This window comes from Flavobacteriales bacterium (assembly GCA_020635395.1).
In the GTDB taxonomy this organism is placed as follows: domain Bacteria; phylum Bacteroidota; class Bacteroidia; order NS11-12g; family UBA9320; genus UBA987.
Window position 1 is genome coordinate 57,672 of record JACJZV010000002.1, and the last position, 230,686, is coordinate 288,357.

173 protein-coding genes and 2 tRNA genes (1 of these 175 running past the window's edge) are annotated in these 230,686 nt (G+C 38.5%); 70 read left to right on the forward strand and 105 right to left on the reverse strand.

The genetic code is table 11. The features are described from left to right. Positions 1–4 precede the first annotated feature (4 nt). The gene (gene panB / locus H6607_06555) at positions 5–817 is read left to right on the forward strand and encodes a 3-methyl-2-oxobutanoate hydroxymethyltransferase (GenBank protein MCB9262017.1); all 813 of its coding nucleotides are present in this window, start codon (positions 5–7) and stop codon (positions 815–817) included. 971 nt (positions 818–1,788) lie between these two features. Here panB and H6607_06560 read toward each other — a convergent pair. The 6 genes from H6607_06560 to H6607_06585 form a co-directional block, all read right to left on the reverse strand. Further along, positions 1,789–1,950, reverse strand: coding sequence for a hypothetical protein (locus H6607_06560; protein MCB9262018.1), 162 nt, complete (start codon positions 1,948–1,950; stop codon positions 1,789–1,791). Further along, positions 1,929–3,380, reverse strand: coding sequence for a Fic family protein (locus H6607_06565; protein ID MCB9262019.1), 1,452 nt, complete (start codon positions 3,378–3,380; stop codon positions 1,929–1,931). Before H6607_06565 ends, H6607_06560 begins: the two co-directional genes overlap by 22 nt. A gap of 135 nt (positions 3,381–3,515) precedes the next feature. Continuing rightward, the gene (locus tag H6607_06570) at positions 3,516–7,133 is read right to left on the reverse strand and encodes a hypothetical protein (GenBank protein MCB9262020.1); all 3,618 of its coding nucleotides are present in this window, start codon (positions 7,131–7,133) and stop codon (positions 3,516–3,518) included. A 1-nt stretch (position 7,134) separates the two neighbouring features. Next, positions 7,135–8,103 carry an ADP-glyceromanno-heptose 6-epimerase gene (rfaD, locus tag H6607_06575; GenBank protein ID MCB9262021.1) on the reverse strand — a complete coding sequence of 323 codons (969 nt, stop codon included), beginning with the start codon at positions 8,101–8,103 and terminating at the stop codon, positions 7,135–7,137. Beyond that, positions 8,104–8,532 (reverse strand): aspartyl protease family protein, encoded by a 429-nt coding sequence (locus tag H6607_06580; GenBank protein MCB9262022.1) that lies wholly within the window; start codon positions 8,530–8,532, stop codon positions 8,104–8,106. Further along, complete coding sequence (locus H6607_06585; GenBank protein ID MCB9262023.1) at positions 8,532–10,052, reverse strand: 2,3-bisphosphoglycerate-independent phosphoglycerate mutase; 1,521 nt, start codon at positions 10,050–10,052, stop codon at positions 8,532–8,534. The genes H6607_06580 and H6607_06585 overlap by 1 nt, the downstream gene beginning before the upstream one ends. A gap of 242 nt (positions 10,053–10,294) precedes the next feature. On the opposite strand from H6607_06585, the gene H6607_06590 reads away from it, so the two are divergent. Beyond that, on the forward strand, positions 10,295–11,806 hold the full coding sequence (locus H6607_06590) for a WG repeat-containing protein (protein MCB9262024.1): 1,512 nt from the start codon (positions 10,295–10,297) through the stop codon (positions 11,804–11,806). Between the two features lie 35 nt (positions 11,807–11,841). Here H6607_06590 and H6607_06595 read toward each other — a convergent pair whose 3' ends face one another. The 3 genes from H6607_06595 to rbfA are packed head-to-tail and all read right to left on the reverse strand — an operon-like array spanning position 11,842 to position 13,998. After that, complete coding sequence (locus H6607_06595; protein ID MCB9262025.1) at positions 11,842–12,417, reverse strand: aminoacyl-tRNA hydrolase; 576 nt, start codon at positions 12,415–12,417, stop codon at positions 11,842–11,844. A gap of 11 nt (positions 12,418–12,428) precedes the next feature. Beyond that, complete coding sequence (locus H6607_06600) at positions 12,429–13,637, reverse strand: FtsX-like permease family protein (protein ID MCB9262026.1); 1,209 nt, start codon at positions 13,635–13,637, stop codon at positions 12,429–12,431. A 7-nt stretch (positions 13,638–13,644) separates the two neighbouring features. Next, positions 13,645–13,998 (reverse strand): 30S ribosome-binding factor RbfA, encoded by a 354-nt coding sequence (gene rbfA / locus H6607_06605; GenBank protein ID MCB9262027.1) that lies wholly within the window; start codon positions 13,996–13,998, stop codon positions 13,645–13,647. A gap of 190 nt (positions 13,999–14,188) precedes the next feature. Here rbfA and H6607_06610 point away from each other — a divergent pair, with 190 nt between their 5' ends. Together H6607_06610 and H6607_06615 are read left to right on the forward strand one after the other, a co-directional pair. Continuing rightward, the gene (locus tag H6607_06610) at positions 14,189–18,934 is read left to right on the forward strand and encodes a gliding motility-associated C-terminal domain-containing protein (protein MCB9262028.1); all 4,746 of its coding nucleotides are present in this window, start codon (positions 14,189–14,191) and stop codon (positions 18,932–18,934) included. A 117-nt stretch (positions 18,935–19,051) separates the two neighbouring features. Then, positions 19,052–23,758, forward strand: coding sequence for a gliding motility-associated C-terminal domain-containing protein (locus H6607_06615; GenBank protein ID MCB9262029.1), 4,707 nt, complete (start codon positions 19,052–19,054; stop codon positions 23,756–23,758). A gap of 79 nt (positions 23,759–23,837) precedes the next feature. Here H6607_06615 and H6607_06620 read toward each other — a convergent pair whose 3' ends face one another. The 6 genes from H6607_06620 to H6607_06645 form a co-directional block, all read right to left on the reverse strand. After that, complete coding sequence (locus H6607_06620; protein MCB9262030.1) at positions 23,838–24,545, reverse strand: UMP kinase; 708 nt, start codon at positions 24,543–24,545, stop codon at positions 23,838–23,840. 76 nt (positions 24,546–24,621) lie between these two features. Continuing rightward, complete coding sequence (locus H6607_06625) at positions 24,622–25,452, reverse strand: elongation factor Ts (GenBank protein ID MCB9262031.1); 831 nt, start codon at positions 25,450–25,452, stop codon at positions 24,622–24,624. A gap of 33 nt (positions 25,453–25,485) precedes the next feature. After that, positions 25,486–26,223, reverse strand: coding sequence for a 30S ribosomal protein S2 (rpsB, locus tag H6607_06630; GenBank protein ID MCB9262032.1), 738 nt, complete (start codon positions 26,221–26,223; stop codon positions 25,486–25,488). Between the two features lie 9 nt (positions 26,224–26,232). Beyond that, positions 26,233–26,619, reverse strand: a complete 387-nt coding sequence (gene rpsI / locus H6607_06635; GenBank protein MCB9262033.1) for a 30S ribosomal protein S9 — start codon at positions 26,617–26,619, stop codon at positions 26,233–26,235. A 3-nt stretch (positions 26,620–26,622) separates the two neighbouring features. Beyond that, on the reverse strand, positions 26,623–27,066 hold the full coding sequence (rplM, locus tag H6607_06640; protein MCB9262034.1) for a 50S ribosomal protein L13: 444 nt from the start codon (positions 27,064–27,066) through the stop codon (positions 26,623–26,625). A gap of 176 nt (positions 27,067–27,242) precedes the next feature. After that, positions 27,243–27,674: a M23 family metallopeptidase gene (locus tag H6607_06645; protein MCB9262035.1), complete on the reverse strand. Its 432-nt coding sequence runs from the start codon at positions 27,672–27,674 to the stop codon at positions 27,243–27,245. Positions 27,675–27,893: 219 nt separating this feature from the next. Between H6607_06645 and H6607_06650 the strand changes: the two genes are divergently transcribed. From H6607_06650 to H6607_06680, 7 genes are all read left to right on the forward strand, one after another. Further along, positions 27,894–29,960: a BatA domain-containing protein gene (locus H6607_06650; GenBank protein ID MCB9262036.1), complete on the forward strand. Its 2,067-nt coding sequence runs from the start codon at positions 27,894–27,896 to the stop codon at positions 29,958–29,960. Further along, positions 29,953–31,230 (forward strand): dihydroorotase, encoded by a 1,278-nt coding sequence (pyrC, locus tag H6607_06655; protein ID MCB9262037.1) that lies wholly within the window; start codon positions 29,953–29,955, stop codon positions 31,228–31,230. Before H6607_06650 ends, pyrC begins: the two co-directional genes overlap by 8 nt. Before the next feature lie 20 nt (positions 31,231–31,250). Next, positions 31,251–32,207, forward strand: a complete 957-nt coding sequence (locus H6607_06660; protein ID MCB9262038.1) for a glycosyltransferase family 2 protein — start codon at positions 31,251–31,253, stop codon at positions 32,205–32,207. Positions 32,208–32,269: 62 nt separating this feature from the next. Further along, positions 32,270–33,502 (forward strand): sodium:proton antiporter, encoded by a 1,233-nt coding sequence (locus tag H6607_06665; GenBank protein MCB9262039.1) that lies wholly within the window; start codon positions 32,270–32,272, stop codon positions 33,500–33,502. 127 nt (positions 33,503–33,629) lie between these two features. Next, positions 33,630–34,190, forward strand: a complete 561-nt coding sequence (locus H6607_06670) for a LemA family protein (GenBank protein MCB9262040.1) — start codon at positions 33,630–33,632, stop codon at positions 34,188–34,190. A gap of 25 nt (positions 34,191–34,215) precedes the next feature. Then, positions 34,216–34,650, forward strand: coding sequence for a TPM domain-containing protein (locus H6607_06675; protein ID MCB9262041.1), 435 nt, complete (start codon positions 34,216–34,218; stop codon positions 34,648–34,650). Further along, a complete protein-coding gene (locus H6607_06680) occupies positions 34,640–35,383 on the forward strand; it encodes a TPM domain-containing protein (GenBank protein ID MCB9262042.1) in 744 nt (247 codons plus the stop codon). Before H6607_06675 ends, H6607_06680 begins: the two co-directional genes overlap by 11 nt. Before the next feature lie 114 nt (positions 35,384–35,497). On the opposite strand, the gene phaC is transcribed toward H6607_06680, so the two are convergent. Continuing rightward, the gene (phaC, locus tag H6607_06685) at positions 35,498–36,550 is read right to left on the reverse strand and encodes a class III poly(R)-hydroxyalkanoic acid synthase subunit PhaC (protein MCB9262043.1); all 1,053 of its coding nucleotides are present in this window, start codon (positions 36,548–36,550) and stop codon (positions 35,498–35,500) included. Positions 36,551–36,633: 83 nt separating this feature from the next. Next, positions 36,634–38,151 carry a hypothetical protein gene (locus H6607_06690; GenBank protein ID MCB9262044.1) on the reverse strand — a complete coding sequence of 506 codons (1,518 nt, stop codon included), beginning with the start codon at positions 38,149–38,151 and terminating at the stop codon, positions 36,634–36,636. Between the two features lie 137 nt (positions 38,152–38,288). Between H6607_06690 and H6607_06695 the strand changes: the two genes are divergently transcribed. Then, a complete protein-coding gene (locus H6607_06695) occupies positions 38,289–38,699 on the forward strand; it encodes a MaoC family dehydratase (GenBank protein ID MCB9262045.1) in 411 nt (136 codons plus the stop codon). Between the two features lie 953 nt (positions 38,700–39,652). Here the strand turns inward: H6607_06695 and H6607_06700 are convergent. Beyond that, the gene (locus tag H6607_06700; GenBank protein ID MCB9262046.1) at positions 39,653–40,642 is read right to left on the reverse strand and encodes a hypothetical protein; all 990 of its coding nucleotides are present in this window, start codon (positions 40,640–40,642) and stop codon (positions 39,653–39,655) included. Between the two features lie 226 nt (positions 40,643–40,868). On the opposite strand from H6607_06700, the gene H6607_06705 reads away from it, so the two are divergent. The 5 genes from H6607_06705 to H6607_06725 all read left to right on the forward strand — a co-directional run bounded on the left by H6607_06705 (position 40,869) and on the right by H6607_06725 (position 44,280). Then, the gene (locus H6607_06705; GenBank protein MCB9262047.1) at positions 40,869–41,918 is read left to right on the forward strand and encodes a hypothetical protein; all 1,050 of its coding nucleotides are present in this window, start codon (positions 40,869–40,871) and stop codon (positions 41,916–41,918) included. Between the two features lie 81 nt (positions 41,919–41,999). Further along, positions 42,000–42,869, forward strand: a complete 870-nt coding sequence (locus tag H6607_06710; GenBank protein ID MCB9262048.1) for an FtsX-like permease family protein — start codon at positions 42,000–42,002, stop codon at positions 42,867–42,869. A 10-nt stretch (positions 42,870–42,879) separates the two neighbouring features. Then, complete coding sequence (locus tag H6607_06715; protein ID MCB9262049.1) at positions 42,880–43,191, forward strand: DUF3098 domain-containing protein; 312 nt, start codon at positions 42,880–42,882, stop codon at positions 43,189–43,191. Further along, positions 43,178–43,975: an undecaprenyl-diphosphate phosphatase gene (locus tag H6607_06720; protein ID MCB9262050.1), complete on the forward strand. Its 798-nt coding sequence runs from the start codon at positions 43,178–43,180 to the stop codon at positions 43,973–43,975. The genes H6607_06715 and H6607_06720 overlap by 14 nt, the downstream gene beginning before the upstream one ends. A gap of 71 nt (positions 43,976–44,046) precedes the next feature. Then, positions 44,047–44,280, forward strand: coding sequence for a hypothetical protein (locus H6607_06725; GenBank protein MCB9262051.1), 234 nt, complete (start codon positions 44,047–44,049; stop codon positions 44,278–44,280). 162 nt (positions 44,281–44,442) lie between these two features. On the opposite strand, the gene H6607_06730 is transcribed toward H6607_06725, so the two are convergent. From H6607_06730 to H6607_06740, 3 genes are read right to left on the reverse strand one after another with little or no spacing between them, the layout of a single operon-like run. Continuing rightward, a complete protein-coding gene (locus H6607_06730; GenBank protein ID MCB9262052.1) occupies positions 44,443–45,453 on the reverse strand; it encodes a DUF3078 domain-containing protein in 1,011 nt (336 codons plus the stop codon). Positions 45,454–45,503: 50 nt separating this feature from the next. Then, positions 45,504–46,001 (reverse strand): acetyl-CoA carboxylase biotin carboxyl carrier protein subunit, encoded by a 498-nt coding sequence (locus H6607_06735; GenBank protein MCB9262053.1) that lies wholly within the window; start codon positions 45,999–46,001, stop codon positions 45,504–45,506. A 14-nt stretch (positions 46,002–46,015) separates the two neighbouring features. Further along, positions 46,016–46,429: a 6-carboxytetrahydropterin synthase gene (locus tag H6607_06740; protein ID MCB9262054.1), complete on the reverse strand. Its 414-nt coding sequence runs from the start codon at positions 46,427–46,429 to the stop codon at positions 46,016–46,018. A 214-nt stretch (positions 46,430–46,643) separates the two neighbouring features. Here H6607_06740 and H6607_06745 point away from each other — a divergent pair, with 214 nt between their 5' ends. Beyond that, positions 46,644–48,773, forward strand: coding sequence for a M3 family metallopeptidase (locus H6607_06745; GenBank protein MCB9262055.1), 2,130 nt, complete (start codon positions 46,644–46,646; stop codon positions 48,771–48,773). An 80-nt stretch (positions 48,774–48,853) separates the two neighbouring features. Next, positions 48,854–49,177: a nucleotide pyrophosphohydrolase gene (locus H6607_06750; GenBank protein ID MCB9262056.1), complete on the forward strand. Its 324-nt coding sequence runs from the start codon at positions 48,854–48,856 to the stop codon at positions 49,175–49,177. A 26-nt stretch (positions 49,178–49,203) separates the two neighbouring features. On the opposite strand, the gene H6607_06755 is transcribed toward H6607_06750, so the two are convergent. Next, positions 49,204–50,493 (reverse strand): citrate synthase, encoded by a 1,290-nt coding sequence (locus H6607_06755; protein ID MCB9262057.1) that lies wholly within the window; start codon positions 50,491–50,493, stop codon positions 49,204–49,206. Positions 50,494–50,796: 303 nt separating this feature from the next. On the opposite strand from H6607_06755, the gene H6607_06760 reads away from it, so the two are divergent. Together H6607_06760 and H6607_06765 are read left to right on the forward strand one after the other, a co-directional pair. Then, a complete protein-coding gene (locus tag H6607_06760) occupies positions 50,797–51,462 on the forward strand; it encodes a hypothetical protein (GenBank protein MCB9262058.1) in 666 nt (221 codons plus the stop codon). 63 nt (positions 51,463–51,525) lie between these two features. Next, entirely contained in the window at positions 51,526–52,236 is a 711-nt protein-coding gene (locus tag H6607_06765) for a hypothetical protein (GenBank protein MCB9262059.1), read from the forward strand. A 6-nt stretch (positions 52,237–52,242) separates the two neighbouring features. Here H6607_06765 and H6607_06770 read toward each other — a convergent pair whose 3' ends face one another. Genes H6607_06770 through H6607_06780 form a run of 3 tightly spaced genes read right to left on the reverse strand, consistent with a single transcriptional unit; the run spans position 52,243 to position 54,572 of the window. Next, positions 52,243–52,506, reverse strand: a complete 264-nt coding sequence (locus tag H6607_06770; protein ID MCB9262060.1) for a hypothetical protein — start codon at positions 52,504–52,506, stop codon at positions 52,243–52,245. Between the two features lie 3 nt (positions 52,507–52,509). Next, positions 52,510–53,610 (reverse strand): glycosyltransferase, encoded by a 1,101-nt coding sequence (locus H6607_06775; GenBank protein ID MCB9262061.1) that lies wholly within the window; start codon positions 53,608–53,610, stop codon positions 52,510–52,512. Beyond that, positions 53,607–54,572 (reverse strand): flippase-like domain-containing protein, encoded by a 966-nt coding sequence (locus tag H6607_06780; protein ID MCB9262062.1) that lies wholly within the window; start codon positions 54,570–54,572, stop codon positions 53,607–53,609. The genes H6607_06775 and H6607_06780 overlap by 4 nt, the downstream gene beginning before the upstream one ends. Before the next feature lie 20 nt (positions 54,573–54,592). Here H6607_06780 and ruvC point away from each other — a divergent pair, with 20 nt between their 5' ends. Next, entirely contained in the window at positions 54,593–55,171 is a 579-nt protein-coding gene (gene ruvC, locus H6607_06785; protein MCB9262063.1) for a crossover junction endodeoxyribonuclease RuvC, read from the forward strand. A gap of 170 nt (positions 55,172–55,341) precedes the next feature. Then, a complete protein-coding gene (locus H6607_06790; protein ID MCB9262064.1) occupies positions 55,342–59,874 on the forward strand; it encodes a T9SS type A sorting domain-containing protein in 4,533 nt (1,510 codons plus the stop codon). A 91-nt stretch (positions 59,875–59,965) separates the two neighbouring features. Here H6607_06790 and H6607_06795 read toward each other — a convergent pair whose 3' ends face one another. The 11 genes from H6607_06795 to H6607_06845 form a co-directional block, all read right to left on the reverse strand. After that, on the reverse strand, positions 59,966–60,364 hold the full coding sequence (locus H6607_06795) for an HIT family protein (GenBank protein ID MCB9262065.1): 399 nt from the start codon (positions 60,362–60,364) through the stop codon (positions 59,966–59,968). Next, positions 60,364–60,837 carry a transcription elongation factor GreA gene (greA, locus tag H6607_06800; GenBank protein ID MCB9262066.1) on the reverse strand — a complete coding sequence of 158 codons (474 nt, stop codon included), beginning with the start codon at positions 60,835–60,837 and terminating at the stop codon, positions 60,364–60,366. Before greA ends, H6607_06795 begins: the two co-directional genes overlap by 1 nt. A gap of 107 nt (positions 60,838–60,944) precedes the next feature. Continuing rightward, positions 60,945–62,027: a PorV/PorQ family protein gene (locus H6607_06805; protein ID MCB9262067.1), complete on the reverse strand. Its 1,083-nt coding sequence runs from the start codon at positions 62,025–62,027 to the stop codon at positions 60,945–60,947. A gap of 26 nt (positions 62,028–62,053) precedes the next feature. Next, positions 62,054–65,962: a T9SS type A sorting domain-containing protein gene (locus tag H6607_06810; protein ID MCB9262068.1), complete on the reverse strand. Its 3,909-nt coding sequence runs from the start codon at positions 65,960–65,962 to the stop codon at positions 62,054–62,056. Between the two features lie 31 nt (positions 65,963–65,993). Next, on the reverse strand, positions 65,994–69,740 hold the full coding sequence (locus H6607_06815; GenBank protein ID MCB9262069.1) for a carboxypeptidase-like regulatory domain-containing protein: 3,747 nt from the start codon (positions 69,738–69,740) through the stop codon (positions 65,994–65,996). An 81-nt stretch (positions 69,741–69,821) separates the two neighbouring features. Continuing rightward, the gene (locus tag H6607_06820) at positions 69,822–70,814 is read right to left on the reverse strand and encodes a phosphoglycerate dehydrogenase (GenBank protein MCB9262070.1); all 993 of its coding nucleotides are present in this window, start codon (positions 70,812–70,814) and stop codon (positions 69,822–69,824) included. 155 nt (positions 70,815–70,969) lie between these two features. Beyond that, positions 70,970–74,656 (reverse strand): carboxypeptidase regulatory-like domain-containing protein, encoded by a 3,687-nt coding sequence (locus H6607_06825; GenBank protein MCB9262071.1) that lies wholly within the window; start codon positions 74,654–74,656, stop codon positions 70,970–70,972. A 115-nt stretch (positions 74,657–74,771) separates the two neighbouring features. After that, on the reverse strand, positions 74,772–75,545 hold the full coding sequence (gene murI, locus H6607_06830) for a glutamate racemase (GenBank protein MCB9262072.1): 774 nt from the start codon (positions 75,543–75,545) through the stop codon (positions 74,772–74,774). A 4-nt stretch (positions 75,546–75,549) separates the two neighbouring features. Next, positions 75,550–76,062 carry an OmpH family outer membrane protein gene (locus tag H6607_06835; GenBank protein MCB9262073.1) on the reverse strand — a complete coding sequence of 171 codons (513 nt, stop codon included), beginning with the start codon at positions 76,060–76,062 and terminating at the stop codon, positions 75,550–75,552. 41 nt (positions 76,063–76,103) lie between these two features. Beyond that, complete coding sequence (locus H6607_06840; GenBank protein MCB9262074.1) at positions 76,104–76,673, reverse strand: OmpH family outer membrane protein; 570 nt, start codon at positions 76,671–76,673, stop codon at positions 76,104–76,106. Positions 76,674–76,839: 166 nt separating this feature from the next. After that, positions 76,840–77,295: a hypothetical protein gene (locus H6607_06845; protein MCB9262075.1), complete on the reverse strand. Its 456-nt coding sequence runs from the start codon at positions 77,293–77,295 to the stop codon at positions 76,840–76,842. A 61-nt stretch (positions 77,296–77,356) separates the two neighbouring features. Here H6607_06845 and H6607_06850 point away from each other — a divergent pair, with 61 nt between their 5' ends. Beyond that, the gene (locus H6607_06850; GenBank protein MCB9262076.1) at positions 77,357–78,343 is read left to right on the forward strand and encodes an acyl transferase; all 987 of its coding nucleotides are present in this window, start codon (positions 77,357–77,359) and stop codon (positions 78,341–78,343) included. Between the two features lie 5 nt (positions 78,344–78,348). Next, entirely contained in the window at positions 78,349–79,170 is an 822-nt protein-coding gene (locus H6607_06855) for a hypothetical protein (protein MCB9262077.1), read from the forward strand. Between the two features lie 119 nt (positions 79,171–79,289). Here H6607_06855 and H6607_06860 read toward each other — a convergent pair whose 3' ends face one another. From H6607_06860 to lptB, 3 genes are all read right to left on the reverse strand, one after another. Continuing rightward, complete coding sequence (locus H6607_06860; GenBank protein MCB9262078.1) at positions 79,290–80,705, reverse strand: hypothetical protein; 1,416 nt, start codon at positions 80,703–80,705, stop codon at positions 79,290–79,292. A gap of 67 nt (positions 80,706–80,772) precedes the next feature. Then, positions 80,773–81,315, reverse strand: a complete 543-nt coding sequence (locus H6607_06865; GenBank protein ID MCB9262079.1) for a redoxin domain-containing protein — start codon at positions 81,313–81,315, stop codon at positions 80,773–80,775. A gap of 3 nt (positions 81,316–81,318) precedes the next feature. Continuing rightward, positions 81,319–82,038, reverse strand: coding sequence for an LPS export ABC transporter ATP-binding protein (gene lptB, locus H6607_06870; GenBank protein ID MCB9262080.1), 720 nt, complete (start codon positions 82,036–82,038; stop codon positions 81,319–81,321). Positions 82,039–82,186: 148 nt separating this feature from the next. Here lptB and H6607_06875 point away from each other — a divergent pair, with 148 nt between their 5' ends. Further along, entirely contained in the window at positions 82,187–82,927 is a 741-nt protein-coding gene (locus tag H6607_06875) for a PorT family protein (GenBank protein MCB9262081.1), read from the forward strand. Between the two features lie 55 nt (positions 82,928–82,982). Here H6607_06875 and H6607_06880 read toward each other — a convergent pair whose 3' ends face one another. After that, the gene (locus tag H6607_06880; protein ID MCB9262082.1) at positions 82,983–83,471 is read right to left on the reverse strand and encodes a RecX family transcriptional regulator; all 489 of its coding nucleotides are present in this window, start codon (positions 83,469–83,471) and stop codon (positions 82,983–82,985) included. A 168-nt stretch (positions 83,472–83,639) separates the two neighbouring features. Between H6607_06880 and H6607_06885 the strand changes: the two genes are divergently transcribed. Further along, positions 83,640–86,108: a bifunctional UDP-N-acetylmuramoyl-tripeptide:D-alanyl-D-alanine ligase/alanine racemase gene (locus tag H6607_06885; GenBank protein ID MCB9262083.1), complete on the forward strand. Its 2,469-nt coding sequence runs from the start codon at positions 83,640–83,642 to the stop codon at positions 86,106–86,108. A gap of 3 nt (positions 86,109–86,111) precedes the next feature. Here the strand turns inward: H6607_06885 and recJ are convergent, their stop codons facing one another. Continuing rightward, positions 86,112–87,821: a single-stranded-DNA-specific exonuclease RecJ gene (gene recJ, locus H6607_06890; protein MCB9262084.1), complete on the reverse strand. Its 1,710-nt coding sequence runs from the start codon at positions 87,819–87,821 to the stop codon at positions 86,112–86,114. Positions 87,822–87,838: 17 nt separating this feature from the next. Further along, a complete protein-coding gene (locus H6607_06895; GenBank protein ID MCB9262085.1) occupies positions 87,839–88,759 on the reverse strand; it encodes a sugar kinase in 921 nt (306 codons plus the stop codon). 112 nt (positions 88,760–88,871) lie between these two features. Between H6607_06895 and H6607_06900 the strand changes: the two genes are divergently transcribed. Both H6607_06900 and H6607_06905 read left to right on the forward strand, forming a co-directional pair. Beyond that, positions 88,872–88,945: transfer RNA gene (locus tag H6607_06900), tRNA-Asn, on the forward strand. 479 nt (positions 88,946–89,424) lie between these two features. Then, positions 89,425–89,709, forward strand: a complete 285-nt coding sequence (locus H6607_06905; GenBank protein ID MCB9262086.1) for a T9SS type A sorting domain-containing protein — start codon at positions 89,425–89,427, stop codon at positions 89,707–89,709. A gap of 56 nt (positions 89,710–89,765) precedes the next feature. On the opposite strand, the gene scpA is transcribed toward H6607_06905, so the two are convergent. Then, the gene (scpA, locus tag H6607_06910; GenBank protein ID MCB9262087.1) at positions 89,766–92,756 is read right to left on the reverse strand and encodes a methylmalonyl-CoA mutase; all 2,991 of its coding nucleotides are present in this window, start codon (positions 92,754–92,756) and stop codon (positions 89,766–89,768) included. A gap of 86 nt (positions 92,757–92,842) precedes the next feature. Between scpA and H6607_06915 the strand changes: the two genes are divergently transcribed. The 4 genes from H6607_06915 (at position 92,843) to H6607_06930 (ending at position 95,131) form a co-directional block, all read left to right on the forward strand. Continuing rightward, a complete protein-coding gene (locus H6607_06915; GenBank protein MCB9262088.1) occupies positions 92,843–93,619 on the forward strand; it encodes an enoyl-CoA hydratase/isomerase family protein in 777 nt (258 codons plus the stop codon). Between the two features lie 102 nt (positions 93,620–93,721). Next, positions 93,722–94,168 (forward strand): DUF1573 domain-containing protein, encoded by a 447-nt coding sequence (locus tag H6607_06920; protein MCB9262089.1) that lies wholly within the window; start codon positions 93,722–93,724, stop codon positions 94,166–94,168. Positions 94,169–94,220: 52 nt separating this feature from the next. After that, on the forward strand, positions 94,221–94,682 hold the full coding sequence (locus tag H6607_06925; GenBank protein ID MCB9262090.1) for a DUF1573 domain-containing protein: 462 nt from the start codon (positions 94,221–94,223) through the stop codon (positions 94,680–94,682). A 17-nt stretch (positions 94,683–94,699) separates the two neighbouring features. Next, the gene (locus tag H6607_06930; GenBank protein MCB9262091.1) at positions 94,700–95,131 is read left to right on the forward strand and encodes a DUF1573 domain-containing protein; all 432 of its coding nucleotides are present in this window, start codon (positions 94,700–94,702) and stop codon (positions 95,129–95,131) included. Here H6607_06930 and H6607_06935 read toward each other — a convergent pair. From H6607_06935 to H6607_06965, 7 genes are all read right to left on the reverse strand, one after another. After that, positions 95,126–96,007, reverse strand: a complete 882-nt coding sequence (locus tag H6607_06935; protein MCB9262092.1) for a pyridoxal-phosphate dependent enzyme — start codon at positions 96,005–96,007, stop codon at positions 95,126–95,128. The two genes, H6607_06930 and H6607_06935, sit on opposite strands and share 6 nt — an antisense overlap. A 2-nt stretch (positions 96,008–96,009) precedes the next feature. Then, entirely contained in the window at positions 96,010–96,675 is a 666-nt protein-coding gene (locus H6607_06940; GenBank protein MCB9262093.1) for a nitroreductase family protein, read from the reverse strand. Then, positions 96,675–97,067 carry a cupin domain-containing protein gene (locus H6607_06945; protein ID MCB9262094.1) on the reverse strand — a complete coding sequence of 131 codons (393 nt, stop codon included), beginning with the start codon at positions 97,065–97,067 and terminating at the stop codon, positions 96,675–96,677. The genes H6607_06940 and H6607_06945 overlap by 1 nt, the downstream gene beginning before the upstream one ends. A gap of 11 nt (positions 97,068–97,078) precedes the next feature. Further along, a complete protein-coding gene (locus H6607_06950; GenBank protein MCB9262095.1) occupies positions 97,079–99,475 on the reverse strand; it encodes a carboxypeptidase-like regulatory domain-containing protein in 2,397 nt (798 codons plus the stop codon). Positions 99,476–99,548: 73 nt separating this feature from the next. Further along, positions 99,549–104,093, reverse strand: coding sequence for a T9SS type A sorting domain-containing protein (locus H6607_06955; protein MCB9262096.1), 4,545 nt, complete (start codon positions 104,091–104,093; stop codon positions 99,549–99,551). Positions 104,094–104,108: 15 nt separating this feature from the next. Then, the gene (locus H6607_06960) at positions 104,109–104,777 is read right to left on the reverse strand and encodes a hypothetical protein (protein MCB9262097.1); all 669 of its coding nucleotides are present in this window, start codon (positions 104,775–104,777) and stop codon (positions 104,109–104,111) included. Positions 104,778–104,996: 219 nt separating this feature from the next. Continuing rightward, the gene (locus H6607_06965) at positions 104,997–105,683 is read right to left on the reverse strand and encodes a hypothetical protein (GenBank protein MCB9262098.1); all 687 of its coding nucleotides are present in this window, start codon (positions 105,681–105,683) and stop codon (positions 104,997–104,999) included. Between the two features lie 71 nt (positions 105,684–105,754). Between H6607_06965 and H6607_06970 the strand changes: the two genes are divergently transcribed. Further along, on the forward strand, positions 105,755–106,018 hold the full coding sequence (locus H6607_06970) for a helix-turn-helix transcriptional regulator (protein ID MCB9262099.1): 264 nt from the start codon (positions 105,755–105,757) through the stop codon (positions 106,016–106,018). Between the two features lie 496 nt (positions 106,019–106,514). On the opposite strand, the gene icd is transcribed toward H6607_06970, so the two are convergent. Both icd and H6607_06980 read right to left on the reverse strand, forming a co-directional pair. Further along, entirely contained in the window at positions 106,515–107,732 is a 1,218-nt protein-coding gene (gene icd, locus H6607_06975; GenBank protein ID MCB9262100.1) for an NADP-dependent isocitrate dehydrogenase, read from the reverse strand. A gap of 123 nt (positions 107,733–107,855) precedes the next feature. Next, positions 107,856–108,404 (reverse strand): TlpA family protein disulfide reductase, encoded by a 549-nt coding sequence (locus H6607_06980; protein ID MCB9262101.1) that lies wholly within the window; start codon positions 108,402–108,404, stop codon positions 107,856–107,858. Between the two features lie 157 nt (positions 108,405–108,561). On the opposite strand from H6607_06980, the gene H6607_06985 reads away from it, so the two are divergent. The 4 genes from H6607_06985 (at position 108,562) to H6607_07000 (ending at position 114,482) form a co-directional block, all read left to right on the forward strand. After that, a complete protein-coding gene (locus H6607_06985) occupies positions 108,562–111,231 on the forward strand; it encodes an ATP-grasp domain-containing protein (GenBank protein ID MCB9262102.1) in 2,670 nt (889 codons plus the stop codon). A 16-nt stretch (positions 111,232–111,247) separates the two neighbouring features. After that, complete coding sequence (locus H6607_06990) at positions 111,248–111,835, forward strand: PASTA domain-containing protein (protein ID MCB9262103.1); 588 nt, start codon at positions 111,248–111,250, stop codon at positions 111,833–111,835. Between the two features lie 71 nt (positions 111,836–111,906). Beyond that, on the forward strand, positions 111,907–113,829 hold the full coding sequence (locus H6607_06995; protein ID MCB9262104.1) for a T9SS type A sorting domain-containing protein: 1,923 nt from the start codon (positions 111,907–111,909) through the stop codon (positions 113,827–113,829). Continuing rightward, on the forward strand, positions 113,829–114,482 hold the full coding sequence (locus tag H6607_07000; protein MCB9262105.1) for a hypothetical protein: 654 nt from the start codon (positions 113,829–113,831) through the stop codon (positions 114,480–114,482). Before H6607_06995 ends, H6607_07000 begins: the two co-directional genes overlap by 1 nt. Before the next feature lie 3 nt (positions 114,483–114,485). Here the strand turns inward: H6607_07000 and H6607_07005 are convergent, their stop codons facing one another. From H6607_07005 to H6607_07040, 8 genes are read right to left on the reverse strand one after another with little or no spacing between them, the layout of a single operon-like run. Beyond that, complete coding sequence (locus H6607_07005; protein MCB9262106.1) at positions 114,486–115,820, reverse strand: dihydroorotase; 1,335 nt, start codon at positions 115,818–115,820, stop codon at positions 114,486–114,488. Between the two features lie 56 nt (positions 115,821–115,876). Further along, the gene (locus H6607_07010) at positions 115,877–116,452 is read right to left on the reverse strand and encodes a hypothetical protein (GenBank protein ID MCB9262107.1); all 576 of its coding nucleotides are present in this window, start codon (positions 116,450–116,452) and stop codon (positions 115,877–115,879) included. Between the two features lie 27 nt (positions 116,453–116,479). Further along, positions 116,480–117,808 (reverse strand): ATP-binding protein, encoded by a 1,329-nt coding sequence (locus tag H6607_07015; protein ID MCB9262108.1) that lies wholly within the window; start codon positions 117,806–117,808, stop codon positions 116,480–116,482. Between the two features lie 6 nt (positions 117,809–117,814). After that, a complete protein-coding gene (locus H6607_07020) occupies positions 117,815–119,671 on the reverse strand; it encodes an AAA family ATPase (GenBank protein MCB9262109.1) in 1,857 nt (618 codons plus the stop codon). Beyond that, a complete protein-coding gene (locus tag H6607_07025; protein MCB9262110.1) occupies positions 119,671–123,162 on the reverse strand; it encodes an Eco57I restriction-modification methylase domain-containing protein in 3,492 nt (1,163 codons plus the stop codon). The genes H6607_07020 and H6607_07025 overlap by 1 nt, the downstream gene beginning before the upstream one ends. Continuing rightward, a complete protein-coding gene (locus tag H6607_07030) occupies positions 123,162–124,268 on the reverse strand; it encodes a DUF1016 domain-containing protein (protein MCB9262111.1) in 1,107 nt (368 codons plus the stop codon). The genes H6607_07025 and H6607_07030 overlap by 1 nt, the downstream gene beginning before the upstream one ends. 2 nt (positions 124,269–124,270) lie before the next feature. After that, on the reverse strand, positions 124,271–127,570 hold the full coding sequence (locus H6607_07035) for a DEAD/DEAH box helicase family protein (protein ID MCB9262112.1): 3,300 nt from the start codon (positions 127,568–127,570) through the stop codon (positions 124,271–124,273). After that, positions 127,560–127,868: a helix-turn-helix transcriptional regulator gene (locus H6607_07040; GenBank protein MCB9262113.1), complete on the reverse strand. Its 309-nt coding sequence runs from the start codon at positions 127,866–127,868 to the stop codon at positions 127,560–127,562. Before H6607_07040 ends, H6607_07035 begins: the two co-directional genes overlap by 11 nt. Before the next feature lie 288 nt (positions 127,869–128,156). Here H6607_07040 and polA point away from each other — a divergent pair, with 288 nt between their 5' ends. Next, entirely contained in the window at positions 128,157–130,949 is a 2,793-nt protein-coding gene (gene polA / locus H6607_07045) for a DNA polymerase I (protein ID MCB9262114.1), read from the forward strand. A gap of 200 nt (positions 130,950–131,149) precedes the next feature. Here the strand turns inward: polA and H6607_07050 are convergent, their stop codons facing one another. From H6607_07050 to rpmH, 11 genes are all read right to left on the reverse strand, one after another. Continuing rightward, complete coding sequence (locus H6607_07050) at positions 131,150–131,635, reverse strand: glutathione peroxidase (GenBank protein MCB9262115.1); 486 nt, start codon at positions 131,633–131,635, stop codon at positions 131,150–131,152. A 151-nt stretch (positions 131,636–131,786) separates the two neighbouring features. Next, positions 131,787–133,262: a PorP/SprF family type IX secretion system membrane protein gene (locus H6607_07055; protein ID MCB9262116.1), complete on the reverse strand. Its 1,476-nt coding sequence runs from the start codon at positions 133,260–133,262 to the stop codon at positions 131,787–131,789. Between the two features lie 27 nt (positions 133,263–133,289). Then, entirely contained in the window at positions 133,290–147,785 is a 14,496-nt protein-coding gene (locus tag H6607_07060; GenBank protein ID MCB9262117.1) for a gliding motility-associated C-terminal domain-containing protein, read from the reverse strand. Positions 147,786–148,059: 274 nt separating this feature from the next. After that, a complete protein-coding gene (rsgA, locus tag H6607_07065; protein MCB9262118.1) occupies positions 148,060–148,989 on the reverse strand; it encodes a ribosome small subunit-dependent GTPase A in 930 nt (309 codons plus the stop codon). A 2-nt stretch (positions 148,990–148,991) separates the two neighbouring features. After that, on the reverse strand, positions 148,992–149,945 hold the full coding sequence (gene metF / locus H6607_07070) for a methylenetetrahydrofolate reductase [NAD(P)H] (protein ID MCB9262119.1): 954 nt from the start codon (positions 149,943–149,945) through the stop codon (positions 148,992–148,994). Then, positions 149,945–151,648 (reverse strand): M28 family peptidase, encoded by a 1,704-nt coding sequence (locus H6607_07075; GenBank protein ID MCB9262120.1) that lies wholly within the window; start codon positions 151,646–151,648, stop codon positions 149,945–149,947. Before H6607_07075 ends, metF begins: the two co-directional genes overlap by 1 nt. A 5-nt stretch (positions 151,649–151,653) precedes the next feature. Beyond that, a complete protein-coding gene (locus H6607_07080; protein ID MCB9262121.1) occupies positions 151,654–152,421 on the reverse strand; it encodes a sulfite exporter TauE/SafE family protein in 768 nt (255 codons plus the stop codon). Between the two features lie 54 nt (positions 152,422–152,475). Further along, entirely contained in the window at positions 152,476–154,110 is a 1,635-nt protein-coding gene (locus H6607_07085; GenBank protein ID MCB9262122.1) for a PDZ domain-containing protein, read from the reverse strand. Positions 154,111–154,440: 330 nt separating this feature from the next. Further along, on the reverse strand, positions 154,441–154,683 hold the full coding sequence (yidD, locus tag H6607_07090; protein MCB9262123.1) for a membrane protein insertion efficiency factor YidD: 243 nt from the start codon (positions 154,681–154,683) through the stop codon (positions 154,441–154,443). Beyond that, complete coding sequence (locus H6607_07095; GenBank protein MCB9262124.1) at positions 154,655–155,032, reverse strand: ribonuclease P protein component; 378 nt, start codon at positions 155,030–155,032, stop codon at positions 154,655–154,657. The genes yidD and H6607_07095 overlap by 29 nt, the downstream gene beginning before the upstream one ends. A gap of 10 nt (positions 155,033–155,042) precedes the next feature. Beyond that, positions 155,043–155,201: a 50S ribosomal protein L34 gene (rpmH, locus tag H6607_07100; protein MCB9262125.1), complete on the reverse strand. Its 159-nt coding sequence runs from the start codon at positions 155,199–155,201 to the stop codon at positions 155,043–155,045. Between the two features lie 118 nt (positions 155,202–155,319). On the opposite strand from rpmH, the gene H6607_07105 reads away from it, so the two are divergent. Next, complete coding sequence (locus H6607_07105) at positions 155,320–155,694, forward strand: hypothetical protein (GenBank protein ID MCB9262126.1); 375 nt, start codon at positions 155,320–155,322, stop codon at positions 155,692–155,694. Next, positions 155,687–156,589, forward strand: coding sequence for a mechanosensitive ion channel (locus H6607_07110; protein ID MCB9262127.1), 903 nt, complete (start codon positions 155,687–155,689; stop codon positions 156,587–156,589). The genes H6607_07105 and H6607_07110 overlap by 8 nt, the downstream gene beginning before the upstream one ends. A 6-nt stretch (positions 156,590–156,595) precedes the next feature. On the opposite strand, the gene H6607_07115 is transcribed toward H6607_07110, so the two are convergent. After that, on the reverse strand, positions 156,596–157,198 hold the full coding sequence (locus H6607_07115; protein MCB9262128.1) for an RNA-binding protein: 603 nt from the start codon (positions 157,196–157,198) through the stop codon (positions 156,596–156,598). A 198-nt stretch (positions 157,199–157,396) separates the two neighbouring features. Here H6607_07115 and H6607_07120 point away from each other — a divergent pair, with 198 nt between their 5' ends. After that, a complete protein-coding gene (locus H6607_07120; GenBank protein MCB9262129.1) occupies positions 157,397–158,350 on the forward strand; it encodes a DUF561 domain-containing protein in 954 nt (317 codons plus the stop codon). Then, the gene (locus H6607_07125; protein MCB9262130.1) at positions 158,351–159,586 is read left to right on the forward strand and encodes an insulinase family protein; all 1,236 of its coding nucleotides are present in this window, start codon (positions 158,351–158,353) and stop codon (positions 159,584–159,586) included. Here H6607_07125 and H6607_07130 read toward each other — a convergent pair. The 9 genes from H6607_07130 to H6607_07170 form a co-directional block, all read right to left on the reverse strand. Continuing rightward, entirely contained in the window at positions 159,583–162,045 is a 2,463-nt protein-coding gene (locus H6607_07130) for an outer membrane protein assembly factor BamA (protein ID MCB9262131.1), read from the reverse strand. The genes H6607_07125 and H6607_07130 overlap by 4 nt on opposite strands. A 37-nt stretch (positions 162,046–162,082) precedes the next feature. Next, the gene (locus H6607_07135) at positions 162,083–162,829 is read right to left on the reverse strand and encodes an isoprenyl transferase (protein ID MCB9262132.1); all 747 of its coding nucleotides are present in this window, start codon (positions 162,827–162,829) and stop codon (positions 162,083–162,085) included. A gap of 3 nt (positions 162,830–162,832) precedes the next feature. Further along, entirely contained in the window at positions 162,833–163,636 is an 804-nt protein-coding gene (locus tag H6607_07140) for an outer membrane beta-barrel protein (GenBank protein ID MCB9262133.1), read from the reverse strand. A 107-nt stretch (positions 163,637–163,743) separates the two neighbouring features. Then, complete coding sequence (locus H6607_07145) at positions 163,744–164,658, reverse strand: outer membrane beta-barrel protein (GenBank protein MCB9262134.1); 915 nt, start codon at positions 164,656–164,658, stop codon at positions 163,744–163,746. A 96-nt stretch (positions 164,659–164,754) separates the two neighbouring features. Then, positions 164,755–165,123, reverse strand: coding sequence for a Spx/MgsR family RNA polymerase-binding regulatory protein (locus tag H6607_07150; GenBank protein ID MCB9262135.1), 369 nt, complete (start codon positions 165,121–165,123; stop codon positions 164,755–164,757). Further along, positions 165,124–166,002, reverse strand: a complete 879-nt coding sequence (locus H6607_07155) for an NAD kinase (protein ID MCB9262136.1) — start codon at positions 166,000–166,002, stop codon at positions 165,124–165,126. It abuts the gene before it with no gap. A gap of 1 nt (position 166,003) precedes the next feature. After that, positions 166,004–167,350 (reverse strand): hypothetical protein, encoded by a 1,347-nt coding sequence (locus H6607_07160; protein ID MCB9262137.1) that lies wholly within the window; start codon positions 167,348–167,350, stop codon positions 166,004–166,006. Positions 167,351–167,400: 50 nt separating this feature from the next. Further along, a complete protein-coding gene (locus H6607_07165; protein MCB9262138.1) occupies positions 167,401–168,051 on the reverse strand; it encodes a hypothetical protein in 651 nt (216 codons plus the stop codon). Between the two features lie 46 nt (positions 168,052–168,097). Next, on the reverse strand, positions 168,098–168,667 hold the full coding sequence (locus H6607_07170) for an aminodeoxychorismate/anthranilate synthase component II (GenBank protein MCB9262139.1): 570 nt from the start codon (positions 168,665–168,667) through the stop codon (positions 168,098–168,100). Between the two features lie 87 nt (positions 168,668–168,754). Here H6607_07170 and H6607_07175 point away from each other — a divergent pair, with 87 nt between their 5' ends. The 7 genes from H6607_07175 to lhgO all read left to right on the forward strand — a co-directional run bounded on the left by H6607_07175 (position 168,755) and on the right by lhgO (position 176,534). After that, complete coding sequence (locus H6607_07175) at positions 168,755–169,321, forward strand: NifU family protein (protein MCB9262140.1); 567 nt, start codon at positions 168,755–168,757, stop codon at positions 169,319–169,321. 87 nt (positions 169,322–169,408) lie between these two features. Then, entirely contained in the window at positions 169,409–170,008 is a 600-nt protein-coding gene (locus H6607_07180; protein ID MCB9262141.1) for a T9SS type A sorting domain-containing protein, read from the forward strand. 105 nt (positions 170,009–170,113) lie between these two features. Continuing rightward, complete coding sequence (locus H6607_07185) at positions 170,114–170,713, forward strand: histidine kinase (protein ID MCB9262142.1); 600 nt, start codon at positions 170,114–170,116, stop codon at positions 170,711–170,713. A 3-nt stretch (positions 170,714–170,716) separates the two neighbouring features. Further along, entirely contained in the window at positions 170,717–171,463 is a 747-nt protein-coding gene (locus H6607_07190; protein ID MCB9262143.1) for a response regulator transcription factor, read from the forward strand. Beyond that, complete coding sequence (locus H6607_07195; protein ID MCB9262144.1) at positions 171,464–174,544, forward strand: histidine kinase; 3,081 nt, start codon at positions 171,464–171,466, stop codon at positions 174,542–174,544. It abuts the gene before it with no gap. Further along, positions 174,537–175,265: a response regulator gene (locus H6607_07200; GenBank protein ID MCB9262145.1), complete on the forward strand. Its 729-nt coding sequence runs from the start codon at positions 174,537–174,539 to the stop codon at positions 175,263–175,265. The genes H6607_07195 and H6607_07200 overlap by 8 nt, the downstream gene beginning before the upstream one ends. 75 nt (positions 175,266–175,340) lie before the next feature. Continuing rightward, a complete protein-coding gene (gene lhgO / locus H6607_07205; protein MCB9262146.1) occupies positions 175,341–176,534 on the forward strand; it encodes an L-2-hydroxyglutarate oxidase in 1,194 nt (397 codons plus the stop codon). 42 nt (positions 176,535–176,576) lie between these two features. On the opposite strand, the gene H6607_07210 is transcribed toward lhgO, so the two are convergent. Then, positions 176,577–178,463 carry a choice-of-anchor L domain-containing protein gene (locus H6607_07210; protein MCB9262147.1) on the reverse strand — a complete coding sequence of 629 codons (1,887 nt, stop codon included), beginning with the start codon at positions 178,461–178,463 and terminating at the stop codon, positions 176,577–176,579. Between the two features lie 201 nt (positions 178,464–178,664). On the opposite strand from H6607_07210, the gene H6607_07215 reads away from it, so the two are divergent. The 3 genes from H6607_07215 (at position 178,665) to H6607_07225 (ending at position 180,979) form a co-directional block, all read left to right on the forward strand. After that, positions 178,665–179,333, forward strand: a complete 669-nt coding sequence (locus H6607_07215; GenBank protein MCB9262148.1) for a T9SS type A sorting domain-containing protein — start codon at positions 178,665–178,667, stop codon at positions 179,331–179,333. 120 nt (positions 179,334–179,453) lie between these two features. After that, entirely contained in the window at positions 179,454–179,903 is a 450-nt protein-coding gene (locus H6607_07220; GenBank protein ID MCB9262149.1) for a hypothetical protein, read from the forward strand. A 47-nt stretch (positions 179,904–179,950) separates the two neighbouring features. Beyond that, positions 179,951–180,979: a rhodanese-related sulfurtransferase gene (locus H6607_07225; protein MCB9262150.1), complete on the forward strand. Its 1,029-nt coding sequence runs from the start codon at positions 179,951–179,953 to the stop codon at positions 180,977–180,979. Between the two features lie 57 nt (positions 180,980–181,036). On the opposite strand, the gene H6607_07230 is transcribed toward H6607_07225, so the two are convergent. The 4 genes from H6607_07230 to recQ form a co-directional block, all read right to left on the reverse strand. Then, a complete protein-coding gene (locus tag H6607_07230) occupies positions 181,037–181,633 on the reverse strand; it encodes a 50S ribosomal protein L25/general stress protein Ctc (protein MCB9262151.1) in 597 nt (198 codons plus the stop codon). A 21-nt stretch (positions 181,634–181,654) separates the two neighbouring features. After that, complete coding sequence (locus tag H6607_07235) at positions 181,655–182,629, reverse strand: ribose-phosphate pyrophosphokinase (GenBank protein MCB9262152.1); 975 nt, start codon at positions 182,627–182,629, stop codon at positions 181,655–181,657. 75 nt (positions 182,630–182,704) lie between these two features. Continuing rightward, a tRNA-Gln gene (locus tag H6607_07240) sits at positions 182,705–182,775 on the reverse strand. Between the two features lie 244 nt (positions 182,776–183,019). Continuing rightward, positions 183,020–185,212: a DNA helicase RecQ gene (gene recQ, locus H6607_07245; GenBank protein MCB9262153.1), complete on the reverse strand. Its 2,193-nt coding sequence runs from the start codon at positions 185,210–185,212 to the stop codon at positions 183,020–183,022. Positions 185,213–185,349: 137 nt separating this feature from the next. Here recQ and H6607_07250 point away from each other — a divergent pair, with 137 nt between their 5' ends. The 4 genes from H6607_07250 (at position 185,350) to H6607_07265 (ending at position 190,127) form a co-directional block, all read left to right on the forward strand. Further along, on the forward strand, positions 185,350–186,291 hold the full coding sequence (locus H6607_07250; protein MCB9262154.1) for a KpsF/GutQ family sugar-phosphate isomerase: 942 nt from the start codon (positions 185,350–185,352) through the stop codon (positions 186,289–186,291). Position 186,292: 1 nt separating this feature from the next. Next, complete coding sequence (locus tag H6607_07255; protein ID MCB9262155.1) at positions 186,293–187,369, forward strand: mannose-1-phosphate guanylyltransferase; 1,077 nt, start codon at positions 186,293–186,295, stop codon at positions 187,367–187,369. A gap of 110 nt (positions 187,370–187,479) precedes the next feature. Further along, positions 187,480–188,604, forward strand: a complete 1,125-nt coding sequence (locus H6607_07260; protein ID MCB9262156.1) for a hypothetical protein — start codon at positions 187,480–187,482, stop codon at positions 188,602–188,604. Further along, entirely contained in the window at positions 188,604–190,127 is a 1,524-nt protein-coding gene (locus tag H6607_07265) for an MBOAT family protein (protein ID MCB9262157.1), read from the forward strand. Before H6607_07260 ends, H6607_07265 begins: the two co-directional genes overlap by 1 nt. Here the strand turns inward: H6607_07265 and H6607_07270 are convergent. The 5 genes from H6607_07270 to H6607_07290 form a co-directional block, all read right to left on the reverse strand. Next, positions 190,108–191,139 (reverse strand): hypothetical protein, encoded by a 1,032-nt coding sequence (locus H6607_07270; GenBank protein MCB9262158.1) that lies wholly within the window; start codon positions 191,137–191,139, stop codon positions 190,108–190,110. The genes H6607_07265 and H6607_07270 overlap by 20 nt on opposite strands. After that, positions 191,139–192,458, reverse strand: a complete 1,320-nt coding sequence (locus H6607_07275; protein MCB9262159.1) for an MBOAT family protein — start codon at positions 192,456–192,458, stop codon at positions 191,139–191,141. Before H6607_07275 ends, H6607_07270 begins: the two co-directional genes overlap by 1 nt. 141 nt (positions 192,459–192,599) lie before the next feature. Further along, a complete protein-coding gene (locus tag H6607_07280) occupies positions 192,600–192,830 on the reverse strand; it encodes a hypothetical protein (GenBank protein ID MCB9262160.1) in 231 nt (76 codons plus the stop codon). A 4-nt stretch (positions 192,831–192,834) separates the two neighbouring features. Continuing rightward, positions 192,835–194,244 (reverse strand): DUF5106 domain-containing protein, encoded by a 1,410-nt coding sequence (locus H6607_07285; protein ID MCB9262161.1) that lies wholly within the window; start codon positions 194,242–194,244, stop codon positions 192,835–192,837. Then, entirely contained in the window at positions 194,244–195,665 is a 1,422-nt protein-coding gene (locus H6607_07290; protein MCB9262162.1) for a DUF5106 domain-containing protein, read from the reverse strand. The genes H6607_07285 and H6607_07290 overlap by 1 nt, the downstream gene beginning before the upstream one ends. 48 nt (positions 195,666–195,713) lie before the next feature. Here H6607_07290 and H6607_07295 point away from each other — a divergent pair, with 48 nt between their 5' ends. Next, positions 195,714–196,097 (forward strand): MGMT family protein, encoded by a 384-nt coding sequence (locus H6607_07295; protein ID MCB9262163.1) that lies wholly within the window; start codon positions 195,714–195,716, stop codon positions 196,095–196,097. A gap of 150 nt (positions 196,098–196,247) precedes the next feature. Here the strand turns inward: H6607_07295 and H6607_07300 are convergent, their stop codons facing one another. Both H6607_07300 and H6607_07305 read right to left on the reverse strand, forming a co-directional pair. After that, positions 196,248–196,406: a hypothetical protein gene (locus H6607_07300; GenBank protein ID MCB9262164.1), complete on the reverse strand. Its 159-nt coding sequence runs from the start codon at positions 196,404–196,406 to the stop codon at positions 196,248–196,250. Between the two features lie 198 nt (positions 196,407–196,604). Beyond that, positions 196,605–199,934 carry a vitamin B12-dependent ribonucleotide reductase gene (locus tag H6607_07305; protein ID MCB9262165.1) on the reverse strand — a complete coding sequence of 1,110 codons (3,330 nt, stop codon included), beginning with the start codon at positions 199,932–199,934 and terminating at the stop codon, positions 196,605–196,607. Positions 199,935–200,298: 364 nt separating this feature from the next. Between H6607_07305 and H6607_07310 the strand changes: the two genes are divergently transcribed. After that, positions 200,299–201,021 (forward strand): geranylgeranylglyceryl/heptaprenylglyceryl phosphate synthase, encoded by a 723-nt coding sequence (locus H6607_07310; protein MCB9262166.1) that lies wholly within the window; start codon positions 200,299–200,301, stop codon positions 201,019–201,021. A 26-nt stretch (positions 201,022–201,047) separates the two neighbouring features. Here H6607_07310 and H6607_07315 read toward each other — a convergent pair whose 3' ends face one another. After that, positions 201,048–201,965: a hypothetical protein gene (locus tag H6607_07315; protein ID MCB9262167.1), complete on the reverse strand. Its 918-nt coding sequence runs from the start codon at positions 201,963–201,965 to the stop codon at positions 201,048–201,050. An 88-nt stretch (positions 201,966–202,053) separates the two neighbouring features. Further along, positions 202,054–203,031, reverse strand: a complete 978-nt coding sequence (locus tag H6607_07320) for a pyruvate dehydrogenase complex E1 component subunit beta (GenBank protein ID MCB9262168.1) — start codon at positions 203,029–203,031, stop codon at positions 202,054–202,056. Between the two features lie 118 nt (positions 203,032–203,149). Between H6607_07320 and H6607_07325 the strand changes: the two genes are divergently transcribed. Continuing rightward, positions 203,150–203,641 (forward strand): dihydrofolate reductase, encoded by a 492-nt coding sequence (locus H6607_07325; protein ID MCB9262169.1) that lies wholly within the window; start codon positions 203,150–203,152, stop codon positions 203,639–203,641. A gap of 21 nt (positions 203,642–203,662) precedes the next feature. Here the strand turns inward: H6607_07325 and H6607_07330 are convergent, their stop codons facing one another. Continuing rightward, positions 203,663–204,781 (reverse strand): saccharopine dehydrogenase NADP-binding domain-containing protein, encoded by a 1,119-nt coding sequence (locus H6607_07330; GenBank protein MCB9262170.1) that lies wholly within the window; start codon positions 204,779–204,781, stop codon positions 203,663–203,665. Between the two features lie 112 nt (positions 204,782–204,893). Here H6607_07330 and H6607_07335 point away from each other — a divergent pair, with 112 nt between their 5' ends. Then, positions 204,894–205,985 carry an AI-2E family transporter gene (locus tag H6607_07335; protein MCB9262171.1) on the forward strand — a complete coding sequence of 364 codons (1,092 nt, stop codon included), beginning with the start codon at positions 204,894–204,896 and terminating at the stop codon, positions 205,983–205,985. On the opposite strand, the gene H6607_07340 is transcribed toward H6607_07335, so the two are convergent. After that, a complete protein-coding gene (locus H6607_07340; protein ID MCB9262172.1) occupies positions 205,982–207,463 on the reverse strand; it encodes an aldehyde dehydrogenase family protein in 1,482 nt (493 codons plus the stop codon). The genes H6607_07335 and H6607_07340 overlap by 4 nt on opposite strands. A gap of 357 nt (positions 207,464–207,820) precedes the next feature. Between H6607_07340 and H6607_07345 the strand changes: the two genes are divergently transcribed. From H6607_07345 to H6607_07385, 9 genes are all read left to right on the forward strand, one after another. After that, positions 207,821–209,785 (forward strand): peptidyl-prolyl cis-trans isomerase, encoded by a 1,965-nt coding sequence (locus H6607_07345; protein ID MCB9262173.1) that lies wholly within the window; start codon positions 207,821–207,823, stop codon positions 209,783–209,785. Positions 209,786–209,792: 7 nt separating this feature from the next. Continuing rightward, positions 209,793–210,647 carry a hypothetical protein gene (locus tag H6607_07350; protein ID MCB9262174.1) on the forward strand — a complete coding sequence of 285 codons (855 nt, stop codon included), beginning with the start codon at positions 209,793–209,795 and terminating at the stop codon, positions 210,645–210,647. After that, the gene (locus tag H6607_07355) at positions 210,644–212,002 is read left to right on the forward strand and encodes a peptidylprolyl isomerase (GenBank protein ID MCB9262175.1); all 1,359 of its coding nucleotides are present in this window, start codon (positions 210,644–210,646) and stop codon (positions 212,000–212,002) included. The genes H6607_07350 and H6607_07355 overlap by 4 nt, the downstream gene beginning before the upstream one ends. 4 nt (positions 212,003–212,006) lie before the next feature. Continuing rightward, on the forward strand, positions 212,007–212,975 hold the full coding sequence (locus H6607_07360; GenBank protein ID MCB9262176.1) for a MoxR family ATPase: 969 nt from the start codon (positions 212,007–212,009) through the stop codon (positions 212,973–212,975). Positions 212,976–213,085: 110 nt separating this feature from the next. After that, positions 213,086–213,454, forward strand: coding sequence for a hypothetical protein (locus H6607_07365; protein MCB9262177.1), 369 nt, complete (start codon positions 213,086–213,088; stop codon positions 213,452–213,454). Continuing rightward, positions 213,451–213,933, forward strand: coding sequence for a hypothetical protein (locus H6607_07370; GenBank protein ID MCB9262178.1), 483 nt, complete (start codon positions 213,451–213,453; stop codon positions 213,931–213,933). Before H6607_07365 ends, H6607_07370 begins: the two co-directional genes overlap by 4 nt. A 919-nt stretch (positions 213,934–214,852) precedes the next feature. Next, positions 214,853–215,917 carry a hypothetical protein gene (locus H6607_07375; protein MCB9262179.1) on the forward strand — a complete coding sequence of 355 codons (1,065 nt, stop codon included), beginning with the start codon at positions 214,853–214,855 and terminating at the stop codon, positions 215,915–215,917. An 84-nt stretch (positions 215,918–216,001) separates the two neighbouring features. Then, positions 216,002–216,976 (forward strand): hypothetical protein, encoded by a 975-nt coding sequence (locus tag H6607_07380; GenBank protein MCB9262180.1) that lies wholly within the window; start codon positions 216,002–216,004, stop codon positions 216,974–216,976. A 16-nt stretch (positions 216,977–216,992) separates the two neighbouring features. After that, positions 216,993–217,535, forward strand: coding sequence for a hypothetical protein (locus tag H6607_07385; protein ID MCB9262181.1), 543 nt, complete (start codon positions 216,993–216,995; stop codon positions 217,533–217,535). A 547-nt stretch (positions 217,536–218,082) separates the two neighbouring features. Here the strand turns inward: H6607_07385 and H6607_07390 are convergent. The 8 genes from H6607_07390 to H6607_07425 form a co-directional block, all read right to left on the reverse strand. Beyond that, entirely contained in the window at positions 218,083–219,027 is a 945-nt protein-coding gene (locus H6607_07390) for a hypothetical protein (protein ID MCB9262182.1), read from the reverse strand. A 61-nt stretch (positions 219,028–219,088) separates the two neighbouring features. Next, positions 219,089–220,153: a hypothetical protein gene (locus H6607_07395; GenBank protein MCB9262183.1), complete on the reverse strand. Its 1,065-nt coding sequence runs from the start codon at positions 220,151–220,153 to the stop codon at positions 219,089–219,091. A 9-nt stretch (positions 220,154–220,162) separates the two neighbouring features. Next, positions 220,163–220,561 carry a PH domain-containing protein gene (locus H6607_07400; protein ID MCB9262184.1) on the reverse strand — a complete coding sequence of 133 codons (399 nt, stop codon included), beginning with the start codon at positions 220,559–220,561 and terminating at the stop codon, positions 220,163–220,165. A 51-nt stretch (positions 220,562–220,612) separates the two neighbouring features. Beyond that, the gene (locus H6607_07405; protein ID MCB9262185.1) at positions 220,613–221,824 is read right to left on the reverse strand and encodes an aminopeptidase; all 1,212 of its coding nucleotides are present in this window, start codon (positions 221,822–221,824) and stop codon (positions 220,613–220,615) included. Between the two features lie 95 nt (positions 221,825–221,919). After that, the gene (locus tag H6607_07410) at positions 221,920–226,767 is read right to left on the reverse strand and encodes a gliding motility-associated C-terminal domain-containing protein (GenBank protein ID MCB9262186.1); all 4,848 of its coding nucleotides are present in this window, start codon (positions 226,765–226,767) and stop codon (positions 221,920–221,922) included. A 122-nt stretch (positions 226,768–226,889) separates the two neighbouring features. Then, positions 226,890–227,345, reverse strand: a complete 456-nt coding sequence (locus H6607_07415; GenBank protein ID MCB9262187.1) for a hypothetical protein — start codon at positions 227,343–227,345, stop codon at positions 226,890–226,892. Between the two features lie 64 nt (positions 227,346–227,409). Then, a complete protein-coding gene (locus tag H6607_07420; GenBank protein MCB9262188.1) occupies positions 227,410–228,423 on the reverse strand; it encodes an amidohydrolase in 1,014 nt (337 codons plus the stop codon). A 106-nt stretch (positions 228,424–228,529) separates the two neighbouring features. After that, a protein-coding gene (locus H6607_07425) for a T9SS type A sorting domain-containing protein (GenBank protein ID MCB9262189.1) crosses the window boundary here: on the reverse strand, positions 228,530–230,686 show its 3' portion. The gene runs 312 nt beyond the window's last position; the window shows 2,157 of its 2,469 coding nt (coding positions 313–2,469); the start codon falls outside the window, past its right edge — the gene reads right to left on this strand; its stop codon occupies positions 228,530–228,532.

Sequence of the window (230,686 nt, forward strand, 5' to 3'; positions counted from 1 at the left end):
ATAAATGTCAAAATCGGAATACAAAAAAGTTACTACCCTCGCTTTGCTCGACATGAAAATGCAAGGCGAAAAAATAAGTATGCTGACAGCCTACGACTACTCATTTGCCAAAATTATTGATGATGCAGGCATTGACGTTATTTTGGTAGGCGACTCAGCCAGCAACGTGATGGCTGGCCATATATCTACCTTGCCCATCACTTTGGATCAAATGATATACCATGCTCAATCGGTTATTCGGGCGGTGGACCGAGCGTTGGTAGTTGTCGATTTGCCGTTTGGTTCTTATCAAGGCGATAGCAAAGAGGCTCTAAAAAGTGCCATTAGAATAATGAAAGAGGCAGGTGCCCATGCCATAAAATTAGAGGGTGGAGTGGAAGTTATCGAATCTGTAAAACGGATTTTGTCTGCCGGAATTCCCGTAATGGGTCATTTGGGATTAACCCCTCAAAGCATCTTTAAATTTGGCACATACTCCGTGCGAGCCAAAGAAGAAGCAGAGGCAAAAAAATTAATGGAAGATGCCCTATTGCTGGAAGATGCGGGTTGTTTTGGGATTGTGTTAGAAAAAATTCCGGCCAAGTTGGCAACAGAGGTTACCAAAAATATCAACATTCCAATAATTGGTATTGGTGCAGGTGGCGGAGTTGATGGACAGGTGTTGGTTTTGCATGACTTATTGGGAATAACGCACGAATTTCATCCTCGCTTTTTGAGAAGATATTTAGAACTGTATGACACGGTAAAAGATGCCGTTGGCCACTACATTTCGGATGTTAAAAGCAAAGATTTCCCGAACGAAGAAGAGCAGTATTGACGCTTACCCATTGCGGCTGAGAAAAATCTCTTTCCATTTCAAACCGCTATTTTTTTCAGATTTGAATATCTGACGATTAAATGTCGGACTCCTATTAAGAATGATATTCTCAACGGTTTTGGACTTTGCGTTCGGGTCATCCCGATAGCTATTGGGATCGGAACACAAAGTTACAATATATTATTAAAGTTTAATAGAAGCACAAAACGTCATCCCGATAGCTATCGGGATGACGTAATTTATTGCTTTTATGTTTTGTATTCTCATGTTCTACCCCATGTTAATTGCCGCGTAGAAATTATTTGCCTTGGAGAGCTTATATATACCAATAAGCAACATCGAAATAAAAAGAAGATGCCAAAAAATAAAATATACAACACCCCAAAATTTCGAATGAATTGATTTATAAGTAACAACCTTTCTTAAATTTTGATAGTTTTTCTTTGGGGGTTTGCCATAACCCAATGATATGAATAAAGGAAGCAAAAGAAATAAAACACCCTTCACAATTGGTGCTAAAGAGACATCATGATGGTCGTAATAATTTTTTAAGTCTTGTGGTCTTAAAGCAAGCATAATAAAGAACATAAAGACTATTACACCACACATGGATTTATAATTGGAAAGTACCTCCAACCTCTTCTGTGACCTTTTTTTGTTTAAAAAAGCCCTTAACAAGCTGTAGTGAAGAATAGGTATTAATTTTATATTCTTAAACATATTTATCTATCTTATAGGATATTGTAGTAGGTTGACCCGAGGCACATACTCTGTGTTATCTCTTTGCCTAGTCATAATTCGATCAATTACCTCCTGATCTTCAGCACTAGGTGACTTATACTCAATATCATTTGTTGCCATATAAATATCTCCCGCTATCTCTGCGATTGTCACAACCGTAAGTACTGTCAAACCAACCGGATTACTCACAACTACCAAATAGGTACCAACAACATATCCCGCGGTTTTCATTACCTCCCATGTTCCCTTTTCCACTTTCCTTGGCTGGTGTGAGCTTCCTGCACATGTCCGCCCACGGAGGAAGCTCGCACCAGAGTGGGATTTAACCAATGAAGCCGCCATTTTGCCAAACTGCTGTTGGGTGCAGTTTTTAATTCAAGGCTTCTTTGCATTGTTCTATTTCAATTATTTTCAAATGGTCAGAGTATTTTGTTAATGTTGCTCTGTCTGCAAGTCCAAGTTCATTAGTTATTAATTCTTCTAAACGATACAAAACGCTTTTTCCATACCTATATTTCATTGGGTCGCTGTCGTAAAGTTTATTGATTTCATTAGCCCTTTCTTGTGGGTCATTAATCTTTCCATACTTTCCGTATTCAGAATATGCTATTCTTAGTTTTGATTTTGAAATTTCACTTGTTTCTATTGTAGCTTGCTCAATTAATTCTTTTGCTTTGTCAATTGAAATTTGGTTATACAAACAGTTAATATGTCTCTCGTTTAAAAAATAGCTTTCAATGTCATAGTGCTTCGTAATCAGAACAGTTGTAATTCCGTCAATCTGATAGTTTCTAAGTTGTTTTTCAATTATTTGCTTTAATTGCTGTGGATTGTCATTGTCTCTGTCACGATGTATTAAGATATGCTTCAAATTAGCTGACTTTGATGTAAGCTTTTTAGCAAAGAAGATAGCAGAAGCTAGGTTGTCTTTACCATCGTATGATTCAACTTTTGCTTTTGAAATATCAATGCCGTGAATTTCAAGAAGATTCTCAATCATTTTTGTATTCCCATCTTCTGTTAACACTAAAAATGTTTTATTGAAATCTAGGTCTTCTAATTCCTTTGCTATTGATAAATATTGATTTAATTTTTCAATTATCAGAGACCCAAAAAAATCGATTAGGGGCTCTATGTTACTGCTATCAGCCAAAACAAGACTTTCATAGTATTGCTTTCTTTTCTCGTTAGGGATTGAAATGGGGAAAAGTCCGTGTTTTAATAGGATTAGATTGAGAATAAGTCTTGATATCCTACCATTTCCATCTAAAAATGGGTGTATAGAAACAACTTTATAATGAAAAAGTATGGCGGTTACAACTGGTGAAATTTCTGAATCAATTAATGTTGAGTAATACCAATCAAATGTTTCTTCTAATTGCCCAAGAATGTTTTTGAAATCATAAACAATTTTCTTACCGTCTGGATGAACTATAAAGACATCGACTTTTCTAAATTCACCATCATTCATTAGAATTTCTTGAAGAAGAATTAAATCTAATAATGAAAAGTGTTCATCTACCAAATCAAACAGGAAACTTATCGAGGCATAGCTTTTTCCTAGACTTAAATATTTGTTTTTCTTTTCAGTGTAGTCAGTTGATAGTTTTGGGTCTCTCTGCGTTAAATATGCGAGTTCTAATCCTAGTTGTTCACGAATTTCGGGGTTCAACGAATTTAAGTGAGAGTCACTTCCAAGAATAAAAGACTCTTGAGCTATTTTCAAAAGTGTTGACTTTTCTTGTCCAAGTGCATTGACTTTGTTTCTTAGATTTTCAATATCTTGAACAATACTTTTTTTACTTAGTTCTTTTTCAGTCATTGTCGTCTTTTAAAATTGCAGCCAACGTTAGTATATGCGAACCTCTATTACGCATATTTTCCATATCATAGAAACAAAGTACTTGTCGTTATCGATTCATTTTCCATTTCGTTTACCAAAAATAGGGTAAATTTTTTAATCTTGCTTATCTTCTCCCAACGGCCACTCCAAACAAAAGGTTGTGCCTTTGTCCACCTCGGTTTCAAACCATATTCGGCCATTGGCGGCTTCAATCATTTTACGGGTAATGGCCAAGCCTAAGCCCATACCGCTGTTTTTGGTACTAAAATTAGGTACAAATATTTTGGCTCGGTTTTCGGGCGAAATGCCTTTTCCGTTGTCTTTTATCGAAACCAAAACCTTTCCGCCCTTTAGCTCTAAGTTGATGGATATTAAACCTTTGCGGTCTTCAGGAATGGCTTGCGTGGCATTTTTAATCACATTGTTAAAAGCCCTCCCAATTTGCTCTTTATCGGCAAATACAATGGCTTCGGGCATATCGGTTTTGTATCGGAATTCGATGTTTTCGCTTCGCTCAAAAAGCACAATGGTGTTAAGCAGGGTTTGAGTAAGGTTGCAATTTTCAAAATTGTTTACAGGCATTTGGGCAAACGACGAAAACTCGGTGGCCAATGTAGAAAGGCTGTCTATTTGTTCTATCAACACATTGGTTACCCGCTTAAACGTGTCTTCCAACCGTTCGTTTTTGTCGGCCCAGGCTCGTTGCAAATGCTGTATGTTTAGTTTCATGGGGGTCAACGGGTTTTTTATTTCGTGAGCCACTTGCCGTGCCATCTCTTTCCAAGCTCCTTCTCGCTCGCTTTCGCTTAGTTTTTGGGCACTATCGCCCAGTTGCAACACCATTTTGTTGTATTGTTTTACCAATCGGCCAATTTCATCATTTTGTTTCCACTCAATCAATTCGTTGGTTTCGAGGTCGGTTTTTGACATTTTTTCGCGAATAATTTGCAACGGTTTGCTAATGCGTTGCGACACAAAATAGGCCATGGCCACCGCTAACAACATCAACAGCAGATAAAGGTTTACAAGCGTGAGGGTATAGTTGGATATTTCGCTGCTATACTCTTCGTTTTGAGCATAATACGGCAGATTCAAATAGGCTATTACCTTTCTGCTCGAATTGACCAACGGCAGATAGGCCGACGTGATTACTTGATTTCGAATTCGTTCTTCATGAATGAGTTGGGAGTTTTTTTCTTGTCTCAAAACGCGGTTTGCCTCGGGGTGCATAAGTGGTGCAACCACACCGGAATTGTAGATTTCGTCGATGCTTGAAGCCAATAGCTTTCCGGAGCTGTCAAACAACGAAACATCTACTTTGTAAACATCAGCGGCCTCGTTTACCAAAAATTGCCTTGACTCGGCATTTTCCAATTTTTTTGAGAAACTTACCTCGTTTTGAAGTTTGTTGGCAACCTCCCTAATTTTTATGAGCAGCTCACTTTTCGATTTGTTTTGGTTGTTGAATTTTACAAACTGAACGGTTGCATACACAGAAAATAAAATACCAACAAATACCAAAATAACCATAGAGAGCCTTATTCGGGTACTCAAATAAACTTGTTCCAATCCAAAATATTCGAGCATTTGCTTTCTGCTTTCCGAGATATTTTTTTTCAGTCCGGGTCTAAATCCGGATATTAAATCAATTAAAAACCAACCGCCAAACCACACTATTCCAAACACGGTAAGTGTGGCCAAAAAGAAAGAAAACGAAAAACTAAAGGTGCTGATATACGATTTGAGGTCGTAATTGGGGTGGCTCAAAACCACCACCGAATTTTCTTGTTTGATAACGTTGTGATGAAAGCCGGATTTATCAAAAATAGTTTTTGGACTTGCAAAATTGGAGCTATCAAAATACAACTGATAAGGGTATGAACCATGTTGATTGAGCAATCGGTTGTTTACAAAAAGGGCATACGAATAGTGGTCGAGGCTAAAAACTCTTCTTTCCTTTTTTTGATGCATCAAGTCGGGATATTGATAGAAGCCCTGAAAGAATTTAGGCTCCAATAAAATAAAAATGTTTCCATGATGGCCGGTAATGTCACACAATTCAAATTTGGCCAAATAACCATTAAAAATGCGGTCGCTTCGCACTTGATAAAAATGATGGCTGAGTGTTGGAAACGAGCCTTCATTGTATATTTGATCGAGGTACTCTTGGGTATAGAGGGTGGTAGAATTAATATTATTTCCCACCGAGTCGAAACTCAAAATGTGCATGTTGTACCTATCCAAATATCCGGAGAAATACAGCTTTCTGAGCTTTTTCTCAAACTCCTCTTTGTTGCTGTTAAAATCACTAAAATCAGCCGGCTCTAAAAATCGAAGTGCCAAACTGGTCTCCATTTTTTTGAATAAATACTCGGCTTCTAAATCTTTGTTTGACGTGAGTTTGCTGGCAAAGAGTTGTATGCCTTCAAGCTCTCTTTTTTCAACATTCGTTAAAAGGGTAATGCAGAAAAAAATGCTGAACAATAGGGTGTAAATAAAATATTTGTAGATGGGTAAAAGAGCCTTTTTTAGTGTGCCAAGCCAATAAAAAACAAGCAGCACTATTAAAACAAAAATGGAGGAAACCAAAAGGCTATCAATATCACGTTTGCCATCAATTATTTGAAACGATAAGAATAAGATTAGGGCAGCAAGAATAGACTGAACCAATTTTTTCCGAGCTACGGATTGTTGTGTTTTTTGATTAAAAACCAAAGACAGAAGGCCAAATAAAAGCCAAAACATTGCCGCCACCATCGAAACGACCAAAACCGAAAAAATATCGATAGTTCTTAAATTGGTTATATCAAATGAAATGCTTGAATTTTTGATTAAACTGGCTACCAGAGATTCAATTAAATCCGCTCCGAAAAAAGAAACCAAAAAGGCAAAAACGAGCGATACGAATTTCCATTTGGTGGCAATCTGCCATTTGGGGCGGAGATGAAAGATGGCCAATAGCACAATAAATGCCACCACAATGTGCAACAATAAATCACCTAAAGAAGGCATTAGGTCGGAGCTGGCAAATATGGACGGCGAAAAAAGTGGGATATTGCCTAACCCCAACTCAAAAGCATTTTTTAGTACAAAAATGCGGAGTAGTATCGCCGAAACGACCGTTGCAATAGAACCCCACGCCCATTTTCTGAAAGCCAATAAAGAGGCAATGGTTAACAAACCAAATGCTATTAAAATGAAATATCCCTTTCGGGTTTCGTGTAGTGTGGAATCGTAAAAATGCAAAAATGCCTGCCCTTTCAAAAGTGCAAATTCTGAGGTGTCGGTTTTTATTTCAAACTCCTGATTTTGAAGTGGGGTTATTCTGTTTTGTGCCTCAAATTGCCCCAGTTCGATTCGGGTAAGTTTGCGGGTGCAGAGGGTGTTTTCAGTAACGGGTATTACCAAATCCCAACCGCCGTTGTGCTGATAAAGCGTGGGTTTTGATAGATGAAAAAGGGATGAGTCTGGAAGCCAATCATTTGAAGTCCAGTTGGTTAGCAGTCCATTCTGTTGTTCAAACACTCGCCAGTGCCACGGCAGATCAGATTTCTTTTTAACGATTTCGGGTGCTTCTTTTATTACTTCCAGCAAAAACTCGTTTGTCTTTTCGGTAAGACTTAACTGTTTTTTATGCAATTGGTCATGATCAACCACCGACCGACCTTTTGGCCATAATATCAGCAGTACCGATATAAGAATGCAAAGCGATATGCCAACTTTTCGAGCCAATTTAAAAGTGTTTTTGGGCGGTTAAATAGTGTTTAACATAATCTGAAACGGCCTCTTCGAGCGTAAAAAAACCACCGTCATATCCTGCACTCAGCGTTCTTTTCATTTCCGCTTTGGTGTAGTATTGGTATTTGTCTCGAATATCTTCTGGCGTTGGCACATATTCTATATTTAGTTGCAAACCGAGAGCCACAAAAACAGATTTTGCCAAATCGTTAAACGTGCGAGGTGTGCCAGTGCCAAGGTTGTAAATGCCATTGTTTTGTTGGTGTTTTAGCCAAAATTCAATAACTTTTATAACATCTTTTACATAAATAAAATCGCGGGTTTGGCCACCGTCTTCAAAATCTGGGTTGTGCGATTGGAACAATTTCATTTTTCCGGTTTGTTTTATTTGGTTGAAGGTATGAAAAACTACCGATGCCATGCGGCTTTTGTGATATTCGTTTGGCCCAAAAACGTTAAAAAATTTTAGCCCAACCCAAAACGGCGGGGTTTCTTCTTGCTTTAATGCCCATACGTCAAAATCTTGTTTGCTTTGTCCGTATGGGTTTAGTGGTTTTAGTTGTTCAATTTTGTCGTTGTCATCGTCAAAACCATCAAGGCCATCGCCATAGGTGGCGGCGGATGAGGCATAAATTAAAGGTACTTTTTTTTGTGTACAATAGTTCCAAATCACCTTTGAGTAGTTTAGGTTTAACTCATCAAAAATGCGATGGTCAAACTCCGTTGTATCGGTTCTTGCTCCTAAATGAATAATGGCCATAAAGGTATGATTACCAATAATTTGTAAAAAATCATTTCGATCAATTTTTGTGCAGTTTTCAAGCCCTTCAAGGTTTTTTAGCTTGTCTTCCCGCACAAATTCATCCACCAAAACAAGATTGGTTTGTCCTTTTCTATAAAGTTCTTGAGCAACGCAACTGCCTATAAAACCAGCCGCCCCAGTAATTACAATACAATTGTCCATTTAATGCAAAGTTAATTGTTGCTTTTTATAATCTATTTTGGCATTGCTCATTTGCAAGACATCTCCTCCCAAAATCGCATCAAAAGGTTCAACGCCTACACTTTCATAAAGCGGTTTTACATGGCTCAAATCCATAATGCCGACTATCAACTTTTTGATTGTCCATTTTTTAAGTTTTAATTTCTTGATTTTGGCAAAATCGGCCTGCACGGGTTCGGCACCCACACCGGCAGTTTTATTTTCGTCTATTTCTATGTGTTTTAAATTGGTTAAACCATCGGCAAACTCTTTGCTCATAACGGTTTTGCTGGCTCCCGTGTCAATAAGTACGCGGGCATACATGCCATTTATTTTCGCCTTGCAAAATATGTGGCAACCTTCGTCGCCCATGGCGGCTATTTGCAGCTTTATTTGTTGTTTTTTCTTCATTAAAAAATGCAGTTTCCGGTCATTTCATCAGGTTGTTGTAAACCCATCATTTTTAGCAAAGTGGGTGCCACATCGGCCAAAATGCCCTCTTTGAGCGAAATATTTTTTTCACCTAACACAATGCAAGGCACCAGGTTTAAACTATGAGCTGTGTTGGGTGTGCCGTCATCATTAATGGCAAAATCAGCATTTCCGTGGTCGGCAATTATCATTAGCCTATAGTCGTTTTTTTGTGCAGTTTCTACCAATTCCTTCACACAGCCATCCACGGTTTCGCAGGCTTTTTTTATGGCTTCAAAAACCCCCGTATGTCCAACCATGTCTGGGTTTGCGAAGTTTACGCAGAAAAAATCATGTTGGTTGGTTTCTATGGCTGCTTTCACTTTTTCTTTAAGTTCAATGGCACTCATTTCCGGTTGCAAATCGTAGGTAGCCACTTTGGGGGAATTTACCAAAATGCGTTGTTCTCCTTCAAATTCTAACTCCCGACCACCACTAAAAAAGAACGTAACGTGCGGATATTTTTCGGTTTCGGCTGCTCGAATTTGCTTTAACCCCAAATTGCTCAAATGCTCGCCCAATGTAAGTTTTAAGTCTTGTTTGTCAAATATAACTTCCACATTTTTAAATGTTTTGTCGTATTCGGTCATGGTAAAATAATGCAGATTAAGCGGAGCCATGTTTTGCTCATGAAACGACTGTTGGGTGAGAGCCATCGATATTTCACGACCTCGGTCGGTTCTAAAATTAAAACACAACACGATGTCGCCATCCTTTATGGTGGCTATTGGTTGGTTATTTTCAGTATTGATTATTGGCAACATAAATTCATCCGAAACGCCGTTTTGATAGGATTCGGCAATGGCCGATAACACATCGTTGGTGGGTTTTCCGATGCCATGCACCATAGCGTCGTAGGCCCGTTTTACCCGCTCCCAGCGTTTATCTCTATCCATCGCATAATAGCGACCAATTATACTTGCCAGTTTGGCATTTCCCAATCTTGGGTCGTTTAATACTTCTTTTATAAAACCTTTCCCGCTATGTGGGTCGCAATCTCGTCCATCCAAAAAAGCATGTATAAAGGTTTGATTATCAAGATTGTTGTCTTTTAAAATGCCGCATAGTTCTTTTAAATGTTCATCGCTGCTATGCACTCCGCCGTTGCTGACAAGGCCTATTAAATGAATGTTTTTGTTCTCACTTTTGGCTAAATCAATGAGTTTTTTAAATGCCGAAATGTTTAAAATACTTTTATCGGCAAATGATTTGTTGATGAGTACCAGCATTTGATACACAATTCTACCCGCACCGATGTTGAGGTGCCCTACTTCGCTATTGCCCATTTGTCCGTTAGGCAACCCCACGTTTTGCCCAAATGTTTTGAGTGTTGTGTTGGGTTGAGTTGCCAATAAATTGTCAATAAAAGGGGTGTTGGCGGCAAAAATGGCATCTGAATAATCCTTTCTACCGATGCCCCAACCATCCAAAATCAGCAAAATTGCTTTGTGGTAATTCATGCGGCAAATTTAGTTTTTTAGTTTCCTTGTTGATTTGTTGACTTGTTGATTTGAGCAAAAAGAAGTAGGCATAATCCTATAGGCCAATTTTCCCGTTTCCTTTTTCTAAAAAAAGCAGGAATTGGTTTTAGGGGGGCTTTGTTTAGAAGATTACTATGCGGGTCTTTTGAATGTTTTCAATTTTACCATTTTCAAATTCTACTCTTTTTCGATTAAATCGAATAAATTTGACAAATAAATTTATGAAAAAAATAGTTCTATATCTTACCTTTTTAATTCCTCTTCATATAGTCTTTGCATACGCAGTAGCTCAAACTAACAACATTTATATTCCCTATCGGGTGGGCGACAAATGGGGAGTGAGCGATACAAATGGGGTGTTGATTGTAGAGCCTCAATATGACGAAGTTAGTATGAATCCTTCCAATAGGGCTACCGATTTTGATTTGATGGATTTCAATCGTTTTAATGACAGATTATCGAACCGACAGGATTTGTATTTTATGAATGACTTAGTTTATTGCAGGGTGGGAAAGATGTGGGGGGCCTTATACCAAAATATGGAAATTATAGCACCTACTTTTAAATCGATAACTCTTATAAAACCATTCTTTTTTTGTGCCACAGATACCAATGGTTTTGAACTTTTTAACTTGAATGGCAAAAAAGTATTTGATGAAAAGATAAATTGGTACTATTTTCCAGAACTTGTTCAAGGTTACTCTATATCCAAAAAGGTATATGTTATGAGAACTCTGACAGGTAATTATCATGTTTTTCAATATGATGCCTCGGAAGGTAGGATTGTTACGATGATAGGTGTATGGAATGAAAATCCAACATTTGAACAGGTAAATATTAACAGTTGGTATGTAAGCAACCGTAAAAACGAAAAGGGAGTTTTGTTAACATGGAGTGCCAATAGTTTTGAAGCGAAAGATACTGTTTTTAATCCAATAAAATATTCAATCTCAAAGGGTGATATTCATTCAGCTAAATCGGCCCTTGAAGCGTGGAGAAAGCAAAAGCAAAATCATAGAATTGTTCACCACTATTCAGTTATGAAATCTGAAAAAGATGTACATGGTAGAATTGAAAAGTGGAATGAAATGTTGGATGCCTACGATACCGTAAGGTTGGAGAATTATGTCGAAATTGGATTTCAAAACACTGGAAATGATTTAGATACAGTCGATTCTTATAGTGATTATTTTTTAACTTTCGACAAAAAAGGTAGATGTGGAATTGAAACCCATCACTCCGTAATACCTCCTCAATTTTCAACTATTAAAGGCTATCGTTTTCAAAACAATTATCTTTTTTTGGTTTCGAAAAAAACAAATTCGGAGCAACTAAAATATGGAATACTGGATGAGTTTGGGAAGATAATAGTACCTTTTAAGTACTATGAAATTTTAGAATTGGAGGGATATAGTGGTAATTTTTTTTGGTTCAAAAATGAGAAAAAAGGAACAATCAGAATTTTCAAACCTGCTCCAAAACCTACTTTCGAGATTTATTTTGATGAGCAATACGACTCAATTGACTCAACGTTTTGGGGACATTACTTATACATTGGTAATCAAAAACGACTTTTCTTGTCATATGGTCATGATTTATCTCCTTTGTTTCCGAGTAAATATGAAATTGAACCAGCACACTATCAAAATTTTCCATTGTGGTTCTTGACAGACGAAAACTTTAACCCTATCGGCTACGCCAATTCCAGAGGCATCCTCTATTTCAAAGACTAAAACCTAAGCAACAAAGCCACGAAGCATCTAAGCATCTAAGCATCTAACAACTTGCTATTCACGCTATTCATGGCCATGCCAATGCCTCTAAATACCATTTCTTCGAGGCCTTTCTGCATTTTGTCAAACAATAACGGAAGTTGTTCTTTTTCTTCGGCTGTCCATTCGCCCAACACATAATCAATTTGTTTTCCGGCATCAAAGTTGGCACTGATGCCTACCCGGATTCGGGGATATTGGTCGGTTCCAAGTGTAAATTGTATGTGTTTCAACCCGTTATGGCCGCCATCGCTGCCTTTGCCACGCATTCTTAAAGTGCCAAAAGGCAAGTTCAAATCATCGGTAATGATTAAAATTTGATGCTTTTCGATGTTCAATTTTTTCATCCAAAACTGTAAAGCATTACCGCTCAAATTCATATAAGTGTCGGGTTTTAAAAAATGCAAGTTTCTGCCCCTAAACTTATAATTGGCATATTGTCCAAAGCGTTCGTTTTGGAATGTCATGCTATATTTTTCGGCTAAAGAATCTAAAAACAAAAAGCCAATGTTGTGGCGGGTGTTGGCATATTTGTCGCCAATGTTTCCAAGTCCTACAATCAAATATTTCATGCGATGTTTATTTAATCGTTAATAAATTCTGCGGCTTTTTTTGCCGGATAAAGGGACGCTATTAATCCTAAAAGGAAGATAATTCCGGAAACCACGAGGAGGTCGGCAAAAAGCAATTTTACCGGAAAAAATTCGACAAAACTTCCATCTAACCGAATAATACCGCGGGTATCTTGCAGATACACAAAGCCAATGCCGATGGCCAGTCCCATGATGATGCCGAGTGTGGTTATAAGCAAACCTTCTTTTAAAAAAATATTACGAATCAGCATTTTGTTGGCTCCCATGCTTCCAATTATTTTGATGTCTTTCTTTTTCTCTAAAACCAACATGGTTAAGGCTCCGATGGTATTGAAAGCAGCTATAAAAACCACCAAACTCAATATGGCAAACGTGGCCCATTTTTCTGTTTTAAATACTTTATAGGCTGCTTCGTTTTGCTCCATTCTGTTTTTTACTTCAAAGTTTTTGCCTAAAGTTTCTTCTATTTTAAGTTCTGTTTTTCGGGCGGTTTCGGCGGATATTTTTAACTCTAAAGAGGTAATGTTTTTTTCTAAATCAAATAATTTTCGTGTAAAATTTAATGAGGAAACAACCAAATCATTAGTGCCGCCTTCATTGTTCAGCAAGATAACCCCTGCCGGAATCGCAAATTCGATATTGAGTGATCCTTCGGGGTTTAGGTTGTTAAATTCTACCCCTTTTTTTGGTACAAAAAATTCGGCTGCGGTTTGCATGCCAGACAAATTGATGTTTAGGCTATGAGCTATTTCGCTGCCAAAAACAGCAAAAAAATGACTGTCTTTTTCGGTTTCAAAACTTCCATAAGTCAAAATGGAATCAACAGAAACAACCTCTGTAAAGGCCGAATCAACACCCTTAATGGTGGCAATTTCTTGTGCATCGGCATAGCGAACCACCACATTGTCTTCAATAATTTTTGAAACGGAAATGATGCCCTCAACTGGAGTCAAAAGGTTGACAACACTATCTGGATTGAAGGATTTTGCATATTTTGAAGTAATTTTCAGGTCAGGGTCAAACTGGTCGTTCATGTTTTTGACCAAACCTTCCAATCCATTGAGCAAAGACAAGATAATAATCATTACCGCCGTGCCGATGGTAAAAATCAAAACGGAAATACCTGAAATCAGGTTGATTGCATTGGTATTTTTTTTAGAAAAAAGGTATCGCTTTGCTATGAAATTGGAGAGGTTCATGGCAGCACTATTCGGCAGAATCGTTTTTGAGGTTTTGCAGCAATTGTTCTAATCGTTCTGCCTTGTCAATTGTTTCGTCAATATAAAATTTAAGTTCGGGTGTTTTTCGGGCATGGTCTTTTAGCTGTTGAGCCAAATAATGTCTTATAGTTGGGGCGTTTTCTTCCAAAATTTTTAAATCGGCTTTTTTGTCTTTAGAATTCAGAAAACTTAAATACACTTTAGCCAAACCCAAGTCGGGTGTAACCTCCACATCTAAAACCGTAACCATTACATTTTGCAATAATTGTTTGGAGGCAGCGTCAATAATAGCACCCAAATCTTTTTGCAACTGTTTGCCAAGCTTGTCTTTTCTACTCATTTTTCCATTGCAAAGCTACAAAAGTTAGATTTTAAAAACGACTGAATAATGGTGTTGTCAATCTTTGAAACAAGAATTGATAAATAATGACAGTTTTAGTTGCTTGTAAATTCAGGTTTTAATCTACATTTGATAAATTTCTTGACCTAAGCATCAAAATGTAGTTGTGGTGTGTCTTGTGTTTGATAATATGAATTCTAAAGTGTCATTTCTTTTTAAAAAAATTGGGATATGGATTTTGGTAGCGATACCATTTTTAGTATGCACACGTGCGGATGCCGACCACATCATTGGGTCTGATTTTACATACAAATGCTCATCAACCAACGATAGTATTTTTGAAGTTACCTACAATTTCTACCGAGATTGTAACGGTTGCTATGTGTTGGGGCAATCTCCCAAATGTGGCACGTCAGAAAACTGTGCTTCGAGCCAAACAGCCCCCACCTCACTATCGGTAAAATGTATTTCGGGAGGTTCGTTTTCGGGAACGCTTAACTTGAGCCGAACGGCCATAGTGGATATCACAAAAACGTGCAAAGCAGTAAAGAGCAGGTGTGCTCAACCATGCAACGGGTCTTTTCCGTATGGTATTGAAAAACATGTTTTTGAAGGAACTTTAGATTTAAGACAGGCCATGAAAGGTGGTTGCTGCAACTTCGAAATATCGGCATTGCTTTACGTGCGAAGTGCATTGATAACCACCGGGCAGCAACAACAAACATTTTATACAAGTTGCGAGATAAATACGTGTAAAGCAAAATGCAACACATCGCCATTACTTACCAATGACCCCGTAGCTATTTTGTGCTGCAATCAACCTTATGTTTTCAATAATGGTGCGGTTGATAATGCTGACTACGATTCCATTAGCTACAGTTTTGCTCCCGCCTTTAGAGGTCAAAATCAGCAATGTTCTTATGGAGGTAATTTTACCTACGATAACCCAATTACAGTATATTATCCTTCAGGCTTAAAATTTCCTTACTCAAACCCTAACTCAAACCCACCAATTGGCATTCGGTTAGATCCATTAACGGGTGACTTAATTTTTACCCCAACAAATTGCGGTGAAATAGCCGTGGTGGTTATAGCCATGACAGAATGGAGGAAAGACACAGCCGGTGTATATCAAAAAATTGGTGTCACGCGGCGTGACATGCAATTTATTGTAATGAGTTGCCCGGACAATAATCCACCAACCATTACGAATACCAAATTTTCGTATCATACCTGCGAAGGTGAGCAGATTTGTTTTAACGTAACTACAGACGATAAGGTGAAAGTGCCTCCGCCACCTGCCACGCCGCCCGATCCGGATACTGTGCAGTTGACTTGGAATAGAGGTATTCCGGGTGCTACGTTTACCATAGCAGACCCAAATGCGAGGCTAAAAACGGGTCAATTTTGTTGGACACCACCCATTGGAACCGCCAGCACATTGCCCTATTCCTTTACCGCAACGGTTAGCGATGACGCATGCCCACTGGCCGCCAGTGCCACCAGAGCTTTTCAGGTTTACGTAGATCCGATTGCCGAAGCCGAGCGAGATATTGATACGTTTGATTGTGGAAAATATTCTGTTTCGAGCACTCCCTTTGCAAATTTTTTAACTCCTGCCAAGTATGAATGGCAGCTTTTAGATTCTACAGGTGTTGTTCTGTTTGATAAAGGGAGAGGTTATTTTAAAAGCTCGAACAACTTTTTGAGTAGCAAACAAAATGATACCATTCAATTTAGAAAAGGAGGAAAATACATAATAAAACATACCATTCGCAACAAACCCGATTGTCCGAATTTTTATTACGATACGCTTGTAGTCCCACCACTTTTAGAAGTAGATTTGGCTTTTGGGTCGGACACTTTTGTGTGTGCAGGCACCACTTTACGTATCGAACCAAAGGTTTCAAATGCAAATCCTCCGGTAACTTTTCTTTGGCGTGATGGAGCCACCACAAGCTATAAAAATATTAAGTTAGGTAATAATGTAACCGATACAAGTTTTTATGTTGAAATAAAGGATAATTCCGGTTGTACGGCATGGGACACAACCATAGTTTATTTGCGACCTAACCCAACGGTTTCTTTAGGCGTTGATCGCAGAATTTGCACCTACGACACGATACATCTTGTTCCGCAATTGGGTTTGGCCTACTGGGATGACCCAAGAGATACATCACAAACTACCATTCAGCAGGGAGACACACTCTACAAAACTTGGTTTTTGGATGGGTTAAAAATTAGTACAGATAGCCAATTCGTTGCCAACATTGCCGGTAAATATGTCATTCAAATAACGGACAGCCTCGGTTGTATGGGGCAAGACACGATGATACTGCACGTAAACGACACAGTGAAAGCCGATGCAGGTCAAGATCAGGTATTGTGTTGGAACGATGTCGTCGTAATAGCGGCGGGAGGCTTAGACACGGCGGGCAATGCCAAAAGTGGTTGGTATGTGTGGAATGATATTACGAATCCGGCCAATGTAAAAGAATTTAGCCGGGACGACACCTTAAAATACAACATCAAAACAACGACCGATTACCAGTTGCAGTTGTATGTAATAGAAGATACCACGAGGTGTTATGACGATGATACGGTAAAAATAACGGTCAACCCGCTGCCAACGGTAAAAATGCCAAACGATATGGCCGTGTGCCGCGATGCGGGGGTAATTACGTTAAACATCTTAGAGGATGCCGCCACTAAAGGTGGAGCATGGTCTGTACCTGCAAAACCCGGATTGGTTATTAAATCAGGTACTCAATATCAATTTGATACTTGGAATGCCGGAGCCATAAAAGACACCACCAAACGATACAAGGTGTATTATCGCTACATTCACCCATCAACCGGGTGTGTACGCACGGACTCATTTGAGATAAAAGTATTCCCCTTGCCTGAGGTAAGCATTCGTGACGGATATTTCTGTCAAGACAAAGGTTTTGTAAACTTTAGAGACGATGGCACGATAAAATTGCCGTCAAAACTGAAGTTGGATTTGGGTACACAGCAATGGAATTGTTTGGAGTGCGGAGCGTATGATTGGTCAAAAATGTTGTACAATGCAGAAACCCGCTTTGGTTTTCCGGCCAATTATGAGATAGACATCAGCGAGAACACCATAGACTTGGGAAGCCGTCCGTCGGATTCCATCAAAATAGAATTTGTGTTTAGAAGCATCGATGGATGTTATGGTAGAGACACCGGCAAGATAAAAATAGTAAAAGTACCGAAGATAGACTTTAGTCCATTCCCTGATTTGTGCTGGGATTTGGGCAAGGTTGACTTAAAAGAACTGAGCAAGGTAGTACCCAATGATGGCACATGGTATGCTATCAATGCAACAGGCTTTAAAGATTCGGCGAGCTTCAATCAGGGGTTAAACGGTGGCTTCTTTCAAGGCGATACACTGAACACCTTGCAAACGGCAAAACCGGCCAAAGATGGCAACTTTAAATATAAGCTACGGTACTTCCACAACCTATCGGGTTGTCCCACATTTAGAGATACCAACATAACGATACAAGGATTGCCTGTACCGAAAATAAACACCACACCACTTACAGGCTATGTAAACAATGCACCTTTTGTACAATGCGAGTTGGACGACGACATTGCCTTAACGTCGAACTATCCGGGTAGTGGTGGCAAATGGAGCAGCAAACAATCGGGAGCAGTATCGGGCAGCACCTTTACGGTGGGAAGTGTAACAACACACAACAAACCGTTTTACATCAACTTTGACTATACGAACAGCTTTGGCTGCAAGGGCAAAGACTCGGTGTTGGTAGAGGTGCATGGCAAACAAGAAATCAACCTAAATCCGGACATCGAACTGTGCAGAACAGGAGATGCCATGACGGTTGATATTGCAGCAAGCACCGTAAACGCATCTGATTTTACGTGGTTTTACTATCAACCTAATGGCAAATTTGCGGACGATAAAAATACCACCACCACCTTTACGTTTAGCACCTCGGCAGACTCTACGGAAAAGTTATTGATTATAGCCAACACGGTTGTTCAAAACGGCACAAGTGCAAATGTTTGTCCCACTGTGGAGGAATATCTAAATATCACCATCCACCCAAAACCGAAGGCGGAAATAGTGGCAGATACATTAAACGGCTGTAATCCGGTGGATGTAAACTTTGGGGTGAATATGCTGAACAAAGTAGATGCAACGACAAGCAGCTATGCATGGACTTATGCCGATGGCGGCTTGGACAACATCCAGTCACCCAGCCGTCAGTTTACGGATGATGGAGACAATCAAGTAAGTTTAACCATTACCTCGGAGCATAACTGCGATACTACGTTGACGGTGAACGTGGAAGTTTACCCCATACCGGTGGCCTTGTTTGTGCCCGACCCGAACAACAGCACCACGGCAGCATTGCCCAAGTTCCAGTTCAACAACCAATCGTCGGTAGCCAATGTGTTGAACAGTACAATTACCGAAAACATTTGGGATTTTGGAGACTTATCAAGCATTGATGACACTTCCACCCAAAAAAGTCCCTTGTTTTTCTACCCAGCCGATACAGGTTCGTATGACGTAACCCTAAAGGTTCGCACCCAATATGGCTGTGAAGATCAGATTACGCTTCCGGTAATTATTGGGCCTGATATTTTGGTATTCATACCCAATGCCTTCTCGCCCGATGGTGGTGGGCCAGGTGTCAATGAGTTTTTTAAACCGGTTGTAAATGATGCGATTGATAAATATCATCTGGTTATATTTAATAGATGGGGTGAGGCAATATGGGAGACTACCGACAAAACAGAAGGTTGGGACGGTAAATATGGAAGAAAAAAATACTCAAACAGAGAGCCAGTGAAGGCCGATGTTTACGGATATTATTTGGAGGTAACCAGTTGGAATGGTAACAATTATAAATATACTGGTACAGTGACGTTGTTAAGGTAACAATATCTATCGTTTCTTAAAGCCCGATGAAAAATCATCGGGCTTTTTTGTTTTTTTTATTTTGTCGTGCAGCGAATTGAGGTGCTAAAGAGTTTGTATAGAACAAATGACAACAGTATGAAACAATTTTACCAATTCGCAAAAAACAATTTAAAAAGACTTGGCCTTTGGCTTATCGCTGTCATGATGATAAGTATGGTTTCAAATGCATCTCACATGATGGGTGCTGATATTACCTACAAATGCATTGACACACTAAAGTTTGAAATTTTTGTAAAATACTATCGTCAATGTGCGGGAATATCTCTTTCTAACCCAAGCAGTGAAACAAAGGTAATATGCACCACAACTGGTTCTGCTCAAGGTGTTTCATTGTCATTGGTCGGTATTCGGGATGTTACCCCTGTTTGTGCCAAGGCTGGTAATCCGTGTAAACCAACAAACACAAAGGCGAGCGATGGAATAGAGGAACACTTTTACAAGGCTACCATTGATTTCAATCAAGCCCCTTACAGTAATTTAATAAAAAACGGTTGTTGCATTATCCGATTTGAAACTGGCCAGTCGGCGAGAAATGGTGATATCACAACTGGAGCAGCAGGATACTATTTTTACACCTATGCAACTGTAAATTTGTGCAAAGCCCCATGCAACAGTTCCCCCGCCCTTACTACGGAGCCAGTTGCTTATTTATGTTGCAATCAGCCATTTTTCTACAACAACGGAGCATCAGATACAGCCAACTTTGATTCCATTTCATACTCATTTGGTCATCCTTTAAAGGGGTACAATCAAATAATTTCTTACAGCGGAAATTATTCCAACACTAAACCTTTTGACGTGTATTTGCCTGGAGGGTTACCTTCAACATATTGTAATTGTAATGCAAATCCTCCAATTGGACTTTGTCTTGACCCTCTGACGGGTGACATTTGCTGTACTCCTACCAATTGTAACGATCGAACTGTGGTTGTGTTGGAGATGACGGAATGGAAGAAAAATCCATCAACAGGAAAGATGGAAGTAATTGGGGTCACTCGGCGTGACATGCAATTTATTATTAAACAATGCCCTGATAATAACCCTCCCGTCATAAAGGGAGATTTTAAAAGAGAGATCTGTGAGGGTGAACAAATTTGTTATACCATTACCACAGAAGATGCAGTAAAGAAGCCACCACCACCAGCCACACCGCCCGATCCGGATACGGTAACGATAAGTTGGAACCGAGGTATTCCAGGGGCGAGTTTTACGGTAATCAACCCAACGGCTATCAACCAATCGGGTAGATTTTGTTGGACTCCACCTATTGGCTCGGCCAGTACCATACCTTATACTTATACGGTTACGGCTCGTGACAATGCTTGCCCGTTGAATGCCGTAACGGTAAGGGCGTTTCAAATCATTGTTCATCCCATAGCCGAAGCCGACCGAATAATAACGAAATTGGATTGTGGAAGGTACGCCATTGAAAGCGAACCTTTCCCGAACTTTAGAAATCCTGCCAAATATACCTGGCAGCTAAAGGATACGAATGGTGTGGTGTTGTTTGACCGAAAATATGGATACTTTGAGAGCAGCAAAAACTTTTTGAGCAGTAAACAAAAGGATACGATTTTGTTCAGAAAAGGTGGAACGTATATTTTGCAACATACCATAAACAATCTGCCCGACTGTCCGAATGATTATTATGATACGATAGTTGTTCCGCCATTGTTGGAGGTTGATATAGCATTAGGACCTGACACTTTTGTGTGTGCAGGCACCACCTTGAGGCTTCAACCTCAAACCGCCAACGGATATCCACCGATTACATATAAATGGGGAACGGGCGACACGACCGATTACATTGATGTAGAAGTTCCGAATTGGACGAGCGACACCTCTTTTTACGTACAAATAAAAGATGGCAACAACTGTACAGCATGGGATAGCACCATTGTTTATTTACGCGAAAACCCATTGGTATTTATCGGGCCTGATAGACGAATATGTACGTACGATACCATCCACTTGGTGCCAAATGATAGTTTGGCCTATTGGGATGACCCGAGGGATACCTCAGAGATACGCATCCGACAAGGCGACACACTTTATAAAGAATGGTATCTGGATGGAGTGAAGATAAGCACCGACAGTATGCTGGTGGCCAATGTAAAAGGAGAGTATGTTATTCGGGTGGTAGATAGTTTGGGCTGTTTTTGGCAAGACACCATGATACTGCATGTAAACGACACAGTAAAAGCCGATGCAGGTCAAAATCAGGTATTGTGCTGGAATGATGTCGTCGTAATAGCGGCGGGAGGCTTAGACACGGCGGGCAATGCCAAGAGTGGTTGGTATGTGTGGAATGACATTACAAATCCGGCCAATGTAAAAGAGTTTAGCAGAGACGACACCTTAAAATACAACATCAAAACTACCACTGACTACCAGTTGCAGTTGTATGTAATAGAAGATACCACGAGGTGTTATGATGATGATACGGTAAAAATAACGGTCAACCCACTGCCGACAGTAAAAATGCCAAACGATATGGCCGTGTGCCGCGATGCAGGGGTAATAAACATGATTGGCGACCCAACGGGAGGAGCGTGGTCAGTTCCTTCAAAACCAAGTTTAATGAAAGTTTCCAACGGTGTTTATACGTTTGACCCATGGAACGGAGGAGCCATAAAAGATACCACCAAGCGATATGAGGTGTATTATCGTTATGTACATCCTTCCACCGGATGTGTACGCACCGACTCGTTTGAGATAAAAGTATTCCCATTGCCGGAAGTAAGCATTCGTGACGGATATTTCTGTCAAGACAAAGGTTTTGTAAACTTTAGAGACGATGGCACGATAAAATTACCATCAAAACTGAAGTTGGATTTGGGTACACAACAATGGAATTGTTTGGAGTGCGGAGCGTATGATTGGTCAAAAATGTTGTACAATGCAGAAACCCGCTTTGGTTTCCCGGCCAATTATGAGATAGACATTAGCGAGAACACCATAGACTTGGGAAGCCGTCCGTCGGATTCCATCAAAATAGAATTTGTGTTTAGAAGCATTGATGGATGCTATGGCAGAGACACCGGCAAGATAAAAATAGTAAAAGTACCGAAGATAGACTTTAGTCCATTCCCTGATTTGTGCTGGGATTTGGGCAAGGTTGACTTAAAAGAACTGAGCAAGGTAGTACCCAATGATGGCACATGGTATGCTATCAATGCAACGGGCTTTAAAGATTCGGCGAGCTTCAATCAAGGGTTAAACGGTGGTTTCTTTCAAGGCGATACACTGAACACCCTGCAAACGGCAAAACCGGCCAAAGATGGTAACTTTAAATATAAGCTACGGTACTTCCACAACCTATCGGGTTGTCCCACATTTAGAGATACCAACATAACGATACAAGGATTGCCTGTACCGAAAATAAACACCACACCACTTACAGGCTATGTAAACAATGCACCTTTTGTACAATGCGAGTTGGATGCAGACATTGCCTTAACGTCGAACTATCCAGGTAGTGGTGGCAAATGGAGCAGCAAACAATCGGGAGCAGTATCGGGCAGCACCTTTACGGTGGGAAGTGTAACAACACACAACAAACCGTTTTACATCAACTTTGACTATACGAACAGCTTTGGCTGCAAGGGCAAAGACTCGGTGTTGGTAGAGGTGCATGGCAAACAAGAAATCAACCTAAATCCGGACATCGAACTGTGCAGAACAGGAGATGCCATGATGGTTGATGTAGCAGCAAGTGTGGTAAATGCGTCTGATTTTACATGGTGGGATTACGGAAAGAAAGGCACATTTGCGGATGCAAAAGACACCACTACCACCTTTACGTTTAGTACCTCGGCGGACTCTACGGAGCGAATATTGATAGTGGCAAGTACAGAAGTTATAGTTGGAACAAGCAATAATGTATGTCCGTATAAAGAAGAAACATTCTTTATCACCATCCACCCAAAACCGAAGGCGGAAATAGTGGCAGATACATTAAACGGCTGTAATCCGGTGGATGTAAACTTTGGGGTGAATATGCTGAACAAAGTAGATGCAACGACAAGCAGCTATGCATGGACTTATGCCGATGGCGGCTTGGACAACATCCAGTCACCCAGCCATCAGTTTACGGATGATGGAGACAATCAAGTAAGTTTAACCATTACCTCGGAGCATAACTGCGATACTACGTTGACGGTGAACGTGGAAGTTTACCCCATACCGGTGGCCTTGTTTGTTCCCGACCCCAACAACAGCACCACGGCAGCATTGCCCAAGTTCCAGTTCAACAACCAATCGTCGGTAGCCAATGTGTTGAACAGTACAATTACCGAAAACATTTGGGATTTTGGAGACTTATCAAGCATTGATGACACTTCCACCCAAAAAAGTCCCTTGTTTTTCTACCCAGCCGATACAGGTTCGTATGACGTAACCCTAACGGTTCGCACCCAATATGGCTGCGAAGATCAGATAACACTTCCGGTAATTATTGGGCCTGATATTTTGGTGTATATACCCAATGCCTTCTCGCCCGATGGTGGTGGGCCATTGCGAAACGATGGATTTAGGGCTCATGTAAACGATGGAGCAAAGCTTTATCACTTGATAATATTTAATCGCTGGGGCGAAAAAATATGGGAGACCACCGATAAAACCCTCGATTGGGATGGCACCTACGGCCTGCCACCAAAAGAGGGCGGCAAAGATGGCTTGCACCAACCCGTTCCGATGGGAGTATATAGCTACCAGCTCGACATTGTAAGTTGGAGCGGCGAAAAGTTCCGATACACAGGAACCGTTACGCTGATTAGGTAAGGAGAATTACAAAAATACTAGCCGTTAAAACGAGGAGACCCGCCAATTGGCGGGTCTCCTCGTTTATTTTAATAAGATTTTAGCTTACTAACGTACCCACCATATTGCCCTCAACAATATTGAGTAGGTTGTTCTCTTTGTTCATGTCGAAAACAACGATAGGTAATTTGTTTTCTTGACAAAGCGTAAAAGCCGTCATGTCCATTACCTTTAGTTGGCGTTGAATGACTTCTGTAAAACTAATATTGTCGAACCTAACGGCAGTGGTGTCCTTTTCAGGGTCGGCGGTATAGATGCCATCCACACGGGTACCTTTTAAAAGCACATCGGCTTCAATTTCTACCGAACGCAACGATGCAGCTGTATCTGTGGTGAAATATGGGTTTCCGGTTCCGGCTCCAAAAATTACGACCCGTCCTTTTTCAAGATGCCGAATGGCTCTTCGACGAATAAACGGCTCGGCTACTTGTTCCATTTTAATGGCACTTAACAATCGGGTATAAATACCTATTTTTTCTAATGCACCCTGCAATGCCATGGCGTTAATTACAGTGGCCAGCATGCCCATGTAGTCGGCTTGAGCACGGTCTTCCATACCGCCCTCTACACCCTGAACACCTCGAAAAATATTGCCACCACCAATTACAATAGCCACTTCCACCCCTTTGTCAACCACTTTTTTTATTTCTGCGGCATATTGCCCCAAAACGTTTGGATCGATACCATACTCATGAGAACCCAACAAGGCTTCTCCGCTCAACTTAAGAAGTATTCGTTTATATTTCATTATCAAAGTTTTTCAAAAAAAAGCAAAAAAAAGGGAGAAACTATGTTTCTCCCTATATTAAAATATTTCTAATTTCTTATCCAAGAGCTATTCTTGAAAAGGAAACTACTTTTAAACCGGATTTTACATTGTCGAGCATTTGCTCAACGGAAATGGAATTGTCCTTTACAAAAGATTGTTTGGTAAGCGTATTCTCTTTGTAAAACTTATTCAATTTACCTTCCGCAATTTTATCAAGCATTGCCTCAGGTTTTCCTTCTTCACGAGCTTGTTCACGACCAATTTCTAATTCGCGGGCTTTTACATCGGCAGGAACGTCGCTTTCGTCAACCGAAACAGGGTTCATCGCTGCAATTTGCATAGCCACATCTTTTCCGGCTTCAACAATAGCATTGTCAGCCGATTGGTTCAAACCAACCAAAACGCCGATTCTGTTACCCGCATGAATATAGCTGATAACCGCTGCTGAATTGATTTTTGAATATTTAGTGATGTCAATTTTTTCACCAATTTTACCCATTTCAGAAGTAAGTCTTTCTGCAACACTCATTCCGTCAATGGTCAAATTTTTGATTGAATCAATATCTTCGCAATTGTTGGTCAATGCCATTTCGGCTAATTGTTCTGCTAATGCTACAAAGTCTGCATTTTTAGCCACAAAATCAGTCTCACAGCTCAATCGCAAAACGACACCTGTTTTGTTGTCGGCAGAAGCTTTTGCAATAACTGCACCTTCTGTAGCGTCTCTGTCGGCTCTATTAGCTGAAATTTTTTGTCCTTTTTTTCTAAGCAGGTCAATAGCAGCTTCAAAATCGCCATTGGCTTCTGTAAGGGCTTTTTTGCAATCCATCATGCCGGCCCCGGTCATTTGTCTTAACTCGTTTACTGCTGATGCGGTAATTGTCATAAGATTTTATCTATTAAAATGATTTTGTTAAAATTAATTTGCAGCAACTTCTTCTTGCTGATCTTTTACACTTTCTTTAGCCTCTTTTCTTTCGCTTAATCCTTCAGCAATAGCGTTAGAAAATTCTCTTGTCAAAAGTTCGATAGATGCAGAAGCGTCGTCGTTTCCTGGAATTGGATGATCAGCCAAGTTTGGATTTGAGTTGGTGTCAACAATCGCAAAAATGGGGATATTCAATTTTTGAGCTTCAGCAACGGCAATATGTTCACGCTTAACGTCGATGATAAAAAGAGCCGCAGGCAGTCTGTTTAATTGCTCAATACCACCAAGCAAACGTTGCAATTTTGCCTTTTCCCGATCTTTCATCAAACGCTCTTTTTTGTTTAAGTGCTGATACGTTCCATCGGTTGACATTTTATCTATCGTTTGCATTTTTTTGATAGATTTTCTAACCGTAGCAAAGTTGGTAAGCATACCACCCAACCAACGCTCTGTTACGAAAGGCATGTTTACTCTACCAGCTTCGTTTTGAACGATTTCTTTTGCTTGTTTTTTTGTTGCAACAAACAAAATTTTTCGGCCTGATTTTGCAATACCCTTAACCGCAGATTTTGCATCGTTAAGTTTTGAAAGCGTTTTATTTAGGTCTATAATATGAATTCCGTTTTGCTCCATGAAAATGAAAGGAGCCATTTTTGGATTCCATTTACTTGTAAGGTGTCCGTAATGTACACCGGCATCAAGAAGCGTTTTTGTCGTGATTTCTGACATATACGAGTATTATCGTTTACTGAATTGGAATTTCTTACGTGCTTTTTTCTGACCAGGTTTTTTACGCTCAACCATTCGGTTGTCGCGGGTCATAAAACCTGCTTTACGCAACGCCGATTTGTGTTCGGCATCTATTTCAACTATTGCCTTGGCAATGGCCAATCGAAGAGCCTCTGCTTGTCCGGTTGTGCCTCCGCCACTCAATACAGCTTTTACATCGTAGTTGCCGTTTAGACCGCATAGTTCTAAAGGCTGATGTACTTTAAATTGCTGTGTAGCTGTGGGAAAATAGTCGTTTAATTCTCTTTTGTTTACGGTAATAGAACCATTGCCAGGAGTTAAATAAACTCTGGCAACTGCGTTTTTTCTTCTACCTGATGTGTTGGTAATTTCCATATATTACAACGCTAAATTTTCGGGTTTTTGAGCTTCATGTGGATGTTCGGTTCCGGCATACACAAATAAGTTGTGAAACAATCTGTTGCTCAATTTATTTTTTGGCAACATACCTTTCACTGCTTTTTCAATTACTCTTTCTGGGTGCTTTGCCAACATATCCTTAACGGCCGTTTCTCTTTGACCACCTGGGTAGGTTGTGTGTCGGATATACACTTTATTGTCCATTTTGGCACCAGTAAGGTTGATTTTTTCGGCGTTGATAACAATCACATTATCACCACAATCAACATGAGGAGTGAAATCAGGTTTGTTTTTTCCTCGAATCACTTTGGCTACCTCAGATGCAAATCTTCCCAAGGTTTTTCCTTCTGCATCGGCTACATACCATCTTTTGTTGGCTGTTGCCTTGTTTACCGAAATTGTTTTATACGAAAGAGTATCCACTTATCTGTACTTTTTATTGTTTCCCTTAAAAAAGGGCTGCAAAAGTAGTTTTACTTTTTTAATTTTTCAACCGAATGTCTTAAAAAATGTAATGTTTTTTGGTTTCGGTGCATGAGTTAGTCTTCTTAGCATCAAAACAATTTGATTATTAAGCAAATACTAGCCTTAGATTTGGGTCAATTAAAATAGTCTATCGGGTTAAGGTAGAACATCTTTTTCCATCCTTGAACGCTGTTGTCCTTTCGCCATATATACGGAATTGGTGTACTTATGGTATAATGAAGATGTGGCGATTTTGAGACGGCATTGCCCGAATTGCCCACTGTGCCAATTACCGACTGCTGGTTTACATATCGAAATGACGTTGTTTTTATTTCATTTAAATGAGCATAATAGTGCACCCGCCATTTAGGTCCTAATATCAAAACCATATTGCCGCCCAAGCCTACTTGGCCACAATACACCACAAAGCCTTTTGTGGCCGAATGAACGTTGGTGCCCTTTTTAGCAAAAATATCTACCCCTTTGTGTGTAACGGATTTTCCCCATGGGTAATACCAAAAAGACTGTGAATGATAATCTTTGGCAGTAGCACCTTCAACAGGCATTTTTAATTTTTGTGGAATTAAAAAGCCTAAAAGCAACATGCTACCAACCAGCAGTAACATTCTCTTTAGAAATTTTTTAATACGTTTTTGAGGTTTTGAGACCATTGCTACTAATAAAGATGCAATTAAAAAATTATTGATAATGATTTCAATTTTAAGACTATTTCAATTCTTCTATTTTTGCCAAAATAAAAAATAAGCAAATCCGTATAGTTTAAAATGAATTTTGTTTATCCGAATTTCTTGTGGGCGTTATTGTTGCTGGCCATTCCGGTAATCATTCATTTATTTCATTTCCGACGATACAAAAAAGTGCTTTTCCCGAATGTCCGGTTTTTGCAAAGTGTTCAAAAGGAGACCCAAAACGTCAAGAAACTACGAAATTTATTGGTGCTAATCAGCCGCCTGCTGGCGGTGGCATTCTTAGTTTTTGCGTTTGCTCAGCCGTATATTCCATTAAACAATAAAAAGATTCATTCTACCGATCAATTGGTTGGAATTTACATAGACAACTCGTTTAGTATGGAAAACGAAGGGAGCAACGGCCCCCTTATAGAAGAGGCAAAGGAGAAAGCTCGGCAGGTGGTTAGAGCCTATCAGGCCTCGGATAGATTTTTAATTTCGTCGAACACCAGAATGGCTCAACGACCTGTAAATCAAGATGATGCTATTGCCGCCATTGATGCAATTCAAATAAGTAAAATCAGCAAATCATTGAATGAGGTTGTGGGAAGCATAGAAAATAGTTTGACGAAAAATGGAGTAGCAGACCGCAAAATTTTTGTGTTTAGCGATTTGCAAAAACACCAATCAAGTTTGCCAACCACTTCCAACTTTGATAGCAGCTTGCAAGCCATTATTATTCCGGTAGAATCTAATGCGGCCAACAATGTAAGCATTGATACGGCTTGGTTTGAAAGCCCCGTTTTGCATCTCAACGAACCCATTGTGATGTTTGTAAAAATTAGCAACCATGGCTCTAATTCTGTTAGCAATGCCAGCCTATATCTGGATATAAATAATGAGCGAAAAGCAGTCTCCGGTTTTGATTTGACTGAAAATGGAAGTGCCACCGTTCAGCTGGGATTTAGCCTAAATCTGGGTGGGTGGCAAAATGCCAAACTTTCAATTGAGGATGCACCCATAACCTTTGATGATAATTATTTCTTGAGTTTTAATCTAAAATCAAACATTAACATTTTGGTGGCCAATGGTGCCGAACAAAGTGTTTTTTTGAATAAAGCATTTGGCAGAGATGGATATTATAAGGTGGCAAATGTGCAATCCGGCAATATTGATTTATCAACACTAAAAACCACCGATTTGTTGGTTTTAAATGAAGTACCTCAACTGAGTTCAGGTTTGGTTTCTGCCATTTCTGATTATGTCAGCGATGGCGGAAGTTTGTTGATTGTGCCATCAAAAGCGGCGGCTAATGGCTATTTGCAAAATCTTTCTCAGGCAATGCAACTGCCTACTTATGGCCAAATACAAACGCAAAAAAAGGCAATAGGGAAAATAGATTTGAGCAACCCATTGTTTGAAAAAGTTTTTGAAAAAATGCCCGACAATGTGGATATGCCAAAGGTGCTAAAGTATTATCAAATGGAAACCGCTGGCAAAACGGCATCTATTTTGTTAAAAATGGCCAACGAAAGTGCTTTTCTGACCAGCTCCAAGCATGGCTCGGGAAATGTTTATCAACTGTCAGTTCCGCTAAACGATGATTGGAGCAATTTTCAAAAACATGGCTTTTTCCCTCCTCTTATGCTTAAAATGAGCATGAATCGGTCGGTTGACTATTCGTTGAGCTACACCATTGATAATCACAATTTATTTAAAGCTGTACCGGAAATAAAGAACAGACAGGGCGAAGTAAAATTGGTTGGAGAAAAGGCTGAGTGGGTGCCGGTTTTAAATGGTCAAAGCAGCAGCCAATTTGTTGATGCAGGTTTTGACGATTTGAGTGCCGAAACATTGAAACTTATGGCCGGCGATAGCCTATTTCAGCTGGTTTCGTTCAATTATAGTCGGGAAGAATCAGGAAATGAATTTTACGAAGCTGATGAATTGCAAGAATTATTGCCCGGGGCAAAAATTACAAAGGTTGAGAATGCCGCATCATTTGTGAACCAAACTATTGGCGAAATGCAATTTGGCAAACAATTTTGGAAACTGTGCATTATTCTGGCCTTGATATTTTTGGCAATTGAAATACTTTTGCTGCGGTTTTGGCCAACCGAGTCAAAAACAGCAATATTGGAGAAAAATATAGGCGTTGTCTGATCGTTCAATACTCATAAAAAGGGGTACAGTCATAGACCCTGCAAGCGAGTTTAATCGCAAAGAAGTCGATATTTTAATTAAAAATGGAGTTATCGATGATATATCTACCAAAAATATTTCGGCAAAGGCCATAGAGGTTGTTGATGCCCATGGCTTAATAATCATGCCGGGCATGGCTGATATGCGTTGCCAACTGAAAGAACCCGGATACGAACACCAAGAAACCATTAAAAATGGTTGCGAAGCGGCCACTTTTAGTGGATTTACCGCCTTGGCTGTTCAGCCTACCACATTGCCCCTAACACAAACCAAGGCTCAAATTGAGTTTTTAAAGAAACACGAAAACTATGTTTTACCTGATTTACTGCCCATTGGTTGTGCCTCGCACGATTTAGAGTCGGGCGATATTACCGAAATGTTTGACATGACATCGGCAGGGGCCGTAGGATTTAGTAATGGAGATAAATCCTATAAAAATGGAGGAGTGCTGTTGAGAGCTTTGCTTTATTCCAAACAGTTTGGAGGATTGATAATGAGCCATGCCCTTGACGAAACATTGGTGGCTAATGCACAGGTAAATGAAAGTGCAACCACAGTTCACACCGGGTTGAAACAGCAACCGGATATTGTGGAAAGCACACAATTATTAAAGGAAATTGAGATTGCCGATTATGCTGAGGCTCATATTCATTTTTCGCATATTTCTTCGGCCAAAAGCGTGGAAATAATTAGAAAAGCTAAACGCCAGGGAAAAAAAATTAGTTGCGATGTGAGTATCTGGCATTTGGTTTTTAATGATACTTCGGTGGTTGATTATAACACCAACTATAAAGTATCTCCCCCTTTTAGAACAGAAAAAGACAGAAAGGCTTTGATTAAAGCCGTAAACGACGGCACGATTGATGCCATTGTGAGCGACCATAATCCTCAAAACATTGAAAACAAGCTGGTGGAATTTGATTATGCCAGAAACGGAATTAATGGCTTTCAAACTTTTCTTTCTGTATATTCCCAATATCTTTCAAAAGAAATATCGCTTGAAACATGGGTTAAAAAAACCTCCATCAATCCCAGAAAATTACTCAATCAACCCAAAATAGAAATAAATAAAAAGCAAGTTGCCAACCTTTTTGTGGCCGATTTGCATAAAAAATGGCTTTACGATAAAAAATCAAACCTCTCGGTTTCTACCAATAATCCATTGTTCGGCGGCGAATTGACAGGAAAGTGTATTGCGGTTGTGAATGGGGTTAAATACAATGTGTTTTAAATTTTAACTTCGCAACCTCTATGAACAACATCTCTATAGTTATCCCACTTTTTAACGAAGATGAATCGTTAGCCGAGTTGGCGACGTGGATTGACAAAGTAATGAATGCTCATCACTTTTCGTATGAAGTGTTGTTTATTGACGATGGTAGTACTGACAATTCATGGAAAGTAGTAGAGGAATTGAAGGCACAGAACAGTTGCATTAAGGGCATCCGATTTAGAAGAAATTATGGCAAATCAGCGGCTTTAAACGAAGGTTTTAAATATGCCAATGGGCAAGTTGTCATAACAATGGACGCAGATTTGCAAGACTCTCCCGACGAAATTCCGGAACTCTATAAAATGATAACTGAGCAGAGTTTTGACTTGGTTTCCGGATGGAAAAAGAAGCGATACGACCCCATAAGCAAAACCATCCCGACAAAGTTGTATAATGCAGTTACCAGCCGCATGAGTGGTGTAAAATTGCACGACATGAACTGCGGCCTAAAAGCCTACAACGTGGAGGTGGTTAAAAATATTGAAGTGTATGGTGAAATGCACCGCTACATACCCGTTATTGCAAAATGGGCCGGATTTAACAAAATTGGAGAAAAGGTTGTTCAACATCAAGCCCGAAAATATGGCACAACCAAATTCGGTTTAAGCCGCTTTGTATATGGGCCGCTAGATTTGCTCAGCATTATGTTTGTGGGCAAATTCGGAAAACGCCCCATGCATTTGTTTGGTTCTCTCGGAGCGTTATTTTTTGCCGGAGGCTTTGTGATAGCCCTATATTTATCAGTGGCAAAATGGATTTGGCATGAATATGAAATGACCCAACGACCGCTATTTTATCTTGGCATTTTGGCCATGATTATTGGTGTTCAATTGTTTGTTGCCGGATTTTTAGGCGAATTAATCAGCCGAACTGCCCGAGAAAGAAACCGCTACCAAATAAGAGAGTGGCTTGGCATTGAGGTACAGGAATCGTAGAAAATCTACCCTCAACAATCCATTTTAGTTTGATATAGTTGCTATAAAGCAATATAATCGCAATGTTTATGGAAGTAATAATAGCAATTTGCGTTCTCCTTTTACTGGCTTACTTTTTCGATTTAACGGCGGCTTTTACCAAAATTCCGACAGTTATTTTATTGCTGCTTTTGGGTTGGGTTGTCCGTCAGGCGGTACATTTTTTTGGTTTCGATTTTCCCGATTTAGAGCCACTTCTCCCAGTTTTTGGAACCGTTGGATTGATTTTGATTGTATTGGAAGGCACCATTGATTTAGAACTGAATATTTCAAAAATTGGCATAATCAACAAATCCTTTGTGGGTACCATAGTGCCCATGTTGGCCATGACTTTTCTAATTGGATATGGCTTTGTAGAATTTTCTGGGTGTACATTTCGGCAAGGTATCGTAAATGCCATCCCGTTTGGAGTTATCAGCAGTGCAATTGCCATACCCAGTGTTCGGCATTTGCATCGAAAAAATCGGGAGTTTATTACATACGAAAGCAGCCTTTCTGATGTAATTGGAGTGTTGTTTTTTAACTTTATATCCTTTCATCAAATTATCAATGGAAAAACCTTTGCCGTATTTGGCGGGCAACTGATTATTATGATTATTATATCCATGGCAGCCACGCTGCTCATGTCGTATCTGCTCAACAAAATAGAGCATCATATCAAATTTGTACCCATTATCATTTTAATTATTCTGATTTATGAATTGGCAAAAATCAGCCATCTTCCTGCGTTGATTTTTGTAATGATTTTGGGTCTATTTCTCGGCAATTTAGATCAGTTGAAAAATGTAAAATGGATGAAATTTTTCAACCCCGAGGGGTTGGATAAAGAGGTTCACAAATTGGAGGAACTTACCATTGAGGCCGCATTTTTGATACGTTCGTTATTCTTCCTGTTGTTCGGTTTTTTGATGGAAACAAAAGAAATTTTGAACCCCGAAACATTTGTTTGGGCTCTTTCAATCATTGCAATTATTTATGCTTTCCGCTTTATTCAACTAACAATTACCAATCTGCCCATCGCCCCACTGCTTTTTGTGGCACCTCGCGGATTAATAACCATACTTCTTTTTATATCCGTAAAAGAAAACGACAAAATTATGTTAGTCAGCAGGTCACTTGTCATTCAGGTAATTTTGTTGTCCATTTTGGTAATGATGATAGGATTGATGTGGCACAAACCGCAAAAAGACGATGCCAAAATTTCTGAGCCCCACCAAAATGCCATCGGCCCCACCGAAGAAACAAGTGTGGGATAAATAAATAAGGGTAGTTTATCGTTTACTTATGCTTTTTAATCGGCAAGGAGTAACATTTTAATTCTACATTTGTATCACTAAAAACGAAAACGATATGACAAATACAACAAAAATTTTATTGGCAGTTTTGGCATTTGTACTGCTTCTTGGAGGTTGCGGATATAACGGCATGCTCACGCAAAGCAAAAAAGTAGATGAGAAATGGGCAATGGTAGAATCAGCCTATCAAGCCAGAGCGGACAAGGTAAAAGGATTAGCTGCTATTGTTAAGAATGCTGCTGATTATGAGCGACAAACACTTACTGACGTTATCGAAGCACGTTCAAAAGCAACGAGCGTTAATATTTCAGCCGATAACTTAACCCCTGAGACGCTTGCTCAATTTGAGGCCGCCCAAAGCCAATTTACAGGAGCATTGGGGAAACTGTTGGCAGTAATCGAGCAATATCCCGATTTAAAGGCTGTTCAGTTGTATCGTGATTTTGAATATTCGTATGACGAGCTCGAAAATCAAATCAAATTTGCTAGAAACGAATACTCAACAGCTGCCACAGATTTTAATATTAAAATAAAGCGTATTCCAAATGTGTTTTATGCCAGTATATTAGGTTTTTATGAAAAGCCCTTGTTCAAAAGTAATCCAGGAACTGAAAATGCTCCCAATGTAAATGATGCTTTAAAGCAATAGGGCTTCAATTTTTAGAATCTTTTAAATGTCTTGGAAACCATTTTCAACCGAGGTTGAAAAGAAAATAACGGATGCCATTACTAAGGCAGAGTCTGAATGCTCGGGCGAAATCAGGGTTCATGTGGATGAATACTGCAAAAGCGACCCCGTTTTTAAAGCAAAGAATGTTTTTACTCATTTAAAAATGGAAGAAACCGAGTTGCGAAACGGAGTGTTGATTTATGTGGCTATGTTCGACCGCAAGTTTGCCATAATTGGCGACAAAGGAATACACGAAAAAGTAGGCGATGATTTTTGGGATAAAACCAAAGAAATTATGCTTGCAGAATTTATAAAAGGGGATATTCCTGCCGGTATTATTGACGGAATAAATATAGCAGCCGAGCAACTCAAAAAGTATTTTTCTGCCGATGATACGTTGGGCAACGAACTTTCTAACGATATTAGCTATGGGTCGTAGAATAGGTTTTATTGTTGTCTTAATTTCTTGGGTGTTTTCTGCTTATGCTAAAGAAGTACCTACTCATAACATGGGCGATGCAGCCTTTGTAAATGATTTTGCAGATGTATTATCTCCCGATGAAGAGACTCGACTTGTAAAAAAACTCAAAGAATTTTACGATTCAACGAGCAATGAAGTAGTGTTACTCTTGGAGAAATCGTTAGAAACAGAGCCAGTTTTTGATTACTCAGTGAAAGTGGCTAATGAGTGGGGTATTGGCGACAAAAACAACAAAAATGGTGTACTGATTTTTGTTGCCACGGAAGATCGAAAAGTGTTTATACAGGTTGGCCGAGGGCTTGAAGGTTCTCTAACGGCTGCACGTGCAGGCCGGATTGTAGACTATGTATTGTTGCCAAATTTTAAAAAACGCGGCTATTATGTTGGACTCAACGAGGCTGTGGATGAGGTAATCTCAATTACCGGTGGAGAGTATAAAAACACTAACCAATATAAAGGACTTCCCATTTGGGTCATTGTACTTGTCATCATCATCATAATTATTATTTTCTCCTCTTTTGGAGAAAACAGCGGACGCACCTATCAAGGCCGAAGAGGTGGATGGTATATTGGCCCAGGTCCGGGTGGAAATTGGGGAGGTGGTGGCTCTTCTGGTGGTGGCGGATTTGGAGGCTTCGGTGGTTTTGGAGGAGGTAGTTTTGGCGGCGGCGGAGCAGGTGGAAGCTGGTAAAACAAGGCTATGATTCATTCCCAATCAACTATCAAGTAACTCTACCCCCCAATCCATAAAAAAGCCGAAGCATATCATTGCTTCGGCTTTTTTATTACAATTTTTTGCAGATAACTACGAACGCTCAAGTACCCATTCGGCTACTTTTGGAGCTAATTCTTTTTGAGATTTTGCACCCACAAATACACCAATGTGTCCACCTGGGAATGCGTATTCTTGCTTGTCTTTTGTCCCCAATTTGTCCATTATTCCTAATGAAGATTCGTTTGGAATAATGTTGTCTTCTGTAGCATACACGTTCAAAAATGGAACAGTCATGTTTTTCAAATCGACTTTATATTCACCCAATTCAAATTCATTTTTGATGAGTTTATTGTCTCTAAATAGGTCTTTGATGTATTTTCGGTACATTTCGCCAGACAAATCAGGACAATCGTTTTTCCATTTTTCCATTCGCAAAAAGTTCATCAATTTATCCTCATCGTGCATCATGTCTAACACGCCAAAGTATTTGGCCACATCCATGCTTGGTTTTAGCATACTAAATGCACTGTTCATCACGTCAGCACTAATAGTTCCCATGCTTTCTACCATAGTGTCAACGTCCACATATTTAGTCCATTTATACAACATGTTACAGTTGGTATTGGTAAAATCGTAAGGAGCTACATAAGTGGTGAGCGTTTGCAATTTTTCGGGGAAAATAGCTGCGTAAATCATGCTAAATAACCCACCTTGACAGATGCCCATTTTGTGAATTTTTTCTACATTGTGGGTTTTTCTTACAAAGTCCACCGCATCGTTCATATATCCTAAGATATAATCTTCCATAGATAAGTAGCGGTCGGCTCGGGTGGGATAGCCCCAATCCATAATGTAAATATCCAATCCTTCGTCCAACAATTTTTTCATCAACGAACGATCAGGTTGCAAATCCAACACATCGTGTCGGTTCATTATAGCAAACGAAACCAATACAGGAATGGTTGTTTTAGCTGGAGTGTCTCTTTTGTAATGAAACATTTTTACTTTGTCGCATTCCCAAACCAATTCTTTTGGTGTGGTGGCAACTTCCACATTACCAATGTTTTGCAACGTTTCATATCCTTTTTTCATTTTTTCAGAAACGGTTACAAACTCATCAAATATTGCACTTGTATTTAACATTTTTTGTTTAAAATTTTAAGGTGAAATTATATGAAAAAAGCCTGAAAAAGTTTTCAGGCTTTCACTTTTAATTGTTCTTTAAATTATTTCTTTTTTGCTCTTGAACTTGCACTTGCAGCTGTTTTGGTAGCCGTAGTTTCTTTGTTTGCAGTTGTATTGTCCGATTCACTTTTAGGTGTTTCGTTTTGAGCGGCAAACATTTTCTCCAAGTTTCTATACATCTTTTTCAAGTTGTATATGTTTTGATAAACTTCGTCCATTTCGGTGCGAGTAGCTACTGGAATATTGGCCAAAATGGTTTTTTCCATTTGTTTTTCAATATCCATTTTCAATTTTAACTGCAAGCTGCTCACCTCAGTCATTAATTTGCTGTACTCATCACTTTCAAACATTTTAGAGAAAATCTCATCACCTGTCATCATCCAATCTTGGTAAACTTTGATAATGCTGTCAATAGTTTCTCCATTTTGAATTTTTTGGATAAGATTATCCGCAGTTTTGTCCATTACTTTAACGCCGTGCATGTACATCATATATTGCAATTCGTTGTTTTTCATATTGAATTCAACCATACGATTGTAAATGTCGTTCCATACGTTAAACGCTTGATAGTTGCTGTTGTCGGCCATTAATTTGCCAAAAGGTGCTGCTGCATTTGCAAATGCACTATTCATTTGACTGTAATTTTCCCACATTTTAGCAAATGGATTCATATTGGCCCAAGGAGTGTTGTTGTACTGAGCCTTAAATGCATTGTACTGGTTCATCATTGGGTTGGTCATTTGTTTCATTGAAGCAACAAATTGTTGATTCATTTGATCCATGTATTGTTTAGCACTATCAGGCATAAAGCTAAAAAACTGATCCATAAATGCTTTGTATTTTTCAGGATTCATAAATTGATTAAAAACCTCTTTGTTAAAGGTTTTGTCCTGAATATTTTTCATCATTGGCATCCACATTTCAAAGAAAGAAGACAAGGTGTTGGCCATGTTGTTCATTCCTTTAAATGATTCAGCAGCAGTAGGATCCACAAAGTTTTTTGTCCAATCGCTGTAGCTGTTGTTCATCATATCGAAATATTGCTTGGCCGCATTGCTCCAATAATTCATGCCTTCGTTAAATTTTGATTGCATGTTGTTGGTGTTCCAAAAAGGATTGTTTTGAGCCCAAGTTCCAAATGGATTGTTATTCATCCATGAGCTATATGGGTTGTTTTTCATCATATTTTCCCAATAGCTGTTGGCTTGATTGAAGCTGTTTGTCCAATTTTTGAACCACTCTTGGTTGTTGGCTTCAAAATTGAATGGATTTGACGCATTCTTGGTACTGTTTTCGAATACGTTTTTGGCCATATTCATTTGGTTTTCAAACCATTGCTGGAAATAATTTTGAGTTTCTTTAGAATTTTGTTCCATTTCTTTTGTTGATTTTTCAAATTGAGAACCTACCTCATTCGCTAAATTCTTAACCGCTTCGGCAGAATCGCTATAGATTTTTTGAGTTTGAGCAATTGTTTCTTGCACAATCGGCATTTCTTTAACAATTTTTTTAGTACTTTCGGCCAATTCATTCACGAAACTACTTTGAGCTTCAAGCATTGTTTCAAAGAAATTGTTAGAATTTTTTTTAGTTGTCATTATAAATGATTGTTTTTTCTTTTTAAAATCGCGGCAAAATTACAATTTTGTTTGGTGATAACACTAAAATTGCAAATTAAAAAAGTAAAATTTACATTATGATAAATTTAGGAGATGAATTCGTTCACGAATTTAGTTATACTCAAGAGGACGTAAACACGTTTGCAAAGGTTACTGGAGACACTAATCCGCTGCACATAGATGAAGAAACCGGTAAAAACAGTCCATTTGGTAGAAACATTATTCATGGTTTTTTGGGGGGCAGCGTTTTTACCAAAATTTTTGGTGCTTTATGGAAGGTAGACGGCCATGTGTACATGAAACAAACCATGCAATGGCTAAAACCGATGTTTGTGGATACACCTTATGAGGCAAAAATTACTGTTAAAGAAATTTTCCCTGATAAAAATAGAGTACTCTACGACTGTGCGATATATGACAAAGCAACTGGCACTCAAACCTTTACGGGTGAAGCATTGCTTCAAAACAAGGTGCAGTATGTGTGGTAAAAAGAACCGAGCAATTGCTTGAATCAACACCGTGAAAATGTAGTTAAGCTTTTATCCCCTTTGTGATTTCTAACCGGCAAGGGGTAATTAGGCTTGAAATATTTCTCATATATTTTGGTGTCATTAAGTCTTTTTCATTCCACGGGATACGCTTTTGTAACACCTTCGTGTACTTTATGAAGATAAAGTCAGCTTGATACAGAAGACAAAAATGCTGTCTTCGACGTAATTGTGCCTTTTGAAGAGGCAACCAAAGCCAGCGTGTTGTGCGTTGCCCTTTTTTGCTGATAGAAACAAGTAACTTCAGAAAAGTATGGGTTTAATTTTGAATCAGAAACGAACCATAAATGTCGGGTTAAAGAGAAGTATCAAAAAGATAATTCTGCATGGTTTGCTGAAAGTAAATTTATAATATTTTAATAAAACCTCCGATTCAACTTGGTGTAAAGTGCTGACAACCAATTTATTATATCCTTTTTAACATTGTAATAAATAATTGGGCTTGGATTAAGAAAAAGACCAACTTGTTGGTTAGTTTACCCCGATGAATATGAAGAATTAAAATTAGCAAATAACTAATTCATAAATACTTAGTCGCTTCCAGATATCAAGTGCTGATTCTATGCTAAACTCAACCCTTCAAACGTTTCAATTCCTTAATGGATTTTGCCCGAAGCCGTGTACATAGCCACCGTTGTTACCAATTTTGGCGACCATTTCACCACGAGAATTGCCAAAATGATTTACCCATAACCCTGCAAATACTAAGATTTTTAGAACTTGTCTGATGTGGTCTAAATCCAAAGAAAAAATATGTTTGCTGATATGGAAAAATTCACATTTTATCATTCTTAGGGTACACAGGTGTGTCACTTATATTTGGCTAAAGTTCGGTTTACATTCCTTGCTTTTGAACGGAAGTTGAACCCAAAATGGGTGGTAGATTCAAATTTTTAAATCCCCATCCGCTCCACCGCCTTTTGGCAGCCATCAATTTCGGCATTTATTTTTTTAAAAAAACGGTATCGGTGTGTTTCGCTTACATCGGTTATAAGGGTAGATTTTCTGATTAGGTTTTGCATCCATTTGGAGGTTTCGCTGCAAAAATCGGCATCGGTAGTGCTAAGTGAGTTAAAGGTATTGTGGCTTATAAAAACGGTGGGCACTTCGGGGTGTTCTACCAAAATGCAGTTGTTGCCTATAAGCACTTCGCTGTTGTAGATTGTCAGATTTTGTTTTGAAGAGTCGTTGAGTTTCGAGGCCTTTTCGGCCTTTTGTTGCAGGTCACTCATCATTTGTCGAACCTCGTGCAGCACTACTTCGGCATCGCCAAAACTTTCAAACTGACCTGATTCTACCATATATAAAATTTGCCGTAGGGTAGAGTTTACCGATTCTTCGGTCCAAATTTCAGTGCTTTCAATGTTGTTGTAACTTTCCAGCAAATCTTTGCCCGACTTTAAAGTATCCGGATGGATAAGTTCTTTGCGAAATCGTTGGCCTACTAAACTCGACTCATTGAGTACCGCTTTTTGCCAATAAAAAAGTTTGAAAGTGGCCAATGCCGGATAGTCAAAATGATGAAAAATAGGCACATCTTCTGCAGCATAAATGATCTTGCCGCCAGTTTTGGACGCATAGTCGATAAAGTTTTTTATACCTGAAAGATATTGCTCAAAACCCCCTTTCAAATCATACAATTTATTGAATTTAAAGGTAATAGACTGGTTCAGTTTATTAAAAAACAAACTCAAGTCAAGTTTAAAATGGCTGCAAACCTTCATGGCCTCGTCAATGGTAAATGGGGTTTCGCTTCGCAATCTGCGGTAGGCACTATCTTTTGAAACGGCCAACACTTCGGCCAACTCATCAGCCAATAGCACATTGACAGAAACTGACTTTTTCAAATAGTCAACAAATTTTTCTTGAAATGATTGTTCCATATAATTTGCAAAATATGCAACTCAAAATTAACAAAAAACGGAATCATGCAATTACCGAACTATTTCTACTAAAAAATTCAAGTATCTAACGCGAAATATTCTAAAACTTTTGTGCGGCCAACGCTCATTTGCAATTTTCTACGGTTTGCTTCGGGCCAACTTTGCCTCAACAAAATGTATGATTATGAACACTAAAAAATTATTTTTCGCAACATGTTTGGCCTGTTTGTCTTTTCTATCAATCGCCCAATCAAAATCAGTAGCTATTGTAAATGTCAACTCCAATCTCGAAACGTTTACCGAGAACCAATTGACTGATTTTCTTCAGCTTTTTACAGAGTATAATTTGCCCGAATACACGCCAAAAAACAATGCTATCGTGGCCAGTATCATTGATAAACAGGGCATTATAAAAAGAGCCTGCAACGATGAGGTTTGTATGAGAAAAGTGTGTGCTGCCACCTCAAGCGATTTTGCTCTGTCCGGTTCATTGAATAGGTTGGCGGGCAGCATTTATGGCTCATTGCAATTGGTTTCGGCCAATGAAAATATCCAATCCAAAACGGCACGCATTGAGTTTGTTGACCAACCCTTAAAAGCAGATGTAATGCTAAAATTGCTTGCTCAAAAATTATTTGGATTGCCCATTGATAATGGCATTCTTCAAAGTTTGACCGACCCAAAAGTGATGGCCAACCAATACAACACCGAACAAAAATATCTCGACCTATCCGGGCCACGATTTGGTATGGCATTTTTTGGTGGCGAGGCTGCTTCGGTGTTAAAAGCCAGCCGCAACAATGGCGGTTATGATGCCTCCGCCAATATGTTTATGTTTGGCTATCAGTTTGAAACACAGTATTTGAGCGGCAGCAATATGCAGGGTTTAATCGAGTTTATACCACAAATTACCGGACTCGATCAAAGTCTGTTTTTGCCCAGTTTATCTGTTTTGAACGGTATAAGAGATAGCCGTTCCGGTTTTGAATTTGGCTTTGGCCCTACAGTTTCTTTTACCAAAAAAGCCAACAAATATTTTGACGAGCAATCTCAAACTTGGGTAAGACCAGCTGATGTTGCAAACGTAAACAACCTGCCAACCGAATTAAAATTAGATAGTAGAGGCTCTGTTTATGGGCAAGCCAACTTGGTATTTGCCTTTGGCAAATCTTTCAGAAGTGGCGATATGAACCTGCCATTAAACGTGTTTGCGGTGCCAAACGGCAAAAACACCCGATGGGGCTTTTCGTTGGGGTATAATTTGGCAAAACCTTGACGAAAACGGTCACTTCTTGAAATTTTGAGTCCGCTCATAAAATGTGTGTAAAAAAAGTATGCACCATCTATCTTTGCCACGTTGAAACGAAAAAACAATCTTAGAGAATTTTCGGCAACCCTCAGCATTGTGATGGTGCTGGTGGTGATTGGGCTGTTTGGCCTGCTCATCATTCAAAGTCAAAAACTGCTGAACTATTATCATGAAAACGTTCCGGTTTACATTTATTTTGAAAATTCTATCCCAGAACAAAAATTGATTGAAAAAGCCAAAGAGCTGGAAAAACTTCCGCACGTGGCCTCAACAAAATATTTGAACGGCGATGAAGAAGCAATAAAATTTAAGGAGGTTTTTCAGCAAGATTTTATTGAAGGATTAGGTTTTAACCCCATACCATCCAGCATTGAAGTGAGCTTAAAACCGCAACAACTCGAGGGATCATTCGATGCTGCCATCGAACAATTCAAAAAAATAGAAGGAGTAAACGATGTACAGTTTAATCCAGATTTGATAAATCAGATAAATCAAATCAAAAAAAAGGCAGGTATTTCGTTAATAGCCATTGCACTATTGCTACTGATTGTTTCGCTTATCCTTGTCAATAATGCCATAAAGTTAGAAGTTTATGCCCGACGCTTTACCATTAAAAGCATGCAGCTTATTGGTGCCACACAGTGGTTTATTATACGTCCCTTTGTTTTAAAATCATTAATCATTACCCTGATAAGTGCTGTGTTGGCCATCATCATAATTTGGCCGGCCAATTCTGTTCTGGCCAATTTGCTAAATACCCAAGACCAAATAACCAGCTCACCAATTTATCACACCGATTTTAAAATTTATTCCATTTTATTTGCAGTAATATTGCTGATAGGGCTTTGCATTGTGGTGCCAAGCACCTACTTTGCAACCAAAAAATATTTACGATTAAAAATTGAAGATTTATATTAATTGAACAGATATGTCGAGCAAAAAAAACAAACAAAAAGATGCCGTTTCCAAAACAAATTTGCACCAGTTAAAATTTGCTTTTTCGAAAGAAAACTATAAATGGATGCTGATTGGTTTGGCCATCATTACTCTTGGTTTTGTGTTAATGGCCGGCAATACAGACGATGTATATAATGGCACAAAATTGTTTGACGGCACCATTAGTTTTAGCAGCACCATCAAAATAACCATCGCTCCATTGGTAGTTTTGGCCGGATTTGCCGTTGAGGTATATGCTATTTTCAAAAAATCCGATTTAGACAATACCAATGAGCCTGATTGAGGCCATTATTATTGGCATTGTTCAAGGTCTTACCGAATTTTTGCCCGTCAGCAGCAGCGGCCATATCGAGTTGGCTAAAGCCGTTTTAAATGCCCAAATAGACGACGATTTACTTTTTACCGTTTTTCTTCATGCAGCCACAGCCCTTAGCACCATTGTGGTTTTTAGGCAAGATATTCTCCAAATTTTTAGAGGCATTTTATCTTTTAAATGGGATGAAGAAACCCGTTTCGCATGGTTTGTAGTTCTTTCCATGATTCCTGCCGCTATTGTGGGTCTAAAATGGAAAGATGAAATAGAAACTTTTTTTAATGGAAACATTTTATTTGTTTCAATAATGCTTCTGGTTACGGGCCTGATTCTGTTTATTTCAGACAAAATAAAAATCAACAAAAACGAAGAAATAAGCGGCACAAAAGCCCTGATAATGGGCATTGTGCAAGCCATTGCCATTTTGCCCGGCATTAGCCGCAGCGGCAGTACCATTGTGACAGGTGTTTTTTTGGGAATGAACCGAAGCAAAGCAGCTCGATTTTCCTTTTTAATGGTTTTACCCCTTATTTTGGGCGTGGCCGCCAAAAGTTTGCTCGATTATTTTGAACAGTCTGAAGCCAGCCAACAAACCATTCCGTTGTTTGAACTGTCAATGGGTTTTGTGGCAGCGTTTATTACAGGTTTGTTTGCCATAAAATGGATGATAAAACTGGTAGAAAAAAGTCAATTAACATGGTTTGCACTGTATTGTTTCATAATAGGTATTGTAGGTATCTTCTTTTCATTTTAATACTGTCGTTTGGGCAACAGCTTAAAGCCCAAAATATAGTGGAATGTGACACTTCAACATCTGGCAAAAAGGTGACATGCTTAGAAAAAGACAGCACCGGATATATCTTGGCCATTCGCAAGTACAAAAACAACCAAAAGCACGGCACGTGGCAAGTATTTGAAAAGGAAGGCTGGATAAAAGAACGATACGTATATAAAAACGACCGTTTAAAATGGCAACTTTTCTACCGTGAAGGTAAATTAGTGCGAAGCATCAATAAAAACGGGAAAATCAAGAATTTTAAAGGCTGTGGGTGTACTTAGAGCCAATTTCCTTAAATAGCTCTGCTATTATGGTCAATTTTGCCTTGTTTGGAATAAAATAATTCCAAATTAGTTTTCAATTCGGAAATCATAAACAGGCTCTTAAATAAAGAGTCCCGATTCGCCTGCGGCGAATCGGGACTCTTTAAATCATAATTTCTCTTAAAACTTATAGCTAAACCCTACACCAAACAATTCTTTAAATTGTGTTCTAGGTCCTACTTTTCCGGGTTGCCCTTCAGGGTCAAACTCTATTCGAGTATCGTCGTCATATTTTACATGACCAAATAGTGTCATACCCAAATATTTATTCAACTTCCAGTCAAAGCGGGTTTGCCAGTCAACATCAATATTCCTTCTGTTTGGCCTATTCAAATCTGTAAAGTTGTTAAAAAGCTCTAAGCTGCTTCTTACGCCAATATTTTTTACAATTGCCTTGTTTTGATATATAAAAGAGGTTAATGCCCCAAACTCCCCTCTTCTATTAGCATTGACACTGGTGGTAGGAATGTACAAATGCATGGCTGCAATGCTGTCATCGTTTACAAATGTCCATTTCCCTGCTGCTGGAGAGATATACATTGACAAATATTTATTGGGTTTATAATCTATTCCAACAGAAAATTTTAGATATGCTGGTGCCATAAATCTTGAAAGAACCGGACGGTTTTCGTCGGGATTGGCAAAATCAAAACCTTCGGCAAACTGGCTTTCAAATCGGGCAATACTTGCCCAACTCAATTTGTCGGTTGCTCTACGCCCAACTTTTGTTTGAAAATCAATTTTATCCTCGTTCTTTCTTACGCTTTCTCCTTTATTTCTCAATAATCCATAGGCCAAATCAAGGTTGTTGTCCCATGTCCATTTGCCGTATTTATAGTTGGCAAAAGCGTTTCCTAATGCCGCAACCGAAATAGCATTAACCCCTCCCAAGGACCAGTTCGTAAAAGAACCTTGGTTAAAATTGACCGCCAACAGATTTCCTTTTTCCCATTTTACAATGGGTTTAAGTGCTTCTACCTCTGCGGCTATCTGGTTCACTTTTGCCTGTGCCTCGGCCAATTTTGCCTTAGCGGCTTCCAATTCTTTTTCTTTTTGTTCTAAAGTTGGGTCTTGTGCAAAAACACTCAAACCCAAAACCATCAATAATGCTGTGATAAATTTCTTCTTCATTCTACGTACACTTTGCGGCAAAACTATATTAATTTTTGAAATCGAAACCATTACGAAAATTTCACCAAAACCGCATTTTTATCAACCTTTTGTTGAGTCTTTACCTCAATAGAGGCAACCATGGCATCGCATGGAGAGGCAATGACGTTTTCCATTTTCATGGCTTCCAACACCATCAAAGGTTGGTCTTTCTTAATCTCTTCCCCCACTTCTACCATTATATTCAATACCAAACCAGGCATTGGTGATTTTACTTCCGACACTTTTTGTGTGGTTGATTTATCCATACCCATGCTTTTGAGGAGTAGGTCAAAATTGTCCTCTATAGCCACCACATACCTTTTATGATTGATGGTCATGGCCACGGTTTTATCGTTTCTAATCACCTCAATCTCACTCAACTCGAATGATTTATTATTGAGCAACACATGATAATTTCCGTTTGGAAGTGGTTTTATGTCAAAATCCACCTTACTGTGGTTCATCAAAGTTTGGTCATTTTTATCTATTTCAAATTGTTGACTATTGTTAACGGTAGCTCTATACATTTTTATGATTTCAATTACAATTCTTCACCAAAATATTCAACATAGTTATTGTGTGTTTCCCACAGCTTTATCCTGTGCAGTTTTCCACCAGTTATTTGAGGCTCCAACTGCTCCCAAATGCCAATGGCAATATTCTCAATAGAAGCCAATTTGCCCGCCATCCATGGCACATCCATGTTTATGTTTTTATGGTCGAGCTGTTCGATAACACTGTTTTGAATAATGTCTCTCAGTTTTTTCAAATCCAAAATAAAACCCGTTTCAGGGTCGGGAGTACCTTTTATGGTAACATACAAATCAAAATTATGTCCATGCCAATTTTTATTGGCACATTTTCCATAAACCGCTTCATTTTGTTCTTCACTCCAGTGGGGATTAAACAATTTATGAGCTGCATTAAAATGCTCCTTTCGCGTTATATAAACCAGTTTTTTCGACATTGCGGCAAAGATAGTTGATTCGTGGATTTGTTGATTCTTGGATTTGCACGAAAGGAAACAAGCAACATGTACAGAAGAGTACATACCAAACATCCGTCATTCAGAGCGAAGCGATGAATCTCACTTTTTAGTAATTCGTATAATATTTCTTACGTCCTACATCCGCAAAAAACTTCTACCTTCGAGCAAAATTTTGACAAATATGAAATTCTCACATATCAGTGTTATCGCAACTATTTCAGTATTTCTTTTTTCGTGTAATTCTAAAAAAAACGTCAAGACAATGGAATCAACAGAAAACAATAACCCCTTTTTTCAGAATAGCTCGTTGCAGTATCAGGCACCCGAGTTTGACAAAATTAAAGATGAACATTTTGAGCCGGCATTTAAAAAAGGCTTGGCCGAACAACTGATTGAAATTGAAAACATTGCCAACTCCACAGAGGCAGCTACGTTTAAAAACACCATTTTGGCATTAGAAACCAGTGGCCGAATTTTAAATCGAGCAACCATGGTTTTTTATAATCTCACCAGTGCCAACACCAACGACAGCCTTCAGGCATTAGAGGAAAAATATGCCCCCATTTTTGCAGCCCACCACGATAAAATTTACCTCAATTCAAAACTATTTGAGCGGGTTAAAACCGTATATGAAAATAGAAATAATGCAAACTTAGAATCAGAAGACATCCGACTAACGGAATATTATTATCAGAATTTTGAAATAGCCGGAGCCAATCTTTCGGAGGAAAAAAAGGGCGATTTAAAACGTATCAACGAACAACTTGCCAGTCTTGAAACCGCTTTTAGCAACAAACTTTTAGCTGCCCGCAAAAACGGAGCACTGATAATTGATGATGTAAAGGAACTTGACGGAATGAGTGCCGACGAAATTGCGGCCGCCGCCAAAGATGCCGAAGATGCCGGCCACAAAGGCAAATATTTGTTGGCATTGCAAAACACGACGCAACAACCATTGCTTCAAAATTTAACAAACCGTGCAACCCGTGAAAAATTATATAAAGCCAGTTGGGAAAGAGCCGACAAAGGCAACAACGACGACACGAGAGCCACGATTCAGGAAATTGCCAAACTTCGATTGCAAAAGGCTCAATTGCTCGGCAAAACTAATTTCGCCGAATGGAAACTGCAAGATCAAATGGCCAAAGACCCACAAAATGCACTTAACTTATTGTCGAAATTGGCCGCCCCTGCGGTGAATAAAGCCAAAACGGAAGCATCTGAAATTCAAAAAATGATAGATGCAGAAAAAAGTGGTTTTAAATTAGAACCATGGGATTGGAATTTTTACGCCGAAAAAGTACGGAAAGCAAAATACGACCTTGACGAGTCGGAAATCAAACCTTATTTTGAGGTGCGTACGGTGTTAGAAAAAGGCGTTTTCTATGCTGCCGAGCAGTTGTATGGCATTAGTTTTAAAGTGAGAACCGATTTGCCTGTTTACCATCCGGATGTGGTGGCATACGAGGTTTTTGATAAAGACGGCAGCTCCATTGCCCTGTATTACCTCGATTTTTATACCCGCGATAACAAAAGCGGCGGTGCATGGATGAACAATTTTGTAAACCAATCACATCATTTGGGTCAAAAGCCGGTTATCACAAACGTGTTCAACTACCAAAAACCTGCCAATGGCAAACCTTCGTTAATCAGTTTTGATGATGTAACCACCATGTTTCATGAATTTGGCCATAGCATTCATGGCATTTTTGCCAATCAAAAATACGAAAGTCTTTCCGGTACCAGCGTTCCACGAGATTTTGTAGAGTTCCCCTCTCAAATAAATGAGCATTGGGCTATGAACGAAAAAGTGTTGAACAACTACGCGTTGCACTATAAAACAAAACAACCAATTCCAGCTGAACTTGTTCAAAAAATAAAGAACGCAGGTAATTTTAACGGTGGATATTCAATGACCGAATTAGTGGCCGCCGCCACCCTCGATTTGGCGTGGCACACCGTTGCAAATGCCGACAAACTTGTGGCTGCCAATGATTTTGAAAAAGCAGCTTTAGAAAGCTACGGTCTGTATTTGCCTTATGTGCCACCACGCTACCATTCTTCCTATTTTTTACATATTTGGGCTAATGGATATTCGGCAGGATATTATGCCTACATGTGGTCAGAAATGTTGGATTTCGACTGTTTCCAATGGTTTGAAGACAACGGTGGCCTTACCCGCGAAAACGGCGACAAATTCCGTCAGCACATCCTATCGGTGGGCAATAGCATTGATTTAAACGAATCCTTCAAAGCACTAACTGGTCATGAACCTACCATAAAACCGTTGCTGAAAGCAAAAGGGTTTTAGGCAAAAAGGTAGCGTCGCAATGCATTGCGGCTCTACCTTTTTGCATTGCGACTCTGCACTATTTCCCCTACCTTCGCTCTATGACAATTGCAGAAGCTCAGCGACAGGTAGATGATTGGATAAAAACCATTGGTGTTCGGTATTTTAACGAATTGACCAATACCGCCATTTTGATGGAAGAAGTGGGCGAAGTAGCCCGCATTATGGCTCGTGTCTATGGCGAACAATCATCAAAAGACAGCGATTTGGCAAAAAACTTGCCCGACGAAATGGCTGATGTGCTTTTTGTGCTAATCTGCCTTGCCAACCAAACGGGAATAGATTTAACCGAGGCTCTTACTAAAAATATCGAAAAGAAAACTCAACGAGATTTTAATCGGCACAAAAGCAATCCGAAACTATAATATTAGTAAACGTAGCGAAAACGACCTTATTTTCGGTCGCCCATGTCGGTAAACGAACGCAACGTTGGCCCTGTATAAATTTGCCGTGGACGACCGATTGGGTCTTTGTGGTCACGCATTTCTTTCCATTGGGCAATCCAACCCGGTAGGCGACCAAGAGCAAAAAGTACAGTAAACATTTCCACAGGGAAGCCCATAGCTCTGTAAATTATTCCAGAATAGAAGTCAACATTCGGGAACAATTTTCTTTCAGCAAAGTATGGATCGGCCAAAGCCGTTTCTTCCAGCCTTTTTGCAATGTCTAACACAGGGTCGTGTACGCCCAATTTGTTCAAAATATCATCGCACGATTTTTTGATAATCAATGCACGAGGGTCGTAGTTTTTATAAACTCTATGCCCAAATCCCATCAACCGGAATGGGTCGTTTTTATCTTTTGCTTTATTGATGTATTTTTCGGCATCGCCACCATCTTCTCTAATGGCTTCCAACATTTCTATAACTTGCTGGTTGGCACCACCATGCAATGGCCCCCAAAGAGCGGCCACACCGGCAGAGATACAAGCATACAAGTTTGAGTGCGATGAACCCACCATTCTAACCGTAGAGGCTGAACAGTTTTGCTCGTGGTCGGCATGCAAAATCAACAGTTTATTCATGGCTTCAACAAATACCGGATCAATTTCGTAATCTTCGGTAATGTTCTTAAAAGTCATGTTTAAGAAATTGGAAACATAATCCAAATTGTTTTTGGGATAAATAATGGGATGCCCTTTTGCCTTTTTGTGCAGCATTGCTACAATAGTTGGCATTTTGGCAATCAATCGGCGGATGGTTCTAAACTGATCTTCTTCGCTCAAATTTGGATTGAGTGATTCAGGATAAAATGAAGAAAGTGAGGATATCATGGCTGTAAGCTGCCCCATCGGGTGCGAGCCTGTGGGCCATGCTTTAAAGATGTTCTCCATATCTTCGTTTACCAATGTATGGTGACGAATTTGGTAATCCCAATCCTCATATTCTGCCTTTGTGGGCAGTTCGCCATTAATTAGCAAATAGGCCACTTCTAAAAACGATGCTTTAGAGGCCAATTCTTCGATTGAGTATCCTCGGTGTCTTAAAATTCCCGCTTCTCCATCTAAATAGGTAACATTGCTAACGGTACTTCCCGTGTTTTTAAAACCCACGTCAAGCGTTATAGCTCCGGTTACGTTTCGAAGTTCGGATATATCAATACCAACTTCATTCTCTGAACCAACTATTAATGGGAGCTCTACTTCTTTACCTTGAAACGTAATTCGGGCTGTTTCTGACATCTAATTTTACTTTATCTTTTCGACGGGCGAAATTACTTTTTTTTGAAGATTTTTTTCGACACAAAAGCTGAAATGTTTCCAACATCCAAAAATGGCAAAAAATTACACACAATTAGCTGATAATCAATTGGTTGCAAAATTGTCATTCTATTGTAAATTCGTTTTTAAAGACATAGTTGTAAGTTCTTGGTAAAAGATGCCATTTAAAACTAAAATAAGTTTGCAAAATCTTATCGCTGCGGTGCAAATTTCTTTTTTTGGATAACTTTGTCAAGTATTTAAAATTCTGACATGGGCAGCAAGATGGACTTAATTTTAAACGGGCTTAATCATAAGGCCGACTTAAAACAACGGATTTATAAAAACTCATTAGAAATTTTTGAGCAATTTAAAACCGCTGCCCAAGAAATAGCGGGCAAACTCGCACCTGAGGTTTTGACCAAAAATTCGGCTGTAGAAGTTATTGTAAACGATTTTGGTCAATTCGAATTTCACCTAAAATTTTCGGGAGACACCATTGTTTTCATACTGCACACCAATGTTTTCACTTTTCCACCCGAGCATTTAATGATGAAATCGAAATACATAAAAGAGAATGAAGATAGGGGCTATTTTGCCATGATTCAGATTTATAATTTTTTGAGTGATTCCATCAAATACAACCGATTAGCAGATCCGGGCTATTTATTGGCACGTTTTTTTGTAAACATCGAAGATAGATTTTATGTCGAAGGGAAGCGGCAATTGGCATTTTTATATAAAGAACCCGGCAAGCATCTGGTATCAAAGGAAAGTATTGATGCCATTATTGAGCAATGCATGTTGTATTGCTTAGATTTTGATTTGTTTGTGCCGCCGGCAGAAAACTTTAGCCAAATAACCATTGAACAAAAAAATTATTTCAACAACCCATCAGGACTGGCCACCGGCAAAAGGCTCGGTTTTGACATTACCAATAGAGCAAATTAAATGAAAGCTGTTTTAAAATTTTCCTTTTTAGTCATGACGATTTTTGCATTTGCAAGTTGTCAAATGAGGTATGGAAACATTCCAAGAACCAATAGATTGTTATCTCATAATCAACCATCAAAACCTTTGGGCGGGCATTATGTTAAACCAAAATCGGTAGAGGCCGCATCTATCTCTGAACAACCCACTGAGACAGGCAAGAATCAGCCAAAAATGCCAAAAGCAGATAGTCAACAATCGGCAACAAATCCGCTGCCCAAAAAGGTTACATCCGTAATAAAAGAAATTCCTACTATCGTTGCCTCAACACATCAAAACAAGCCTTTTGTTACCGAAACTGACTCTACCAAAAATGACATTTCAGCTAAACCTCAAAACAAAAAAAAGATTTCCGGTTCTGCCATTGGATTATTTTCGGTGGCGGCACTCCTTAATTTAATGTTTATTGTAAACGGAACTTATGGTTTGATGGGATTTGTGGCACTAACCTTTTTAGGTTTGGTTATTCTAATCTATTTAATCAGCCAACTAATTACCAATATAAACGACAATACACCACTTCGACCCAGTAGAAGAAAAATAATGGGTAAATCGCAAGAATCGGCTCTGCGATTTGTTCAGTTAAGCCTTATTCTGATGCTTTCTTGCTATACTTTGGCATTGGTTTTTTCTATTTTATGGATAGATGGTCTAGTGGCTTTGTTTGGTGTGCTTGGTTTTATTGCTATGATTTCTTTCCTCATTTCCGGATTGGTGTACCTTTTCTCCTATTAGCGAAATTTAAACCAATTGCAAGGCTTTTAATCCTTTGGCAGTAATTTGATATCTATAATCTCCCATAAAATCAGAATCATAGCCCAAACTTCGCACCCAATCTCCTTTTTCGTTTGGCAACATCGGCGAAACCATTTCGTCGTGCAACAAAGTTTTAAGCACATCGCCAATAATGTGTTTTCCGGCTTTTATTCGGCACTCCTCCACAATATTTTCAAAATTTTCGGGAAACAACAATTGTTCTAAAACCGCTTTTGCCAATTCATCCATTTTCTATTTTTTATAGATTCTTCCTTTCCATTGAATTGAGGTAAACTTGCTGCTCACACCAATCAAAACCACATAAATAGGGTGCAACACACTGGCTATCCAAACTTTTTTCAGCAGTATTCTTTCTTTAAAAAAAGGCAATATGTTTTTGAAGAATAAATAGTCGGCCACGAACTTTACAATAAAAGCCAAAATTGCGGCTTTCCAGCCTCCAAACAATGCACCAATTATAACCAAAAAGAAAAACATATAGCACACCATCAAGGCCAACAACCAATCGTGACGGGGGTTGTTTAGCTGCAACCTAGTTTTTCCTGCCCACCTCAATCGTTGCCTTATAAATTCTTCAAATGATTGTGGTTGGCCAGTTTGCACCAACGCTTCTTCCGATTTGCACACGCCTATAGGTTGTGCGGCAATGGCTAATTTTTCAAGCAAAAAAACATCGTCTCCCCCAACAATTTGTTCATTGCCTACATATCCATTAACCTGCAAAAATGCCGACTTTCGAAACATCATATTTGCCCCGTTGGCAAGTGTGGGTCGGGTTTTGTTAATGGAAGAAAAACCCAAAACAATCAAACTCAAAAAGTCCAGCTGAGAGAGTTTTTTCCACCATGAATTCGATTCAACAAATTTTACCGGCCCCGACACAAACGATTTTTCGATGGCATTTTTTCGCATCGTTTCTACCCAGGTTGGTGGCAAAATGCAATCGGCATCGGTCGAGAGTATTAAATCTGTGTTGGCCGCCGAAACTGCCGATGTCACGCCAGCCTTTTTTCCCTCAAGTCCCAAATTGGCAATCGAAATATGTTGTGATTGGATGTGTGTATTTCTCAAAAAATCATCCACAATTTGAGCAGATTTGTCGATTGAGTGATCATTAACAAAAATGATATTCAACTCAGACTGCGGAATCGATTGGGTTTTCAAACCATTAATTAAGATAGGCAGGTTTTGCTCCTCGTTTCTAAAGACCACCACTACTGTTACCGGTTCATTGTTTTCAACAGAAATAGTTTCAATCGAATTCCATGACCGAACTATTCTATTTAAAACAGCGGCGTACAAAACGGAAATAATTAGAACCAACCAACTCATGTCAACGATATTTTTGTTTTTATCAAAAGAATCATTCCAATGATGCCAGGTAAAACCAAATTTATAAACCAGATAATGAACGACACCAAAATGACATCGGATGAGGATAAACTCTGGCTGAACAGCGTGGTCAAAATATATCCACGAACTCCCACTTCGCCCAGGGCAACAGTCGGAATTAAGGTTTGTATGTAGTAATAAACCGGAATAAGCAGGACAAATTTAAAATCGGTAAAGCCTCCAAAATGATAGAGTAGAAAGCCTAATTGGAAGGAGAAAACCGAATATCGCAACAAAGAAAGCCCGTAAATGGTGGTCAATGTCTTGCGTTCAAATTGGTCGAATGAATCGATAAAGTGATTGTATCTGTTTAAAAATAAGGCTTTCGAAAGTCCTTTTTTAGCTAATTGCGGCATAAAGTAATACGCCACAATTCCAACCAAAACAGTTGAAAAGGCAGCAATTTTTGCCATTACCAAACGGCCATCATCTATAAACAACGAACCAAAATAAACCACAAATGCCCCACCAATAGTAATGGTGACCGCCAACTGAGCCATACTTGCCACCATACTGGACGAAACAGCTTCTTGTCTTTTTCTGATGGGTACTGCCGTCATTCTCCCCACAAACTCACCAACTCCATTAATGGTAAATAAACCAACCGCCACCCCCATCAATGTTCCTTTGAATGCTTTTGGCAAGCTCATTGAGCCAAATTTGGCAAAGAGTATTTTCCATTTTATCGACTCCAGTAGCCAATTGATTGGCATTAGCAAAAGCACAATTGCTACTACCCACCATTTTTGTGCAATCAATTCTTTATAATCTTCCACCATAGCCACGGCATCCCGTTTTACAAATATTTCGTTTATCAGAAAAATAAAAGCAAAAACCGTAACAAGCCATTTGGCATACCTTATCCACACAGTTTGCTTTGGCCGATTACCTTTTTCCGACAATTTGAAACTACCTTTGACCAATGGCAAATAAGCTGTTAGATACCGACTTCGATAAAATTATTCTTGGCATAGACCCGGGTACAAATATAATGGGCTATGGCATTTTAGGTTGTACAAAAAAGTCGTTTCAGCTTATAAGTATGGGCATTATATCTCTAAATAAGTACGACTCGCATGCTTTAAGGCTCAAAAAAATTTTTGAGCGAGTTTTGAGTTTGATAGACAGCTACCACCCAGATGAAATGGCTCTTGAAGCACCTTTTTATGGAAAAAATGTACAGAGCATGCTCAAACTTGGCAGGGCACAAGGTGTGGCTATGGCAGCCGGATTGCACCGCGAGTTACCCATATTTGAATATGCACCAAAACGCATAAAACAAAGCATAACGGGCAATGGCAATGCCAGTAAAGAGCAGGTGGCCTCGATGCTTCAAACCCTCCTTAAGTTTGAGAGCATACCCCAAAACCTCGATGCCACCGACGGAATGGCTGCGGCAGTCTGTCATTTTTTTCAAAATGGAAGCAACCAAGTTTCTGAAACGAAGAGCTATGGCAGTTGGTCATCGTTTGTGAGCGATAACCCGAAGAGGGTGAAATGAAGATTCCATTTTTGAATCTACGTTTTGTTCAATATTTTTTCTTCAAATGTTAATTTACTAAAAAGATTTTATATTTGTGACCAACAAGTGTACACTAATTAAACTAACTGGGTAAGCCGAAAACCAGTCCAAACTAATAGAGTAGGCCAAATTTTATTTATTTTTTTTTCATGATTAAGCACACTAAATACGTGGTGACATCATTGTTTTTGATGTTCACGTTTCTCGCATTCGGTCAATCACCGAACTATTCCAATGATTGGCAAAACAACACAGATTATTTTGGCGGGTATCAATTACTTGTTGATGACGAGCATCATTCGTATGCAATTGGAGTTAATGAAGTATCTAACAATGGATATCTGACGATTAAACATTATGATTCGAAAGGTACTTTAGTTAATACTTTAGAATCGCCCAATCATTTGGGTTCTTCTACAAATCCAATAATTGTCAATCATTATATTTATTTAATATCGCAGAAGGCAAAGGGTTTTGGATTTGATGTTCTTCGTTTTCATCGAAATAAAAAATTACCAGAAATAATTTTGAGCTTTGCAGACTTTTCTCAAGGCAGTTCTGCAGGACAATTATCAATAGAAAACAACAGACTATACTTTAATTTGAAGAAAAACAATCTTCCTGTATTAAAAAGTTGCAAATTGGATGGTTCAGACGTAAAAACATTTTCAGCTCTACACGCGTCCAACAAGGCATTTGAATCTAAATTCACATTTAAAGAAAATGGAGATGTCATTTTTGCATACGGAGCTGGTGATCAGTACGGAAACCCCCAACTTTTTGTCAAGCTATTAAATAGAAACACTTTATCGACAATAAGCAGTATTCAGCAGTCAATTTCTAGTACTGCTACTTTTCATCCAGGACACCTCATATACGACAACAATGAAGTCTTTATATCTGGGGATATAAATGACGGTTCACCTAAACTAAGAAAAATTCATATTTGGAAGTTTCATTTTAACGTAAGTGCAAATATAATCTTTGACCAAAATCAAGTTTACTTTAAGCAGCCTAGTTTTGGTGGCAAGGATTTCGAAACTCGGGAAATGGACATGGTTTTGGAGGGTTCGTATTTATATCTCTCCGCCTATTGCGACGCAGGACTTGGTGCATCGGGAGGAAGTTCTTCTCAATTCAAAGAAGTCATCGAAATTCTTCAAGTTAATAGGTCAACCCTTGCCACATCTGCCAATGAGATATACTCCATTATTGAAAATACTCAATGGAGTGGCTATGATTTCCGAAGACCCTTAGCCATTGGACAAAACTCATACATATTTCATTTTTACACTTACCATGGGGCTACTTCATATCAGGCAGAATATCAATCAGAACTAAATGGTTTTGATTTAAACATTACAAACAGTCAAAATTTAACAATCAACACTTCTAACGCCGTAAATGAAGACTACGTGTCGCAAGACTTAATAGCCAAAGACTGTTATGTTTACTCATTAACTAATATATCCCATGGCTATGGACACGAAGAATCCATAATTACCCGTCACGTAGATCAAACATGCCTCCCAAATCCATCGTGTTTCGTAGATGCAGAATTCGTGTTCGAGCAGGAAAAGCTGAATTTAACCATCACACCTGACGAGACGTTAAACGAATTTACAACGGTGCAATCCTATTCTCTTTCAATGGGAGATGGCACCACTTATAGCACTCAAGATTTTGCAGGAGATGCAATTACCCACGAATATGCAAATCCCGGAGTTTATGAAGTTTGTCTAACTGTCGTTGGCGTATTGGCTGACGGCACAACATGCACAGATGTGATATGCAAGACCATTGAAATAAAATGTTATGACCAAGGACCATGTCGAAATACATTTACCCGTCGTTTTGACCATAGAGTTAACAATCTGTCTGACCATTCTCAGTATTGTCTAACAGACGATGAAGAAATAATTGTTGCTCACGGAAGACAGCTAAATCCTTTTGAATATCAAATAATGGTCTCTAAGTTAGATAAAAGTGGAAATTTAATGTGGTCTTTTCTCTATAAAGACCCAAACACAATTGCCTCTTATAATTCCATAGGATATTATGAAGCCCAAGATGTTATAGAGCTTTCAAATTCCGAAATCGTAGTTACAGGAATAACGAAGGTCCAAAACGGCATTCATATAAACAATTACGTTCCCTTCTTTTTAAAACTTGATGCCCACGGAGGCTTTATAAGCTATAGGACATACGACAATGGAGCACAAACGAATAGTGCTATTATAAAAGAAATGAACATTTCTGTAGCTAACCAACTCTACTTAATGACATCAACAAGCAATGAAGTAATTTTTAGTGAAATAACTTACGATGGAGATGTCATTCAGCAAGAAAGTCATGAAATATTGGCCAATCAAGCAGGAATAAGCCTAATAGACAATATTGTTCAGAATAATGGAACAACCTCTGCAGAAATTACCCTCTTGGGAAATAAAAGAATGTTGGATAATTCATCCGTCCCGTTTTTAATGACATTTAATTCAGCATGTAATCTATTAAACTTCAAAGAATACACCTCTATCGAACCCCCTTCTACGAAAATCATCAATGGAATTACATATACCAAACAGCCAAGTTTATTAGCAAAACGAATCATTACACTTCCAAATAGCACTCATGCAATTATTGGTCAATCTGGCAGAATGATAAACCCCAATAGGTCTTCCGATGAATATATTGATGGGTTCCTTTATGTTGTAGATAATACTTTAGAATTGCTTCCGAACATATCGCACTCATATCAAATTCCTGTTGGAAGCAGTAGAAATCAGCTTGACTTTAATGCAGTTACCATAACACCCAACTCCATTTTGATTGGAGGGGCGTATGGAACTATAGGCCAATCCGTTGATCCCCCTCAAATGCCTCTTAATATCGAATTGGATCTAAACAATCCTCTTCAAATAATAAAATCTCTTGCTTTTCCAAAAGTAAAAACGGGACTATTCTTGAACACAAAAACAACATCCATCGCAGTTTTGAGCGACCAATCAATTCTAAACCTTGGGTATGAAAAAGTAAACACCTTAGGCGGGAAAAGTGTCCCATTTTTATTTAGGACGAATGAAGTCGGTTTGAGTTGTAGTTATGACAATACCTACCAAATTATCGTACATTCGGATGAGCTACTTGTCTCTCAAATGAATAGCACTAGTTCAATTGGACAAAACGTAAGTTCAACCCAATCAAGCCTAGTTAGAACTAATATGTGCAATCTTGAATTGGAGGATGTAAGTTGTGATACCAAATGCAATTCCTCAAGCTGTGAATGGTTCAACCCAGTTCTCGATTTTAACATTCTCAAATGTCTTGGTTCTAATGCCAATGTTGACAATATTGTTACAGTTAGCATAACGCAGCCATCATGGAATTATCTTGATGAATATCATATCCAAATTGATGGGAATGAGTTCATGGAGCCTGTAAGTGGTTATTTTCCAGACATCCCATTTCAAGGAATTTCAGAGGGTTGGCACAATGCGTGCGTGACTATTGTTGACCCAACTAGTGGTTGTTTTAAAACCATTTGTAAAGATTTTTACTATGAACCTTATGAAGTAGTAAATGAGACACATACGATTCCATGCACCTTTGAAAGTTCTATCCCTTTATTCGAGTTTAATCCTTGCGAGCATTATCCTTTTGCAACAGATTATGCAATTAAGCAATCAAATACTAACGAATATTTTTGGGACACGAGACTGGTAAATCAAGATTGTATGACTCACCCATTATTCTCGGGCAGTTACGAAATCGATTTATATGATGAGAATGGGTGTAATTATAAAAAGGTAATTCTTACAGTCGAATCAACCCCGGTTAGTCAATTAAATTCAAACGATAATTTAATTGTACCATGCGGAAGCAGTATTGACCTAAACAGTCATTTCTTGAACTTCTTCCAAAATTTTCCAATTAACATTAATCTTCCCGAGTTCTTCGAATGGAAAAGGGCGAGCAACAATGAAATCGTGCCGAATGGAACAATTGACAATATAGTTTCAGGTGGCAACTTTGTTCTTACCATAGAAGACCCAAACAATTGCACCCGATTGGTTTATACTGTTACTATTGAAGTTCAGAAAACCTTGCATCAATTAACAAAATATATGAATTGTTCAGAAAATTCATCGTGTGCAACACTCACCTATGCTGAGATGAAAAACTTTTTTCAAACAGAATACCCTGGATGTTATCAATATCCGGCAACCAATGTCACCGAAACCATGAGAGTTGAAAATTCAACAAATCCAGCAGATTGGTTTGTTCTGCCACCCGGATCAAACATGTGGGCTTGCGATAATGATAAATTCACCTTTTACGATGCTCATTCATGTTGCATATTTGAAGTCACTTTCCGGTGTTTCAATGGAACTGAACCCCTCAAAAAATCGAATATAGAAGGCGAAATTACAATGACATCCGCACCAAATCCGACGAACAGTTCTGTCGAAATAAGTATTAACGTAAATAATTGGCAGGGAGAAGAGAATGGGAGTATTAGTGTGGTTAACGATAAAGGTCAGATTATTCAGCAAATAAATAATCATAGCATATACCACCCATTACTTTTAAATCTTGGACAATACAATTCTGGACTCTATTTTATTATTTATAAAATTGGAGAGGTAACCTTAACTAGTAGAATTATGGTTGTGTCCGAATAACAATATAGATAAATAAAAGAAAAATAACCCCTTCGTTAATTGAAGGGGTTATTTTTTTTATCAGGTAAGAACTTGACTTACCTAATGTAACTCAACCTTCAAAATTCACCCGAATCTTCTCCGCAATTTCTTCCATTTCTTCCGCCTCAATCTTCAATTTGGGTTGAGAAAAATCGATGTCGGCAACAGATTGAATTGGCACTAAATGGATATGTGTATGAGGAACTTCCAGCCCAATAACGGCAACACCAATGCGTTTGCAAGGGATGGCCTTTTCAATAGCCTTTGCCACTTGTTTAGAAAAAAGATGCAGACCACTTAGCAGGTCGTCCTCCATATTAAAAATGTAGTCAATTTCTTTTTTGGGAATGACGAGTGTGTGTCCTTTTCGCAACGGAAAAACATCCAAAAAAGCCAAATAATCATCCGTTTCGGCAATTTTATAACAAGGTATTTCCCCTGAAACGATTTTACTAAAAATGCTGGCCATTAGGCGGTAATTTCAAGAATTTCAAATGGTATCACTCCGGCAGGAACCTGCACTTCAGCCATATCTCCGACCTTTTTACCCATCAAACCTGCACCAATGGGCGATTTTATGGAAATTTTTCCTTCTTTTAGATTGGCTTCCTTTTCGGCCACAATGGTATAAACAACTTCTTTATTTATTTTTTTATTCATGACCCGCACTTTGCTCAAAATTCCCACTTTGCTCAAATCTAAATCCGCGGTGTCAAGTATGCGAGAATTGGCAAGCGTATCTTCCAACTTAGAAATTTTTAATTCCATAAGACTCTGAGCTTCTTTGGCTGCATCGTATTCTGCATTCTCCGACAAATCCCCTTTGTCTCTTGCCTCTGCTATTTGAGCCGAAATGCGTGGCCGCTCCACCATTTTCAACTGCTCGATTTCCTTTTTAAGATTCTCGTATCCTTCACGAGACATATAATTTATTGCCGACATAGCTTCTAAATTTATTGAATCCTCGATTTATTTAAAAAAACATTGCATCGGCTTTGGACCGATGCAATGTTGTGCAAAGATATTATTTTTTTGCCTTTTCTAAATCATTAGTTTATGCCAACCCGCACACCAATGGCATGACAACCTCCAAATGGGTTGCTTTGACGGAATGAATAATCAACAGAGAATGTGTTATCGTTGTTGCTACTCATTGGCAAATCAACTGAAAAACCACCTACTAAACCTGTTAAAGCAGTTGTTCGTTCACTGGCTTTAAAGATACCTTTTTCATAAGCATATCCAGCCCGTAGTGAAATCAACTCTTTGTAGGTATATTCCATACCAGCAGTCAATTGATTTCTGGTATAGGCATTTGAAGTGAACGTAAGAGCAGGAGTCAACTTATGGAAATACGTCTCATTCGTATTGTCTAAACGTACGTCATAAGAGGCACCAATGTTGATTAACGTTGGCAAACCCAACCCTGCAGTTCTGAGCAAAAAAGATTGCTGAACCCCGTTGTTTGGGTTGGTAGCTTTAAACGTAACACCATCTCCGCTGTATCTCGCATCTGGCCCAACATTTTTCATGCTTATACCAAATTTGATGTCGTTCTTTTTGTTTTTGTCGTTTGGATTTGAACTGGCCGTATATTGAATACCGGCATCAATAGCAACACCAGTTAAACTGGCGTTTGGTATTGACTCTGAATGCACTTTTACCATTACCCCACCGGAAATAGTGGTAGTAAAAAGCTTAGAATAAGCAATACCAATATTTGTGTGTCTTGGATTGATGTATCCCAAACCACCATTCGGTTGGTTGACCGTTGTCACCTCAATATCTCCCAAATCTGTGGTCATCACCGAAAAGGCAATAACATCTTCACTTTGCAGTTTTTGAGCAAACCCAAAGGCATTGATTTTTACTCCTGAACCCATCAACCAATTGGTATTTGAAAAGCCGATTTCGGTTCCTTTGGTATAGGCCAAACCTCCAATATTAAGAAAGGTGCCTTGTAGTCCCCGCACGCTGCTCATAGATGCCCATCCCATTCCGCTGGTTTGAGCCCAGGGGTTAATCAATAATTGTTGTGCACCCGCCTGACCAATCCTGTCCGGATTTCCGGCAATGGCCGAACCCACCGCCACCGCTGCCAATACCACTGATATATATATTTTCTTTATCATCTTTATCAAATCAATTACGTTAAACCTTAAAATGAGTCCAAATCCAATTCCCGAATAATACCCATCCATTTCACCACCTTCTCACCAAGATCACCGCCATCTATGTGAATGATGTAGGTTCCGCTGGCAATAGGCACTTTGGCACTATTTTTTAAGTCCCAAGTGTATTCGGTAGAGTTATCGTCCTTAACAATTCGTCGTACCAAAGAACCATCCAAAGTATATATTGAAATTTTACATTGTGGAGGAAGATTGATGATTTTCACCTTGTTCTCTACAGGGTTATTCTCGTACGCTGAGTTGGCCATGTAAGGATTAGGAACTAATTTAACCGTTTCTAATGCGTTTTTGCCCACATTGGCACTTTTCTCAGTATAAACCGAATTGGTATTGAACGAATATCTTGGATTGTATTTATTTTGATTTTCGTTGGTTGCATAATAACGGTATGGTTTAGACACTCTTATCTGGAATTTAACCTCGGTGGGAGGAACAGGCATTCCGTTGCCGTTGTATTCCATTTCATAGCCTCTTGCCATAAAAGCTGGCATAACCCACATAGCGTGGCTTAATACCTTTGAGTTTAGGTTCGTTTCATAACTACCAGTTCCATTCAAAATACTCAAATAAGTTCCACATTTGTCGTAGGAAACTCCTCCTGAAACATTAGGACTAATCGGAGTAGTACTGGTAGCAAACGTATCTGCGTCCATAATATATATATAATGGCGACCTCCAAATGCTGCATAAGGATATGAACCTAAACTATAGGGACTACTTTGATCGGTCGGATTCCATTTTAAATCACGCCCATTATTTAATCCTTGATACGAATCTTCTCCAAGAATAATATTCAGTCGTTGTCCGGTTTCCACATTAATGGCATATCCCGGAAACCAAGTCCTACCTTGCTCTGCCGCATTTTCCGTCCCATCTATATTTATAGAGTTGTGTTTTCTGATTTCAAATTTTTTAGCTCCACCTTGATTCAAAGCTGACTCCTCACCCAACTCCAACACAAGACATTGGGTCCATTTCGATTCATCAGGGGTGAAAACTAAGTCAATACTACTCACATTATCAAGATTTTGGAAAATATTGGGGTTTCTGCTTCCCTGAAATGCAACCCCTTGTGTTACCGAATAAGGATATTTAGGTTGAGGAGAAACGTTGCTTAACAAACTATAGGCTGTTAAACGATAGGGTGCAATTCGTCCATCCCAAATGTTTTCATACAATTCAAATTCATCTAAACCATTGCCACTTGTAGCAAAGAAATCGTGTTCGGAGTAATCTTTAGGACTAGCGTTATTACCAACTCTTCCAGAGCGAATCCAATTGTAGTAGCTAGCTCCATCAATATCAGGAATGGCCGTCAACCATTGTTTGCTATTATCTTCCCAAGCCACGTTCCAACTCAAAAATCCGTTTGTTTCGTCCACATCACCATGACCCGGGCCAACAACCTGCTTTAGGGTTACCGACATTCCCCAATCCAATAATTCATTTTCGGTGCTTCTTGCCGTAATCAATTGCTCATTTTCATAATCAATTGTATATTGAGAGAAAATAGTATCACCGCTAGTTTTATTAATCAATATCCAATTGGTTTGATCTGCAATAAGTCCTTGAAGTTTTGTTAATGCATTCACCTTAGCCGGATTCTCCAACAGCACCAATTCAAATTCCCCTTGTGGCACCTTTAGAGGATCCACTATTTTGATATTCACAGGTCCTTTACCAATTTCATACAATGGATTGTCAGATTTGCCATAAAGCAAAATCTCATTGATGGTTTCTTCAGTCAATTGAAGATCTAAGCCACCGTTCCCTCTACCTTCAAGTCTTCTCAACTGCGGTCCGTCTCCGTAGCCACCATGAGCCAACGTTCCTCCTCCTTCAATTTCGGTTTGATGTGGGGTTACACTAAACTGGGCAATTTTTCTTCCTGCCAGATATTCTTGGTCGCGGTGACCAGGCAATGCCGCGTATGATATAATCATAAAATAATAGGTTTTATGATTAACCAATTTCGAGTTACCATTTGTTGCAAAGGCATCTTCGGTTATCGATAGAGAATGAACCAAGCCCTTATTTGGTCCTTCCACCATCAATTTGGCTGCCGGTTCGCCTAAGTCTTCATCAAATGGTTTGTTTATTAATCGAGTAATACTATCCTTTATGTCACAAACAAATACCTGACGTGCTTTGTCAATATTTGTTAAATCACCCGTTCCTGCCGTTGCATCTGCGAGTTGATAAACTCGATACCCTTGAAAATGATAAATAACAGGCTTGCCATCCGAAATGGTCACTTCTTTATAATCTTCAATTCGCTTTGTGTCATTAAACATGATAACCACCTCTTCATCCAACTCCTGAGCTTCGATGGTCGGTGCATCCGGCCCGTCCAAAATATCAAAACAGTTATCAAACAATTCTTGAGCTTTTCTACTGGCAGCCTTGAGGATGTTTAATGAACCTGTGGCTCCTCCCGAATTGGCTTTAGCCCAAACAACGCCAACAGTAATTTTATTAACCGCTCCTTTTTTCAGAATAAAAGGGCCGGAAGTCTGTAAAAATCGTCGATCACCTTTGGTATTTCCTGCCAATTTTTCAGTCCAGTCATCAGTAAATTTTGGGTCAGTTGTACCAGGAAACATATAATCTGTACACACGCTACCACTATATCCATTGCCTCCTCTCTTCATACAGTCACCATTCTTCCAACGTCCTTTTAGATAGTTGTAGTAATGAACAGGTTGCTCAGGATTGCCGTGAAAAGTAAAATCGTTATCATAAAATACAAACTTCGACATACCCAACTCCAACAATGTATCTTTACCATTTATTGTAGTATCTCTTTTCGGTCCTTCAAAAAAGTCAACCCCAATTGAAGGGGGATTCAGTCCGTAGCCCAAAATACCTTCATCGTTATCATCCCCGTTGTAACAAAATCCCAGACTCAGCCCTACGTCACAGCCTACAAAGTCATCTGAATAGTTCCCCAAATCGGGGTCAACCCATTGGCCAAAGTAGGTGTTCTCCAAGTTTGAACCTCGATTAATAATTCGGGTCGTGTAAAAGGTCATGTTGTTTACCTCATCGTTTGTAGCAAACGCAAACGCAGTTGTCTGCAACTCCAAACCTTGAGATTGTGCTTGCGTTTCGGAGTGAATATTTCCCCTATCGTTATACACAAACCAAAGCATTTGATCCGGTTGATCTGTAGGTTTGTTTTTATCGCGTGCAATCGGCACTCCGCGGCACTCCGTTTGCAAAACAGGGTAATCTCCTTGAAACGGGTCGTAAATACCATTGCTGTCTTGATCGAAGAACGGTGCTAATTGGTCAGGTTCTCCTGCACCTCGTCCGTTGCCCGGCCAATTTTTAATGGATTCCGGAACAGAAATCAACGTTCCTTTTTCCCAGGCTTCGCGGTGTTTTTCAATATCCTCTCTATTTACCTTATAGATATTGTCGTAGGCATCGCATCTATCTTTATTGGTTGTACCCAAAACCGGATCAAGCGGTCCAGGAAAATAATCCGAACCACCTTGACGGTAGGTCATTGCGGCCAATTTAAGCACACCTTGATCTTCGCCACCAATCCATATAGCACCGGCAAAAAGCGAATTTTTTCGCACAGCGTTCAGGTCTTTCAACTTTGGAATTTCATAGCGGGCATTGTTCAAATCCCACCACATATCACCGCCGTTCAAAATACGAGTTCGTACGTTGTTTACATCCAAATCTGCCTGTGCCGAAGCCGGCTCGCAATCGGATGCGTATTTCATAAACTTGTTTTTTGACTGAGTTGAGCCATCCTGTCCTGTTTTGGTGGGCGATAGCTCTCCGACATTCTCTTTGGCCAAGGCACTTCCGCTAATGCAAGCGGCAAGAGCCAACAACCCTATTTTTCCTAACTTTTTCATAACTCTCCTTTCTTTTGTTTTTCTTGATTAATTAAAAATACATTCTAAAACCTAATCGAGCCAATCTTGGTGTAGCATAATTGCCCGGATTATTCATTTTAATTGAATATAAATCCATGAAAGATTGGTGACTAATTTGCTCGCTGATATATTGTTGCCCTTGAGGCGAATTTAGATAACCATCATCGTTTGGCAATCCTGTATAGCCATAAACAGATTCTGTTATTGCCGTATTTAATAGATTTTGAACCCACAAGAAAACGGTAAATTGTTTTGACGATGGTCTAAAATCTTTTCTGTTTTTCTTGTCCACTTCAAATGTTTTTGAAGCGTTCATATCTACTTTAAACTGCCATGGCAATCTGCTTCCGCTCGGATTTCCTAACAAGAATGAACGTTGTACACGACCCAAATCTGATTGAGCGGTTGATGTGGCAATACCATCTCTTGAATAAGGAGCACCTGATTTCATTGTGGCTAAGAAGTTAACACCTGCATCTGCAAATACTTTTTTACCAAACCAAACAGGTCCTTTATAATCGTTTTTACCTTCAAAACGATAATCGATGATTCCAACAATTTTATGACGAACATCCACATCCAAAGGATACAGAGAACGAAGGTTTGGTTGGTTGGCAGCAATCAAAGCACTTTGTGAGTTAATGTTGCTTCCAGTTCCTTCTGCAAATAACAACGCATAGTTGGCCGAAATAGAAACTCTACCTTGATCTCTCAACTCATACTCTGCTCTGAACGATTTTGTGGTTGAAAAGTCAATGTTTGAATAGGTGTTGTAGGTAACAGGATATGCCTGATACAAACGAACCAAACCAAAATCGTTTCTTGTTTCGGCATATTGTGCAATAAGGCTCAACGCTGAGTTGTCAGATAGTTTTTGTTTGAAACCAATTTCGTAGTTTGTTCTAATACGAGGTTTCATATTGCTATTGGCAATGGTTCTTGATTGAGAAGCCTCCAAGAAATAGTATTGGTTGATTGGGGTAAACGTTGCTCCGTTTGTTGGTCTCTGTGCCATCACATCGTAATTAGCAAAAAATTGAGCCTCATTGTTGATAGGGAAAGAGAACCAAACGCGTGGCAACACATTTACTTGAGGGTCATAATCTTTAAATGATTCTTTTACGATTCGTTGATCTTGACCATCTACTAAATAAGGTTGAACCTGACCTCCCGTTTTGTTTGCAATCAAATCAGGAGTAGAAATTTCAATACCGTCGGCATCATACCAAGTATTGCCATTTCTGTAACCCAAAATTTCACTTGGCGACTCGCTGTTGTTAACATAAACCGCATAATCAGAACCAATGTTTTCAGGATGAGAAACTTTTACACCTTGTATTTCGTTGATTTCTCCAGCACGTTTAATTGGATACAATGAATATGGGTCATCCAAAACATTTTGGTTGGCATCGTACCGCTCAATACGCACTCCTAATCGGAAAATCAAATCTTTAAAAGCAAATTTGTCTTGCAACCAAGCTGCACTGTATATTGGTGCAAATGAGCCAATTCTTCTTTCGTCCTCATTATTAAGGAAAGAATTCAGACTGGCAAATCTTCTATCTCGATTTCCTAAGTGGTCATAACCATAATATGAAACATAGCTATTACCATTGTTCCAAAGGTCATCGGCACTGAACATATCAATGGTTAAATCTTTTGGAGACAAAGAGTTAACATCTATATAGGTAGTTTCAGAAATTGGATTTCCGTAAACATCTGTTCTTCCTTCAGCAATTAATTTATCACGTAAGTTTCTGTCGAATGTTTTTTGAGCATCTACATCAACAAACACATTGTATTCTATGGTATCAAGGAAACGACCGTTCTCGTCGTATTTATGAATTCCACCAACAGTATATCCGTTTGTTTCAAAGTTGTCAAGTGTAGAAATGTGAGAATTTGCCAACTGTGGCATCAGCGTCCAAAGGTTTGCCGCCGACAATCCATAACCGCTATACAAGTTTTGCTCATAAGTCAAACCAAATTGCAAATCGTGTTTGTTTTTGGTGTTCAATGTGGCCTCACCCATTGCATACGCACTTAAACGCTCTGACTGACTTTTAGAATATCCCGAAACGTTGTTTCCAGGGTTAAGGAATAACGAATAGGTAGTAGGAATAGAATAACCATTCAAAACGCCCAATCCTTGAAAAATTTGACCATCAGCAAAAACAGTTTGTCCCAAAGCGGCAGCATTGTCAAAATAGTTTTGAGTGTATCGAGATCTTTCAGGATTTAAATCAGATGATTGGAAAGTGATTAACGTATCCGTAAAACCGGCTCTTTCAAAGAACCCTCTTCTAATAACAGTATCTCCGTTTTGATCAATGTATTTTTTCTCGTTTGAAGTATATTTATATACCGGTGTTCTGTAATGGTTAAACTCACCCACATATCCGTAGTCAAAGATGTTTTTTCCATGGGATGCATCATAGCTTTCTCCCAACGAAGTTTGATAGTCTAAACGCACGTTATAGAATACATTTGAAATCAACGACTTTCCGGAAAGAGAATCATTTGGATTTGAGTTTCTCAACCTTTGGGTAAATTTAATATACGTTCTGTAGGTTTGATCAACACTCTCAGCGTTGTTTTTATAATTCAATAGGTAGTTGGCTCGGCTATACGAATTTCCTTTTGAATAGTTTCCACTACCGAAAAGAGTAATCGTAGTATTTTTATTTGGCTGATACTCCAACTTTGTTTGAAGAGAACCTGCATAATAATCAACGTTTCTACGAGCCTTTTCAAGCACCAAATCATCCATTGTCAAAAATGAACTTGTTGGCACAAAACCACTACCTTGTGGGTTTGGAGAAAGTGGGTTTTTCTCGATATTGGCAAGCACATCGTCTTTCACTACATACACACCACCAAATTGTGGACTTGGGTCTTTGGCATAAGTCAAATCACCTGATAGCTGAAAGCCAAGAGCCACATACTCGTTTATCCCTCCTCCCTTATTTTTTACCCAAAGTGGTCCAGACATAAAGCCTTGAGCATAATTGTAATGATATGGGTCAAAGGCTGATGAGCTAATTACCTCTAATGATTTTTTGAAAACCCGAGATGGCCCTTTAGTGGTAATATTGATAGCTCCACCGGTAAAGTCACCATATTGAGCAGGAACACCTGATTGAATAATATCTACCTGGCTTTGTGCACCTTGCGGCAATGAAGAACTCCCGATAACGGCTACCCCATCGATAAACACCCGCGTTGCATCCGTTCTTTGACCTAAGAAACTAACACCACCATTTGAAGTTGTATTGGCTGCAGAAGATGTGCTAGCCAAAGCACCAGCACTACGAACGGCCATTTTAACCAAATCTCCATCTGAAAAAGATTTTGTGTTTTTATCTTTCTCAACCAGAGCTGTTTTATAAACCGTAACGGTAGCAGTTACCAATTTCACACCACCCTCAATAGGCTCCAACTCAATGTTTTGATAAGTAATATTGTTGCTGGTAACAACAATATCCACCACTTTGGCATCATTATAGCCCGGATAACTGACTTGCAGTGTGTATTTTCCTGGCTCCAAAGGTTTAATGGTAAAGTTCCCGTCATCGTCAGAAAAACCACCGCCTTTGCCAATGCCCTCTTTCATGGCAACAATTTCGGCATAATCCAACGCACCACGCGTTTTTTTATCCAAAACCTTTCCCCTGATTTCTCCAAAATTTGACTGTCCGAATCCGGTTATCACTCCAACCAGAACAAGGATTACAGATAGGTAGAGACGTTTAATCATATTACATTCTTTATTCGTTGTTAACTACTAAATAATCGGCGAAAGCTACTTAACTTTCTATTAATCCGCAAAAAAAACAATTTATCCGACAAAATTCTTCTGTGTTGCCCGTTGATTTTTTACTTTATCTTGCTTATTTAGCCAATTTCTAATTTTTTTACCCAAAACCACCGATATTTTCTCAAATGATTCTGCTGTCCAACCGCCCACATGAGGGGTTAAAACAACATTTGATCTTTCTATAAGCCTTGTGAGTATATTTTTTTGACTGTCGTTGAGTTTGTCAAAATTTTCATTTTCCAGCACATCTGCTCCAAAAAATCTAATTTTTCCGGTTTCCAGAGCAGTCAGAATATCATTGGTTACCATTATTTCTCCTCTGCAAAGATTTAACAAACCAAAACTTTTGTGCACGGATGAGATAAAATCTTGATTTATCCATGCCCGTGTTTCGTTGGTAAGCGGAACATGAAACGAAATTACATCGGCTTCTTCCAACAATTGATTAAGGGTTACCTCTTGCACCAACTTACCGCCAAAACCACTTTTGTATTTGTCGTAAGCCAACACCTTGCAGCCAAAACCACTGAGTTTTCGAGCAACTGCCGAACCAGTATGCCCATATCCGATAATACCTATTGTTTGATAGCCAATTTCAAAACCTCGATTTCCCTCTCTATCCCACACAAATTGTCCAATTTCGTTGTTTCCTTTCACAATGTTGTGAGCCAATGTCAGCAGCATACCCACCGTTTGCTCTCCCACCGCATCGCAATTTGCTTCAGGGCAGTTTATACAGTCAATATTCAATCTCTCGGCTTCTTCCAAATCAATATTATCCATGCCAGAACCTGCACGTGCAACCAGCCGAAGGTGTTTATTTTGGTTTAAAAACACCGTGTTACACTCAATTTTGCTTCTCACAATCAGAGCATCAAAATTTGAGATAATTTTTTGAATTTCGGCTTTTGAAATTTCGGGCATATAAGAATAGTCAACATTTAATTCATCTAAAATACCCATCAATGCTGGATGCATTCTATCAACAATCAATATGTTACATCTATTTCTCATTAGAGACGACAATTCAAAATCAAAAGTACAAGAAATTAGGGATGCAAATTTGACATTTTTACCAATGTCGAGCTTGATTTTAGGAACGGAAAATATCCTTTGTGCATTTTCCTTCATTTTTTTCATGATTATCTCTTGCATCCCTATCTCTTTTTTTAAAGTGTTAAATTCATACCTACATGCATCATTCGTGGTGTACCATAATTGAATGGATTATTCATTCTTATTTTGTAAAGCATGGCAAATGTTTCTGCATTTATTTGATTTTGAATTTGTTGCTGTCCAACTAATGAATTCAAATAACCATCGTCGTTTGGCAAACCACTGTAGCTGTAAACATTTTGAACCGTTTTTCTATTCAACACATTTTCAGCTGCCACATAGGCTCCCACCAGTTTATTTTTAACCATAAATGTTTTTTGAATTCTTAAATCGAGATTATCATTCCATACCAAGCGGCTACCAAACGGATTGCCTTTTATTTGAGAACGTTGTACCACACCATTAGCAGCTTGTGCCTCAGACACTGGAGTGGATGTGGCCGTATATGGCGTGCCACTAAATGCTTGAAAAGTGAGTGAAACGAAGGTATTGTTTAACACCGAATGTTTCCCCATCATGGGGCCGGAATATCGAAGAAGTGGGTTGTTTTTGTCGCCAAACTGATATACAAACGAACCTTTTATGCCGTGTCTCACATCATAACTTAATGGATATAAACTCCTTAAATTAGGCTGCCCGCTTTGTATTAATGATGCGGCCGAATTGGTATTTGAACCTGTTCCATCGGCAAACTGCAATGCATAATTCACATTCATAAACACCCTGTTATTATCATATTCAAACTCAGCAATATAGCGTTTGATGGTTGCAAAATCGATGTTGCCGTAGGTGGTATAGGAGTATGGGTATGCTTGTTCTATTCTAATTTGGTTAAAATCATTGGCCATCGTGGCATACGAGGCGGTAAGTTTTAAAGACGACCATCGACCAATATTTTGTTTCAAACCAAAATTATACTCTGTTTTTACCCTTGCCCGAAGTTCTGGATTGGGCAAAACGCCTGAAATATTGCTTTGCAAATAATAGTAGGTGCTAAGCGGAGCATAGGTTTGTGCCGAATTGGGTTGTTGTGCCAGTTTATCGTAACTAAAAAAGATAAGTTTTGTGGCATCAATCGGGAAAGAAACGGCAATGCGAGGTAAAAATAAATTTTGTGGCTCATAGTCCTTAAAAGAGGCAGAAGAAAGCTCTTGATGCTCCGGATCTACCAAAAAAGGCTGAATTCTACCCGTACCTGATTCGTTGGCCAATAGCGATGGATCCGAAATTTCGATACCTTGATTGTTATACCAAATGCTGCCATTTCTATATCCAGTAATTCGTGTGGGATTGTCCACATTGTCAACATACACCACAAAATCATTTCCAATTCCTTCGGGATGTTTTACCTCAATTCCATTCATTGCAGAAACATCTCCTACTTTGTATGTTGGAAACAACACATAAGGGTCTTTCAATACTTGCTGATTGGCATCGTATCGTTCAAAACGCAAACCTGCACTCACCACTAATTGTTTAAAAATAAATTTGTCTTGCAACCAAGCGGATGTTGTTACGGGAGAAAAAGCATCAATAGGTCTGTTTTTGGCATCTTTTATAAAGTTTTCGATTCCGGCCTTTTTATTGGTTCTATTTCCCAAATAATCATATCCGGAGTAGGCCACAAATGAATTTCCGCTATTCAATAATTCATCAGCGGTAAACATACTGAGGTCGAAGGTCTCCGGCGAGAGGGCATTGATGTCTATAAAAGATTCTTGGGTAATCAAATTGCCATTGGCATCTCTATATCCATCGGCCATGAGCTTATCTCTCAACATTTTATCAAAGTGTTTTTGATTTTCGGCATCCACATATACCGGATAAGATACAGTGTCGGTAAATCTGCCATTTTCATCTGTACTAAAAATTGGGTTATTCTTGTCAATGCTTTGAATATGGCTATTTGTCAACAAAGGCATCAATTGCCAAAGCCGTGAAGCCGAAAGTGAATAATACCCATTTTGATCTTGCATATACGTTATGCCCGCATCTACCTGATGACTAACCCGTGGATTGTTTTTGAATGGGTGAAAGGTAGCCTCGGTAAACGCCATAGCCGAAAATCTCTTTTGAAACGATTTTGAATAACTGCCATACACCTCGCCCGGATTGGAATAAAGTGAATAGAGAAGTGGTATATTTTGTCCGTTCAAAAATCCACCCTTTGCATTTAATTCGTTTAAAGAATTTATGCCACCAATGTCCATCAAAATGCGGTTTTGGTTGGCCAAAATGGGGTTTTGGTTTCCAGCCTCAAATCCTACAAAAGAATCGCGATAGCCAGAAAGTTCTACATAGTTGGTTAGTGTTTGTTCTTTGCCCTGTTCGTCTATAAATTTTATTGATCCATTTGTATTGTATATATATTGAGGTGCTCGTATAGTTTTAAACTTGCCAACATATCCGTAGTCAAAAATATTTTGCCCATGGCGGGCATTAAAAACCTGAGAGTTGGTTTCCTGATAGTTCAAATCTACTGTGTATGAAAGATTGCTCAAGCCAACACTGTCGGGCAAGAGTCTCTCACCAAATAGGTTGTATTTTTTTCTCACATTATGAGTCATTACCAACCTTGAGTTTATACCTGAATATATCTGCTGTGGATTTTCGGAACTATTCATTAGCACATAATTGCCTTGCGACAATCTTCTGTTTAAATACTCGAACTGGTTGACAAAATCGAACGTCAAATTTGGCGTTGGGTTGTATGAAGTTTTAAACCTCAATTCGGCATCATGGCGAGCCGCATTAGGTCGGGCTGCTCTGCGTTCTAAATCATCAGCAGTCAAAAAAGACCCAGTTTGCACCAATGAGGTAGAATTTTGGCTGGTTGACAAGGGTGATTCAAAAATTTTTTGGTATGCCCCATCTTTTACAACATAAATATCAGTAGGGCTAGGAGTTGGGTCGGCCTCAAACCTATAGGTACCCAAAACGCTGTATCCTAAAACCAAACGTTTCACCTCTTTCTCCCCATCTTTCGATTTTAACACCTCAACTTTTAAGGGTCGTGCATAATATACAACCCCAAGATTGTGGTGGTAGCGATTGAACAGAGAACCTGATTGAACTTGAATTTTGGTTTCATTTCTTGAAGTGATTTGTTTGGTTTTATACTGCAAGCCTCCACCTGTAAAATTACCATATCGGGCCGGAACACCTAAATCTATTATTTGTGTCCCTTCTATGCCAATGGTTGATATCGGTCGCCTACCAATAGTTCCGGTAGCATTATCAATCATTATTTGAGTTCCATCTGGCCTTCCACCGCCCACCACTATAGCACCATTTCGCAAATTAACAGTTGGTGCCACTTTAGTAATTGTTTCTGCAATTGGGCCAAATATTATAGCTGTATCCTTGAATTCGTCGATATTTTCCGTTTTGACAAATCGCACATCTACCGGTTTTAAAACATTTCCCGTTTTCACATTTACATGTTCCCTCAAAAGCACTTCCCCACCTGTCAAACTAAATGATTCTAGATAGACAGTATCTTCTTGATAAGTAACTATCATTCTATAATTTCCGGGCTTTATGTTTTCAAGCGAAAACGCACCATCTTGGTTGGTGGTTGCCCCACTGATGACAACATTGTTTTGAAGAAAAAGAACATAGGCCGCTACCAATGGCTCATCATCTTGATCAAAAAAAGAACCTTGCACTTTGGCCGATTGTGCCCATAACATGCCGGACACAAGAATCAGGAAAAAACTAAATGTAAATCGTGTATTCATAATGGTAAACCTTTATTGTTTACCAAAATTAGATAGAGAAAATGTATGAAACGAGCTAATTTAAACCATCATCAACTTTGGTTTTACCAAAGGCAATTTTTAGTCAAAAAGTGGATTATCCGAAAATATCGATTTTCTCCAATTTTACCTTTTCGCCAAAAAACAACCTGGCAGTTTGCTCGAACGAAGAAGTGTAATCCGACACAAAAAAATGATCCTCTTTGTGTGAATCGGCTCGTATGTCCAATTGGGCAGCCAAACTATTTGCCACCAATTCTGGGGCATCGAGCAATTTTACCTTTCCTCTAAAGTAATGGTCTATTTCGGTTTTTATGAGCGGATAGTGGGTACAGCCCAGAATCAAGGCATCCATATCCGGAAATTGACCCAAATACTGATCTATTACGTGGCGAGTAACACTTCCAGTAATAAAACCTTCTTCTATCATGGGTGCCAAAAGTGGGGTAGCTATTTGGTAAACTTCAGTTTTAGGGCTTTTCAGGGCAATGAGTTTACCATAAACACCACTATATATTGTTCGTTTTGTACCGATTACCCCTACTCTTTTCAATTTTTGATTGGCCACATACTCTACCATTGGGTCTATTACGTTTACCACACTATCAAAGGCCGGCATTTTCTTAACCATGTCTAAAATGGACGAGGCACTGTTGCAGGCCACCACGAATCGGTTACAATTTTGCTCAAACAAAAAAGAGGCAATTGCCTCTGTATATTTTTTAATGTTTTGTGCTGATTTATCGCCGTAAGGCAAATGTGCCGTGTCGCCAAAATAAACGACCGGCACATTTGGAAAACGGTGTTTTATAGCCGAGGCTACCGTAAGGCCGCCTATGCCCGAATCAAAAACCCCAATGGTTTCTGCCATATATTTATTTAATACCCAATTTTGCTTTAACGGCAGGCATCAAATCATGAGCCGGGTCTGAATAAATTACTCCCCCACCTACTGAGCTGTCCAGCACGTATGCATAGCCTTTTTCTTTGGCCACTTCCTGAATTGTTTTTTTCAGTTTATCAATCAAAGGTTGTAGCAATTCTTCCTGTTTTTGTGCAATGTAATTCTGAGCTTCTGATTCCTTGTCATTGTATCTGCCGTACAAATCATTCAAACTTCTATTCAAAATTTCTAAAGTAGCTATATCGTTTTTGGGAGTATTGTTTATCTCATTTTGCGTTTGCTCGATTTGATCTCGTAGGTTTTGCAAAATTTTCAAATACTGCCCCTGAATAGCTTCTAATTTCATTTGAATGGTGTCAGCCTCCGGCAAGGTATCCATCAATTCTTGAGAGTTGATGTGGGCTATTTTAAAACTTTGAGCATTTGAATTTAATGACAATCCAAATAAGGCAAAGGCCGTAATAATTAAACTTTTCAATTTCATTTCTATTTAAACTTTTATATCAATTTGAGTTGTTAGTACCGTTAGTCCTCTTCAGGTAAATTATCCTCTGATGAATCTGGGTCATTTTTTCTTTCATCAAGCGGCGTAACACCAAGTTCTCCCAATACTTCGTCACTTTTGTCGTATTTGGCATTGGTATATAGCATCAACATATCGCCTGATTTATCAAAAATAAAGTCCAAGTTTTCGCGGGTAGCAATGGTTTGAATAGCCTCAAAAACTCGGTCTTGTATTGGTTTTATTAGTTGCTCTCTCTTTTTAAAAAGCTCTCCTTCGTAGCCAAATTTTTCTTGCTGAAATGCCTTTGCTTCGCGTTCTATTTTTACTATTTCGGCTTCTCTTTCTTTTACTTGCTCTGCATTAAGCAACACTTTTTCGGCCACCAGGTCTTTATACATTTTGTCAATTTGGCTATATTTTGCGTCCACTTCTGCTTGCCATTTTTCGGCCAATTGGTCCAGTTCCTTTTGTGCGGCTTTATAATCTGTAAGCTGATTAAGGATGTATTCGGTATCCACATAGGCCCATTTTTGAGCGTTGGCAATATTGGCAGTTCCAGTGGTTAAAAATAAAACCAACAATACTGCCATTGATTTTAAAATAGATTTTGTTTTCATAATCTTTTCTTTTTGAACATTTTAATCAAGAGTCGTTCCAAAACTGCCTACAGACCTAAAATGGCTGCAAACATAACTTTTTTTTATTTTCCTATTGAGTCACTTTTGACTACTGGCATTGTCTAAATTACTAATCACTTTATTTCTGCAACAAAACGATATCAGAGGCAGATATTCTATTGCTTTCGTTAAAATTTCGATCCACGATATACAACTCAAATTTGAGGGTATCCGCAGCTATTTCTAATGAATTTACCCCAAATGAAACCCGCATTGAACCTTGAATTTCTTTGTTTTTCCCCGTGGGCGTGAGGTTGGGTATTCTCTGACTAAAATCAGGCACACTACCAAAAGCATCTTCCATGGGTATATAAATGCCGTTTTTCTTTTCAAAAAATTTGATGTTCAAATTATTAAATCCTTTGAAAGCACCCATGGTATCATTTGTTCCTAAACCCAAATTGCCGTCTTTGTCGCCATAATCAAAATTGATATATAAAAGAGAGTCAAAACCTGTGGCTGTTTTTTCCAATTCATATCCTTTATATTCAATGGTTGGTGCCGCATCTTCAACAATTGTTTCGCTACACGACATCAAAAAAAAACACCAAACCGATGCAACAAACACCAACGTGGTTTTGCTAATTTTGACCCCAATGAGTTTGCCTTTTAGCACTACGGATATTTTTGAATTAAAAAAACACAAGTTTAACGAAATCTGTTTAGAAATGTTTCATTGGCAGGCAAAAAACAATGACATCTACCACGAATTTCTTACACTTTTAAAAATTGATTCTTCAAGCATTTTTGATTTGAATCATATTCCGTTTATGCCCATTGAGTTTTTTAAAAACCATAGGGTAAAGACCGGAAACTGGAGACATTCTACCATTTTTGAAAGCAGCAGCACAACAGATAGCACGCCAAGCACTCATTTTGTGGGCGACATTGAGTGGTATGAAACTTCTTTTATGAACCATTTTGAAATGAATTATGGCTCGCCCCACAAATGGTCTATTTTGGCTTTATTGCCCAATTATTTAGAACGAGAAAACTCATCGCTCGTGTATATGATTGACCATCTTCTAAAGCAAAGCCAATACTCAAACAGTGGATTTTATTTGTATAATCATACCCATTTAAAAAGTGCTATTGAGGAGAATGAGCGAAAAAACATACCCACACTTTTGTGGGGCGTTAGCTTTGCTTTGCTTGATTTTTCTGAACTGATTTCGAAGAAATATAAGTGTCTGACCATTATGGAAACCGGAGGCATGAAAGGTCGAAGAAAAGAAATAACACGTACCGAACTTCATCAGCAGCTCACATCAGCATTTGGGAATGTTCCGATACATTCAGAATATGGAATGACGGAGCTTTTTTCGCAGGCATATAGCAAAAAAGATGGTAAGTTTGTATGCCCTCCGTGGATGAAAATAATGGTTAGACGATTTGACAATGCTCTTGAAAATGCCCGACTTGGCTCGTCTGGACTAATAAATGTGATAGATTTGGCCAATATTCAAACCTGTAGCTTTATTGCAACGCAAGATGTAGGAAGATTGTTTAAAGATGGTACATTTGAAGTGTTGGGCAGGTTTGACCATAGTGAACAAAGAGGTTGCAACCTAATGGTAGTTTAATGACAATGAAAAAATATGTTGGATTGGTTTGTATAATGCTGTTGGGGTGTGCCACAGTTTATGCACAAAACATGGAAGTGCCATTGCGACTTCCTGTGTACGGAAAGTTTTTTGTTGCCCAAAAATTTTTCCCAATTCCCGAAGTTAACGTGCCAAGCAACGAACTTTCCATCACCTTTGAGAGAACCCATAATGTGGGTGTTGGATTTGGCACTGATTTTTTCTTGATGAATCCACAAAACCGAACCAATTTTATTTCACTTTCCACCACCCTGCAATTGGGTTCATACACCACAAAATATTCTGCCACCATGCCCGGCCCGCAAAATGGATTTAGCAGCGATATTGATTGGAATTATCAACTGGCAGTTTTGGCATACGAGGGAACTATGGGGTTAAATTTCAATCACAAAAAAAATGAAAAACTTTTGTTTACTTTGGGAGCAGCCTTAGGTGTTCAAGATTTTAACCTTAACCCCGACAAACTGACCGTTTCAAAGCAAACTATTATTAATGGCCAATTTGAACAAGTTATAATTGTTGGTTCAAATGGCATAGGCCCTTTTGGTTTTCCAAATCCCACACCACGCAGTAAACAAAATATTGCCTTTAATCCTGTTTTTTCTCTTAACATAAGCCACATACTAAAAAATGATAATATTTTTAGCTATGGCGTTAGAGTATGCAGTGCAACCGACCCATTTAAGGAGGTATTTGAGTTTCGATTTGGCCACGACAGCCATATAGTGGCATCGAAAAGCTATTTTGCCTTAGATTTGGCCTATTCTTTTTCGATGAACAAAAAAATCAGTGAACCGTTAAATTGATATTACTCTATTTTTTCCTTTTTGGGCAAAAATGTACCCAACTGCCAAAGGGCAAAAGTAGGTTGCTCTGGTAAGCCAAATAAAATCGGGTTCCGCCGGAACATTCGGTTTATAACCACTCACTCCACCTTTAAACTAACGGCCTCATCACCTTTTTTATAATCTAAATAGGTAATGATAAACTGAAACATTTCGTCGGTTGTTCGCATACCTATTCCGTCTAAATCAAACCGTGCTTTAACGGTTTTTGGCGGATTGTTGGGGTTGTTTTTGTTGGCTATGGTGTTGTCGAATGTGGCCTCCACTTTTATCACGCTTTGTGCCGGAATTTTAACCATCGTGGGGAAGGTATAAAAATATTGCCACCGAAAATCCCAACGATTTATTCTAATAAGTTTGATGGTATCTTTTTGTGGGGTTATGGCATACGCCAAAAAATGTTTTCCCAATAAGTGCATGTGCGGATTGATGGTCAAAATGGAAATATCGGCTGCCACTCTAAATTGGGTGGTAAATGTCATTACGGTATCCGGCGGAATAATCAACTGAGGATAAACCGGAGCTGCCCCGTTGGAGCCTAACGTTATTTCCTTTGTTGGCCTGCCGGGTGGTGTTTTGCTGTAAAAAATGTTGTAGTGCGAGTAATCCCACAAGTCCTTTTGCACAGGGGCATAATGCAAATCATTGGCTACAAGCACTGCCTTTCGGTTTAGTTTAAAACCGCCAATACCTTCAGGATAAATAGTGCCAAAAACCCCTGGAAGATAATTCACCGCACTCTTCACCACCTCTGGCATAGAGCCATCGTCGTTATGGATTTTCAACAACGCCATTTCGGCCATTCGCTCTTCCGGGTGCAACTCCTCATCGGCTATACGAATTCCATCATTCACGTTGTTTTTTTTATCAAAATCATAATTATACAAATAACCATTGAGATGATGCACCAGTTGGTTCTTGTTTGGTACAAATTCTATGGCTCGCACATAAGTGTCGCGTGGTATTTCTATTGGTGTTTTTACGACAAAAAATTTATCAAGGTTGTCGCCCTTCACCAAAAAGGAATCCATATAAACAGTTAAATCTGGCTTGCCCAAAAACGAAACATCGCTAAACTGAGGTATTTCGGGCATTTTTTTTACATCACCTTCTCTTGCACCCTGCTCTATCCAAGTGTAAATGAGTTGTTTTTCCTGATTGCTTAATACATTTTCATCCAAAAAATGGGTATAATTCGGGTCGGCTGGCCATGGCGGCATGATGTTTTGTTCCACCACCTTTTTGATAGTCTTTTTTTTTCTAAACACCTCATTATAATTGGTCAATGCAAAAGGTGCAGCCCCATTGGGTCGGTGGCATTTTATGCAGTGATTGGTTAAAATGGGGGCAATATGTTCAGCATAATAAACTTCTGTTGGCACTTCTTGTTTGGCCTTTTTCTTATTTCCCATTAACATTTTTCGCACCGAATTAAACACCAACAGCGTGGCCAAAAACGATAACAACAGTAAAATAAAAAATTTCTTTTTACTCATTTTAGACATAAGGCAAAAGTAGTGAAATGATTATTTGATAGACTTGTCAGGTCTATCAAATAATCCATCAATACTCAATAACACACCCCACCGCCTCTGTTTCGGGAGTTTGAATAGGTTGATGGTTTACAAAATCTTGTAGTGCATTTTCGAGATAAAAATAGTGTGGCTGTACCTTTTTTTGGGCAAATGCAATCGCCCAATCGTCCATTTTACCTCGATAAAGAATTTTAAGGTTATCATCTAATAAGAAGAACTCGGGTGTTACTTTGGCTCGAATGGCTTTTAGAAATTCAAATTCCGGATCTAAAACCAACGGAAAATTGAATTGAAACGAATCAACAAAATGATTTAGCTCCACTTGGCTATAATAATTTCCGGGAACAACGCCCCAAAAAACAATGCCGTCTCTCTCAAATTTGTTGGCTAAGGCACTAAAATTTTTGCAGTATTGCTGGCTCAAGGGGCAATCAGGAGCAATGGTCATTACCACATTTGCTTTGTTTTGTTTTGGATTAAAGGTTTGCCCGCTCAATGTTTTCATCTCATTTTTATTGGAGCTGCAAGCCCCAATAAAAAGCATCAAAACAAAAACCAAGCTATTTTTCATGTGCTATCGCAATTCAAAGTTTTTACCCAAATAAACATTTCGTACCCGCTCATCGGCAGCCAATTCTTCGGCGGTTCCTGCCATCAAAATTTGCCCTTCAAAAAGCAGATAAGCTCTATCGGTAATATTGAGAGTTTCATGCACGTTGTGGTCGGTTATAAGCACACCAATATTTCTTTCTTTCAATTTTCGAACAATGTCCTGAATATCTTCCACCGCAATAGGGTCAACGCCTGCAAAAGGCTCGTCCAACAAAATAAATTTTGGATTAACGGCCAAAGCACGAGCAATTTCGGTTCTTCTTCGCTCACCACCCGACAGCACATTCCCTTTATTTTTTCTAACTTTGTTTAAGCTGAATTCAGAAATCAAAGATTCAAGTTTCGCCTTTTGATCTTTATAACTCATATCGGTAAGTTGCAACACTGCCTTGATATTGTCTTCAACCGAAAGGCTTCTAAAAACCGATGCCTCCTGAGGTAAATAACCCACACCGAGCCGAGCACGTTGATACATTGCCTTTTTGGTAATTATCTCATTGTCTAAGTAAACATTACCCTCATCGGGCTTTATTAAACCCACTACCATATAAAAAGTTGTGGTTTTTCCGGCACCATTTGGTCCAAGCAAACCCACAATTTCTCCTTGATTTACCTGCACACTGACGTTGTTTACCACCTTACGTCGTTTGTATTGTTTTACAAGATTTTCTGCTCTCAGCATTTGTTACTTTTTCGGGTTGTAAACGGCAAAAATAGTAGCATTGTATCTTCTTCGGTTTTTATTGGCCGATAAATCATACCAAATTGTCAAATAGATACGTTTCAAAAATATATATTTGCAACGTTCAGACAGTTCATCGTAAATGATTATGAATACACTAAAAAAAGGATTTGTATTGGTAGCCGTAGGTTTGTTAGCCTTTTCATCGGCAAATGCTCAATGGTATGCTGGCCCACGATTGGGTCTAAATTATGCAAAAATGAGTTTTAACAACGGCGGCGAAAATAGATTTGCCCTCGGTTTTCATGGTGGAGCCACCGGCAGATTTCAGTTTACAAAACAGTTTTCGGCACAGGCAGACTTATTGGCATCTATTATGGGAAACACTAACGTGGTGGAAACAACTGCGGCAGGCACAACTACAACCATAGAAACCACTACATCACCATTTTATGTACAATTGCCTTTGTACATAAATTTTGAAAAACCTATTAAATCTAAACAACTTGTTCCATATAGAGTAAAAGAATCCGTGGTTTCTTTTCATTTGTATGGTGGCGGATATTTTGGCTATGCACTTTCATCAGCTCAAAGTACAACAACAACCATCAACGATGGAACGACAAAAACCACAACTACGGTTTCAGGCAATCTGGAGTCATCAACCTACAACCCCATAGATTTTGGCGTTATGCTTGGCACTGGGTTTTCGTTCAAATTAGACGAACACAATAAAAATAGATTCTATGTAGATTTGAGATATTTAATGGGTTTTTCTGATTATGATAAATCAAAAACTGGAACCGCCAGCAATAGTGCTGCTCAAATATCTTTTATGTTTTCAAGAAAAATTACTCAACGTATTTATACCAACAGACATAGATTTTAATAGAAATTATGTTTGAAAAAAAAGGCCGTTTCATTGAATTGAAGCGGCCTTTTTCCTACCTATCATTTTTAATCAATTGCCAAACCATTTCCGGTTCATAGCCTTTTACAATGCAATATCTTGCCACCTTGGCATTTTGTTCAAATTTATTTTTCGACAAATAATCTTTAGATTTTTTTGCAATCAATTTTTCAAGTGTTTTCAGATTATCATCATCAGATATTTCTTTTAAAGCCTTGTTGATACAGTAGTCGCTTATTCCTCGTAGTTTTAATTCGCGTTTTATTTTTTCTTTTCCCCAATTCTTTACGCGAAATTTCCCGCCGGCAAAGGCCACGGCAAACCGTTCTTCGTTCAAAAAATTTTGTTCAATTAACCGTGAAATCAACTCATTAACCTCCTCTGTTTTCAAACCAAAATCATACAATTTCGAACGAACCTCCTTATGACATCGCTCCTGATAAACGCAGTATTTTTGAATGGCTGCCCATGCTTCTACGTAGGATTTTGTTGCTTTTTGGGGTATATTTTCTTGGCCAAACATCGCTATTTTTTTTTTGCAAATGTAACAAAGCCACAAATAGCTCTACTTTAACACTTTTACCAAACACTTCTAAAAAGCCTCCACAAAAATCACATCTCCGCTCAAGTCAGTGCCGACGAAAATCTAATTCTCCAAGCATCTAATTATCTAATCAACTAATTTCGCACCATGCAGTATAGTCTCGCCACCATTTCAAAAATTGTCAATGCAAAATTGATTGGAGATGGCAATGTTATTATAGAAAATGTATTGACCGACAGTAGAGCCAAAACCAATCATTTAGCTTGCCTTTTTGCAGCGATAAGAGGAAATCAACACGATGGCCACCACTACATTCAACTTCAACAATCAAAAGGATTTTCCAACTTTTTGGTAGAGGAAATACCATTGGAAATAAACCTTCTAAATTGTAACTTTCTGATAGTAGGAAATGTGTTAAACGCTCTTCAAAAACTTGCACGCCACCACCGTCAAAATTTTACATTTCCTGTAGTGGGCATTGCCGGTAGCAATGGCAAAACAATTGTAAAGGAATGGAGCTATCAGCTACTTTACCCCCAACAAAACATTGTGCGAAGCCCCCGCAGCTACAACAGTCAAATTGGCGTACCACTTTCTGTTTTTCAAATGCAAACCACCAATCAGTTGGGCGTTTTTGAAGCCGGAATTTCTGAACCCGGAGAGATGGCTAAGTTGGAAGAAATTTTGCAACCCACCATTGGCATTTTCACCAATATTGGAGATGCCCATGCCGCTGGATTTATTAATGAAACAGAGAAAATTTACGAAAAGCTCATCCTGTTTAAAAACTGCAAAACCCTCATTTACAGAAGGGAGGAGAATATTTTAACAGAAATTATTGACCGATTTGTAAAAGAAAACAATATTGAATCTATAACGTGGTCAACAAACTCCAAAGCACTCATTTCGGTAAATTATTTTGAGTCGAAAAACAATCAATTGGAAGTTTTTGCAGAAGTAGGAACTCAAAAATACTCGTTCGAACTCCCTTTTTCGGATGAGGCCTCTTTTGAAAACGCCCTTCATGCTTGGGTATTGACATACGCCCTCAAAGCCGACCAAAGGCAAGTTATTCCTCAATTTCAACAATTGCATGCCGTTGAAATGCGGTTGAACCAGAAGGCCGGTAAAAACAATTGTATTTTAATCTCTGATTATTACAACTCCGACATTAAATCAATCGAAATTGTGCTGAATTGGGCTGAAAATAGGCACTCCAACGCCCAAAAAACTGTCATTTTATCTGATGTTGAACAAAGCAGTTTATCGAATCGAGATTTATTTACGGCCATAAATCAACTTTTGAAAAAACACAATTTTAGCAGACTAATAGGTGTAGGCAAAAACATATCAGCGTGTAGTTTTTTATTCGATCTTAAAGAGCAAACTTTTTACGCATCCACAAATGATTTAATGGAAAATTTTTCATCCTTTACATTTGAGAATGAAGCGATTGTGCTCAAAGCTGCACGTTCTTTTAAATTTGAGAAAATTGAAAAATTACTTCAACAAAAAGTACACAACACCGTGCTGGAAGTAAACCTGAATGCACTGCAAAATAATCTGAACTATTTCAAATCCATCATCGATCCCAAAACCAAAATTATGGCTATGGTAAAGGCCTTTTCCTATGGCAGCGGAGGTGATGAAATAGCCCATTTTTTTCAATTCAATCAGGTGGATTATTTGGGTGTGGCCTACGCAGACGAAGGCATTGAGCTGCGTAAAAAAGGCATTCATATACCCATTATGGTTATGAATAGCGATGAAGATTCGTTCGACACCATGCTCGATTATAAATTAGAACCTGAAATATACAGTTTCAGAAGTTTAGATTTGTTTGAGCAAAGCCTTGATAGAAAAGGAATAGAAACGGCCAAAGTGCATATAGAAATAAACAGCGGTATGCATCGGTTGGGTTTTGACGAAAACGAAATAACTCTGCTTTGCAAAAGACTAAAGCAAAATTCAAACATTGAAATTGCCTCAATCTTTAGCCATTTGGCAGCAGCCGAAGACAAAACGATGGATAGCTTTACCAAAAATCAAATAGCCATATTTAATCGATGCTATTATTCACTGGCAGAGGCAATTGGTTATACGCCCGTTAAGCATATCGCCAACTCGGCAGGAGCTATACGTCATAAATACGCACAATTTGATATGATACGGCTGGGAGTTGCATTGTACGGTTTTTCTCCAAGCACGCAGTCAGACAAAAAAATTGAACCCATAAGCACCTTAAAATCATTCATTTCGCAAATAAGAATTATTAAACCGCATGAAGGAATTGGCTATGGAAATTTGCAACCTGCACCCTATCAACGAAAAATTGCCGTTGTGGCCATTGGTTATGCCGACGGACTCAACCGATTGCTCAGCCGGGGAAACGGATATTTTATGATTAATGGCCAAGAAGCCCCCATTGTGGGCAATGTTTGCATGGACATGACCATGTGCGACGTTTCAGAAATAACCTGTGAAGAGGGTGATGAAGTGATTGTTTTTGGAAAAAAACCAACCATTACCGAGCTTGCCAACAAAATTGGCACTATTCCTTATGAGATTTTAACTTCCGTTTCGCAGCGAGTTAAGCGGGTTTATTCGGAGGAGTGAGTCCTATTCCACCACCCGAATATCCTTAACCATCAATTGCAAATTTCGGTTTCCGTTAAAAATATTTTCCTCAATGGTGTATAGCATATCAAACGATTTCCCGTCCTTAATCAGGGGGTAAAGTTGCCCAAAACCAAAAGCAGTAGCACCAATAGCTTGGTTACAATCGGCCGATATCACATTCATTTTTAGGTGATTATGCCCCTCCCCCATTGTTCGGGCGTTGCCGGTATCTTGCACTTTTTTGGTTAAAAAAACAGGTTTCATGTTTTGCGGGCCGAAAGGTGCAAAACGGTTGATATTTTGGAAAAGAGATTCGCCGATGCTCGCTAAACTTATTTCCGATTCGTATAAAATAACCGGAGTTAAATCCTCTTCGGTTAGTGAAGATGCTTGCTTTTCAAAAGCCTCCATAAACTTTTCTAAATGTTCGGGCAATAAAGTTAAACCCGCAGCAAACTTATGTCCGCCAAATTTTTCCAAATATTCCGAGCAATTAATCAAGGCTTCATGTATGTCAAAATCAGCCACAGAGCGGGCTGAGCCAACATATTTCCCACGAGATTTTGTTAGAACAATGGTGGGTTTATAATGGGTTTCAATCAATCGGCTTGCTACAATGCCCACCACGCCTTTGTGCCAATCGTTTCCGGCCACCACTGTAGTTTTTTTGTTTTTGTAATGTTCATCCAGAGCCAAAAAATCGAGTGCCTGATGGGTGGTTTCAGTATCTAATTTTCTGCGAAGCGTGTTATATTCATTCAGATTTTGGGCTAATTCTTCCAAATCGAGAGACATGTCGGCCAACAACAATTGTACGGCCACCGTGCCATTAGCCATTCTTCCGGCGGCATTGATGCGTGGCCCAATCATAAACACCACGTTCGTGATATCAATGCTGCGGTTTTGCATAAATTTTTGCATAATTATTTGCAAACCTCGGCTCGGATTTTCAGATAGTTTTTTTAACCCCACACTGGCTAATATTCTATTTTCGCCTGTTATTGGCACCAAGTCCGATGCAATACTTACAGCTACTAAATCCAAGTAATCATAGGCCATTTCCATGGGGCAATCCCATTTTATGCACAATGCTTGAATTAATTTAAACCCCACACCACAAGCCGACAACTCTTTGTATGGATATCTACAATCGGGCTGTTTAGCATCGAGCACTGCTACCGCCACCGGAGTGTCCTCCCCTGGTTCATGATGGTCGCAAATCACAAAATCTATGGAATTGTCCTTGGCTTTTTTAACCAATTCAACCGAGCGAATACCACAATCGAGTGTTATGATTAGATTTACTTTCTTTTCTATTGCCAAATCAATAGCCAACTCTGAAACGCCATAGCCTTCCGTTTCTCGGTTCGGAATATAGTATTCAATATTTGGAATAAACTGCCGCAAGAAACCAAACATCATTGCAACGCTTGTGGTGCCATCCACATCATAGTCACCATAAACCCATACCTTTTCGTCATTGTTCAAAGCTTGGTCAATCCTTTCTACAGCCTTTTGCATATCCTTCATCAAAAAAGGGTCGTGCAAATGGGCAATATCCGGATTAAAAAACGCTCGAGCATCATCAACCGAAGCGATTCCGCGATTTAAAAGCAGCGTTGCATAAAAATGATTTACTGTTAGCTTTTCAGAAATTGAATTGATGTACTCCGGAGAGTATGAGGCTGATTTTTTCCAAATGTTTGGCATTCTATTTTGGGTTATTATCAGATTGAAATATCTACCATAGAAAGGTTTACAAACGATTCAATACGCGATTGTATTTCCCTTTCTGTCAAACCAATCAATCTTTCTGTTCCAAATTTTTCAACGCAAAAAGAAGCCATGGCAGAACCGTGGATAACCGCTCTTTTCATGTTTTCAAATGAAATATCGTCTGTCTTTGCCAAATAGCTTATAAAACCTCCTGCAAAAGAATCTCCAGCACCCGTTGGGTCAAATACTTCCTCTAATGGTAAAGCAGGAGCAGAAAAAACATTATCGCCATGAAACAACAATGCCCCGTGTTCTCCTTTTTTTATTACTAAATATTTCGGCCCCATATTTCGAATAATTTTACTAGCCTTTAACAAACTGTATTCCCCACATAGTTGTCTAGCTTCCTCATCATTAATGATCAAAACATCCACTTTTTCCAGTGTCTTTTTTAAATCTTCAAGGGCAATATCCATCCAAAAATTCATGGTATCCATTGCAATAAGTTTTGGCCTGTTTTTCAGACGCTCAATAACCGTTAATTGCACTTGTGGTGATAAATTGCCTAACATTAAATACCTGCAATCCTGATAATTGTCTGGAATAATAGGGTCAAAATCACCCAAAACATTGAGTTCGGTTACCAAAGTGTCGCGGCTATTCATATCGTTATGATACCGTCCACTCCAAAAAAATGATTTTTCGCCCATTTTTCGTTGCAAACCTTCTGTATTAACACCCATGTTTCCCAACAAATCGACATGCTCTTGTGGGAAATCCTCGCCAACTACCGCCACAAGATTCACAGGTTTTACCCTATAGCTTGATACCATTGTGATGTATGTTGCAGCTCCCCCAATAATTTTATCTGTTTTACCAAAAGGGGTCTCAATAGCGTCAAAAGCCACACTTCCTATTACCAATAAACTCATTCTTTTTTTTCGGCAAAGATGCACCAAAAAAATCTCATAAATTTTTTATCAAAAAAACATTTGCAAATTACCGAAAAGATTATTTTTGCACCTCCTTAAAAAAGGATGACACGCCTCATTAGCTCAGTTGGTTAGAGCGACGGACTGTTAATCCGCAGGTCCCTGGTTCGAGCCCAGGATGGGGCGCGAAATCGCCCGATGCGTGGAGATTAAAAAAGCGACTTTCAGTCGCTTTTTTTGTTTATCTGATTTTGGTTTTTTCAAACCCAATTTCTGATTCTTCCGCTTTTAAGGTGAAAATTCTTTTGTAAATACAAGGTTTCACAATGGTTCTACAGAAAATAATAAATCAAACCCTTGCACCACATAGTTTAAAATTTCTAACCTCAACTTTGACTTCTAATCCAATCAAAACTAATGCATTATGCATTTCATTCCATTATTGCACGCACAAAATTCAACTAAAATAGACAAAAATGGAGTACCTGTTTGAGCAAACAAAGGGTACTGACATACCCAAATTAGGCTGTTAATAGTATTTCAGATAATAAATTTCAAATTATTACAGGATTTTTATTGTTTTGGCACAATATTTTGTTGTACTTTTGAAAAGTATAATTGTTATGAAACAAAATCTACTCATACTCTTTTTATCCATTGGATTAATGTCTTTTCAGATCAACTTTGGTTCTGAAAGCACTTCTGGTGATTTGAAATTAGGTCAAAACTACCCTAATCCGGCAATTACCTTGACGTATATTGATGCTAAATTTATTGGCGAAGGAACGCTTACGGTTTATAATGTGGTTGGGAAAATTATTGAAGAACGCACTGTTAATTCTGGTATTATATCTATTGATGTGAGCAGTTACAACGAAGGCGTTTATCTTTATACCCTTGAGGCGAATGGAGAGAAACTTACGAAGAGAATGACAGTTAAGAAGCCTTAGACGATTTTTTAATAATAAAAAAGGCCGATTCAATGAATCGGCTTTTTTATTTAGTCTTACATGATTTTTTCCAAAATTTTGATTGCCGCAAGGCTGAGGATAGTGCCAGGACCAAAAACAAATGTGACCCCTGCATTATACAAAAACTTATAATCCTTTTCCGGAATTACGCCACCTGCAATAACAACAATATCATCTCTACCATATTTCTTTAGTTCTTCAATAACCTGTGGTATAAGCGTTTTATGGCCAGCAGCCAAACTAGAAACACCGAGTATGTGTACATCATTTTCTACAGCATGTTTTGCAACTTCTGAGGGAGTTTGAAACAAAGGACCGATATCGACATCGAAACCCAAATCTGCAAAACCGGTGGCAATTATTTTTGCCCCTCTATCGTGACCATCCTGCCCCATTTTGGCCACCAAAATTCGAGGTCGTCTGCCGTGCTCAACGGCAAATTCATCTGATTTGGCAACAGCCATAGCAAAATGTTCATCCATCTTCATTTCTTTTGAATACACTCCATGAACCCCGATTGTTTTAGCTACGTATCTCCCAAAAACGTCTTCCAGCACCTGACTAATTTCACCCAGGGTGGCTCTTAGTTTTGCTGCTTCTATGGCCGCCTCCAATAGGTTTCCTTCAGAGGTCAAAGCCACATTTTTCAACGATTGCAACGCCCCTTGCACTTGCTTTTCGTCTCGCTCCGATTTAAGCTTGTTCAATCGAACAATTTGACTATTTCGAACCTCGTCATTATTAATTTCTAAGATATCGAACTTCGACTTTTTGTCGGTGGTATATTTGTTTACCCCAACAATCACACTTTCCATTGAATCAATATTGGCCTGTTTTTTGGCCGCAGATTCTTCTATTCTAAGTTTGGGCAACCCTTTCTCAATGGCGTAAGACATTCCTCCTAATTCTTCAATCTCCAAAATCAAACTCCACGCCTTATAGGCCAATTGGTCGGTTAAATATTCAACATAGTAGCTGCCTCCCCACGGGTCAATTACATCTGTCAAATTGGATTGTTTTTGCAAATAAATTTGAGTTTCGCGTGCAATTTTTGCTGAATAGTCTGTTGGTAGGGCAATGGCCTCATCAAAAGAATTGGTGTGCAAGGATTGAGTTCCGCCCATTACAGCAGCTTTGGCTTCAATGGCTGTTCGAATTATATTGTTAAACGGATCTTGCTCGGCCAAACTCCAACCACTTGTTTGGCAATGAGTTCTTAGAGCCAGTGATTTCTCGTTTTTGGGGTTAAATTGTTTCATCATTTTAGCCCACAAAAGCCGACCTGCTCTCAGCTTGGCAATTTCCATAAAATAATTCATGCCTATACCCCAAAAAAAACTGAGTCGGGGTGCAAAGTCATCAATATCTAAACCTGCATTGATGCCAGTTCTAACATATTCTAAACCATCGGCTAATGTATAAGCCAACTCAATGGCCGCATTGCCGCCCGCTTCTTGAATATGATACCCACTTATGCTGATTGAATTAAATTTCGGCATTTTTTGTGAGGTATATTTAAAAATATCACTCACTATTCTCATGGAAGGTTTTGGCGGATAGATATAGGTGTTTCTAACCATAAACTCTTTCAAAATATCGTTTTGAATAGTTCCTGACAATTGGTTTATTGAAACCCCTTGCTCTTGAGCCGCCACGATGTAAAAAGCCATTATGGGAAGCACTGCACCATTCATAGTCATTGAAACAGACATCTCGTTTAACGGTATTCCGTTAAACAAAATTTTCATATCTTCTACTGAATCAATTGCCACACCGGCCATACCCACATCGCCCACCACACGCGGGTGGTCGGAATCATAGCCTCGATGCGTTGCTAAATCAAATGCAACTGAAAGCCCCTTTTGGCCTGCAGCCAAATTTCTCCTGTAAAATGCGTTCGACTCTTCGGCAGTGCTAAATCCTGCATACTGCCTGATGGTCCATGGCCGAATGGTGTACATTGAGCCATAGGGTCCTCTTAAAAATGGGGGAATTCCTGCTGCAAAGCAACTATTTTCAGATCTATCCGTTTCGGAATACGCATTATACACAACGATTCCTTCGTCAGAAACATAGGACGCTCTATGTTTATTCAACTCGTCATTATCTGAATTAATTTCTGTGGATTGCAGTAACTGGTTGCATAGATAATCCACAAGATATGAACCTTTAACAGCATCTTTTACCGCACCGAGGTGGCTTTCGTTTCTCAAAATTAATGACACATTTCGAGTAAGTCTTAATGCTGACTCATCGTGGTTATGACTATTACTTACATCAAGATACAATAAATTTGCACCACCCAAAATTGCAGCTAAGGCTGTAATTGTTTGTTGCAAAACATTTTCATGAAAATTGGAGCCACTTGCCGAACAAACCGCAGTAATTGTTGGGCATCTCCCCTCAAAAAGCGTCTCCATAGCTATCCGAATGCTTTTTATTCTTGCAATTTCATAAAAGAAATTTTGGCTGAGATTCAATTCAATATTGAGCCAATTTTCAGGATTATTCTTCCCCCTATTTAAAATTTCCTTTTTAAAATTAGCTACTCTTTCCAGCAAATATCTTATCTCACTCTCTCCAACTATGTTACTATTGGAATTGATTATAGAAAATAGGTTGACCGGTTGGATATAGTTTGCTACAATGTTTAAATTTCTTGAAGTTGGCTTTATATTACAAATGTCTCCTACACTATAAACCGCGTCTGTTGGCAAATCCGAGCCGAGTCCATACCATTGGTTTTCAACCCCATTTTTAGTGTCTGATGCCCAAAAATCGACCCCTTCAATGGATGTGAAAGAATCATTTACCGGATTTAAAACCAATTTCCAATTATTTGGAAAAGTTTGAGCATGTTGCACACAACCCACATCTTTGGCAGTATAAAATGGCTTTATTGGCACGCCAAACCAGTCTTTGTGCAGAGTTTCAAGTCTATTACCCTTCAATTCTTTTTCTATAACAGAAAGCCAACTTTCAGCCTCTGGAAAATCAAATTCTTCAAAATCAAGCGTCTTTTTCATTAACCGCAAAAGTATAAAACGAACTCTAATGAAATTCCAGACTTTTATCAATGGCGACAAGGATTATTTTTGCGGCAAAAAAAAGCATGGTGTACCAGTTTATAGAAACAGAACTAAAAAATCATTACCTTACCATAAGCATAAACCGCGAGGACAAAATGAATGCCTTGAATTCAGTGGTTTTGCGAGAAATAAAAATGGCCATTACTGTGGCCGAGACCAACGACGAGGTGTTTGGCATTTTGATAACTGGCAAAGGCCAAAAAGCCTTTGCAGCCGGAGCAGATATTGCCGAATTTAAGGACTTTGACATTTCTGAAGGAACCAAACTGAGCCGCGATGGGCATGATGTAATGAATACATTAGAAAATTGCAAAAAACCAACCATTGCCGCAGTGAACGGATTTGCTTTGGGCGGAGGATGCGAACTTGCCATGGCCTGCCATCTCAGAGTGGCCTCATCAAATGCCAAATTTGGCCAGCCAGAGATTAATTTGGGACTTATACCGGGTTATGGTGGCACCCAAAGATTGGTGCAGTACATTGGCAAAACCAAAGCCACCGAACTTTTGATTACAGGAGATATGATTTCTGCAGATGAAGCATTTAAGCTCGGTCTGGTAAATTATGTAGTAGAAACAGACCAATTGTTTGATAAATGCTACGAAATTTTAGACAAAGTGTCTAATAAATCGCCACAAGCTGTCTCGGCCATTTTTGCATGTGTTAGTGATTATTTCAACTCTGACAAAAACGGCATGAATTCAGAAATTGAGAGCTTCGGAAAACGATTTCAAACCACCGATTTTATTGAAGGAACAAACGCATTTGTAGAAAAAAGAAGGGCTAACTTTAGAAAGTAATATAGCCTAAATGTCAATTTTGGCACAACGTTTGTTTATTACAGCCTGACTTTTTAACTTTGAAAGTCGATTGAAAAAATTTATAAACGATAAAATAAAGAAATGAAACGATTATTAATTACCCTTTTGGTGGCAGTTGGATTTGTGGCTTACACAAATGCCCAAAATAAAACTGTTACTTTACAGAATGATGCCGTTGCGAAAATTGAATTCAAATCTACAGAGCACAACTTTGGTGATGTAAAACAAGGAAAACCAGTTACCGCCAAGTTTGTGTTTACAAACACAGGTAACGCCCCATTGGTTTTAACTCCGCCCAAACCTTCGTGTGGTTGCACTACTGCATCCTACACAAAAGAACCAATTCCTCCTGGGGGAACTGGTGAAGTAGTAGCTACCTACAATGCTGCCTCTCCCGGCACATTCCAAAAAAGTGTAGCCGTTAGATATAACGGGGCCGAAGGGGACAATGCAGTATTCCTCTATCTTAAAGGAAATGTAGTTGCCACCCCTCAAGAATCTGCTCCTCCTGTTCAAGTTGCACCATAATTTTAACAATTAGTTTTAAAAAATTAGAAAAATGAAATTTACAAAAATTACAATGATGTTGTTAATAGCCTTTGTAAGCGTAAGCACCGCAATGGCTCAAACAGAAGAAAAACCTCAGTTAAATCTTGTTAGCGAAGGACAACCTAAATTGGTTTTGGCTGAGACTGAACACGATTTTGGCACTATTACTCAAGGTGATGTTGTTAGTCATACCTTCAAATTTGTAAATGAGGGCAAGGCACCTTTGATTATTTCTAGCATCAGCACTCCATGCGGTTGCACAACCCCGAAATTTCCACAGAATACTCCTATTGCTCCAGGTGAAAGTGGTGAGATTGTAGTAAGTTTTAACTCTGCTCACAAATCTGGCCCACAACCTAAAACTCTTGTTATTTCTCACAACGGAGAAGAGCCAATCAGTATTAGCATTACAAGCTATGTGAATGTTCCAAAAGTGGAGCCTGCTGTTCAACCAGAGCAGCACCCAGCAGAACAACCTGCTAAAGCACAATAAATTAGCATAATTTAACGATGGTTAAAAAAATTGTTTGGTTGATGCTGGCGGTGTTTTTCACCACGATTTCAATTGCACAAACTGCAGAACCATCTTCTGATAAAGATTCCATAAAAGAATCCGTTTTAGCTCCCAAAATTGAGTTTGAAACGGATTCTTTTTTTATTGGGAATATTCCGAACGACACCATTGTTACCCGAGTTTTTAAATTCAAAAATGCAGGAACTTATGACCTTTATGTCATTGATGTATCTGCTGATTGTAGCTGCACAGTTCCTGAATATACTGCTGGCACATTTGCCCCCGGAGAAGAAGGAAGTGTCACCGTAAACTACAACAGCAAAGATAGTATGGGTAGATTTTTGCAGTACATTACTGTTTTTCATGACGGAAACCAAAACGGGTACACGTTCCTTACCATTGAAGGCTTTGTCGAGCTAAAGTTATAGATTCATTTTAAGCCATTTATCAGATAATAAGCCGGTTAATCCTCCGGTATGTATCAACAACACCTTTTCGCCGCGTTTTATTGATTTTTCTTTAATCAAATGGTTTGATGCCCAAATCATTTTTCCGGTATAAACAGGATCAAGCAATACTCCAGTTTGCCTTGTAAATGCAAGATTCGACCGAAGAAGTTCGTCATCAAACTTTCCAAATCCGCCTCTTGAAAAACGGGTATGCAAAATCCAATTGTTTCGATTCGTTTTTGATTTGATTTTCTGAGCCAAATAGTCTGCTTCCGAAAGTGCGGCAATGCCGTGTACAATGCAATGGGTTGAACTCGAATTTACGACACCAATAAGTGTGGTGGCCGTACCTACAGGAACAAAAACATGGTTAAATTCCATTGTTGTTTCCGGCAAAATTTCTTCACAACCTTGTATTCCTAAATCATTATCTCCTCCTTCTGGTACTACAAAATAACCTTCTTCGACCAATTGGTTGGCAATAGCCTCTTTATCGGCATATTCACTTCTTGAAACAAAACGAAGCTCCATGCCATATTCATAACACAACCTTAAAATATGATTTGATTGTTGACTCAACTCATTGCCACGCACAATGCCCAGGGTTTTGTAGCCAAATATTGCACCCGCACAAGCCGTGGCAATCAAATGATTTGAAAATGCACCTCCAAAAGTAGCCAGCTTTCTGAACCCATTTTGTTGCATAAACAGCATGTTATACTTGAGTTTTCTCCATTTATTTCCAGAAATAAATGGATGAATTAAATCATCCCGTTTTATAAAAACCTCGATGCCATACTGATTATACAATGGCAGTTTAACCCTTTCAATAGGTGTATTTAGGTTGAAGGTCATTGCTATAAATAAAACTGAGAAATCTCGTTTAAGGCTTTCCTTTTTATGTTTGGAACAGTGGCATTTATAGCCGGATACCCTACGGGAATTAACAAAAAGGGTTTCTCGTTTTCTGGTCTTTCCAGCACTTGGCTCAAAAAATTCATGGGGCTTGGCGTATGAGTCAAACACACCAAACCGGCATTGTGAATGGCGGTTATGAGCATGCCGCAAGCTATACCCACAGATTCCTGCACATAATAATTTTTGCTCTTTTTAATTCCGTCAAAGTCATACGATTTTCTGAAAACGATAATCAGCCACGGAGCAATTTCCAAAAATGGTTTCTGCCAATTGGTGCCAAATTGTTCTAAATCTTTGAGCCATTCTTCGCTCATACGGCCATGATAGTTTTCAAACTCCTCTTTTTCGGCGGCTTCTTTTATTTTCCGTTTAAGCTCCGCATTGTTGACCGCACAAAATGTCCACGGCTGCTTGTTGGCTCCTGACGGAGCTGTTCCGGCCGTTAAAATTAGTTTTTCCATTACCTCTATAGAAACCATTTTATCCGAAAACTCTCTAACCGTTCGCCTACCATTCAGTTTTTTATATAATTGATTTACCCATTGCCTAAGCTCATCTTCTGGCACTTCATCGAAGCGATAAGGTATAAAATCGGTTGTTTCCATTATTTAATCCAAACTCTATCTGTGCCATCAAACATGGGCGATTGAACCGAAATAACCAACATGGGCTTTTTACCCCTTACTTTTACAGAGTGTACCGAATTTTTCGGAATTACAATGGCATCACCCCTTTTTACTTTAAATGTGCTGTCGTTCAACGTAAAATTTCCTTTGCCCTCAAGCACAGTTACCACCTCGGTATGCTGCAAATGTTTGTGAGCCTTTACCTCCTTTTTAACCCATATTGCAAAAGTGCTACTCAGCGAATCGGAGTATATTTTTTTGACTAATATATTTTCATAATTAGTAGAATCAGGCTTTAACTCACTGTAAACTTGAGCCTTAGAAACAAAAGACACTACTAAAATTAGGAGCAAAAAAACGGTTCTTTTCATCGATTTTCTTATCAAAAATTAACTTTATACCAAAAGTTCGGCAATCTTCCTAATTGATATTCTAAACCAAATTTTTTGATGCCCGGATTTTCAGGATCGTCAAAATAATTTTCTTTCAATATGTTTTTGGTATTCATTACATTGGCTATATCCAACGAAAATTCATGCGTGGTCTTTTTTGTATTAATCCGAACACCCAATTTCACATCCAGGCGGCTGTAGTTTTTGAATTGATAAATGTTTCTTTGGTTATCAACAATAATCACATTTGCCCCATCTGCCATGGTGGCTGCCGTATCGATTGGAGAATATCTTTTGCCCCCACCAATGGTATATTTTGTTCCGAAAATCAACGCATTTTTATCGTTTTTAGCAAAGCGATATTCATATCCGGCCAACCCATTGAGTATAAAATTTCCATTAAAATCGGTGTTTCTCGTCACACCATCACTGCCTTTATATTTCGAATCATACACCGAAGCTGTGGTCATAAAATAATAATTTTTACTAAAGAATTTTTCAACGGTCAACTCAATTCCTTTGTTTGTACCCGTGCCGCTATTTTGCAACACATCCGGAAAAAATCGTGTAAAACCAGAACCTTGATTGAGCAATGAAAACGAGCTGCTCAACATTTCAACCGGTACATTAAAAAGCCATTGGTGATATATTTCTGTTCTAAACCGAATACTTTTTGATATAGTACGCTCATACGAACCAACTAAGTGATGGCTTTGGGTCAACCCAATTTGCTCATTATGCTTTCCAAAGGTTTTTGAAATGGAGTCAACAAACTGGGTAAAATACACATACAGGGGTTGCGTTTGACTGTGCATGCCATACCCCAATGAAAAAGATTCGTTTACCAATCTACGCCATTTTATGCCTACTCGAGGTTCTACGACGGCATTGCCGCCTTGGGTAAATTGCATGGCGTGCAAACCGGATGTAATTGTTGTTCGGGCATTTAGTCGGTATTTCCAATTGGCATACATTCTGGTCATAAATGCATTTCCCTTGTAGTTGAGATGTTCTGACCACTGGTAGGTACGCTCGTTCCGCACACTGTCCAAATAATTGATTTGATAAAGATCGGCAATAAAGCCATACTTTAAAACGCTTTTGGAACTATATTTTTTGGTGATTGATGCGTGAAATGTGGATTTTCCGTGCATCATATCCGACCTCAAAACGGGTAGTAAAGAAACGCGGGTGAAGGTATCTGGATCTCTATAAATTTTATCATGGCTGCTCAATACTTGTTGCACGTTTTGAGCAAAAACAAGGTTAAAGGTCTTATCAGTAGAAAGCCTTCGTTCCCAAACAGCTCCCACCACACCCATATTGGTTCTAAAATATTGGTCTCTGTCTTTTTCTCCATAAATTTCTTTGGTTGGTGCTTCATCATCGCTAAAAACAATATCAATGGCACTTAAACCACCCACACCAAACACAGAAAAATTGCCATTTTTCTTCGGATAATTCAATTTGAAATTGACATCTTGATATTGTGGAATGGCATCCGTGCCTAAATCAATATTCAATGCTCTGAAAATGCTGAAAGTGGCATATCGATACGAGAAGGTGTAACTCGATTTTTTCTCTTTATTAAGTGGCCCTTCGGCTTGCAACTCGGTGCCAAATAAACCAAACTGAACGCTATATTCAGATTTATTGTAATTGCCGTTTCGCATTTTTAGGTCAAAAACACCGGAAATGCCATTGCCATACTCCGCCGGAAATGCACTGGTCATAAAATCGGAATTGCCCACCAACTTATTGTTAAGCATACTGATTGGGCCACCCGTTGTGCCAGCCACGGCAAAATGACTTGGATTAAAAATATCCACTCCTTCCAATCTCCAGAGCAAACCCAGCGGTGAGTTGCCCCGTATTACAATATCGTTTCTTTGATCGTCTGTGCCAGCCACTCCGGCATAATTTTGAGCCATTCGGGCAGGGTCTTGCCTGCTGCCGGGATACCTCTCGGCTTCTTCTGCATCAAAACTTCTACTACTTACGGCCACCATTTGGTTATTGCTACTCACTTTTGAACGTTTTACCGTTACCGTGGCGGTTTCGGTAACCATTGATGATTCTTGCATTTCCACCATCAAATCCACCTCTTTACCACTGGTTACCATAACGTTGTCTTTAACCACCGTTTCGTAACCAACGTATTCAATAGTTAGTCGGTGGCGGCCAATGGGCACATTTACCAATTTAAAATAGCCACCTTCGCCTGTCATGGCACCAATTCCGGTGGCGGTTTCTACCAAAATAGTAGCACCAACTAAGCCTGCATTTGTGGTGGCATCCACCACTTTGCCGGTTATGGTTTGTGTAAGCTGAGCCTGAACCACATAGGTTAAAAACATCAAAACACAAATAAGTACACCTTTTTTCATACTGATTTTTCTGCTAAAATAGGTGTTTGTGGGGAATAACAAAAAAGCCGCTGCAATGCAACGGCTTTCTTTTTTAATTTCTGTTAATCACTAACCTTTTCGCATCCGAGTATTGGTCGTATTTGAAGTGAACCATATAAACACCCGTTGGCCAGTTGCTCACATCAATGGAAACCGAGTTTACTCCTTTTTTGTACCACGCCCTTTCTACACCCACCATTTTATGACCAAGAACATCAAAAATTTCAATTTCTACATACCTTTTTGATTTCAATTTAAACACTACCTCCATGCCTGTTTCAGCGGGATTAGGTTGCGTTTCCCAGTCAATTATGGGTTTTCCGTTTACCACTTTTTCGGTTATTTGCTCTGGTGCAGGTGGTGGAGAGGTTGGTGGAATGGTGTCCACCACAAAGCAATTGTACAGTGAGTCTTTCTGAGAAATGGTAATAATTCCTGCCAACACATCCTTTTCTGCATTAATGGCACACATAAACATGTTTATATTGTCAACCTCGGCATCCGAAATATCTATTTTGCTTCCCAATTTATCGCTCAAAACCAACAGGGATGTATCCCGCTTGTTGTTCATACGATACACCTCGGCTATATCCATGGCAATTTGCACTTCTTGCTCGTGCCAGAAGGTGTCAGAAGCATTTTCAGCCCTTTGTTCGAGGTTTTCTAAAACGGGCAAAAATTCGGTGGTTATTCCGGCAATGTCGAGCGTATTGCTGTCATAAAAAATCTCACCATAACTTTCCATGGTCGTTCTATAGACATTCTGTAAAACGTATTCGTCAAACTCACTTAAGCCTAAAAAGTTGAATGCCAATATCGATTTCCCTCTTTCAAACGCACCGCTAAAGTCATGATTGTAGTAGGCACGCTCGTTAATGTCTGCAAACACTGCCCCCAAGGTTGCATTGCTGTAATAGCTGTTCGTCACGCTTTGGTTGTCGGCATCAACCGCTCTATCGCCTTTATCTTTTACGGTAAACGTGCCAACACCTGAACTCCAAGATGGACAAAGGTTTGTTTGTTTGATATAAAGAGCGGATGAACTCACAAAGTCGTTTGAGTGATACAAATCAATATTAAATTCTGAAAAGAAAGGCACAGTATTAACCTTAAACTTCAAATCATAATGAAGATTATGAATTGGATTGTATGGATACCAATAATTGTGAGATGAGGGAAGAACTAAGCTGTAGCCGCTTGCAGGACTACCCACCGTAGAAACTTGGGAAAGGTATCCTGAAAACGTATAGTGGTCTGCCCCATAAACATTATCAAAATCAAACTTCGTATTGCCATTGGAAATGTCAATACCATACGGGTTCAACGTGAAAGAAGGAGCTACTATCAATCCGTTGTTTATGAAAATATTGCTACCCATTTTATGATTTTCATTCATGTTAAAGCTGCTGTTGTATTTGGGTGCCAACGCTACTCCATTCTCATCAAAATTGCTACATCGTATTTGAACAGTCCCACTAAGTGGAGTAATACCGCTTGCATTTAGTTTGTAGGTGCCATAGGTTGATATTAATGTTCCATTGGCTTGTCCATATAATTTTACCCCGTTTTCACACTCTTCAATACGGTTGTAAAAAAGCTCAGATGTTTTGCTCGGCGTATAAATATTTACGCCATCTGTACAGTTCGAAATATCTGCTACATTTATACTCAAACTTGCACCAAAGGACTCTACAGCCACCTTCATATTTTCGGCAGAAATGTTCTCAATATATGGAGCATTGTTGCCTATATAGCTCTCGCAATGTATGCCCACTTTACCATCCTCAAAATGTGCATTTTTAATAACCACTTTTGGCTGACCGATGGTGCGTATGGCTTCCTCATACGGATAGGCAGAATACGTAGCATCAAAATCAACGTTTTCTACCGTTAATGGCCCGTGAACTTCCATTACCGCATTTCCACCTAACAGCACAGCTCCATCTTTTATCTTTATAGATAGCTCTGAGGGAAAAACAATTGGTTCTATACCATCAATTTCTAGTATGGGCTGCCCTTGATAATTTCCGGTAAGATTCATTGAACTACCATTGAAAGCAATCACTTTTGCTTGATGCTTAACACTATTGGTGCCCATATTTTTGAATATGACACGGCCTATACCATTTGGCCCAGGCTCAATAGAAAATAGAACACCATACATAAGCTCCAAATTTCCGTTTATCTCAAGAGTTGACCCCTTATCAAGAATAATATGGCTTCCTTGCCAAATGCGAAGCAGCCCACCGGATTCAACAATAACTCGATTGTTAGAGTCAAGTATTAAACTAGAATTGTTATTTAATTCAAGAATCGCATTTCGGGCAATTCGTAATTCCTTTTTCCTACTTGGGTTGCTCGGACTCAGTCTGATGGAAGATGCCTGATAAAGTGCCAGCTTCGCATTACAAATCGTTAAATCTCCCTTAGGTTTTAACTGCCCTCCCTTAGGAATACTCGGGGGGTTATAGATATTTACATCATGTGTCAGAAATTCTGGTACACGAATCCCAATATCATTATATTCCGGAAACCGAGCTATGGTGTAAAGAGTATCTTTAAGCCCAGTGTTAACATTATTGCTAAACCCTTGTGCAAGGGAACTTTGACATGGGCAGCCCGAAGTAAAAACCTTGCCCTGAAGTGAGTTCTTGAAACTTATCCGATACATATTGTGCAGGAGCATATAGCTTATAGGGTTGTACTCTGCCTCTCTCCAGGCATTCGAGGTTTCAAAACTTCTATTGGGGGTGGAAAAAATATCACTACGATTAAATGGCTCGTGTGGATAGACTTTAAGTGTTTTATACTGTGTATCTATTACGGAAACTATCTTCTTTGAATAATAACCACCATAAACATTAAAGTTTAAAAACATATAGCCCGCAGTACTTTGGGGAGAAAGCCAAAGCTGGGTAGTATCCCAAGGGGTATCCGTAGTGTCAATAATTTGAAATAAATATTTGTCAATGATTGTGTCAGGATAAGATATACTCGGCCATTTCTGTATTCCAGTGCAATCAGCCGAATCAAGAAGGTGTCTATAATAGTCCTGACTGTAGGTTGGTGTAATATCTTTAACACAAGCATCCATTAACTCAAACCACGGAAAATTGGCCATTGTTGCAAGTACTGTAAAGTCTTCATGATTCCAAGAAGCCGTTATTGCCGCCAGTCGCATAACCATATTTAGCATCACATCACTTTTGCTTCCTTGTTTTTCAACCATTTTTTGTAATACTACTTGAGATAAGCAATCATCATAAATTTTTTGATAACAACCCCATGCATTTCGCCATGTACTTTCTTCCTTGGTAACAGAATTGATGGATTGAGTTGCTACTTTTTTTATTATGAATTTAACGAGCTGCGTTTCAAGACTTGGATATATGAAGGTCATAAATTCATTAACGAAAGTATTTTCCCATTCAATATTCCAATTTTTCATATCCAAACACCCTGCAGGATAATCTATACCTGTCAACTGTTCACCTAGAATTTCATACCCACCCGAAAGCATAAACGCTTCCCAACCTCTATCCACAGGCCTACCCGTTACGGGGTTGGTAAGAATATATCTCGCTTTTCTAAACTTTACATATATAGAGTCTATTGCAAACAAAGAAGAATCATCACCTTTAACCTCAAAATACATTTCTGTATTTTCAGGAAATTCCTTGCTCATGTGGTTCATAATTCTTTCGGCTAAAATCCTAGTTTCGGCCATCAACCACATGCCAGAATCTTCGGTTGCGGGCTGAATATATAGATTTTCGTCATTAATAAATATCTGCAGAAACCGCAACCCCATTAGCATGCCAAGGGCATGGTCTTGGCTCATTTCGTTTGATTCACGAAGTTTTGAGCTTGATTTTGATTTTGAAAGATTCCACATGTCTCCGCATTCATCACCAACTGGCTCCCACGATTTATATGCCTTAAAACCATTAAAAGGGGGGTCTTGATACAGCTCTTCGAGTGTGGCCTTTAATGGATGGCTCCCCGATGAAAGCCATGGATACTCGGTGGTCCAAGGTAGGGGGATGCTATTTCCTGGCGGAACTACAAGGATACTGTCCGGAATAAACCCATTGGTGGCATGTGCCCCATGAAACAAAACACTATCAGTAACTTCCCAAAATTTATAGAAATTTTCAGGTACATCATCTCGTACAAAAAAACCTTTAGTATCAGGAACAGAAGGGTCATCATTTGATATAAATTTCTCTGCAAAAACGTCAAGTCGGTCAAAGGCTTTTAGGGCAAAATATATTTCGCTTTGGCAGGCTTGTAGTTTTTCATAGTCGTCGGTTTCTTTCAACCAGTTATATTCGGTGGCCAACGCAGCAAGATACATTCCTAAAGAGGCCACCACATCACCCGCCTCTATTTTATAGCCCTTCATATCTCCACAACTTCTCCATCTTATCAAATCCATGGGTAAAGATTCCCCCTCATCCTTTCCAACGTGAATAAAATGTTTCAAAAAGTGGTCTTTGTAGGTCCAATATTTGTTTAGATTGAGGCTGTCTAGGTTTTGGGCAAAGAGCAGTGCATAGCATAGCGTTAACCCTAAAGTGGTAAAAAGACGTTTCATAATTTTATTTATTTGTTATTGCACAATATTGTAATCAATCAATTCCCATGATACAGAGTGTTTTAAATTTTCAAGCTTAATCATTCCAATATTTTTGGCCCAGTAGTATTGTGCGGCTCCTCCGGTTCTTTCGAGTTCATCATAAAAAATTAAATCGTCGTCGCTTACCCAAAATACTTTAACATCGGTATAATTCTCAGTGCCTAGCTTGAGAGTAGTATATTCACCTTTTAATTGAACACTATGAGTGGAGTTTTTCTCAATAAAATTTTGGTTAAAAGGGTAAAGAAAGTTGTTTCTCAGCCCCACGTAATTTCCGGGCCGATATTTAGCCAAAAAATAGCTTCTATTGACCACTTGATTTTGTGTTGCCAATTCCATATTTGGTTGGCCATACATGAGATAAAAATGATATTCATACCCATCCATCCTGCTTTTGGCATACCATTCAATTTCTTCGTAATACATGGTATTACCATTTCCGGTTAGTTTCGTGGTATCATCAAAGCTTTTAGTTATTTCGATAGTGTCAAGTCTTCCATCTTGCACATTTTTATACACCCACCACGTACCGGGTTTGAAATAAATGTAGTCACGAGCTTCACCCAGATATTCATATCTTGTCCATGGTTCCGGTTCTTCGGGTTTGCAACTTGGTAGAAGTACAACAGCCAATAAACTCATTAAAAAATACCGCATTTTCATACTTGTAAATATAAGCGATTATTCATTGAGATTCGTGTTTGTGTGATTTTGTAGCATCAAAAAATGTTTCAAAAAGTGGTCTTTGTAGATCCAATATTTGTTTAGATTGAGGCTGTCGAGGTTTTGGGCAAATAGCAGTGCATAGCATAGCGTTAACCCTAAAGTGGTAAAAAGACGTTTCATAATTTTATTTATTTGTTATTGCACAATATTGTAATCAATCAATTCCCATGATACAGAGTGTTTTAAATTTTCAAGCTTAATCATTCCAATATTTTTGGCCCAGTAGTATTGTGCGGCTCCTCCGGTTCTTTCGAGTTCATCATAAAAAATTAAATCGTCATCACTCAGCAAGTACGCCTTTATGTTCTGATATTCCTTGCTTTTCAGTTTTAAAATATTCAATTCGATTTTAAGTTGAACACTATGTGTAGATGTATTTTGTGTGTATGTTTGGTCAAAAGGGTAAATAAAATTTGTAACAACTCCCACATATCCCCCAGGTTTATATTTGGCTAAATAATACCTACGCCAAGCTGTTCTTCCCTCATCATACTGTTCAATTAGTGGGGAATTCCAGCTATAAAAATGATATTCATACACATCCATCCTGCTTTTGGCATACCATTCAATTTCTTCGTAATACATGGTATTACCATTTCCTGTTAGTTTCGTGGTATCATCAAAGCTTTTAGTTATTTCGATAGTGTCAAGTCTTCCATCCTTGATGTTTTCATACACCCACCAAGTGCCGGGTTTAAAATAAATGTAGTCACGAGCTTCACCCAGATATTCATATCTTGTCCATGGTTCTGGTTCTTCGGGTTTGCAACTTGGTAGAAGTACAACTACAAATAAAACAATGTATGGAATGTGTGCTTTCATAACTGTAAATGTACAAGTCTCTTTGTTTATTTCTCTCCAAAGTTAGGAAATAATTTCAAAAGCAGGATTTAATGTTCTGTTATTTCATAATTTATACCGCTTCGTTTGTCAGCGTGTATTCAGATGGCATAACAATTGGGCTTGGCAAACAGATTAAGTCTTTACGAAAACAAAGAAATCTTACACAAGCCGAGCTTGCCGAACTGATGGATATTGATGAGTCAGCTCTTAGAAGGTTAGAGATTGGCAAAATTACCAATCCCAAACTTTCAACGCTTTTAAAATTGTGTAATGCTTTCAAAATTTCCTTGAACGAATTGATAGATATCAAATAGAAAAAAATAACGTCTTCTTTTTTCAAAATCTTTATGTTCAAGCCATGAAAAAAGCACTGATGTCGGAGGTTCAGGAATGATTGAGCAATAGGTATTAAACCATTGTTTTGCAGAAAGAAGATGTTCAGCAATTATTTCACTCGGACAGAAAAAAGTAGAATGTCGTTTGTCAGATACGAAGGTATGGCCGAAAATAAAATGTTTGAATTGATAGCGGATTACCGTAACACTTCGACCCCGACTACATCTACCTTTCTATCCCAAGAAAAGAGCCAAACAGGTAAGTATAAAATCTTACGATTTTTCTACAAGGAATTCAGCAAAATTTCCTCCAAACATTGGCATTAATTCTACTCAATTAGCCGAGGCAATGATTAAAACCGGATTTGAGGGAGCATCTAAAAAAAAATTGATAATAAAAATTTGAGGGAAATGGTTGCCAAATAAAAAAAAAGCGGCTTTCGCCGCTTTTATCTTTATCAAACTAAGATTTCAATTACATATTGGCAACTATCTCATCGCCAAACTCGGAGCATTTTAAGAGCGTTGCTCCGTCCATTAGTCGCTCAAAATCGTAGGTTACTCGTTTTGCGGCAATGGCCCCATTCAACCCTTTTAATATTAAATCTGCCGCTTCTGTCCAGCCCATGTATCGGAACATCATTTCTCCCGACAGAATAACTGAACTTGGGTTAACCTTGTCCAAACCTGCATATTTTGGGGCAGTTCCGTGGGTTGCTTCAAAAATGGCTTTTCCGGTGCTATAGTTGATGTTTGCACCTGGAGCAATACCAATTCCGCCAACAATGGCCGCCAACGCATCCGAAATATAATCGCCGTTAAGGTTTAAAGTCGCAATAACATCATAGTCAGAAGGACGAAGCAAAATCTGTTGCAAAAAGGCATCTGCAATTACATCTTTAATTACAATTTTGTTGCCTTTGTTGTCAATAACCTGCCATGGACCACCGTCTAAATCTACTGCACCAAATTCATTTTTGGCCAATTGGTATCCCCACTCCTTAAACATACCTTCGGTAAATTTCATGATGTTTCCTTTATGCACCAAAGTCACCGATTTTCGGTTGTTTGCAATGGCATATTCAATGGCCGAACGAACCAATCGCTCTGTTCCTTCCTTGCTTACCGGTTTTACGCCTAACGAGCAGGTTTCTGGAAAACGAATGTTGGTTACCCCCATTTCATTTATCAAAAATGATTTTACTTTCTCCACTTCGGGTGTGCCATATTTCCACTCAATTCCGGCATAAATATCTTCCGTATTTTCACGGAAAATAATCATGTCCACGTGTTGTGGTTCTTTTACTGGCGAAGGAACACCTGTGAAATACTGTACCGGACGAACACAAGCGTACAAATCCAATCGTTGACGAAGAGCCACGTTTAGCGACCGAATACCGCCACCAACTGGGGTAGTAAGCGGCCCCTTTATAGCCACCAAATACTCATCTATTGCATCTAACGTTGTTTGTGGCAACCAATCGTTGGTTTGGTTAAAAGCTTTTTCTCCCGCAAGTACTTCCAACCATTCTATTTTTTTTGTGCCGTTGTATGCCTTTTCTACTGCCGCATCAAAAACGGTTTGAGAAGCCTTCCAAATATCTGCTCCAATACCGTCACCTTCAATAAAAGGAATAACTGGATGGTTCGGAACGTTTAATTTACCATTATTTATTGTGATTTTGTCTGCCATGAAACTTGTTTTTTTAAGGGTGGCAAAGGTAACTTTTTTGTTTAGAATTTGGTATAGTCCACAGCCTATTGCAAACAAAAAAGCCCATCAATGAATGGGCTTTACACGTCAATTTTAATTGACTTATTTCTTTTGAAGTTCCTTAATGTGTTCTTCCAAGTCTATTTCGTCTCCTTCAATGTATCCTGTGTGTGTATAAACAATGTTTCCACTTTGATCAACCAAAAAAGTAACCGGTGGGTTGGTAACATTCATGGCCAGAGCCAACTGACTGTTTACATCCAACAAAATATCAAAATCCCAACCTTCGGCAACGGCTTTTGGCCCTGCTTTGGACGTGGTTCTTGAGTCATCCACCGAAACAGCTACCAACTGCACATTGTAATTTTCTTCCCAATCCTCAATCACCTCGTTCAAATTTCGGAGTTCTTTAATGCAAGGACCACACCAAGTAGCCCAAAAAGAGATAATGGTTATTTTGCCTGATTGTCCGTACGACTGAAGATTTACATTTTCTCCGTCGGTATTTTTTAGGGTAATGTCTGGTAGTTTTTTGTCTGATTTGGTTGTGTGAACCGTGGTGTCTTTACTTGATTTTGTGCTGTCGGCAGACTGAGCAACGGCAGATAACGAACAAATTCCTAAACTTATGGCGATAACTAAACTTCTCATTTCTTGTTTTTTAAAACTTTCCTGTCAATTATTGTTCCTATAAAATAGAAGTGCGAATTTAACCGCTTTGTATTAAAAGACATTCAAAGTTTAAATATCTTTGCACATCTATTTGATTATCAATAAATAATAAAAAATAATTTAGCAATATTTCGGCATGCAAACCCGGTTTCGGATAGGTATTTTTTTTGGTGGAAGTTCTCGCGAGCGTGAAGTATCGTTTGCCGGAGGCCGCACTGTGTACGATAATTTAGACAAAAGATTGTTTGATGCCGTACCCATTTTTGTTGACGAATTTGGAAACATGGTTTTGCTCAATTGGCAATTTGTTTATCGGGGTACCATTCGAGATTTTTATCCTCCCGTAAGCCATTTGCCTGTCAGCAAAAATTCATTCCAGATTTACTCAGAGAGCATAGCTGCAAACACATCGGATAGAAAAAAAATGCTTTCTGAAATAGGTCAAAACATTGAACCCATCAACCTAAGTAATCACATAGATATTGCCTTTTTGGCCATGCACGGCGAGCGGGGCGAAGACGGCAACATTCAAGGTTTGTTAGAGTGGTATGGAATACCTTACACCGGTTCAGGCATTTTGCCCTCGGCCTTAGGAATGAACAAAGCGGTACAGAAAAAATGGATGAGACACAGTGGGTTTGACGGGCCTATTTTTGCAACCGTAAAATTTGACGAATGGAAAAACTCGCCGATTTCTTTTTTTGAAAAGGTAAAAAATCAAATTGGGTTTCCCGTGGTCGTTAAAGCAGCCAATCAAGGCTCATCCATTGGGGTAACTATTTTAAAATCAGAAAATAAAGAGGATTTTTACAAGGCAGTAAACAATAGCTTTTTTATAAAAAAATTAACCAAAACCGATTGGGAAAAATCCGATAAAGTGAGGCTAATTCGTGAGCTTAGCGACATAAGAAGTTCTCTTGGTTTTCCGATGTTTATAAACGACACCTTAGTTAATCATCCGGAAGAAGCTCTCGAACATATAGACCAACTATTTGTCGCCATGGAAGAAATAGAGCTTATGGCTGTGAGGGGCGAAGTGGAAGTTATTGCCGAACAATTTATTGAAGGACGAGAATTTAGCTGCATAGTAGTACGGGATAATGCCGGGAAAACCATTGCCTTACCTCCCACCGAAATTGTAAAAACCGGAGGCTATTTCGATTACAAATCAAAATACTTACCCGGACTGAGTAGAAAAATTACGCCCATAAACCTGCCGGATGAACAGATAGAACGCATACGGCAAGAATGTAGCCGACTCTTTGAATATTTCGAGTTTAATGTATATGCCCGAATTGACGGCTTTTACACCCCCGATGGCCGCATTTTGCTCAACGACCCAAACACCACTTCGGGCATGATGCCTTCTTCGTTTTTCTTTCATCAGGCTGCCGAAATTGGCCTAAACCCAAGCCAATTTTTGACCTTTATCATTCGCTCATCTATTGCCGAGCGTTTGCAGACCGTTCCATCTTTTATTCCCAAAAAAGCATTGCTCCACAATCTTGACAAACGACTCGAAGATTTGTCGTCATCAAGCCAAACAATGGAAAAAGTGGCGGTAGTGATGGGTGGATACAGCACCGAAAGGCATATTTCGGTAGAAAGCGGACGAAATATTTTTGAGAAATTGTCCTCTTCGGGCAAGTATATGCCAGTACCTGTGTTTTTAACCGGAGACCACGACAATCATTTGTTGTTTAAGCTGCCCATCAATATAATGCTTAAAGACAATGCCGACGACATAAAACACAAAGTTGAACATTTTGAGAGAGCCGCCATTATTGAAAAAATAATAGCAGAGGCAAAAGATATTTTTGAAAAATACACCTTTGAAAAACCCATTTTTAAGCCCGAGCAAATAACTTATGAGGATTTGAAAAATGAATTTTCTACCGTTTTCATTGCTTTGCATGGCAGGCCCGGCGAGGATGGAGCCGTTCAAAAAAAGTTAGACCAATATGGTATTGCATACAATGGCAGCGGTGTTGCCTCAAGCGAAACAACCATTGATAAATTTATCACCAACAACATATTGCGAGACAATGGTTTTTTGGTGGCCGATGCAGCTCTTATAAATAAAGCTGGGTGGCAACAAAATCCCGAAAAAATTAAAAACCTGATTCAAAATATGGGCTTCCCGCTCATTGCAAAACCCGCTGATGAAGGCTGTAGCAGTGCGGTGAAAAAACTAAAAAACATCGACGAGTTTGCCACCTATTGTGAGGTTACTTTTAGAGAAAATACCGAAATATCAAGTGCTGACAAACAAAAATTAAAGCTGGACGATAAAGAAGAATTTCCGCAAAAAGATTATTTCTTGGCCGAAACATTTATTGACAAAAAAGGAGCAAAACATTTTCTAGAAATTACGGGAGGCATGCTCACCAAATACGAAAACGGTAAGCTGTCGTATGAAGTTTTTGAACCAAGTGAGGCACTTGCCGAGGGAGAAATTTTATCATTGGCAGAAAAATTTTTGGCCGGAGAAGGGCAAAATATCACTCCGGCACGTTTTTCGGCGGATGCAAACGAACAACAACGAATATCGGCCAAAGTGCGTTTGGAGCTTGAAAAAGTGGCCAAATGCCTGAACGTGGAAGGTTATTGTCGAATCGATGCTTTTGTTCGCATTTTTGGGGATGAAACTGTAGAAGTGGTGATTATCGAAATAAATTCGTTGCCGGGCATGACCCCTGCCACTTGCATCTATCATCAGGCTGCCATAAACGGATATAAACCTTTTGATTTTATTGATAAAATTCTGACTTTTGGGCAGCAAAGAACAGCTTTACAGCATAGATAATTTAACGCAACAAGGAATGAATAAAACACTAAAAACATTGCTATTAATAGGGCTTGCAACCATTGGATTTATTGCCTTATCGCTTATTTTCATTCATTTCTATACGGGGCATGGAAAAGCGTTGGTTAAGGTTCCGAAGATAGAAGGACTCAAAATAGATAAAGCCGTTGAAATATTAGTAGATCAAGGCTTTAACTATGAAATAACCGACACAGTTTATAGAGATGGAAAGCCTCTTTTATCTATTATCGACCAAGACCCGGAGGCAGATTTTGATGTAAAGTATGGCCGAAAAATTTATTTGGTGCTTAATTCTGACAAAATTCCGGATGTGATTATGCCAGATGTAACCGATGGTGATTCGTATGACCAGGTGGTGCGAAGTTTTAAAAGTATTGGCCTTAAAATAGGCAAAATAACCGAACAACCCATTCCGGAAATAAAAGACCCCGACAGCAAAACTGTTTTGGGTGTTTTTTACCCAGGCACCCAAGACCCCATAAAGCCCGGCACAAAAATTCAACGAAACTCTACGGTGGATATGGCCATTGGCGTGATGATAAGAGCCGCAGCCGCCGACACCACTTCTACCGAAGGGGAATAAAATTGAACTCTTACTCATTTGTTGCAAATCATTTTTGATAATTCCACTCAACCAAGCTATTTTGCATCAAAATGAAAACTTGGAGCCTTTTTATCGTCTTGATTATTCTTGGTTCTTTCCAACTGAGTGCTCAATTATGCAAACCCGATTTTTATTTTTTGGGTGAAAACGCAATCACGGCCAAACACAACAAGAAAAAATCGGATGTCGGTATTGACTATGATGTGGTTTATCATCGATTAGAATTAAACATCGACCCAAGAAAATCGCCGATGAACGGTGCGGTTACCACCTATTTCAAACCTCTTATAGACAATTTCCAAATTATCAAATTTGATTTGGCAAACAATATGTCGGTAGATTCGGTAATCTACCACAACGAACGCATACTTGCCTTTTCGCACAGCAACCATATTATTTCCATATTGTTAGGAACACCCGTAATAAAGGGAAGCACCGACTCCATTATAGTGCATTATAGCGGCAACCCTACGGCCAATGCCGATGCCAGCTATGTGCTAGAAAAAGATAGGCCAATCAGTGATGCTCCAAGTGTAAGTACGCTTAGCGAACCATACGGAGCCTACCAATGGTGGCCATGCAAAAATGGAATTTACGACAAAATTGATTCGTTGGATATGTTGGTGACTGTGCCAAAAGGCAACAAAGCCGCAGGTTTGGGCATACTTATTTCTACCCAACAACCCAATGATTCACAACTGATTTTTCATTGGAAACACCGTTATCCGGTGGCAACTTATTTGGTAGCAGTTGCCGTTACAGACTACGTAGAATTTACCGATTGGGTGCATTTTGTAGATGGCGATAGCATGCCCATTCTCAATTACGTTTTTCCCGAAAACATCGACGATGCCAAAAAATACACAAAGGTTGTGCTGCCAATCATGCGATATTACGACTCTCTGCTTGGCGATTATCCATTTAAAAATGAAAAATATGGCCACGCTCAATTTATGCGTGGTGGCGGCATGGAGCATCAAACCATGAGCTTTATGGGCAGCTGGAGTTTTGGGCTTATTGCACACGAGTTGGCTCATCAGTGGTTTGGCGACAAAATAACATGCAACTCATGGTCGGATTTGTGGCTGAATGAAGGTTTTGCGACCTATTTTACCCTATTGGCCCGCGAGCAATTGCAAGACGATAAGAGTGTTTTTTTTAGCGAATTGATAGGAAGCAGAGTAAAAGCCATGCTCGACATCGAATCGGTGTATAGAATTGACACACTGAACCGAGCAAGCCTTTTTAGTAGCAGAATTACCTACAACAAAGGGGCTCAATTGCTCCGTATGTTGCAATGGCAATTGGGCGATTCACTCTTTTTTAAATCGTTAAGAAACTACCTGAGCGATGAAAATTTGTCGTACAACTTTGCTCGTACAGATGATTTAAAATTTCATTTGGAAGCCACCTCAAGAAAAGATTTAACCGCTTTCTTTAATGATTGGTTTTATGGAACGGGCAATCCGCAATACGAAATAATTTGGAAACAAAAAGGCAAAATAGTTGAATTAGCTTTTGTGCAAACCACCAACGGTGACGTTGATTTCTTCTCCATTCCATTTGAAATTTTGTTGAGCAATGGTCACGACTCAGCCTATTTTACAATCGAACCCTGGTCGAATCAGTTTACCACCTCTGTTGAAATCGGTTTTATTGCCGACTCTCTCCAATTTGACCCCAACCTTTGGATTTTGGCCACCGCAACAACACACAATCAAACCCAAAAATCTACGGATGTGTTTTTGTACCCAAATCCGGCAAAAGACGAAATTATTGTAAGCAGCTTCGACTCTACATTAACCCAACTAAACCTTTATGACATAACCGGAAAAGTATTATTTGAAAAAGCACTGAGTCCCGCCAAAAATCTTCTGATTTCCATTCCTGTAAATCATTTTACCAACGGTTTATACTTTATTGAACTGATTGGAACGGACACAAAATCGATTGCAAAATTCGTTAAGGAATAATGCTAAAAACAACTTTTATCTTGATTTTGCTCTCAGGGCTTATTTATTTAGGAACATCCAAAGTTACCTTACCACAAACCGAAAACAAAACCCTTTCGTACAACGAATATCTCGATAGCCTGTCAAAACAAAAATCTGCCATTGACTCCGGCGATTTTGACTTAGCAAAAAAACTATTGTTCGAGACTATCAATGACCACATACCAAGCTACTGGATTGGCACAAAATGGAATTTTAATGGCACCAGCCAAACCCCAAAATCAGGCACCATAGCGTGTGGTTATTTTCTTACCACGGTGATGAAGCAAACCGGATACAACATTGAGCGGGTCAAGATGGCACAACAAGCCTCTTCGGTTTTGATAAACGCCTATTGCACCGACATAAAAACGTTAGGAAGCAAGGAAAAAATAAAAGCCTATTTGGCCGCACAACCCGATAGCTCTGTGTTTATTTTAGGCTTAGACTTTCATGTGGTGTTTGTTGCCAAAAATGGTTCAGATAACCAAATTATACATTCAAACTACATAGACAATATGGGTGTGGTAAAAGAAAATTTTGACAATGCCCAAGTGCTTTCGAAAAACACATTTTTTATGATTGGAAATTTATCGGCAAATACCAAAAAAATGAATGAATGGATGGGCTGGTAACTTCTACCGATTAAAGCTCAACCTCTGCCCCATTCTGCTCTCATCAAAAATACCGTTTCTGTAAACCCAATGTCCGCTAACAAAGGTATTTGTTATAACAAAATCAAACCTTCTACCCTCCAACGGCGACCAACCGCATTTATATAAAATGTTATCCTTTTCTACCACCATAGATTTCATGGGGTTTACCAAAACTAAATCGGCAAAATATCCTTCACGAACAAAACCTCGTTTTTCAATATTGAATAATTCGGCGGGTTTGTGGCACATTCTATTTACCACTTCTTCTACCGAAATTCGGCCATCCCTGGCATGTTGCAACATCAACTGAAGGCTGTGTTGTACCAACGGCAGCCCGGAAGGAGCATTCAAGTATTTTCCGGCCTTTTCTTCGGCAGTGTGCGGTGCATGATCGGTGGCTATCACGTCAAACTTTCCCTCACGCAAAGCATTCCACAAAGCCTCTTGGTCGGTTTTGTATTTTATAGCAGGATTGCATTTAATTTTCGAACCCAACGTAGCATAATCATCTGCATTAAACGACAAATGATGCACGCACACTTCAGAGGTAATTTTTTTGTTTTTGAAATTCTCTTCGGTGGTAAACAAAGCAATTTCTTCGGCGGTGCTAATATGCAAAATATGAATTCGGGTATCGTGTTTTTTGGCTAATTCCACCGCCTTGCTTGATGACAAATAACACGCATGGCTATTTCTTATTTCAGGATGTGCCGAAAACGGTATTTCATCACCATATTTATCTATATACTGCTGTGTATTGGTCTTGATGGTTTGCTCATCCTCGCAGTGCAAAGCAATAATGGTGGGAGCATTGGCAAAAATTTTGGAAAGCACGTGGTCGTCGTCCACCAACATATCGCCGGTGCTACTGCCCATAAAAATTTTTATCCCACACACCTTTTTGGGGTCTGTCCGCATCAATTCGTCGTAGTTGTTGTTGGTAGTACCCATAAAAAAGGAATAATTGGCCAACGACGATTGGGCTCCAATTTGATATTTCTGCTCCAGCAACTCTTGTGTAACAGCCTGGGGCTTTGTGTTTGGCATTTCCATAAAACTGGTTATTCCACCCGCCACTGCCGCTTTTGCCTCGGTATAAATGTTGGCTTTGTGTGTTAACCCGGGTTCTCTAAAATGCACTTGATCGTCAATAACACCCGGCAACAGCCATTGGCCTTCGGCCTCAATAATGGTGGCCGTTGGGTGACTAATGCTTTGAGCAATTTTTTCGATGATTCCATCTTTTACCAACACATCGCCCTCCATTCGACGATGCTCATTTATTATGGTTGCATTTTTTATGAGGTACATATCCAAAAGTTTTGGCGAAGGTAGGGAAGTTTTGGTTGGTGTGTGTGACTGCTGCGTTGGCATTATGATAGTAAGTTTTTGATTTTATTTTGTTTTTTAATGATGTCCAAAAAAACCTTATTTCTTGCTTCCGCATCTTTAATCAAGGTCGATGCACTAATTACAAAAATTGAAATATTGGGTTCACTGTAAAAGCGATGATAAATTGGACTTTCAAGTGAGAACAAAGGAGTATAACCATCTGTTCTAAGTCTATCAGCAAGTTTGTCGTCTATTTCAGTGATTAAAAATGAAGATACTTCTTCAATCCTTTCTTTCTCTTTAAAAGCTTTTACATAATCCAACAACTGCTGGATTCCTGCAAATTTCTTTCTGTCAGGTTTAGATGCATAGTCAAACGGTTTGATTTCAACCAAAACTGATTTCAAGCGTTCTGGTTTACTTGGATTATGTGAAAAGAAAAGAGATAAGTCGGGTTTATCGTCCAGAATATCTGTGTCGCCATTTTCTTCATCAATTCCTTTTAGAACCTCTCTAATCCTTTTATCGCTTGCTACATAGCTGTATGTGGTATATCTGTCGTCTAATAGCCAAAGATTGTTTTTGCCAACAGCATAGTAATCATCATCAGTTCTCATTTCCATGAACAGATTATGGATGATTTCTTAAACTCTTTCTTTTTTGTCAATCAATTTCTTTAATCGCTCAATTACCAAAACACGGTCATTGATGTATGAAACCAATTCGTTATGCGTTAACTCAATCGCTTCGTAAAGTTCTGTGTCGGTGTATTCCTCTTTCCCTGCTGATGCAAGTATTTTTTCTTTAGCATTATCAAACTTTTTCTTAGCGTTGTCAATCAGTTTTTTCTTGTCCATGAAGCCAGCAATTTCAATATCTGTTTCATCAATGTAGTTGATTAGATATGGTCGCTCTTCATGTATTTCTTTAATCTTCGTCTTGTTTATTTCTTTTGTTTCCGGAATTCCTTCTTTCACCAAGTCTGTTACGGTCTTTTTTAATTCTTCGTTGATTAAATCCCATGAAAGTGTTGTGAAAGCATCCGTTCGTAGGGGTTTTATGTCAAAGTCGTTTCTTTCGTGGTTAACTCTTGTGTTTAGATACTTAGATTCAAGCAATAAATATCCTGAATAACCATAGGGGAAATTCAGTTTCAGATCTTTTTCGGAAAACTCACATACAGTTCTATTATTTGCACAGTAGTATGCATTTAGCTTGCCATCTACATTTTCAATTCTATGATTTAATGTAAACTCAAATTCCTTGCTTTCTCTGTCTTTTACTATGAATTTGCGTTCCTTGAAGTCAGGAATATCTTTTGGCTCAATAAATACTTGGTCGGAAGTGGTTTGGTCTGTGAAGCTAATTGTAATTTCAACACCTTTCTTTTTGTAAAAGAATAGCGTAGGAATCAGATTAAGCAATACCTTTTCTCTAATTGCTTCCAAATCCATTTCAATTCTTCTATCAACGTGTTTATCATGGTTTAAGTAGCTTTCGGAAAGGCTATTTAAAGTTACTTCGGTTAAATTTTGCTCTACTTTACTTGGGGTGCTTTTAATATTGTCTGTATCGAAATCAAAGTCAAATTTGAAACTCCTTACTTCTTGTGTGTTAACCAATGAGCTTGTAAAATTGGCATAATTGTAAACCTTTAGGAATACAAACCGACCAACACCTTTACAACCCAAAGCCTTTTTGTATTCAGTTCTGTATTTGCAAAATGAATCGTAGTTGTCATCATGCAAACCATCGCCATTGTCTCGAACTGTTATAGTGTGAACCTTTTTCCTTGCGATTTCTGTTTCACTTTCCTTGATAGGATTATCGAATGAGTTTAATATACAATCAATAGCTGTAGCTTTTGCATGAATAGCATTTGTGATGGCCTCAAAAATCACATCATATTGTGAAATTCGACTACTGATGTCTTCATCCACAATTCGTTTTATCTCTGCAAACATTTTACTCATAGCTTCTTAAAATTTACGTTCGGACTTTAAGGGTTGTCCTGTAGTTGTTATCATTATCTCCTCCCAAAAGTCAGCATTTTTAGTTTTGTCCGAACTGTCATAGCATCCTTTATACATTTTGGTTAATGTGTCCTGTTTGTGTTGAATGGAAGCCGTAGTCTTTGCTCCGTTTTTATAAACCCAATAATTAACCATACCTTTTGAGATAACAGAGTCCTTACCGAGCTCTTTCAAAAGTCTAAAGTCGTCTTCTAACTTGATTTCAAACTTGTAAGTGTCCGTTCCGTCTGATAATTCAAACTCCACTTGTTCTCCACGTTTTAGAAATGGTTCATTTTGAATTTGTCTTAATGCTTTTAATGTGTTTAAGCAGTTGCCTACTTCACTATTGAACTTGGGTACATCATAGCTGTCATGGCTTGTTGGATTCAGTACAAACTTTCTATGGCTGTCTAAGTCCTCAAAAAGTTCTTTGTCAATTCCAGCACCTTCTGCAAAAAGTATTAGTTGCTTAATCATACCGTTTAAATCATGTAAATTGTACTCAACTGTGTACTGCCACTTTTTCGGTAAAAATTCTTTGCAAAAAGCTTCTGCTTCTTTTCTGAGGAAATTACCCGCAATCTCATATTCTTTTAGTTGAAAGTATTTCTCAGCTTTATCAAGATAAGTTTCAGAAGTTTGGATGAGAGGTTGCGGAATACCGTCTTTTTCACATTCGTACATTTCAATGTACTTCCAGTTGGTCTGATTGAATTTCTTAATTCTATGTCTCAACAACTCAAAGAAATAACGGTCATGTGTAAGAATGATTAACTGATAATCGGTAAACTCTTGAAGAATAATATCAAGTACAATTTCCCGATTACTCATATCGAGGCTTATTAGTATATCGTCTAAGATTAGAAATTTTGGCGTATCGACAGCTACAACACCGCTTAGTTTTTGTCCTAGCATGGCTAAACGCATAGATAACGCAATGGCCGTTAGTTTCGCTTCATTCAAAAAAGTATGCGGTCGTGTGATTTTCTGTTTGTGTGCAGGAATATGAGCGTGGTTGAAATGAGCATGAATAAAAACATTGGGAGCAATGGTTTTGTGATTCCTCTGTGTTGTGCTTCCTTCAACAAAGGCATCATAAGTGCAGTTTTCTACTTCAAAACTCACATTAAAAGGTTGCTTAAATTTCTCCAAATATTCGTTTACGGATTCTACAATAGAATCGAAATAGAACTGAAGTTCTGAATTAAATTTCGTAACTGCTGCTGCAAAAGTTTTATATGGTGGTTCATGCATTTTTCCTCTCGGTTGCATGCCGGGTTTGATATAATCCCACCATTCTTGTGCATTAGCAGTACCCACTACTCCATCATGTCTGACAAGATTTTCTCTGAAATTTATGAAGGGAAGAATCTCTTTGTCCATAATGGGGAACAAGTCAATTTGTTGCGGATTTTTAAAATCATGGATTTTAGAAAGCAATTTATAATTGATGAGTTCACTGCCTTGGACAGCTTGGCGTATTAATGTGCCAGTTTTGGTGTTTACAGTTGAATTGGATATTTGCTTATCAGTGGTTGATTTGTGGTCGTCTTCAAAAACAATTTTTATGTAGCTATCGTCTGTATCGGGAGCAAAGCGATTTCTTAAGTTTTCATCATGATTGTACTGAAAATACTTCTGTACCTTTTGTGGGGTGTCCTTAAATACGCTTTGCAAAAAAGTGTATAATGCCCAATACAAGCTGCTTTTACCACTTCCGTTTTCTCCGAAAATTAAAGCATTTTGTCTTTCAAGGTCAATGGTAACTTCACCGTAGAAGAACTTGAAGTGCTTCAGTTTTATCTGTTTAATCTTATTCATCACTTGGCTGTTTTAATAGGCATGATTAAATCAGCCAGCTTGATGTCCATTAACTTTAGGTTGTTGCGGATTTCATTGTCTTTTTCCCGCAAGGTCTGATAGGCTTTTTCAATTATCGCTATAGCTTCCTTTTCGTCTTTGCCTTCTATGCTTTTAAAATCTCTTTGAGCATATTTCATAAAATCAATGCCTGCCTTCTTGAAATCTTCATCAAAATAAAGTTCATAAACCAATGCATCAATAACTTCTTCAAACAATTGAATAAGGTGGCTATTTGGAACATGTTCATTTATTGACTTCTTGGTGGAATAGGCTAAAAGAATATAGTCAACTAGTGCCTCAAAGGTTTTTGTATATTTATTTACGGCAATTGGCAAAAGTTCAATTGTGGCTTTTTTTAAAGTAAATGCTCCACCAGCCGTCATTACCCCAATAAAACGGAAATAATATTCCAAGACTTTACTGTTTAGTATTGCTAGTAGAGTTTTAAGTGAATATTTTTCTGAAACAAGAAAAAAAGCACCACTGGTTAAAAAATGCCTCTCGGTGTCTAATGCAAAACCCCATTGGTCTGCGGTAAGGGGCCATACAATCTTATTTAATTCAAATAAATTTAAAAATGCACAAGCTCTAAGATTTGTCCAATGGTCACCAATATCGGTTCTTTTTGATACTTTTTGTTCATTTTCGTCATCAATTTTTTTTAGATACTCATATACTTTTGGATATTCTGATATAAGATTTATTCTATTTGCGTATCCTTTTTGACCATTATGGCTATTGATGAGAAATCTTTCTTTGCTATCTAATTTGTATTTTTTAATGTCTCTCCCTAAGATTAAGGGCTCAATAATATCTGCATCCAAATAATCTTTGGTTTCTTTATCGATAATAAACGCAGGGTCAAATCCAGTTGTTACCCCACGCTTAATTTCTACACCTGAAATATCCTTCAAAGGCACACCAGCTTTTTCAATTTTTTCTTTTATTTCAGATTCGTTACCTTGAAGAAACACCCATTCAGCTTCTGATAGAACGTTTTGATAATATTTCCGTTTTCTTAATTTTAGCTTCTCCTCAAAGTTTGTTTTCCAACCTGTTTCATTTTTGAATTCATGATACTCAAAAGTACTATCACTTGATGCTTTTTTGTTTTCAGAGAGATAAATCACGCTTGAAACCAATATTCCTTTAAAAACCTCAACCTGTTCAAAGTTTGTGATTGAAGCAATACTCTTATCAATTAAATAGCTTCGTAGAGCCTTTCCATATCCTGTATTGAAAAATTTATTGGTGCTTATAAAATTCAAGGAGCCGTTGTCGCAAAGCAACGCAAATGCCCTTTCAAAAAAGTAAACGCTCAAATCAGAACTACCAGTATAAACGTTATACATCGGCTTTAATTTACTTGCAATATGCTTTAACTTCTTGTGTTCTACATAAGGTGGATTGCCAATAACAATATCAAAATTATCTACACCATACATCCATGAAGGGTCAAACCAATCCACTTTCTCATTGCTAAATGGATTCCATGAACTAATCAAAAAAGCTCGACTATTAACATCTGCAACTCCTGATTTTATTTGTTGCTTAGAAATTTTGTTTTGAATTCGTTTAAATTCAGCCTTTAATTCATTTTTATGCTCCCCGTAGCTTTGCAAGTAGTCTAAACGAATTTGCTTTAGCTGCTCTAAATCATCAAATGAATTGAACAGACCACCAAAATCTTTTTCATCAGGTAATTTTAGAAGAGCATCCGCTGTTACAAACTTGAATTCAAGGTTTGGCAAAGGTTCAACTCCTCTGTTAGGCTTTGATTCATCGATATTTTCATCTACAACCAAAGTCAGAAAGCAACGCAGTTTTGATATTTCGGCTGCAATGGGCTGAATGTCCACACCATAAAGCGTGTTTTGTATTACACCGATTTTTCGGGCATACTCAACAGTTGTCAGTTCCAGTTTTTCTTTTACTTGCTTTCTAAGCAAAGCATTTTCAATACGGTTTATTTGCCTTGCTTTCCACCATTCTGCATTTCGGTCTAGCTTCTGTAAAGCCATCACTATTTTTTGAAGCACACCCATTGGGAAAGCTCCAGAACCACAAGCAGGGTCAAGAATCTTTAATCGGTCAAGTGCCTCCAGTATTTTTTCTGAATCGGGCTTTGAAAAAGAAACCTCGCTATCAATTTTGAAAATGGGTTTTAATAGCTCTTTGTCAATTTGAGTTTGGTTATGCAGGTAAAGTACCAAACTTTCTGTTGCCATGTAGTCCACAATTTCCCTTGGTGTATAAAAACTACCAGTTGCTTTACGTGCAGTTTCGCCACTGTCAGGGTCAATTTCAGCCAATAGATTTTCAAAGATTCTACCCAACATTTCAGGGTCAACACTCACTTCAATGTCAACTACACTGTTTTCATCAATAGTAAAATTGTATTGTTCGAGATTTTCAAAAAACTCATTGAACCATTCGTCAGGTATTTTAAGCGTATTGATATGGTCTGAAAAGCCAGTTGTTTTGTTGGGTTTGTAATAGTCTTCTGTTTGCGGCTCAAACAAACCACCATTTAAGAAAGGAATCTGTTCGCAGCCATCAGGTAAATCTTTCCTCCTTTCGGGCATTGGCGTATTCAAGGTTTGAAAAAACAGTTTTTCTAAAATGGAATTGTAATAATTCGAGTTTTTCTTTACCGCTTCACTGCTCAAAAGATGCTCTGGTACAAGCGAAATACCTTCATCCGATTTCTTCACTTTCAGAAACCAACAAAATACCGTTCTACCAATGAGCCTTACTGCAAATTCTTGGTAAACTTTTCTGGAAGCATTATCGGAGGGGTTGCCAATAGGTAAATTCAATACTCTATTGTAAGTAATCGCTTTGGCTCCTTTGCCTTCGGTTGCCCCAACCAACTGATAAAAGTGTCGTGCAACAATTTTATAGAATTCTGTATTGAGGGCTTCAACACTAAAGGCATTTCGGATTTCTTCCAGATATAGTTTCTTTCCTGCAATACTGAAAAGTCTGTCAACTGGTGTTTTTATTTTTTCGCCTTTACCCAGTAAATAGGTGTATCGTTTGGGCTCTGTTATTTTCTTGGTAATGTTGCCTTCTTCATCAAAAGTTCTGATTTCACTTACAAAACTTAATCTCCACTTATCCGCTTGCTCAAAAACGATTATAGCTCCATCCACATCGTAATCGTAAACGGAACGAAGCAATTCTCTTAATCCAACTTTGTTTCTTTCGAGCCAAACTTCGGGTTTCACTTTTACCAAATACAAACCAATGATTCTGTCATCTGCTGTATTAAAGCTACCCAACTCATACGCCGATTCTGCTTTTTTAAAAAATTCTTCGTTTTTAAACTCAATCTTTTCTGGTTTTTGCCAAAAGTTTTTTACGCCTAAAACCTCTGTCAACAAATTTTGCCAGTCAGCAAGCACAAAGGGCTTAGATAATATGCTTTGTAATGTCTTCTTATCCATTATTCAATCTCGTCTTTAGTAAGTTGCTCCACCAGTTGGTGAAGTTTGTTTGCCAACACCGTTTTCGGAATCAGTTTGGTTTCGTAATCGGCAATAATAGCAGGCGAAGTATTGCGTGCCATGGCATATTCTACTACTTCTGTATCTTTACCCTTGCACAGTAAAATGCCAATACTTGGGTTTTCAAAAGGTCGTTTTACATCACGGTCTAATGCCTCCAAATAGAAATTGAGTTTACCCAAAAACTCGGGTTCAAATTCCTGAATTTTCAATTCAAATAATACCAAACATTGCAAATCTCGATGGTAAAACAGCAAATCGGTAAAATAGTCTTTATTGCCCACCTGCAAGCGATACTGATTTCCCATGTAGGTGAATCCTTTGCCTATTTCCAGAATGAATTTTTGCAAGTTAAGAATTAAAGCCTTCTCCAAATCGCTTTCTGAATGGCCATCGGGCAAGTCGAGAAATTCAAATATGTAGGGGTCTTTGAAAAGTCCTTCAGGGATTTGTGAAGTAAGTGATGAGACCACCTTGTTGGAGAGCATAGTGCGTTCGAATGTTGCTGTATTCAGTTGTCGTTCCAATTCTCTTTTCGATAACTTTTGAGTTATACATTGGATGAAATAAAAAATCTTTTCTTCGGTAGTTTTAGTCTTAGAAAGTATAAGTAAATGGTGTGTCCAGCTAATTTGTGTCACCAGCGGTGACACAAATTTAAACACTTCAATTTCAACTAATTGCAATTGTGTCACCGCTGGAGACATAATTTTTTTCACATCATTTTCAGGCTTTTGTAAATGTGTCGCCAGCGTTGACACAAATTCGGAAGACGAATAGGTTTCATAAAACTGCTTCATTCTATAAAGACCTCTACGGTTAAAGCCTTTAAGTCCGGGACAATTATCCTGAATAAATGAAGCCAGTTCTTCCACCGTGTTTTCGCCCCATGCACCCGCTGAAACTTTTTCTGAAACTAGGTTGCCCACCTTAAAGTACAGCAATACCAATTCCTGATTTACTTTATGAAAAGCCTTGTTTCTGGCTTCTTCAATCAATAAAACAACTTGTTTGAATTCGGTATTCGTATTTTTTAGTTTGCTCATATTTAATCAATAAACGTTTCTGATAGCACAATTTCAGGTGCTATATTGGTGTCAATTTCTTCCAGTTTTGTTTCTTCTTCTTCACTTGTAAAAGCATCGTATTTCTTTGCCAAAGCAATTAGCAAATTGTCCACTTGTGAAGTTGTAATTTCTCGTTTGCTGAAAAACTTTTGACTTAGCTTTTTCAACTCATTTGCCAAAGGCGTATAAGTTCCGCTTTCAACAATCGGTTGCAAGGTTTGACAGGTTTCTTTTACAATTGCCAGGTGGGTTATGGCTCTGAAGTCACGTAGGAACTTTAAAGCCTGTTTTGTATTTGCATCGGCTTTGTCCGTGGTTGTAACCTTTTCAGTTGTTCCACCTAAAAAGTCTTCGTCAAATGATTTCAAAGCAGCCTGAACATGTTCGTAATGATTTTTAGGCAATGCAAAAGATGGTTCAGTAGTTTGTGCTTCAAAAATTTGTGCAGCTTCTAAAAAGGTCAATGGATTTACTTTGGTTTTATCGTGGATTTGATAAAACTCCATTTTGTAAAGTGATTTCAAAAACACCACTGTTGAACCGTGTATATCTGCCTTTTGTGCATACTTGTTATTTCTGGCGGTTCTTGCCTTTAACGGAAAGGCTTTGATGCGTTTAAACTCTTTCGGGTTGTTGTCTTTAAACTCACGGATGTAACGTAAGTAATGCAGTCGTTTGTCTTCATCATCAGGCAATCCTTCATCGAACAATTCAAACTGCTCCAACATTTCTTCGTGGGTGTATATTTGTGCATCCTCTCCAAAAGCCGTGTGAAAACCCTGCAGTTTTAACAGAGCATTTTTGTAAAGTTTTATTTCCTCATCGCCCTGTTGAGAAGGGTAGAAATTGTAATTATAAATCACTCCCGCCACACTTCCTATTCGATTTACACGACCAATACGTTGCATGAGTCGAGTTGCATTCCAGGGCGTGTCATAGTTTACAATTACATTGGAACGGTGCAGGTTTACACCTTCTGCCAATACATCGGTTGTAATGATGATGTTGTAATCGTTCTTTTTCTCTCCAATATAATTAGCATCAAAGTTTTCTTGAATGGTTTCAAATATCTTGCTTCGGTTGTCGCTTGAAACATTTAGAACTTTGATGTTTAGAAAAGCTTCGACTTTTTCTGTCAAATAATTTGCCGTATCGGTGCTTTCCGTAAACACAACCAATTTTCCTGTTGGGTTAATTTGCTGATTCAGCAATTCGTCTTTCAGGGTAGTTAAGAAAGCATCCAGTTTTGGGTCTTGCTCTACTTTGCTCCATTCCTTTACTAATTCTTGTAAAAGCAAATGGTCTTTTCGCAAGCCGTCAATAAATCCACTATCAAAATCATCAGGCCTAAAAACATTGTTTCTAGGATTTTCAGCACTCATTTCAAGAATCATCACTTCCAAATCTTCAATGCTAAAGCCTTTTTCCATTAGGTCGTTTACACGCAAGTCGGGAGCAATCAACACTTTGCCCTTATCAAACATTTCAATCATTCTGCCCGTGGCAGTAGTCAGATTCTTTAATGATGCTTTAAAAGCAGTGAAACTGCTTTCTAATCTTTTCACCATTAAAGTTTTCATGATACCAGCCAAGGATTGGGATACTAAAATTGCTTGTTCGTAATAGTCCTCTCTTAATTCAGGTCTCAAATATTTGATTGCCTGATAGCGGTAATACTGGATTTTATCATCATCAGTTAAATAGAAAATTGTATGATAAAAGAGCTTACTCAACTTGGCATCAAACGTGTAAAGTTTTGGTTTTGGTGCTGCAATATCTGGGAACTCTATCCCTTGTGATTTTAAATCTTCAATATACTTCGGATAGCTCTTTAAATCTCGTCTTGTTCTGCGAACCGTTATTTGTGAAATGATTTTTTCACGAATAAGTGAATACAGTTCTCTGATACGTTCAATGTTCGGTTCGTCCTGTTGCATGATTTCTCTGAATTCACGGATGATAGGCCCAAAGAAACTTTGCAAGTTGGTTACGGATAAAGTGCTTCGTCTTGCATCTTGAAATAAAAGCAACTGGTAATATAAATCTTGTGGTCTGTTGTTGAGCGGTGTAGCAGAAATCAGAATCACTTTTTTCTTTTTGCCAGGAACCAACCCTTCTCCATTTCTTGAAGCTTTGCAAATTCGTTGCAGCAATCCAAATGCCTGAGAAGTATGATTTCTATATCGGTGTGCTTCGTCCACTAAAATCAAATCGTAATCCTCCTTTGCCCAATAGTTCAAATCATCGCCTTTTACAATTTTGTCCAATCTTCCGTTGGTGATGAATTTGGTGTGTCTGTCAATACCAAAAAGTCTGAATGTATTTTTCCAGTTCTTTTCCAATGCTGGCGGAAAAACCACCAATATTTTAGTGTTCAAAGAACCATTGGCAATTAAAAACCGTTTGGTAATCATGGCTGCAATAACAGTTTTTCCTAAACCAACCACGTCAGAAAGGAAAAAGCCATTGTGCTCCATCAGCATTTGAAAGCCTTGGTTTACTGCATCAATCTGATACGAGAGTTTTTTATAAGTTTTCGGTAAATCTCCAACCGTGTCAGGATCGTAGTCTATGTTTTTGCCGAAATATTCAATTAAGAATTTGATGTAAAGTTCATAAGGCGTAAATGTCTGCCCAATGTGTGTTTTCTGTTTGAACTGCTGAATGTCCGCTGGCAGAATTGGTGTGGAATGTTCCCATAATTCAACAAACTCCTTTTTGGTAAACTGAACATCATCATAGTCCTTCAAAGCTATATTCAATTCATAGTTTGGTGATTTCTTAATTCCAAGACCTGCTTCTGTCAGGTTAGATGAACCCATGATAACCCAACCATCAGAATGTTCGCTGTGATGTTTAGGCAAAAACAAATAGAACTTGGCATGAATCGCTTTTGAGTTGTGTGCTCTTACTTCAATTCGTCCGTCAATCAAGTCGTTTACGAATTGCAAAACACCTTTTTCAACTTCTTCGGAATATTTGGCTTCTTTGATGTCTTGTATAAACCATTTCAAAAATTCTTCTTTCGTTTTTTCTTCGTCACCGAAATACAAAAGTCCTTTGCGTTGAGATTCGGCAAACATTTGATCAACATTAATGCCGACTAATATTTTGATTTCTTTTAAGTCTTTTAAGTATGGTTGTAAAGCGAAGTAGCCCGAAGAACGGAAGTAACCAACTACCGCATGAAAGGCATACAAGTCTTTCATGTGTTCAATAATTCCTTTGAATTTATCGAACATGCTTCGTTCACTGTTATTTGTAAAAAATTTAGATGACATTATCTTTTTTGCGTTTTATCTGCTTTTCCGCTTCTTTTAGTCCTTCACTTAAATGTTCTAACCCACCAAAGTCCTTTGTGATTTTGTCTGCTATGTAAGTTGTTTGCACCTCTTTCAAGTCCAGTTCCAAGATTTCAGAAAGTGGTTTTAAATAGTCTGGTGATGCAGGTCTTTCACCACGTTCAACTTTGCTCAGGGTTGATGTGTCAATGTCGATATAAGCAGCAATCTTCCGCAATGGAAGTTCTATTTCTTCTCTTCGTTTTCTGATATAGTCACCAAATGTTATGTTGCTCATTTAGACAAAATGTTTTGGACAGAAGTGTCAAATTTAACATTTTACTGGAACGATTAACTTTGTCCTTTTGAAAATTCACCCCTTAGATCACAAACTCCAAGGTCAACTAATCTATCATGATTGACGTTTTATGTCAATAAAAATATTTCGCCGATTTATAACCTACATTCATAAAAGTCAGTCAAAAAAAATTTAGGTTTATAGTTCCTTCCTCCAAACCCGTTGAAATAATTTTAATATCCCCATTTTGCCCTGTGTTTTAAACCGATTGTGTAAATTTCGCCTCTTATGTCAGACAAAAAATTATTTCTGCTTGATGCCTATGCCTTGATTTTTCGAGCGTATTATGCGTTTATAAAAAACCCAAGAATTACTTCGTATGGATTAAACTCATCGGCAATTTTTGGTTTCACCAATACGCTGCTGGATGTGCTTCAAAACCAAAAACCAACGCACATAGCCGTGGTTTTTGACCACAAGTCAGAGAACGTTCGTAAACAGGAGTTCGATTTTTACAAAGCCAACCGAGATGAAACACCAGAAGACATAAAGCTGTCCGAACCATACATTCGGCAGATTATCGAAGCGTTTAACATTCCGATTTTGGAGGCCGAAGGCTATGAGGCCGACGACGTGATTGGTACCTTGGCAAAAAAGGCCGAAGCCGAAGGCTACATCACCTATATGATGACTCCGGATAAAGATTTTGGCCAGTTGGTAACAGAAAAATCGTTGATTTATAAACCGGGAAGAAGCGGCGGAGAAGTTGAAATAATGGGTCCGAAAGAGGTGTGCGAAAAATTTGATTTGGACAACACCAACCAAATAATTGACTATTTGGGCTTGATGGGCGATGCCGTTGATAATATTCCGGGTGTACCCGGCGTGGGGCCAAAAACGGCAAGTACGCTACTAAAACAATACGGTAGCATGGAAAATATTTATGAAAACACCCACGAACTAAAAGGAAAACTGAAAGAGCGTATTGAAGAAAATAAAGAGCAGGCCTTTATGAGCAAACGACTGGCCACCATTTTGTTAGATGCTCCGGTGGATTTTGACCCTACTAGTTTGATATTGGAAGACCCAAACAAAGAGAAAATAAAATCAGTATTTGAAAAGCTGGAGTTTAAAACACTGTTTAAACGTGTTTTAGGCGAAAGCCCTGAATTTATAGCCAATGGCGGACAACAGTCGTTGTTTGGCGATTTGCCCACCACCAACACCACCACAACTGCCGCCAAAGTGGTGACGCAAATGGCAGGAATAAAAACGATCGAAGAAACCACACACAGCTACCATTTAACTGACACAAGTGAGAAGAGAAAAGAATTGTTGAGCAAATTGCTGCAACAAACCACCGTTTGTTTAGATACCGAAACCTCTGACCTCGACCCGTTATTAGCTCGCATCCTCGGTTGTTCTTTTTCGTTTGAAAAAGGTAGCGGATACTATGTTCCTTTTCCAGAAAATCAGGAGGAATGTCGGTTGATTTTGGAAGAATTTACTCCATTTTTCTCCAACCCAACCATTGAAAAAGTGCTGCAAAATGCCAAATACGACATACGAATCTTGTGGAATTATGGCATTGAAATAAAAGGTCAGATTTTTGACACCATGTTGGCTCATTATCTGTTGGAGCCAGACCAACGGCACAGTATGGATGTGCTCTCGGAACAATACTTGGGATACAAACCCATTTCGATAACCGAACTGATTGGTAAAAAAGGTAAAAATCAATTGAGTTTTGATACTGTTTCGATAGAAAAAGCCAAAGAATATGCGGTGGAAGATGCAGACATTACACTTCAATTGAAAGCAACTTTTGACCCTATGCTGCAAAACGAAGATTTACGAAAGGTTTACGACCGAGTAGAAGCTCCTCTTATTCCGGTGCTGGGCCGTATGGAAACTGAAGGAGTAAGAGTCGATACCGACTTTTTGGCTAACTATTCGGTGGAACTTGAAAAAGAAACCGTAGGCATAGAAAAAGAGATATACCAACAGGCAGGATTAAAGTTTAACATTGCCTCCCCGCGTCAGTTGGGCGAAGTGCTGTTTGATCATTTAAAATTAGATAACAATGCCAAAAAAACAAAAACTGGTCAGTACAAAACCGATGAAGATACACTGCAAAAACTAGCTGACTTGCATGCTTTACCAAAACTTATTTTAGAATATCGACACAATCAAAAATTAAAAAGTACGTATGTAGATGCTATTCCGAAATTGGTAAACCCCAAAACCGGCAGAGTGCATACCAGCTTTGCCCAAGCTGTGGCCGCCACCGGACGACTCAGCAGTAACAACCCGAACCTACAAAACATCCCAATCAGAACAGAAAAAGGGCGTGAAATAAGAAAAGCATTTATTCCAAAAGATGACGAACATATTTTGTTAGCCGCAGATTATTCGCAAATAGAATTGCGAATTGTTGCCTCCATGAGCCAAGATCCGGGTATGATGGAAGCTTTTAAAAATGGATTAGACATTCACACGGCCACGGCGGCACGCGTTTTTGGTGTAAAACCAGACGAGGTGACAAAAGACCAGCGTTATAAAGCAAAAAGTGTAAACTTCGGTTTGATTTATGGTCAGGGTGCTTCCGGTCTTTCTCAAAACCTAAAAATTAAACGCAGTGAGGCAAGTGCACTAATCGATGCGTATTTCGACCAGTTTGCCGGAATTAAAAAGTATATGGATGATACCATCAACTTTTGTAGAGACCACGGTTACGTGCAAACCATTATAGGCAGAAAACGAAAGATTAGAGACATAAACTCTCAAAACAGAACTGTGGTTGGCTTTGCCGAACGAAACGCCATCAATGCCCCAATTCAAGGCTCGGCAGCAGACATGATAAAGTTGGCAATGATAAACATCGACCGTGTATTGACTGGTCAAAACTTCAAATCAAAAATGATTTTGCAGGTGCATGACGAATTGCTTTTTGATGTTCATTTAAGCGAATTAGACAAGATTAAAACCCTCATCAAACCACTGATGGAACATGCCATGCCATTAAGTGTTCCTACAGTGGTTGAAATAGGCCAAGGTCAAAACTGGTTAGAAGCACATTAGAAACTTTTAATGCATAAAGAGCCTTTAGTTATCCGTTGTTCCACAAATCATTCACCGTTATATCAGGAGTCTGACCACGTTTATCGCCGATAATGCAAGTTCTATACATGATGACAAGAAATTGGTTTTAGCTGTCCTATAGTGATGTCTATGGTTGCATAACAAGTAGGGGTTTCGGACTAAATTCATCCAAAACAAAACTATTTCAGATAGTTCGCTATTTCCTCACTCTCTGGTTGAACCTTTGATGAAAATCGTGCCAACAACCTTCCATCAGGAGCAACAAGAAATTTATTAAAGTTCCAGTCCACCTCAAAGTTATCTAGACCGTTAAAATCTTTATTTGTCAACCATTTATACAATGGATGCTGGTTTTCACCTTTCACGTCAACCTTTTCAGTAAGAGGAAAAGTTACACCGTAGTTTAAACGACAAAAAGAATCTATTTCGGCACTGTTTCCAGGTTCCTGAAGCCCAAATTGATTGCATGGCAAACCCACGATAATCAAAGAATCTTTACGAGCCTCATACAAGGCCTGTAATCCTTCGTATTGAGGCGTGTAGCCACACTTGCTGGCGACATTCACAAAAAGCATGTATTTGCCCTTAAAATCCCCTAAATTTATTGTATCCTTTCCGTTTAAGGCCAAAAGTTTAAAGTCGTATATTGATGTGTAATTATTCATTTGCTTTTCTGCTACATTTAGTTCTCTTCCAGATGAACCACAGCCCATTGCCAACAATAGTGAAGTGATTGAGCTAAGTATTTTTTTAATCATAACCCTTTAATAACAAAAAAGGGAGCCAATTGGCTCCCTTTATATTATAAACTTAAAATTATCTGCTCAAAATTTTGAACTCAACTCTTCTGTTTTGATCCAAACCTGGGGCAGATACAGTAACTCCATTACCCACAGTAACCAATTGATCAGGGCTAACTCCATTTCGAATTAAGTACTCACGTACCGCATTCGAACGCTTGTTAGATAACCATTGATTGTGAGAAACACTACCTCTTTGGTCTGCATAACCCGCTACTTCAATTTTCAAATTTGGGTTTTCTTTAAGAATAGTAGCCAAATTGTCCAATTCACCTCTCGCTTCTGTTTTGATGTCCCATTTATCTGTATCAAAATAAACGTTATTGAAAGTATAAACTTGTCCGGTACCTGAAGTAGAACCATCAGGTCTTTTTGCACCATCTTTATATTCTTTCATAAAGTCATCAAAGGTTTTGATTTTGGCTTTGATTTCGTCAATCTCATCTTGATCATCATCCAAACCATCTTTGTTGTCTTTAATACGTTTATCGTGTTTTTTAAGTTCATCCTCAAGTGAATCAACCTTATGCTTGGTTTTTTCCAATTCGTCTTGAGTTTTCTTAACCTTTTCTGGAAGATCATTATTCTCTCTACCCCATTGGTAACCAATCATAAATTCATGAGCACCAACCGTGTATTTACGAACATTGTGAATAGCTATATCATAGGCATAACCTGCTACAAACTGTTGTGCCAAACGAGCACCAGCAGCAAGGGTAGCTGAATATCCACTTCTATACATAGCACCGCCCCAGTATTTATCATTATAGTTCAACATAGCATTAATGTCATACTGCAAACGAGCATTAGGAACAACTCTTATCAACGCCGAAGGTTGCAACGACCAATCACTATTAAACTTCCAGTTATAAGCTAGATTTGTAATAAAGTGACGAGCCAAACCATATCGAACGTTTTTGCCATTAACCGAGTTAATCAAAGACGAATACGCCAACTGATTACCCACAATTTGTGGAACAGAAACACCAATGTTAAAATCACCTGCGGTTAAGTTAACACCAATGTTTGCGTCATATCCTGTAGTACCCTGAAATTGATTAGCCAAATCAGGGTCGGTCCAATCCTGAGGATTAATGTTTGTATAATCAATTCGGTTGTTTACTGCACCAAGTGCGAAACCAAAACCCAATTTATTATCACTACCTAAATCAATAGAATATCGATATGCAGCCTGACCACCAATTATATTGAATTGTCCGGCCTGATCGTGGTAAAGACCTAAGCCGATACCTACATTTTTATTGCTTAAAGGTCCATCAATCGTAAAGGCCTGAGTAACCGGAGAATTAGGAATACTAAACCATTGGTTACGTTGTAGCAAGTAAAATTGTCCATAACCCTTAGAACCAGCAAGAGCAGGATTATAAAGGAATTGATTGTAATAGTAGTGGCTATATAAAGGCACCTGTTGTGCAGTTGCTTGATACAAACCTGCCACTACTAAAGCGATGATTATTGATAACTTTTTCATTTTTCCTATTCTAAGTTTTATGAATTATTACTTCTCTCTAATAATATTAATTGCACCTTTAAATACTTTATCAGGGAAATCCGGATGCGTAATTACATAGTAGTAAGCACCATCTGGTAATGGATTGCCATTTTTGTTTGTTCCATCCCACGGAGCTGACAAGAATGTTTTACCATCAGCACTATACACTTCCATTCCGTAACGGTTAAAGATAGTAATTTGTGCATCTGGATAAGCCCATATATTCTCAATAGCCATTACATCGTTTTTACCATCACCGTTAGGTGTAATTACGTTATAAACTTTAAGCACCCAATCAGGACTGATAAAGATAGTAACTTGATCAGAACCTTTACATCCGTAAATGTCAGTACCGTTAACAGTGTAAGTAATATTCTCTAAAACTTTCTCTGCTCTAACTGGTGTACCCAATGTGCTGTTCAAATAAGTAGATGGAGTCCATACATAATCTACACCACCTGTTGCATGTAAGTCAATGGACTCACCTTTATAGATAGTATCAGATTTCAAACCATATACAGAACCTAACCATGCTTGAATATTTGGAGCTTTATGAACAACTACCAAAATAGAATCAGTATTAGAACATCCAATAGGAGGAGCGGTAATAGTAACTTTATACCAACCACTATCTTTAGCCGTAATACTTCCATTTGTAGAAGAACCACCAGTCCAGCTCCAATTGTAAGTTCTGGCATTTGCATTCGCTCTTAAGGTAACACTGTCACCATCACAGAATTCTGTAGTACCATCCGCAGTTAAGTTAACATCAGGAAGAGCAATAACATTAGCCACTTTAGCAACTGTGTTTTCACAACCTCTATTAGATTTAACTCTAAGCGTAACATTATAGCTACCAGAAGCAGCGTATTGGTGCATTGGATTTTTCAATCCGCTAAATTCTGAGTCACCAAAGTTCCAGAAGTATTCTACCATCGTGTCACCAGCAGGTACACTTGAGTTGTTTACAAATACACTTGCATCACCAATACATACATCAGCTACACTGAAGTCAGCAGTAGGAGCAGCATAAATTGTTACACTTCTGTTGATAGTATCTCTACATCCGTTGTTGCTAATAGCAATCAATCGTACGTTGAACTGACCAAATCCGTTGAACGTGAAGCTTGGGTCTTTAGCAGTTGATGTGCCTTGACCGGCAAAGTTCCAATCGTAAGTCATTGTTCCGTAACCAATAGCTGAAGCATTTACAAACTGCATGGCGTTGTTCTCACAAACTGGAGCAGCTACGAAGTTAGCCTCAGGTAAGATGTAAACTGTAACATCCTTAGTGATTGTATTTGTACAACCATTGTTTGTAGTTACAGTCAACGTTACTTGGTATGTACCAGAAGCACTGTATCTGTGAGTTGGATTTTGAGCGGTAGATGTAGTTCCATCGCCAAACATCCAGTACCATGAAACAATGTTTCCGCTTGATACAGTAGATTTATCAGTTGCACTGAACACATCGTTTTGACAAACGTTAGCAGCAGTGAAGTTCGCAATTGGGTTTGGATAAACCGTGATGCTTTGTGTTACTTCACCTCTACATCCATTATCACTCCAAGCTACAAGTCTAACATTGTAAGTTCCGGCAGCTTTGTAAACGTGAACTGGGCTTGCATTTTTGCTTGAGTCGCCGTCACCGAAGTACCAAGTGTAGGCTGTAACATTTCCTTCAGCAATTGAAGATGTATTGTTAAACATTACTGTGCTATCCTCACATTCGTTAGCAGCGGTGAAGCTGGCAACTGGGTTAGGAGTAACTTTAGCAGTAGCTGTGCTTTTCAATGTATTGTTTACACAACCAAATGTTGTATTTGTAATGCTAACCAATTCAACAGTAATAAACGTTGGGTTGCCAGCGTAAGCCATTCCAGCTACAGTGAAGTTGAAGTCACCAGAACCAGTACCTGTTACCGGAGTACCAACCAACACACCATTTCGTTTGTAAACTACTGACCAACCGTTTCCGGCAGGAACATCCGTTACATGAAGTGTAAATGTAGCCACATCACCAGGACAAACCTTAGCATTGCTGGTTACAGTTGCTTCAGGAGTTGGAATTACAGTTACAGTAGCTACTGAAGAGTAAGCTCCTGAACAAGTTCCGCTCTTAACAAACACTCTGTAAAGCGTTGTTTCGTTGATATTAGTTATTGTCACAGATTTAGTTTTGTTAGACAATACTGTCCAAGTAGCTCCATTATCTGTGCTGTATTCCCAGTTTTGAACTGCACCAGTCTCACCACTCAATGTCAAGGTAGCAGAAGCTCCTTTACAGATAGTTGAAGTTGCTGGTGAAAGTGTACCTCCAACAGATTTAGGACTAACCTTGATAGTAACCGAATCTTTCAAATCAGTATCGCAACCAAGAGCATTGTCTAAAGCAATTTGAGTCAACTTAATTTTAACGCTGTTTGCAGACACAGTTCTACCTGTATTTATTGTGAATACACCAGAACCAGTTCCTTTCTTAGTAGGTCCGGCAGTTCCGTCAACCTCATAATCCACCAACCATTTTGTTCCAGTAGCCACATCACTAATTTCAACGTTATAAATCAATACGTCACCGTGACATAATGAATCTGGGTATGAATCAAATGTTGCCATTGGGTTTGGTGTTACGGTGATAACCGCTTTTTCACTAATTGTATTAGCACAACCCAAACCATTAGTAACTGTAATATCAGTAAACTCAATAGTTGTTGTTTGTGTAAATGGTCCAAAAGTGATGCTTTCAGTAGTACCAGTTCCTGTAGTATAAGTTCCGGCAGTACCATTCACTTTATAACCTACAGTCCATGTAGAAGTAGAGTTAACATTACCAATTGATAGGTTAAGTGTTACATTATCTCCTGAACAAATAGTTTGTGTAGGATTGTTGATTGTTACCGTAGGCAATTGTTGAACATCGATGGCCTTAACAGTTGAGAAGGCAGATGCACACACACCACTCATAACTTCAACTCTATACCAAGTTTTTGTAGTAAGAGATGAAACAACCAAGCTATCAGATGTATTAGCTATATCATAGTAATTGATAGCGTCGGTAGAGTATTGCCATTTTACAATTGCTCCTCTGTATCCGCTCACTTTCATTTTAGCACTAGAACCTAAACAAACAATTGTTGGTCCGCTGATTGTGCCACCCACCGAAGTAGAATCAACTTTGATAATAACCGAATCAGCAAGAGCCCCAGTACAGTTAGGACTGCTAGAAGTATTAGTAATAGAAACAAGTCTAACAACATTATTTCCTTCAGTATTGAACACAGGCATGTTCGACAAGTTAAATTGACCAGAACCAACACCTGTTGAAGTAATATTTGAACCACCATTTACTTTATAAATAACAGTCCAAGCCTCTGAACTCAACACATTGTCAACCAAGATGGTAACTGTTGGAGTAGTTCCTTTACAAATCTCTGTTGGAGCATTTGTTATAGTAGCCTTTGGATTGCTAATAATATTGATGGTAGTAGTGTATTGATTAGTGAATGAACTATTAGCACATTGTGGTTTACCACTAGTAATCTTCATAGATTGAAGAGTAATACTTGTGGTAGTGTTCAATGTACCAGTGAAGATAGTATCAGCACCTGGACCAGTACCAGTCAATGTTTTAACAGAAGAACCTTGTAAGTAAGTAAGTTCCCAATTCATACCCGCACCAACATTTGTAATATTCAATACTACGTAAGTGTTTGAACCTTGACAAATGCTGCTCGCACCAACCTTAACTATAGAAGCCACTGGCAATTCGTTAACCTTGATGGTAACCCAGCTAGAATATTCGGTATTACATGCACCACTCTTAACAACTACTCTATATGTAGTAGATTGAGTTAAGTTGCTGTAGCTATATGTGGTTGCCGTATTTGTAATACTTGTCCATGTTGTACCTCCGTTAGTGCTATACTCCCATCGGATAATTTTTCCAACAGCATCAGCACCCAAAGTTAGAGTTCCGCTATTTGTACCTTTACATACCGTGTCTGTACCAGTCAAAGTACCTCCAACAGTAGTTGGGCTAACAACAACCACATCTTGATCTGTCAATGTTCCAGTACATCCTGTAGTTCTATTAATCATAGAAACCAGTCTTAGCGTAGATGGATTTGCAGTCAAGTTTGCAGTTGTAATATTGAAGCTACCTGAACCTGTACCGCTAACCGAATCAGCAGCACCACCGTTGATAGACCAATACACTCTCCAATTTTCGCTTGATCTTACATCGTTTACAGTAATTTGACCGTAAGCTGGGCTTCCAGTACAAACAGTGTCTGTAAGTGAAATAAGCGTAGCATTAGGAATGTCATCAACCTCAACAGTTGCGGTAGCGTTATTTGTCAAGTTGTTGTTTTCACATTGAGGAGTTCCAGAAGTCATCCAGATTTTCTTCAACGTAACATCAGTATTTGTTTTGATAGTACCTGTGTTGATAGTACCAGTAGTAGCAGGACCGCTAACGCTAATCGTATCAAGAACAGTTCCTACTAAGTAAGATACTGACCAACTTTGATTGTAAGTATTAGAAACACTAACTGTTAAGTTAGCAGTACTTCCAGCACATATAGTGTCAGAACCAGTTATTGTTGCCACAGGAAGAGGTCTAACTGTAACAGTTATAGGAGCAGTAGCAGCCTCAGAACAAACTCCGTTTTTCTTAACAACTCTATATTTAGTTGTGTTTGTTAAGTTGGTGTAAGTAAAGTTGCTATTCGTATTTGTAATTGATGACCAACTTGTACCACCGTCAACTGATGACTCCCAACGAACAATACTTCCATTACCACCGCTATGTCTTACAGTTCCAACGTGAGAACCATAACATACTGTAGAATCTGCAACTACAGAACCAGCAACAGTTGTAGCATCAGAAATGATATTCATTGTAGAACTCAAGTTAGAGTCACATGTTGTTGTTGTATTAGTGATGTTATGTAGTTTCACAACATACGTTTTAGCAGATGTCAAAACAGGAGTAGCCAAAGTAAACGTACCTGGCCCAGTACCAGAAGTAGTTTTAGAACCACCGGTAGCATCATCCACTTCGTAGGTCAATGTCCAATTATCACCACTCTTAACGTTAGAAACAGTATAAGAGAATGAAGAAGTAGAACCTTGACAAACAGGAGATGTAACAGAGTTCAAACTTGCGTAAGGTCTTTGATTAACATCTACGTGAGATTGAGCGTTATTAGTCAACTTGTCATTCAAACATTGTGGTACACCACTAACCGTAGCAATCTCTTTCAATACAACATTAAATGAAGTGTTGAAACCGCCGACAGTTAGAGTGTGATTTCCACCACCAGTACCAGTCATTGTTTTTGTATAAGTTCCTTCCAAATATTCAATTTCCCAATCTTGGGTAGTTCCCACATTTGAAACAGTAACAGTCAAGTTTGTGAAATTACCAGCACATATTGTGGTAGAACCACTAATAGTAGCCAAAGGCAACTCAGCAACAGTAATTCTAACAACATTAGAGTGAGCTGTGTCACAAACTCCCGACTTATAAATCGCACGGTAATCAGTAGTTTCTTGCAAGTTGATTACATTTAGTGTGCTGTTGTTGTTGCTCAATGCAGTCCAATTTGATGCACTAAGTGGTTTGTATTCCCAACTTACAGTAACACCTTGTTTTGGTGTTCCAGTAACCTCGCTAATTGTAGTGCTTCCACCTTTACAAATAGTATCGTCAGCAGCAGCAATGTCACCAGGCTCAGTAGGTTTGTAGATATAAATATCCCAATCGTCAGTATTTACAGATTTACAAATTCCTAAGTTTGAAAGATTAAGAATTTCAATCAATTGAATCTTAGCAGACTCGGCAGTATTTGGATCTGTATCAACCCAAGTTACGCTACCAGGACCAGTGCCGGTAATGGTATCTTCGTCACTTTCCAATTCGTATCTTAACTTCCAATTGTCAGTAGCCAAAACATTTGTTACTGTAACCGTAAACACAATTTGGTCATTTTGACACAATGTGTCCGGACCAGCTGTTATAGAGGCAAATGGCAAGTCAAGAACCGTAACAGTTCCGTTGCTACTTGCACTATTGCTACATGCAGGAACACTTGCACTTCCAGTATTAATAACCGTAATTCCAGTTAATTGAACCAACGTATTAGCTGTCAATGCACTAGTAGTCAAGGTATGAACACCAGACGCATTTTGAGTCAACAATGGAGATGTTTTAGGAACTGAACCCTCAGAATATGTTACTCTGAAAGTAGAACCAGCATCCACATTTGTAACCGTAATTTGGAATTGAGCAGTAGTTCCTGCACAAATACTATCATCGATAATATTAGTAAGAACAACCACTGGAAGAGCTTTAGGAGTAGCTGTAACAATATTAGAGAATTCTTGAGAGCACAATCCTGATTGGTAAACTGCTCTATATTCAGTTGTATCTGTCAAGTTAAAGAAGAATTGAGTACTATTTGTTGAATTAATATCAACCCAAGTTGAAGTACCATTTCTTCTTGATTGCCATTTTGTAATATTTCCAGTACCTGCAGTGTATTCTTTCACGTAACCGCTTCCACCTTTACAAACGATAGTGTCAGCAGAGATAGCGGCTGTTCCAATAACACCAGCAACTGTTGTAGGATCAACTGCAATAGTAACTTGTTGAGTCAATGTTCTTGAACAAGCATCTTGTGTGCTGTTGTTCACAACAGAAACCAATTTAAGAATATCAGAAGTACTAGTTACAGTAGCAGTAGTAGTAAAGCTAAATGTACCAGTACCAGTACCGCTAAAAGTTTCTGTATTAGCATCCAACATCGCCGTAACTGTCCAATTATCCGTTGAACCAACATTACCAATGGTCAATGTGAAATCTACTTTTTCACCGTGACACAGTCTATTGTCATAACTTGCAATAGTTGCAGTTGGCTTTTCTTGAACTGTAATAGTAACCGTGCTATTCAAGCTACTGTTGCTACAAGTAGTTCCAGAAGTAGTAGAAATATTCATCAACGTAATATCCGTTGTAGAATTAATTACACCAGTAGTAAAGGTATGCGTGTTAGAAGCATTGTTCGTGAAAGTAAGTGTTCTTGTTTTAGAACCTTCGATAAACGTTAAGCTAAATGTTTGACCATTTGCAACATTACCAACAGTCAAATTAACTGTTGAAGTATTACCCTCACAAATAGTGTCGTTTGAGCCAGACAACGATACCATTGCGGTAGGCAACTCAACCACTGAAATTACAACAGTGTTAGAAGAAGCCGTATCACAAGGACTGTTAGAATAAACAGCTCTGTATCGAGTTGTAGTTTGAATGTTCACATAATTCTGAGTAGAAGTGGTATTTCCAGTAGAAGTCCAAGTAGCACCACCATCTGTACTCATCAACCAACCAGTAATCACAGAACCATTTGTACTTGCAACGGTTTGAGAAATGCTTCCTGAAGCACCTTTACAAACAGAAGCAGTAGTACCTATAGTTCCAGGAGCTGTTGCCTGACGTACAGTATAATTTGCAGAACCGCTTAGTGTATTTGTACATGTAGCGTTTGCAGAATTTTTAGTTGTTGTATTTTCAATGCTAACCAAAGCAACAGTTTGAGTAGAGTTTCCGCCACTAACTGTGTAAGGGATTACCCAAGTAAACGTACCTGATCCAGTACCAGTATTTGTTTTAGTACTACCATTGATTGTGTAAGTCAATTTCCAAGATTCAACAGATTTTATGTCAGATACTGTAACTGTCATCGAAATTGAACCACCATCACAAACAGTAGAAGTAATACTGTTCAAAGTAGCAGAAGGCATATCTATAACTGTAATGTTTGCAATAGCCACATTCGCTAAGTTTTTAGTACAAGTATATGAACCTGCTGAAATAACAAGTTTTGTAGCTACAACGTTAAATGATTCAATCATTTCACCAGGTGTAGTAACAAAATTTATTGTTTGATTACCAGTGCCAGTAACTGTATGAGTAGAATCACCACCTTCAAGTATAGTTAAAGTCCATGGGAAACCACTTGTTCCAGTAATTGCAAATTGAACAGTAGCAGTATTTGTAGCAGATGCACAGAATTTCTGAGTAGCACTTCCTACAATTGCCACATCCGGATTTGCACCCATAATTGTAATTGTAACAGGGGTAGAGAATGCCTGACCTGAACAAGGTGCATTTTCAATTACAGCTCTGAACATTGTTGTAGTTGTCAAACCATAAAATTCTATAGAATCTGATGCCGAACCACTAATATCTGTCCATGATCCCGCTGATGGAGTTTTCTTTTGCCATTTAACAACATAACCATCGGTAGCTGTTCCATCCCATCTTACAAATCCATCAGAGTTTGTGCACAAAGTGTCATTAGAAGTAGAAGCAGTGCTACCAACAGGAGCAGATTTAATTTTGAATCTAACTGTATCTTTAACCGTAGTGTCACAACCTGTATTTGTATTGGTAATCTTATCAATAGCGATAAAATAATCACCAGCGGCAAATGATGAAGTTGCAAGCGTTCTATTTATAGTCGCAGAAGAACCAGTTCCAGTCCAAGTACCTGAACCAGAAGCAGCACCACCATAAGTATAATTAATTGTCCAGTTGTGCGTATTTGGCACACCAGATACATTGATTACTGTGTTCACATCAGAACCAACACAAATGCTATCATCAACACTAACAAATGTTGCAGCAGGTTGAGGATGTACAAACAATATAACTTCATTAGAAGTATCGGCAGGACAAGCACCACTCTTAACGATAACATGATATCTTGTTGTCAAATGAGGATAAACCACAGTATGCGTATTGGTCATATTACCAATGTTATACCATGTAAAACCATCATTATCAGAAGAATCCCAGTTTTGAACATCACCAACATATCCTGATAATGTGAAAACATAAGGACCCATATCACCATCACATATTGTATAGCTTGGAGACAAAGTTCCAGCATCTGATGGAGGATCTACAACAATAGTATCCGTAAATGGAGGAGTTGGCATCGAATCACAACCTGTTGTTGTATTTGTAACAGCAAATACATTTACAGCACTTAATCCTACCGGATTTAATGGTAGAGTGGTAAACATTGATGTAAGAGTATCTGTACCAGTAATATTATTTGGTCCATCTGTTGGATTCGTTGTGTACCAATCAAAATCCCAGTTATCAGTGCTTCTAACACCACCTAAGAAATAGGTAACATCAGCAGCCAAATTAATACATGAATGCTCAGGAGCAACCAAAGTTACCCAAGGACGTGGCATTACGTTAAGATCGGCACTATTGTCTGTCACATTCGTGTTTTTACACAACGGAGGTGTTCCAGCTCCAGCGGTCCAGGCAATACTGTCAATTGTAATAGGTCTATTGTCGAACGCACCCACAGAATCCTGATGATATTGTACAGGTATAGTTAAGGTATGAACACCATTACCCGTACCAGTCCAAGTTCCAGGAACTCCATCAATATTATACCAAATAATCCAATCTTTACCGGCACTATTCGCAACAGTTACATTGTAGTCATTATCCAAACCAGAACAAATGTTCGTTCCTGCTGCATCTACAAAGGCAGTTACATCAGGAAGTGTAAGAATAGTAATATTTGAAGTGCTTGGTGTATTTCCAATACAACCTGTAGTTGTGTTTGTAATTGCTGAGAAAGCTATCGTTTTAACCCCAGGAGGAGTTAACGCTACAGTTGTTGTATCAACCATTGTTACTGGACCAACACCTGTAACTGTATGATTTGTAGTACCACCATCGGTTGTAAATGTAAAAGACCATCCATCCGTTGAAGCAACATCAGAAACAGTATAATTAATAGTTGAAGTTGAGCCATCGCAAACAGGGGTTTCAATACTATTAATTGTCAACATCGGTAAATCGTTAACAACCAAAACTACTTCAACACCAGCAAACGAATCTGTATTAATACAACTTTGTGTAATATTTTCAATTTGAGAAATGTCAAAATTATATGTACCAGCAGGCAATGCCGTGGAAATATTCATGGTATAAGTTGTGGCACTCATGTTACCATTACCATACCATACAGAGGTAGGAATATCACTTTGAGTTGTATCGCCATGAGTTATTCCCCATGTAACATTAATTAAAGAACCACCAATAGAAGCACAGTACTCCGCATTTGTAACAGTAATATCAACCGTTCCAGTGGTATTTTCACAAACCCAAACAGTATCAACACTTACGTCAACATCAGGTTTAGGATATACTGTTATAGTAATTGTAGGATTAGCTCCAGGAGCACCAGTACATGTGTTGCTTATGTTTTGAACACTATTAATAGTATAAGTATATACACCGGGCAACAAAGTGCCAGGGATATTAACAACTATCATGCTGTCTCCAGTTCCAGAAATATTATTCGCTCCAGCAACAGAAAATAAACCAGCACCTGCACCACCAGAGGCACAAGCTACCGTAACATCCGTACTGTCGCCGATTAAATCAATAATCCAATTTGCCTCAACCGTAGTTGAACCAGTTGTGTATTGAGCATTAGTTACTGCCACATTGAAAGAACTTGTAGCTCCTTGACACAACGTAATAGATGGTGTACTGAAAGAAGCTATTGGTTCTGGATTAATAGTTAATGTAAATGTATCAGGTACAGAAACCGAACAATTAGCTACCGTTGGGGTAACAATTTGACCCGTAATAGTAGAAGTGATAAATTGATATTGACCTGCTGGCAATAACCCACCATCATTTGCAGTAAAAGTATATGAAGAATTACCAGAACCCGTTAATGGATCAGGGAAAATATCACTTTGTGTAGCATCTGAATATACTAAAGTCCATGGAACATTGGTTGACGCAGTATTTAAAGCAGTACAATATCTGGCATTTGTTACCTCGATATCGAAAGCAGACGTTTCACCTTCACAAATTTCATCAGAAGTTGGTGTTAAGGCCATTTGTAATTTAGGATACACATATACCGAAACCACAGATGTTGCTGAAGTACCTGTACAATTTTTATCTGTGTTTAATACGTTACTAATTGTATATGTATAAACACCAGGAGCCAAGTTGTTTGGAATATTATAAACAACGGTGGCATTGTTTCCATTACCAGAAGAATCTCTAACAAGACTTGCGTTTTGAGCAGCACTAACATTACACGAAGAATTCAAGTTACCACTTGCCTCTGTAATTTCATAACTCCAATTAACACCACTACCATTTAACACGGCATTTGAAACATTAATAGTTACCGTTGCCGTATTTCCTTCACAAACGCTAACAGTAGAAGTTGTAAAAGATGCGTCTGGGGCAGGATCAACTGTTAATGTAAAAATATTATTAGAAGTAACCGTTCTGCTACAAGTAACTGGCAAACCAGTTGTTTCAATAGCAGTAGCAGTAAAGTCGTAATCAGCAGGAGTTAAGGCCAACGTAGTATTAGCATTGAACTGCTGACTTCCATTACCGGTACCAGTGATAGGTGCAGTTACGTTACTTGCAACATTATCGGTAATGTTCGCACCCAAAATTTGCCAACCTGCATCTGCAATGGTTGAAGGATCTGAACAATATTTGGCGTTTGTAACATTTACAGAAAATGCATTAGTCAAAGCATTATTCTCACAAACAGAATCTCTTCGTGGAGAAATAGTGAATGTTGGTTTTGGGTAAACATTGATTGTAATCTTTTGAGGACCACCTGTAACTCCATCAACAGTTCCTGTACAAGGACCGTCTGTATTAACAATGTTTGTTACAGTATATATATATTGTCCTATTGGCAAGGTGGCGGGAATAGTAATTGTGTTTGCACCATTGCCACTTCCAACATAAGTACCCGAACTACCGGGTAAATCAACTGTAACTGCACCAGTACAACCTGAAGCCACCTGACCACTTGATTCTGAATAAGTTATCTCCCAGTTCACTGGAAGACTATTGTGCAAGGCATTTGCAACGGTAAAGCTAAAGCTACCACCATCACCTTCACAAATATTGATTGTTTGATCACCAGCAGCTCCATCAATTTGAATATCTGGACGTGGGTCAACACTTAACACAAAAGTATCTCTTGAACTTGAGCCAACACAAGTACCAGCAGAGGAAGCAACACTTGCATCCAGCATGTGATCATCTGGACTCAAAGTGCCAAGCGTATTAACATTAATAGTATATGCTTGATCACCAGTTCCTGTCAAAAGTGGAATTTGTGTATTAATATCACTTTGAACAGCATCTGTATGAACTGTAATGTTCCAACCCGCAGAAGAAGTTGTTCCGATACCAGAGCAACCTACTGTATTGGTAATATTAAGATTAAACGATTCCGCATCATTTTCACAAACATCCTTCGTATCAGGATTCATTGAAATTTGCGGTTTCGGCTCAATAATAATAGTAATTGTTGGATTAGCTCCGAGACTACCAGCACCTGCAGAACATCCTGCCGAGGTATTGGTAATAGAGGTTAATGTATATGTGTAATAACCAGGAGCCAATCCTGAAGGAATTGTATAGGTTTTTGAACCATTACCAGTTCCAGTAATAGAACCCGGCAAAATTCCGGCCGAAGTTCCAGCCGCACATGGCGTTCCGCTTAAAGCACTTGAACCATTTTGCGTATAAGCTACCGACCAATTCTGACCAACACTATTCAACACTGCATTTGTAACATCAATTGAAAAAGTGGTTCCCACTGTTCCCTCACACTGTGTAATAGATGCCGTATTAAATGTTACAATCGGTTCTGGATTTACCGTCAATGTGAATTTTTTAGCAGACACATCCCTTGTGCAACCTGGTGAGGCAGGTGTCGTTACGGTAATATTTGATGGAGAGAAAACATAAGTACCTACTGCCAAACCAGCATTTGTGGAAAATGATCCACCCGCGGTTAATGGAGAAGCAGGCAAATTACTGTTTCCACTATTTATTGTACCTGCTCCTGAGCCATAGGCAAGTTCCCAAGACACATTACCAGGAGTACCGACACCGGCAACTGTACCACAGTAGGCAGTGTTGGTAACATTTATGCTAAAATTTGAAGCTGTGTTCCCTTCGCACGCCGAAGCAGTAGATGGCGTAACCGTAATATTTGGGGTTGGGTCAACTCTCCAACTAACTACTGTTGTTCCAGTAGCCGCGGCAGGACTACATCCGTTTGATGTATTAGTTATTGTAGTAAGTGTGTACTGATAAATACCCACAGGCATTGTGGTAGGAATATTGTAAGTAAATTCACCATTTCCACTTCCAGTAACGGTAGCAGGTAAAATGCCTGCCGAGCCACCAGTACAACCAGTAACATTAGTAAAAGAAGATTCCGTTCTTGAAAAACTCCAATTAACAGCAACAGTAGATGTTCCAACTGTATATTCTGCATTTTCAACTTTTACTTTAAATGAAGTTCCACTTCCGCTACCATTACATATATCTGTTGGAGAAACAGAAAACGTAACAGTTGGAACTGGGAATATTGTAACATTGATTGCGTTTGTAGAAATTGTTCTTGCACAACCGTCAGAAGTATTAGTTATGGTAGAAATTGTGGCACTGTAAGCTCCTGGAGCAAGAGCAGCTCCAACATTTAAGTTTACGTTCGTATTACCAGATCCAGAAGAGGTCAACAAGGCAATAAGAGCAGCATCGCCTGAAAAAGCAATAGACCAATTCACGGCACCACCACCAGAACTTGGATCTCTAAGTGCATTTGATATATTATATGTAATGTTAACATTATTACCTTGACAAGCAGATAATGAAGAATTTGAAGCAGGAATGGTTACTACTGGTTTTGGATTTACGGTTACTGTAGCAACAGCAGAGGAAGCAGAACCACATGCATTGGAAACAGAAACTTGGATATCATCCTGATCATCCGTTAACGCGGTGGTGTAACCATAAGAATCTGATGTTGTGAGAACATCCGTTGTAGTTTTGACTACTGATGGAGAACCCCCATCGGGTGTTTTTTCCCAAATGTAGGTTAAAACTCCCGCAGGACTCGGAGCAGTCACTGAAGCAGTATAGTTGACACTAGCACCTTCACAAACCACGGGTGCAAGAGGCGACAACAAAACCGTGGGCACCGAAGAAACCTTTGTGTAATAAAAAGGTCCGACCGTGTCAATGTCGCTACAAGCTCCCGAGCTTTCTGTGATGATAGCAAAGAAACTTGTGTTTGTACCCAAAGCTACAGCATTGTTAACGCCCAACGTAGAAGTGTTCCAACCTGAATAGGCTGGAGCTCCAGCAGACGTAATTGCTGTTGCCGAACTGATGTTACTCGCTCCTGTTAGACTCACATACCACTGATAAACTACAGAACCACTTCCACAATTACTGGTGGCCACAATGGGCAGAGTAAGCGTAGGGGCACCCGCAGAACAAAAATCATTGTTCGTGGCGGGGGTAGAATTAACATTGATAGTAGCACTTACTTGCGTAAAAACAACACCAAAAATAAAGGCCAGTACCATAATGTACCTGGCAAAAGCTGATTTCAACTTTACTAATGACCCTCGTCCAGAGGTAAATCTATTATTAGTCATGCTCACAATATATTTGTAACGGGGGCAAAAATAGGAAGATTATCTCAAAAAAAAATTTTTTATTAAAAATTAACTGCGACTAAACAATTGATAATGTACCACAAAAAGGACATAGCATCCATGTTGTAAAGAACTATAAATAAGATAGTTGCGAATTTAAAGGATAAATATTTTCAATATTTAATTGTATGCTTTATTCTTTGTAAAAAAAACCACAGCATTGCAACGTTCAAAACCGAGATGTTTGGTCATTAATATCGATTATCATATTTAGATAGTTTTTATACCGGAAATCCGAAATATCCATGCGAGCTAATGCCTTTTGAATTTCGCAGCCGGGTTCGTGAATATGGGTGCATGTATTATACCTACATAAAGATATATATGGCTCAAATTCTCTGAAGTAATGTGCCAATTTCCATTCTTCCATTTTTTCCATACCAAATTCTTTCACTCCGGGGGTGTCTATCATAAATGTTGAATCATTCATTTTAAACATCTGGGCAAAGGTGGTAGTGTGTGTGCCTTTATTATGAGTTGCACTTATATCTTTGATTTGCTGAAAAACACCTGGTATCATCAGATTCAGCAGGGTTGATTTTCCCGTACCAGAATGTCCAAAAATCAATGTGGTTCTGTTTAATAGTATTGTTTCAACCTCATCTAAATTAGTACCATTCTTTAAACTTGTGAATAACACACGATAACCTGCAGTGATATACACCTCAGAGATAGCTTGAAAATCGGGGCGGTCTGCTTGCGTAATCAAGTCCATTTTATTAAAGCATATTATTGGCTCGATACCATAAGATTGACAGGCCACCAAAAACCGATCAATAAATCCGGTGGAAGTTCTCGGCTGCAAGTAGGTAGCCATTATAATGGCTTGATTAATATTGGCAGCTACTAAATGAAATTGGCTCGAAAGCTTTGTTGCCCGTCTAATTAAATAGTTTTTACGGGGTTCTAATTTGCAAATTGCGGCACTTTCTGTATCCCAATTCTCCACCCAAACCACATCGCCCACCGCCAAATAATTGGTAAGCTTGTGATTGGTTAATCGCAGTTTGCCACGCAACCTACATTGGCATGTTTTTCCATTTTCGAGCCATACATCATACCAATGACCTGTAGATTTTGCAACAACGCCACGAATCATATTTACAATACTTTTGACAGCACGGCGTGTGTTGCATTGCTATATCCCATGGTATAAAAATGCAACACAGGAACCCCTCGTTGCTTTAACTCCTTACACTGCTGCACACACCATTCTACACCCACTTGATAGGCTGCCTCATCTGTCTTGGTTTTCTCCATTTCGGTAGCCAAATCATTCGGTATGTCAATATTGAATATTTTGGGAAGTGAATAAAGTTGATTTCTTTTGGTTATGGGTTTAATGCCCGGAATGATCGGCACCAGAATCCCCTTTTCACGGCATTTGTCCACAAAATCAAAATATCGTTGATTGTCAAAAAACATCTGTGTTGTGGCAAATTCTGCACCCGCGTCAACCTTTTGTTTTAAGAAATTCAAATCGCTTTCGCGATTCATAGCATCTATATGTTTCTCGGGATATGCCGCTGCACCAATGCAAAAACTTGTGGGGTTTGGATTTTTTAACTCTTCGTCCAGATATATTCCATTGTTCATATCATCCATTTGGCGGATAAGTTCTAAAGCATTTTTGTTTCCATTTTTTTCTGGAACAAAATTTCTTTCACCGTGCTGATTGTCTCCTCTAAGAGCCAAAACATTGTCGATACCCAAAAAATGTAAATCTATCAAGGCATTTTCAGTTTCGTCTCTTGTAAAACCTCCACAAATAATGTGTGGCACGGCTTCTACCTTAAACTTGTTCATGATGGCGGCACAAATAGCCACTGTTCCCGGTCGTTTTCTTAGGGAAACTTTGTCGTACAATCCATCCGGACGCTGTCTTAAAACAAACTCTTCTCGATGATAGGTCACATCAATAAAAGTGGGCTTAAACTCCATTAAGGGTTCAATACGACTGAATAGTCCTTGAATGCTACCACCTTTCAGCGGAGGAAGAATTTCAAAGGAGAATAAAGTCTCTTTGGCATTTTCGATATACTTTGTCAGTTTCATTAAAGCTGTACTTTTAGTTTTTTTATTTCACCATTTCTCAAAACCTCCACTTCCACCTCATCGCCTGCCGACAACTCCCCCAAAATAGTCATGTAATCTTTGATATTTCCAATATGTTTGCCAGCTATACTTACAATAATATCCTTGGCCAATATGCCTGCCCTTTCGGCAGGTTTACCATCTCTAACAGCATCTATTTGCATTCCTTCTCCATCAAAAACATAGTTTGGCACTACACCCAAAGTTACGGACATAGATTTTCTACTACCGCCAGAGTTATCTGAAGAATCCGCTGTTTTTGTAAATTCGATTTTGCCTTGATTATTTAACTCTTGCACAAAATCCAGAATAAAATCAATAACCAAAACCTCCCCCGTCAGATTCAGTCGTTCCACATCATCAGTTGGTTTATGATAATATGGATGAGCACCTGTAAAAAAGTGAACAGCCGGAATATTTTTAAGATAAAACGAAGTATGATCTGAGGGTCCGATACCACTTTGAGTAGTGTGTATGTTGAACCTTTCGTCTTCTGATTCTTCGATTTCGCACGCCTTTATGGTGCCAGCAAAGAGCGGACTTGTACCTACTCCATTGATAATTAAAGTCTTATTAGAGTCTAACATTCCCACCATATCCATGTTTATCATATAGTTGACAGTAGATAAATCAATTGTCGGATTTTCTACAAAGTATTTTGACCCTACCAATCCAATTTCTTCTCCAGAAAAAGCAATAAATAAATAGTTATTAGACTTGTTCCATTTCTTTGACTTTCGCAACAAATTTGAAAGCTCTATGAGTGCAGCCGTGCCGCTGGCGTTGTCGTCTGCTCCATTATGTATTTCAGTAGTGTTTTCGGCTAATGAATTTCCGTGCTCGCCCCTTCCCAAATGATCATGATGGGCTCCGATAACCACCGTTTTTGCTGCCTTATTGTCTTTAAAACCGATGACGTTGTGGCCAATATCTTCGGCAGTAAGTATATGAACATTAAGTGTTGCGGTTTTGACATCCTGAACCCCTCTCATTAGTTTATCAATAAAAATGACAGGAATACTTGAAGGTCTCATACTCAACCCAAGCTCGCCCGAAGGTTTTTGCACCTCTTCCGACAATCGGTAGAATGCCACACCCACTGCTCCTTGTTTTATGGCTTCATCCACTCTTCTGTTAATGCCATGCCATTCAATAAATTTGCTGTGCGGATGTATGCCATCCGGGCTGCTGATATTGATAAAAACAACCTTTCCTTTGGCATCAATTCCTTCATAATCATTTCGCAAATCCGAATTGATTCCGAACCCTGCATCTACCGCATCTGCCGTAACTTCCGCATGGTTGGCCGAATAAGAAAGTGGGTAGAACTCGGAAAATAATTTTAGCGGTTCCGGGAAATAATTAATTTTAAAAAATGATTTCCCGTCGGCTATTCTTAATGTAGTAATGGCAAATTTTTGAAAATACCCCTCTTCTCCCATGGGCTTTAACTTATTTTTGGCAAATTCTGCCGCAATAAATTCTGCACTGGATTTTTCTCCGCGAGTACCTGTTCCTCGTCCTTCCAACTCATCTGAGGCAAGGTAAGTAATATTATCTTTCAACCGTTGCATCATCTTCGTTTCCCTTTTATCCAAATTTTGAGCAAAGGCCGAAACTGCATAAACTCCAACAACAAGACTCGAAATGATTTGTCTTTTCATTCTTTTTATTTTACAAAAATTTCTATCAAATATTTGATAGACATAACTATTAAAAGTGCGGCAAATATAGCGTGCAATCGGCTGCTTTTTGCTCGCTTTGCCAATGAAACACCAATTGGTGACCCAATAGCAATACCAATTATTACGGGGATGGATTGAATTAGCTGGAGATAACCGATTGACCCCTTCAAAATGGTTTCGGGTTTTCCGCTGCCATAAACATATATGATGCTTAGAGCCAGAATAGGAATAACACCAATGCTGATGCTACTGGCTTTTTTTATATCCATTTTCATAAATATGGTCAACAATGGCAGCATAACCACACCTCCACCTAACCCCGAAAAAGCCGAAACCGCCCCGGTAATGATGCCAATGATAATGTATTTTATTGCTGAAAATGGTCGTTCGACAAACTTACTTTGACTTCTCTGATTTATGTACATTCGGACTAACGTAAGCAACAACAACGCTATAAAAATTCCATTAAAAAAATCTTTATTATACCAACTCGAATGTCTTATAATTTCAGACAGAAATCCTCCACTAACAATTGCCGGAATAGCAATAAAAAGAATTTCTTTGAAATGAAAATTGCCGTGTTGACGGTGCTTTATACTCGAAATAATTCCAGAAAAGAAGATGACCAAAAAGGAATTTGCTAAAGTAAATTTAACCAACTCGCTTCCTCTTATACCCTTTTGGTAGAAAAGGAAATCGAAAACCGGAACGAATATAATGCCCCCTCCAACTCCCAATAATCCAGAGAGCATTCCACCGAGAATGCCAAAAAAAAACGCTACTAATAACTGAAAGTAATCCAATTTTTAGTTAGTTCCCTTCAACAGCAATGTGTATTGTGGGCTTGAAAATACACTAATGGCTTTATTTATATCTGGGTCACTGTCGAAAGTAGTTTCTATTTCAGCTCTATCAAAATAATATCGGGAAGCTATTTCACTTTCTAATAATTGCATAATTTCTGCTTTATGTCGCTCTAAGTCGGCCTGTTTATTTTTTTCAAAATCGGCCTTAAGTGCATCAATACTGGCCTTTAGTGATGAAGAATATTTTTCATCTTCAGCTTCCTTTTCAAGCTGCTTTATTGCCCGTTCTGTTTCAGTTTCGTAGCTATATTCTTTGTCAGATAAAAATCTCTTAAAGTCCTCAAAATCAGAATCAGTAAATCGGAAGTTTTTTGCTGAAACAATGCTATCGTTTTTATGGCGGTATAATGTGGCATAGTCAAAAATTAGATAATTGTTAATTAGGCTACTACCTATTTTGCTCAAAATATCCATTCCTACAACAACATCCGGATTAACACCTTCTCCATCAATAACTTTTCGTTTGTTTGCGGTGTAAAATATTCGTTTCAATGAGTCTGCAACCGATATAGCGTGTCCATCCTTTTTGTTTGAATAATCAAGCCTTTGAATACATCTACCTGAAGGAATATAATACTTAGAAGTGGTAATTTTCATTTGAGTATTATAGGTAAGCACCCTTGATGTTTGCACCAATCCTTTACCAAAACTTTGTGTGCCAATAATAACCCCTCTATCCAAATCTTGAATTGTTCCACTAACAATTTCGCTGGCAGAGGCCGACCCCTTATCTATCAAAACAGCCAATGGAATGTCTAAATCAAGTGGAGCATTGAGGGTTTTATATTCGCCATCTTTTTGATTTTTGCCTTTCGTGGTAACCACAATTTGATTCTTTTTGACAAATACATTAACAATGTTTACAGCTTCATGCAGCAATCCCCCACCATTTCCCCGCAAATCTAAAATGATACTTTTAGCTCCCTGCCCTTTGAGTGTTTTGGCAGCATTGTAAACCTCATTCCCTGCATCGGGCGTAAAACCAGTGAGTTTGATGTATCCCGTTTTATCATCGACCATACCAAAATAAGGCACATTTTTAACCTTAACTTGAGCCCTTTTAAAAGTAAATTCTTTAACCCCCTCATAAGGTCTGTCTATAGTAATTACGATGGTTGTGCCGGCAGTTCCTTTGAGCAAATCAGACAAATCACTACTTGTTTTTCCCTCCACAGATTTGCCATCCACTTTTTTCAAAATATCACCCGCAATAATGCCTGCGGTGTGTGCCGGATAGCCTTCATGAACTCGAGAAACAACCAAGTTTTCGCCGTGTTTATTGATGATAGCACCAATGCCACCATAGGTTCCGGTAACCTGAAAACGGTAATCCTGACTCTGTGATTCGCTGTAAAAATTGGTATAAGGATCTAATGAGCCCAACATTCCATCAATAGCCTCTCTGATAAGACTACCGGGTTGAACCTCATCCACGTAACTCGTATTTACTTCTTTATATACCGAAGCAAAAATGTCGAGATTCTTCGACACTTCGTGATAATCCTCTACTTGGGTAAAGGCAGTTGCTCCCACCAATACCGCCGCTCCGATGTAGAACCATTTTTTAGGTTTCATTTTTATTTCTCTTGATGATTATAATGCAATATTAACGAACGAATTGGGAGTTTCTTTTTAAAACAGCACGAAAAGCATCATTTTAACTTTTAAAATTATAAAATTGAGAATATCTAAAAATAACAATTTACCTAAGTATTTGAATTTAAATACATTACAAATTTTAGTGGCTTATATTTTGCGATTAGTCAAAATCCTGAATCCCGCCAAAGAATCAAAAGAAAAAATCGCCCTTCATATCATTGACACTATCAATAAAAATTAAAAAACACATAGACTATTTATATTATACAAAAACCCTCGAAAAAAGACGTAAGAAATAAGAAAAATCTATGGCACAGGGTCGTAGCCACTTCCACCCCACGGGTGGCATCGACCAATTCTTTTTATGGTTAACCAAAATCCCTTTATTGGGCCATGTTTCTTGAATGCCTCAATTCCATAATTGGAGCATGTTGGACTAAACCGACAAGAACTCGGAAGTATGGGCGATAGAACCCACTGATATAGCTTAATCGTTAAGATAAATATTCCAGAAAAAAAGTTACTTATAACTCTTAATAAGCTGCTCATAATTATTAATAAATGATTTTGTAAGTATGTTTGACGGAAAAACTTCTGCACCAATGTAGATTACGGCCAAAAGAAGTTTTAAATCTGGCTTTAGGCAAGCTTCCATATTGGGTCTGTGTATGCGGTATATTTCACGCAATCTTCTTTTTAAAAGATTTCGTGCAACGGCTTTTCCAAATTTTCGTTTGGGTACAGAAAACAATACCTCTATTGATTTGCCCTCTTGGTGTGGTAAATATTTAAAAACAAAAACGAGCGGATATTTACCCACTCGTTTAGCATCTTTGCCAAAAACTTCTTGAATAAGATAATTACTCGAAAGCCTTTCCGATTTAGGAAAAACGGCCATTTACACGAAATTACCCTTTATGTCGAGGCTCGTCAGAAACGGTAAGTTTCTTACGCCCTTTTGCTCTTCTTGCAGCAAGAACTTTACGACCATTTTTGGTACTCATTCTTTCTCTGAACCCGTGCTTGTTTCTTCTCTTTCTATTCGAAGGTTGAAATGTTCTTTTCATCTCTTTATCCGCTTAAATCTCTCTTTTGAAAAAAGGACTGCAAAAATACCATTTTATACGAATGGAAGTAAGTTTTTTGACAATATTTTACTCAATTAATTTTTGTCATCTTTGAAACATGCAAGAATCAACTGAAAAAAGATGTTTGGAGTGCCAGAATATTCTTCGCGGCAGAATGGATAAAAAATTTTGCGACAATCAATGTCGTAATGCACATCATAACCGCATTAATGGCAATGCCTCAACCTACATGAAACGAATAAATGCTGCCCTGCGAAAAAACAGATTAATATTATTGGAACTTAACAATGGTATAAAACCAAAAACAACCCGCAATGAGCTTTTAAAAAAGGGGTTTGATTTTAATTTTATTACGAATATTTATACCACCAAAACAGGAAAACAGTACTTTTTTTGCTACGAACAAGGATATTTGCCACTCGAAAATGATTATTTCGCATTGGTTTTAAAACACGATTATATAGATGGCTAAAACTGACGAAACAAAAATTACTAATGAATTGAGCAAACGTTTTGCTCATGAACCTTTTATTTCGTTTGGGGAATATCACGTTTATCCGTCAGATATTTTTGTTGCCATTCTTATTGGTTTTATTTCATGGTTGCTGGTGCGTTGGATAAAAAGGTTATTAACAGCAGCACATCGTTCCAACAAATTGACCGTTGGCCAAATGTATGCCTACTCGCAACTAAGTAAATATTTCATTTTTGTCATTTCGATTGTATTAATTCTCCAATCATTACGTGTAAATATATCCATATTACTTGCTGGTTCGGCAGCTTTATTGGTAGGTATTGGTTTGGGGCTTCAACAATTGTTTAATGATTTTGCCTCTGGCTTTTTCCTTTTATTTGAAGGCTCGGTTCGGGTGGATGACATTATTGAGGTGGACGGAATGGTGTGTAAGGTAGAGGAAATTGGCATTCGGACTTCAAAAGTTAGAAATCGGGATGGCATTTCGGTGGTTATACCGAACTCAAAAATAGTTAGCAATTCGGTAATAAATTGGAGTACAGAAAGCCAAATTACGCGATTCAAAGTTGATATAGGGGTTTCTTACGAATCTGATATTAGGCAGGTTAGAGAAGTGCTATTATCGTGTGCGGCCATGCACCAAGAGGTGGTAAAAAATCCAAAACCGGTATGCCGGTTTGTTGATTTTGGGGAATCGTCATTAAATTTTGAGCTGCTATTTTGGTCGAAACATCGTTTTAGAATAGAAGATGTAAAAAGCGATTTGCGATTTCTTATTTTTAGCGAACTATCTAAGAAGAACATTCAAATTCCTTTTCCACAAAGAGATTTGCATATAAAAAGCGATGTTCGGAAGAGTCCTCCGAACACCGACTCAGAAATCAAATCTTAGCAAACACTACCAGCGAGAGGTGTCAAAACCCTCCTCATCCCAGTCTTGTTTAAACTTGCCATCCTTCTTGGGGGCTCCTCTAAAACCTTTGTTCTTATTTTTCCAATCGTCATCGTTTCTTCCATAACTATCACGACCACCCGATTTCTTGTCAAATCTTGAGTTGTTGTCTCTTCGATTGTTGTCACGGTTGTCAAAACCTCTATCCCTATTGTTGTTGTTCCGATCGTAACCTCCGCTGTTTCTGTCAAAACCACCACCCGAGTTGTTATTATCAAACCGTCTCGGTCTATCTTGATTATTTCTAAAATTGTTGTTGGGTCGATTATTTCTATTTCCATCAAAACGTTGTTGCGGTTTTCTGTCGCCCTTATCTTGAGCTTCAATAACCACAATAAGGTTTCCTTCAAACTCGGTGCTATTGAGTCCTTCAATAGCCTCTTTGGCTTCGGCATCGTTGCTCATTTCAACAAAGCCGAAACATTTAGATTTTCCAGTGTCTCTATCCATAATAACTTTGGTAGATTCAACCTGACCGAACTGGCTAAACAACATCATCAAACCCTGATCATTTGTGTTGGGGTTGAGTTTTGTAACAAAAATTTTCATTTATTAAAAAAAACTAAAAGAATTTACTTCGGGAGATTATTTGATTAAATATGTAGATATGTTATGTGTTTCACACAAAAAAATTTTCACGAAGTTACAGTTTTATTCCATACCTTTTGGCATAGTGGTCTAAATAATTTTTCACAACGTTCTGTTTGATGTGCATACTGTTAAAAAGGCCTTAATATTGCCTACAAAATGAAAAACAGAATCACAGAATTATTCAACACAAAGTACCCAATAGTTCAGGCCGGAATGATTTGGTGCAGTGGTTGGAAGTTAGCCTTGGCTGCCAGTAATGCAGGATGTTTGGGTCTTTTGGGAGCAGGCAGCATGTATCCTGAGGTGTTGGAAGAACATATTGATAAAACAAAACGTTCTACCCAAAATCCTTTCGGGGTCAATGTGCCTCTTCTCTATCCGGACGTTGAAACCATTATGGAAATTATAATAAAAAAAGGAGTTGAAATTGTGTTTACATCAGCCGGCAACCCATCCATTTGGACACAAAAACTGAAAGAAGAAGGAATAAAAGTGGTGCACGTAGTGGCCAATACCAAATTTGCTCTAAAAGCCTTTGAGGCCGGGGTTGATGCAATAGTGGCAGAAGGTTTTGAGGCAGGAGGGCACAATGGAAAAGAAGAAACAACTACCTTGTGTCTTATTCCGGACATTTCCAAAAAAATAACTATTCCTACCATTGCGGCTGGTGGCATTGGCAGCGGAAGAGCTATGGCTGCCGCCTTTGCATTGGGTGCTGAAGGTGTTCAAATAGGTAGCCGATTTGCCGCATGTCAAGAATCGAGTGCACACGAAAATTTTAAAAATGCCATACGCACGGCAAAAGAGGGAGATACCAAATTGATGCTTAAAGATATTGTTCCGGTAAGGTTGCTCCGAAATAAGTTTTTTTATGACTTAGAAGTGGCCTATGATAATTGTGCCACGAAAGAAGAAAAATTGAACTTGTTAGGAAGAGCAAGAGCAAAACAAGGTATGTTTTTGGGCGATTTGGATGAAGGCGAATTGGAAATTGGGCAAGTAAGCAGCATGATAAACCGTCCTGAAACCGCAGCAGATATTGTTTCTGAAGTGATTAGGGAATACAATGAAACATTGGTTAAAATGTCAACCAACGTAATGCCAATCTAAATGGAATACAAAATACACACATTTGAGAATGGCCTGCGTTTGGTTTTCAAACAAAGCTATAACACGCAAATAGCACATTGCGGATATTTTATTAATGCCGGCTCTCGAGATGAAACTGAAGACCAAATTGGGCTTGCACACCTGCTTGAACACATGCTTTTTAAAGGCACCAAAAAGCGAAATACCAACCAAGTGTTGAATAGGCTTGAAGTAGTGGGTGGCGACATGAATGCCTTTACAACTAAGGATAAAACGGTTATTCATGCCAGTGTGGTAAAAGATCATTTTAACCGAGCAATCGAACTTTTGACTGATGTTACCTTTAATAGTAGCTTTCCGGAAAAGGAATTAGAAAAAGAAAAAAAGGTAATATATGAGGAAATTGAGATGTACCTTGATTCTCCCGATGAAAGGATATTCGATGAGTTTCAAGAATTGTTTTACCCCAATCATCCGTTGGGCAACAATATTTTGGGCAGCAAAGACACGGTTTCTTCCTTTTCTTCAAAAGATTTGTCGAAATTTATTAGTCAACGCTACTTTTCGAATGAGATTTTGCTGGTTGTGGTTGCTCCAATTTCATTTGACAAAGCAGTTAAAGTTTGTGAAAAACATTTGTCTTTATTAGAAATTCCTCTCGGAAAAATAAATCGAGAACCTCCCACCGATTTCAAAACTTTTGACAAGATTGATGAAAATGGATTTGGCCAGGCTCACACCTTAATTGGTTGCAACGCTTACCCTTTAAACCACCCTAATAGACCTGCATTGATGCTATTGAGCAACATTTTGGGAGGGCCAGGACTTAACTCCATTTTAAACCTAAAACTCCGCGAAAAGCATGCATATACGTATGGCGTTGATTGTGGCTATCAAGCCTTGACGGATTCGGGCTTTTTAACCATCTATTTTGGTACCGATAAAAGAAACGTAAATAGGGCTCGCAAAGCTGTTTTGAAGGAGTTAGAACATTTGCGAAACACCACCATGAAAGAATCTCTGCTAAAGAAATATAAAACGCAGTTTAAGGGTCAGCTAATAATGGCCGAAGAAAGCAACAGCAGTATGATGTTTGTAATTGGAAGAAGCCTTCTTGACCTCGGCTTTGTAGATTCTTTAGCCACTGTTATTGAAAACATTGATCAAATAACGGCAGATCAACTGCGTTTGGTAGCAAATGAACTTTTTGCTCCTGAAAAACTAAATTTTTTGACCTACCTGCCCAAAAGTAATTAAAACCAAGTGCCTATTGAAAAGTTGAGCTGCCATCTATTTGTGTTGAAGCCATAACCATAGTCAACCTGCATTTTTCCTAATGCCCCAACAAATAATCTCATACCTGCCCCTGCTGCGTTGTACATATTAAAAGGATTGTACTCCCGTACGTGATTCCATGTGTTTCCTCCTTCATAATATACATAAGGCAAAAGCATAGCTGCCGGACTGGTTGCGGCAGGATAGCGAAGCTCTAATGAGAATTTGCTGTACAGTGGGTCGGCATCTTGACCATTTATTGGGTCAGAAACCCTTCCATTGTCATATCCTTTTTGAGGTATAATTTCGGTGCCATATACTGTCCAGTTTCCAAAACCGGACCCCCCTACTTTAAATTGCTCAAACGGAGAGTAGCCAACCTTTTTGTTGTAAATGCCAATAATGCCCGTTTCAAAATGAGGCACCAACACGAATTTGCTGAACGTACCCAGATACCAAGTAGCATTAAATTTCCACTTGTTGTACTCAATCCATTTATACCTTTCACTAAATGGGAGTGTGCTAAAATCTCTGTCATCGCCAAATAAGTTGTTTATGGCAGTATGTGGCAGCGTAGCCTGCACAGAAAGCACAAACTCCGAACCGGAACGCGGAAAAAACATATCAGACGAAGAGTTTCGAGCCAGAATAGTGTTCCATGACAAACTGTTTGAAATTCCGTTTTTAAAACCAATTTCTGCAGCTCCATAATTACTCCAGTTTTCCAGTTTATATTTCTGATAATTCAACGAATTGCTCAGCGTAAAAAAGTCATCGGGCCATTTAAGCAATTTGCCATAAAGAACCGATATTCCGGTTGTGTGCAATCGTTGCTGACTTGGGTCGTTCTTAACCAAATAATTGTTCTGATAGGTTTGACGCGAATAGTATGCACTCAAGGTTAATGAGTTGGGCTTTTTGCCCCCAAACCACGGCTCAGTAAATGAAAAATTATACGATTGAAATGGCAAACCATTGGCTTGTGCCCGCAGTGTTAATTGTTGGCCATCACCCGTAGGAATGGGGTCGAACTGCCCTTTAAACATTTTTCTTGTTGAGAAATTATTAAGTTTAAGCCCAATAGTACCCACAATACCAAAGCCACCGCCAAAACCACCACTGGCTTCCACTTGGTCGCTCGATCTTTCTTCTACTTTATATTCCAAATCTACTGTTCCGTTTGCCGGATTTGGTATAGGATTCACATCCAACGTTTCTTGGTTAAAATAGGGCAAATTGGCCAACTCTCGCATAGAACGTTGAATGTCACTTCGGCTAAATTTTGCCCCAGGCAATGTTCTCAAATTTCGGCGTATTACAAAATCGCTGGTTTTGGTATTTCCTATTATTCTAACCTCATTTATAACAGCCTGCTTGCCTTCGTATATCCTAATTTCTAAATCAATACTATCATTTTCAACCCGAGTCTCTACCGGAACAATGTTAAAAAACAAATATCCATCGTCCATGTATTTGCTCGATACATCCACCCCAACCGGATTCATAAACAACCTCGTTTCTAACTTTGATTGATTAAATATTTCGCCCTTTTCTATTCCTAAAATTGAATCTAACCGACCGGTGGTGTATTTGGTATTACCCGTCCAACTTATGTTTCGGAAATAATATTTCTTACCCTCATCAACCGTTATTTTGATATTGACTTTATTGGGTCGAACCGCATATATCGAATCTTTTACCAATTTAGCATCTCTGTATCCTTTTGATTGATAAACATCTATAATGTTTTTCTTCTCAATGTTGTAATCCTTCTTCACAAGTTTGCTGGAGGCAAATGGATTTATTTTTCCTTTGGTTTGCTTGGGCTTAATCACACGTTTCAACTTCTTTGCTCCCACGCTGTCATTGCCAACAAACAGAACTTCCCGCACTTTGACCTTTCTTCCCTTTTTTATATCTATACGCAAATACTGGAGGTTGGTACTTCCGGTATCTGCAATGCGAGAAATGTCAATTTTTGCATTATAAAATCCTTTATCGAAAAAATATTTTTCTACTTCGCTGCGGGTTTTCTCCACCAAATTTTCCGTAATAATTTGACCTTTTCTTAACGAAATTTCGTCTCTCACGTTTTTTGTTTCGGTTTTGCCCAACCCACGAATGGAATATTTAGAAAGTCGTGGCCTTTCTTGAACTAAAATATGAAGGTAAATTGTATCAGCAACAACCTTTCTAATTTGAAGTTCAACGTTTGAATAGATTTGCTGAGCCCACAATTTCTCAACGGCTTTACTCATTTCATCTCCTGGAATTTTAATTTTTTCTACCGAAAGCAGGCCAGAAATGTGTGCCAAAATTTGGGTGCTATACGATTGGCTTCCTTCCGAGCTTATACCCCCAATTATATACTCCTTTGGATGAGTATAGTCATAGCCAACCAATTTGTTTTTATCTATCTGCGAGAATACGGTTGTGTGCATACAAAGCACAGACAACAAGGATATTATTAGTTGTTTCTTATACATTAGCAATTTGTTCTCCGGTTTTTCCAAATCTTCTTTCTCTTTTTTGATAATTCATGATAGCCTCATACAAATGTTCTTTTCTAAAGTCGGGCCACAAAACATCGGTAAAATAAAACTCTGTATAGGCCATTTCCCAAAGCAGAAAATTACTAATTCGATGCTCGCCACTGGTTCGTATCATTAAATCAGGGTCAGGTATTCCAGCGGTAGATAGTTTTGAAGAAATGTATTCTTCTGTTATCTCCTCTTGGGTTAATAATTGTTCTCTCAACTCATTGGCCATTTGTTTACAAGCCAAAGTCATATCTCTTTTAGCACTATAGCTTAGAGCCAAAATGAGAGTCATACCATTGTTGTTTTTGGTGGATTCGATGGCTTCTTCCAACTCATTGATACACTCTTTGGGCAAGCTGTATTTATCTCCTATAGTGCCAAGTCGGATATTGTTTTTCATCAAAGTTTTGGTTTCCTTTTTTATTGTTTTAACCAAAAGAGTCATCAATGCATCCACTTCCAGTTTTGGTCTATTCCAATTTTCGGTGCTAAAAGCATAGAGTGTAAGATATTTAACTCCTATTTCGGCACATCCCTCCGAAATTTCTCTTACCGATTCTACACCATGCTGATGTCCGAAAATTCTAAACTTTCCTTGTTGTTTCGCCCACCTGCCGTTTCCATCCATTATAACAGCAATGTGCTTTGGAATTTGATGCTTTAAAATTTCCTCTTTTAGAGTCATGCTTTACTTCCAGTTTATCGGTTTTTTATATTTTGGCCAACATCGAATTGGTGTAAGTCTGTATGCCACCGTGACACCGGCCGTAAAATAAAAATCCTTTATAGAAGGGTCACCGCGTTCATCTCCGGCTTTTGATAAAGGCTCACCTACCCCATTTGCCTCCCAACTTCGGTCAGAAAGTTGGGCACTAAGAGTTCCATTATTGGCGGCTTGTGTTTTTAGGTCTGGATACAACGTACTCACATCATCCAAATAATCTGTGAACGTTTTTCTCCAAAGCACTTCAAAACCCACCACAAGGTTTTTGTTGAGGTTATATTTTACTCCACCACCAAAAGGTATAGCCAATTGCAACAGTCCGTATTCTGTTTTGCTTGATTGCCCCTCGGTTCTTAATGATCTAAGCTGATATTTTTCATCACGAAAAATGGCATAAGGGCTGTGCCTGAACACCGCAATTCCCAACGTGGCATACGAAGTAAAATTTTTGCTTAAAACCTGCGACCCAAAAGGCAAGAAATTAAATTCAAGTGCATTGTTAATTTCCCAAATATTGGATTCAAAACTCAAATTGCGGATGGCCATTTCTTTAAAGTTGGCATCGTTTCCGCTTATTTTTCCATACACAATAGAAGGGCGATAGGACCAATAAGGGTTAAAGTTATACCTCATTAGAATACCTCCTGAAAAATGGGTTTCTTTTGGAACTATTTGATAGGCCAAATCTCCATGATAATTGCTCGCTCCCAACATTCCGCCAAACTCCCAAAACTGGGCATTTGTTTGAATACCTGCGAGTAAAATCATCCCAACCAAAAAAAACTTTTTGCTCATTTTTGGATATATACGGACAAGGGCAAGAATTTGTTTCACTTTACTTTTACTTTCTAACTAAATTTTTTTTATCAGAAATATTATCTGAATGCAGGACACACATCATCTGATTTCATGAGCCGATAGGTAAGGGTAATTCCAAAAATATTATACATATCAATTTTAGAATTATCACCCCTTGCAGAAAATGCCGGATTTTGGCTTGGGCTTCTATCGCTCATTGCTTTGCTCATTGCCCCAAAAGAAGATTCGAGGAAAACAAGTTCTTTGTAATCACCACTCACATCATCTAAATAATCCGTAAAAGTGATTCGTGTTGAATATTCTAAACCAAAAGTCCAACTTTGGGTAAGTTTAAACTTAACACCTAAGCCCACCGGAATGGCAAATTGAGTTAAAGAATATCTTTTTAAGTCATTGTATTCTGTTGTTTCTTGTCCTTCGGTGCTCAATGGTTGTAATTCTACCCAGTCTCCATCTCTATCTGCCAAGGTTTCGTAGCTGTTGTCATTTGGTAGGTTTTGCCAAGATGTTGGTTCGTAAAAAAACTGGGCTCTTGGGTTGAACTTAAATACCGAAATGCCACCCATCACATAAGGAACCACTCCCCGCTCAGCCTTTGGCTCTAAGGTGTTCAGGTTAATTTCAAATGCACCATGAAAATCCCATAGGTCACTTTCAAAATGTAAATTTCTAAAAGCCCGATTCTCATCATTGCCATACCACGAGTCATATCCGGATATTTTCCCGTAATTGGCACCTACCCGAAACGTAAAACGCTGAACAGGTGTGTAACGAACAAGCAACCCATAGTTTGCATGTATTCCTTTCGACTCAAAATATTTATTGGTTAAATCTCCGGTGTAATTATCACCTCCCAGCATAAAGCCAAAATCTAACCCGCTTTTTCTAATTCTTTGCTGTGCATCGGCTTGAGAGGAAAACAACATCGCCCCAATCAAACCTGTCACAAATACTAACTTCTTTACTATCATTTTTCTAAATCTAAGAAGAACCAACAAAGCTATTTTAAATAGCCCTAATTAGCAAGAATAATATGGTATTTTACAAACGTTGAACAACAGTTTATGTTATTTTCCGCTGGAAAAAAGATTTTTATACTCCTCTTCATCAAAACCTACCGCAATGATTTTGCCATCTATTTCCAACACTGGTCTCTTTACAATCGAGCTATTTTGTGAAGCTATTTGAGGAGCCAATTTATCGTCGTTTAGATTGATTTTATCTGATTCACTTAGGCTTCTAAAGGTTGTACTTTTTCTGTTTATAAGTGTTTGATTGGGCATATAATTCAGCCAATCAACAATTGTTTCCGTCTCCAATCCATCCTTTTTAAAATCGTGAAATTGAAATGGGATACTCTTATTTTCGAGCCAAACACTAGCCTTTTTTACCGTATCGCAATTTGGAATGCCATAAAGTTTAACTTTTGTTACCATCTAATTTCTCTTATCAAATCCCCACATCAATTTGTTTCTAATGTTTTGCAAAAAACTTTGATTGTTCAGTCGCACCATGTTAAATCGAAAATCTGCTTTGGTCAAAACGAGTCTCTCGTGCTTTTTAATTGATACCGATCGATTGTCGAGTGTAATTAAAAACTCATCCGTTCTGGTCTCAATTTCAAACGACAAACTGCTTTTATCATCAATAACTATGGGTCTTACTGTGAGGTTGTGCGGTGCAATTGGGGTAATAACTAAACTATTGCATCCCGGAAACAACAAAGGCCCCCCGCAACTTAATGAATAGCCGCTGCTGCCTGTGGGTGATGCCACAATAAGCCCATCTGCCCAATAGGTATTCAATATCTCGCCATTTAATTTTACATGAACGGTTATCATACTCGAGGTGTCGTTTTTATGAATAATTAAATCATTTAAAGCATACGGAAACCCCTCAAAATAATCTCCTTTCGATTCCAATTTCAAAACACTTCTTTTCTCCACAGAGAAGGCATTTTGTTTGAGCAGTTCAAAATTTTCTTCAAAATCCTCTTTTTGACTATTGGCCAAAAAACCAAATCTTCCCAGGTTAATTCCCAACACAGGTATGTCGTAATCTCTCACAATGGAAAGTGTATCCAACATGGTTCCGTCTCCGCCCAAACTAAAAACAAAGTCGAAGTTTTTGCTTCGGTCATCTCCAGTGTCAAACACTTTTAACACCGAATAACAATGCAGTTTTTCCAAGTCTTCATACATATTTCTATGCACAAAAACCTCTACCTTTTCATTCAAAAGTTTATTGAAAAAAAGATTGAGAAAATCAACGTTTTCATCGATGTCTAACTGGCGTGCATAAACTCCAATTTGCATTTTAAAAGGCCTTTTTAAAGTGTATTTTCAAACTCCACGAATTGTTTATTCCGGTTGAGTATTCAAATCTAAACACTTTGTCGGAATAAAACAGACTATTTACCCCCACTCCATAACCTAAAAAATATTTGGTTTTATCTGATTCTTGCACAAATGCTTGATCTACAAACAAACTTAAAAAAGTGGTGACGGGCATGACTTTATAGTTGGGCAATGGCATAAGTGGCCATTTAAACTTTTTTCTATTTAGTATTTCATACCGCAAGTCAATTTTATTGAGAAACATTCCCTTTCCGTCGGCCACCCTATTTTCAAAGCCTCTTGCCGTGTATTCATACCCCATCATACGCGTTTGATAATAAGGCAGTTGGCCACCACTTAATAGCTTTATTGTGTTAGAAGTTGCCACACTCCAGTGATAAAGCGGCTTGATTTTAGGCAACTGTTTATAATCCGAAAATTCTAACAAAAAAGAATAAAAATTCAATTTTGTCTCATTTAAGAAATGATGCCCTATTGCAAATTTTCTATATCGGCCTTGGGTTGGGAAAAACCTAAAATTTCGATGGTCAGATTCGTAGCCATATTCTGTGGTTAAAATTCTTTGTTGATTTGAATTTGACACTAAAAATTTTGGATTAAGAGTTTCTGACAACAAGGTGTCGGCCACCCAAATTTGATTTAAATTGGCTTTGAGCGAATGTCTTCCAAAAAATTTTGGTCGGTATCCCAAACCCACGGTATAATTGATTTCTTTAATCTGAATCTTTCCGAACTGTCGAAAAAAAAGCAACTGATTGTTTTCTGTTTTATACCAAACTTCTTGATTTGACTTGTAACTATAAGCCAATTCGGCGAATCCATTTTGATTCTTAAGTAGGTTAGTTGCCTTGTATAACGCAGATATCCGTTGCGTGTATCCATTGCTCAAACCCAGCTTGAGTGTTTGGTTTCTACCCGATATGTTGTATCTAAATAGATATAAGCCATAATTCGTTCGGTATGGGTCAAATTTGAATTGATACCATTGGTTGAAGTTTCGATCGGCAAATTCGAGGTATGGAATAGGCCACCAATACCATTTTTCATCTACCACAATATACACATTCAAGTGGCCACTATCTTGCTCTATAATATTGATATTGACACGATTAAAAACATTCAGATTGGCCAAGTTAATTTTAGATTGAGGAATGTTATCCAAAAAAAGTTGATTCCGTTCCATTTCATTTCCTTCATAAAAGGTTAACTCGCGAAGGATTATTGATTTTTTGGTTAACTCATTACCCGAAACAAAGATAGAATCAACAACCACCAACTCGGCTTTTGCGTGCCAAAAAGAAAGCAATAAAACCAGTGGAAAGAAACATTTTTTTATCAATCCGGGTTGATTATTTGTTAGATGTCGAGATAGTTGATCAGCGATTTATACCTGTCTTCCATCATGTCGTTTCGTTTTCTATTCACTCGATGTATTAGTTTAAAACCGTGGCTTTCCAAAATATTACAGATTGTGTCAACATATTGGATATTGAGTTTGAGCAATACTTCCAATTTCCCATCATCTGCTTCGTTGGTAAGTATTCCCAAAATTTTGCCGTCTTCGGCTTCCACAATTCGGCCTATGAGAGATATGCTATAGTCAAATTGATTGCATAAAAACATCAATACTGCTCCATCGTTTTGACTGGTAATGGTTTGTCCCAACCTCCGCATCACATCTTTTTGCCAAACCATGCCTACCAACTCATTTCCTGCCAAAACGCCCACTACCTCCAACTTAGCCTCGCTCATTACTCGCCAAACTTCAAACACCGAATGCTCGGGCAAAAGCGTTGAGACGGGCTGATTATCCGAAATTTCTGCTAAAGAACTTTCTGGATTTTCTGCCTCTAATTGCAACCTTTGGGCATACCCCTTCAGGTCTTTACCGTCAACAATAAGAAGGTTCTCCACACCAAAATCTTCCAGCATAAGTTGGGCATACTGAACCGTATCTGATGGTTTCAGTAGCGGCAAATCGGTTGATATGAAATCTTGAACAATCATTATCTTGGCAACGAAGATAGTAAGAAAATGTTTTTGGAGAATAGAATTACAAAAGCCTCAGCCAGTTTTGTATCATTTTCAATCCATATTGAGTTAAAATGGCCTCCGGATGAAATTGCAAACCCCACACCGGCAGGGTTTTATGAGCCAATGCCATTATCTTGTGGTCAATTGTTTCTGCGGTTATTTCTAAATGTTCTGTTTGTTTATTTTCTAAAACTAAGCTATGATACCGACAAACCTCCAACTCTTGAGAGATACCCTCAAACATTGGATGCTTTTTTGTTTTGATAAATGACACTTTTCCGTGAACCGGTTCATCCATCTTTACCAAATTCATTCCGCCGTATATACCTATTGCCTGATGCCCCAAGCATATACCCAAAATTGGTTTTTTGTTGTAAAAGTAATCTAGCACTTCCATCAAAATACCAGATTTTTCTGGTGTTTGAGGCCCTGGTGAAATAACAATTCCATCAAAATTGTGCAAAACCAATTTTTCGAGAGGCATTTCATCATTACGAATTACAAAAACTGAGGCACCACATTGCTCCAAATAATCCTTAAGATTATACGTAAAGGAATCGTAGCTATCAAACAAAAGTACCTTTGGCACCGTGCAAAATTAGTGCAGACATCAATAAAATTCGGACAAACCATTTTAAAGTTTGTTCGTTTACCTTTGTACTGTAAAAAAAGGGAAATGACAATAGACGAAATAGTTACGATCTATAGCGAAGCAACTCCAAACCCGGAATCCATGAAATTTGTGTCAAACAAAATGATTTTGGCCAACGACAGCGTTGACTTCAGATCGAAAGATAAAGTAAAAAACTCGCCATTAGCCACTGCACTTTTTGAATATCCTTATGTAAAAGGTGTTTTCATTATGAATAATTTCATCAGTATTACCAAGTCGGTAGATTATGAGTGGTTTGATGTAATTCCAACCCTAAAAAAATTCATTCAAGAATATTTGCAGGCAGAAAAAGAAGTCGTTTCTATTCAAAAAACGGAACTTTCCGAACAGGAAGAGGACGAGGTGGTTCGGAAAATTAAAAAATTACTTGACGACCACGTGAAACCAGCTGTTGAAATGGATGGTGGTGCTATTTCATTCAAAAGTTTTGAAAATGGTGTTGTAAACGTGGTAATGAAAGGCTCTTGTAGCGGGTGTCCGAGTAGCACCATGACTCTAAAAGCGGGTATCGAAAATTTACTAAAACGAATGATTCCTGAAGTGGAGGCTGTTGAGGCCGAACCAGGATAAAAACTCCGTTGGTAAACAAATAATTGCCGTTGGTTAATTGCATTCTTCATTCAACATTATGTGATGTACTTTTACCGTTGAATTTATATGGTACGTTTCATTAAATATGTTGTAATCGGGGTTGTGCTAATGGCAATAGCTCAATTTTCACAAGCTAACTGTGATGAAAAAGAAAAAACAAAAACCTCCGATAACACTAAAACAACCAAGGCCGACAGCGTAATTATTTCCACTATTGGAGATATCGCTGTTGGCGACACCTTGGTTTTTGATGACTATGACGAGGATGACGATGATGCGGGGAGTATATCTCTTGTAAATAATGGCTCTAAGTCAAGTTCAACATCGGCGGCCAACTCAGCTTCCATAAAAATGTCAACACCACAACCTTTAGCCACCTCAACCCAAACGAATGAATCAGGTTCAAAATCAATTGAAGACATACATGCAAACTCTTATGAAATGTCGGCCTACCCTAATCCTGTAACATCGGGAGAAATGTTATCCGTTACCCACAACCTCTCGGGTAGCGTTACCTTAATTATCCGGTCAATAAACGGGAACATTGTTAAAGAATTTGAATCATCCTCACAAAAAATCGAGATATCCGACCTTTCATCAGGAGTATATTTTGTACAAATATCAGGAGGCACCCACAGTCTCTTAAAAAAAGTAATTGTTCAATAACAACCGTTTGGTCGGTCAAAAACAATGATGACCTACACAAACTTTTTCCTAAAGCAAATAATATTGATTGGTTTAGGAGTGTCTAATGGTTAAAATTGCAAACAAATGCAAACAGAAAATGAACATATCGACCTGAGTCTTCTTAACTCTTTCAAGGCATTTATTGGTTCTCATTTTTTGCTGAATGTTATCAATTCCATTCAATCTGATATTATTCTAAGTGACAAAAAATCGGCATTTGACACACTTCAAATTTTTAACAGAATATATAAAAATGCACTGCGGTTTAGCAATGCCGAATTTGCGGAACTTAATGCCGAAATAAGTTTCCTTAATGATTATATAAGTTTAGAAAACATTCGTTTTGCACCCCGAACTTTCTCAAAATTATCTACTTTTCAGACAGAATCGGGTGAGGTTCCGGTGTTTGTTTTTCAGAGTTTTATCGAAAACGCCATACTTCTATCCTTAGAAAATAAAAGCACCAAACCAAAGTTTGTTCTTTTATCAAAGAATGATTTTATTGAATTTTCGATTACGCTTGCCGAGACACCCGAAAAAAACATTCACCCAAAAATTGAATCTAAGTTGCATTTGGCCTTAGAACGATTAGATATTCTAAAGGCTCATAGATTATTGGAATATGAAATAGCTTGGAATGAAAAATATTTCATGCAATTAAAACTTAAAAAACGTAAAGATTAGAGTATGCTTACAGCCATAATTATTGACGACGAGCAAAAAAGCCGAGAAGGGCTTGAAGCCATGTTGCACACCCTGGTTGAGGGCGTGTCGGTGGTTGCCACAGCCGATTCTGTTGCATCAGGAGTAAAGGCTATTGAAAAAAACAGACCGGATGTGGTATTTTTAGATATTGAAATGCCCAAAAAGGATGGATTCGCTTTGTTCGAAGCCTTCGACACCATTGACTTTGAGGTTGTTTTCACTACGGCCCATGAGCAATATGCCTCAAAAGCTTTTCGCACAACGGCCATTGATTATTTGCTCAAACCCATTGATTTGAGTTTATTAAAAGAAGCTTTAGCCAGAGCCGAGGCCAAGCGTAAAACAGATAGAATTAATAAAAATTTTGAGGTTTTTGTGAGCAACATGAAAACCAATAGCCAGAACCAACAAATTGCTATCAGTAGTAGTGATGGACTTATTTTTATTAAAATTGACAACATCATTTATCTTAGAGGCGATGGGGCTTACACCTATTTTTTCTTAAAGACCGGCGAACGAATTACCGTATCCAAAAATTTGAAAGAATATGAAGATTTACTTAGCGATTATGATTTTTTCCGTGTACACAAATCCTACCTAATTCATTTACATGAAATGAAAAAATACGTTAGGGGCGAAGGCGGATATGTAGTTATGAGCAACGGCGATTCGGTTGATGTTTCTAAAAGAAGAAAAGAAGACTTTTTACACGCTTTGAGTAAATTATAAATGCTAAAACATTTACTCCCTTTTTATCTATTTTTTGTATCGACAGTTTTTGTCTCTGCACAATCAGATATTGTCCATTTTGAAAACATTACCCGCGAAGATGGTTTGGCTCAAAGCACCATAAACGGTATTTTGGAGGGAAAAGATGGATTTATGTGGTTTGCCACTGCAGAGGGGCTTCATCGTTTTGATGGGTATGAATTTAAAATATACAAACACGACAACAAAAACCCTAACTCATTAATTAGCAATCACATAACGGCTCTATACGAAGACAATGAGGGCTATTTGTGGGTAGGTACTTACAACGGCGGTTTGGATAAGTTTGATAAAAAATCTCAGAAATTTACCCATTTTTTAATTGCATCACTCGATAGCACAGAAAACCAGTTTCCGGTAAATTGTATAAAAAAGGATAGTCGCGGAAATCTATTGGTGGGCTTGGATGGAAATGGATTAGTTCTCTTTAATGAAACATCTAAAAGCTGGCAAATTTTTACGAAAGAAAACAGCAAACTACCCAATAACTATGTAAACGCCATTGAACCTGAGGCAGCAGGAACGGGTTTGTGGATTGGAACAATGCAGGGTATTATTTTATTGAAAGATGGAGGTTTTAAGCAATTTTCGTCGTTAAAATTATTTGAAAATCAGGCCATTAACTCTATTTATCACCATTTAGGAAAAGTTTATTTTGCCACCAGCGGCCAAGGGCTTCAAATATGGGATACAAAAACCGATGAGGTTATACCAATTCCATCACCCCGCATTAGAGGAGCCAACTTTATGCAATTTATTTTGCATGATAATGAAGGCAACCTTTGGATTGGAACAGACGGAGCGGGACTTTTAAAATTTAATGGTGAAAAATTTGTAAACTACAGAAACAATCCATTCGATTTTCAAAGTTTGGTTGGCGATGATTTGTTGGTGGGCTACAAAGATAAAACCGGAGCGTTGTGGTTTGGTTGCCGAGACGGCATAAGCAAATACGACCCCAACATGAAACTTTTCAACCTATACACTCGGTTTGAACATGACGAAAAATTAACCAACAACAATATTTACAGCATCTATGAAACCGCCGATAAACATGTTTGGCTCGGCACTCTGGGCGGTGGTTTGGCCGAATTTAATCCAGAAACAGAAGAGCTAAGGGTTATTCCGGAAATTAAGTCAGGCCACATTGAAACCAAATCCGTGCGGGCGATTTTTGAAGACAAGTTTGGCATTTTATGGATTGGAACCCGCGATGAAGGCCTGTTTTCGTATGACAGAAAGACCAACAAGTTTACCCACTACCCTCCTCAAAGGGAAGAAATAAATGTAAAAACTATACGAAATATTATTGAAGATGAACAAGGTAATTTGTGGTTGGCCACCCGATGGGGTTTGGCCAAATTTGACCGAAAAACCAAAAAATATATTGTTTTTAAAAACGGTTATCTGAACAACAATCCAATTTATCAAATTATTGAAGACCCCAAACGGGATGAGCTTATTTTGGTAACCTTTAGAACTGGACTTCAGATTTTTAACAAAACAGATTCTGTTTTTTCTGAAGTATTGTTTCATACCGAAGACAGCACCAGCCCAAACGTAAATGCCATGATGTGTATTGAGGCCATGGGCAACGATTTATATTTGATTGGGACGTATGCCGGCGGACTCAATATATTTGATAGAAAAACATTGAAATTTAAACACTTAACCAGCGAACAAGGTTTGCCTAATGATGTTATTTACGGAATTTTAAAATCAGATAACAACACTTATTGGCTTAGTTCTAACAATGGTTTGATTGAGTATAATTCTTCCAAAAATTCGTTTAAGGCCTATACCCTTAGTAATTACCTGCAGGGTCTGGAATTTAACGAAGGAGCCTATTGGAAAACAAAAGATAATACGTTTTATTTTGGTGGTTTGCATGGATTTAACTACTTCAAAACTGCTTCTGTTCACAAAAAAGAAATTCCACCTAAAGTAGCTCTTACCTCTTTTAAAAAAATGGATAAAGAAGTGAACCTTGAAATGGATATTAATTATCTTGATAAAATTCTTCTATCGCATAACGAAAATCTAATCAGTTTTGGTTTTTCAGCATTATCATACAACAACAGTCATCAAAGCACCTACCAGTACATGCTGGAAGGATTTGACAATCAATGGATTGAAGCCGGAACCAGGCATACGGCATACTATACACATCTATCTCCCGGCACTTATACATTCCGCGTAAAAGCAGCCAACCATCAAGGCGTTTGGAGTAATGACGAGCGAACCATAAAAGTTGTAGTTGAACCCCCATATTGGCAAACATGGTGGTTTCGGTTGTTAATAGCACTGGCTCTTATTGCACTTATATTGCTCATCTTTAGGTTCAGAACCCGCAGCATTTCAAAGAGCTATCAGCACAAATTGGTTGATTTAGAATTAAAAGCCTTGAGAAGCCAAATGAATCCTCATTTTATTTTTAACAGTCTAAACTCTATCCAGTATTTCGTTTTAAAAAATGAACCCAAAGCGGCCTACACCTACCTCACTAAATTCTCGAGTTTGATGCGAATGATTTTGCAAAATTCAAGGGTGAAATATATTACCCTAAAAGAAGAAAGAGATTGGCTTTATACCTATTTGGAGCTTGAAAAATTAAGAATGGAAAATCAACTCGAATTTTCGATTGAGGTGGAAGATGAGCTAAATGAAAAACAAATATTTGTGCCAAGTATGCTCATACAACCCTATATAGAAAATGCCATTATCCATGGCCTTTTGCCTAAAGAAGCCAACAGAAATTTGACTGTACATTTCAGAAAAAAACAAAACAAGTTGGAATGTACTATTGAAGACAATGGCATAGGAAGAGAACAAAGTGCCATTCTAAATCAAAATCGCACCAAAAAACACAAATCGCAAGGAATAAAAGTAACCGGTGAGCGGCTGGAAATATTGACTCAGGATATGCAAGAAAAACCTGAGTTTAACATCGTAGATTTATATGATGAAAACAACAACCCCATTGGCACCCGAGTAACCCTGATATTACCCATAATCAAAGATATAAAAGACAAAGATGCTTAATGCACTTATAGTTGATGACGAATTAAAAAGTAGAGAGGTAATAAAAACCCTTTTGGAAAATTTTTGCCCCGAAGTTAATGTTGTTGGCACTGCCGAAAACATTCAGGAGGCTTTAAATGCCATTCATACTTTAAATCCAAATCTAGTATTTTTAGACATTAGCCTAAAAGAGGGAGATTCTTTTCAAATATTGCAACAACTCGAAGAAATAACTTTTGAAATTATTTTTGTGACCGCTTATGATGAATATTCGGTTAAAGCTCTCAAATATTCTGGAATTACCTGTTTATTCAAGCCTTTGGATATAGAAGAACTACAACATGCCGTAAAACGGGTGGTTAAGCAAAAAACCAATATCAAAACAGCCTATCAAATGGTAAATGGAATATTGAAAAGCAAGTTTACTCAAATTCCTGTCATTACACCTTCTGGCTTGCTGTTCGCTTCGGTAGATGAGATACTTTATATCAACGAACTCGAAAAAGGCAGCGAAATCCATTTTTTTGACAAACCAAGCGTAAAAAGCAAACGAAACATCAAAGAGTTTCAAGACATTATTGTAAACAAAGAATTTCAACTTGTGGGTAAGGAACTATTCGTTAATATGCGACATCTAAACACCAACCTTAGCACCAAACGGCAACTGGTGTTTAACAATAAAGAACGGATAGATTTATCAACCTTCGAATTATCAAAGCTTCTGGATTTTCTCAGAGGGTAAAATGGTTTGGTTATGAATTTGTTGGCTATGAGTGGCAATGTTGCGGTTTAATCCGATTTTTGCCAAAAAAAAGCAATGATCTACGATGTGGCAATTGTTGGCGGCGGTATAGTTGGATTGGCAACCGCCTACCGAATTTTGGAAAAAAAACCTGAAACAAAACTCATCATTTTAGAAAAAGAATCGTCCGAAGCAAAGCACCAAACCGGTCACAATAGTGGCGTTATTCATAGTGGTTTATACTACAAACCGGGTTCGTTAAAAGCCAAAAATTGCATCGACGGATATCATCAACTAATAGATTTTGCTCAGCAAAACGACATTCCTTATGATTTGTGCGGAAAGATTGTGGTGGCCACTTCAAACCAAGAGATTCCTGAATTAAACAAACTATACAATAGAGGCATTGAAAATGGTTTGGATGGAATGAAACTTTTGAAACAAGATGAACTTCGCGAATATGAACCCCATGTGAATGGAGTTCAAGGCATTTTTGTTCCTCAAACTGGCATTATAGACTACAAAGTTGTCGCGGCAAAATATCGCTGGAAAATTGAAAAAATGAGTGGTGAATTTTTGTTCAATTACAGGGCAGATGGTTTATCCAAAAACCACAACAACTGGATAGTTCGATCAAAAAACCATGAAATTGAAACCAAAACCTTGATAAATTGTGCAGGTCTTTATTCTGATAAAGTAGCAGAACTGAGCCAAAAAACAGACACCAAAATAATTCCTTTTCGAGGCGAATATTATATGCTAAAAGATTCGGCCAAGCATTTAGTAAAGAATCTTATTTATCCGGTTCCTGACCCCAACTTTCCTTTTTTGGGTGTTCATTTTACCCGAATGATGAATGGCCATATAGAAGCTGGTCCCAATGCTGTTTTGGCTTTTAAACGTGAAGGATACACAAAGAAAGACATCAATTTGGGCGAGCTTTTTGAAAGCCTCATGTGGCCCGGTTTTCAAAAAGTAGCAGCAAAATATTGGAAAACTGGTATGGGCGAAATGTGGCGGTCGTTTAGCAAAAAGGCATTTACAAAGGCTCTACAAAAACTTATTCCAGAAATTACTGAACATGACCTTGTAGCCGCCGAAGCAGGTGTGAGAGCTCAGGCGTGTGACAGAAAAGGTGGATTATTGGATGATTTTAAAATTATAGAAGATAAAAATGTTATTAATGTACTGAATGCACCAAGTCCTGCAGCCACTTCGAGTTTATCTATTGGAAAAACCATTGCAGAAATTTGGATAGAAAAAAGCTGATATTTTGTAAAAAACGCTCCTCAGCAGTTTCTTTGAGTTGATTTACCGCATGAGGGTTACGGTACCCCATTTATACATTTTTGGATCTTGCAAACATTCTGCTTTTATACGAGCCATCCAGATATAGACTCCCGGTTCAGATTGTTTTCCTTTGTATGTTCCGTCCCATTTTTCGCCATAGACAAAACTCTCAAATATCTTTTCTCCCCAAAGATTATATACCTCAAACGAATATTCATCGACCTTGCTCAATGGAAAAACGGGGCCAATAGATTCATTGAGTCCATCATTGTTTGGACTAAAGGCATTTGGCACAAAATAGTCGAGGTTTTCTGCTAAAAATACAATTTCGGTTTCATCAAAATCAGAGTAACCACAAACTTTATCCGTAACCACAACCTTATATCTACCCGTTTCATTTACGGTTATGGCTCCCACCGAATCTCCAGTATTCCAGCTAAACGAATAACTCGAGTCATTCAGTTGCGTACTCAACCTAATATCTCTCTTTTGGCAATATACCTGATATGGATCTCCAATATCAATGCTAAACGGTTTTCTCTGGTTTAAAACGATAGTGTCTATGTCGTGGCAAATATCTTTATCAACCCTAAGCCAATATAGACCCGGCGTGGTCGCTCTTAGTATGCCCAATTTGCTTCCATCGTTCCATGTATAATCATCCCCGTTAAAATTTGACTTTAAAGGCAAAATAAAATCACCGCAAAAGGTTGTATCGTTGCCCAAATGCACTTCGGGAATTGCAATAGCATCAATGGTTATCGTATCCTCTTCATAACAGCCGTATCGACCAACTTTCAACCAGTATGTACCGGGTTTGTCAACAAAAATGGTAGGGGTAGTATCTCCGTTCGACCATTGATACGTATCAAATGTTCTTGCTTTTACCTCAAGGTTTTTGGCAATTTCATTTCCACAAATAGTGGTGTCATTTCCAATATCTATGGGTTTAATGGCCGGCAGAATCTTTTTCACATCCTTAAAACTGCCACATTGAGTAAATACTTCAACGGTATATGTGCCATAGCTTTTTACATTTATTTTTTGCGTTCTTTCCCCAGACGGATACCAAAGTACGTTTCTGTCCGGATGTCCTGCATCGAGTGTTATGTTAAAGTTTTCGGAGCAGAAAGTCGTGTCGTTTCCAAGTCCGGTTTTATGTTTAAAACTCTTACTTCCCACAAAAACCCATGAATCCAAGTTTCTATCGCCAACATCTGCAATTCCTAACTTTATTTTGTACCAATTGCAGGGAATCAGGGTAAGATTGGCTTTCAACACCACCGTTTGTCCATTGGGTTGCAAATACTTTTGCTTTACTTTTTGTGATGAATCATTCAAAATGAAATATTCTGTATTTCTTAAATGGTTAACATTATCAATGGTTACCTCCACATTCGAACCAGGAACCAAGGCAACATTTTGCTCGCCAGATATGCCGGGTCCTGATATAAAAAACCCGAATACATCATTAAAGCCTCTATCAACATATCTCGGATATTCTTCGGATGCAAATATGTATTTGAATTCGATTTCTTCGGTTTGAGGCATAAATTCAAATTCCAAAACGGCTGCATCCTTCGTTGCTATTTTTGCAATGTTGTCTAAAGTTATGTTTCCCGGTTGACTCATATCACCTGATTTATCTGGCACATCATTTGGGCCTTTGGCATCTGTTGCAATCCCCGATGATAGTATAATTCCGGCATCAAGACCCAAATCGGCTGAATCTCCTCTTTCAAAAAGAGCAATTGACTTGCTGTGTCCTTGATAGACAATATTTTTCGTCTTTACACCATCGCCCACCAAAATATTGTTTACCAAAACCTGACCGCCAAATCCGCCGGCCACAATCATTTGTGCATTCGATAAAACCGCCACAAAAAGAAAGATAACAATGAAGCCCATTCTTAAACAAGAACCAAATTGATTACAGAATTTAGAGGAATGAATCAAAACTTATAGAAAACGTATCGCCGCAGGCTTTTATATTTCTCACAAAAATAAACAGAAGATTAGTCAAAATAATGACACTATTTTTAAAATTATTATCAAAAAAAAAGGTGGTGTAATTTTTTTTTGGCAACTTGCGTGCAAAATTTAGAAACAATGAGAATATTTTATACACTGATTTTACTTTGTCTTTTTGCTCTTTTTTCAAACGCCCAAATTACTTGGAATAAGGATACGGCTGATCTTGCCACGGGTTTTGAAACAGAATCTGACATAGAAACACACAATGTCATTACGGTAGCAAATGCCGGAAACTATAGGTGGGTAAGAAAAATTGTACAAAATTGTGGCACCGTAAAAAATGCTATATGCGATAAAAATACATGCTACTCTGAGGATACAGATTCGGCCGATTTTAGCGTAACTGATGGAGAATCATTTACCATGGTTTGTCATTTTTATCCATTTAACAAATGTTGTACTGACTCGGTAGTTATTTCACTATATGTTTACAACGTAGATTTTCCAAACGTTAACAGCACAGCTACATATATTTTGGATTTATGGTGTGCATCTGCTAGTGTAAATTCTATTAATAATCAAAATTTGATTGTGTCTCCAAATCCTGCCACAAGCATGCTGACTTTGTCCATGAAAGAACTTGCCACTGCCTCAGAAGTAGTGATAAGCAATGCCGAAGGCAAACAATGGAACAAGGAAATAATTGGAAATAAAGTTGATATATCTGAATTAAATGCGGGTATATACTTCATTACCATTCGAAATGAAGAGAAAATATACACCACAAAATTTGTAAAACTATAACCTTCGATTTGGTCATAGCTAAAAAGGCGATTCGGTTGAGTCGCCTTTTTTATTTAAGTTCATGACAAAACTTAACATTAAAAATTTGAGTCTCAAATGATTAACGTATAACTTCGCAATATGAAATTGAAAAAGCAACTCGGAATAGTCAAGTTTAGAAATAAATGGGAAAAAACGTTGCTAAACTTTCAGTTGGCGAACGCCAGAATAAATCTTCAAATACGCGACTGTTTTCGAGACGAAACAATAACCTACAACCAATATCAGGTTTTAAAAATTGTGGCCAACAGCAAACAACCTGCCACCAACACTTCCATTAAAAATTCAATCATAGACAACGATTCGGATGTTTCCAGATTAGTTTCAAGACTTATTTCAATGAAACTTTTATCAAAAACCGTAGACAAAGATGACAAACGATTTGCTCACATAAGCCTTACCCAAACGGGCAAAGAGACTTTGCAAAATATCGAATCAAAAATACATTCTTTGGATGAAGTATTTTTTAACCTAAGCACAAAAGAAGCAACAGCTTTAAACAATTTGCTGAGCAAAATCAGGAAAGCATAAGCATTTATTTGGGCTATATTTGCCGTTCTCATTAAAAAGAGTGTAACATGAAATTGCATAATACTGTTAATGGGGAAGAGTTAAAACAGAAAATAAAAGAGAGCAACATTGCTCGTACTACCATTTCGTTTTACAAGTATGCCAAAATTGGCAATCCCCAATTGTTTAGAGACCATCTATATACCAACTGGAATCAAATTGGTGTTTTAGGCAGAATTTACGTGGCCTCAGAGGGTATAAATGCCCAACTCAGCGTGCCTACAACCAACCTTGAATCGTTTAAACAAGTCTTGGCAGACATAACTTTTTTGGATGGCATTCGGTTGAACTATGCAGTAGAAGATGACGGAAAATCATTTTTTAAACTCGCTATTAAGGTTAAAAACAAAATTGTGGCTGATGGTTTAGAGGAAGATATTTTTGACATTACAGAACCCGCACCCTATTTGGGTGTTCAACAATTTAACCAATTGCTTGAAAACCCCGAAACCATTGTTATTGACATGCGAAACCACTACGAAAGCGAGGTTGGTCATTTCAAAAACGCCTGGTGCCCTGATGTAGATACATTTAGAGAGCAGCTACCTATGGTGGTTAACGAATTAGCCGAAAAAAAGGACAAACCGGTTTTGATGTATTGCACGGGCGGCATTCGCTGCGAAAAAGCGAGTGCTTTTCTAAAATACAAAGGATTTAAAGACGTATATCATTTAGAAGGTGGCATAATTAAATACTCCAGAGATGCCGCAGAAAAAGGGTTGGAAAATAAATTTATTGGCAAAAATTTTGTTTTTGACGAACGATTGCACGAACGTATAACGGATGATGTAATTGCTCAATGCCATCAATGTGGAGAGCCTTTTGACGACCATGTTAATTGCAAGAATAAGGCATGCAATCTCCTTTTTATTCAATGTCCAAAATGTGCCGAAAAGTATGAATCATGCTGCTCTGACGATTGCAAGACCATTGCGGCATTGCCTGAAGAAGAGCAAAAGGAACTACGAAAAGGAAAAGACACAGGAGTTAGAATATTTAGTAAAGGTCGGTTTAAAAATACCTTATCGATGAAATAAAAAAAGCTCCTTTTCAGGAGCTTTTTTCTTATCTGTTTTAAAGAAATTGGATATATCTTATTCTGAATCTTCAGAATCATCCATACCTCCAGCAGCACTTGCCGACCGAGAAGCACGAGTAACGATAACTGAAACAACACTGTTTTCAGGAGTGTCAAGCAATTCAACGTTTGGAATGTTCAAATCTCGAACCCGGATTGATTTACCAATATTTAACTTGTCGATATTTACTTCAACAAAGTCTGGCATGTCTTGAATAAGACCTTTTACCTTCAATTTGTGAATTTTTACCATCAACTTACCCCCTGCTCTAACACCTGGAGAGTTGCCCACTACATGCACAGGAATACTCAATTCAACTGGATTTTCGAGATTTAACTCGTAAAAATCAGCGTGCAAAATACTTTCAGAAACAGGATGAAATTGCAAATCTTGCAATTTTGCAATGGTTTGTTTTCCGTTAATGTCAAGTCTTACTAAGTACGTGTTTGGTGTATATACCAAGTTTTTGAAGTCTGCCTCATACACTGAAAAAGAAACGTTTTCAGAACCACCATAAAGCACACAAGGAGTTTTTCCTTCTTTTCTAACTGCTTTTGAACTGGCCTTGCCCAATCCACTTCGCAATTCTCCTTTTAAAGCAATTGTTTTCATTTACTATTTAACTTTTACAAATTATTTTAAACCTAATTTTGATTGATAAGCATTGTCGATATTAAACAATGAACTTATCGAACCATATTCGCATACATTGCGGATGGCATTAGAAAAAAGCCTATCCACCGACAATGTTTTAATTTTTTCTGAATGTTTTTTTAACGGAATTGTATCCGTAACCACCAGTTCTTCTAATGCCGAATTTTCGATGGTTTCATAAGCCTTACCAGACAAAACAGGGTGGGTACACACGGCTCTTACAGACAAAGCACCTTGGTCTTTGAGCAATTGAGCAGCTTTGGCCAAGGTATTTGCCGTATCGCAAATATCATCTACCAACACTATATTTTTATCTTGCACATCGCCAATTACAGTCATACTGGCCACTTCGTTGGCTCTTTTACGTTCTTTATCGCAAATAACCATATCGCAGTTTAGCACTTTTGCAAACTCTCTAACCCGTTTTGAAGCCCCAATATCGGGTGCTGCCAAAACCAAGTCGTCTAATTTTAAGCTTTTGAGATAAGGAATAAAAATAACCAAGGAATCCAAGTGATCTACGGGAATATCGAAAAATCCTTGAATCTGTGGAGCGTGCAAATCCATTGTCATTACACGATCAGCACCCGCTGCTACCAATATATTGGCTACCATTTTGGCTCCTATTGGCACACGTGGCTTGTCTTTTCTATCTTGCCTTGCCAAACCAAAATAAGGAATAACGGCAGTTACCATGTGGGCACTTGCCCGTTTTGCTGCATCAATTAGCAACAACAATTCTAAAAGATTGTCTGCCGGTGGAAAGGTGGACTGAATAAAGAATACGTCACAACCACGAATCGATTCATCAATACAAGGTTGAAACTCTCCATCGCTATAAAAGGGGACTGAAACATCTCCAAGCGGTTGCCCATAAGAAAGGGCTATTTTCTCCGCCAAGCCGCGGCTTGCTGTGCCGCTAAATATTTTGACTTTGTTTATTAATGAGGGCATAAAATCGCTTTACTTTCACCGTTTCAAAAGTAACGAACGGTTATCATAAACGGTTGGTTATTTTAACCAACTTTGTTGCCCGAGAAGGATTCGAACCTCCACAAGCTGTACCAAAAACAGCGGTCCTGCCATTAGACGATCGGGCAAAATTGGGCTGCAAATTTAGTATTGTATTTTATTCTTAAAAAAGATTTTTAAAAAAAATTAATTCTGCTACGCTTTCAGCTTAAATGTGTTATGAATATGTGTCAAAATCAACATATACCTCCTATTGAACTTTTGCTCTATCTCCACCATAAATTTGAGAATAGGTTGATTTTGCCACAACAAAAAAAGCTAAGGTGTTATTTCCTTAGCTTTTATAAATATATTTCGAATAAGAGTTAACCTCTAATTGGCTACTTCGCTAATAAATTGAATTCTAAACAATTGCATTTCCTCCAACGAAAAATCACCATCAAATTCATTTACGGCTTCATCCAAATCATTGCTCTCCGTAGAACGGAAATAGTCAAAAATTTCATCTTTAACATCTTCATCAATTATTTCATCGATAAGGTATGAAAAATCCAACTTTGTACCTGAATAAACGATGTTTTCAATTTCGTCTAACAACTCAAAAACCTCCATTCCTTGGGCATTGGCAATATCCTCAATACTCAACTTTTTGTCGATGTTTTGAATGATGGCAATTTTTTTGCCCGACTTGTTGGCCACTGTTTTCAGCACCAAATCTTGTGGTCGGTCAATTTCATTTTCTTCCACATATTCAGCAATAAGCTCAATAAATGGCTTGCCAAACTTTAGGGCTTTGTTTTTACCGACTCCCTGAATATTCTCAAGCTCGGCCATGGTTATAGGATATTTCGTAGCCATATCCTCCAGGGCAGATTCTTGGAAAATCACATACGGTGGCAAATTCATTTCATTGGCCACATCTCGCTGAAGTTCTTTCAGCTTCATGAACAGTTCCTCATCGTGAACTGATTCAATTTGTACACTTTCAAATTCTTCGTCGCTCACACTTTCAAATTCTGTATCAACCGGCATTTCAATTTTAACTGGAGCTTTAAGGAACTCCTCTCCTTTTTCAAGAATAGACAAAAGTCCATATTGCTCGATATTCTTTTCGACCAAATTATTCAACAATGCCAAACGAATGGTGCTTTTCCAGAACATTTGGTCTTTGTTTTTGCCCACACCAAATAGCTCCAACTCATTGTGTTTGTAGGCTTTTACCTCGTTTGATGCCTTGCCAATAAGTATCTTTACAATGTGGTCCATATTAACTTTTCCGTCGGTAGATTTTACTACTTTCAACATTTGCACAAATTCCTTGCTTACATCATGCATTTGTTTTGGTTTTCGACAGTTATCGCACATTTTATTGCAATTGGCATCGTCAAATTCTTCTCCAAAATAGTGCAACAAGAATTTTCTTCTGCATTGACTACTTTCGGCAAAAGAGGCCATTTCTAAAATAAGTTGTGTACCAATTTCTCGCTCGGCCACGGGCTTATCTTTAAGAAATTTTTCTAATTTTTCGTTGTCGCTTGGGTTGTAAAGCAACAAACAATCTCCCTCTCTACCATCTCTGCCCGAGCGGCCTGTTTCTTGATAGTAGCCTTCCAAACTTTTGGGTACGTCATAATGTATTACAAAGCGTACATCGGGTTTGTCTATACCCATGCCAAATGCAATGGTGGCAACAATAACATCTGCCTCTTCCATCAAAAATTGGTCTTGATGGCTCGAACGTGTTTTTGCGTCTAATCCTGCATGATAGGGCAACGCTCTAACACCATTGGCCACTAATATTTCTGATATTTCCTCCACCTTTTTGCGGCTAAGGCAATAGATAATGCCTGATTTGCCTGGATGCCGGTTTATGAAACTTAAAATATCTTTTAAAGCCTGTCCTTTTTTGCCCTTGGCTTTTACCTCATAATAAAGGTTTGTTCGGTTAAATGACGATTTAAAAACCTGTGCATCAAGCATATTCAAGTTTTTTTGAATATCATGCTGCACTTTTGGCGTTGCTGTGGCCGTTAGTGCCACTACCGGCACATCGTCAATAGCTTTAATGATTTGCTTTATGCGTCTGTATTCTGGCCTAAAATCATGTCCCCATTCGCTAATGCAGTGAGCCTCGTCAACGGCCACAAACGACACTTTTACAGAACGCAAAAATTCGATGGTTTCATCTTTTTTCAACGTTTCGGGTGCCACATAAAGCATTTTTGTTTTTCCGGCGGCCACATCATCTTTCACAATGGTGGCTTGTGTTTTTGTTAACGATGAATTTAAAAAATGAGCCACCGCATCGCTTTCTCCAAAGCCACGAATGGAATCAACCTGATTTTTCATCAAGGCGATGAGTGGGGAGATAATAATGGCTGTACCCTCCTTCATCAAAGCAGGTAGCTGATAGCACAATGATTTGCCAGCACCCGTGGGCATAATCACAAAGCAATCTTCGTTATTCAATATGGCTTTGATTACAATTTCTTGGTTTCCTTTAAAAGAGTCGAAACCAAAAAATTCTTTTAAACTCTTGTGCAAATCCTCCGTCTCAGTTGTCATCTATCGTGTGTACTTATGTTAATATGTATGTGTGTTTCTTTCCGAAAGCTAAATTAAGAAAACTTTTAGTATCAAAACAAAAAAAATTTAATTTGCATCAAATTCAACGCTTTTTGCAAAACCTTGATGATGTAGTGATGTGGGCCGTAGAAGCCATTGGTTTGCAAGCCAATGCCGTTTCGGCACTGCAAAGGAAAGTAAAACCCGATTTTAAAGAAATAGTTTTTAAAATTTTGCAGTCAAATGGACGGTTAATTATTACCGGCATCGGAAAAAGTGCGGCTATAGCTAACAAAATTGTGGCCACACTGAATAGCACCGGAACGCCATCTATATTTATGCACGCCGCCGATGCAGTGCATGGCGATTTAGGCATTGTGCAAGAAAACGACATTGTAATCTGCATTTCGAAGAGTGGAAATACACCAGAAATTAAAGCCATTGTGCCCATAATTAAGAAAAACGGCAATCTTCTTATTGGTATGGTTGGCAATTTGGAATCTTATTTGGCAATGCAAAGCGATTATATTTTAGACACCACCATTGAAAAAGAAGCCTGCCCAAACAATCTTGCTCCCACCACAAGCACCACGGCTCAGCTGGTAATGGGCGATGCCTTAGCCATTTGCCTTTTAAAAGCACGAGGTTTTACAAGCCGCGATTTTGCAAAATATCACCCGGGTGGATCGTTGGGTAAAAAACTTTATACAACCTTAGCCGATTTGTCCAAACAAAATTCCCAGCCTCAAACCTCGCCCAATGCCTCCATAAAAGATGTAATTGTTGAACTTTCGACCAAAAGGCTTGGAGCTGTGGCCGTATTAAACAATCATGTTTTAGTAGGAATTATAACCGATGGCGACATAAGAAGAATGCTGGAGAACCACACCTCTATTGAACAGCTCACCGCCAAAGACATTATGAACCCAAACCCAACAACCATGCAGGCCAACGAACTTGCGGCAGATGCGTCGTTGCTTATGGCCGAAAAAAAGATTAGTCAAGTAATTATTTTAGACAATAAGGAATATGTTGGAATGGTGCATATTCATGATTTAAACAGAGAAGGAATATTTTGATATGAATTATTATGCTGTAATAATGGCAGGAGGCGTTGGGTCGAGATTTTGGCCAAAAAGCCGAGCCTCCAAACCAAAACAATTTTTAGACATGCTGGGATTGGGCGAATCTCTTTTGCAAATGACCTATAAACGTTTTGCAGAAATTTTGCCCGAAGAAAATATTTTAATCGTCACAAATTCAGATTATTATGATTTAATAAAAAGCCAAATTCCTACTATAAAAGACAATCAAATTTTGGGAGAACCCATAGCCAAAAATACAGCACCCTGTATAGCCTATGCCGTTTCGAAAATTGCTTCAAAACACCCTGATGCCACTGTAGTGGTGGCACCCAGCGACCACCTTATTTTAAAACAAGAGGCCTTTTTGAGCCGAGTTAAATTAGCTATGGATTTTTGCCAAAGGGTTGAATCTATTGTTACTTTAGGTATAAAACCTTCCAGACCCGACACTGGCTACGGATACATTCAATTTTTAGATGATTCAGCATGGAAAGAGGTGTTTAAAGTAAAAGTTTTTACCGAAAAGCCAAGTTTGGAAATTGCCCAAAATTTTATTGAAAGTGGTGATTTTTTGTGGAATGCAGGCATTTTTATTTCAACCGTAAAAACATTGAAACATGCCTTTGAAACCCACCTTCCGGAAATGTATGACCTTTTTGCAAAAGGAAAATCAAAATACTTTGGTAGTAAAGAAAAAGAGTTTATCGACCAAATTTATCCGGCCTGTCAGAGCATCTCAATAGACTACGGGATAATCGAAAAATCGGACAATGTCTATGTTATTCCTTCAGAATTTGGGTGGAGCGATTTAGGAACTTGGAAATCTCTTTACGAAGTGGCCGATAAAAATGAAGAACAAAATGTACCAATTGGCACCAACATTGAGTTAACTAATTCTAAAGGCAATTTGGTGGTTTCTTATGGCGAAAAATTGGTGGTTTTGGAGGGCGTAAACGATTTATTTGTGCTTGATTCGGAAGATGCTCTTTTGGTCTGCAACAAAGAAAACGAACAAGAAGTAAAACGAATTGTCAACGAGGTAAAGGCCAAATTTAAGGACAAATACATTTGATTTTCAATCGATTAAAACTATATCTCTTCTTTGTTGTTGCCGTAATAATCACATCATTTTCGGCACACACGTCCGATTTTTCTAGAGTTTATGACGGAGAATACGCGTGTGTGAACTTGTCAAAAAATGAACTTCAAAAACCTCAAAACATGGCTTCATTTTATGCCTTACTTGACGATTTGATAAAAGGAAGGCGAACCAAATTAAACATTACTCATATTGGCGATAGCCACATTCAAGCCGATTTCTTATCACACACCACAAGAAAACTGTTTCAAAAAACCTTCGGTAATGGCGGTCGTGGATTTGTTTTTCCATTCCGGCTTATCAGAAGTAACAGCCCCCTAAATATAAAAATTTCATACAACGGGCAGTGGGAAGGTTGTAGAAGCATATTGACAAGCAATGACTGTAACTTTGGGGTTTGCGGTGCTACAGCTACCACCTTCGACAGCTCATCTTCGTTCAAAATCAACCCAAATTTTGACGATGACATGAACTACGAATTCAGCAAACTAAAACTATTTAGTTACCACACACCACTGAGTTTTGATATTGCCTTGCTGGATGCCGACAGCAATAGATTGGACTACGACTATCAGCCAATCAGCAGCTCCGTGTCTGAAATATTTTTTACCAAAAACCAAGACAGTCTGTGGTTGGGGTTCGAAAAATTTGACGACCAGCAGTATTTTCAGCTGTTTGGGATGAGTTTTGAAAACGAAAATCCGGGCATTATATACAATGCCATTGGGCTAAATGGGGCTTATGCAAAGAGCTATTTAAGAAATAATTTTTTCGATGATCAATTTGCTTCTTTAGAATCAGATTTGGTTATAATTTCGCTGGGTACAAACGATGCTTACATGAGTGAGAAATTGTTTTGCAAAACATGCTTCAAATCGTATTACAGAGAGTTGGTTGGCAAAATAATTTCTCAAAATCCCGCAGTATCGTTGTTGTTTACAACCCCCGGAGATTTTTATGTTTCACAAAAATATCACAACAACAATATCAATGAAGTGGTAGATGGAATTTATGAATTGGCGGATGAATTTGGAGCTGCCGTTTGGGACTTTAATGCCGTAATGGGTGGCAGTTATTCGGTAAACAAATGGCGAAATGAAGGTTTGGCAAGAGGTGACTTGGTGCATTTTACCGAAGAAGGGTATGTGCTTCAAGGTAGGCTATTGTATCAAACAATCATTGATGCCTACGAAAAAAGATTTGATTAATTGCAGTGCTTACACCTCGCGAAATATTTTTCTATCACGCTAAAAATCCACTGATTTTTAGTCAATACCTATTTCTATTTTTGTTTACCATTGGCTTTATCATTTTTGCCTTTGTAAACAGGAGAACATTGGTGAGAAACGCTTATTTATTGGGGTTTAGCTTGTTCTTTTATTATAAATCCGGTGGCATTTTCTTCTTTTTGCTACTATTCTCTACACTTGTCGATTATTGGTGTGGAAACCAAATTTACCGCTCAGAAAACACCAAAACACGAAAAACCTACCTAATAATTAGCATGGTTATTAATTTGGGGCTTTTGGCCTTTTTTAAATACTCTGAATATGTTGTTTCGCTTATAAATGATATGGCCGGAACCGAATTTAGGGCCGTTAATTATTTGTCGGTTTTTTCAAACAACATTTTTGGTAGTCATTTTGATATTTATAAAATAATACTGCCGGTGGGTATTTCCTTTTTTACCTTCCAAACCATGAGCTACACTATAGACATCTACCGACGGGAATTGGAGCCTGCAAAAAACTTGGTTGATTTTGGCTTTTTTGTTTCCTTTTTTCCTCAATTGGTGGCAGGTCCCATTGTTCGTGCATCCGATTTTATACCGCAGATTTACAAAAAATACAACCTTACCCGCGAGCAACTCGGCATGGCCTTGTACCTCATAATGAGTGGTTTGTTTAAAAAAGTTTTTATTTCAGATTACATATCGGCCAACTTTGTGGATAGAGTTTTTGAAGCTCCCCAACTTTATACCGGATTTAGCAATTTGATGGCTGTGTATGGCTACAGCATTCAAATATATTGCGACTTTTCTGGATATAGCGATATGGCCATAGGCATTGCAGCCCTGCTGGGTTTTCATATTCCAATCAATTTCAATTCGCCATACAAATCCACCTCTATTACTGATTTTTGGCGGCGTTGGCATATATCTCTTAGTTCTTGGCTTCGCGATTATTTATACATTTCGCTGGGCGGAAACAAAAAAGGGAAGATACGAACCTATATTAACTTAATGTTGACCATGCTGCTCGGTGGTTTGTGGCATGGTGCTGCCACCAAGTTTATCATTTGGGGTGGTTTGCATGGTGCGGCATTAGCTATTCACAAACTCTGGATGCAGTATTTCCCAAAAATAAGCAAAGCCAAGTCTTTGTTAGCCACTATCATCACGGGCTTCATTACTTTTCACTTTGTGGCCTATTGCTGGGTTTATTTTAGAGCTGAAAATTTAGCCAAAGTCCGTTTGATGTTTAATCAAATATTTAATCATTTTGAGTGGGCAACAGTGGGCGAAAGAATTTCGGGATTTGCAATTCCATTGGCCTTCATTTTGTTAGGATTTTTAATACACTTTATACCCAATAATTTTAAATCATGGGCAAAAAATCTGTTCGTAATAATGCCGGATTGGGCAAAAGTGGCCACCTGTGCTGCAGTCATTTTCATCGTTTATCAGGCTAAAACTTCGGATATACAACCGTTTATTTATTTCCAATTTTAGTTAATTCCTCAGCTATTTTTTTTCCGATAATCTGCCTCCCTATTTGGTCGTAATGTTCGGTTGGAAATGTTTCTCTATCCAAAAAATGAATATCGCCTACCAACTCCAAATTGTCAATAACAAGAACGTTTTTCATGCCATACCTATCCACCAAAAAATCCCGATTTTGACGCATTAACCATACCAAATTGTGTCCGACCATCGTTTCGGTTTGCTCTACATTTTCGGCTAAAATATTAAAAATCAATGTTATATCTTTTGATTTAGCTACATCCACCATTTCATCAAAAGCCTTTAAAATGGGGTTGTTCTCATCAATCTTAAAACCATAAACTTTAATATTTTGGTCGGCAATAATTCTTTTTTGCAACTGCACCGACCCCGTGTCGGACAAAAACTTTTCTTGTGCCGTCCATTCTTTCACGTTTTTAAACTGAAATTTTATCGAGTCATTGTTTTCAAACGTATCATAAATCCAATGTTTCCATTTTTCAATATCTCGTTCGTGTCCACTTCTATTATCGTAAAAATTGAGCGATGCCAACAATCTTGTCATTATTGGCAGATTGGGTTCATAAAATCTTGATTCTTTTAACAATTGAGCCGTATTTCCCCCATAAATATTATCTGGACCGAAGGTTCTCAAATTCATGGTAACAATGACGGTTTTGCCAGATTCTACATTTTTTAACAAGGGTAAAAACTGACGGGCATCGTAGGCAGGATGTTCAATGGCCACAATCCTTAAATCATCGCAATATTGGTCGGCAAAATCACTAATTCGCAACTTTAAACTATCTTTTGGAGAGGTGGTAAAATTGGATGACTCTGCAAAATAAAGCACATCGGCCATATCCTGTTTCTGCCAAATATCCAGAACGGTTGGTGCCATTTTGTCTAAATCATTCTTCCAAAAAAAAGTTTTGTATATCTGATTGAAAAGCAAAAACAGAGCAATCAAAACCGCTATTCGTGGCAACCCCTTCATACCGATATTTTTCAACTTTTCCATCAAAACTGAAAATAGATAAACGGATGATTTGTGACACCTGCCCAGGCGGAAATGCACCATAAAAATAGGGCATATATTCCCCAACGGATAGGCCATGAATAATTTGACAAAACGGCATCTATTCGTTTATTATATAAGGCAAAATCAGCCAAAATTAATCCAAGCCACATTACAAATATTTGAGGCTCGATGTCTAACATTTTACTACCCGAAGGTTGAAATAAAGATTGCAAATGACTAAATGCAGCATCGATGCTCTCACTTCTAAAGAACACCCAAGCCGCATTTACCCCTAAAAAAATGAGTATGCCACCAATAATTTTTGCATTGGTTTTATTCTTCATTTTAATTACTGATGTGGTACTCTTTTCGAGCAAATAGAGCAAACCATGAATGCCGCCCCAGACAATAAATGTATAATTGGCTCCATGCCAAAAACCACTTACAACAAAAACTATCATAATGGCCACCGCCCATTTAAAGGTAGATTGCCGATTGCCCCCAAGCGGTATGTACAAATAATCGCGAAACCATGTAGAAAGCGAAATGTGCCACCTACTCCAAAACTCGCCTATGCTCGTGCTGAGGTAGGGTGTTTTGAAATTATCCATCAAACTGATGCCTAAAAGCAATGCAGAACCCTGTGCTATGAGAGAATATCCGGCAAAGTCGGCATAGATTTGAAAACAAAAGGCTAAAGTGCCAATCCAACGACTGCCCAACGTATAATTTAGTGAATGAGAATAAACTTCGTCTGCCAAAGGTGCTAGGTTATCGGCAATGCACATTTTAACAAAAAAGCCAAAAAGAATAAGTCTAAACCCATTTCTAAAATTTTCATAATTAGGCACATATTTGGCTTTTAATTGAGGCATTAAATCAGCAAATCGTTCGATAGGACCGGCCACCAATTGCGGGAAAAAGGTAACAAAAAGTGCAAATTTACCCAAGTGTTTTTCGGGACTAATACGGTTGTTGTACACATCAATTGTGTAGCTTAGCGTTTGAAATGTGTAAAACGAAATACCCACCGGAATGGCAAAAAACACACCCTGCACAAGCACTCCAAAAACGGGATGCTGTGCCGTGTAAATATTGGCCAACATGGCATCGGGAGGTTTTACAAACAGACTTAAATATTTAAAACCAAAGAGCAAACCCAAATTGGTTATTAGGCTCATTATTAATAAAACACGCTTTTGATTTTGCGATTTTTGCGGCATTTGCAACGCCACCGTATAATCCACCAATGTTGAAAAAACGATAAGTGCCAAAAACTCAACTTTCCACCAGGCATAAAACAAATAACTAGCTGACAAAAGCAACACCCACCTATATTTGTTTGGCAACAAATAGTATAACACAACCACCAAAGGCAGGAAGATGAGATATGCTACCGAGTTAAATTGCAACGATTTTTAGTAATATATCGGACAAATTTAATCTGAAAATTTAAGTGATTATTTACAGGCTCCTTCCGAGTAAGAGATAACACCTGCTCTGTCCGCCTCGCACGGGTTGCCATAGGTTTTGCCATCGCATCCACAAACAGGATTGTATTCTTTAGTGCAAGGACCATCTGAAATTTTTGATTCGTCAATACAATCGGATGTAGCCTTATCTTTACAAGAAAGAAAAAACAAAAGACCAACAATCACAAACGTCAAACGGTAATGTGCAGATTTTTCCATCAATTTAGGGTTTGTGGTTTTTATAATATTCATCCAAAAGACCTTGCACCAGATGCCCAACATTTTCAGCTGGTGGATTTTTGAAAATAATTCGTTTCTTCTCGTCTAAAATGTAAATCTCGGGCGTTTTCTTTTGGTTGTAATCCTCTCTGAATGTTGCCCCTTCCACAGCTCCCAACACATTTATCCATTCCAATTTATTGTTACGGATAAACGCTCTCCAATCGTCTAATTCATTTTGGGTCATTACAGCAAATATTTCTACCCCTTTCGTATGGAGCGTATCATACATTTCTTTCAAAATAGGCACTTCTTTTTTACAGTGACCGCAATTGGGCTGCCAAAAAACCACTACCGTAACCGGATATTGCAACCGATGCAAGGAGTACATTCGGCTGAGAGAGGTATCCGGTAAAGTCATATTTGGAGCTACTTTGCCACATTGTATCAGTGCGTTTTTTTGAACGTATTCACACATTCTTTTTGTGGTAGAAGAGTCTGCCCAATAGCTTTTTCCGGCACAATAATATTTTTGTGCCATGTGATAAACCACTCCATCCAAACAAATAACCTCCTGTTTTTCGTAGTGACTTACCAACCACCAAATGGCATATTTATAGGTTTCTTTGCAATTATTTTTTTCCAATATCTCGCAATAGTTGTCGATATAAGGTATTAACGAATCGGGCGATTGTGCGAAAATTTTGGTGAAATAATATTCTAATTTCCCATTGTATATAGGCGTTCGCATCATCCCATCATCAGTCAAATCAAAGTTATCCCAATAATGTTCTCTATAATATTCATACCTTTTCCATTCATCATCACCCAATTCTTCCGGAATTTCTATTTCCATCAAAGCCTTATACAGTTTTGCAACAAACGTGTTCGGATATTGATCAATAATTCGTTTCTTTTCATTATGCACTTCCATATCAATGGCACGCAGCATGGGCCTAAGGCTATCTTTGCAGGCTTCACTCGTACATTTTTTATATTTCTCAATAAGTTCCTTTTTTCTTAGCCCAGGCTCTATTGCAAATTTGTCGAAACCAAAAAATACTTCGTTTTCTAACGAGCCAATGGCCTTTTTTGATTGAGGCGTTGAGGCTGTATCGCAGGCAATTTCAAACTGCTGGTCATCTTTTGGAACAATAAACTCTATATAGTTTCTTTTTGGAAAAACTAAAATATACACACCATGCAACAACGGGCCAGAGCCTTTGAAATGCAGTTTGCCATCCTTTTGTACCGCTGCGGTATCAACTATTTTGTTTTGATCGGCATAATAATGTGCCAAAATGCAAGAATCGCCAGGATGTAAACCATCCACTTTAAAAACAAGATTATATTGTGCCTTTGCAGAAAAGCCGAATCCTATAAGAAAAATTAGAATTAACTTTAGCGTTTTCATCAAGGTTCGTTCTTAACGGGACTATTGTTCTCATCATATTCTTTGAGCATGTATTCAAGAATTTTTCCAACGTTTTCGGCAGGCGGATTTTTAAATTCAATCACTTTGTGTTCGTTTAAAATATATACCTGTGGTGTACTGATAATGTTATAATCCGCTCTGTAAGTAGCATTGTTGTGGGCATCCACCACGTTTATCCAGCTTAATCCATTGTCCTTAATATACTTTTTCCAACCATCTACATCAGCCTGAGTATAGACTGCATATACCTCTACTCCTCGTTTTTTCATGGTGTCGTACATTTCCTTCAATTTAGGAATCTCTTTCTTGCAGTGTCCGCATTGATGATCCCAAAAAACTACAACCGTTATTTTTGACTGGATTTTGTGCATCTCCACCATTCTAAAATAGGTAGTGTCATACAATTGCATATTGGGGGCTATATCTCCACAACGCGTTTTACCAATTTTTACCGCGTGCTCACACATTTTGGCTACTAAAGAAGAATCTGCCCAAAAGCATTTTCCGGCACAGTAGTAATCTTGTGCCATGTGGTGCAACACTTTGTCCATGCACATAATTTTCGACTCTTCATGATGATTTGTTATCCACCAAACGGTGTATTTATACATTTCTTTAGCCCCGCCTTTTTCCATTCGTGAGCATAAATCATCGATAACAGGAATCAACGAATCCGGATTTTGGTCGAACATTTTGGTTATGTAGTTTTCCAGTTTTCTTTTAAATAAAGGAGTTCTAAGCATTCCATCATCGGTCAAATCGATATTGTCCCAATAATGCTTTTGCATATACTCAAACGCCAAATCCTCATTCGATTTTATAGATTCAGGTATTTCTACATCCATAACGGCCTTAAAAAGTTTTGCCACAAAAGTTTGCGGGTTTTGGTTTATCAACTCCAATCTTCTTTTGTCTATTACCTCGTCTATTGCCTCTACTTTGGCTCTAATGGCATCTTTGCAGCCATCATCAGCACATTTCTTATATTCTTCAATTAATGTTGCTTTTGGTTTACTTTGCTCAGAAGCAAACTTATCAAAGTCGAAAAACAACTGATTATCTAAAGAGCCAACTGCTGATTTTCCGGCAATAGCCAGCGAAGTATCAAATTGAATTTCAAACTCTTGGTCGTCTTTAGGCACTAAAAACTCAATGTAGGATCGTTTTGGTAGAACAATTATATAGACACCATTGTCCAATTTCTTGTCACCCTTGTATGTTACCTTTCCATTTTTTACCGCCGCCGTGTCCACAACTTTGTTCTGGTCGGCATAATAATAGGCCAAAATACAAGAGTCTCCTTCTTTTAATCCCTTTACTTTGAAAGAAATACTATATTGAGCACTCGCGGTTCCGGAAATTGCAAGCAGCAGAACGATAAATGATTTTAAAAACTTCATAAATTGCAAATTATTCAATTTTGACAAAAATAAGATTTCGAAAACGTTATGTCGCTATCAAAGACTGTGCCTGATACTAAAACGTTGCTTTGCGATGATAATTTTCCCAATTTTTTTGAATTGGTACACGAGGTTGTCAAACTAATACCTGAGGGTAGAGTGACCACTTATGGTGCTATTGCCAACTATTTGGGAGCGGCCAAATCGAGCAGAATGGTGGGCTGGGCTATAAATAACGTTGGTAGTAAATCTGACTTCATACCGGCTCATCGAGTTGTGAACCGAAAAGGAATGCTGACAGGAAAGGCTCATTTTGGGTCTCAAAACGAAATGCAAATACTCTTAGAAAAAGAAGGTCTAAAAATTAAAAACGACGCAGTTCAGGATTTTGAAAAGGTTTTTTGGAATCCGATGGAAACATTAAGTCTATAAAAAAACTCCTTCTTCCCAGAAGGAGCTCAATCCACTATTTATAGTCGCATAGTATATAGTGTGCTATTTAATATGGAATGGAAGGCTTTAATTGGACAACTTGTCAGACAAAAATCCTATCAGAAGCAATTTTTACCCTCATCCATTTCCCTACTCTAAAACGAGCCTGAGCCGTGTGGTTTTTTGCTTTTCATATTTGTTTGAGGAATCCTTTACTTTATTATTTCCACCCCTATTGGCGGCCATAATAGAAGCCAAATAGAATTGATTATTTAGCCAAATCCGAGCAGGTTTTATGCCATGACTCATATACAAATGTATAGTTCTTTCTCTATTGCATGAACAATATTCATATTTTTTTTTACCTAAATAAAGAAAAAAAATACCGCTTTAGGTTTGCCCCAATGCTTAAATATCCAAACGTTAGGTGGGTTTTGGTTTAAAAAAAAACACAAAAAAACCCGTTCAACTTTGTTGAACGGGTTTAGTCAAAAAACTTTTATTGTCTTAGCTACATCCCAATGAATTTCCGCAGTTCAAGCACTTATAACAAGTACCACTTCTAACCGTCAGGTGTCCGCATTCGTTGCATGCCGGAGCATCGCTCTGCATAGATTTAAGATGAATGTCCGTTGCATTTCCTCCACCAACACTGCCATGCTCGTGATTCATCTCTATAGATTTGCTGGCTGCCACTTCTTCAACCATCACTGTTTTTACTTTGTGATTTGTTGGAGAAGACTGGGCTTTTGTATGGTCAGAAACACTGATATTAGTGGGTGGAACTTGAACCAAATCATTTCTGTGCAAATATTCAAAGCCAAGCAATCTGAAAATAAAATCTATGATTGATGTGGCATTTTTAATGTTGTCATGACCCTCTACATAGCCCGCAGGTTCAAATTTTGTAAAAGTAAATTTATCTACAAACTCACGCAATGGCACACCATATTGCAAACCAATAGAAACTGCAATAGAGAAACAGTTCATCAACGAACGGAAGGTTGCTCCCTCTTTGTGCATATCCACAAATATTTCGCCTAATCTACCATCGCTATATTCGCCTGTTCTGATGAACAATGTTTGGCCACCAACTTTGGCTTTTTGTGTAAATCCACCCCGTTTGTTTGGAAGTTTTTTTCGCTCTACAATGTTAGAAAGCTGCATTTGGAAAATAGTATCGTGGCTTTCATCAATTATTTTTCTTGCGGCCTCCAATACCATATCGGGCGTTATGTCTTCCAAAGAAAGCTCTGCTTTCTCTCCCAATACTTCTATAATTTTTTCATCGGCAGAAACTTCTTCGGTTTTGCTATCCGATTTGTTGCTCAAAGGTTGAGACAATTTACAACCATCTCTATAAAGTGCATTTGCTTTCAACCCAAGTTCCCAGCTTAGTTGATAGCAAGATTTGATATCATCTTGAGAAGCCTCGTTCGGCAAATTAATTGTTTTTGAAATTGCTCCAGAAATAAATGGTTGGGCAGCGGCCATCATTCTAATGTGGCCGTGTGCATGAATATATCTTTCGCCAATGTTTCCACATCGGTTTGCACAATCAAACACGGGTAGGTGTTCGGCTTTAAGATGTGGAGCTCCTTCAACGGTCATTGTTCCACATACATAATCATTTGCAGCGGCAATTTGATTGTTGTTGAATCCTAACGCCCTCAAAAGGCTGAAGCCTTCTTTTTCATATACCTCTTTTTGGAAACCCAATCTTGTCATGGCTTCTTCTCCAAGAGTCCATTGATTGAAAACAAAATTGATTTCGAAAGCACTTGCCAAACCTGATTCTATAGCTGCTAAATCTGCGGCGTTAAATCCTTTTGCGGCAAGTGTTGTATGATTAATCTCGGGGGCGTTTACCAAGGTGGCATGTCCCTTTGCATAATTAACGATATCAACTATTTGTTCTGCATCATACCCCAACGTTTTCAATGCTCCTGGCACAGATTGGTTCACTATTTTAAAGTATCCGCCGCCACTAAGTTTTTTAAATTTAACCAAAGCAAAATCGGGTTCAATACCGGTTGTGTCGCAATCCATAACCAAACCAATGGTTCCTGTTGGAGCAATTACAGTGGTTTGAGCATTTCTATAGCCGTATTTCTCTCCTTCCATCACTGCTTTATCCCACATATTGCAGGCAGATGTCAATAAATATTCTGGACAATATTTGGGGTCAATACCCACAGGTTTAATACTCAATCCTTCATAATCGCTGGCATTGTAGGCTGCGTATCTATGATTTCTCATTACACGCAACATATCTTCTTTATTTTTATCGTATTCTTTAAAAGCACCCAAATATTTTGCCATTTCTGCCGATGTTGCATAAGCTGTTCCGGTCATTATTGAGGTAATGGCTCCACAAATGGCGGTAGCCTTCGGACTATCGTAAGGAATACCTGAAAGCATTAAAACAGAGCCAAGATTGGCATATCCAAGACCCAAGGTTCTATAGGCATACGACAATTCGGCAACTTCTTTTGATGGAAATTGAGCCATCAATACCGAAATTTCAAGCACAACCGTCCAAAGTCGTGAGGCATATTCAATGCCCGCAACATCAAACGTATGTGTATCGGCATTAAAAAAATGTCTTAGGTTTAACGATGCCAAATTACAGGCGGTGTTATCCAAAAACATATATTCCGAGCATGGGTTTGAAGCATTTATCTGACCACCTTGAGGGCATGTGTGCCACTCGTTTATAGTTGAGTCAAACTGAACTCCCGGATCGGCACAAGCCCAAGCAGCAAATGAAATATCATCCCAAATTTTTTCGGCAGGAATGCTTCTCATAACTTCACCGGTGCTTCTGGCTATCAAATCCCAATCTTCGCCATTTTGCAAAGCATGAAAAAACTTATTCGGAATTCGAACAGAATTATTAGAGTTTTGACCAGAAACGGTTTGGTAAGCCTCGCCCTCATAGTGCGAAGAATATCCTGCATCAATTAAAGCAGCAACTTTCTTTTCTTCATCCTTTTTCCAGTTGATGAATTCCATAATCTCTGGATGATCCAAATCGAGTGTTACCATTTTGGCCGCTCTTCTGGTTGTTCCTCCAGATTTTATAGCTCCGGCTGCTCTATCTCCAATTTTCAAGAACGACATTAAACCGCTTGATGTTCCGCCTCCGCTTAGTTTTTCGCCGGAACCCCGAATGGCAGAAAAATTGGTACCTACCCCCGAACCATATTTGAATATACGTGCTTCTCTAACCCACAAATCCATGATGCCGCCATCATTAACCAAATCATCGCTAACGGACAAAATAAAACAAGCGTGTGGTTGAGGTCTTTCGTAAGCCGAGGTTGATTTTTTTAACTTTCCGCTTTCCGGGTCGCAATAGAAATGCCCTTGAGGTTTTCCGGTAATGCCATACGTATTGTGCAATCCGGTGTTGAACCATTGTGGAGAATTGGGTGCAGCATGCTGAGCCGTGATGCTGTAAACCAACTCATCATAAAACACTTCTGCATCTTTTTTTGAGTTGAAATAATCGTATTGTTCTCCCCACGTTTTCCAACAATCGGCCAACCTATGAGCCACCTGTTTGATAGAGTTTTCAGACCCCAAACTTCCATCGGCCTGAGGCACACCGGCCTTTCTAAAATATTTTTGAGCCAAAATATCAGTGGCCACTTGAGACCAAGATTTCGGAACTTCCACGTTATCCATTCTAAAAACAGTGTCGCCACTTGGATTTTGAATTACTGATGTTCTAATATCGTATTCAAATAAATCCGCTGCTTGGATACCCTCTTTAGTGAAATAGCGTTCAAATTTTAATCCTTTGTCCTTTTTGCTTACTTTTTTAAGGCTCATATCTTTGTTTTCTAAATAATAATATAATATGTAATGGGTAAATTTCAGCCGCTAATATTTTTAACGGGTTTTTGCTCAAAATTAGGCCTATAAAATCTGTCGAAACGATTGCACTTTTCCACACCATTTTTTCATTGTACGAAAAATGTGACTTACCGCTGTTGATAACAAATCGTTAATTTTTTGTGCATATTTCGACACTCTTACCTAACCTTTTGACTTCCAATGAAATGATGCATTTTTTGGTTAAAATTAGTTTTGTACAACTTGATTTTGATAAATATTCTTCCATTAAAATTTTTAAAAACAGGTAATATTTTGAAAACTACCATGTTGCAGATTATTTTAGTTTCTTTGCAGCTGGATGGAAAATAATATCAAAAATATTTTGTCGAAAAATATCAAGAATGGTAAAAAAATGTTGGCCATTCTGATAGACCCCGATAAAGCAGATTTGAACCATCTCAATAAAATTCTTGCTCCGCACAATTTACCCAAAATAGATTTGATTTTGGTTGGAGGCAGCGTATTAACCAAAGGAAACATTGACGAAGTTTTATCCCATATCAAATCTTTGACAGACAAGCCGTGCATTCTTTTTCCGGGTAGCCCAGACCAAATCAACCCCAAAGCCAATGCTATATTGTTGTTGGCCTTGCTGTCCGGACGTAACCCAGAACTTTTGATTGGGAAACATGTTGAATCGGCTTTGCGTTTAAAACAATCCAACTTAGAAATAATCTCAACGGCGTACATTCTTATTGATGGTGGCAATCAAACCACTGTATCCTACATATCGGGCACAACACCCATCCCTGCTGATAAACCGGGTTTAGCCGCACTTACTGCCTTGGCAGGCGAACAGTTGGGAAAACACATTATTTATATGGATGCAGGTAGCGGAGCAAAAAATCCGATAACCCAAGAGGTCATTTCAACGGTTAGAGATTTGACCACACTGCCCATAGTAGTTGGCGGCGGCATACGAACAGCCGAAGGAATAAAAACGGCATGGCAGGCCGGGGCAGATATTGTGGTAATCGGTAATATGCTCGAATCAAATCCTGAATTTTTGGAGTTGATTTAATAACATATAATCTGCACCCACCCAATTCAAAACTTTGGGCATCTCACTTTATGGGGACTCAACGATTGCCACAACGAACCTGAGCTTGCATTTTTGCGACCTATGCTTCTGCTGTAAGTAAATTGTAAAAAGGAATAGTTGTCGTTGTTGTTTGGGTTTCCGCGTTGTACTCTACCTTCATAGGGTTCTCCTAAATTTCTGTCGCTAAGCTGCACGGCTATATCGCCTTTGGCACTTTGCAACACCGTTTTGTCGGCATACGTTGTACTTACATCATCTATATAATCTGTAAATGTTTTACGCATAGAAAGCTCAAATCCAATATAATTTCGTTTGCCGATATCTTTTCGAAAACCAACACCAAACGGCACCACCCAAGAGGTTAATTTATACGTACTCTTTCCTGGCTCGAGTCCTTGCCCCTCTGTACTCAGCGGTTGTAAATCATACCACACTCCGTTTAATTCTGCCTGTGGGTTAAACTGTATGGCTCCAAGTCCGAGAAATGAATATACTTCTATCGTGGCCCTTTTATTTCGGGTAAATTGGGACATATTGACCAAAACCATTTCCCCGGTAACAGAAACCTCGTGAATATTAGAGCGAAAACTTAAATTTCGTTTTCTTCTATTTTCATCTTCGCTGTATTGATCGGATGCACTAACACGTGCAAGGCCAAAATCTGTTCGAATAGCAAAGCGATTGTTAATATTGCATTTTAGACCATAACTATTGTTTGCTCCCAAAGTTGCCAAGTCTAAATCAAAAAATGCGTCTTTTCCCTTACCTTGACTTCCACCTAAATCACCGAAAAAAGTGGTGCCACCAACGCCAATTTTAATTTCTAAAACATTTCGTTTGTAAGAAGTAATTTGTGAGAAAACATTTTGATAAATAGCCAAAAACAAGGCAAATGCCAACGAAGAACGAGCAATTTTCATCATAAAAAAAATAAGTAGTAATGCTACAAACGGCCAAAGCCGCTTTCTAAACTAATACGAATATAGTATGGTTTTGGAGATTTTCAAGTAATTAGCGATAAATAACGCTATTTACGGCCTCTACAACGCGTTTTACATTGGGCAAATAGGATTCTACCAAAGTTGGGGCGTAAGGCAATGGCACATCGCGGCTCGTAACGCGACTTACCGGGGCATCCAAATAATCGAATGCATACTTCTGGATGGCATAGGCAATTTCTGACGAAATACTTGCCAAAGGCCACGCCTCTTCTACTACCACCAAACGGTTTGTTTTCTTTACACTGTTTATGATGGTTTCAATATCCAATGGGCGAACAGTTCTTAAATCAATGATTTCGGCGTTGATGCCTTGTTCAGTCAATGCGGTATTGGCATCTTCCAACACCCGCATCATTTTTCCAAAAGAAACAATGGTAACATCGCTGCCTTCTTTCACAACATGAGCTTTGCCCAAAGGCAAAAGATATTCTTCTTCCGGCACTTGCCATTTCAAACCATACATTTGCTCGCTTTCCATAAAAATAACAGGGTCGTTATCTCTAATGGCTGATTTTAGCAAACCTTTAGCATCATACGGGTTTGACGGAACAACCACTTTCAAACCCGGGGTATTGGCATACCAATTTTCAAAATTTTGAGAATGTTGTGCTCCCAATTGTCCAGCACTACCCGTTGGCCCTCTAAAAACCATGGGGCAGGTAAACTGGCCACCGCTCATTGAGTTCATTTTTGCTGCCGAATTAATAACTTGGTCAATGGCAACCAATGAAAAATTGAATGTCATAAATTCCACCACCGGTCGAAGTCCATTCATTGCCGCCCCTACCGCAATTCCCGCAAAACCAAGTTCAGCAATTGGTGTATCAATCACCCTTTTTTCGCCAAACTCTTCCAACATACCTTGACTCACTTTGTAGGCTCCGTTGTATTCTGCCACTTCTTCGCCCATCAAAAAGACACGCTCATCTCTTCGCATTTCTTCTGACAATGCTTCTCGCAGGGCTTCTCTGAATTGAATTTCTCTCATTTGCTTCAAAAATGAGCGGCAAATTTAGTGTTTAGTTTTCTTAGTTTGGCAAATTACATAAGACAACAACCTTTACTTTCGCTATCGCTTAACGTTTGGAAGCTGCTATTTTTGCCTCATGAAAATTTCTATTATTGCCGCGGTAGCCAAAAATGATGCCATTGGCAAGGACAATAAACTTTTGTGGCACATAAAAGATGATTTGCAATTGTTTAAAAAAACCACTTTGAACCACGTAATTATCATGGGCAGAAAGAGTTTCGAATCTATAGGTCGGCCACTTCCAAACAGAACCAATGTGGTAATAACCCGAAAAAAAGATTATGCCCCAGAGAAAGTGCAGGTTTTTGACAGTCTTAACAAAGCATTTGATTATTTTAGAAAATCAGAAAATGAAATTTTTGTTATTGGTGGCGGAGAAATTTATCGCCAAAGCCTTGATAATGCTGATATGTTGCACATATCTCATGTAGAGGTGTCGGTGGAGGGTGCGGATACTTTTTTCCCGAAAATCAATTGGGAAGAATGGAAAAAAGTAAGTGAGCAACATTTTGAGCAATCTCCAGAAAACGATTTTGCTTTTCGCTATTGTATTTACGAACGAAGCTAAATCTTGCTTCAATTTCTGAAATTAATTTTCATAAACGGCCTTCACATACGAACCGTCCAAGAATTCGTTTACATCAATATCTGTTTGCAAAATCACACCTTTTGGCTTGTTTTTTACCAAATAATAGGCCATTTGGCAAAGCGAAGAAGCAGTTGTGGCTTGTATTGCTCGAATAGTTAAACCGCCAATAATGATTGGTTTTATTCGTAGTGATTTTTCATAATTGGATAAAAACCCGTTTTTGTCTTTGCCAGAAACGGCTGCATACATAATTACCACATCATCCTCCACCACCGCAATGGTTTCAAGCATTATGTCGAACAATTTCTTGGCTCTGTCGTCGCTTATGGGTATATTTTTCAGCGTATCTTCCACCCATTGATAATGACCAGGATAGCGAAGTGTTTTATAGTCAATATCTTTTATCAATTTTTCAAAATGACTTGGCAAATTGGCTGCCCCACCTGATGTATAATTGTCTTCATAAACCACACCATCAATGGTTATTAAACCTCGCCCCGAAAGTGCCGGAACCAAAATGCGATTATAATTTTTTACCACAATGGCATCTTTCACATACTCTGTGGCCACCCCAATCGGACTCCATGTAAAAGCATAGTGCGATGGAGACTGGGCATGCTTTGATAAAGCACCAACCTTCATTTGCATTCTGTCTGCTTTGCTATTGGGGTTATCCCGCATAAAATCTTGATATAGCTTGTGTGCCAACACATTAACATAGCCCGGAGCGAGCCCAGTTTGCAAAACAAATCCTGTAGAGGCATTTTTGGCCAATTCAACTATTTCGGCAGTTTCTTTTACGTATTCGGTAAGGTTTGCATAATGCAAATTATGTTTAACTGCCAATCTTGCCATTTGCGGAGCAAAATTTCCGGGTAAGCAATCCAACAAAACATCACACTTCATTAGGACATCCTCATACACCTCATTCATATTTGTATATTGGATATTTGAGACATCGAGTTGGCAACTTTCTAACCAATTTTTAGCCGATATCAACTGATAGTCGGATGCATCACCTAAAAAAATTTGACAATTCATGGCCGAATTATGTGTTAGCAGCAATGCGGCACATCTACCCATACCTCCAGATCCAGCGATAAAAATTGTTGCTTGCATACGCAAATGTATATTTATAATGATAAGTTTGAGGTGCATACTACCAAAATATGTCAACCACTTTTTCACTCTTACAGCAGGCCATCTAAAAAAGATTACCTTCGCTGCGTTCATGAATTCGAAACAAATATTCAGGTTTATTCTTGGTGTCCTTGGGCTGGTTTTTTTAGGATGGTTTTTGTGGCAGGTAAAAAGCGTGGTAATTTATTTTGCTATTTCTATCGTTTTAACCTTAATGGGCCGACCACTGATGCGGCTTTTTGACAAGTTGGATATTAAAGGGAGAAAAATTCCCAGTTGGTTTAGTGCACTGGTGGTTCTTATTGTTTATTTAGTTGTTTTGGTCATGTTTTTTGAATTTTTGATTCCCATTTTATCAAAACAGGTAGAGATAATTGTGGGTTTGGATGTTGATGCTTTATTGCAAGAATTTAACCAACCCATCGTGCGTATCGAAAATTGGTTTAAAAGCATGAACATTAATGGCGTGAACCGCGATGAAATTAGAAACCAAATTGTGCAATACACCAACTTTTCGCATTTGAGCGATTTATTTCAGGGGATTTTATCCGGTTTGGGTAGTTTGCTGATTGGCTTTATGTCGGTGCTTTTTATCACTTTCTTTTTGTTGAAAGATCGACAAATAGTCAACAATATTATCGACACATTGACCCCGGATAAATATTTAACTAAGGTGCACAACATTATTGAAGACACGAAAGATTTGTTGACCCGATATTTTATAGGTGTTGCCATTCAGATAAGTATTATCACGGCCATTGTAACCATTGGACTAAAAATAGTGGGTGTTGACAATGCTTTATTGATTGGGTTTGCAGCGGGCATTATTAATATTATACCTTACCTCGGTCCCATTATTGGGGCAACTTTTGGAGTGGCATTAACCTTGTTGACCCAATTTAACGGAGACATTAATCCTTCTGTTGGCCCGCTTATCTTAAAAGTACTTATGGTATTCAGCACCGCTCAATTGGTTGATAACTTTGTGTTGCAACCGCTGATTTTTTCAAAAAGTGTAAAAGCACATCCGTTAGAAATATTTGTGGTAATAATGGTAGCCGGCATGATAGCCGGAGTGGTTGGAATGATTTTGGCAGTGCCTGCCTACACGTTTTTACGTATTGTGGCCAAAGAGTTTTTTCAAGGCTACAAAGTGGTACAGGGCCTAACTAAAGACCTCTAAATATTAAACTTAATGCCTTGAGCTAAAGGCATTTCGTTGCCATAATTGACTGTATTTGTTTGTCGTCGCATGTAGTTTTTCCATGCATCCGAACCTGACTCTCTGCCGCCTCCGGTTTCTTTTTCACCGCCAAACGCTCCGCCAATTTCGGCACCACTTGTTCCAATATTTACATTGGCTATGCCGCAATCAGACCCCGTATGACTCAAAAAATACTCAGCTTCCTGAAGGCTATCGGTAAAAATGGCCGAGCTAAGGCCTTGTTTTGCATGATTTTGCATTGCAATAGCTTCCTCCAATCTCCTATATTTCATCAGATAGAGTATTGGAGCAAATGTTTCTTTCTGTACAATTTCGAAATGATTATGAGCCTCGGCAATGCAGGGTGTAACATAGCAACCAGATGCAAATTCTTTTCCTTTCAATACCTGCCCACCAAAAATGATGTGTCCACCTTGATTCTCTACATCCGCAATAGCCGAAGTAAACATTTTTACCGCCGCCTTGTCAATCAAAGGCCCAACGTGGTTTTCTTCCAAAGTTGGATCACCTATTTTTAAAGAACTATATGCATCGGTCAACATTTTTTTGAACTGGTCATAGACATCGGCATGCACAATTAACCTTCTGGTAGTGGTGCATCGCTGACCCGCGGTTCCAATAGCTCCAAAAAAAACCGCCCTTACCGCATTTTGCAAATTGGCTTTATTGCTAACAATAATTGCATTGTTTCCCCCCAATTCTAATAATGACCTGCCTAAACGGGTTCCGACAATTTGTCCAATACGTTTACCCATTTTGGTGCTTCCGGTGGCCGATATTAGTGGAATTTTAGCATCTTTAGCCATCATTTCCCCCATTCGATAATCACCAATAATTAGATTGAAAATACCTTCAGGTAGATCATTTTCAATTAATACTTCGCGAATAACTTGCTGAACGGCAATGGCCGATAACGGAGCTTTTTCGGAAGGTTTCCAAATTACTACATCACCGCAGATAGCGGCCAGTAGAGCATTCCAGCTCCATACAGCAACAGGAAAATTAAAGGCCGATATAACACCAACAATGCCCAATGGATGCCATTGTTCCATCATTCGATGATTGGCTCTTTCGCTTTGTATGGTTAAACCGTATAGCTGGCGTGAAAGACCTACGGCAAAATCGGCTATATCAATCATTTCTTGAACCTCCCCTAACGCTTCTTGAAGACTTTTGCCTGTTTCGTAACAAACGATATAAGCCAATTCGCGTTTACGCAACCGCAATTTGTTACCAAATTTTCGAACAATATCACCTCGTTTTGGAGCCGGAATTTCTTTCCATTTCAAAAAAGCTTCCCCTGCCACTTTTACCACATGATCGTATTCGGTTTGAGTAGCATAAACCACCGATGCCATTTTTTTTCCATCAATTGGCGAAATGACTCCATGTGTTTCTGACCCCAAAGGGGTAACCCACAACCTACCCGTACTCATGCTTTCATTGATTGCCTTTATACCAAAATGCTCTAAAACCTTTGTAATTTTCACGCTGACCTTTTTCTATACCAATCATCAAAAATAATATTCTCAAAATTTAGTTCAGCCATGATTTTAGATTTGTTTTGGTTTGAACGCTATTTTAGCTCAGATGGAACTAAAAAAGCACCCAATAAGTCAATATCTGGAGGCCACGTTTTGCATGAATTTTAACGTCATACACCTATTAAATCCAAAAATGCGGACGAACATCCCGTTTATCTTGACATATCTCTTAAATTTCTATCTGCAAAGAGTTGTTATAATTTCTAAATTCGCAGGTTTTTAAATCATTAATCTCGATAACACAAAAAAATGAAGATACTAAAAAATAGCGTTTTATTGTTTTTCATAACCATTGGTTTTAATGCGTTAGCTCAAAAAGGTGGCCCGCCGGTTTTTGCAGTGGACCAAGATACGATTTGGGGAGCCGAGTTTGAGCGGGTTTTTAGCAAAAATAGAACTCCGTCTGAAACAAAACCGAGCATTGACGAGCTTCAAGATTACATGGATCGCTACATCAATTTTAAGCTGCAAATTAAGGAAGCGTATGCATTGGGCATGGACACCAATGCTGACTATATCAAAGAATTAGCAGGATATAGAAAACAACTTGCTCAACCGTATTTGACAGATAAAAGCGTTACGGAAAGACTTATCAGTGAAGGTTATGAAAGAATGCAATACGAGGTGGAGGCCAGCAATATGATGATTGCGTTTAAAGGCGACCCAACTCCAAAAGACACCTTAGAAGCCTACAACAGAATCATGAATTGGTATAACCTGATTAAAGCCGGGAAACTGACATTTGAGGAGGTAAACCGTGATAGCAGCAACGACCCCCATTGCAGAGAACAAGGGGGTAAACTCGGATATTTCAGTGCTTTTAACATGGTTTATCCGTTTGAAACTGCGGCATATTCGACGGCAGTTGGCGATATTAGCAAACCATTTAGAACACAGTTTGGCTATCACATTGTTAAGGTTACTGACAAAAGAAAAGCTCGCGGTGATTTGAAAGTAGCCCATATTCTAATTGCCGTGAACAACGATACTGAATATGATAAAAACAAACCCCGAATTGATGCAATATACGAGCGACTAAAAAAAGGCGACAAGTTTGAAGTATTGGCCAAAGAATTTAGTGAAGATTATCAAACCCGCGACAAAGGAGGCGAATTAAACGTTGTAAAAAGTATTGGAAGAGGCATTCCTGATGAGTTTAGAGAAGTTGCATACAGCCTGAAAGATGGGCAGTTTTCTGAACCAGTGAAAACCGATTTAGGATGGCACATTATTAAACGCATCGAGCAAAAACCATTACCTGAATTTAAAGATGTAAAAGAAACCATAAAATACAGAATTAGTCGTGACTCGAGAAGTGAACTCAATAAAGAAGCTGTCCTGAATCGTATAAAAAGAGAAAACCACTACGAATTGAACAAGGTAAATTGGGATAAATATGTTGCTATGCTAAAAGACGGCGACATGATGCACAATTGGGAACCCACCGATGCACAAAAATCAGAAGACGTATTGTTTTCTATTGCAGAAAGAAACTACACCTTTCATGACTTCACCGATTATGTGATGCACAACATGCCACATACCTCTAATCAGGATGTTGTCAGCTTTGCAAAACAACGATTGGGACAATATGTAGATAACCAAAATTTGCAATACGAAGAATCTATTTTAGAAACAAAATTCGATGACTTCAAATACCTAATGCAGGAATACAGAGAAGGTATTTTGATTTTTGAATTGAAAAATGAGAAAATATGGACTCGAGCTTCTGAAGATACGGTAGGATTAAAAAATTATTTTGACAACCACAGAGATAAATATGTTTGGAAAGATCGGGTGGTAACAAAACAATATGACTGCATGAACAAAAAGATAGCAAAACAGGTGTCCAGAATGCGAGACCAAGACTCTACCGATGCCTCCATACTTGCGGCCATCAACAAAAAGGATGCCTTAGCTCTAAACATTATTTATAAGACTTATGAAAAAGGTCAGAATGAAAAAATTGACCAATTAGACTGGCATACACCACAACATAAATTAAAAGACAAAGAAACAAAACACATCACTTTTGTAGAAATAGACAGCATAATGCCTTCAAGACCAAAAGAATTGAAAGAAACGTTGGGTCCCGTTACCAGTGAGTATCAAGAAGTTTTGGAACAAGCTTGGGTTAATGAGCTAAAGGCAAAATATGCTGTTCATGTGTTTGATGGTGCATTGGAAAAACTTTTCAGTAATTTAAAAAATTAATCCTTTTTTGAAATCCAACGTCTTCATAATTGGGTTTACCATTGCCGGATTAATTTCGTGCAAAAAAACCACATTGCTCAATTTGGAGAAAAAAGAGCTTTTGGCCTCGGTTTTCGACTTTAAATTATACAAATCAGATGCAGACTCACTGCTTAAAGGCAGATTTAATGCCAATGACAGTGCTTTGGTTTATTCAAATTTTGTAAACACTTGGATAAAAGAAAAAATATTGTTGCATGAGGCCAGCCAAATTCTTACCAAACAAGAACAGGACAAATCGGCTTTGGTGTCCCAATATTATAACGACCTTCTGATATTTGAGCTACAAGAAAAGTGGCTTTCACAAAAGTTAGACACAATAGTTACCGATGAGGCCATTGCAGCCTATTACGAAAAAAATTCTCGCAACTTCCAGTTAAAAGAAAACATCGTTCGACTCAGGTTTTTCAGCATTCCCAATAATTATGACAAACTGAATTTGCTTTGGCAAAAATTTGTGGAAGGAGGAGAAGAAAATCTTAAAATAGTAGAACGCGTTAACAAAACCATCGGAGGCAACCACTTTTATAACGACACGCTTTGGTTAAGTTTTGATGACGTGCTGAAAGAAGTTCCAATTGTTACCTACAATCAAGAGAGTTTTTTGTCAAACAATCGATATATTCAGCAAAGACACGAAGGCTTGACTTATTTTGTAGAAATTTTAGACTTTAAGATTAAAAATAGTATTTCGCCGTTAGAGTTTGAAAAAGCTCGGATAAAGAATATTTTGCTTCACAAAAGAAAAATTGAGATTTTGAAACAAATAGAAGACGAAATCGTAAACAAGGCATACACCGAAAATAAAATAAAGACGTTTTGAGTAAAATAATAAAAGTATTGTTGATTCTATGTGCCTTTGCCGGTACAGCACGTGCTCAGCAAAATGAAATATTGGATGAAATTATTGCCAAAGTTGGAGAAAGCATCATCCTAAAATCTGATTTAGAAAAATCGTATCAGCAATTAAAAGATCAATACACCGATTATGAAGGTGACTTGCGTTGCGAACTTTTTCATCAATTGCTTACCCAAAAACTTCTATTGTATAAAGCAGAGTTAGACAGCATTGTGGTGCCTGACGAGCGGGTGGAATATGAAATTGAACGACGTATAAACTATTTTGCACAACAAGCCGGAGGCGAACGCGAGCTTGAAAAATATTTGCAAATGAGTTTGGTGGAATACAAGGCCGAGATGCGAAAAAAAATGAAAGAAGAAATGTTGATTGATGAAGCCCGAAACACTCTGCTAAAAGACGTAAAGGTAACGCCAACTGATGTTCGCAAATTTTATGAAGATATACCCAAAGACAGTTTGCCCGAATTTGGTGCAGAAGTAGAAGTAGCCCAGTTGGTAATGATACCCAAAGCAAGCGAGTTTGCCGAGAATTATGCCAAAAAAACTGCCGAACGTATTCGCTCGGAATTGTTGTTGGGCAAAACCGATTTTTGTATTGCTGCTGCCATTTATTCTAAAGATGACGGCTCTAAAAACGACTGCGGAAACCTTGGTGATTTTAAACGAGGACAAATGGTACCCGAATTTGAAGCGGCCGTGTTTAAACTCAAAAAAGACTCCATTTCTCCGGTTATAAAAACGGCATACGGCTATCATATTATTCAACTAATAGAACGGCGGGGCGATATAGCAAATGCCCGCCACATATTGATACGACCCGAAATTTTAACGGCAGATAATGCCAAAGTTACTGACAATTTGCGTCAAATACGCAGCGACATAGAGGCCGGTAAAATAAGCTGGTGCGATGCAGTGATTAAGTATAGCGAAGATGAGCAAACCAAAGGCAATTGCGGTTTTTTTACCGACCCCAACGTGGGAAGTAGCTTAATTGGTCTTGAATTTTTGGAAACCGAAATAGCCCGAAACATCTCTACCATGAAAGCAGGACAGATTTCAACTCCATTAGTAGTTCCGCAATATGACGGAACCAATCTGTATAGAATTGTTTATTTAAAAACAGAAAACCCACCGCATATTGCCAACATAGAGCAGGATTACCAAAAAATATCGCTCTATGCCGAAGAGAAAAAGAAACAAGATGCCCTTGAAAGCTGGGTAAAAGAATTTAGAAAAGAAATGTATATCTGGATAGATGAAAAATACTTCGTGTGTCCGGAGACGAAATCGTGGGTAAATAAGAGTCAACAGAATTAGAAACATGAGCGAAACGTATAAAAACGATGTAGAAGCGGCAGATGCCCTTAGAGAAATATCCGGTAAACTAAAAAAAGAAATATCCAAAGCCATTGTAGGGCAGGACCACGTGGTGGAGGGTGTGTTGATGTCGATTTTTTGCAACGGCCACAGCTTGCTTATCGGGGTGCCCGGTTTGGCAAAAACACTGCTCATCAACACCATAAGCGAGGTGTTGGATTTGAGTTTTAACCGAATTCAGTTTACCCCCGATTTGATGCCATCAGACATCACTGGCTCTGAGGTGTTGGACGACAATAGACATTTCAAATTTGCCAAAGGCCCATTGTTTGCCAACATTGTATTGGCCGACGAGATAAACCGTACGCCACCCAAAACGCAAGCCGCATTGTTGGAAGCCATGCAAGAAAAAACGGTGACCGTTTCGGGTGTTGACCACAAATTGCCTAAGCCGTTTTTTGTACTTGCCACCCAAAACCCCATAGAGCAAGAAGGAACATACCCGTTGCCCGAAGCCCAATTAGACCGTTTTATGTTCAACATTACCCTCGACTATCCAAGCGAGCAAGACGAGATAGAAATTGTAAAACGCACCACCGGAAACATCATTCCCGACATAAAAAAAGTAATAGATGCCAACCAGATTATTGCTTTTCAGGAATTGGTAAGAAAAGTGCCCATTGCCGACAATGTGTTGGAATATGCTGTAAAATTAGTAGGCAAAACACGACCAAACCAAGCGGGAGCCAGCGATTTTGTCAAACAATATTTAGGCTATGGAGCAGGCCCAAGAGCCAGCCAATATTTGGTTTTGGGGGCAAAATGCCACGCCTTGATGCACGGCAAATATTCGCCCGACATTGAAGACGTAAAGGCCATTGCCAACTACGTTCTTCGGCACCGAATTGTTAAAAACTACAAAGCCGAAGCCGAAGGCATTTCGGTAGAAGATATTGTTTCGAGGTTGATGTAGTAAATGAAATATGTCTCCGTATAACTTCAATTCTTCGATCTTACTCAGAGTCCTCTACGGAGTGATTTCTGAGGTGAAGAAAAGGTATTTTACTTAGCTATGTCGGAGGTGTGACAACGCTTCTTGATGATGGAAATACTCTTACTGTAATTGCAAAAACTAATCAACCTATAGAAGAAGAATTAGATATATCAAATTTTCGTGTAATATATGTTGACAAGGACGGAGTAGAAAAGGCTACCAAAACTAGAATTGGCCACAGAGACGGGGCGGTTTTGCAAGCTCATGAAATGATTGGACACGGCGATGATGATCCAAAAAATTCCAATTTGCGGTCAATACAAGCAAGCAATATTATGTATCGGATACTAAATATAAAGATAAATGATAAGAGCCCAATTCAAAGAACGGGGAATGGAGAGAACGATGGTCATAACATTCCGGAAGGAGATCTAGAGAAAACTAAAAAATTGCCATGAGAAGATTTATATTTGCTTTTATACTTTTTGGAAGTGTCCTACCATCATTTGCTCAAACTCAAAAAACGGATACTCTTAGACATATTCGGCTTACATCCCTTAGTTTTGATATCAGCTATTATGAACTTAGTAGGGATTCAACAATTTGTATCGTTGATACAGTGTACAGAAGTTCAATGATGCTTTTCTCAGACGCCAACAACCCTGATACTCAATTTGTGTCCAACATAATAGATTGTATTTTTTCAAAATCTTGGGCTAATGTAGGTAAAGATGTTTCTACTGCTGATAGTTTTTTTGTTAAATACACTTGTCAAGTATTACTTGAAGATTATCAAACGGGAAGTCGGTTATATATACCTTCAATATTTAATTCTAAATATTATAAACCATTAGAGATTAACTTGGTTCTTTTAATTCAAATCTTGTTCAATGAGTTCCATTTGGCGGAAATTAAAGGTTGTTGCGACAAAAAATAGGAAGCAATTAACCGCACGCTGGTCCGAGCTTGCAGCTCGTACCAATAAAACAAAAAAAACCTTAACTTTTCATTTCCCTCATTCTATCTTAAAAACCAAACAAATTAAGCCAAAAATGTTTGGGTGTTAACAAATGGGGGAAATATATAAGCTATGAAAGAAGTTATCCCTGTTTATCACTAATAAGGCAAGTAATGAAAAGTTCTATTCTTGTAGGTTTTGTATTGGTTTCATCGCTTTTTGTCACCTGTCATTCTGCATATAAATCTAAAATTGAAGCAGACAAAACACGCAAAATTGTTCAATTATTTTCCGTTGTCGATTCAACAATTAGGTGCCATGATACTCTTTTAATCGGGAATGAAATAGTTTTGTATATAGATTTAAAACTTACCTCAAAGAATAGCTTTCAGGTTGACAGATCTTTTACAATTGATTCATTTCTTTTCGAGGTAAAAGATAGTATTGGAAATATAATCCCTTATAGGCTCGCCCCAGTTCGAATTAATTACGGGTTTGATTCAAGTTGTCGAAAATCAATTTGTTTTCAATCTCGTGAATATAGTTTGGATTCTGCAATTAATTACTATAACAATTATTCTGGTGATGATAAGTTCTATGACTTTCATGGCTCACCATCAGTAATGAGGTTAGTTACGGAGTCGCAGGGTTCTATTCGGTATATCACGATTTATCAAAAACTATCGAATGGAAATGTTCAAAAATTTCAATATACGGTTTTATGACACGCAAATAATTAGATAATCCGTTACAATTGGGTTAACTCCGTAAACACTACCTTTTTAAAGAAGATTCAGATGCAGACTAGTTTTGGAATCGGTAGAATTGAGGGGCTATATGGCATCGACAAAAAGGATGTGTTTAGTGGGCAAATCATTATGCGGTATCGGTTGTAAGTATGGGGAATCAAAAAACATATCCTTTGTTACCGTTGGTCTCAGAATTTATATCGGCCACCAAACGCAACAAGCGTGGCAAAAGCAGTGGTAAAAAAATTACCAAAGATTCAGCAAAAAACTATGAATACCTTTTTAAACTGTTGGAGTCATTTTCGGTAGAGGAAAACTTTGAACTTAACATAAAGCCGATATCCGGAAAGAATGCACGGGAGTTTCAATCGCAGCGTGCATATTACAAAAAGCTCTACGACCGATTTACAAACTATCTATATGGCAAAGGCCATTACGACAATTATGTTGGAACCAATATAAAAATGCTGAAAGCAGTTTTTGCTTGGCTCAATGATGAAAAGGGCATAAACACCGGGCCGTTTTTCAAAAACTTCCATGTGTGCAAAGAGCATATTCAAATTATAGTTCTCTCTCCTGAGCAACTCAACTATTTGATAAACAATCAGGAGTTTGATAAGAAGCTAAGCCCCAAGCTAAGAAGAGTTCGGGATATTTTTGTGTTTGGCTGCACGGTGGCTCTTAGATTTAGCGATTTGATGGCTCTCAAACGAACCAATTTGGAAATCCTTAATGGCAATACCTACCTAAAAGTGGTCAGTAAAAAGACTCAAACCTTCACTCGGGTAAAACTACCGGAATATGCCATCGACATTATTCGCCGAAATAACAGAAGAGGCAGTTTCATTCTGCCAAGATTAGCCAATGTCAATTTAAACAAATACATCAAAGAATTAGGCGAACTTGCAGGGTGGACACATACCTACGAAAAGCTAAGAGAGATTCAAGGCCGTCCTGTTACGGTATATAAAAACGCAAAAAAGCGAGAGCATTACCGATTCTGTGATTTGATAACTACTCACACCATGCGAAGAACGACCATCACTACCATGTTGCATTTGGGTATGGACGAATCATCTGTAAGAAGAATAAGTGGGCACGCACCCGGAAGTCAAGAATTTTACAAATACGTAAAATACAGCCAAAGTTTGTTGGATGAAAAAACGGACGAAGTCTTTCAAAAATTACAACAAAAACTGTCGAAAATTGCCTAATTTTACAAAAAATAAGAAATTTAAAACGCATATAACACATTGATAACCAGTTCGTCATATCGTTTTGATTACTATCCCTTTGGGATGACCATGAAAGAACGCAGCTACACTGCTGCTGTTGGTGGGTATAGGTTTGGATTCCAAGGACAAGAGGGCGACCCTGAGATAAAAGGCGAGGCAAATAGTTGGAATTACAAGTATAGAATGCACGATCCAAGAATTGGACGTTTCTTTTCTGTTGATCCTCTATCTGCGGAATTTGCCTATAACTCCACTTACGCATTTAGTGAAAACAGGGTCATTGATGGGATTGAATTGGAAGGTCTAGAGGTTGTTTTAATTTCAAAACAGTGGAACGCAACAGGTCTGGGGGTTGCAGTAACTGGTGAACTAGGTATTGCAATGGATTTTTCGGGAACGGATAGGTACTCTGGATTTGGTAGTGGTGCTTTGGGTTTTGAAAGTTCAATGGGCTCTGTGAGTTATCAAATAAATGTCACTATTTTTCTAACGATGGATGACTACCATGATGCTATAGGTTGGGGTGGTTCAGCTGGTGTAAATTATGGAGAGGGGTTTGTAGGAAGCAGTAACATTGTTTATTCAAATGGATATTTGGGGTATAGTCAAACCTTTGGGTATGGTTTTACCGCGGCTCCTGGGGCATCCTTTTCAGCACAAGGGAGCTATTCACGATCTATAGTGTTATCTCTCGCTCAAAAAAAAGAATTGAGAACTGTTCTTATCAATTCATCAATTGATTTAACTACTCAATACCTCAATTCGTTTAACAATATATCATTTTTGTCATCAGTGATTGGTGAAAAAAATGCTGAATTACAGAAACTTGAGTACGAAATAGAAGTATATGGGCTAACGGATGAACTTGCTAAGAAGAAGACGACCCTTCAAAGTGATATTACTAGTTTAAATAACGAAAAGAAAAATAGTGAGATTGAAATGGAGAATGCAAACACTTCGTTAATAGGCGTAAATAAGACTTTGGAGATTCTTGACAAGGAAATTCAGTTACTCGAGACCGAAGATGATGGAGGGTAGAAGACTGTTTAAGGCGATGACTTCCGAAAAGGAGCGTCAAAAGTGGATCATTTTTACGGTAATATTTCAGTTATTTGGTTTTTTCATTTTTATTATTACAGAATGGGAAAAATTATCGCCAGGTAATATTTTAATCGCATTTGTTATCCTTTTGCCATTCAGCGTAGGCATACTTATTAGTAGGCTTGGGATTAATTATAGCATTGATAAGGAAAGGTTAATTGTTCGTTTTTGGATCTTACCAGTTAGATTTACAAAATTGAGAAGTATAATATCAATCTCCCATTACAATAAGGGAATTGCAATATACGGAACAGAATCAAAGCAGAATTTATTGTCAATCAAATTAGTTCCAGTTAGCAAGATGTCTCCCGAAAAAAACGAAATAAATGTTACTCCTATAGATAGGGTGGAATTTATAAAATGTTTGTTGAGTCAAGGAATTAGTATTGATTTATCACCAGAAATTGATTCTCTGCTTGGCAATTCCTCCGTGGCAAATAGCACGGGGGTAGAAGATGATTTTCCGCGGAGAACAAAACAGAAGAACAATAAATAAAAGCATCCCGATAGCTATCGGGACTGCATGGCAATTAACATGAGGGTACAGGATTAGAATACAAAACATAAAAACAAGAAATGAAAGCATCCCGATAGCTATCGGGACTGCATAAACAAAGGGTTCGGGGATGAATGTATTAGCAGAATAAGGTGTTCGTTATCCGGCAATTAACATGGGGGTAAAAGGTAAAAGATAAAAAACGAAACATAAAAACAAAAAATTACGGCATCCCGATAGCTATCGGGACTTCATAAACAAAGGGTTCGGGAACGAACGGCTTGGCCGTGGTGGGTATTGACAGAATAAGGTGTTCCTATATGTTAATTCAGGGGTTCGGGGAAACTCCCCGACAAGATCGCAAGTTCATCCCGATGGCTATTGGGACTGAATAAATATTACCTAAGATTCCAGGTTGTCCCATTATTGAATAAGGACAACCTGCCCGCCAGTTTAAATTTGTAATCAGTGTCCGCTATCGAGTGATTCGGATAGTATAAAAACTGACATTAATTTTTTTGGTAGTATCTAAAAAAAAGTCTCACATCTACCAAAACTCATAGGCATACAGCCAATTTAACAGTCTATCATCTTCATGCGAAGACTCCATTTTCATTAAACCAAATTCATTATATGAATAGTGGCAAATACTACCTTCAAAACCCGTTATCAAAAAAATAAGCCTGCCGTCATCACCGTAATACGTAGTCGATTTTTTAGCACCTATGTTTTTTGTTAGGTTGTGTTTCTCAAAGCAATAAGTCGTAACTGTCTCACGCACATTACTTTCATTGATACTTTCTTTACCCATTATATATGAACCCCTTCCCCACTTGAACCACCAACGTTTTACAATTACCGAGTTGGAAAGGGTGTCAACGCTTAATGAATCTGTCCTGTATGCCAACTGCCTTTTGATAAGTTGATTTTCCTTGTTTAAATAATATGTAATCAAAGATTTATCGACCTGCAAAATGGTTTCTGACTCGGTTATTTGTTTAAGTGTTATCTCAAATACAGTCTGTCGTTGTAAGTCGCGACTTACAAACCCCACCAATCTGCCATCAGCATTATAGAAAAATGAATCGATAGTTTTTAAATTACCCTCATACTTTCGTGCTACGAGTTTGTTTTGCTCATTATAAAACCATTGGGTTCTTTCCCTTATTTCCTTAACGACATTCTTTTTTCTAAAAACCAATTCCTCGCTCATAATCAATCCTGCCGTATCGAATGTTACAATTCTGGCAAAGTCCTTCGTTTTTGAAGAAGGGGAAGAAATTGCCAATCGCTTTACATGATTTAACTGGATTTTCGAAAGTTGCTCCGACATAATCGGATACTCAATATCGAAAGGAGCTTCGGGTTCTTCATACCAAAAAATAAAACTATCATCACCCCCTGAGCCACTGACCAAAACACACCATAGGACAATGGATAAAGATATTTGAAGTATCACATTTGTTGGCCGAATAGAAACATGATTTATCATAAATGTTCAGCTAAATTATTCCAAAAACGCGTTACTTGTGATATTAACTCATTCTCAAAAATCACATCAACACCCCATCGACGGGTTCAATTTTTTCAGGCAAATCCGTTTCGCCAAGCATTTCTTTTAAATCTATTTCGATGGTACGGCAAAGTGACAGCATAGGTACATCGTTGCCCAAACCTTCAAATGGGTTTTCGGAATAGTCGCCCACTAATTCCATCATCAAAAAAACCCAACCTACAATTACCGTAAACGGTATTGATAGCCAAGCTCCCCAATCGCCTAAATCATGAAACTCTGTAACCAACCCAAAGGGCAACAAGAAGATAAAAATGCCAATAAAGTAAAAGCTCATGCTGCCATACTGCCGAGGCAACGGAAATTTTTTAATTCGTTCGGCCTGACCTTGATATACATAAAACTCATTCAGAATTTTTTGCAGCTCCATGTGGCGAAAGTCGTCAATCAGGTTCATTTCGCGGTATTTCAGCAAATCTTGCGATTGCTCGTCGATAATTTGTGTGGCTGTGTTTTGAGCATTTATTAATCTATCAATTTCATCCTGTGGAAGACACTGCGGCAACTCGGTTTGCGTGGTTTCATCGGCATACAGGCCAATGCCCCAGCGTTTCAACCGCACTTCGGTGGCCTTTTGCACCAACCCCCCTTGACTGATATGCTCCCACTCGGTTGGAATCAACAACTGGCTTCTTAATGAATACAACCAGCCAATGTGCCGATATATCAAGCGGCGGTGATACCCATTGAGTTTTTCGTCCGTAATTTTTTCATCTAAAAACACATTGCTCACATAGCCTCTTACGTTGGTACCCCAACTGCGGCTGGCATTAACGATAGAACCCCAAATTTTTCTGGCCTCCCACAAGCGGTCGTATGCACTGTTATTTTTAAAACCAACATAAAACGCAACAGCAGTACCCACCAGCGAAACAGGCAGCCAGGGTACTTTAAAATCAACAATATTTTGGTGTTCTACATCCCGCAAATAATGCAGATATTCTACAAGAAAAGTAACAGCAGCAGCCCATGCCGTGAGCCAAATAAGATGCCCGCCACCAAATTGCATGATGCGTTTAAAGCTAAAGTTCTTTTTTACAAACATGAATTATTGCTATGAGTGTATAATTTTTAGGGATGGTAAAAAAACCGAGATTGCTTGTACAAATGTTTCATTGGTTTTGGGGCTAATATAGATTTCTCCAAACTTGTATTTTACTCTTAAACCTTTGCCGGCGGTGGCAGGTTTTATACCTACCCATACCGTTTTTCCTACCTCAATTTCGGTAATGTTTTCCAATTTAATTTTCCCCTTCATAATTCCGCTTTTATAAAAGAGATACTCATTATTGAGGGTGTAATAGGTGTTGAAATAAAAACCCGAGATTAGCAAAATAGCCAAAATATTTATAACCGCAGCAGCAATTACCTCGCCCCTCATCGGTTCTGCAACAAATAAGTAGATGGTTACACCCACCATAAACATGATGATTATTGCCAACAACCCAGACATCCAATCATCGCGTCGTGATTCGAACCGAATAGAATCGCTGCACATGTAAAATTACAATTTCAATTTGTCCTTAATGTTTTTTGGTAAGGCATCTTTATGAACCATTACATCCATTGTTTTAAACTGCACATAGGCAGTAGATGCATACATATAACCATCACAGTCATTCTTCGTTCCCCACGAGTTTTTTACGATGTAATATACCGTTCCGTTTTGATCTTTTACCATTCCGGTAATGTGCATTCCGTGGTCATCAGTGGTGGCATAGTTGTCAAACGCCTCTTGTCTCATTTCTTGCGTAATGGTTTTTTCAGGTCCCGGCGAATCGAATTGATTGCCCCTTCTATCGGCACCTGCATCATTAAAGTGTTTATTGTCTTGTCCGGTTTGTGTTAAAGCACTTTCATCAGTAGGCACAATCGCCAAGCCGTTTTTAAACGAAAAACCCTTTTCGCTAACATCACTCGCCCAAGCAACAGAATAACCGTTGGTAAGGGAGTTGTTAATGCTCTGCATAAACTCATTTAGGGGTAAATTATACACCACTCCACCTCCCCAATTGTCGGCCACCTCGAGCATAAAATTAGAATAAAACGGATGGTGCGTATAGGATGTAAGAGTCACATAATCATCCATGTTTAGTCCCAAACTTTCGGCAAAACTTGTTGGAGTATATTTTTTACCTTGATACTTAAACTCCGATGGAACTTTGCCCAAATAGGCATCCAAAACACCTTCAATAGCGGCTTTCCAAGCAGTGGTTAATGTACCTTGTTTGTTTTGAATAATGGCATCGCACATCGCTTTTAGCACTGCAGCCATTTCGCTATGGTTATGATCTTCTGTGCCATAGTTGAGCCCCTGATATACTTCTTGCGGAACAATTCCGTAGTTTTTTATCACATGGGGTATGTCGTGAAAGGCTCCACCTTGAGCAAAGTTAATTGTTCCTTGCATTCGAACGTATTTCTCCGCCTTATCAAGATAAGCCATCCGCACGATATACATTTCGCTCAACTTGTGTTTTCCTTTGCCCAAACGCATTACCTCGCTTTCCATAAACGACAATGCACTAAAGCTCCAGCAAGTGGCCGTTCTGTTTTGATTTTGAACCTCGTTGGCCTCAATATCTTTTACTACCGTAAAATAATAATGCCCATCCTTTTTGTTTTTGAGCGTGTCTCCTGAACCATCCGCGTTTGCCAGAACCTGCAAACTGAATAGGCTAACCAGCAACATTACCGATACCAATAATTGTTTCATTTTATCTATGCTATTATTCGGTAGGCAAATTATTAAAATTTGTTTGGGCGAAAAAATTTATCAGACAAACGAAGATTTTTATCTTTAAAAGAAACCTATCGAACTAAGGTAATGGTGCCAAAAAACGACTGAATAGAATCGTCTAAACCTCGCACTTTGAATTGGTAAAAATAGGTTCCCATAGCACCGGGTTGACCATTTATAGAACCATCCCAATACTCTTCGGGGTCTGAAGAACTAAAAATCAATTCTCCCCATCGGTTGAAAATGGTAAACTCATATATGCCGTTTTCATATTCTTGTGGCGATTTGATAAATAGAGCCACCGGTTTAAAACCATCGTTTATTAAATCTCCATTGGGGGCAAATGCATTCGGTATAAACACAATGGGTTTTGCTTTTAAACATTGCGTGTTTGAATGACTTTCCGAACTATCGCCTATGGCCACGATTCGGAAACAATTTGACGCATTCAAATCAGAAGAGATTGGAATATTGACAAATGTATCAGCCGCAGAAACCACCTTAAAAGGTACAAAATTTTCGGCCACTTTCCGTTGAATTTGGTATTCCAAAACGGCAGTTGGCCATTGTTTGTAGTGCGTCCAATTAAAATAAAGTTGATCCTCAATTTTCTCTAACGAAAACAAAATCGATTTTCCAACCAAACCCGCTTTCCCTTCACTCAAACAATGGTCAATATTTATAGCCGAGTAGGTATAACTATGGTTTTGCACATCCACCTGATAATCATCATACGAATTGTTTTGAATGTTTATCTGATTAATTCCTCCCAATTCATTCGTTTTAGACAATTTGTGGGTCTCGTTTGGTTTGTCAGATTGCAATTCTATGCGAATGTAACTGTCGTCAACCACCGTCACATTTTTAACGTTGGTAAGGCTTTGATTGCCCATATAGACTGGGGTTTGGCATGCTTCATTGCTTCTGCTGAGCCTTTTAAAACTATTATTGACTGAGAGGATAGCATAACAATAGTTTTCGTTGCACAAAAGGCTATCACGATATTGGTTTACACTTGCAGATACTACTCTCAAAGTGTCAAAACCCGTGCTGCTCTTTCGGAGTATGATGTAATAAAAATCGGTATTTGGCCAATTGTATGGAGTCCATTTTAAATCGTTAACACCATTTTCGTTGGATGTAACTTCTAAAAAAATGGTGCAGTGTGTTTCAGAAAATGCACTTTCAAAACCACAACTATCTAAATGTCGAACCTTGTAGCATTGGGGTGATAGGGATGTTTGAGCGAACAAATCTTTTTCAAATTTTAGCACAACATCCGAAGTAGTTAGCAAATCAAAACCGCCTAAAGCATTTTGCTTGTGTAATTCACTTTTCTCGTATGAAGCCACCGCCGGTGCAACCTTAATTGACGCAGAGCCATCCAACTCCACAGTGACAACTTCAATCTCGGCGGGCTGTTGATTTTTTGCATCCACAACCTTTATTGTCAACGAATCGGATGAGTAACATCCAGCACGGTCTGCAATTTCAAGTTTTAACAAAATATCACCCAAATAGTCGGCTTGAATGCTGAAAGATGAGTCGGGACGAGTGGATATTTTTCCAAAATAATCTATAGTCCATAGTCTGCTTGCAACACCAGTATCCACAACACTTAAATCTGCAACATCCAAAAGTTTTGTTAAACAACCAAACGAATCGACCCCAATTTGAATAGCAGGTGCTTTCACTACATGGATGAGCTTGGTGGCAGTGTCTGAGCAGCCAAATTTGTTTTTATTTATCAAGGTAAGATTGTATTTGCCGGGTGTTTGATACAAATATTTTCCGTAAGCTGTGGTGCTGTCTGGTGTGCCATTGCCATCAAAATCCCAAAACCAAGAGCTGGCCTCTCTACCCAAATAAATATACTCCATTTTTAATTGACCGCAGGCTACCGAATCATCCACCCCAATATATGCGGTTGGCGTTGGTTTTACCCAAATAGTAGAGTCGCTTTTTACGGCATTTTGACACCCGTTTTTATCAACCACCAAAATGATGGGTTTGTACTGATTTTCTATTATTCTCCAATGATTTTTGTAGGTATGTTTTTCATTAAAATTAAATCCAAAATCGCTGCCATCGCCATAGTCGATATACATTTTGGATACATTTTCTGTTCTGCCTTTTAGGCCAACAACCAGAGGTTCACAACCGCGAATGTTTTCTACGGTAAAATCTACAACAGGGCCTTTTACCGTTATCATATTTTTTTTAATCATGGTGTCGGCACAGCCTGTTTTGTTTTTAGCAATTAAACTTACCGTGTATGGAAATAAATCGCCGGAATTTTCGGTGTAAACCGTGGTAACTTTTGGATTGTCGGTTTTTAATCTTTTTCCATCGCCAAAATCCCAAAACAGCGTGTCGGCATACAATGAAGTGGAACGAAAACGCTCATAAACCGGAGCACAATACAGGTTTGAATCCAATGCATAAAAATCGGCCACCGGAGAAACCACCTGCAGGCTTATTGTGGAGGTATCAAAGCAAAGCGAGTCTCGACTGGCAATTAATAGTAACGTATATTCTCCATTTTTATTTATTACCAGTGTTCCTGAATCTTTATACAAACTACTCAAAAAATGGCTGTTGTTAGGCGATAAATTATAAAACCATTTATTAGCGAATTTATCCGTGTTATTGATAAACCTAAAAGGTGTTTTGGCACATACAATGGAATCATGAAATTTAAACTGGGGATGCAACCCAACATGTATGGTGTCGGACCAAGCCGTGTCATCACAGTCGTGGTCATTTCTGGCAATTAGCCTCAATACATATTCTCCATTTCTGTTAAATTTAATGGTGGGTGCTTTTTTCGATTTATCATCTATCACAAAACCTGAGTCAGGGGTGATTTTCCAAGAATAATATTCGGCTTTAGAAGCATTTCCATAAACATAATTTATGGTTTTTGCCACCGGAACAAAAGGCACTCCGCGACATGTTTGTGTGTCGGGCAAATCAATTTCTGCTTTTATATCACTAACAATTAGTACTGCACTTTTTATGGCCGTATCTCTGCAAAGCTCCTTTATAGATATATCATATCGAATATCATAAACCCCGGGTTTGTCAATCCAGGTGGATGATAGATAGGCATAGTCTCCAAATGTAAATGTATCTTCGGTTTGATTATAGGCCGTCCATCCATGGGTATAAATGGCATTACCCGGATTCACAAATGATTTGAGTTCAAAAAAATTATTGGTACAAACGGTATCTTCCGAAACTCTAAAATCTGCCGTTGGGTGTATAACCTCAAATGCTTCAGGAACAAAAAGCTCATCGGTGCAGCCCACACTATTCCACCCTTTTACCAATACATCATATTTGCCGTCATACGAAGCAATAAAGCTTGGGGTAAACAATCTTGAGGAATCCATTATGCTGGTATCGCCATTTTTGTATAAATACCACAAAAAATAATCATCCGATCTATAACTGGATTTTAGGGTCTGATTGACCATTTCGGTTTCCTGATTTAGACAAACATGCATGGGTAAAGCAAAAAAATTAATTTCCATTGGCAGGGCTCGAATAAATTCTTTTTGAAACTGAACATCTTTACAGCCATTTACTTGAGAAGCTTCCAACTCAACGGAATATGTTCCCCAATCCTTAATTAGAAAAGAAAAATCGGTTGTATTGGCCGCTGTCACAAATTTGCCCGCAGAATCTCGGATAGTCCATAGATAACTTATTTTTCCCGGGTCGCTTGATGTGCTTTGATTAATCAATTTTACCTCAAACGGCACTTTGCAGTCAACATGTTGGTTTGAATATAACTTAGCATCTACCCTATGTGCATCAATAATATGGGTGTAATGCGACACGCAATATTTATCCTTGTAGGTAATATTTACCGGATATTTTCCGGCCTTCTCGTAATGGTAAATGCGAGTTCTGTGCAAGGATGAGTCGAGACATATTTCATAGCCACTTACGTCCCAAGTTATTTCACTATCTAAACTACCATTTTTTATAGTTATGGCTAAATCCAATGGCAGGCAAACCTTTGAGTCGGTTAGTGAAACATCCAAGATAAGCGTATCAATGGCTTCAACAAATTGAGTTTTTTGAAAGGAATATTTGCAACCTTTTTTGGTTTCTATTTCTAAATTTACATTGTACTTTCCACCCTTTTGATACATAATATTCTTGGGCGAGAAACTTGTAGAAGTAGCTGGCAATCCACCCGCAAAACTCCAAAGTATGGATTTTATATCGGTGTTGTTAATGCTGGAGTTTTGCGAAAAACTAACCGGAGTGTTTATGCACGCTTTGAGGTTCAGGCCTGATAAATCGAGATTTGGATCGGGCATTACCTCCACCACCTCAAAAAAACTTTTGACCGCCCGGCATCCGAAAGAGTCTTCGACCATCAAATACAAATCTTTTTTACCAACAGAAGTAAACTGGGTCGAAAATTTGGATTTTGACGTGCCATGATTGCTACCCTCAATCGTCCAAATTCGATAGACCGACAAAGGGGTTTTATCTGTTAAGGTAATAGAATCGTTGGTGCTACATAGCACCGATTTGGAGAGCTGAATTTGAGGGTCGGGTTTGGCGTGAACCTTTGCTATATTGGCATAGGTCTTTACACATTTGGCTCCTGATTTGAGGTGAACGGTCAGCGTAAGACTAATATTTGCCGCGGTATTTTGTATTAGATTGTAGGTATCTTTCTGAATAACAGACCCATTGCCAAAGTCCCACTCAAAAGATGCTCCGGCAGGATAGCCGTGAACTACGAATTCAAAAATTCCGGGAACACACGCCTGATTTGTATCAACCGTAACATAAATAGAAGAACATTGCGATTTGGCCGAAATCGAAAAAATAGTAGAAAACAAAAAACACAAAAAGCCTGCTTTGACCTTGCCAATGTATCCTTTGTCTATCATCCGGTTATTTTTTCATAAGGCAGACTAACGAAGTTAACAAATTGTTGCATCAAATCGAAAAAATTATTGCAAAAAAAAACCTCAAGGTTGCCTTGAGGTTTTTTAAATCAAACCCAAATAGGTTATTCTGGTTTTTCTTCAGTTGCTTCGGCAATATTATCGGCAGCGTCATTGGCAATGTTTTCTGCTGTGTTGGTCACAGTTTCGGCAGCCTTTTCAGCGGCGTTTTCAGCGGCTTTATCTCCGCCATCCATCATGTCTTCAACTTTTTCTTTCACGTCATGTGCCACATCCTTTACTTTATCCATCACTTTTCCTCCTACTTCCTTTGCATCTTCTACAAATTCTGAGGTTTCTTCTTTGATGTCTTCCATTACGTCTTTCGCTTTTTCGGCCACTTTATGCCCAATTTCAGAGGCCTCGGCTTTTACTTTAGAGGCCATTTCTCCGGCATCTTCTGCCAAATCTTTTGCTTTGGCTACTGCCACATCGGCAAATGCTTCTGCCTTTTCGCTCACTTCGCTGGCTGCTTCTTTGGCCTTGCCAAATAGGTTCTTAAAAAAACTACTAATTCCCATATTTCTGTTTTTAACTAATGTTTTTGAGGGTACAAATTAAATAAAATCTCCGGTTTTTTGTCAATTAATATTCCATCGACAAAAAATCGAACAAGTTTTTGGAGAACAATTTTTGCTTTGTTTGCATACTCAAATCACTCATTTCTTCAATAAACCGCCCATGCTCCAAATCGCCCAACGGAAAAGGGTAATCTGTGCCATAAGCAATTTTATCTTCTCCAATTACTTTTATCAAATATCGCAAAGCATCTTGGTCGTGGGTAATACCATCTACCCAAAATTTTCCGACATAACTGTAGGGGTCTTTCACATCATTTAAGTTGACCAAATCAGGCCGACAATGCCACCCGTGCGAAATTCTTCCAAGCGTATGTGCAAACGAGCCTCCACCGTGGGCAAACATTACTTTTAGCTTTGGAAATTTGTCGAAAATACCACCAAATAGCATGCCGCATATTGCCCGACTTGTTTCGGCGGGCATGCCCACCAACCAAGGCAACCAGTATTTCTGCATTTCTTTTTCGCCCATCATTTCCCATGGGTGCACAAAAATGCTTACACCCAAATCTTGTGCGGCTTCCCACAATGGGTAAAAGCTTTCGTGGTCGAGGTTTTTATCTAAAATGTGTGACCCAATTTCGATGCCCGGCATACCATTTTTTTTGCACCACTCCATTTCCTGTATTGCATATTCCACATGCTGCATTGGCACCGTTCCCAAACTTATGAACCTACGGCTACTGTCGTTTTGCACCGAAATGAGGTGATCGTTGATAAACCGACTCCACTCTTTGGTATGCTCAGGTTTTGCCCAATAATTGAATAAAACCGGAATGGTGCAAAGCACCATTTTCTCAACATTGTATTCATCCATTTCGGGCAGAATGGCATTTACGTCGTAACAATTTTTTTCAACTCTTCGAAAAAAAACCCCGTCATCACGCATCATTTTTTTTGCCCCCGTGGAAGGTTCGTCTTCCAAATAAATAAAACCACCATACCCGTATTTTTTATCCAACCTATCCCAGTTTGGTGGCATGATGTGTGCGTGACTATCAATTTTTCTAATTCCTTCCATCTTTTACAACGAAGTGCGAAAGTATGGAAAATAGGGAATTTTTTTGGGGAAAAGAACCTTTGTTTCAAATTACGCCTAAACAAAAAAGGGTCTTTCGACCCTTTTTTTATTGAATAATGAGGGGCATGCTATAGGAGCCATCGTCTGTTGTAATCTTTATATAAACAGCACCGATTATTTTACTTTTGATAGTTATCTCCAACTCGGAATTGGTACCTTTCTTCTGGTCGAACTCAATGTTTCTTCCCAATAAGTCGTACAATTCTATATTTCTAATGTTACAATCGCAATGTATGTTAAATGTTCCGTTGTTAGGGTTTGGATATATGTTTATACCTAACATTTCTAAGTTTAGAATACCATCCTCCTTTTCTTTGGGTTTAAGATAGATGCTATCCACCAATAAGCCACATTCGTTTTCAATTTTTACCCAATACAGGCCACTATCGGCCTTAATGGTTTGCGTGGTATCTCCGGTATTCCATAAAAATCTACTACCTGGGTTTTTAGCATTGAGTGTTATGCTTGAGTCAACAATTTGGCTGTCTGAAGCAAATGGTTGAACCAGAAGCATGAATTCTTGAAAAGTTACCGTTGCCGTATCTTCTACCTTGCAAACTCCGGCGGTAGCCATGGCCAAATATTTTCCTGCCTTTGTTATCCTATTGCTCAAACTTGCGGAAAATGAACTATCGGGAAATTGAACCCGAAAATTGGAACCCGGCATTAGAGCACCCTTAACAATGGAAACCGTTAAAGTGGTATCAAAATGTCCGCAAAATGTAGTGTCTTTTAAATTGAATTGAAGTTTGGGCAATACATCCCAGCCCACAATTCTTTTAAAATCAAAATGCTGACAGCCACCATCTTTCCGTTGTGCAAAAAGTCGAATAATGGGATTTGCTGAATCTTTTGGAAAGGATGCCATATAGAAACTGTCTATACCTCCACCTGACCATTGATAGGAAGAAAAAAGAGAGTCGGGATACAAATCCTGCTTCACAATATTATCAATGCCGTTACAAAGTGTCACGTTATTCTTGGCAAACAATTTAGGAACTGGCTGCGACACAACAATCGTGTCAAAATAGGTAATACGACACTCAGTAGCAATCGTGGTTTGCACTACATACGTTCCACTATTCAAAATAGTCAATGTATCAGTTAAATTGTTGCTGAGATTTGTACCATTTTTAAAAAAACACGCCAAATCATTTAGCTGGTAATTACCCCAAAATATTTTTCTACTTATGCTGTTCGAGTATCCTTTTGGGGGATTAAAATCAAATTTTATTTCGTATTCATTGCAGCCCAATGCTTTGGTTGAATGACCTGTCACGTAGCTTCTTCCGGCAACCTTCAAGGGAATGGTGCGAGAAGACATAGCGGTAAAAGGGCAGGCATTATCCCGCACTTGTAGTTTTACATTATACGTTTTTCCACTATCTGCCAATGACGGTGTCCAATAAAGCATGAGCGTATCTCTATTCGGAAAAGTGTCGGGACGGTTCACAACATAAGCACCAGAAGGTAATCCAAAAAAGGTACTAAAAACGGTGTCTGGATCGGGAGCTACCTGAGGTGGTGGTGGTTTCTTTACTGGGTCATTGACAATGATTTGAATGGCTCCCAACTCGCCTACACACCACTCATCTTTTTTTGAAACAGTAAATGCAGGTGGATTATTTTCGGGGCATGTTTTTACAATAAAAGAATGATCTATTCGGGTTATGGCAGACTCTCTATAAATGCCTATGGAGTCTTTTCGCCAAGAAACAAGTTCAAAAACAAAAACGGAAAAAGTGTCCATAAAACCAATTGGTGTTACGGCAAAAAAACCGGTAACTGGGTCTAAACTGATTCCAATTGGTGGAGAAGCGTTGGGGTTGGCATAAGGAGGTTTAAGGCTTCCCGGGTAATATGGGTCTATTGTGTAGAAGCCAATTTTCGTAGTATCTCCAAAATGATTATACGGCTTGCCAAACCGATAGGAAATAGAGTCTCCGTCGGTTTCGGAAAGTGCTTGGGCAGAATAATATATCGGCTGATTTAAACAAGCAAAAAACTGAGGAGTTTCACCTAATGCGGGGGTTGAATTATTCCCATATCGAAAATCTACTATGGCATAATTATGAATATTACCGAGATAATACGGGAGTCTATCACCAATTTCATATTCAAACCGAACAGGTTCATTGGCTTTGTAAAATTTGTCAAAAGGACTTTGGCTAAAATCAATGGTGGTAGAATAAATATGTTCCTC

Excerpts from the sequence above, each read along its gene's own strand:
- H6607_06925 (MCB9262090.1), top strand. The coding sequence starts at position 94,221 with ATGATGTTGTTAATAGCCTTTGTAAGCGTAAGCACCGCAATGGCTCAA.
- rpmH (MCB9262125.1), bottom strand. The coding sequence starts at position 155,201 with ATGAAAAGAACATTTCAACCTTCGAATAGAAAGAGAAGAAACAAGCAC.
- H6607_07225 (MCB9262150.1), top strand. The coding sequence starts at position 179,951 with ATGAAATTGCATAATACTGTTAATGGGGAAGAGTTAAAACAGAAAATA.
- H6607_06690 (MCB9262044.1), bottom strand. The coding sequence starts at position 38,151 with ATGCTTGAAGCTCAAAGTAGTTTCGTGAATGAATTGGCCGAAAGTACT.
- H6607_07405 (MCB9262185.1), bottom strand. The coding sequence starts at position 221,824 with ATGAAACAATTATTGGTATCGGTAATGTTGCTGGTTAGCCTATTCAGT.
- H6607_06565 (MCB9262019.1), bottom strand. The coding sequence starts at position 3,380 with ATGACTGAAAAAGAACTAAGTAAAAAAAGTATTGTTCAAGATATTGAA.
- H6607_07345 (MCB9262173.1), top strand. The coding sequence starts at position 207,821 with ATGAAGATACTAAAAAATAGCGTTTTATTGTTTTTCATAACCATTGGT.
- murI (MCB9262072.1), bottom strand. The coding sequence starts at position 75,545 with ATGGCAGAAACCATTGGGGTTTTTGATTCGGGCATAGGCGGCCTTACG.
- H6607_06720 (MCB9262050.1), top strand. The coding sequence starts at position 43,178 with ATGAGCCTGATTGAGGCCATTATTATTGGCATTGTTCAAGGTCTTACC.
- ruvC (MCB9262063.1), top strand. The coding sequence starts at position 54,593 with ATGGCAAATAAGCTGTTAGATACCGACTTCGATAAAATTATTCTTGGC.
- H6607_06745 (MCB9262055.1), top strand. The coding sequence starts at position 46,644 with ATGAAATTCTCACATATCAGTGTTATCGCAACTATTTCAGTATTTCTT.
- lhgO (MCB9262146.1), top strand. The coding sequence starts at position 175,341 with ATGATCTACGATGTGGCAATTGTTGGCGGCGGTATAGTTGGATTGGCA.
- H6607_07035 (MCB9262112.1), bottom strand. The coding sequence starts at position 127,570 with ATGTCATCTAAATTTTTTACAAATAACAGTGAACGAAGCATGTTCGAT.
- H6607_07025 (MCB9262110.1), bottom strand. The coding sequence starts at position 123,162 with ATGGATAAGAAGACATTACAAAGCATATTATCTAAGCCCTTTGTGCTT.
- H6607_06750 (MCB9262056.1), top strand. The coding sequence starts at position 48,854 with ATGACAATTGCAGAAGCTCAGCGACAGGTAGATGATTGGATAAAAACC.
- H6607_07250 (MCB9262154.1), top strand. The coding sequence starts at position 185,350 with ATGTGGGCCGTAGAAGCCATTGGTTTGCAAGCCAATGCCGTTTCGGCA.
- H6607_07235 (MCB9262152.1), bottom strand. The coding sequence starts at position 182,629 with ATGCCCTCATTAATAAACAAAGTCAAAATATTTAGCGGCACAGCAAGC.
- H6607_07220 (MCB9262149.1), top strand. The coding sequence starts at position 179,454 with ATGAAATTGAAAAAGCAACTCGGAATAGTCAAGTTTAGAAATAAATGG.
- H6607_07385 (MCB9262181.1), top strand. The coding sequence starts at position 216,993 with ATGACTTCCGAAAAGGAGCGTCAAAAGTGGATCATTTTTACGGTAATA.
- H6607_06945 (MCB9262094.1), bottom strand. The coding sequence starts at position 97,067 with ATGAAAAGAACCGTTTTTTTGCTCCTAATTTTAGTAGTGTCTTTTGTT.
- H6607_06985 (MCB9262102.1), top strand. The coding sequence starts at position 108,562 with ATGCAAACCCGGTTTCGGATAGGTATTTTTTTTGGTGGAAGTTCTCGC.
- H6607_06940 (MCB9262093.1), bottom strand. The coding sequence starts at position 96,675 with ATGGAAACAACCGATTTTATACCTTATCGCTTCGATGAAGTGCCAGAA.
- H6607_07185 (MCB9262142.1), top strand. The coding sequence starts at position 170,114 with ATGCAAACAGAAAATGAACATATCGACCTGAGTCTTCTTAACTCTTTC.
- H6607_07395 (MCB9262183.1), bottom strand. The coding sequence starts at position 220,153 with ATGTTTGTAAAAAAGAACTTTAGCTTTAAACGCATCATGCAATTTGGT.
- H6607_07370 (MCB9262178.1), top strand. The coding sequence starts at position 213,451 with ATGAGAAGATTTATATTTGCTTTTATACTTTTTGGAAGTGTCCTACCA.
- H6607_07055 (MCB9262116.1), bottom strand. The coding sequence starts at position 133,262 with ATGAAAAAGTTATCAATAATCATCGCTTTAGTAGTGGCAGGTTTGTAT.
- H6607_06715 (MCB9262049.1), top strand. The coding sequence starts at position 42,880 with ATGTCGAGCAAAAAAAACAAACAAAAAGATGCCGTTTCCAAAACAAAT.
- H6607_06885 (MCB9262083.1), top strand. The coding sequence starts at position 83,640 with ATGCAGTATAGTCTCGCCACCATTTCAAAAATTGTCAATGCAAAATTG.
- H6607_06835 (MCB9262073.1), bottom strand. The coding sequence starts at position 76,062 with ATGAAATTGAAAAGTTTAATTATTACGGCCTTTGCCTTATTTGGATTG.
- H6607_06805 (MCB9262067.1), bottom strand. The coding sequence starts at position 62,027 with ATGATAAAGAAAATATATATATCAGTGGTATTGGCAGCGGTGGCGGTG.
- icd (MCB9262100.1), bottom strand. The coding sequence starts at position 107,732 with ATGGCAGACAAAATCACAATAAATAATGGTAAATTAAACGTTCCGAAC.
- H6607_07115 (MCB9262128.1), bottom strand. The coding sequence starts at position 157,198 with ATGAAAATTTTTGTTACAAAACTCAACCCCAACACAAATGATCAGGGT.
- H6607_06955 (MCB9262096.1), bottom strand. The coding sequence starts at position 104,093 with ATGAAACGTCTTTTTACCACTTTAGGGTTAACGCTATGCTATGCACTG.
- H6607_07400 (MCB9262184.1), bottom strand. The coding sequence starts at position 220,561 with ATGTCTGGGTTGTTGGCAATAATCATCATGTTTATGGTGGGTGTAACC.
- H6607_07030 (MCB9262111.1), bottom strand. The coding sequence starts at position 124,268 with ATGAGCAAACTAAAAAATACGAATACCGAATTCAAACAAGTTGTTTTA.
- H6607_06585 (MCB9262023.1), bottom strand. The coding sequence starts at position 10,052 with ATGAATTACCACAAAGCAATTTTGCTGATTTTGGATGGTTGGGGCATC.
- H6607_06855 (MCB9262077.1), top strand. The coding sequence starts at position 78,349 with ATGAAAAAATATGTTGGATTGGTTTGTATAATGCTGTTGGGGTGTGCC.
- H6607_06795 (MCB9262065.1), bottom strand. The coding sequence starts at position 60,364 with ATGGCCAGCATTTTTAGTAAAATCGTTTCAGGGGAAATACCTTGTTAT.
- H6607_06560 (MCB9262018.1), bottom strand. The coding sequence starts at position 1,950 with ATGCAAAGAAGCCTTGAATTAAAAACTGCACCCAACAGCAGTTTGGCA.
- H6607_07340 (MCB9262172.1), bottom strand. The coding sequence starts at position 207,463 with ATGAGTACGGGTAGGTTGTGGGTTACCCCTTTGGGGTCAGAAACACAT.
- H6607_06760 (MCB9262058.1), top strand. The coding sequence starts at position 50,797 with ATGGACTTAATTTTAAACGGGCTTAATCATAAGGCCGACTTAAAACAA.
- H6607_06600 (MCB9262026.1), bottom strand. The coding sequence starts at position 13,637 with ATGAACCTCTCCAATTTCATAGCAAAGCGATACCTTTTTTCTAAAAAA.
- greA (MCB9262066.1), bottom strand. The coding sequence starts at position 60,837 with ATGTCGGCAATAAATTATATGTCTCGTGAAGGATACGAGAATCTTAAA.
- H6607_07190 (MCB9262143.1), top strand. The coding sequence starts at position 170,717 with ATGCTTACAGCCATAATTATTGACGACGAGCAAAAAAGCCGAGAAGGG.
- H6607_07285 (MCB9262161.1), bottom strand. The coding sequence starts at position 194,244 with ATGAAAACGCTAAAGTTAATTCTAATTTTTCTTATAGGATTCGGCTTT.
- H6607_07195 (MCB9262144.1), top strand. The coding sequence starts at position 171,464 with ATGCTAAAACATTTACTCCCTTTTTATCTATTTTTTGTATCGACAGTT.
- H6607_07020 (MCB9262109.1), bottom strand. The coding sequence starts at position 119,671 with ATGAATAAGATTAAACAGATAAAACTGAAGCACTTCAAGTTCTTCTAC.
- H6607_07040 (MCB9262113.1), bottom strand. The coding sequence starts at position 127,868 with ATGAGCAACATAACATTTGGTGACTATATCAGAAAACGAAGAGAAGAA.
- H6607_06935 (MCB9262092.1), bottom strand. The coding sequence starts at position 96,007 with ATGACCTTCAACCTAAATACACCTATTGAAAGGGTTAAACTGCCATTG.
- H6607_06695 (MCB9262045.1), top strand. The coding sequence starts at position 38,289 with ATGATAAATTTAGGAGATGAATTCGTTCACGAATTTAGTTATACTCAA.
- H6607_06580 (MCB9262022.1), bottom strand. The coding sequence starts at position 8,532 with ATGAAGAAAAAACAACAAATAAAGCTGCAAATAGCCGCCATGGGCGAC.
- H6607_07270 (MCB9262158.1), bottom strand. The coding sequence starts at position 191,139 with ATGGAAAAGTTGAAAAATATCGGTATGAAGGGGTTGCCACGAATAGCG.
- H6607_07255 (MCB9262155.1), top strand. The coding sequence starts at position 186,293 with ATGAATTATTATGCTGTAATAATGGCAGGAGGCGTTGGGTCGAGATTT.
- H6607_06610 (MCB9262028.1), top strand. The coding sequence starts at position 14,189 with ATGAATTCTAAAGTGTCATTTCTTTTTAAAAAAATTGGGATATGGATT.
- H6607_07325 (MCB9262169.1), top strand. The coding sequence starts at position 203,150 with ATGAAAATTTCTATTATTGCCGCGGTAGCCAAAAATGATGCCATTGGC.
- H6607_07140 (MCB9262133.1), bottom strand. The coding sequence starts at position 163,636 with ATGATTTTACTCGCAGGTATTCAAACAAATGCCCAGTTTTGGGAGTTT.
- H6607_07410 (MCB9262186.1), bottom strand. The coding sequence starts at position 226,767 with ATGATAGACAAAGGATACATTGGCAAGGTCAAAGCAGGCTTTTTGTGT.
- H6607_06755 (MCB9262057.1), bottom strand. The coding sequence starts at position 50,493 with ATGTCAGAAACAGCCCGAATTACGTTTCAAGGTAAAGAAGTAGAGCTC.
- H6607_07085 (MCB9262122.1), bottom strand. The coding sequence starts at position 154,110 with ATGAAACCTAAAAAATGGTTCTACATCGGAGCGGCGGTATTGGTGGGA.
- H6607_06860 (MCB9262078.1), bottom strand. The coding sequence starts at position 80,705 with ATGAGTAAAAAGAAATTTTTTATTTTACTGTTGTTATCGTTTTTGGCC.
- H6607_07215 (MCB9262148.1), top strand. The coding sequence starts at position 178,665 with ATGAGAATATTTTATACACTGATTTTACTTTGTCTTTTTGCTCTTTTT.
- H6607_07095 (MCB9262124.1), bottom strand. The coding sequence starts at position 155,032 with ATGGCCGTTTTTCCTAAATCGGAAAGGCTTTCGAGTAATTATCTTATT.
- H6607_06660 (MCB9262038.1), top strand. The coding sequence starts at position 31,251 with ATGAACAACATCTCTATAGTTATCCCACTTTTTAACGAAGATGAATCG.
- H6607_06970 (MCB9262099.1), top strand. The coding sequence starts at position 105,755 with ATGTTCTGTTATTTCATAATTTATACCGCTTCGTTTGTCAGCGTGTAT.
- H6607_06820 (MCB9262070.1), bottom strand. The coding sequence starts at position 70,814 with ATGAGAAATAGATGTAACATATTGATTGTTGATAGAATGCATCCAGCA.
- H6607_06880 (MCB9262082.1), bottom strand. The coding sequence starts at position 83,471 with ATGTTTGGCCAAGAAAATATACCCCAAAAAGCAACAAAATCCTACGTA.
- H6607_06905 (MCB9262086.1), top strand. The coding sequence starts at position 89,425 with ATGTCTTTTCAGATCAACTTTGGTTCTGAAAGCACTTCTGGTGATTTG.
- H6607_07180 (MCB9262141.1), top strand. The coding sequence starts at position 169,409 with ATGGTACGTTTCATTAAATATGTTGTAATCGGGGTTGTGCTAATGGCA.
- H6607_06845 (MCB9262075.1), bottom strand. The coding sequence starts at position 77,295 with ATGTCGTGTAGCGAAACAATTGTTGAAGATGCGGCACCAACCATTGAA.
- H6607_07050 (MCB9262115.1), bottom strand. The coding sequence starts at position 131,635 with ATGAATAATTACACATCAATATACGACTTTAAACTTTTGGCCTTAAAC.
- H6607_07155 (MCB9262136.1), bottom strand. The coding sequence starts at position 166,002 with ATGCAAATTGGAGTTTATGCACGCCAGTTAGACATCGATGAAAACGTT.
- H6607_07000 (MCB9262105.1), top strand. The coding sequence starts at position 113,829 with ATGCTAAAAACAACTTTTATCTTGATTTTGCTCTCAGGGCTTATTTAT.
- H6607_06775 (MCB9262061.1), bottom strand. The coding sequence starts at position 53,610 with ATGAGTTGGTTGGTTCTAATTATTTCCGTTTTGTACGCCGCTGTTTTA.
- panB (MCB9262017.1), top strand. The coding sequence starts at position 5 with ATGTCAAAATCGGAATACAAAAAAGTTACTACCCTCGCTTTGCTCGAC.
- H6607_06650 (MCB9262036.1), top strand. The coding sequence starts at position 27,894 with ATGAATTTTGTTTATCCGAATTTCTTGTGGGCGTTATTGTTGCTGGCC.
- H6607_06950 (MCB9262095.1), bottom strand. The coding sequence starts at position 99,475 with ATGAAAAAAGGTGTACTTATTTGTGTTTTGATGTTTTTAACCTATGTG.
- phaC (MCB9262043.1), bottom strand. The coding sequence starts at position 36,550 with ATGTTAAATACAAGTGCAATATTTGATGAGTTTGTAACCGTTTCTGAA.
- H6607_06620 (MCB9262030.1), bottom strand. The coding sequence starts at position 24,545 with ATGAAATATAAACGAATACTTCTTAAGTTGAGCGGAGAAGCCTTGTTG.
- H6607_07110 (MCB9262127.1), top strand. The coding sequence starts at position 155,687 with ATGGCTAAAACTGACGAAACAAAAATTACTAATGAATTGAGCAAACGT.
- H6607_06850 (MCB9262076.1), top strand. The coding sequence starts at position 77,357 with ATGAGTTTGCCTTTTAGCACTACGGATATTTTTGAATTAAAAAAACAC.
- H6607_07415 (MCB9262187.1), bottom strand. The coding sequence starts at position 227,345 with ATGGGAATTAGTAGTTTTTTTAAGAACCTATTTGGCAAGGCCAAAGAA.
- H6607_07125 (MCB9262130.1), top strand. The coding sequence starts at position 158,351 with ATGGAATACAAAATACACACATTTGAGAATGGCCTGCGTTTGGTTTTC.
- H6607_07360 (MCB9262176.1), top strand. The coding sequence starts at position 212,007 with ATGAGCGAAACGTATAAAAACGATGTAGAAGCGGCAGATGCCCTTAGA.
- H6607_07305 (MCB9262165.1), bottom strand. The coding sequence starts at position 199,934 with ATGAGCCTTAAAAAAGTAAGCAAAAAGGACAAAGGATTAAAATTTGAA.
- H6607_07135 (MCB9262132.1), bottom strand. The coding sequence starts at position 162,829 with ATGACTCTAAAAGAGGAAATTTTAAAGCATCAAATTCCAAAGCACATT.
- H6607_06990 (MCB9262103.1), top strand. The coding sequence starts at position 111,248 with ATGAATAAAACACTAAAAACATTGCTATTAATAGGGCTTGCAACCATT.
- H6607_07075 (MCB9262120.1), bottom strand. The coding sequence starts at position 151,648 with ATGAAAAGACAAATCATTTCGAGTCTTGTTGTTGGAGTTTATGCAGTT.
- H6607_06995 (MCB9262104.1), top strand. The coding sequence starts at position 111,907 with ATGAAAACTTGGAGCCTTTTTATCGTCTTGATTATTCTTGGTTCTTTC.
- H6607_07165 (MCB9262138.1), bottom strand. The coding sequence starts at position 168,051 with ATGATTGTTCAAGATTTCATATCAACCGATTTGCCGCTACTGAAACCA.
- H6607_07290 (MCB9262162.1), bottom strand. The coding sequence starts at position 195,665 with ATGAAGTTTTTAAAATCATTTATCGTTCTGCTGCTTGCAATTTCCGGA.
- H6607_06915 (MCB9262088.1), top strand. The coding sequence starts at position 92,843 with ATGGTGTACCAGTTTATAGAAACAGAACTAAAAAATCATTACCTTACC.
- H6607_06790 (MCB9262064.1), top strand. The coding sequence starts at position 55,342 with ATGATTAAGCACACTAAATACGTGGTGACATCATTGTTTTTGATGTTC.
- H6607_07380 (MCB9262180.1), top strand. The coding sequence starts at position 216,002 with ATGACCATGAAAGAACGCAGCTACACTGCTGCTGTTGGTGGGTATAGG.
- polA (MCB9262114.1), top strand. The coding sequence starts at position 128,157 with ATGTCAGACAAAAAATTATTTCTGCTTGATGCCTATGCCTTGATTTTT.
- H6607_06965 (MCB9262098.1), bottom strand. The coding sequence starts at position 105,683 with ATGAAAGCACACATTCCATACATTGTTTTATTTGTAGTTGTACTTCTA.
- H6607_06930 (MCB9262091.1), top strand. The coding sequence starts at position 94,700 with ATGGTTAAAAAAATTGTTTGGTTGATGCTGGCGGTGTTTTTCACCACG.
- H6607_07280 (MCB9262160.1), bottom strand. The coding sequence starts at position 192,830 with ATGGAAAAATCTGCACATTACCGTTTGACGTTTGTGATTGTTGGTCTT.
- scpA (MCB9262087.1), bottom strand. The coding sequence starts at position 92,756 with ATGAAAAAGACGCTTGATTTTGAAGAATTTGATTTTCCAGAGGCTGAA.
- metF (MCB9262119.1), bottom strand. The coding sequence starts at position 149,945 with ATGAAACTGACAAAGTATATCGAAAATGCCAAAGAGACTTTATTCTCC.
- H6607_06700 (MCB9262046.1), bottom strand. The coding sequence starts at position 40,642 with ATGGAACAATCATTTCAAGAAAAATTTGTTGACTATTTGAAAAAGTCA.
- H6607_07420 (MCB9262188.1), bottom strand. The coding sequence starts at position 228,423 with ATGGAAGGAATTAGAAAAATTGATAGTCACGCACACATCATGCCACCA.
- H6607_06645 (MCB9262035.1), bottom strand. The coding sequence starts at position 27,674 with ATGCCTGTTGAAGGTGCTACTGCCAAAGATTATCATTCACAGTCTTTT.
- H6607_07320 (MCB9262168.1), bottom strand. The coding sequence starts at position 203,031 with ATGAGAGAAATTCAATTCAGAGAAGCCCTGCGAGAAGCATTGTCAGAA.
- H6607_06675 (MCB9262041.1), top strand. The coding sequence starts at position 34,216 with ATGTCTTGGAAACCATTTTCAACCGAGGTTGAAAAGAAAATAACGGAT.
- H6607_07335 (MCB9262171.1), top strand. The coding sequence starts at position 204,894 with ATGAATTCGAAACAAATATTCAGGTTTATTCTTGGTGTCCTTGGGCTG.
- H6607_07015 (MCB9262108.1), bottom strand. The coding sequence starts at position 117,808 with ATGAGTAAAATGTTTGCAGAGATAAAACGAATTGTGGATGAAGACATC.
- H6607_07210 (MCB9262147.1), bottom strand. The coding sequence starts at position 178,463 with ATGGGCTTCATTGTTATCTTTCTTTTTGTGGCGGTTTTATCGAATGCA.
- H6607_07390 (MCB9262182.1), bottom strand. The coding sequence starts at position 219,027 with ATGATAAATCATGTTTCTATTCGGCCAACAAATGTGATACTTCAAATA.
- rpsB (MCB9262032.1), bottom strand. The coding sequence starts at position 26,223 with ATGTCAGAAATCACGACAAAAACGCTTCTTGATGCCGGTGTACATTAC.
- H6607_07010 (MCB9262107.1), bottom strand. The coding sequence starts at position 116,452 with ATGAGAACTGATGATGATTACTATGCTGTTGGCAAAAACAATCTTTGG.
- H6607_06615 (MCB9262029.1), top strand. The coding sequence starts at position 19,052 with ATGAAACAATTTTACCAATTCGCAAAAAACAATTTAAAAAGACTTGGC.
- recJ (MCB9262084.1), bottom strand. The coding sequence starts at position 87,821 with ATGCCAAACATTTGGAAAAAATCAGCCTCATACTCTCCGGAGTACATC.
- H6607_06920 (MCB9262089.1), top strand. The coding sequence starts at position 93,722 with ATGAAACGATTATTAATTACCCTTTTGGTGGCAGTTGGATTTGTGGCT.
- H6607_07105 (MCB9262126.1), top strand. The coding sequence starts at position 155,320 with ATGCAAGAATCAACTGAAAAAAGATGTTTGGAGTGCCAGAATATTCTT.
- rfaD (MCB9262021.1), bottom strand. The coding sequence starts at position 8,103 with ATGGACAATTGTATTGTAATTACTGGGGCGGCTGGTTTTATAGGCAGT.
- H6607_07330 (MCB9262170.1), bottom strand. The coding sequence starts at position 204,781 with ATGCAAGCAACAATTTTTATCGCTGGATCTGGAGGTATGGGTAGATGT.
- H6607_07375 (MCB9262179.1), top strand. The coding sequence starts at position 214,853 with ATGGGGAATCAAAAAACATATCCTTTGTTACCGTTGGTCTCAGAATTT.
- H6607_07200 (MCB9262145.1), top strand. The coding sequence starts at position 174,537 with ATGCTTAATGCACTTATAGTTGATGACGAATTAAAAAGTAGAGAGGTA.
- H6607_07175 (MCB9262140.1), top strand. The coding sequence starts at position 168,755 with ATGACAATAGACGAAATAGTTACGATCTATAGCGAAGCAACTCCAAAC.
- H6607_07300 (MCB9262164.1), bottom strand. The coding sequence starts at position 196,406 with ATGAGTCATGGCATAAAACCTGCTCGGATTTGGCTAAATAATCAATTC.
- H6607_07310 (MCB9262166.1), top strand. The coding sequence starts at position 200,299 with ATGGAAAATAATATCAAAAATATTTTGTCGAAAAATATCAAGAATGGT.
- H6607_06770 (MCB9262060.1), bottom strand. The coding sequence starts at position 52,506 with ATGGATGAATTGGCAAAAGCGGTTTTAGAACAATTGTTGTTTCCCGAA.
- H6607_06810 (MCB9262068.1), bottom strand. The coding sequence starts at position 65,962 with ATGAAAAAGTTAGGAAAAATAGGGTTGTTGGCTCTTGCCGCTTGCATT.
- rsgA (MCB9262118.1), bottom strand. The coding sequence starts at position 148,989 with ATGATTCGTGGCGTTGTTGCAAAATCTACAGGTCATTGGTATGATGTA.
- H6607_07230 (MCB9262151.1), bottom strand. The coding sequence starts at position 181,633 with ATGAAAACAATTGCTTTAAAAGGAGAATTGCGAAGTGGATTGGGCAAG.
- H6607_06960 (MCB9262097.1), bottom strand. The coding sequence starts at position 104,777 with ATGAGTTTATTGGCTGTTGTACTTCTACCAAGTTGCAAACCCGAAGAA.
- H6607_06980 (MCB9262101.1), bottom strand. The coding sequence starts at position 108,404 with ATGAGAAGTTTAGTTATCGCCATAAGTTTAGGAATTTGTTCGTTATCT.
- H6607_06735 (MCB9262053.1), bottom strand. The coding sequence starts at position 46,001 with ATGTATAGAGCTACCGTTAACAATAGTCAACAATTTGAAATAGATAAA.
- H6607_07080 (MCB9262121.1), bottom strand. The coding sequence starts at position 152,421 with ATGCTCTCTGGATTATTGGGAGTTGGAGGGGGCATTATATTCGTTCCG.
- H6607_07120 (MCB9262129.1), top strand. The coding sequence starts at position 157,397 with ATGAAAAACAGAATCACAGAATTATTCAACACAAAGTACCCAATAGTT.
- H6607_06625 (MCB9262031.1), bottom strand. The coding sequence starts at position 25,452 with ATGACAATTACCGCATCAGCAGTAAACGAGTTAAGACAAATGACCGGG.
- rbfA (MCB9262027.1), bottom strand. The coding sequence starts at position 13,998 with ATGAGTAGAAAAGACAAGCTTGGCAAACAGTTGCAAAAAGATTTGGGT.
- H6607_07315 (MCB9262167.1), bottom strand. The coding sequence starts at position 201,965 with ATGATGAAAATTGCTCGTTCTTCGTTGGCATTTGCCTTGTTTTTGGCT.
- rpsI (MCB9262033.1), bottom strand. The coding sequence starts at position 26,619 with ATGGAAATTACCAACACATCAGGTAGAAGAAAAAACGCAGTTGCCAGA.
- H6607_06595 (MCB9262025.1), bottom strand. The coding sequence starts at position 12,417 with ATGAAATATTTGATTGTAGGACTTGGAAACATTGGCGACAAATATGCC.
- yidD (MCB9262123.1), bottom strand. The coding sequence starts at position 154,683 with ATGAGCAGCTTATTAAGAGTTATAAGTAACTTTTTTTCTGGAATATTT.
- H6607_06840 (MCB9262074.1), bottom strand. The coding sequence starts at position 76,673 with ATGGCAGTATTGTTGGTTTTATTTTTAACCACTGGAACTGCCAATATT.
- H6607_06665 (MCB9262039.1), top strand. The coding sequence starts at position 32,270 with ATGTTTATGGAAGTAATAATAGCAATTTGCGTTCTCCTTTTACTGGCT.
- H6607_06590 (MCB9262024.1), top strand. The coding sequence starts at position 10,295 with ATGAAAAAAATAGTTCTATATCTTACCTTTTTAATTCCTCTTCATATA.
- H6607_06730 (MCB9262052.1), bottom strand. The coding sequence starts at position 45,453 with ATGAAGAAGAAATTTATCACAGCATTATTGATGGTTTTGGGTTTGAGT.
- recQ (MCB9262153.1), bottom strand. The coding sequence starts at position 185,212 with ATGACAACTGAGACGGAGGATTTGCACAAGAGTTTAAAAGAATTTTTT.
- H6607_07150 (MCB9262135.1), bottom strand. The coding sequence starts at position 165,123 with ATGGTAACAAAAGTTAAACTTTATGGCATTCCAAATTGCGATACGGTA.
- H6607_06680 (MCB9262042.1), top strand. The coding sequence starts at position 34,640 with ATGGGTCGTAGAATAGGTTTTATTGTTGTCTTAATTTCTTGGGTGTTT.
- H6607_06875 (MCB9262081.1), top strand. The coding sequence starts at position 82,187 with ATGAATACACTAAAAAAAGGATTTGTATTGGTAGCCGTAGGTTTGTTA.
- H6607_07130 (MCB9262131.1), bottom strand. The coding sequence starts at position 162,045 with ATGCACACAACCGTATTCTCGCAGATAGATAAAAACAAATTGGTTGGC.
- H6607_06765 (MCB9262059.1), top strand. The coding sequence starts at position 51,526 with ATGAGGTATGGAAACATTCCAAGAACCAATAGATTGTTATCTCATAAT.
- H6607_06825 (MCB9262071.1), bottom strand. The coding sequence starts at position 74,656 with ATGAATACACGATTTACATTTAGTTTTTTCCTGATTCTTGTGTCCGGC.
- H6607_07145 (MCB9262134.1), bottom strand. The coding sequence starts at position 164,658 with ATGATAGTAAAGAAGTTAGTATTTGTGACAGGTTTGATTGGGGCGATG.
- H6607_06815 (MCB9262069.1), bottom strand. The coding sequence starts at position 69,740 with ATGATTAAACGTCTCTACCTATCTGTAATCCTTGTTCTGGTTGGAGTG.
- H6607_06895 (MCB9262085.1), bottom strand. The coding sequence starts at position 88,759 with ATGAGTTTATTGGTAATAGGAAGTGTGGCTTTTGACGCTATTGAGACC.
- lptB (MCB9262080.1), bottom strand. The coding sequence starts at position 82,038 with ATGCTGAGAGCAGAAAATCTTGTAAAACAATACAAACGACGTAAGGTG.
- H6607_07295 (MCB9262163.1), top strand. The coding sequence starts at position 195,714 with ATGTCGCTATCAAAGACTGTGCCTGATACTAAAACGTTGCTTTGCGAT.
- H6607_06865 (MCB9262079.1), bottom strand. The coding sequence starts at position 81,315 with ATGAAAAATAGCTTGGTTTTTGTTTTGATGCTTTTTATTGGGGCTTGC.